The sequence below is a fragment of the Pseudochrobactrum sp. XF203 genome (assembly GCF_020341615.1).
In the GTDB taxonomy this organism is placed as follows: Bacteria; Pseudomonadota; Alphaproteobacteria; order Rhizobiales; family Rhizobiaceae; genus Pseudochrobactrum; species Pseudochrobactrum saccharolyticum.
Genome location: NZ_CP084392.1, coordinates 1,267,951 through 1,498,636 on the forward strand (window position 1 = coordinate 1,267,951; position 230,686 = coordinate 1,498,636).

Below are 230,686 nucleotides of genomic sequence, written 5' to 3' on the forward strand. Positions count from 1 at the left end.
ATGATTGAAAAAGGCATCCGTATTGTCACGGAAGCCAATATTACCTCAGTTGCAGAAGCCGAAGGTGAGCACCGTCTGAGTGTTACACTGAGCAATGGTGAAGTGCTGGCCGCCGATCAGGTGCTGCAGGCAATCGGCCGCGTACCGAATACAAAAGGACTTGGCCTTGAAAATGCCGGTGTGAAACAAGCGGAAGACGGTTCGATCATTGTTGACGAATATTCCCATACCAATGTGGAGAATATCTGGGCTGTCGGTGATGTGACCAATCGTGTTCAGCTGACGCCTGTCGCCATTCATGAGGCTATGTGCTTCCTTGAAACGGCATTTAAGGGCAATCCGATGCGCCCTGACCATGAGCTGATCCCGACCGCTGTCTTTTCGCAGCCGGAAATCGGCACAGTTGGCATGTCGGAGGAAGAGGCGGCGAAGCAATATGCCAATGTTGAAATTTATCGCGCGCATTTCCGCCCGATGCGCAATACGCTGGCCGGACGCTATGAGAAAATGCTGACCAAGCTGGTTGTTGATGGGGATACGCGTAAAGTGCTGGGTGCCCATGTGCTCGGGCCGGATGCCGGTGAAATGGCGCAGCTGCTTGGTATTGCTTTGAAAGCGGCAGCGTCAAAAGATGATTTTGACCGCACAATGGCGCTGCATCCTTCCGCTGCGGAAGAGTTCGTGACCATGTACACACCAAGCTACAGGCTGGTCAAAGGGCAGCGTCAGGGCTGATTATTTGTATCGCTCATGAGACAGAGTGACAGACCGGCGGTGGTAATCGCCGGTTTTTTTGTGAGTTTTGATGGATTTCGTCATAAAATTACAAGATGTGACTTAAATCTTGGCAAAAATGACAAGGCTGGAGCCTGTCGGCTTAATTGCGGCTGGTACATTGTCTTCCGGTGGACTATATACGCAAGGCTGTTACTGCAATGGTGCGGTGCAGCAGGGGATAACTCTAAATAAAATCAGAATATATTACAGGTGCTATAATGACGAAGAACTGGACACCGCAATCCTGGAGAGGCATGCCGATTAAGCAAGTGCCTTCTTATCCGGACGCGCAGGCTTTGGCCGATGTCGAGGCTCGTCTGCGTACATATCCGCCTTTGGTTTTTGCAGGGGAAGCGCGCAAGCTTACCAGGCAACTGGCCGAAGTGGCTGAAGGTCGCGCCTTCCTTTTACAGGGTGGCGATTGTGCAGAAAGCTTTGCGGAACATGGCGCGGACAATATCCGCGACTTTTTCCGCGTGTTTTTGCAGATGGCTGTTGTGCTGACTTTCGGCGGATCACAGCCTGTTGTTAAAATTGGCCGTATTGCCGGTCAGTTTGCCAAGCCGCGCTCAAGCGACATGGAAACCGTGAATGGTGTGGAACTGCCTTCTTACCGTGGTGATGTCATCAACGGTATCGAGTTCAATGAAGCATCGCGCATTCCGGATCCGAACCGTCAGGAAATGGTTTACCGCCAATCTGCGGCAACGCTCAACCTGTTGCGTGCTTTCGCACAGGGTGGCTATGCCAATCTGGAAAACGTGCATAAATGGACGCTCGGCTTTGTTTCGGACAGCCCGCAGAACGAGCGTTATGTTGCCGTTGCCAACCGCATTTCCGAGACCATCAATTTCATGCGCTCTATCGGCATTACCGCAGACAGCAATCATGCGCTGCGTGAAACCGATTTCTACACCAGCCACGAAGCTCTGCTGCTTGGCTATGAAGAAGCGCTGACCCGTGTGGATTCGACCTCGGGTGACTGGTATGGCACATCCGGCCACATGATGTGGATCGGCGACCGTACCCGCCAGCTTGACCATGCGCATATTGAATATTGCCGTGGTATCAAGAACCCGATCGGTATGAAATGCGGTCCTTCACTGGAAGCTGATGATCTGCTGCGCCTCATCGACCGTTTGAATCCGGAAAATGAAGCCGGTCGTCTGACCCTGATTGCCCGTTTCGGCTATGACAAAGTGGAAGATCATCTGCCGCGTCTGATCCGTGCGGTTGAGAAGGAAGGCCGTAAGGTTGTCTGGTCCTGCGATCCGATGCATGGCAATACGATCACTGCTGCGGGTTATAAGACCCGTCCGTTTGATCGTATTCTGAAAGAAGTTCAGAGCTTCTTTGCAGTGCATCAGGCCGAAGGCACTCATGCCGGTGGTATTCATATCGAAATGACCGGTAAGAATGTGACCGAATGCACCGGTGGTGCACGCGCCATTTCTGCAGAAGACCTGTCCGACCGTTACCACACCCATTGCGACCCGCGCCTCAATGCGGATCAGGCTCTGGAGCTGGCATTCCTCGTGGCGGAACTTCTGAAGAAAGACCGTGATTCACAACCTCAGAAAATCGCGGCAAATGCCTGATTTTAAATAGCTAAAACTATACGGGCGGGGCTTGGTTTCCCGCCCGTATTTTTATGATTTCCGGTTTATTGCGGGGCAATATGGAACGCATTTTTAAAGCATTTATCAATTCTATGCGGTCGCTGAACCATCTGGCGCGCCATGAAAAGCCGGTGCAGCAGGAACTGCTTCTGCTGCTTGTCTCTCTGCCTGTGGCATGGTTTGTGGCTGCGGATATGGCAGCCTATCTGTTGCTGGTCGGCGCGGTATTATTTCTGTTGCTGGTGGAAGTCATCAATACGTCCGTTGAAGCTACCTGCAACGCTATCAGCCGTGATTTCAAGAAAGATATTCAGATTGCCAAAGATGCAGGCTCACTTGCCGTGCTGATCGCGTCGATCATGTGTGCAACCATCTGGATTTATCATCTCTGGCCGCTTGTACGACCGCTGATTTTTTCTGCTTAAATAATGATATGGGTGCCTGTATTCACTGATCTGCACCCGTTTCTCATTGCAAGAAAAAGGCAGTCGCGGTAATGCTTGTGCTATGAGCACACAGACCACATCTCCCGATAAATTACGTATCGCAATCGCCCAGCTGAATCCGGTTATGGGCGATCTTCAGGGCAATCTTGCCAAGGCGCGTGTAGCCCGCAAAACTGCGGCTGATGCCAAGGCTGATCTGATCCTGTTTACTGAATTGTTCATCTGCGGCTATCCGCCGGAAGATCTGGTTTCCAAGCCTGCTTTTGTCAAAGCTTGTGAAAAGACAGTGCAGGCCTTTGCGCTGGAAACCGCTGACGGCGGACCGGGAGTGATTATCGGCACGCCTTTGCAACGCGAAACCGGTCTGCATAATGCGGTGATGGTGCTGGATGGCGGTAAGGTCATTGCCGAGCGCTTCAAAGTTGACCTGCCGAATTACGGTGAGTTTGACGAGCAGCGCAATTTTCAGGCTGGCGCTATGCCGGGCCCGGTCAATTTCCGTGGTGTGCGTTTAGGTATTCCGGTTTGCGAAGATATCTGGGGCGAACTCGGCGTGTGTGAAACGCTGGCAGAGAGCGGCGCGGAAATTCTGCTGGTGCCGAATGGCTCGCCATATCACCGCTCCAAAATGGAAGTGCGTCACCAGATAGCCGTGCGTCAGGTCGTCGAAACCGGTCTGCCATTGGTCTATGCCAACCAAACCGGCGGGCAGGATGAGTTGCTGTTCGATGGTGGTTCATTTGTTATCAATGCCAATCATCATCTGGCGGTGCAACTGCCGCAGTTTGAAGAGCTGGTCTCTATAACCGAGTGGACACGCGGTGCGGATGGCTGGTCTTGTGCAGACGGCGACCGCAACTGGGTGCCGGAAGGTGAGGAGGCGGACTATCTTGCCTGTATGCATGGCCTGCGTGATTATGTGAACAAGAACGGCTTCAAAAGCATCGTGCTTGGCCTGTCCGGCGGGCTGGACTCCGCGATTTGTGCAGCGCTGGCTGTTGATGCTCTGGGAAAAGACCGTGTGCATACGGTGATGCTGCCTTATCGCTATACGTCCGAAATGTCGCTCAAAGACGCGAAAGACTGCGCTGAGGCACTTGGATGCCGTTATGATATTGTGCCGATTGCAGAACCTGTTGAGGGCTTTCTCAATGTGCTGCAACCACTGTTTGCCGGCACGGAGAGCGGTGTAACTGAAGAAAATCTGCAAAGCCGCGCCCGTGGCGTTATTCTGATGGCGATTTCCAACAAATTCGGCTCGATGGTTGTAACCACCGGTAATAAGTCGGAAATGGCTGTCGGCTATGCCACGCTCTATGGCGATATGAATGGCGGCTTCAATCCGATCAAAGACCTCTACAAGATGCAGGTCTATGCGCTGGCCGACTGGCGCAATCATCATCTGCCGGAAGGTGCTATGGGACCTGAAGGCGTGGTCGTGCCGCAAAATATCATCGACAAGGCACCGAGTGCGGAACTGCGCGACAATCAGACCGATCAGGACTCCCTGCCGCCATATCCGGTGCTGGATGCGGTTCTGGAGGCTCTGGTCGAGCATGAACGCAGTGTGGATGAGATTGTTGCCGAGGGCTATGATCGCGCTGTGGTCGAGCGTGTGGAGCACCTGCTTTACATCGCCGAATATAAGCGCAGACAATCGGCGCCGGGTGTGAAGATTACCACCAAGAATTTTGGCCGCGACCGTCGTTATCCGATAACCAACCGCTTCCGCGACCGGCACTAATACAAGATCAAAAGAAGAAAATTATGACTGTAATCGTTCGTTTTGCACCGTCGCCGACCGGCTATATCCATATCGGCAATGCCCGTCCGGCGCTTTATAACTGGTTATTTGCGCTCAAAAATAAGGGGCAATTCATCCTGCGTTACGATGATACGGATGTGGAGCGCTCTCGATCAGAATATGCGGAAGCGATTGCCCGTGACATCGACTGGCTGGGCATCAAACCATCCCGCGTCGAATATCAGTCCAAGCGTTTTGCGGTCTATGATGCTGCTGTTGAAAAGCTGAAAGCAGCCGGTTTGCTCTATGCCTGTTATGAAACAGCAGAAGAACTGGAACTGCGCCGTAAATTACGTCTGACCCGCCGTCTGCCACCGGTCTATGGCCGCGATGCGCTGAAACTGACGGATGAGCAGAAGGCCGCTTTTGAAGCTGAAGGACGCAAGCCGCATTGGCGCTTCCTGCTGCCGAATTTCAAAGCAACGCCGTTTGAAACCGAGCGTACAGAAGTACATTGGGATGATCTGGTGCGCGGCCCGCAGACTGTTGATCTTGCTTCCATGTCCGATCCGGTACTGGTGCGTGAAGACGGCACCTATCTCTATACGCTGCCATCGGTGGTGGATGATATTGATATGGGCATTACCCATATTATCCGTGGCGACGACCACGTGACCAATACCGGCGCACAGATTGCAATTTTCCGTGCACTGAGCGATGTGGTTCCGGTCTTCGGTCATCATAATCTGCTGACTACAACAAGCGGTGAAGGCCTGTCCAAGCGCTCCGGTGCTTTGTCTGTTGGTAGTTTGCGCGAAGCCGGTGTGGAGCCTATGGCGGTTGCTTCTCTGGCGGTGCTGACCGGTACATCGGATAATGTTGAGCCGATTGCAACTATGGAAGAACTGGCGGCACGCTATGAACCGTCCCATGCATCAAAATCCAATGCCAAATTCGATCCGGCTGATCTGACCGGTCTCAACCGTGCTTTGATCCATCATCTGGAATTTGCCGATGTTGAACCGCGTCTGGCAGCCTTGGGTATTTCCGGCGACAAAGCTGAAGCCTTCTGGGCAACTGTGCGCGGTAATATCGACCATGTGCAGGATGCTGCGCAGTGGTGGGAAATCGTCAATCGCACCGAGCCTTTCAGTGATGCTGTGGCCGATGAAGACAAGGATTTCATCGCGCAGGCTTTCGATCTGCTGCCGGAAGCGCCTTGGGGCAGTGATGTCTGGAAAGCCTGGACAGAGGCTGTGAAAGCCGCAACCGGCCGCAAAGGCAAAACATTGTTCATGCCTTTGCGTTTGGCGCTGACCGGTGTTGCTTCCGGCCCTGAACTGGCTGATCTCTTGCCGCTTATTGGGCGGGAAAATACGCTGGCCCGACGCGCCTGATCGCCGGATCAGGCACATAATCAACGGCTTCCTGAATAAGCGGCGGGGATTTCTCCGCCGCTTTTGTATGTTTCATCACAGGGACTGCCGGAATGGAGAAGGGTGATTTGCCGACACTGGCAGTTGCCTTAACCGGTATCAGATCCGTGGTGCTGGTTATGTTTTCTGCAGGTACGAAGACGGTTGGCTGCTGCAATACGGCCTGCTTGACAGTTTTCGGCTTTTTATAAGTCTGTTTAATGCGCTTGCGTGTTGTGGTGACAGCGCGGTTTTCTTTCATCAGCCGTTCAACCTCTTGCGGGCTGCGGCAATTATAGCGGCGCATATCTGTGTAAATGACCTGTCGCAGATGTCTCTGCTGTGGTGTTGCCGCTGCACGGGAAATCTGCTGTAAGGCGCTTTCGATACGGTGTTGGGAGGCACGTATATAGCGGCATTCTTCTGAAGCAGAACCATTGCTGAATGGTCCCGGATTGCAGGAGTAACGTCTGGCATCACTGTTGGCCTGCCGCTGCATTTGGCTCAGTTGTTGATAGCGTTTGGCTTGCTGCGCATTCAGGCTGGTATGATAATCAATATTACGCAAATCCTGTTCGTAGGCACGGCATATACGGCCATCAGACAGGTTCTGTGAAATTGCAGGGCTGCTTGCAAATATAAGTGTGGCTGCAACCAACACGGCTTTAAATGCTGAAAATTGAAAAACTGCTATTTTGAAATGGATTGATGAAAACATGAAATACTCCGCTCAAATAATCTGAACTGCTAATGAGAAGAGTATGAATATTGATGGTAAATGACGTGTAAATTATTGATTTTCAATAATATTTTGAAATATCAATCATGTTTTTGTGTTTTCGGATCAGATTTTATTGCTAACAAAAAACGCCGCATCATTTTTTGAAACGATGCGGCGTTTAATTATTTTTATAGCGCTGTTGAAATCAGGCTGTTGTGCGCTGTGAAGCCTCAACAACGGCCAGTGCTGTCATATTGACAATACCGCGCGATGTAACCGACGGTGTGAGAATATGCGCAGGACGGGCTGCACCAAGCAGGATCGGGCCGACATGCAGGGCATCGGTCACAGTCTTCAGTACATTCATGGTGATATTCGCGGCATCCAGATTAGGGAAGACCAGCAGATTGGCTTCGCCCTTCAGACGGGAATTCGGGAATACGCGGTCACGCTGGAACTGCGACAGAGCCGCGTCACCATGCATTTCACCATCCACTTCCAGCTCCGGTGCGCGTTCCTGCAGAATTGCGCAGGCCTGACGCATTTTGGCTGCGCTTTTTGAATCGCGCGAACCAAAGTTGGAATGCGACAGCAGGGCAGCCTTCGGCTCAATACCAAAGCGGCGGATTTCTTTTGCCGCCAGAATGGTCATTTCCGCGATTTCTTCAGCGCTCGGATCAATGGTCACATAGGTATCTGTAAAGAACAGGGTACCGCGTGAGGAGATCAGCAGGCTGAGTGTGGAAAGATCATGCAGGCCGGTCTGAACACCGAGAATCTGTTTGACCAGCGTCAGGTGACGTTCAAAGCGGCCTTCGAGACCGCAGATCATCGCATCGGCTTCATTGCGCATCATGGCCAGAGCAGCAATTACCGTCGGATTGGTGCGCACGATGGAACGGGCGGCTTCCGGTGTCATACCCTGACGGCCGGTCAGCTTATGCATCAGATCAACATAGTCACGGTAACGCGGATCATCTTCCGGATTGATGATTTCAAAATCAACACCCGGTTTGATTTTCAGCGCATAGCGTTGCAGGCGGGTTTCGATCACATTCGGACGGCCGATCAGGATCGGCTGTGCAATGCCTTCTTCCAGCACCACCTGAGCAGCGCGCAATACGCGTTCTTCTTCACCATTGGCATAGATAACGCGTTTCTTGTCTGCGGAGCGGCGTGCAGCGGCAAAGACCGGCTTCATAATCAGGCCGGAGCGGAACACGAAGCGGTTGAGACGGTCGATATAGGCTTCCATATCGGTGATCGGGCGGGTTGCCACGCCGGTTTCCATAGCAGCTTCTGCCACAGCCGGAGCAATACGCAGGATCAGACGCGGATCAAACGGCGACGGGATCAGATAATTGGCACCAAATACCGGTGTATCACCGGAATAGGCACGGGCTGCCACATCGGATACTTCTTCGCGGGCGAGAGCAGCAATTGCTTTCACCGCAGCCATTTTCATTTCTTCATTGATGGCTGTTGCGCCGACATCCAGCGCACCGCGGAAAATATACGGGAAGCAGAGAACATTGTTCACCTGGTTCGGATAGTCCGAACGGCCGGTGCAGATGATTGCATCTTCACGCACGGCACGGGCTTCTTCCGGCATGATTTCCGGCTTCGGATTGGCCAGAGCCATAATCAGCGGGGTAGGCGCCATTTTGGCAACCATTTCCGGCTTCAATACACCTGCGGCAGATACGCCGAGGAACACATCCGCATCCGCGATAATGTCATTCAGTGTACGGGCATCGGTATCCTGAGCATAGACCTCTTTCCAGCGGTCCATCAGCTCGTTACGGCCTTTATAGACAACGCCTTCCAGATCGCTGACCCAGATATTCTTGTGCTGTGCACCAAGGCTGACCAGCAGGTTAAGACAGGCAAGCGCTGCCGCACCGGCACCGGAAACGGCGATTTTGGCTTTGGTGATATCTTTGCCGGCCAGTTCCAGACCATTCATAACGGCTGCGGCTACGATAATCGCAGTACCGTGCTGATCGTCGTGGAAAACCGGAATGTTCATTTTAGCGCGGAGCTGTTCTTCAACTTCGAAACATTCCGGCGCTTTGATGTCTTCCAGATTGATGCCGCCGAAGGTTGGTTCTAGCGCGGAAATCACATCAACCATACGCTCGACTTTGAGCGAGTCAATTTCAATGTCGAAAACATCAATATCGGCAAATTTCTTGAACAATACGGCTTTACCTTCCATCACCGGCTTGGAAGCCAGCGGGCCGATATTGCCGAGACCGAGAACGGCTGTACCGTTGGAAATAACCGCAACCAGATTGGCGCGGGCAGTATAATCGGCAGCCAGTGCCGGATCATCCTGAATAGCAAGACAAGGAGCTGCAACACCCGGGGAATAGGCCAGTGCCAGATCGCGCTGGTTGCCGAGTGTTTTTGTTGGCTGGATTTCCAGCTTACCCGGCTTTGGCGAGCGGTGGTAAAACAGTGCCGCTTCTTCAAAATCTGAGAATTTTCTGTCTGTGCCGGATACCTGTGCGGTGCCGGTGTTATTCGTGTCGTTGGATGATTTTTTTGTCATATAATTCTTGTCCAGTCAGACGATTGGGGTAGTCATCCCCGTGACAGCTAAGCAGTTAAGCAAAAGCGGGTTCCGCTTGTGCGGGGAAATCAGTCCGCCGGACTTATTTCTTTTCCGCAATGGTCTGCCCAAACTACATTAACCAAAAACACTCTGGCGCATTTGTCTCAAAGGGAGGCGCTTCGGACAAGCGTGCCATTTTGTAGGAATAAGGTCGTATATGGGATATTCGGGCAAGTTACAAATCACAGACTGCTCATTCGGCACTGTAAAAATCAAAAAATAAGCTTTTGCGGCCTGTAGCCGAAAGGGGAGCGCGATTATGTCTCAGTCAGAGTGAAATCGCGCTTAACCGAAATCCGGTTAACCCCACAATTCAGGCAGAGGCGGGGAGACTGTTGTCCCGTCATAATGCAATGCCGGTTCACGATCACGCGCCAGCAGGAGCGGGCCGTCGAGGTCGACGAAATCCGAATCCTGCGCCACCATCAGGGCAGGTGCCATGGCGAGAGACGAACCAACCATGCAGCCGACCATCACTTGCAGGCCAAGAGAACGGGCTTTGTCACGCATGACCAGCGCTTCAGTCAGGCCGCCGGTCTTATCCAGCTTGATATTCACCGCATCATAGCGGTCTTTCAGCTTTTCCAGACCTTCAGATGTATGGGCGCTTTCATCAGCGCAGACCGGCACAGGGCGGCTGGCCTGTAACAGATAGCTGTCATCGGATGAAGGCAGCGGCTGTTCGATCAGTGCAATCCCGCATTCTGCGGCCACATTGATATTTTCAGCAAAATTATCCGCATTCCAGCCTTCATTGGCATCCAGAATGATTTGCGCTTTTGGTGCGGCTTCCCGCACGGCACGAATACGCGCAGCATCATTCTCACCGCCGATTTTCACTTTAATCAGCGGATGATGCGCGAGCTTGGCGGTGGCTGTGGCCATAGCTTCCGGCGTATCAATGGAGACGGTGATCGCAGTAATCAGCGGACGTGGTGCAATATTGAGCAAAGCAGCAACTGTCGTGCCGGATTGTTTTGCCTGCAAATCCCACAAAGCGCAGTCTACGGCATTGCGTGCGGCACCGGCAGGCATAAAGGATTGCAATTTCAGACGCAGGCTTTCTGCCGAGCCGCCTTGTTTCAGCAAGGGCTCAATCGCATGAATTTGTTCGCTGACTGATTCGATGCTTTCGCCGTAACGGGCATAAGGCACACATTCGCCATGACCGCTGTGAATACCGTCACTCAATTCACACACTACGACCACAGCTTCGGTTTTGGAGCCGCGCGAGATTGTAAATTTCCCTGCAATCGGGTAGCGCTCAATAAGCAGGTTTAGATTATATTGCATTGGTACTGTCCGTAATTATAGAAATTTACGCCTGGTATAGTGCAGATAAATCATATTGGTGCAGGCGTTCGGGATTATCAGAAAGCTGATAGACTTGGATATTTGCAGAAGGGATGGAAGTAATCCGGCGCATATCTGATCCGGTTATTTCCAAACAGACTCAGGTTTTGGAAGACGCATGTTGACCGATAAAACGGGTAAAACAAGTAGCAGCCCTGCATCCGCACCCGAAATTAATGTGGTGGCGGATGATGGCGCGACTATTATCTCTTTATCCGGCCGCTGGACGTCACTGACTGTCGCCCGCGTTGATAATCAGATGCGCAAGCTGGAAAGCGGTCTTGCAGATAAAATGCAGGCACCGGTTGTGAAAGTGGATATGGGTGACATATCCGGTCTCGATACGGCCGGAGCATGGCTGATTGAGCGTCTGCGCGTTGCGCTGAGCAAACAGCAGATCAGTGTGCATATTGATAATATCCGCCCGAGCTGGACACCGTTGCTGGAAGAGGTCGGCGCTGCCGTTGAGCGCTATCAGCTGCCTGAAAAACACCGTCGTCCGTTTTTTGCAATTGCTCTGCTCGATAAGCTCGGCCGCTTCATGTATGCGGCACGCGATGATTTTTTGATGTCGATGCATATTCTGGGTGCGACGATCCGCGGTTCGCAGATGAAGTCCGGCCGCGGCAACGGCATCAGCTATGCAGCTATCGTTAATCAGATTGACCGTATGGGCGTCGGCGCGATACCTGTTGTCTTGCTGATGTCGACGATTATCGGTGCGATTATTGCCCAGCAGGGCGCCTTCCAGTTGCGCTATTTCGGTGCGGAAATTTTCGTGGTCGATCTGGTCGGTATTCTCGTACTGCGTGAAATCGGGGTGTTGCTCACTGCGATTATGATTGCAGGGCGATCCGGCAGCGCGATCACCGCGGAAATCGGCTCGATGAAAATGCGCGAGGAAACCGATGCGCTGACGGTTATTGGTCTCAATCCCGTTGGTGTGCTGGTGTTTCCGCGACTGGTGGCGCTGGTGATTGTTCTGCCAATGCTGACAATCATTGCCGATCTGGCCGCTTTGGCCGGTGCCGGTTTTGTTGCATGGGCCTATTCGGGCATTCCGCCGGAAGCTTTTATGAGCCGGTTGCGTGACGCGATTGTGACTTCAACCTATCTTGCGGGTCTGATTAAAGCGCCGTTCATGGCGATGATTATCGGTATCATGGCTTCGGTTGAGGGTATGAAGGTAAAAGGCAGCGCAGAATCACTGGGTCGTCGCGTTACCTCATCGGTGGTGAAATCGATTTTTGTGGTGATTGTCGTGGACGGCTTGTTTGCGATTTTCTACGCAGCCATCGAGTTCTAAAAATAAAGCATTACGATAAACATACGGATGAATATGACAAGCAAAGACAACCGGAAGCCATCACAGGGCACAGATGCAGGAGCGGCGCAGGAAGCCGTGATCTCCGTGCGTGATGTTACGGTTGCTTTTGGCCGTAATGTGATTTTGGACAAGCTGGATCTGGATATTCGCCGCGGCGAGGTTCTTGGTTTTATCGGTCCGTCTGGCTCGGGCAAGTCGGTGCTGATGCGCACTATTTTGGGGCTGAACCAGAAGAAATCCGGCCTGATCGATATTTTCGGACAGGATGTTGATAAGGTCAATGAGCGCCAGAAAATGGCGATTGATATGCGTATGGGCGTGCTTTTTCAGCAAGGTGCGCTGTTTTCTTCGCTGACAGTGCTGGAAAATATTCAGGTGCCGATGCGCGAATATCTCGACCTGTCGCCGAAGCTGATGAACGAACTGGCACGGCTCAAAATTGATCTGGTGGGGCTGAAACCGGATACGGCGGAGAAATATCCGTCTGAACTTTCCGGCGGGATGATTAAACGTGCTGCACTGGCACGCGCATTGGCGCTGGATCCCGAAGTGGTGTTTCTCGACGAGCCGACATCAGGGCTTGATCCGATCGGTGCGGCAGATTTCGATGATCTGATTGCCAATTTGCGCGATACGATGGGGCTGACCGTTTATATGGTAACCCATGATCTTGATAGTCTTTTTGCAATTTGCGACCGAATTGCTGTATTAGGGCAAAAGAAAGTGCTGGTAGACGGCACAGTTGAAGAATTGCTGAAATTTGACGATCCTTGGGTACAGACCTATTTCAACGGTAAGAGAGCACGGCAGATTGATATGAATGCAGCAAACCGCCGGCGCAAAAGCTCAGCAATACCGGTTGAGAAAAAAGAAACGGATTTGAGCGGGACTGAAAACCAGAATACAAATCTTGATGCAGGACCAGATACGGAATTGAATCAGTAATGGAAACAAAAGCCAATTATGTTCTGGTCGGTATTTTCACACTTGCTGTGACACTTGCCGCATTTGGTTTCGTTTATTGGGCTGCGCGTTTCGGTGACGGCAATGATACGCTGCCGCTGGAAATTCGTATTCCCGGTTCTGTGACCGGTCTGTCCAAGGGCAGTCAGGTGCTGTTTAACGGGATTAAGGTTGGCGATGTGCGCCAGATGTTCCTCGATCCGCTCAATCCGAATATGGTGATTGTGCAGTCTGAAGTGAACCGCACTACGCCGATTACCCGTTCCACCAAGGCCGAGCTTTCTTCTCAGGGTTTGACAGGTATCGCTTTTGTTGAGCTTAAGGGCGGCAGCCTGATGGAGCCTAATCTGATGGAAGAGGCGGAGAAGGGCGGCTATGTGGCGCGTATCAATGCTGATCCGTCAATCTTTACTGATCTTATGGCGACCGCGAAGGATATTTTCGGCCGTACCGAGCGTGTGCTTGGCGGGCTGGAGGGCTTTGTCAATGATGCCCGTGGTCCGCTGACAGACACAGTTAATAATGCCAAGACCTTTACTGATGCGCTGGCCAAAAATGCCGATGTAATCAGTGCGATCGGCGATAATGCTGCGGATGTTCAGAAGACGATTCAGGAAGCGCGTGAAATGATGCAGCGCCTGAATGAGGCATCCAAGCGCGTGGATGGCATCATGGCCAAAATGGACAAGCTGTTGTCGCCGGAAGACCGTGAAGGTGTTGTGGCACAGGCGAAGGCGACACTCGCCTCCATTCAGAAAACTTCGGACAATCTGGATAAGCGTCTGGCTCCGGTTGCGGATAATCTGGCGCGCTTTTCGGGCAAGGGCTTAAGCGATGTACAGTCGGTTGTCGTGGACAGCCGCCGTTCGCTGCAGCGCATTGAACAGGCGATTACCGATCTTGAGCGGGATCCTCAGCGTATTATTTTTGGTGGTTCAGGCACTGTGCCGCAATATGACGGAAGGAAACGTCACTGATGCTGAAGCATATTCTGAACTATAAACTGACAGTTCTCGGTGCCGCAGTTTTGCTGGCCGGTTGTACGACAACACCGCTCGATACATTCAGCCTCAGCTCATCGCCGCAGGTGCAGGTATCGCAGAAGCGTAAGAATGTGCAGATATTGGTGCCGACACCGGCAGCACTCAAAGCTTTGGACAGTGAGAATATTGTTATTCACGATGCGCCGGGCTCCATCACCTATCTTAAAGGGGCGCAATGGGGCGACCGTCTGACCAATCTGGTGCAGGCGCGTCTGGTGCAGGCATTTGAAAACAGCAATGCTGTCGGTGGTGTCGGACGTCCGGGTGACGGCCTCGCGATCAATTATCAGGTGCAGGCGGAGTTGCGTGATTTCGGTATCAATGCATCGTCCTCACCGCAGACAGCCAAGATAGAACTGGCTGTTCGTGTGCTGAATGACAAGACAGGTGAAGTGCGTGCCACACGGGTCTTCACATCATCCGCACCGGTCAGCGGCGCTGGTAACAAAGCCTATATCCGCGCATTGGATGCCGGTTTCAGTGATGTGACCAGACAGATCGTTGCATGGGTGGTTTCTGTTATCTGATAAAAATCAGATAAATCTTCATGCGGCAGATAAGTATTTCTGTCTTGTGTTCTGAAAACATTGAGATATTTAATTTTTTAAAAGGCGGCATTTATGCCGTCTTTTTTTCTCTCCCCAAATCAATAAAAGAAAAATATTCTGTCTGCTGTATAAAAGCTGAAATATGCAGATGCGATTCCCTTTACTCATGACAGAGCGGGGGAAAAGACAGGGAGAGCAGGCCGTATGACCTTGCATCAGATATTGGCACTCATGGTTATCGCTTTGATGATGGCTGTCTTTATCTGGGATCGGTTTCGCTATGATGTGGTTGCGCTGTGCTTCCTGCTGATCTCTGTCAGTCTCGGTCTGGTTCCCTATGACAAAGCTTTCACCGGTTTTGCGGATGATATTGTTATCATTGTCGGCAGTGCGCTGATTGTCAGTGCCGGTGTGGCACGCTCGGGCCTGATGGAGGCGGCGGTGCAGCGTTTTGTACCGCATCTCAATGCCGTGCGGCTGCAAATGCTGTTACTAGTCGGTGTGGTGACAGTTCTCTCGGCTTTCGTGAAAAATGTCGGCGCTCTGGCCATTATGATTCCGGTTGCACTGCAATTTGCGCGCCGTTCCAATGTATCCCCGTCGGTTTTCCTGATGCCGATGGCCTTTGGCGCACTGCTTGGCGGATTGATGACGCAGGTCGGCACATCGCCCAATATTGTGGTGTCACGTGTACGCGCTGAAATGGTGGGCGAGAGTTTCACCATGTTTGATTTCACGCCGGTCGGTGCAACGCTGGCTGTCGTGGGGATTATTTATCTGGCACTGTTCTACTGGCTGGTTCCGCAGCGTAAGCGCGAAAATGTCAGTGTGGATGAGGCTATTGAAATCCGCAATTATGTCTCGGAAGCACGGGTGCCGAAAGGTGCGACGGTTATCGGTAAAAAGATCACTGATCTGGTGAAACCGGCCGAAGGCAATGCGATGGTGACATCCATCTTGCGCGATACAAAACGCGTTGCACCGCTGCCGGATACGGTGATTGCTGAAGGCGATGTTATTCTGCTGGAAGGTGATCCGAAAGCGCTGGATGCGATTGTCAGCAATGGCAAGCTCAAACTGACGGAAGACCGCATACCTTCCGAGAATTCCGGTTCTGCCGAGATTGAGGCTATTGAAGCGGTGATCGGCAAGGATTCCGCGCTGATCGGTACATCGGCGCGCGGACTTAATCTCTATGAGAATTATGATGTTAATCTGCTGGCGGTGAGCCGTCAGGGAGAGCGTATCAGCGAGCGTCTGCGCGAGGTTATTCTGCATCAGGGCGATGTGGTGGTATTGCAGGGACGGCAGGGGATTTTGCCGCCATTGCTGCGCGAACTGGGCTGCCTGCCGCTGGCACGGCGTACCATTCTGCTCGGCAGTGTCCGGCGCGGGCTTATCCCGCTGTCGATCCTGCTGGTTGCTATCGGAATAACTGCCTTGGGCGTTGTGCCTGTCTCAATCGCCTTCTTTGCGGCGGCAGTGGCGATGGTTGTCTTCCGGGTTATTCCGGTCAGTGAGGTTTATTCATCCGTTGACGGGCCGATTCTCGTGATGCTGGCTGCGCTTATTCCGGTCAGTGATGCCTTGCGCACAACCGGTGCAACGGATGTGATAGCGCAATGGCTGACAATATTCGCACATCAAATGCCGCCTGCCGGTGCGCTGGCTCTGATTTTGATTACAGCAATGGCGGTCACACCGTTTCTCAATAATGCGGCGACAGTGCTGGTAATGGCGCCGATTGCCACCAGTTTTGCTTCCGGCCTCGGTTTTAAACCCGAAGCATTTCTGATGGCTGTGGCGATTGGTGCCGGTTGTGACTTTCTTTCGCCGATCGGCCACCAGTGCAATACACTTGTGATGGGGCCGGGCGGATATCGTTTCAGTGATTATCCGCGCCTTGGCCTGCCTTTGTCTTTCATCATTATTTGCGTGGCCGTACCGGTGCTGATGTTCTGGTGGCCTTTGCAGTAAATATCAACCGGCCATGAAGCCGGTTGAATCTTTCTGCCAGTAACCGGCAACCAGTGTCTGGTCACGGGATTTACCAAGCTGTTTGCGCCAGTAATCGCGCATGATTTTGGCACAGTCAGCTTCACCGGCAAACCAGCCGAAACTGTCACTACCGTCCGGCCAAGGCAAAGCGCAGAGCCTGTCTGTCAGTGCTGTTGCTGCTGCATCCTGATCGGCATTCACAATCCATTCGACAGTCACACCTTCAGGATGGGTGAGCGGCTGAATATCAGATTGCGCATCAACGGCAATCAGCACATGGCCGGTAACATCGGGTGTGAATTCTTCCAGCATCCGCCCGACAGCGGGCAGGCCGGTCATATCCGTGCCGATCAGATATTGTTTTGCCTGCCGCAGCGGACGGCCAACCGGCCCCATCAGACCGGCAATATCACCTGTGCGGGTATTTTTAGCCCATTGGCTGGCCAGCCCTTCGGTTTCATGAATATAGAAATCAATCTCCATCCAGCCTTCTTCAATATTGAGATTGCGGATGGTGTAAGCGCGCGCTGCCGGCCTCTTTGTTTCATCCGGCCAGAAGGGCAGGCCGTTCGGCCCCATGATCGGCCAGACAGGCTGCGGCACATCTTGGGTCGGCAATAGTAACCGCACATGCATGGCGCCGAACAGTGAAAAGCGTTTGAGGTCTTCACCGCTGAAACGGATCCGCAGCATATGCGGTGTGAAATAACGGGCAGAGACAATGGTCATCAGCCGGAATTGCGGCAGTGGCTGCTCACCGGCATGATCGCCTTCCCAGAGAATGTCCGGTGCTTCTTCTTTGGTATAGAGTTTGATGGCTACAGCAGCCAGATCTTTCAGGCGGCTCAGCCCGACAGTTTCACCGGCACGTAATGAAACCTGATAACCTTCAGGCTGCAATTTCAGCTCGATCTGTCCGAAAGGGTAATAAAATGCATGCAGTTCTTCATGCGCGTCATAATGCGCTTCATAGGAGTTGAGACGGTCGATAATCGGCGGCAGGTAGCTTGCCCCGTTGACGAGGCGGATATTGGCATAGCTGTGCAGTGATGATGAATGCTCTGACACGGTGTTCTCGATTTTGGAAACAGGATGAACGCAAAAAAGACAGGCAGCATAAAATGCCGCCTGCCAGACTGGAGAGGATTGGCGTTTTAACCGCCGAAACGTCCGGTAATGGCCACTTTGAAAGTGCGGCCTTTGCCTTGTTCTATATCTGAGGTTGTTGCCCAGCCGGTTTGCGCGTCGGTATAGGCTTTGTTGAAGATATTATCGACGCCGAAGTCGAGCTTCACATTGTCGGTAACCTGCCAGTTGGCAAAGACATTCACCAGATCAGTGCGCGGATAGACGGTCACGCCATTGCTGATCGCACGGGTCACTTTGCCAAGGCTCTGATATTCAATGCCGTAAACCAGACGGTCATCCAGAGCTTTAAGACCCAGCGCGGCGCTGAAATTATGCAGCGGCGTGTTACTCAGGGATTCGCCCTTATAGATACCGTCTTTCATTTCTGCATCGGTATAGGAGGCTGCGAGGTTCACATAGCCCCACCATGTGTCATAGGTGCCTTCCAGTTCTACGCCACGCAGACGGGCGGTGCCGACATTCTCCGAGGTCGTGTACTTGTCGATTTTAACGGTGTTGATGTAATCTTTTACATCCGTGTGGAAGATATTCAGCTTGGTGCGCAGCTGATCTCCGGCTTCAATCAGATTATCCTGTCGCAGATTGATGCCCGCCTCATAGGTGGTGGCGACTTCCGGTTTCAGGAACAGATTCGGCTCATAGCCGGAACCGTGAGAACCGTTCTGGCGGAACACATCCTGCATATGCGGAACGCGATAACCCTGCGCATAAAGCCCGTAGAACTGGATGCCCTCAACCGGTGTAATACCAACACTCAGGCGCGGCGAGATACGGTTACCGTCGAGGCTGACATCCTGAGACGGATTACCCGGAGAGGCCTTGCTGGTGCCATTGAGCTTATAACCGTCATAACGGACAGCACCGATCACTTCGAGCCATTTCTGATATTCGCCCTGCCATTGCACAAAGCCGCCATAGGCCTGCTGCTCGCCATTGCCGAAATTGTCAGTATCGGAGCGTCCGCGCAATTTATAGTAATCCATGCCGTAGGTTACGGTGTGTTTCAGGCTCCCGGTTTCAAAACGCGAGCTGTTATGGGCGCGGAAACCGGATGTCGAAACATCATAATAACGGGTTTTTCCATAGTCTTTCAGCTGCCAGACCTGAAACTGGTCATTATCCGTCGCGCTGTGATAGGCGTTGACGGAGAGATCCCAGAACGGATTATCATCCGGTCTGTAGGTGTAGCTGCCTGTATAGGTGCTGACGATCGTATCAGCATTATAGCGCGAAAGGGTTGGGGAAGCAGAGCCGCTGCTGCCGGTGATGATATCTTCATATTTCTGGCGGGAGATGCCGAATTTCAGCTCATGGCCTTCTGCAGGGCGCAGGGTGACTTTACCCATGCCGCTGATGGCTTTTTCACCTGTCCAGCGCACATAATCGCCGTCACCATTCTTATATTCATCACTGTCACGGTAATTGAGATTACCGATGACATCGAAATTCTCATTAAATCGGTAAGCACCGGTTGTGCTGGTGAGGAAGCCTTTTCCATTGCTTTCATAGCGTAGCTTTTCGCTCAAAGCCCAAGTTTCACCGTCATAGAGAAAGTCGCGGGCATCCTTGGTTTCAAAAGCAACCACGCCGCCAATGGCACCGGAACCATAGATGTTGGAAACGGGGCCGCGAATAACGGTCACCTGCTTGAGCAGTTCCGGTTCAATATAGAAGGAGCCGGAACCGTGGCCGACACGCCAGTAATCCTGCCTCGCGCCATCCAACGTTACTGCAACACGGCCATATTGCTGAAGGCCGCGAATATTAATCGAGGTTGCCGGATCATCACCGTTCAGTGAGGCATGAACACCCGGTGTGAAGCGGAAAATATCGGCAGCAGTTGTCGGCTGAATGCGGTCGATCTGCTGACGTGAGATCAGGCTGGTAGAAGCAATTGCATCAATTACCGCCTGATCATTGCTGAGCGGGGAGATGGTGATGGTATCGAGTTCCAGCACCTGAGACTTCGCTTTGTCAGCGGTTTTTTGCTCATCTGTTTGTTGCTGGGTTTTAACCGGCTTAGTCTGGGCAAGAAGAGGTGTTGCGCTGAATGCGAACAGCCCGATTGTACTGAGCACGGTTGTACCCAGCAGACGAAACGCGGAGTTCTGAGAGATTTTCATATTGCCCCCGATGATGCTGCCGGTTCACAGCGGGAGGGATTTCCGGCTATTGGCATGCATTAAGTTGACTCATTAACTCATATTAATTAGAGGCTATATAAATCATGATAAATAGAGTCAACTTTAATTATGCAAATCAGACAACTGTTCACTAAAGCGAAAAATCATCCCGATTATTACGCAATGAAGGCGATATTTTTGCTCGCAATCGCTCTGATCGTTGTGGTGTTCTGGCTGAATGTGAGTTCTGCCCGTGCCGCGCAGCAACAAGGCACGGCGCAACGCATTATCACGCTCGGGCCTGATGTGACCGAAATCGTCTATGCACTCGGCGCGGATGAAAAAATCATCGCCCTTGATCGCAGCAGCAAATATCCGGCGGATACAGCCAGTAAGACCAATGTCGGTTACCGCCGCAGCCTGTCCGCCGAAGGTGTGCTGGCTCTGCATCCAGATCTGATTATCGCGTCGGAAGATATCGGCCCGCCGGAAGTGGTGGATGTGCTCAACCAGTCCGGTGTGCCTGTGCTGTATATTCCGGCGGTTAACAGCCGTGAGGGACTGGTTACAAAAATCAGCCTGATTGCCGAGCGTCTGCAGCTGGAGCCGCAGGGGGAAGTGCTGACAAAATCGGTTACGGCAGATTTTGATGCGGCTATGGCGCATGTGCGCAAAGTCTCGGAAGGACGGGGAAAGAAAGTGGTGTTCTTCCACGGGCTGGCGAAGCTGAGCGGTGCGGGCAGCGATACGGCGGCAGATGCCTTTATCCGCCATGCAGGGGGCGTTAATCCGCTTGCGGTCTATAAAGGCTATAAAGCCGTGTCAGCAGAATGGTTGCTGGAAGCGGAGCCGGAAGTGGTGCTGATGCTGTCCGACGGGGCAGGCGGGCCTAAAGCAGAGGATGTGTTTTCGGATAAAGCGCTGCAAAACACGCCCGCAGCCCGAAACAAGGCGCTGATCGTTCTTGACGGGCCCTATATGCTTGGTTTCGGCCCTCGTACGGCAGAAGCTGTGCGCATTCTTGCTGATGCGCTTTATGGACAGTAATACGGATTAATCATCAACATCTTTGGGCAGCAGCTTTTCAATGTCGTGGAAAATCTGCTGCCATTCTTCTTCATTCAGATCAAAAAGCTGGAAACTGCGCAGCAGAAAAGCACCTTCATTGGCGATGAATGCAAGGCGGGTATTGCGTCCTTGCTGAGTGGAGACATCCAGCCCGTCCAGTTGTTTGCGATACCATTGCCGTGTTTTATCCAGCTGTTCTGAACTGGGTTCAAGGCTGGCAAGCATGGCCGCAAGACGTGAATCACCAAGCGGGTCACTGTCCCTTGTTACGCGAATATGCGCCGCTATATGGGAGAGGGCATCGGCTCTGCCATTCTGCATGGCGGTCACTTGTTTGTCGAAATCAATGCCCCAGCGTGTCAGCATAGCATCGACCAGTCCGTCTTTATTGCCGAAACAATATTGCACGCCGCCCTTGGTGATACCGGCAGCCTTGGCCAGCGCATCAATGGTCAAAGCCGGTGCGCCATGCTCCACAACGATCTTTTCGGCCAGATCCAGCAAATGATTGCGGTCAATGGTGCGCGGACGGCCAATTTTTTTGAGTTTTTTACTTTCCATACGTATGGATTTAAATTAACGACCATCAGGTTTCAAGCTTTTTCCGTAAAACAACACATTTTGTCGTTCTGCGGGGCAGGTTATAAAAGTGCTGAAACTTCAGCACAGAAGAAGTGGATATTATCAATGACATTGCATAATCGCTGGCTGGTACTGGCCATCGTCTCAAGTGCATTATTCCTGATCGTGATTGATATGACTGTGCTTTACACAGCATTGCCGCGGCTTACCCATGATCTTGCGGCCAGCGCATCAGAGAAACTCTGGATTATTAATGCTTACCCGCTGGTCGTTGCAGGCCTGTTGCCGGGTGTCGGCAGTCTTGGCGACCGTCTCGGGCATAAACGCATGTTCACAGCGGGGCTTGTGGTTTTTGGTATTGCGTCACTCGCAGCAGCCTATGCACCAAATGCGGAAATGCTGATTGCTGCGCGCGTGCTGCTTGCCGTTGGTGCTGCAATGATGATGCCGGCAACACTCTCGATCATTCGCCTGACTTTCGAAGATGAGAACGAACGCTCTTTCGCAATCGGTATCTGGGCGGCGGTGGCCTCCGGCGGTGCAGCCTTCGGTCCTGTTGTCGGTGGTGTTTTGCTGGAATATTTCTGGTGGGGTTCCGTCTTCCTTATCAATGTGCCGGTGGTGCTGATTGCGCTGGTTCTGGCTTTGACCGTGCTGGAGACCCGTCCCGGTAATAAAAACCGCCAATGGGATCTGATCGGTTCCGTTCAGGTCATGATCGGTCTTGTCGGCGTGACTTTTGCCCTGAAAGAGCTGGCCAAGCGCGACAGTTCCATGTTGCTCTTTGCCGTCTCTATGATTGTCGGTTTGATTGCGCTGGTGGTGTTCTATCGCAGGCAGCGGGCAACCAATGGTATGCTTGTTGATTTCTCGCTGTTTGGTAACCGAAAATTCTCGTCCGGCGTGATGGCGGCTTCTGTCTCTTCGGCAGCTCTGATCGGTGTGGAACTGGTTTTCAGTCAGCGTTTGCAGCTTGTTGCCGGTTATTCGCCGCTGCAGGCCGGTCTGCTCATTCTGCCAATTCCGCTGGCCGCCTTTGTTGCGGGGCCGCTGGTTGGTTGGGGGCTGCCAAAAATCGGTGAGGCACGGGTGCTTTGGGGCGGTATGCTGATTACCGGTCTTGGCACAGCGCTTTATCTGCTGAGCTTCCAGATGCAGCCGCAGATCTGGCTGATCGGCCTGATGATTATGGGTTTTGGTGTCGGTGCGGCAATGACCGGTGCTTCAACTGCGATCATGGGCAATGCGCCGGAAGAAAAAGCCGGTATGGCAGCTTCTGTTGAGGAAGTGTCCTATGAGCTTGGCGGTGCTACAGGTGTTACGATTTTCGGTAGCCTGATGACCGCGATCTATACGGCATTTATGATCGTGCCGGAAGGATCGGGTTTTCCTGAAACGATCCGTGACAGTCTGGATGAAGCTTTGCTGCTGGCAGAAACCCTGCCTGCGGAACAGGCACAGCATCTGCGTGAGGTTGGCTTTATGGCCTTTGATCAGGCCTTTATGTGGGTGATTGCAACGGCGTCATTGCTGATTTTTGCAACGGCATTGCTGATCTACCGGATGAACCGGAAAGCATAAACAAAGACCGGCTCATTCTGACGGATGAGCCGGTCTTATTATTTGAACAGAGATGATGATTATTTCTCATCTTTCATACGGGCGAAATAATTCGCCAGCAGCGCACCGGAAATATTGTGCCATACGCTGAAGATCGCGCTTGGTACTGCGGCCAGCGGCGAGAAATGCGCAGCGGCAAGTGCCGCGCCCAGACCGCTGTTCTGCATGCCGACTTCAACCGCAATGGCTTTACGCTTGGCAAGAGACATGCCGGTAAGTTTGGCAGCGGTAAAGCCGAGCATATAGCCGATGCCATTGTGCAATACGACAACAAGGAAAATCAGCAGGCCGGTGGTGGCAATTGCATTTTTGTTCATCGCAACCACGGCGGCAACAATCAGCACGATACCGGTCACGCTCACCAGTGGAAGGCAAGGCACAGCCGTTTTAACGATTTCCGGAACGAGTTTCTGTGCCAGTACGCCGAGTGCCAGCGGCACGAGGATCACTTTAACAATGCTCATGAACATTGCCATTGCATCAACCGGCAGGAACTGGCTGGCGAAGAACCAGACGAGGAATGGCGTAACCAGCGGGGCAGCCAGCGTGGTCACACTGGTGCAGGCAACGGACAATGCCACATCGCCTTTGCCAAGATAGGTCATCACATTGCTGGATGTACCGCCCGGGCAGCAGCCGACGAGAATAACACCGGCAGCGACTTCCGGTGACATCGGAATGATCTTGGTCAGCAATACGGCAAGCAGCGGCATAATCAGAAACTGCGAGGCAACACCGATACCCACATCGGCCGGGCGGCGAACGACTTCACGGAAGTCATCAAGGGAGAGGGTAAGCCCCATGCTGAACATGATGATACCGAGCAGGGTAACAATATGAGGGGCGAATTGTTTAAAGGTCTCAGGGAATACAAAACCCAGTACGGCAAACAGCAGAACCCAGACCGCAAAAGTCTTGCCTACAAAAGCCGAAAAGCTTGCCAGCATTTTCATTACAGATAGTCCTTATTTAATAACTGACCCCGCTCTTGAGTGCATCCCGAAAAGTGCGAAGCGGTTTTCGGATAAGATGCGCGTAAAAATAGATAGAGCGGTTCCAACGATTTTATTTTAACTGGAACCGCTCTAAATTTTATGAGGCGGCATGGCAAGTTATTAATGAAATAAAATAAGTGCATTACGGGTAATAAAATGAGTCTGTGCGGCAGGCATATAGGCCTAAAGTTTCAGAGCAGCTGTAAATAAAAACACCCGCCATAGCTGTGTATGGCGGGTGCGTTAGTTTTGTTTGTCAGTCTGTATCGTCAGGCTGTCTTTTTATTGTCGCCCATTTGGAAAATCGCGAACAATGCGATGACAGCTGCGATACTGACATACCATGCAGGGGCGCTGTAGCCGAGCGAAGTGGTGCCGAGCCATGTCAGCGCTGCCGGAGCAAAACCACCGAAAATCGTGGTGGAGATGTTATAGGCCAGCGACATACCGGTTGAACGGATATGGGTCGGGAAGACTTCGGACAGGGCGGAAGGTGCAACGCCAACCACACCGGCAACCATAACACAGAAGCAGCTCTGAACAGTGATCAGGGTGCCGAGTGTCGGTGAGTGATGCAGCCACCACAGCAGCGGATGGATAGCCACCAGCAATACGGTTGTGGTGATCGCCAGTGTCAGACGACGGCCGATCTTGTCGGAAACAGCACCGGCAGCGATACAGGCAATAGCCATCAGAATATTACTGATAAGCGCCGAGATGAATGCCTGCGTACCGGTGAAACCGAATGCACGCTGCACATAGACCGGCATATAGATAACCATGACATAGACGCTGGCTGCCCAGAGCACGGAGAAGGCTGTACCTTTGAGCAATGCACCGCGATAGGTGGTGAAAATCTCTTTCAGCGGAGCATGTTCTTTGTGCGCGGCTTCCGGTTTTTCGTCAAATTTCGCTTTGAAATGTGGTGTTTCATCCAGCGAACGGCGCATCCACAGACCGACAGGGGCAATCAGCAGGCCGAGGATGAACGGAATACGCCAGCCCCAGTCACCGATCTGATCTTCAGTCAGCAGCGATGTAACGCCCAGTGCTACAAAGGCACCGATAATATTGGAAAATGCCATACTGGCCTGCAGCCATGCAGCATATTTGCCCTTTTGGCCTTCCGGTGCATGTTCCACCAGAAAGGCCGCCGCACTGCCGACTTCACCACCGGCTGAGAAGCCCTGCAGCACACGGCCTGCAAGAATAATCATCGGTGCGCCGATACCGATAGCGGCATAGGTTGGTGCAATGGCGATCAGCAGCGTACCGGCTGCCATAATCATGATGGTCAGAAACAGCGCCGCTTTACGACCGGCTTTGTCGGCATAAACGCCGAGCACAACCGCGCCGAGCGGACGGATCAGAAAGCCGAGGCCAAAGGCCAGAAACGACTTAATCAGTTCGACAGTGTCATTGCCGCCAGGAAAGAAATTCTTGGCGATATAAACCGCAAACAAGGCGTAGATTGTAAAATCATACCATTCCAGAGCATTACCGATTGAGGCAGCAGCGACAGCCTTTTTGGCGTTGGAATTATGCTTTGTATGCGATGGTATAGTTGGATTATGTGTAACGTCCGTCATAGGACTGGCTCTCCCCCAAACATTCCGGCTGTGGTCTTTTATCTCTCATCTCCCACCAGCAATACGAGACAGTAACAATTTAACTTTGTGTCGGCATTTGACAAAAAATGAATGTCTCCATAGCGAAAAACGAAATAGTGTTTCGACGGAACAATATTTTTGTATTTATGGCATATTGGATTGATATTCTTGGTAAAAATCACTGATGAAGGTCTGTGCCTATGATCGAGCTGCGGCAGCTTTCTTACTTCGTGGCGGCCTGCCATCAAACCAGTTTCAGCAAGGCGGCTGAAATGCTGGATATTGCGCTGTCAACACTCAGCGTGGCACTGCAGAATCTGGAAGAGGAAGTCGGTGCGCAATTATTCCGTCGCGTGCCTGCGGGGCTTACCCCGACTGTGGCCGGGCGCTGGCTTTACCGTGCTGCTATTCCGCTGTTGCAGGCTGAAGCCTTTACCCGTCAGGCGGCGATGCGGGAATGCACCGAAGAGAATGAATTCAGCCATCTGGTGGTGGAAGTCCAGCTGATGTTCTCGCTGGGCAATGTCTCCAAAGCCATCAGTACGGCGCTTGCCGGATTGCAGAAAGACTATCCGGATGTGTTTATTGAGCCGCATTGGGGCAGTGCGGATGGTGATCCGGCTTTACCGCTGACAGAGAGTGCGAAAAGCAGCCGGATTATTTTCAGCTATGAGAAAAAGGGTGTCGCCATCCACGATGATCCGTGGGTGCTGGCGCGTAGTCTGCCTGTGCAGTCAGGCGAAGCGCCTGCTTTGCAGGATATGCTGGCTGGCCCTGTGATTGTGCCTGCATTGCCGGAACCGCTGCTACATGACCTCTCTGCTTATCTGGCAAAGTACCCGATTAAAAATATCCGCTTCACGCAGGACCATCCGGGCACTCTGGCGCGCTTAAGCGGGGAGCACCCTGATACGGCTTTTCTGGTGCCGCAAAGCACGCTGGCAAACCGTATGGGCTTGCATCGGCTCAAACTGGTGCCGCTTGATCCGCCGCTCATCAGTCAGGTGCGGGTGCATATTGCCGATCCGCATCCGGTGGCGGAAGAGACTGTGCGCCGTATTCGTGCGGCACTGATTTCCGGTGAAACATCGCCGCTTTATCAGCCGCAACTGACCAGACGGCAATTCAGCTATTTCCGGCTCATTGACAACAATCGCAATCTCACAGCAGCCGCCCGCATGGCAAAAGTCGCCCAACCGGCTATTACCGGCCAGCTGCGCAAGATGGAGCAGGTGATCGGCAAGCCGCTGTTCGAGCGCCGCCGCGACGGACTGGTGCCGACAGATGCCGGACGGGTTTTTCGTATCGGTAGTGATCTGATCGATGCGCGTTTGCAATCCATGGCCGTGCATAGTGCCGGATCGCTGGGGCGCAACCGTTCGCGGTTGCGGATTGGCGTTTTGCCGTCCGTCAGTCAGGAAAGCACTTTGCTGGCAGGGATGACCGATGCCGTGCTGCGCTGGCGAAAGAACCATCCGCAGATTGATCTGCAAATTCTCGAAGCGCCGACGAGTGTCTTGCAGGATTGGGTGCAGGCAGGTGTGATCAGCCTTGCCGTGCTGGAAACCGATATGCCGCATATGGCGCGTTTCAGTCTCAATGTGGAAGAGCCGCTGTCGCTGATCTGTCATCCCGATCTGGCAGCGGAACTCTCTCAGAATACGGGCGTTGATCTGGAAACACTGCGTCAGGTGCCGCTGGTTCTGCCGACTATGACTTTCGGCATCCGGCAATTGCTGGATGCCCAACTGAGCGAACATCATCTGACATTAGAGCCGGTAATCGAGATCAATTCTCTGCCGATGATGATCGCGATGATCCGGCGTGAAAAGCTTGCCACTTTGCTGCCGGTCTCAGCCGTGCGCCGTGATCTGGAGCAGGGCACATTGGTAAGCCTTGAACTGAAGCCGCATATTCTGCGCAGGTTGTTTGTGATTTATTCCAATGCCCGTACCCTGACGGTTGCCGAAAGAGAACTGGTGCGCGAATTGCGCGAGGCACTTACTCCATAATCGGCTTAGAGCGCCGTGTGCCAGACTTGGCACACAAAGGTCGCTCTAACACTTTAAAATTAGAGCATAATTTTACCTTAAACTGATCTAAGTTTAAGGAATTATGCTCTGGAAATGAAAACAGGCGAAACCGGAGTTCCGCCTGTTTTCTTCACGGGGGCATTTTCTAGGTTTTACGCCAGATTGAAGTGGCGGATGTTTTTCTTTTCCGCTTCGTCCAGCGCTTCTTCATAACCGGCATCGGCATAACGCATCACGCCGAGCGAAGTGTCATTGGTCAGCGACAGTTCAATGCGGGTATCCGCATCATCTGTACCATCGGCCACAACGGTTACACCCGCGCTGGTCATGTAGCCGGAATAGCCGCCGCCACCGGAATGGATCGCGACCAGATCGGCCTGCGACGAGCACATGGCCAGACCATTAATCAGCGGCCAGTCGGCAATTGCGTCAGAACCGTCACGCATATTCTCAGTCATGATATTCGGATGCGCCATGGCACCGGCATCAAGATGGTCGCGGGTAAAGGCAACAGGGCCGGACAGCGTACCGTCACGCACCATGCTGTTCACTGCGAGTGCCAGCTGAGTGCGTTCGCCATGGCCAAGCCATGCAATACGTGCCGGCAGACCTTCAAACGGCACATTCTCACCGGCGAGATGGATCCAGTTGGTGACAATGCGGTTATCTGCAAATGCCTTGAGGATGTAATTGTCGATAATGCGGATATCTTCCTGATTATTCGACAGAGCAATCCAGCGGAACGGGCCAATCGCACGACAGAACAACGGACGCAGGAAGGCTTCGGTGAAGACCGGAATATTGAACGCATCTGCCACGCCGCCGTCTTTGGCATGGGTGCGGATCAGGTTACCATTGTCAAAAACGACCGAACCGGCTTTCTGGAAGCCAAGCATGGCTGTGACATGACGAACGATGGAAGCGCGGCTTTCATTCATCAGGGTCTGCGGATCGCTCTTACGCATGGCACGGGCTTCATCCAGCGAACGGGTTGCCGGTACATAGCCGTAAACCAGATCATGGGCGGAAGTCTGGTCAGTTACGATATCCGGAATGATATTGCGTTCCAGAATCTGCTCATAAAGATCAGCGGCATTGCCGTGAACGCCGATGGAAACAGCGCGTTTCTCGGCCATCGCTGTTTTGATCTGCGCCAGCGCATCGTCAAGATCTTTGGCAATCACATCAAGGAAACCGATGTCTTTGCGCTTCTGAATGCGTTCCTGATCGATTTCAACGCAGAGCGTAACTGCTCCTGCCATACGGCCTGCCAACGGCTGCGCGCCGCCCATGCCACCTAGACCGGCGGTGAGGATCAGACGACCGGCCAGATCATTGTTGAAACTCTGTTCGGCGATGCGCATGAAGATTTCATAGGTGCCCTGAATAACACCCTGCGAGCCGATATACTGCCAGTCACCGGCAGTGAGACCACCCCAGCAGATCAGGTTCTGCTTTTCCCATTCGTAGAAATTTTCAGCCTTCGCCCACTGACCAACCATATTGCAGTTGGCCATAATCACGACAGGTGCCTGTTTATGGGTTTTCAAAATGCCGATCGGCCTGCCGGACTGCACGACGAGGGTTTCGTCTTCTTCAATCTTGTGCAGGCTTTCAACGATCTTGTCATGGGACGGCCAGTCGCGTGCAGCTTTACCGAGTGCAGCATAGACCACCAGATTGTCAGGGTCTTCACCCACAGCCAGCACGTTTTCCATCAGACGCAGTAGACCTTCAGCGCGCCAGTTCTTACAGCGCAGCTCGGTGCCGGATGTGACGTTAAATTGTTTCTTGGACATAATAATACTTTCTAAACCGCTAACTCAGGCCAGTGCGTAATCGGCAAGGGAAATACCGAGTGCCTTTTCGACAATCGGATAAACGCTCGGGTCTTTGACCGAGGCGCTGAGCGGGATTTCTGTCTTGTTGATGTGGAACACAAGAATTTCCATGCCTTCATGGACATTGCCGACACTGACAGGGCTGCCATTGGTATCGAGCGTGGTGATCACGTCAGGGAAGGTGGCAAGACGTTGACCGTCACCGTCATCCACGGCCATATATTCGTTCATCACATGCAGGATCACATCGCGGTTGCCGTCACGCACGGTGATGGTGCCGATGTCGAAAGCTTCCTGCGTGTAATGCACATTTTTGGCAGTAACTTTGCCCTGTGCGAGAATGCTGCCATTGGTGGTTTTGCAGATCGCATCAATCACCGCAGTTGCACCTTTGCTCTGAGCTGCGCGAATGGCTTCGCCAAGGGTCAGAGCGCGGGAAATACCGCCGAGCGCTGCATTCTTGCGCACATAGGAAGCACGCAGCGGATTGCGGCAGCTGGCGATGAAACCACCGGACATATCGGAGGCTTTGCGCAGGATCGGTGAGATTTTTGCTGTCGCGCCGCGTGTGACCAGCTCGATATAGGAGTTGGAATCGCGATGGCCGCCAACGGCTGTCTGGATCATCTGCTCAGGGCTGTTGGCCATGCCGATGGAACCCATATCGCCGGTCGGATGCGCACGGATATCGCCCACTGCATCAATTACTTTAGTGCCGAGAACAGCGGAAGGCAGCCATGCATTCATGGTGCTGGACATACCGTTCTGGCCGATCATCAGGCCGTAGACTTCATCGCCCAGTTCATATTGCAGCAGTTCAACGGCTTTCACATAGTCAATGCCGAGCATTTCCCACTGGGTGGTGCTGGCCGGTGCGCCGATCGCAGCGGCTGTGGCGATCCATGCATCATCGGATACTTCTTCCATATCCACCAGTTCAGGCCGGCCAATGGTGACCGCAGTAGTGCCCAGCATACGGCCATGCTCGACCCAGCCGCCGCCGCCTGCTGCAAAGACCGAACCGCCTGCAATTGCGGATTCCACGTCATCCAATGTTAAAATACGCCCCATAATGGCCTCCTCTTAAATGCTGTTATGCGTTTGATTGGTAACCGGAGTGCGCTCGTCAAAGCGGCGCACTGCCGCAAACATTGCTGCAGCACCTGCCGCAATGTCGTGTTTCTCTGCCCATTCTTCCGGTGTGTGGCTGCGCCCGCCGAGGCATGGCACAAAGACCATGGCGGCTGGTGCCAGCTGGCCGATAAAGGCCGCATCATGCCCCGCACCGCTGGCGAGTTGCAGATAGCTATGACCGAGTGCATCGGCGCTTTTTGCCAGATCATCCAGCAGGCCTAAGTCACAATCCATCGGCATGGTGTCGGAAAGGGTCTTGAAACTGCTGCGTTCCACATTGGCTTTCGCGGCAGCAAGTTGTGTTGCCGTATCAATGCTTTCCAGAAAGCGCAGGGTCTTCTCGCGTTTGCCGGTGCGGATATCAACAATCACCTTGGCCTGTTCCGGCACCACATTGGCACCGCCCGGTTCAAGGGTGAGAATGCCGACCGTGGCAACGAAGTAGCCGTCCGGCTTGGATGCTAAAGCTTCGGCCTGTTCACGAATTGCAGTGACAGCTTGCGCTGTCGCATAAAGCGCATCGCGACGCATATGCATCGGCGTGGTGCCCGCATGGTCAGCTGCACCCTGAAACGCGATTTCCAGACGGGTGATGCCGACAATACCTGTCACCAGACCCAAATCCGTTTTGCTCTGTTCCAGTACAGGGCCTTGCTCAATATGCAGTTCCAGATAGGCGGCAATATCCTTGCGTACAGCCTCTGCGAGCTTGGACGGATTGCCACCGACACGGATCAGCGCATCGCCTAAGCGCTCATCCTGCGGGCCGGTAAAGTCGAGCATGGCATTGGTCAGCTGACCGCTCATGCCACGGCTGCCGACACAGGAGAGGCCGTATTCACTCGGTTCTTCAGCGAGAAAATCCACCACTTCCAGATTGTGCTGTAATTCAATACCGGCATCGCGCAAGGCACGGGCAACTTCGAGCGCAGCCACTACACCGGCAATGCCGTCAAAGCGCCCGCCGGATGGCACAGTATCACTATGCGAACCCATCATAATGGTTTTGGCGTACGGCTTGGCACCGGCACGGCGGCCGATCAGATTGCCTGCGGTGTCAATGCGCACCTCAAGACCGGCGGCTTTGAACTGCTCAATCAGATAGGCGCGGCCAGCCAGAAAACGCGGCGTAAAGGAACGGCGTGTGTAAGGTTTGCCCGGCTCGGTAATATCGGCCAGCGCCATAATATCCTGCCAGAGCCGGTCACCGTCCACGAGCGTGTTGGAAGCCGCCATTACGCGGCTCCTTTACGCAAAGCAGGGCGTACAAAACGACCAGAACCCGGTTCAGCTGTGACCACACCTTCAGCCATGGCACATTCACCACGCACAAATGTATGGGTGATGCGGAACGGCAGCTTGATGCCGTCATAAGGGCTCCAGCCAACAATATTATTGCCGCTTTCTGCTGCTTTGTAAGTGTAAGGATCACGGCGTGCCAAGACGATATCGGCATCAAGACCGGCACCGAGCGCACCTTTGGTCTGACCAAGACGGAACAAATTGGCCGGATTATGCGCCAGCAGGCGGGCAGCGTGGCTGAGAGACAGACCGCGCTCATCCAGACCTTTGAGCAGCAGCGCATAGAGCGCTTCCAGCCCCGGAACACCGGATGCGTTTTTCAGCATGTTTTCATCGTTTTTGCGATCAAGCGACCAGCTCACATGATCGGTGGAAACAATGGTCACATTACCGGCGGCCAGTTGCTGCCAGATGGCTTCACGCTCGGCGCGGTTGCGTACCGGCGGATTGATCTTGGCGCGGCCGATCAGGCGGCTCACATCATCTTCTTCGCACAATGTCAGATAGTGGATGCAGGCTTCAACTGTTGCCGCATAACCCTGTACGCGATAACCGGCGGCCAGTTCATAGCCACGGCCAACGGAACAATGCACGACATGGGTGGCACAACCGCTCATGGCGCCGATCTCATAGACTTCAGCCATAGCCAGCGTTTCGGTTACCGGCGGGCGGCTCATGCTGTGGGTCAGATAATCGGTGCGGCCACTTTTCTCGACCTGATCGATATAGTAGCGCACCATTTCATCATTTTCATTATGAATACCGGCAATCAGACCATGACGGGCAATGGCCGAGAAACACTCATAAAGCATCTGCGGGGTGATGCGGGGAAAGCGCTCCGGATGGGTGCCGAAGGTTGAGAATTTGAAGCCCGCCGCACCGGCTTCAACCAGACCGTCAATATGCTTGGTGCTGTCTGCCGGATGCGCCGTGGCATAAAGCGCGAAATCCACGCGCGCTTCCTTGCCAGCGGTTTCCACCTTGCGGGTGAAGCGCTCCGGCGTGGCGATCAGGTCGCCGTCGTCATAGGGCATATCGACAATCGTCGTCACACCACCTGCAGCGGCCGAACGGGTCGACCAGATAAATTCTTCCTGATTTTTCTGGCTGCGGCTGTGTACCTGACCGTCAATGGCACCCGGCAGCACCAGATAATCCGCACCGCCGTGGCTTTCACCTGCAGGGGCTGTGCCCTGACCGGTCTGGACAATGCGGCCGTCGCTGACCAGCACCCAGCCATTATCAATGACCTGATCGGGCAGAACCACTTTACCTTTGAAGACTTTATCCTGCATTGCGGCATTCCTCATTCTGGCTGCCTGCATTGTTTTGGAATGCAGGCAGTTATGCGATTTTAAAATTACTTGGTGGTTGGCTGTGTGAAAGCGTGCAGCACCTGCACACCGGCGGCAAAATCCGGCGTGTAAATGCGATCCTGATCGACGAATTTGACCTGTGCGCGATAGGTTTCCAGCAGCTTTGCAGACGTCTTGCCGAGCGCAACTTTGCCTCGCAAATCAACCGCCTGTGCCGAATGCAGCAGCTGAATGGATGACAGGCTGTACATATTGCCGAGAATACGCTGGAGATTGCTCACGGCCAGCGGGGCATTGTTGCCGGTATCTTCAATATTGCCTGCCATGGCGAAAGTGTCGAGCGAGACTGGCATGGCCAGCTGGCGGTTTTCTGCATAGAGTGCAACAAGCGGCTTCTGCATGGCACCGAAGGCATGGCCTTCATTCTCAGGACCGGCAAGGAAGCGCGGCAGCTTGGTGAAATCCGGATTTTCCGTGCGGATGGTCTGCATCACAATATTCTGCGCCAAACGGGTGAGGGCGACATTCAGATTTTCTACACGGGTGGCAACCGGCAGCATATCGAAATTGGCGGTCGGATAAATCGCGCCATGTACATCGCCTGCGACCTGATATTTGTGCAGCTGGTTATGACTGTCAGCCGCTTTTTCCGCAGGCTTGTCGGAAGCCACTGCAGCCGGATTGTCATCGCTGGCATTGATATGGATATGCAGAGCTTCTTCGAGCGCGGCCTGTGCTTCCCATGCATTGCCGAGCGCATAGGCCATCGTGCGGTAGGAGAGCGGATCCTGCAAGGCGCGGCCGTCAGACTGCTGCCAGAGATAGGAGCCATCCAGCGCTGTACGAATATCTGTTGCCGCCTTCACCATACCCGGAAACGGGCGCAGTTCGGTTGTCTCAGCCAGGAAAGGCGCGACATTACCGTTATAGCCTTCGAGCGACAGGGCGAAAACGGCTGTGGCGGCTTCCAGATAATGGCGTGTTTCTTCTGTCAGCAAAGCGGCCTGACCGGCAGTCAGTGCATTGGTGCTGAGAATGGAGAGGAAGTCTTTGCCTACCGGTTCAATCGGCTTTAATCCTGCCAGCTTCAGAGCTTCTGCCGCAGGCATACGCTTGCCCTGATAATCCACGAACCATTCGCCGATCATCGCCAGACCAATATGGGAGGCGAGTGTAATATCAGCCTCACCGACAGAACCTTTTTCCGGCACAACGGGGATGATGCCGTGATTGAGGAAATCGCGATAGGCTTCCACCACACTCAGCTGCGTGCCGGTTTCACCGCCGAGCATTTCATTAAGGCGGATCAGCATACCGGCGCGTACTGCCTGCGCAGGCATAGCCTCGCCAATACCGCCACCATGGGCATGAAGCGAACTGGTGTTGAAGCGGCGGGAAAGTGCCAGCAATTCTTCATCCAGCGTGCGGCGGCCTTTAACCTCTTTGAAAACCGGTTTGTCCTTGTTCCAGCCCACGCCGACATTCAGCCCGTAAACGGCGGTGCCCTGCAAGGCGGCTTCCATCACCAGTTCAAAACTATGGCTGACTTTTTGTGCAGCTTCCGGAGCGATTTCGACTTTTTCATTTTTGTTTGCTGCGAACTCTGCCACCTGCGCAGTGGTGAGCTGCGTGCCGTTAAGCTGCAAACTTTCAGCATAGGCGGCAGAAGACGACAGGAGGGCAAGTGTCAGAAGGCTGAGTTTGGACAGGTGATTGAGCTTTTTCATACTGGGTTCCCGTTTGCCTTTTCCCTCTGGATGAGGGTGCTTATGGATGCGGCAAATTATGGGTCAGTATAGAAATTGCTTGAAAGGCTGAAACGGCGAAAGTTGCGAAACCGGCAATAACAAAAAGCTAAATCATGCCGGTATCAGAGAATAGTTTTCTGAACAGTCCGGATTGTGACCTTACGCATACCGGCTTTCATTTCGTAGCGTAATGAAAAGGACTGCGTGTAACTGAAAGGCTGATTTTGGGAAATGAAACTCGATATTCAGTGATTGTTAAAATGACAATAAATACTGTAAAATCAAAAGCTTGTAATTGTTATTTTAAGGGTTGTGTATGGCATTTTTATGATGAATTGTCTGCGGGTAACTGCACATAATTTCAGGCAAATTCAGTAACGGAGTTATACATGTCTTGTACTCTCTCGTCTAAAATTGCACTCAGCCTTATGATGTCGGCCTCTTTGCTCAGTCAGGCCGCAGCACAAAAATCAGAACAGGATGTCAAAGCCTATAAGCAGCAAGTAACAGCGGGTGTGGAGAGCCGCGCCAAGCTTGCGCAGGAGATGACGGATTCAATTTTCAGCTTTGGTGAGCTGGCCTTTCAGGAAGTGGAAACCTCAAAATACATAACGGATATTCTTGAGAAAAACGGCTTTACTATTGAGCGCGGCGTTGCCGGTCTGCCGACCGGCTGGGTGGCGCGCTGGGGTTCCGGTAAGCCGGTGATTGCATTGGGCAGTGATATTGATGGTCTGCCGAAAACCTCCCAGATGCCCGGTGTTGCCTATCGCAAGCCAATGATTGAGGGCGCACCCGGTCACGGGGAAGGTCATAATTCGGGGCAGGCTGTGAATGTGGTTGCAGCCTTGGCGATGAAAGACCTGATGGAGAAGGAAAAACTCTCCGGCACGCTGGTGCTCTGGCCGGGTGTGGCAGAGGAGTTGCTGGGCGGCAAAGCCTATATGGTGCGTGACGGCGTGTTCAAGGATGCGGATGTGGTGATGTTCACCCATGTCGGCAATAATCTGCAAACCTCGTGGGGCGCAGCCAATGGCACCGGTATGGTCTCGGTCAAATATACTTTTGGCGGCGAGTCTGCTCATTCCGCCGGTGCACCATGGCGCGGACGCAGTGCGCTTGATGGCGTAGAGCTGATGAATATCGGCTGGAACATGAAGCGGGAGCATTTGCGGCCTGAACAGCGCTCGCATTATGTGATCCCTGACGGCGGCGATCAGCCGAATGTGGTGCCGTCTGTTGCCAGTGTCTGGTATTTTATCCGCGAGACGGATTTTGAGAATATTGCCAAGAATTTCGCGATAGCCAATACCATGTCTGAAGCAGCGGCAAAAATGTCTGACACGACAGTGGAACGGCAGATTATCGGCACAGCAGCACCGCGCCATTTCAACAAGCCTATGGCGGAGGCAGCCTGTGCCAATATTCTGGAGGTTGGCTTGCCGAAATGGACTGACGATGAAAACAGCTTTGCCAAAGCTGTGCAGAAGGCTGTGAAAGGCAAGGAAGACGGGCTGGCGACAGAGCTGAAGAAACTGGCACCACCGCCGGAAAAACCTGAAAGCGGCGGCTCGGATGATATCGGTGATGTGTCATGGATTGTGCCGACAATCACGCTGAACTATCCGTCGAATATTCCGAACCTTCCGGGGCATCACTGGTCGAATGCCATGTCGATGGCCACACCAATTGCTCATAAGGGCGTTGTCGCCGGATCGAAGGTCATTGCCATGACTGGCGTTGATCTTCTGACCAAGCCGGAACTGGTATCTGCGGCACAGGATTATTTTACCAATGTGCAGCAGAAGGATCAGAAATATCTGCCGATGCTTGGTGCGGATGACAAGCCGCAAATTCAGCTGAATACGGAGATTATGCAGCAGTTTCGCCCTGAAATGCAGAAGCTCTATTATGATGCGGAGAAATATCCGACTTATCTCGAACAGCTCGGCGTTAAATTTCCTGAGCTGACTGCGCCGCAATAGCAGAACTGTATAAACATGATGAAGGCGGTTCGGCATTTAGCCGGATCGCCTTTGTTTATCCGGCTAGAGTAATGCGATAGGCGCAGCGTCGTGCGCCGAGTAAAATATGCTCGCAGCGCTCGATCTTGCAATTGTCACCGAGAATGGCTTGAAAAATATTGAGTTCGGAACGGCAAAAGCCCCGGCAGGCTGTGGCCGCAGCGCAGATAGGGCAGTGGTTTTCAATCAGCAGCCATGAACCGTCCGGCTGCTTTGTCCATTCCGACATATAGCCTTCCTGACTGCGCAATTCTGCAAGGCAGTCTATGCGTTGTTCCAGCGCTGTCATATCCTGCATGGCTGTGCGGTAGTTTTTGAGTATTTCCTGTTCGCGCAAGGTTATCACGCGCTCAGTCAGGTCTTCACCCAGACTGCTCATATGGCGCAATAAACTAACGGTCAGCTCCGCATGGCTGTCAGGAAAGCGGTTGTTGCCTTTCTCAGTCAGATGCCAAAACTGCACAGGTCGTCCGGCTTTTGGTTTTTTTTCTGTGGCATAGGGTTCAATCAGGCCTTCTGTCACAGATTTTTGTAATTGCTGGCGTATATTTTCCGCACCCGTGCCTGCGAGTCGTGCAAGTTCCGATATTGTTTGCGGGCCACGGGTTTTAAGAATAAACAGCAGACGATCAGCGGTGCTTTGTTGTGCAGCGCTGTTCATTTCATCCGAAGTGATAATGTCAGAACTTGACATTTGATCTCCTGCTGAATATTCCAAGTTTATGCTTGCATAATTAACGGCTCCCTCAGGGATTTGCAACCCGACCGGTATGTTCCGGTTAAAATTGATGAGAAACACAGGCGCATTCCCGCCGGAACTCATGGTTTTTGATAGCTGTCCGGAGATTGAAATGTCTGACCCGGCATCACTCACCAGCTACCACAAAGTTGGCTGGGGAGATTTGTTGACTGGCAAAAATGCCATTCGTTCCATGGCGCTCGCAGGTGGCGTCGCGCTTCATGCTGTTAATGTTTATATTGCTACAACCATTCTGCCTTCCGTCGTTTCGGATATTGGCGGGCTGGATTATTATGCGTGGAACACCACTCTTTTCGTCGTTGCATCCATTATCGGCTCAACGCTGGCTGTGAAACTGCTGCGTAAAACCGGCCCGCGCAAAGCCTATGCCATTTCGGCCAGTGTTTTTGCTCTCGGCACCCTGATTTGTGCTGTTTCGCCGACAATGCAGGTTTTGCTGGTCGGTCGTTTCATTCAGGGCTTCGGCGGCGGTTTCATGCTGGCTTTGTCCTATGCCATGATCCGTATCGTATTTCCCGAAGCGCTGTGGCCGCGCGCTATGGCGCTGATTTCCGGCATGTGGGGCGTTGCCACACTGGTTGGCCCTGCTGTGGGCGGTATTTTCGCTGAACTCGGCGAGTGGCGTGCTGCTTTCTGGTCGGTTGTTCCTGCAGCGCTGCTTTTTGCTGTAATGGCGCTGTTTGTGTTGCCGGATGTACGCCATGAAGAGGAAGACACAAATCGTCTGCCTTTTGCACAGCTCAGCCTGCTGACACTTGCAGTCTTTGCGGTATCGCTTGGTAGTGTCAGTTCTGAAGTGATCTGGAATGTGATTGGTATCAGCATGGCGATCCTGTTGATCGGTCTGATGATCCGTCTGGAAGCCACCAGTAAAAATCGTCTGTTGCCGCGTGGCTCTTTCAGTTTCAGCCAGCCGCTTGGGCCTGTGATCGTAACCATGTCTTTGCTGGCGCTGACGGTCACATCCGTGGAAGTGTTTATTCCGCTGTTCCTGCAGGTGCTGCATAACCAGTCGCCATTGGTTGCCGGTTATCTGGCTGCGCTGATGGGCGCAGGCTGGACACTCGGCTCAATCATGAGCTCGGGGATTTCATCGCGTCGTGTGCGTGATGTGATTATTATCGGCCCGCTGGCCTCTTTTGCCGGTATGGTTTTGTTGCTGCTTCTGCTGCCATTTTCCAGCAATGGTACCTATCTGGAATTGCTGCCGCTGTGCGCCGGTTTCATCGCTGTGGGCTGTGGCGTGGGTATGACATGGCCGCATCTGCTGACACGGGTGCTGAAAGTTGCACCGGCTGATGAGAAGGATCTGGCATCAACTGCGATTACCACTGTGCAGCTGTTCTCTGCCGGTCTCGGTGCGGCAATGGCCGGTATGGTCACCAGCCTTGGCGGTTTGACTGTGCCGGGTGGTATTGCCGGTACATCCAGTGCTGCATTCTGGCTTTTCCTGAGCTTTGGCGTGGGGCCGTTACTGGCTTTCCTATGCGCATCACGCATGGTGAAACGCTGGTAAAATCAGCTGCTTACGTTAAAAAGATAGAGCTGCCCGGTTATTGTCCGGTCAGCTTTTTTTATAGGTGAGATAGGGCTGGCGTACAAAGCGCCACAGAACCAGTGTAATGATAATCAAGCCGTAAATCAGCGGCTCAGGTGGCCAGCTTTTAACCGACATCAGAAAGTGCAGGCTACCGGCGAGAGCGATGACATAAATCAGCCGGTGCAGGTTCTGCCAGTTATTTTTCAACTTGCGGATTGACCATTGGTTTGAAGTTATTGCCAGCGGGATCAGCATGACAAAGCCGATAAACCCGAAAATAATAAACCAGCGTTGCGTTACATCTTTCACGATATCCGGCCAGTTCAGGCCACGGTCGAGAATGATATAAGTCGCAAAATGCATGGCCACATAATAAAACGCCAGCAGCCCGAGAGCGCGGCGATAGGGCAGGAAATTAAGCCGGAATAAATCGCGCAGCGGTGTGACGAGCAAGGTCAGGATTAAAAAGCGCAATGCCCATATGCCAAGAAGATGCTCAAATGATTTGACCGGATTCGCGCCAAGCTGATTGGTGGCTGCCAGCCAGAATGCCCATGCTGCCGGTGCAAGGCCGACAACATAAATACCCCAGCGCAGCCAGGGATTATTGGGAATTTTGACCGGCGGCTTACGCGCGGCTGTCTGTTTGCCGGTTGTGCGGGGCATAGCGATGGTTTGCGCAGCGATATCTGGTTTCATACCGGTTCCCGCTCTAATAATTCTTGGTCAGATCCATACCGCTATAGAGCTGGGCGACATGCTCGCCATAGCCGTTAAATGGCAGTGTATCGCGCCTGTCCGGTGAGAAGAAACTGCCGCTGCCAATCCGTGTTTCAGTTTTCTGGCTCCAGCGCGGGTGATCTACTGCCGGATTAACATTGGCATAGAAACCATATTCCGAAGCGTTCTGCATCTTCCATGCAGTGACCGGTTCTTTGTCTGTCAGTGTGATTTTGACAATGGATTTGATGCCTTTAAAGCCGTATTTCCAAGGCACAACGAGACGTACAGGCGCGCCGTTCTGATTGGCAAGGTTCTCGCCATAGAGGCCGGTTGCCAGCAATGTGAGCGGGTTCATCGCCTCATCAAGGCGCAGTCCTTCACGATAAGGCCAGTCAAGTACCGCAAATGCACCGCCGACACCCGGCATTTCTTTTGGCCGCAGAGCTGTTTCAAAGGCCACATATTTAGCAGATCCCAGCGGCTCAACCCGCTTCAGCAATTCTGACAGCTGAAAGCCTTGCCAGGGAATAACCATCGACCATGCTTCAACGCAGCGCATCCGGTAGATGCGCTCTTCAATGCTCATCGTCTTAATCAGGTCATCAATGTCGAAAGTCGCAGGCTTTGCTACCATGCCGCCGACTTCGATTGTCCACGGGCGCGGTTTGAAACCCCCGGAATAGCTGGACGGATCGGATTTGCCTGTGCCGAATTCATAGAAATTATTATAGGTCAGCACTGAGTCTTTTGGTGTCAGCGTCTCATCGGTTTTAAAGCCGTCAGCACTGTCTTTGGCTGAGGCAATATCCGGCAGCAGGCCGCCGAGAGACAAACCAATACCGGCAGCAATGCCTGTCTTGATAAATTCCCGTCGCCGCAAGTAAAATGTCTGACTGGTGATTTCAGAGGATGCGATACCGGATTTAAAAAATGACTTAGACATAGCACTTGCTCCCTGCTGACTTATGTCAGTGCAATTATAGGGGAATAGGGCGGAATTAATATCGGATAATATATTAGAGAAAATCTGTGGTGGAATTTAGTTTATAAAACGCGCTTTGTGAGATTTGAATATTGTGAAACAATAAAAAAGGCTCCCGAAGGAGCCTTTTTAGAGCATTTCACAGTCAAGTTGGATCAACTTGACGTCCGTGATAATGCGACCAAATAAAGAATCTAGAGCGAGCGCTACGATCCAATCTGGACGTAAACCGCTCTAGTCGTAAGAACCGAATATTGATCTGAGATAGCGCTCTCAGATATCCGGCACAGATTATTTGCGTTTTGCCAGCGGTACGAAATCGCGCTGTGCGTAGCCTGTGTAAAGCTGACGCGGACGGCCGATTTTCTGCTGCGGGTCTTCGACCATTTCTTTCCACTGGGCAACCCAGCCGATGGTACGGGCAACGGCGAACAGAACTGTGAACATTTCTGTCGGGAAGCCGAGAGCCTTCAGCGTGATGCCGGAATAGAAGTCGATATTCGGATAGAGCTTCTTCTCGATGAAATATTCATCGGTCAGTGCAATATTTTCCAGTTCCATCGCAACATCGAGCAACGGATCATCTTTGATGCCGAGTTCGCCGAGAACTTCATGCGTGGTTTTCTGCATGATGCGGGCGCGCGGATCGTAGTTTTTGTAAACGCGGTGACCGAAGCCCATCAGACGGAACGGATCGTTCTTGTCTTTTGCCTTGGCGATATATTCAGGAATACGGTCAACCGAGCCGATTTCAGCCAGCATGTTCAATGCAGCTTCGTTGGCACCGCCGTGAGCAGGGCCCCAGAGGCAGGCAATACCGGCAGCGATACAGGCAAACGGGTTCGCTCCCGAAGAACCGGCGAGACGAACGGTCGAAGTCGAAGCGTTCTGCTCGTGGTCCGCATGAAGGATGAAGATACGATCCATAGCGCGTGCCAGAACCGGATTGACCTTATATTCTTCGCAAGGCACGGCAAAGCACATGCGCAGGAAGTTGGAAGCCAGATCAAGATCATTCTTCGGATAAACGAAAGGCTGACCGACATGATATTTATAGGCCATTGCAGCCAGTGTCGGCATTTTCGCCAGAAGGCGGATCGAAGCAACCATACGCTGATGCGGGTCAGTAATGTCGGTTGAGTCGTGGTAGAAGGCGGACATGGCGCCAACGCAGCCAACCATAATGGCCATCGGATGCGCATCGCGGCGGAAGCCGGTAAAGAAGCGCGACATCTGCTCATGCACCATGGTGTGGCGGGTCACGCGGTAGTCAAAGTCTGCTTTCTGGGTCTTGGTTGGCAGTTCGCCGTAGAGAAGCAGGTAGCAGGTTTCAAGGAAATCGCCCTGTTCGGCAAGCTGTTCGATCGGATAGCCGCGATGCAGGAGAACGCCTTCGTCACCGTCAATATAAGTGATTTTGGATTCGCAGGAAGCGGTTGAAGTGAAACCAGGATCGTATGTGAAGGAATTTGTATTCTTGTAAAGCGGGCCGATTTCGACGACATCTGGTCCGATTGTACCTTTGCGGACCGGCAATTCGGTCGAATTGCCATTTAGCGTGATTGTCGCTGTCGTATTAGACATACTGGTTCCTTTCATCATCGCGCTCACTGCTCGTGGATAGCAGTAAATTTGGAGCATAATGCCGAAAACGGGTGTTTCGGTTTAGTCTTATGCATAGAAACATACAGTTAGGGTATTTTTACCGGCGCTGCCAGTTTGAAAAATATCCTTAAGCCGCTGTCACTCAAAATTCATGATATTTGTGAATGACGGCCTGCAAAATTTATGGCTCAAACTATCGTAAATGTTGGAGGTTGCAATGTGGAAATTTGCGTTTTTCTGAACAAATTTCTGTCAATTAGCCATTCTTACGACAGAGGCCGGTTTTTGAAAATCACACTCCTGTGTTCAGAGCGTGTTTGAAGCCGTATTCTGTTGAAAGAACACGGCTTCTGACAGGCTTTATACGGCCTGATCCTGAATACGTCCGAGCGCTTCTTCGCGACCAAGAACCACCAGAACGTCAAAAACGCCCGGTGAAGTGGCGCGGCCGGTGAGGGCGGCACGCAGAGGCTGGGCAATTTTGCCAAGCTTCAGGCCGGTTGATTCCGCATGAGCGCGGACAACGGCATCCAGCGCATCTGCATTCCACTCGGCAGCTTCCAGCTTCGGCAATACATCTTTGAGGATTGCGCGGCCTTCATCATTGAGCAGGCTGGCAGCTTTTTCATCCAGCGGCAACGGACGGGAGACGAACAGGAATTTCGCACCGTCTGCCAGTTCCACCAGCGTTTTCGCACGGTCTTTGAGACCCGGCATTGCTGCAACAAGCTGCGCACGACGTTCATCAGTCAGCAGAGCCTGCAATTCTGCGCCGCCTTCAATATAAGGCAGAACATCGATCAGCGCTTTGGTAAGCGTTTCTGAATCGCTGGCGCGGATATGATGACCGTTAATGGCTTCCAGTTTCTGGAAGTCAAAACGCGATGCGCCTTTGTTGATATCTTTGGTATCAAACCATTCGATCATCTGCTCAATGGTCATGATTTCATCATCGCCATGGCTCCAGCCGAGGCGAACCAGATAATTGCACAATGCTTCAGGCAGATAGCCCATTGCACGATAGGCCTCAACGCCGAGCGCACCGTGACGCTTGGAGAGCTTGGCACCATCCGCACCATGGATCAGCGGGATATGAGACATTTTAGGCACATCCCAGCCCATTGCCTGATAAATAACTGTCTGGCGGGCAGCATTGGTCAGATGGTCATCACCACGGATAATATGGGTAACGCCCATATCATGATCGTCGACCACAACCGCATGCATATAGGTTGGCGCGCCGTCGGAACGCAGAATGATGAAATCATCCAGATCCTTGTTCGGGAAGCGTACTTCGCCCTGCACATCATCCAGCACAACGGTTTCGCCTTCGCGCGGGGCTTTAATGCGGATAACCGGCTTCACACCTTCCGGTGCTTCTGACGGATCGCGGTCACGCCAGCGGCCGTCATAGCGCGGCGGGCGGCCTTCTGCACGCGCCAGTTCACGCATCGCATCCAGTTCTTCCGGCGAGGCATAGCAATAATAGGCTTTACCGGCTTTCACCAGTTCTTCAGCCACTTCGCGGTGGCGTGGTGCGCGTTCCCACTGGGAGATAGCATCGCCGTCCCATGTCAGGCCGAGCCATGTCAGACCTTCAAGAATAGCTGCCGTTGCGGCCTCGGTGGAACGCTCGCGGTCGGTATCCTCAATGCGCAGCAGCATCTTGCCGCCGGTATGTTTGGAATAAAGCCAGTTAAACAACGCTGTACGTGCGCCGCCGATATGCAGATAGCCGGTCGGTGAAGGCGCAAAGCGGGTAATAACGGGTGATGACATCGGTCGCTCCGTATCTGTGGCAAGGTTACAGGATCTTACGATTATATCCGAATATATCGGCTAAAGAATGTAACTGACCGCCTCTCGATTTCTTGTGCTGTTCATGTAGCATAGGCAGCACAACGTGCAAGACTTGATGCAAAAATCAAAGCGCAGAACCGGTGTTTAACGCCGCTCAATGCAAGATTCCTGCGTGAAATAGGCTGTTTTGGACGTATAATTGTGCAGCTGTCAGGTGCGGGGGCAATTCAGACAGCATGGCGAATGGTTATGGCGGTGAATGTGGCCATCAGGTAAGCAAGACTGAGTCCCGTCATGATAATGGCGGGGCAGGGAACACGGCTGACCGGACGAAACATAGCAGCGGATTAACTGCCGAGCAATTCATGCTCGGTTTTGCTCCGGTGCCGGATGCAGAGATTATCCCCGATGATGGTGCTGTTTATAGCGGACGAAAGCGGGCACGGATCATCCGGCTCAATCTGCGGGAATATTGGCAGCGTTTTCTGGATAATATCTGTGATGCTCTGCTGTTTGAATATGAACGCGGGACGGTTTTCCTGTTGTTGGCCGTTGCGAGTGGAGCAGGGGCAGTTCATTATTTTTCCCTGAAGGCCGAACCATACTGGATAGAGCTGTTTGTGCCGGCATGTCTGTTGGGCTGGCTGCTGTTTTTGCTGCGGGATACGCTGATAAGGCGCATCAGCCTTGTACTGATATTAGCCTTTATGACCGGTATGCTGGCTGCGAAATGGGAGACGCAGCGCTATGCAACGCAAATGCTTGGCAGTTCTGTGTCAACCACATTGACAGCGCGGATTGTCTCGCTCGAACAGGAGGCTGAAGACAATGGCAAAGCCGGACGCTGGCGTATTGTTGCCGATGTGCTGACAACGGAAAAACCGCATCTGCGCTATGCGCCGCAACGATTGCGGCTCTCTGCCCGTGATTTACCTGCACAGACTGAAACCGGCTCTGTCCTGAAAGGAGCGGTGCGATTGCGTCCCCATGGCGGGCCGGTGCGTTCCGAGCAATATGATTTCGCATTTCATGGATATTTTCGCGGCATTGGTGGTAATGGCTTCTATCTTGGTGTGCCGAAACTGTTTGATGATGAATTTGCCGGTGATGCAGTATCAAAGAGCTGGACTGCGTCCGTTGAGGCACTGACCGGTCACTTGCGGGCGATGATCGGAGGGCGGATTATGCAGGCACTGTCCGGTGAAGAGGGGGCGGTGGCCGCAGCGCTGATCTCCGGCCAGCGGGCAGGGATCAGCGAGACAACCAATGAGGCGCTGCGCATTGCAGGGCTGGCGCATATTCTTTCAATTTCCGGCCTGCATCTGGCACTGGCAGCAGCAATTGTCATGGTGAGCCTGCGTGGCATTGCCGGACTGTTCCCTTCTTTAGCGCTCTATTATCCGGTGAAGAAAATCGCCGCACTGATTTCGCTGTTTTCTTCGGGGTTTTATCTGGCCTTGTCTGGTGCTGATGTGGCAGCACAGCGTAGTTTTATCATGCTGGCCGTGATGCTTTGTGCGGTGATTTTAGATCGTAAAGCTCTGACCTTGCGCAATCTGGCGATTGCAGCGCTGTTCAGTATTCTTGTGACACCGCATGAAATTCTGGGGCCTAGTTTTCAGATGTCCTATTCTGCGACCGGTGCGCTGATTGCAGGCTTTGCATGGTGGAAATTACGCAAGAGACAAAGCAATGAACAAGCGACGCGGCAGACGACATTGGGGGGTAAATTCAGGATTTGGCTTGGCGGGATTGCGGCGACTTCGCTTTTAGCCGGTACGGCCAGCGGGCTTTTTGCAGCCTTTCATTTTAACAATATGGCACCGCTTGGCATGTTGGGAAATGCACTGGCACTGCCGGTGATCTCGGTACTGATTATGCCTTTCGCTGTGCTATCTCTGCTGCTGATGCCGTTGGGATTTGAATGGCTGCCATTGCAGGTGATGGGCAAAGGTATAGAGCTGGTTAAATGGATTGCGCATTTTGTTGCCGGACTTTCCCCTGATCTGATACCCGGCCTGTTGCCCGTGCCGGTATTGTTGCTTTGGACGGCGGCAATGCTTTCGGCGATGATCTTTACCAGTCATCTGCGGTTGATATCGCTGTTCTTTCTCGTGGCTGGCGGGATTGTAGTGAGTATGAATAGTTTACCGGATATTATTATCTCGGAAGATGCCAGACTGGTTGCAGTCCGCCAGAACAACAGTCTCTATGTAAACCGTGCACGACCGGCTGCCTTCACAATCGATAACTGGCGCAAAGCCTATAGAATCCATGAGGTTAAAACGCCGGATAATAGCAGCGCGACAGGTTCAGAAGGTTTTGTCTGTGAGGACGGGTTATGCAGCTTTGATCTGCAAAACGGGCAGGTGTTGGCCTATGCCGAGAACCGGCCTGCGGCAGATGTCGCCTGTACTATCGGTGATATTATTATTCTCGCTTATGCAGGAAACCTGTCTTGCCCCGATAGAAAAGCCAGCAATATTACAGGCACAGTAACGCAAAATGCCCCTGCCATCATCACCCGCCAGCAGCTGGCACTACGAGGCGTGGCAGAGATTTATCTGGAACCCGATAGCCGCAGATATACAGATACAGCACAAAGTCTTTTTCCGGCTATGCTGCAAAGCGCGACTATAAAGGCGCAAGTGCATCAAACTGGTTTGGCATATCGGCCGGAACAGGCTCAGGTCGTGTTTGCAGTGGGAGAGCCGCAACGACCATGGCACAGCTACCGCCTCTGGTCCCGTGCTGCCCGCAATCTGGAAGATCCGAAATAAGAGCCGCCACATCTTCTTATGATCGTAGCTATTATGAATGCGTAGTCACAGCATAATAGTGCAGCAAAAATAGGCTTGTAGGGCGTTTGCTGTATTGTCTTGTCGGGAGACGCACTACTTAAATGACCCGTTATTGCCCATGCAAGAATATGAAGCAGGAGCAATAAACTGCCTGTAGTTGAAAACCGGCAGTAATGCCGGTTTCCGCTCCGCTGGCATATTAGTAACGGCGTACCAGACCAACCAGTCTGCCCTGAACACGTACGCGGTCAGGACCGAAAATACGGGTTTCATAGGCCGGATTGGCAGCTTCAAGCGCAATAGATGCGCCTTTGCGGCGGAAGCGTTTCAGTGTCGCTTCTTCATCATCGACCAGAGCCACAACGATTTCACCGGCATTGGCGGTATCACCACGGCGGATAATCACTGTATCGCCGTCGAGAATACCGGCTTCGATCATCGAGTCGCCTTTAACTTCCAGCGCATAATGCTCACCGCTGCCAAGCATTTCCGGCGGCAGGGTAATCATATGGGTCTGGGATTGTATCGCCGAAATCGGTACACCGGCTGCAATACGTCCCATCACAGGAACACTGATACCGGCAGGTGCTTCAGATTCTGTCGCGGGCGCTGCTTTTTTAGGCAGTTCGGTGACATTCTTTTTGCCGAGATCGCCTTCAATGACACTTGGTGAGAATTTCTTCTGGCTGTTGAGACCTGGTGCAATCGAGTCCGGCAGACGCACAACTTCCAAAGCACGCGCTCTGTTTGGCAGACGGCGGATAAAACCGCGTTCTTCCAGAGCCGTAATCAGACGGTGAATGCCGGATTTGGAAGCGAGATTGAGCGCCTCTTTCATCTCGTCAAACGAAGGGGGAATGCCGCTTTCCTTCAGGCGGTCATGGATAAACAGCAATAATTCATGTTGTTTACGCGTCAGCATTATACGCTCCCAAAGCCTTTATATTATCTGCCGGTTACTGAAATTATGGTGGCAGATAATGAAGTCGTGCGGACTAAACGCATAACCGCATGCACGGGGCGCGGTTGCGAGAATCAATTTTTAAAACAAACCCAGAACGAACACTATATGTTCCAGTATTGTTCTGCAAGGCTTTAAAAGTGATTAATCCGATTGTTTAAAGGATTTCAGCGTATCATCAGGATCTGACAGCGATCACCGGCTTTGGCTGCCTCAGCAAAAGGTTCACGGATCAGCAGAGCATCAGCACGGGTAATCACGGTCAGCATGGAAGAATCCTGCACGGGCAGGGGCGTTGCCAGTAACTCGCCATCGCTGTTGCGGGTTAGTGCTGCGCGGGCATAATCGCGGCGGTTGCCATTGGCAGCCATGTCCTGTGCCAGTCTGGCGCTGACAATATAGGTGGTCGCGGCTTTGCCTGCCAGACGCGCAACCAGCGGCGCCAGAAACACATAGGAACAAACGAGACTGGAAACCGGATTACCTGGAAGACCAAGAACGAGCAGGGGCGCTTTGCCTTCGCGTTCCAGTTGACCGAACATCAGCGGTTTGCCCGGACGCATGGCGATTTTGTAAAAGCCGAGTTCAACGCCGCAATTGGTCAGTGCTTTATGCACCAGATCATGATCGCCGACGGATGCGCCGCCCAGCGTAATCAGAATATCGGCATCCGAAGCTGCAACATTGCGAATGGATTGTTCGATAAGTGCCAGATCATCCGGCACAATACCCAGATCATCTGCCGTGCCGCCATTGCGCCGTACAATTTCTGCGACACCATAACTGTTGGAGCTGACGATCTGATCTGCCGCAGGAACAGTCCCCGCAGGCACCAGCTCATTGCCGGTAGCAAGAATAGCTGTTTTAGGGCGTTTATAGACCTGCAATTGCGCATGGCCGGACGCTGCAGCCAAAGAGAGCGATGCCGGATCAAGCAGATGACCCGTTTGCAGCAAGCATTCGCCGTCTTTGAAATCCAGTCCGCTGAACCGGATGTGACGGTTTTTGTCCACATCCCGTAACAATGTGACCAGATTGCCTTCCTGCAGCGTGTCTTCCTGAATGACAATCGTGTCGGCACCGGCAGGCATTGGTGCGCCGGTAAAAATACGCACAGCCTCACCGGATCGGACTGTACCGTCAAAGCCTTTGCCAGCAGCAGATTCACCGATGACTTTCAGTGTCACCGGCAGCTGTTCTGCATCGGCAAAGCGAATGGCATAACCGTCCATAGCCGAGGCATCAAAGGGCGGTTGATTGAATGAGGCAAAGATAGAAGTAGCAAGAACACGGTCACCGGCTTCATGCAGAGCGACTTGCTCATGGCCGGAAGGCATTTTATCCGCCAGCAAAAGCCGCAATGCTTCATCAACCGGTAATAATGCCATGAAACCTACCCCGTAAAAATAAGAGCGATATGCTAAGAGCGCTGCCAGTCACCGGATTTACCGCCGGTTTTGCTGTCGACAGCTATATTGCCGATGATCATGCCTTTATCGGCAGCTTTTGCCATATCATAAATCGTCAGGCAGGCGACGGAGACAGCCGTGAGTGCCTCCATTTCCACGCCGGTTTTGCCGGTCAGTTTGACGGTTGCACTGACCCGCAAACCGGGCAATGTCTCATCCGGCTCAATATCAACCGAGACTTTACTCAGCATCAGCGGATGGCAAAGCGGAATAAGATCAGAAGTCTTTTTCGCAGCCATAATACCGGCAAGACGGGCGGTGCCGATCACATCGCCTTTGGCAGCATTGCCGGAAAGGATCAGCTCAAGCGTCTGCTTTTGCATCGTGACACAGCCCGAAGCCGTGGCAATGCGCACAGTCTCGGCTTTATCGCCGACATCGACCATATTGGCAGCGCCGCTTTCATCGAGATGTGTCAGCTTGCTCATAATTTACACTTTGCCGGTCAGGAGATTGCGGGTTGCACTGGCCACATCCTGCTGGCGCATCAGGCTTTCACCGATCAGGAAGGTGGAGATGCCGGATTTCTGCAAACGCAGGCAATCATCATGCGTGAAGATACCGCTTTCACCAACCAGCAGGCGATCATCCGGCACCATGGCTGCCAGACGTTCAGAAACTGCGAGATCGACTTCGAAAGTGCGCAGGTTGCGATTGTTGATGCCGAGCAGACGCGAGGACAGTTTGAGCGCCCGTTCCATCTCCGCTTCATCATGCACTTCAATCAGTGCATCCATGCCGAGCGAAAAGGCTGTGTCTTCCAGCTCTTTTGCCATAGCATCATCAACGCTTGCCATGATGATGAGAATGCAATCAGCACCCCAATGACGGGCTTCATAGACCTGATAAGGATCAAACAGAAAGTCTTTGCGTAGCGCTGGAAGAGAGCAGGCAGCGCGTGCCTGTTGCAGGAATTCCGGTGCGCCCTGAAAGCTAGGTGTATCTGTCAGAACTGAAAGACAGGCCGCACCACCATCTTCATAGGCTTTTGCCAATGCAGGCGGATCAAAATCCGGACGGATCAGACCTTTGGACGGGCTGGCTTTTTTGATTTCGGCAATCAGACCGAAAGAACCGGCAGTCTGCTTTGTTTCCAATGCTTTGAGGAAACCACGGGCAGGTGACTGATCGGCCGCAGCTTTTTTCACGTCTGCCAATGGCAAACGGACTTTGGCTTCTGCAATTTCAACAAGCTTATAGGTTTCGATCTTTTTGAGAATATCGGTCATTTTATTCACTTGTCTTGCTGTTCGATACAGCAATCAGCTGATCGAGTTTGGCTTTTGCCGCGCCGCTGTCAATCGACTGTGCAGCAAGGGCAATACCTTCTTTGATATCTTTGGCCTTGCCAGCAATCACGAGTGCAGCACCGGCATTGAGCAGCACGATATCGCGATAAGCACCGGCTTCACCGCCAAGAACGCGAAGCAAAGCCGCAGCATTGTGCTGTGCATCGCCGCCTTTGAGAGCGTCAAAAGCAACGCGCTTCAGGCCGACTTCTTCCGGTGTGATTTCAAATTCGGTGATTTCACCATTATGCAGCGCTGCAATATTGGTGGTGCCTGCGGTGGTCATTTCATCCAGACCATCGCCATAAACAACCCAGACATGATCTGATCCGAGCTCTTTCAGCACTTTGGCGATCGGCAGTACCCAATCGCGGGAGAAAACGCCGACGAGCTGATGCTTGACACCAGCCGGATTGGCGAGCGGGCCGAGCAGATTGAAAATTGTGCGAGTTCCAAGCTCCACGCGGGCAGGGCCGACATGGCGCATCGAAGAGTGATGCATCGGCGCAAACATAAAGCCGAGACCTGCATTATGAATGCAGCGGCTGATTGTTGCCGGATCGGCCTCAATATTAATGCCGAGCTCTGCCAGTGTATCTGCCGCACCGGAACGCGAGGACAAAGCGCGGTTGCCATGTTTGGCAACGATCACGCCTGCGCCCGCAGTCACAATGGCTGCACAGCTGGACACGTTATAGGAACCGGACTGATCGCCGCCGGTGCCGACGATGTCGATTGCACCGGCAGGTGCATCGACGGGGATCATTTTCGCACGCATTGATTCCACAGCGCCTGCAATTTCCGCAACGGCTTCACCGCGCATGCGCAGAGCCATCAGAAAACCGCCGATCTGGGCAGGGGTGGCGGAACCGGACATCATAATGTCAAACGCTGCTTTGGACTCCGCCTGAGTTAAAGGTGTGCCTGTAACAGCTTTGGCAATGTAGCTTTTGAAATCTGACATAGTGTACTCGAATCTTTAGTGAGGCTCCGCCTGCCTTCAAAGGTGAGAAGGCGTTAGAAGGACAGAGCCTGATCCATCAGGGTCTGATTGATTTTAACCGGATATTCGCTCTGCAGACGGCCAACCAGCTGTTCCAGCAGGTCGTCACCAATGCGTGAGGAAATCGCATCGCGTGTGCCCTGAGGCAGGCTTTCCGCGCTGACACCGGCAGGCTCGGTTGTCTCAATCACTTTGAACAGGATCTGAGTTTCTTTATTGATGCCGCTTGCAACGCCTGTGAGATTTTCTGCGCCGCCGAAGATCTGCGCAACCGCAGCCTCGGCCAGTTCAGAATCTGTAGCTGTACGGGTCAGGCCGCGCTTGGTCTGTTTTTCAACGCTGGCTTCCTGAGCAAGAACATCCAGAGTTTCACCGGCTTCAAGACGCTTGCGCAGCTCTTCAGCTTTGGCTGTCAGGCGCTTTGCTGCTTCATCCTGTTTCCACTCGGCTGCAACCTGATCTTTGACTTCATCAAATGTTTTGTCGCGGGCAGGTGTCACGCCATCCAGCTGGTACCAGATATAGCCACGGGTCGGGGTTGGCAGTGCATCATTATCAATGCCCTGATCCGACTGGTAAACAGAGGTCAGGAAGGAAGGCAGCTGCGGCAGATCAGCAACCGGCTTACCGTCCGGAGCATTGCCGTTCACATCAACAGCTTCAACGGTTTTAACTTTAAGTTTCAGCTTTTCAGCAGCCTGCGCCAGCGTTGCACCATTACCGCGTTCTTCTTCAAACGAGTCATGAACCGCATTCAGCGAGGTCAGCGCCTGTGTCAGAGCCAGAGTTTTGCGGATTTCCGGTGCAACTTCTGCTTCTGTTTTCACAGCTGCAGGCTCAATTGCGCTGACATGCAGCAGCACAGGGCCGAATGCGCCTTTTACAACATCGCTTGTACCATTGGCAGGCAGAGCGAAAGCCGCATCAGCAATCACTGCATCCGGCAGATCGCCTTTTACAAATGTGCCAAGTTTAACATCTTCTGGCTTTTTGCCGCTCTGGGTAACGAGATCAGCAAAGCTGGTGCCGGATTTGATTTTATCCGAAGCCGCTTTTGCTTCCTCTTCATTGGCGAAATTCAGCTGTTCAAGAGTGCGCTTTTCTTCAGTTGAGAAACGGGCGATGTTCTTTTTGTAATATTCCTGAATCTCTTCCGGCATAACATCGGCTTCGTTGACAATGTCCTGCGCTTCGAGCGGCACATAGCTGACTTTACGATATTCCGGTGCGCGGTAATTGCCGATATGGCCATCATACCATTTTTTCAGTTCAGCATCATCAGGCGTGGCGATTGTGTCGGCTTTTTCCTGAGTAAGGGTGATGTAATCAACCGTGCGGCTTTCACCGTCATAAAGCGCCAGCGCTTTGAACAATGTGTCCGGTGCGCTCATGCCGTCTGACACAGCTTCAACGATCTGCTGACGCAGCGCATATTTGGTGCGGCTGTTGAAATAGTCCTGCGCGCTCATACCGGCCTGACGCAGCACTGCGTTAAACTGGTTGTTGGAGAAGCGGCCGCTGGAATCCAGAAATGCCTGATCTTCACCGGTGAGACGGGCGAGGTGATCTTTCGACATGCCCAGTCCCATCTGGCGCGCCTGTTCATCAAGCAGCACGCCTGCAACCAGCTGGCCGGTTACCTGTGACGGAATACCGAGCGCTTTAGCCTGATCGCGGGTCAGCTGCTGACGCAGCTGGTTGGAAACAGCAATCACCTGACGGTCATAGGCCAGACGATATTCAGTCGGCGATACGGATGAGCCTCCGGCTTCCAGAACAGCATTGCCGCTGAAACCTTCACGGAACACATCTGCGATACCCCATGCTGCAAAAGAGAGGACGAGAAGACCGAGAAAGAATTTCGAGACCCATGATTTGGATGCAGTGCGCAAGCTGTCAAGCATAGAAGTACCTTTGTGGAGTAAACTCACTTTGTTAAATAAGGGGATAGCCGCCGATGATAATGCAGTCAAACGGAAACCTGCCTTCAGAGCACTAAGAACGAAAAGAATTGTGGCATTATTGCCGTTAAAGCCATGTTGAGCGATGCGTTTGGGGATTTGCTTTCAGGTCTGAATTTGCTAGAGCGGTTTCAGTTTTGGGCACGAACCGGCTCTGCCGCACCGGTCTAAACCGGCGAGGCCGTGTCAGAAGCCGCTATGCAATGCGGCTGAAATCATTGGTGAGGAGGGTGTAATGACCCCGGAAATACGTCCGCTTGTTGCGGGTAACTGGAAGATGAACGGCACCGGCGAGCAGCTGGGTGAACTGCGTGCAATCGCTGCCAATCTCAGCACGGATATCGGCCGCAAGTTCGATGTAGTGATCTGCGTACCTTCCACTCTTATTTCGCGTGCTGCGGCCACACCGGAAACCGATGCTATCGGCGTTGGCGGTCAGGATTGCCATGCAGCAGAATCAGGCGCCCATACCGGCGATATTTCTGCGCTGATGCTGAAAGAAGCAGGCGCAAGCCATGTGATCCTCGGTCATTCCGAACGCCGCACAGATCATCATGAGACCAGTGAAGCCGTTTGCGCCAAAGTACAGGCCGCATGGAAAGCCGGCCTGACTACGATCGTTTGTGTTGGCGAAACCGCTGAACAGAAACAGGCCGATCAGACCCTTGAAATCGTTGGCCGGCAGATTGCAGATTCGTTGCCGGAAGGTGTGACACCGGAAAATACTGTTGTTGCCTATGAGCCTGTCTGGGCAATCGGCACCGGTCTGACACCAACCGTTTCGGATGTGCGCACAGTACACGCTTTTATCCGCTCGAAGCTGATTGAGCGTTTCGGTGCCAAGGGCGCACATCTGCGTCTGCTCTATGGCGGTTCGGTCAAACCGAATAATGCTGTTGAATTGCTCGGTGTTGCTGATGTGGATGGCGCGCTTGTCGGCGGTGCCAGCCTGAAAGCTACCGATTTCCTCGCAATTTGCGACGCCTATCGCGTGCTCTGAATTTGAATAAATATCAATCCCTTGCAAGCATTCGGTTGCAGGGGGTTGGATTGTCGGATAAATCCGTGTAGAAAGCCGTTTCTACTCCTATAAGAAAGCAGTCCGGAAACCCATGCAAACCGTTCTTATTGTTATACATCTCCTGATCGTTCTCGCACTTGTCGGCGTTGTGTTGATTCAGCGTTCCGAAGGTGGTGGTCTTGGTATCGGTGGTGGTTCAGGTTTCATGACTGCGCGCGGTGCAGCCAATGCTCTGACCCGCACAACTGCAATTCTGGGCGCAGGTTTCTTTGCAACTTCGCTGCTTCTGGGCATTATCGCTATGAACGGCGAACGTCCGACAGATATTCTCAACCGTATCCCTGCCGGCAGCTCACAGACTGCACCTGCAGGCGGCAACGGTATTCTGGATCAGCTTGGCGGTGGTACAACAACACCGGAAAGCACACCGGCACAGCCTGCCACTCCGGCAAGCCCGGTTCCGAGCTCACAGTAAGAGCCGGATTTATGAATGATAAAAAGCCTCCTTCGCGGAGGCTTTTTTATTTTAAAGGTTTTGCAATAAAAGTGTTGCAGGCTTGCCATAGACGACGGGATTAGCTTGTGGGTAACATATTGCCCGTTGAGAGATCAGTGAGTTTGGCCTATCAGCAAGCAACCTGTTTACACCTCATCTTCGGCTCATCGTGCTGATGAGACATAAAAGAGTGTTTTGAGAAAGCCCCATGATTTCATCCCGTGTTCTCATCGCCGGTTTTGCCGGTTTGTGCTTAAGTTTCTCCGCTCTCACCGGTCAGGCTGCCGCCCAGACGGCTGCTGCGGCCGCATCAACGGATACAACGGCTAAAGCCGCCAAGCCGGAGAAGAAGAAAGCCACAACCCAGAAGGCTGCCAAAGGCAAATATAATATTGATCCGAGATATCAGGCACAGACAGTTGCCTTTTCGGGCTATCCGGTAGGGACAATCGTTGTCGATCCGGCAAAATATTTCCTTTATCTGGTAGAAACACCAACCACAGCACGCCGTTATGGCATTGCTGTCGGTAAAGTCGGTCTGGAATTTAAGGGCACCGGTACAATCAATGCCAAGCGTGAATGGCCGCGCTGGATTCCGACCGCAGACATGGTCAAGCGCAGCCCTGAACATTACGGCCGTTTCAAAAACGGTATGGACGGTGGTCTGGGTAATCCGCTGGGTTCACGCGCGCTCTACCTGTTTCAGGGCAATAAAGACACCTATATCCGTATTCACGGCACGGTTCAGCCTTGGACAATCGGCAGCTCGGCATCAAATGGCTGCTTCCGTATGACCAATGAAGATGTCATGGAACTCTATGAGCGTGTAAATCTTGGAGCGACTGTCGTCGTTCTCTGATTATGCCGACATAAAACAAAAGCCGGCTCAGGCCGGCTTTTTGCGTTTTTGTGAAGTAAATTTAGTTTTACAAAAAGTTTTTCAGGACAAGCGAATAAGCAGTGGCAATTTGTTTGTCGAAGCACTATCTGTTTGCTCAGAGCTGCGGAGCAGATTTCCGTAGCGCGTTTTCAACGCAAAGTTTGTAATTTCAGCACTGTCAGGAAAATTCCTTACGGTGATGTTGTTGCGTGAATTATGGGTTTTACCAAAAAATCCCTCATGGATTTGGCGGTTAAATGTTAAGAATAATGAAAAATCCGTTACGAAAGTCATTTTTTAGTGGCGGAATCAATCAGGAGAGTCTAACGACATAAGCCCATGGCGCGATATGTATTCATCACAGGCGGCGTGGTCTCTTCCCTTGGAAAAGGCATAGCTGCAGCAGCACTGGCGGCTCTTCTTCAGGCACGTGGTTACCGCGTGCGGATCAGAAAGCTCGACCCTTATCTCAACATTGATCCGGGCACGATGTCTCCTTACCAGCATGGTGAGGTATTTGTGACCGATGACGGTGCGGAAACCGATCTTGACCTCGGTCATTATGAGCGTTTCACCGGTCGTTCTGCGACAAAGCAGGACAATATCACCACCGGCCGCATCTACCAGAACATCATCGAGAAAGAACGCCGCGGCGATTATCTCGGTGCGACGGTTCAGGTAATTCCGCATGTAACGGATGAGATCAAAAACTTCATTACGGAAGGTAATGAGGACTATGATTTCGTGCTTTGCGAAATCGGCGGCACAGTCGGCGATATCGAAGCAATGCCGTTTCTGGAAGCCATCCGTCAGCTCGGCAACGAATTGCCGCGCAACACAGCCGTTTATATTCACCTGACATTGATGCCATATATTCCGGCAGCGGGTGAGCTGAAAACCAAGCCGACACAGCATTCGGTGAAAGAACTGCGTTCGATCGGTATTGCTCCGGATGTTCTGCTGATCCGTGCGGATCGTGAAATTCCGGAATCCGAGCGCAAGAAGCTTTCGCTGTTTTGTAATGTCCGCCCGAGCGCGGTTATTCAGGCGCTGGATGTTAAGTCGATTTATGATGTGCCGATGGCTTATCATAATGAAGGACTGGATTCAGAAGTTCTGGCAGCTTTCGGTATTGAACCGGCACCAAAGCCGCAGATGGAACGTTGGGAAGAAATTGCCAGCCGTATCCATAATCCGGAAGGTGAGGTTACTATTGCAGTTGTCGGTAAATATACCGGCCTGAAAGAAGCCTATAAATCGCTGATCGAAGCTCTGACCCATGGTGGTATTGCCAACCGCGTGAAAGTCAATCTCGACTGGATCGAAGCGGAAGTGTTCGAGAGCGAAGACGCTGCACCTTATCTCGAAAAAGTTCACGGCATTCTGGTGCCGGGCGGCTTTGGCGAGCGCGGTGCCGAGGGCAAAATTCTCGCGGCAAAATTTGCCCGTGAGCATAAAGTTCCTTATTTCGGTATCTGCTTCGGTATGCAGATGGCATGTATTGAAGCCGCGCGTAATCTGGCCGGTATCAAAGATGCTTCTTCTACAGAATTCGGTCCTGCGAAGGAACCGGTTGTCGGTCTCATGACGGAATGGCTCAAAGGCAATATGCTGGAGAAGCGTTCTGCGTCCGGTGATCTCGGCGGTACGATGCGTCTGGGTTCCTATGAATCCATGCTGAAAAGCGGCACCCGTATTGCTGATATTTATGGCTCGACAGATATTCATGAGCGTCATCGTCACCGCTATGAAGTCAATATTGACTACATGGAAAAGCTTGAAAAAGCCGGTCTGACCTTCTCCGGCCTGTCACCTGACGGTGTTCTGCCGGAAACCATCGAATATGCTGATCATCCGTGGTTCATTGGTGTGCAGTATCATCCGGAGCTGAAATCGCGTCCGTTTGAGCCGCATCCGCTATTTGCTTCCTTTATTGAGGCAGCGGTCACTCAGAGCCGTCTGGTTTAAGATCTGAAGCGGGCACTTTAACAGTGCCCGTTTTGCTTTTATCAAAAGGACTGGATATTGCGGTTTGCAATGTCCATATGCTGAAAATGAAACCGCGCTGCGGTTTTCTGCGCAAATTTACCTGCGCCATTATTTATTGGGAAAAGTCAGGTACTTTTCAATTTTGAGGAACAGATATGACTGCCAATCCTGTTGTTGAGGTTAAGGCGCCGTCAGGCAATGTAGTGTTTTCCAACAAGGGCGCATTGTCGATCATTGCCGGCCCGTGCCAGATGGAAAGCCGTGAACACGCCTATGATATGGCTGGTGCCTTGAAAGAAATGACAGATAAGCTCGGCATTGGTCTGGTTTATAAATCGAGTTTCGACAAAGCCAACCGTACTTCGCTGAAAGGTCAGCGCGGTATCGGCCTCGAAAAGGCTCTGGAAGTTTTCTCTGATCTTAAAAAAGACTTCGGCTTTCCGGTACTGACCGATGTGCATACTGAAGAGCAATGCGCTGTTGTCGGTGAAGTCGTTGATGTGTTGCAGATTCCGGCATTCCTCTGCCGTCAGACTGATCTGCTGATTGCTGCGGCTAATACCGGCCGTGTGGTCAATATCAAGAAAGGTCAGTTTCTGGCACCTTGGGACATGAAAAATGTCATGGCCAAAGTGGTGGAGAGCGGCAATCCGAATGTGATGCTGACCGAGCGTGGCGCATCTTTCGGCTATAATACACTCGTGTCGGATATGCGCTCTTTGCCGATTATGGCGGGTCTTGGCGCTCCGGTGATTTTTGACGCGACTCATTCGGTTCAACAGCCGGGCGGTCAGGGTGAAACCAGTGGTGGTCAGCGTGAGTTTGTTGAAACGCTCGCCCGTGCATCTGTTGCGGTTGGCGTTGCCGGTGTCTTTATTGAGACGCATCAGGATCCGGACAATGCGCCTTCCGACGGCCCGAATATGGTGCCTTTGAAAGACATGCCGCGTCTGCTTGAAACACTGATGGCTTTCGACAAACTGGCAAAATCCCTTTGATCTTGCCGGTTGCCAATTAGCAAAATCTCTCTGAGATAATTACCCAATAAAAAGCCCCGCATTTTGCGGGGCTTTTTTGTGTCTCAGAACTTCTTGCTAAGGCTGACTTTGAAATTACGGCCAGGCATGGCGGTAATGCCGTCGCTCAGATAAGGTTCGTATTTCTTGTCAAAAATATTGTCGAGACCGATATCCAGCTTGGTATCTTTCATCATACCGCTTTGCGGTGCCCATGTCAGAAACAGATCATGGATACCATAGCCTGCGCTTTCAGGACGGGCATATTCGCCGCCATTCTGATTATGCGGTGTCTTGGACTGTCTGGCAACAAAAGTCCCTGTCCAGCCCAGCGTCAGATCATAATCAGGCACTTTCCAGCCCAGCGTTGTCACCAGTGTCGCCGGTGCCAGATCCTTGAGATAGGTATTATAGCCATAGATATTATTCAGCGCACCATGACGGCTGCCATGCATTGTAGAGAAGGCCGCATCGGCAAACATATAAGTTGTGTCGTAATGGGCTGAAATCTCGATACCGGCAGAGTAGTAGGACGGCATGTTCCAGTAAGTGTCACCATCTCCGCGTTTTTCAGGCATGTTTTTAGTGCCAAAGCGCCGGTTAATCGGATTGCTGACATGATTGTAATAGGCGGTCGCACGGAGTTTAAGCTGATCGTCACTGGTGAAAAGCTGATCGTGAATCGTTTCCATACCGATCTGGAAATTGTTGTTGCGTTCCACTTCAAGGTCACGGCTGGTGCGTGGCAGGCTGCTGCTGGCACTTTGTGTGGAGTAGAGCTCATCAATATTCGGCATACGCATTGCATAGGCCCAATCAGCAAACAGACGGAGATTTGAGGTTGCGTCATAGGTCATGCTCATACCCGGTGTCAGGCCGTCATGGCTGACTGCGCTGTAATCATGACCGGCAGCAGGATTATTATAGGTCTTTGCAGCGTTAGGCTTGCCTGTTGATCGCACATAATCATAACGCAGACCCGGAATAATGGTCAGCTGATCGGTCAGAGCAATCTTATCAATCACAAAAGCGCTGAAAGTTTCCTGCTTGCCTTCAGGCATATTATACGGAGCAAAATAGCCGTAATTATAATTGGCATTATTTTTGTAAGTATCGGCATACATGACAATATCACGGTTGTGACGCTGTAGCTGAATGCCGTAATTCAGGCTGTGATTAAAACCGCCGAGCGTGAAATTGGATGTGTTTTCCGCTTCAATCCGCAGGTCGGAATATTTGGATTCGTTCCACTTGCCGCCAAGCGATGCAGACGTGCTCACACCATCAGGGCGCTCGGCATAAAGCGATGTAAAGGCATAACTCACCATCAGGCGCGTATTGACCAGATCACTGTCACCGGAAAATTTATGCTCGACCGATGAGCTGAAATCTTTCAGGTCGCGCCAGGCGAGGCGGCGGCGGATCGCTTCATAATAGCCGTATTTTTTAACATCGCTGCCAATCGGTTCAACCTGTCCGCGAATAGCTGCGGGCGGACCCCAGTTCTCGCTCATGCCGTAGCTTGCAGTCGCTTTCAGCTCATGGCCGTCAGCGCTGGCACTGCCCTTAGCGGAGAAGGATGTGAGCTTGCTGTCAGAGAAATTATAACGCTCACCGCCGCCGATACGCATGTCCTCAGTCTTGCGCCATGTGGCTGCGGCAAGACCGTCAAAATTGATGCCGCTATAATTTGTGCGGCCATAAACAGCGCCGCTCTGCACCCAGCCTTTATTGGCTGTCTGATAGCCGGTCTTTGACCAGAGTCCCCAGTTCTCACCTTCGCGCAGCATATCGGCTGCGTCTTTGGTTTCCATTTTGATAGTGCCGCCGAAACCGCCATTTCCATATTTGATGGAAGTCGCGCCTTTTTCGATCTCAACGCTTTTGAGCAGTTCCGGCTCGATAAAGACGGTTCCTTGATCGTAGCGCTCGAAATTCTTCTGCGCGCCGTCCATGACAATACGCACATCGGTCTGGCGGGCAAAGCCACGGATAGCAATGCTCTGACCCTGAATACGCACACCGCCGAGCATGGTGACACCCGGTGTCTGTTTTACCAGTTCCGGCAGGCTGGCAGCCTGAACACGGTCAATTGTCTCGCGGTCGATGGTGACAATATTCGGGGCATCTGTGCCGTAGCTGCCGGAGCCGACTGTGCCGGTGCCGACAGTAATTGTGTTCAGCTGTAATGTACCGGATGCATTATCCGCCTGCTGTTTTTCCGTTTGTTTTTTTGGCTGTGCCGTTTGGGCGAGAGCCGCAGGCGTAAGGTTCAGAAATGCAGCAGTGCTTAAAACCGTTGTTGTAAGAAAGAAAAGTGAAAATTTATGCAGGCATGAAAAATTGCGTGCACCGGTGGCAGAACCACCAGCAGCATAAGCAGACATCAGCGCAACTCCTTGGGAGGATGGTTGTTTAAGCTTTGTTAATAGATATGCGCTGCCATAGGAGGATTTATCGTATTTTGCAAATATGTAATTTAATAATTGAGTAAATTAATCATATTTAATCAACGATCGGATTGATACTGTGTCTGTGTGGTTACAGCCTTGCTCTGGTACTGCGCGGTGTGGCCAGCAACAGATTGGTTTCGCTATTGGTAATGCCCGGAACCAGACGGACACGACGCAGCACGCTGTCGAGGTCGCTCAGCGTATCGGCATTGATTTCGGCAATCAGATCCCAGCGGCCATTGGTGGTGTGAATTTCTGAAATCTCCGAGAAACCGCCCAGCGCTTTCACCACGCGTTCTGTCACATGGCCTTCAATCTCGATCATCATAATGCCGCGAACAGCCTGCTCAACAGTGTCCGCACGCAGAATAACCGTATAGCCGAGAATATGGCCGTCTTTTTCCAGACGCTCCAGACGGGCACGGGCAGTGGCACGTGAGACACCGGCATCAAGGGCGAGATCGGAGATGCTGCGGCGTGCATTATGACGGAGCAGGGTGATGAGTTTCTGGTCGAGTTCGTCCACTGTCTTACCATTTTGTTCATTTAACTGCGCAATCTGATAAAGCATCTGTGGAGATTTGCCAATCTTCTCTGTCCACTCTGCCAATGTTTCGTGGTTTTATACCGGAAAATCACCGCTCTGATTGCGCTTTGCAGTCATGGCGGCAGACAAATTACAGTCGTGAGGAACATATATGCATTGTAAGCTGATTGGTGCACCTGTGCAGGACGGAACCGGACGCATGGGTTGCGAAATGGGGCCGAGCGCGTTTCGCGCCGCCGGACTGACACAGGCTCTGGAAGAGCTGGGTCATGATGTTACCGATCTGGGCAATGTGGAACCGGCTGCAAAACGCAATCTGACCCATTCCAATCCGGTTCTGAAAAATCTGCCGGAAATCGTGGCATGGATTGAGGCGCTGGATAAAGCTGCCTATGACGCCAGTGCTGATGGTTTCCCGATTTTCCTCGGCGGCGATCATGCTTTGGCTGCCGGAACTGTTTGCGGTCTGAGCCGTCGCGCCAAAGAACAGGGACGTCCGCTTTTTGTGCTGTGGCTTGATGCTCACACGGATTTCCACACGCTGGAAACCACCACAAGCGGCAATCTGCATGGCACGCCTGTGGCCTATTATACCGGCCAGAAGGGTTTTAAAGGCACTTTCCCTGAAGTGCTGGCTCCGGTTGATCCGGCGAATGTCTGCATGATCGGTATCCGCTCGGTTGATCCGGCAGAACGCACAGCGATCAGTAAGACTGAAGTGACTGTCAATGACATGCGTATGATTGACGAGCACGGCGTTGTTGCACTGCTCAACCGCTTCCTGAAGCGCGTTGAGGAAGCCAATGGCCTGTTGCATGTCAGCCTTGATGTGGATTTCCTTGATCCGAATATCGCACCGGCGGTTGGCACCACAGTTCCGGGCGGCGCGACATTCCGTGAAGCCCATCTGATTATGGAAATGCTTCATGACAGCGAGCTGGTGACAAGTTTTGAGGCGGTCGAACTCAATCCGTTCCTTGATGAACGCGGTCGTACAGCCTTCCTGATGGTCGATCTGATCGCCAGCCTTATGGGGCGCAGCGTGATGGATCGTCCGACCCGCAGCTTTGCATAAAGCTGACAAGATTTACAGCCAAAGCGCTTCAATTGTTCCTGATGGGCATGAAGCGCTTTTCTTAGTTTAACAGGTTCCGGCAAGACCGGAGGGAGAAAACCTGATGCGTGACAGAACAACTTTGAACCTCGTACCATTTGTCAGTGTTGACCACATGATGAAGCTGGTTCTGAAAGTCGGTATTGAAGAATTCCTGAAAGAGCTCTCTGCCTATGTGGAAGAAGATTTTCTGCGTTGGGAAAAATTCGACAAGACCCCGCGTGTTGCTTCCCACTCCCATGACGGTGTTATTGAGCTGATGCCAACCAGTGACGGTGCGCTTTACGGCTTTAAATATGTCAATGGCCATCCGAAGAACATGAAAGACGGTCTGCAGACCGTTGCTGCTTTCGGGATGCTGTCCGATGTGGATACCGGCTATCCGATGCTGCTGACCGAAATGACCATTCTGACAGCGCTGCGTACTGCTGCGACTTCAGCCGTTGTTGCCAAATATCTGGCACCGGAAAATGCGCAGACCATGGCGATCATCGGCAATGGCGCACAGTCCGAGTTTCAGGCGCTGGCATTCAAGGCGCTGCTCGGCATTAAGTCCCTGCGTCTCTATGATATTGACCCGTCTGCCACTGAGAAATGCAAACAGAATCTCGCAGGCTTCGGTTTTGAAATCGTCACTTGCACTAGTGCGGAAGATGCAGCGCAGGGCGCTCAGATCATCACCACTGTGACCGCAGACAAGCAGAATGCCACGATCCTGACCGACAATATGATCGGCAGCGGCATTCACATCAACGGCGTTGGCGGTGATTGCCCGGGCAAGACAGAAATGCACAAAGACATTCTGCTGCGCTCCGATATCTTCGTTGAATATCCGCCGCAGACACGTATCGAAGGCGAAATCCAGCAGCTTGATGCCGATCATCCGGTTATCGAAATGTGGCAGGTGATGAACGGTACTGTTCCGGGTCGCCGTGACCAGAACCAGATCACCCTGTTTGACTCGGTTGGTTTTGCGACCGAAGATTTCTCGGCACTGCGCTATATTCACGACAAGCTGAAATCCACAGGTCTCTATGAAAATCTCGATCTGCTGGCAGATCCGGATGAGCCGCGCGACCTGTTCGGCATGCTGCTGCGCTGCGAAAAGAAACTCGCAGGCGAAGCTGCTTAATTCGCGAATAAATCACAGAGACGGGCAGGGTTACTCCTGCCCGTTTTTGTTTGTGCAATTGCTGAATACTGGACATCATTAAAACAACGGAGTAATTGCCGCTCATGGCTCTGCATCTTGTAAAACTCTGTGTGGGATGTGATTCCCTTGAAGATCTGGCAGCGTGGATTGATTTCCGCCTTGAGGAATGCCGTGCAAACGGCGTGGTGCCGGAGCAGTTTCATACAACGCGAATGGTACCGAAACGCCAAGCAGAGCTGCTTGACGGTGGTTCACTCTATTGGGTGATCAAGGGCAATATTCAGGCGCGTCAGCGTTTGCTGGAAGTACGCACTTTTACCGGTGAAGACGGTATCGGTCGTTGTCATCTGGTGCTGGAACCGAAAGTGATCCCGACTGTCTGGCAGCCACGCAGAGCGTTTCAGGGCTGGCGTTATATTGCGGATGAAGAAGTGCCGCAGGATGACAGAGCCGGAGCGGGCGGCGGTATGCAGGCTTTGCCTGTGGAGCTGCGCCGCGAACTGGCGGCGCTGGGTCTTATTTAATCAATAAAGAATATCAGCGCAGTTTAAGGCGGATTGCTGTGCGTCCGTTCACATTGCCTGTCGCAATGCGCAAGGATGCTTCCGGCAGGCTGATACGACGGCTGCGCTGTGCATTGCAGACCAGAAGCCCTACAAATTCACGCGTATTCAGGGATGCGCCATCAGCGCGCAAATCGGCAAGACGGGCAGCAGCACTACGCAGGGCGTGGACGCTGAGCAAAGTGGTTTTGCCTGGCTTTTGTGAGTCGGATTCCACCGGATCAACATTGGTGAAACCAAACAGATTGAGCATATTCGACATTGTAAACCCTTTACACAATACTCATTGGGTTTGCAGATGGCCTGCCTGAACTATACCGGCGAAACACAAAGCCGGATAATATCGGATATTACGGTCTTAGAGCGCCATGCGCCCCATTGGGTGCATAAAGGTCGCTCTAACACTTTGAAATTAGAGCATAATTTTAACTTAAACTGATTCAAATTTAAGAAATTATGCTCTAAGCGGTGCGAACCGCGCGCATTAACGCGCGATTGCATAGCAGCTGAAGTTCTTTTTCTTCAGGGCGGCACAGGCATCCCATGCGGCAGTTTTGGTGTCAAAACCAACAAAACGTGCACGGTAGAATGTGTTGTTACCCTTGTTGAAAGTCTCAGTCATCGGGGAGGTTGCACGCAGGGTGCTGCCTGCCTGCTGGGCGGCTTTATTCAGCATTTCCTGTGCCTGATTTTCGCTCGGCAGGGAGCCGATCTGAATAGCCCATGCACCGGAAATATCAGCTGCGGCGGCCATGGCAACGGCAGTCTGTTCCGGCTGCTGCTGGCGGGTATTTTCCTGCGGTACAGCAATCGGCTCATTGCGCACAGCAGCAACAGGCTTTGGTGCCAGACCCATACGGGAAGCAGCTGTATTGGCGGAAGCTGTGGTAACCGGATCAACATTCGGGATCGATGCTTTAGGTGTCGGAATAGCCACAAGCTGGGAAGATACCGGAGCAGAAGGACGCGGTGTCGGTGCTGCCAGAGCCAGCATTTCAGGCTGCTGGGCAGGAACCGGTTTCTGACGGGCGATAACTGCGCTGATTGCATCCTGAGCACTGCCTGCGGAGCCGGAAGCATCAGCAACCAGAACCGGCTGGTCGGCACGTTCAGCCGGCAGCGGAACCGCACGCGGCAGAGGAGATGGTTCAGCGGCAACTGCAGGGCCTGCAGGTGCATCATTACGGGCAATCAGCAGGGCATCACTGCCACGACGCGACGGTGTTGCTTTTGGCAGATGTGCCTGAATAAGACGGGTCATTGCTGCGTCACGCGATGCACCGCTGCTGCCGCCCATTACAACGGCGACGATGCGACGGCCGTCACGGTTGACGGAAGTGACAAGATTATAGCCGGATGCGTTTACATAGCCGGTTTTAATGCCGTCAACGCCTTCAACGCGGCCGAGCAGGCGGTTGTGACCATTGATCGTGCGTCCACGGAACTGGAAGCTGGAACGGCCGAAATAGCCGTAATATTGCGGGTAATGCTGGCGCAGCGCGATACCGAGAATCGCCATATCGCGGGCTGTGGTCTGCTGGTTCGGGTTTGGCAGACCGGAAGCATTACGGAATGTGGTGGAGCGCATGCCGAGACGACGTGCCTTGGCCGTCATCATCTGTGCAAAACGTGGCTCGGAACCGCCGAGATATTCACCAAGAGCAGCTGCAGCATCATTGGCTGAGCGGGTAATCAGCGCCATAATCGCATCTTCAACGCTGATTGTCTGGCCTGCCGGTACGCCGATTTTTGTCGGCGGACGGGTTGCTGCATATTTGGAGAACGGAATTTTGGTGTTTTTGTTGATGCGTCCGGCCTGCATCGCCTCGAAGACCATATAAAGGGTCATCATTTTGGTGAGGGAAGCGGGAAAACGCTTGGCATCTGCGCTTTCTGCAAACAGGGTTTTGCCGGTATTGGCATCAATCACAATCGCGGCATGACGCGGGTTCTTTGCTGCCTGAGCGGAACCTGTCGTGATGGTAAGAGTGAGGGCGCCGGCCATTGTTACTGCTAACAATGAGCGGGCCGCAATCTTGATGCCGGATGCGGCGTGACGGAACGCATGATACACGGTGACTTACCTACCTGGACTGCCAATTTTCAGGTGTGGCGCAAAGGACACGCCACGAACATTTCCGTGATCATATTGCCAACAGCCTTACCAATCCGTTTATAGACGGGCAAATCATGATCTTTTTTTGATTTTTATGATGCTTTTTTAGCTGGCGGGCATGTCTGGACGGTCATCCGATCTGTCTGCATCGTGTTAAGTACCTGCTAATAAATAAAAAATTTATGCGGTGTTTCTTTTCAAGCTGGTTTCAAGAAATTGTGAGTCTTACAAAAATTTTGCTCTGCAAAAGCGTATTTTCCTGTTCGTAACGCATCTTCTGTCCTGAAACTGTTAATAATCAGAGCTAAGGGGCTGATACATTACGGGCTGCAATTTACCGGCCCTGATGAGAGTGATTTGGTTGAATCACTTGCCAGTCTTCAGGCCGATCTTGAGACTGGTATTTAAAATGCAGAAACGGGGACAATTTTGCGTGCTTTATTAATTTGCCCCTGTGCGGTTTGCGGAAATCTTTTCTTAAATGATGTGTTTCATGCTGGTTTTTTCCTGCAGGCGCGATACTCTGGACGTGAATGAGGACGTGTCGGGCTTTGTGTTCTGCGGGGCTTAACATTGCCGCGTTTCAACCTACATAATAGGTCTACGATGTGTGGTTTCCCGCCATACAGCGTGACTTCAGAAAATACAGATACGATCAGGACGGATACGATCAGGAATGTGTGCAGCAGACCATTTTTTACAGGTTACTCCTTTTATGCAGGCCAAGTCTCCTGTGATGGGGAGTGACGATGGTGACCCGAAGGACCCGGGTAATGGTACAGCTGTTATTACGCGGACGAAAACCCGCTTAAAACGGCCAAGCCTGTACAGGGTGCTGCTGCTGAATGATGACTATACGCCGATGGACTTCGTTATTCATGTGCTGGAGCGTTTTTTCCAGAAAAACCGTGAAGATGCGACACGCATCATGTTGCATGTCCATAATCACGGGGTCGGTGAATGCGGTATCTATACTTATGAAGTTGCCGAAACCAAAGTGACGCAGGTGATGGATTTCGCCCGTCAACATCAGCATCCGCTGCAATGCGTGATGGAGAAAAAGTGAGGTACAATGCCAACATTCTCCCAAAGCCTTGAAAAAGCACTTCATCAGGCGCTGACCATCGCCAATGAACGTCATCACGAATATGCCACGCTCGAGCATCTTCTGCTTGCTCTGATTGATGACAGAGATGCCGGCGCGGTTATGCGTGCCTGCAATGTCGATATTGCGCAGCTTAAAAAGACTGTCACCGACTATATCGACCGCGAGCTGGATAATCTGGTGACCGGTTATGATGAGGATTCCAAGCCGACAGCCGCTTTCCAGCGGGTGATTCAGCGTTCGGTAATCCATGTGCAGTCGTCAAACCGCGATGAAGTGACGGGCGCCAATGTGCTTGTCGCAATCTTTGCCGAGCGGGAAAGCCATGCGGCTTATTTCCTGCAGGAACAGCAAATGACCCGCTATGATGCGGTCAATTATATTTCTCATGGTATTTCCAAGCGTTCGGGTGTCAGTGATGATCTGACCGAAGGCAAGGCGCATAGTGCTGAAGATTCAGCGCAGCCTGAGAATGAAGAACAGAGCAAAAAGAAAATTGATGCGCTGACCGCCTATTGCGTCAATCTCAATGAAAAAGCCAAGGCCGGTAAAATCGACCGTCTGGTTGGACGCGAAAGCGAAATCAACCGTACTATTCAGGTTCTGTGCCGCCGCTCCAAGAATAACCCGCTTTATGTGGGCGATCCGGGCGTGGGTAAAACCGCGATTGCCGAAGGTCTGGCCAAGCGCATTGTTGACGGCGATGTGCCGGAAGTTCTGCTCAATGATACGATCTTCTCGCTCGATATGGGCAGTCTGCTGGCCGGTACCCGTTATCGCGGTGATTTTGAAGAGCGTCTGAAACAGGTTGTCAAAGAGCTGGAAGATTATCCGGGTGCCGTGCTGTTTATCGATGAAATCCATACCGTTATCGGTGCGGGTGCCACATCCGGCGGCTCGATGGATGCGTCCAATCTGCTGAAGCCTGCACTGTCTTCAGGGCAGATTCGCTGCATCGGCTCAACGACTTACAAGGAGTTCCGCCAGTTCTTTGAAAAGGACAGGGCACTTGTGCGCCGTTTCCAGAAGATTGATGTGGCCGAGCCGACTATTCCGGATGCCATTGAAATCATGCGCGGTCTGAAGCCTTATTTTGAAGACTTCCATAAAGTGAAGTTCTCCAATGATGCGATCACTGCCGCAGTAGAACTGTCTGCCCGTTATATCACTGACCGTAAATTGCCGGATAAGGCGATTGACGTGATTGATGAAAGCGGTGCCAGTCAGATGCTGCTGCCGGAAGCCAAACGCAAAAAAGTTATCGGCATCAAAGAGATTGAAGCGACCGTGGCAACCATGGCGCGTATCCCGCCGAAGACTGTCTCCAAGGATGACGAGCAGGTGCTTGCCAGTCTGGAGAAAGACCTCAAGCGTGTGGTTTATGGTCAGGAACTGGCGATTGAATCGCTCAGCTCTGCGATCAAACTGGCGCGTGCAGGCCTGCGTGAGCCGGATAAGCCGATCGGTTCTTATCTGTTCTCCGGTCCGACCGGTGTGGGTAAGACGGAGGTTGCCAAGCAGCTTGCCAGCACATTGGGCGTGCAGCTGCTGCGCTTTGATATGTCCGAATATATGGAGCGTCATACCGTATCGCGCCTGATTGGTGCACCTCCGGGTTATGTCGGCTTTGAGCAGGGTGGTCTGCTGACCGATGGCGTGGACCAGCATCCGCATTGCGTGCTGCTGCTCGACGAAATCGAAAAAGCCCATCCGGATCTGTTCAACATTCTGTTGCAGGTTATGGATCATGGTCGTCTGACAGATCATAATGGCAAGCAGATTGATTTCCGCAATGTCATTCTGATTATGACCACCAATGCCGGTGCGGCAGATATGGCGAAAGCAGCAATCGGCTTTGGCTCCACCCGTCGCGAAGGTGACGATATGGAGGCGATCAACCGTCTGTTCACACCGGAATTCCGTAACCGCTTAGATGCGATTATTCCGTTTGGCCCGCTGCCTGTACCGGTTATCCATAAAGTGGTGCAGAAATTCATCATGCAGCTGGAAGCCCAGCTGGCTGATCGCGGCGTGACCTTTGAACTGGATAAGAAAGCTATCAACTGGCTGGCTGATAAAGGCTATGATGAACGCATGGGTGCACGCCCTCTGGGTCGTGTTATTCAAGAATATATCAAGAAGCCGCTGGCCGACGAGTTGCTGTTTGGCAAGCTCAAAAATGGCGGCACGGTCAAAGTCACAACCGGCGAAAAACCGGATGGCAAGACTGGTCTGGTGATGGATGTGGTGAAGGCCAAGCCGGTCAAGCCGCAGAAAGAACAGCCTGATGAGGAGGTTGCGGAAGCTGCAGCCAAGCCGGAAAAGAAACCGGCAAAAGTTGCAGCTGATAGCAGCTCGGCTCCTGAGGCAACGGAACCGAAGCGTAAATCGGCCTCTGTGCCGAAGGTTCCAAGAACGAAGGAATAAAATAAAAAGCGCCCGTTTCAAACGGGCGCTTTTTTATTAGAGAAATTTATGTGCTGAAAGCCGGATCAGCTTTTCAGCATCGTGCCGGTTTTCTCTTTCAACGCATACCATGAGATGGCTTCTTCAAGAATATGCGGGGTCTGACCGCCACGCTCACAGGCGCGGGCAAAATAGTCGCGCAATTGCGGGCGGTAATCCGGATGCGCACAATTCTCGATAATCACGGATGCGCGTTCACGCGGAGCAAGGCCGCGCAGATCGGCAAGGCCGTGTTCGGTCACCAGAATATCCACATCATGTTCCGTATGGTCAACATGCGGCACCATCGGCACGACTGAGGAAATCGCACCATTCTTAGCCACCGATTTGGTGACGAAAACCGACAGGAAGGCATTACGTGCAAAGTCGCCCGAACCGCCAATGCCGTTCATCATATGTGTACCCGCCACATGGGTGGAATTCACATTGCCGTAAATGTCGAATTCCAGCGCGGTGTTGATACCGATAATACCAAGGCGGCGGATAACTTCCGGATGATTGCTGATTTCCTGCGGACGCAGCACAAGCTTGTCTTTGTAGCGGTCGAAATTACCGAAAACGCGCTCGCCGCATGCCTGACTGAGTGTGATTGAGGAAGCGGAAGCAAAGCTGAGCTTGCCTGCATCCATCAGATCGAATGTGCTGTCCTGCAACACTTCGCTATACATGCGCAAATGATGGAAGGGACTGTCCACGAGGCCGGTCAGAACCGCATTGGCAATCGTGCCGATACCAGCCTGTAGCGGGTTGAGTGACAGGTCGAGACGGCCTTTTTCCACTTCGCTTTCAAAGAAGTGAATCAGGTGTCCGGCAATGGCTGATGTTTCGCTGTCCGCCGGTTCAATCAGTGAAGCACTGTCCGACTGTTCGGTGATGACAATCGCTGCGATTTTTTCAGGCGGGATCGGAATATAAGGTGTGCCGATGCGGCTTTCACAGGACACAACCGGAATCGGATCGCGGGACGGGCGCTTGGTCGGAATATAGACATCATGCAGCCCCTCCAGCGCCAGAGAGTGGCTGAGATTGATCTCAACAATCACTTTCTTTGCCAGAATGGCGAAACTGGCCGAATTGCCGATGGAAGTTGTCGGGATAACACCGCCGTCTTCATTGATGGCAATGGCTTCAATAACCGCATAATCAACCGGCCCGATCTGATTGGAGCGCAATTGCTCAACAGTTTCAGAAAGATGCTGGTCGATAAACATCACTTCACCGCGGTTGATGGCGGCGCGTAATGTGCGGTCAACCTGAAACGGCATACGGCGGGCAAGCACACCGGCTTCGGTGAGGATTTTATCGACATCATGGCCGAGCGATGCACCGGTAAGCAGGGTGATTTTGAACGGTGTGTCTTTAGCCTGTGCAGCCATGGCAACCGGCACGGCTTTGGCATCGCCGGCACGGGTAAAACCGCTCATGCCGATTGTCATCCCGTCTTTGATAAGGGCTGCGGCCTCAGCAGGTGTCACAACTTTATCTTGCAGGGAGGAATTGCGGATACGATCTTCTAGCATGGGAAACCTATATTCGAAGGATCTCTGACAGGGAGGAGCCAGAGAGTTAGTCGCATATACATATGCTCTCATTTTAAAGTGTTAGAGCGAGTTTTGTGCGCCCATGGGGCGCCCGGCGCTCTAATACGCAGTATCGGCGTAAAAGCAGAAGTTGAAGATTAACCTAAACGTAAACTGCTCTGCCAAAAGGGCTTATCTCTTACCGGAGGCTTTTGCCAGCCTTGTCTTTGATAAGGTCATTCTGTCGCGATTTTACATTCATGTGTCTTGAACGGACTATGCATAACAGGCTTGACGATAAGAACTTCATGCCTGTTACGAATGACTGCTTTTGACAGCATTGCAAAGCACATGGGCTGGGTCTAACAATAATGTCATATATGCTGACATTTATATGTAAGATAGTTTCCCATGCCAGATCATCAGCCGCCCGTTAGCCAGTCTGCGCCGCAGTTGCCAAAAGCGCATCGTAATGCAGGCGGCTATAATGCGGATGCCGCTTCATCCTTCACAGAGCGGGTGCAATGGTTCGGACGTGGCGCGCGCAACATATTCAGTATACCGGCGCTGCTGCTGATCAGCTCTTTTATCGGCTTTTCCGGTCTGGCCATTGAGAGCGGTATTACCATGGGGCAGGCAGTGTTTATGACGCTGACGATCTGGGCTCTGCCCGCCAAAGTGGTTCTGATCGGTGCGATCTCCGCAGGTAGCTCAATGGCTGCCGCTGCATTGGCTGTGGCACTGTCCTCCGTGCGTCTGATGCCGATGGTTGTGGCCTTGTTGCCAGAGCTTAAAGGGCCGCGTTCGCGCAAGATCACTTTGCTGTTTCTCTCGCATTTTGTGGCGGTGACCGCATGGGTCATGGCAATGGAACAGTTGCGCCATATTCGCCGTGATCTGCGCACCAGCTATTTTGCCGGTATCGGTGTAACACTGGTGCTGACCAATGCGGCTGTTGTAGCGCTGATTTATTTGCTCTCGGCCAGTTTTCCGCCGCTGCTCTTTGCAGCGCTTTTCATGCTGACACCGATGTATTTTCTCACTTCGCTCTGGCGCTCATCGCGTGAGCAGGCGGGCAAAGCGGCCTTGCTGAGCGGCTTGCTGATCTTTCCGGTGATGCATGCCATTGCACCGGGATATGATCTGTTGCTCACCGGCCTGACCGGTGGTGCGATGGCCTTCGGCTTTCATCTCTATGTGCAGAATTTGCGCCGGAAAGAGGCTCAGAAAGAAGTGCTGTCATGAATTTCGCAAGCTTTGATACATGGTGGTGGCCATATTTATTCATCCTGATCGCCGGTGCGCTGGCGACGGATATCTGGCGCTTTCTCGGCGTGTTGGTTGGCGGCAAAATGCGCGAGGATTCGCAAGCTCTGGTGCTGGTGCGCTGTGTGGCGACAGCCTTGGTGGCGGGCGTTATTGCCCAGCTTATTCTCTATCCGACGGGAGAACTTGCGAATTCGCCGATGTGGCTGCGGGCTGGTTCCGCCATTCTTGGCTTCATTGCGTTTCTGCTGGCGGGGCAGCGTATTCTGGTCGGTGTGCTGACCGGTGAAGCCCTGCTGCTCGCAGGACTTCTTATTTTATAATGCTCTGTGCAGAGATATAAGTCTTATAGATTAAAGGCTTGCGATAATCTTCTGACAGTTTTCAGCAAGCACAGCCTGATCTTCCATCTTGCCGGTATGACCGGTCAGGGCAACGCCTTCAAAACGCGGAATGACATGGAAATGCAGATGGAAAACGGTCTGACCTGCCGCCGGTTCGTTAAACTGCATGACGGTTACACCATCAGCATCAAAAGCCTTCTTCACCGCAACGGCTATTTTCTGCGTGGCAGCAACCAGCTTGGCCAGCACGGCGCTGTCTGCATCGAGAAGGTTGCGTGAACCCTGTTTCGGGATGACAAGGCTGTGGCCTTTGCCCTGCGGCATCACATCCATAAATGCATAGACATCATCATCTTCATAGATTTTATGGCTCGGAATTTCGCCGCGCAGGATCTTGGCGAAAATATTGTCGCTGGCATAAGGCGTGGTCATGGATGGCTCCCTATTCAGATTGATGGAATTTGCGGAACGGACTGTGTTCCGCATAATAGCTGTTATTCATTTCGACTTCGCGGACCTCGCGGCGCAAATATTGCGCCACAGCATCACGAAAGCCGGGATGGCTGATATAATGGGCGGAATGGGTGGTCACAGGTTCATAGCCGCGTGCCAGCTTATGTTCACCCTGTGCGCCAGCCTCTACCACTGATAATTTATGTGCAATCGCATAATCAATTGCCTGATGATAGCAGACTTCAAAATGCAGAAACGGGTGATCTTCGATACAGCCCCAGTGACGGCCGAACAGCCGGTCACCACCGATGAAATTGATCGCACCGGCAATATAGTGCCCGTCGCGCTTGGCCATAATCAGCACAATATCATCGCCCATGCGCTCGCCGATCAGCGAATAGAATTCACGGTTGAGATATGGACGCCCCCATTTGCGGCTGCCGGTATCCATATAGAATGCGTAGAACTGATCCCAGATGTCTTCTGTCAGATCGGAGCCGGTCAGCCAGTCAATGGAAATGCCATTGCTCAGAGCTTCGCGGCGTTCGCGCTTTAAGGCTTTACGTTTGCGGGAAACAAGTTCTTCCAGAAAATCACTATATTCCTGAAAGCCATTGTTTTTGAAATGAAACTGCTGATCCTTGCGATGCAGGAAGCCGGTCTCAGTCAGAGCCTGAATATCCGGCACTTCAGCAAAGGTTACATGTGCGGATGACAACTGGTTCTGATTGGTGAATTGCGCAACGGCACTGGCAAGCAGGCGGCGCAGTTCAGGATTATTCTCTGTAGTCAGCAGGCGTGCGCCCGTTGCCGGAGTGAACGGAATACCCAGTTGCAGCTTGGGATAATATTGACCACCGGCACGCTCAAAGGCTTCAGCCCAGCCGTGGTCAAAAACATATTCACCCTGACTATGGGATTTCAGATAGGCAGGAGCTGCGGCCAGCAATACGCCCTGTTGTGTTTCAAGGCGCATATGGCAGGGCAGCCAGCCGGTATTTTCACCGACGCAGCCGGAATCTTCCAGCGCGGAAAGATAGGCATAAGAGAGAAACGGATTATAGGATTTGTTCGCAGCAATACCGTCTGTGGACGTGGCTGCGGAATGTTTGCTGGTTTCAGAAAATTGCGCCCATGCCTCAGGGCTGAAACCCTGCATGGAGCTAACGTTACGCAAAATAATGCTGGTTTCTTCCTCTGCTTCCTCACGCATAGCAATCAACCATTCCCACCCGTTTTGTCATGTCTGGTTTTTACCGGCGCATCACACTATGCGCCGGTAAGATAGTGTTGCCTCAGGCGATTACGCTGTCGGGTATAAAGCCTTCAAACGTGATCTGCTGTGCATGCATGTCGCTCACGGCCTTTTCCTCCGCGCTACGCACTGTCCATGTGATGACAGGACGGTTGAGCACGGTGCGGAAGAAGCTGATGAACGGATTTGGCAGATGGTGGAAATTGTAAGAAACAAAATCCACATCATGCGCGAGCATGGCAAAGTGCTTTTCCATATCGGCGGCACTTGTACCTTCTGCCGTCAGACCGGCAACAACACCCGGTGCATCGCTGCGGAAACGGCGGATGAGGTGATGGTCGAAGGACATGATCGCCGCTTCGCCCTGATAGGTTTTCAGCTCTTTGGCAACGGCGGCAACCAGACCTTCGTCCTGACCTTCAATGCCTTTGAGTTCGATAACCAGCGGCACGCGTCCGGCAACCAGATCAAGCATCTGGCGAAGCGACGGAGCGTGATCCTGTGTGGTGCCGATGGTCAGTGACTGAGCCTCGGCCAGTGTCAGATCACAAATGCGGCCTTCGCGGCCGGCAAGGCGATCCAGCACATCATCATGAAACACGATGACTTCACCGTCTTTGGTCAGATGCACGTCACATTCAATGGCATAATTGCCTGCAATGGCTGCACTGAAGGCCGGGAGAGTATTCTCCCAGACCTTTTTATTCATATCGTGCAACCCGCGATGGGCAATCGGCCGGCGGGTAAGCCATTTCAGTTCATCACGAGGCGCAGCGCTCATAATCAGGCAACCTCAATCACGGCTTCGATTTCAACCGGTGCATTCAGCGGCAGACCAGCCATGCCAACAGCGGAGCGGGCATGTTTGCCTGCATCGCCGAGAACGTCGATGAACAGTTGCGAACCGCCGTTTGCAACAATGTGCTGATCGGTGAAATCAACAACAGACGCAACAAATACAGTGATTTTGACAATGCGCTTGATGCGGGAAAGATCGCCGCCCAGAGCCGCTTTTGCCTGTGACAGCACATTGATTGCGCAATATTTTGCTGCTTCCTGCGCCTGTTCAATGGTCAGATCGCGGCCAACCAGACCGGTGGAAACGAGCTTGCCGTCTTTCAGTGGCAACTGGCCGGAGGTGAACAGCAGATTGCCGCTCTGGGAAAAAGGCAGGTAAGCCGCAGCCGGTGCTGCGGATTCTGGAATTGAAATGCCGAGATCTTTGAGGCGGGTTTCGATTGTCGAGGTCATGGCGCTCTTTCCGGTTTTATTTTATCGTCACATCAGAGTGGACGGCAAACAATAAGGTCATTTTGGGGCGGTTTATATTCCGCAGGGATTCTTTAACAGTTTGCCCTTCATTGTCGGTTCCGAATGTCGGCCCTGAATTGTTGGGATGAATGTTTATGCGTGATCTGTGTGTTTTAGGTGTCATGCATATACAAAAATAAAGTTCAAACTGACAGAATCAGTGGAGCATAGCAAAAGCTGTGATTTTTGCCTCGCTTCCGCCATGAGTTATTTTAACATGGCGATAAATTTATCGGAGAATCTTTATGCGTTTTTTGCAGGCCCCCATTTTGCAGGCCCTTGTGTTCGGATCTGGTTTTGTTGTTCCTGCAGTGCTGAGCACCGTAGCTTATGCAGGAAGCACACTTCTGCCGCATCGCGCAGTTTATGATCTGACACTGGAACGCGCCGATGAAAAATCCGGCATTGCCGGTGTGACCGGACGTATGGTCTATGAATTCAACGGCTCGGCCTGCGAAGGCTATACAACGAATTTCCGCTTCGTGACCCGTATCGATATGGAAGGGCAGGATCAGCGCGTTACAGACCAGCAGACCACTACTTTTGAAGCGGGAGACGGCAGCCGCTTCCGTTTCGTCAATAAAACCTTTGTCGATAAAGAGCTGATTAAAGAAGTGCGCGGGAATGCGGCGCTTGGCGACAAACAGATGGATGTGGCGCTGACCAAGCCTGAAAAACAGGATCTCAAACTGGCACTCTCGCAGTTCCCGACCCGTCATATGGAAGAACTGCTTGTTCGCGCGCAAAAGGGCGACACCTTTTATCAGACGACAATTTTTGACGGTTCCGATGATGCCAATAAGATTATGGCGACCACAGCCGTGATCGGTAAAGGGCAGGTGCTGCCTGAAGACACCGAAACCAAAGTCATGGGTGAGGTGGCCAAACAAGAGAGCTGGCCTGTGACCGTCGCTTATTTTGATGATGAAGAGAGCGACGAAGGGCTGCCGGTCTATCGCGTGAATTTCAAACTCTACCGCAACGGCGTAACCCGTGATCTGAACATGGATTACGGTGATTTTTCCATGAAAGGCACCTTGGTCAATCTGGAAATGTTTAAACCGGCAGCGGCGGCAACCTGCGAATAATCCGGCATAATTCTACAGGTTTCGATGACAAGGCGGCATTTCCGGAAACGGATTTGCCGCTTTTTTCATTTTATTGAATTTCCGTGCCTTGTATTTTGTAGTCTTGACTATAAATATCTCTGTGACTGAGATTGATCCGTGCGTGCTGTGGTGGCGCGGATAATTTTTACAAGCAAAGGTATTATAATGTCCGATCTTTTTTCTTCCTATGATCTCAACGGCCTGCCGCTTAAAAACCGTGTGGTGATGGCACCTATGACACGCGCACGCGCAATTGATACGGTGCCGAACAGCGACACGGCATTATATTATGCCCAGCGTGCCGGAGCAGGCCTGATTGTGAGTGAAGGAACGCCGATCTCTGATGAGGGGCGCGGTTATCTCTATACGCCCGGTGTATATTCTGCCGAGCAGGTTGAGGGCTGGAAAAAAGTAACGGATGCCGTTCATGCGCAGGGTGGTAAAATCTTCTCACAAATCTGGCATGTCGGGCGTGTTTCCCATGTTTCCGTACAAAAGAACGGTATTGCGCCTGTTGCACCTGTTGCTGAAATTGCAAAAGACTCAAATGTTTTTGCCCTTGGTGAGGGCGGAACACCGGGGCTGGTTGCCCCCAGCGCACCACGTGCATTGAATACTGACGATATTGCCCGCATTACCGGAGAATTTGCCGATGCCGCGGATAATGCCGTTAAAGCCGGTTTTGATGGTGTCGAAATTCACGGTGCAAACGGCTATCTGATCGAGCAATTCATCAATGCCGGTTTCAATAAGCGTGAAGATGGCTATGGCGGCGCGACAATTGCCGGACGTATCCGCTTTGCGCTGGAGGTTGTTGATGCGGCCGTTGCACGTATCGACTCTGCCCGTGTCGGTATCCGCCTGACACCTTTCAGTCGCCTGTTTGATCTTCATGCCTTTGACGGGGAGGAGGAGACATGGCTGACACTGGCTGCCGAGCTGTCCGCCCGCAAACTGGCTTATATTCATATCGGCAATGCCGGTGGTTTGCTGGCAAAAGAAGAAGGCCGTGAATTCCTGAAGAAGTTCCGTGAGGTTTATCAGGGCACGCTGATCTTTGCCGGCGGCTATACGCAGGAAACGGCTGAGCGTGTTCTCGATGAAGGGCTTACAGATCTGGTGGCTTTCGGCCGGCCATATATCTCAAATCCTGATCTGGCCGAGCGTATGCAGCGCGGCTGGCCGTTGGCACCGGCCGATCACACAACTTTCTATGGCGGTGCGCAAAAGGGTTATACCGATTATCCGGCCTATGAAGCTGTTTAAACGCAGATAAGGGCAGGGATGTTTCCGCCGCAGAACAAGAGTTCCGGCGGGAATGTCCCTGTGCTATAGTCTTATGGCTGTGTAATATCTGATAATGAAGGCTGCGTTCCGGCTTCCGGCGGTTTTTGACCGTTCAGGGCTTGCATTTTCTTCATTCATCGTTTACCAGCCGCATTATTCCACACACGGGATTTGGGTTATGGGCGGGAGAAATCCGCACAACGCCTCCGGTGGCACATTTGTGCCTCAGCCCGTGGAGGTTCAACCGGAAAAGGAAAATACAATGGCATTGCCTGATTTCAGCATGCGCCAGCTTCTGGAAGCTGGTGTTCACTTCGGTCACCAGACACATCGCTGGAACCCGAAAATGGCACCTTTCATCTATGGTGCACGTAACAACATCCACATTCTTGACCTGGCTCAGACCGTTCCTCTGCTGCACAATGCGCTGAAGGTTGTTTCTGATACTGTTGCTCGTGGCGGCCGCGTTCTGTTCGTTGGCACCAAGCGTCAGGCTTCGGAAATCATTGCTGACGCTGCTGGCCGTTCGGCTCAGTATTACGTCAACTCCCGCTGGCTCGGCGGTATGATGACCAACTGGAAAACCATTTCCAACTCGATCCAGCGTCTGCGCAAGCTTGACGAACTGCTGTCGAGCGAAGCTCAGGGCTATTCCAAAAAGGAACGCCTGACTCTGGAACGCGAACGCGAAAAGCTGGACCGCGCTCTCGGTGGTATCAAGGATATGGGCGGCGTTCCTGACCTGATGTTCATCGTCGACACCAACAAGGAATCGATTGCAATTCAGGAAGCCAAGCGTCTTGGTATCCCTGTTGTTGCTGTTATCGACAGCAACTGTAATCCAGACCAGATCGATTTCCCGATCCCAGGTAACGATGATGCTGCTCGCGCAATCTCGCTCTATTGCGATCTGATTGCTAAAGCTGCTCTGGACGGCATTATGCGTCAGCAGGGCGCTCTGGGCATCGATATCGGTGCGCAGGCTGAAGCTCCTGTTGAGCCAGCTCTGGAAGCTGCTGAAAACGCTTAATTCGTTTTCTTGTCTGCCGGATCTGTTTTCAGATCCGGCAGATATTCTGCTTAAAAGACACAATTTGCCGTGTTTGCAGAGCTTCAAAAAACTGAAGTTTTAAACCGGTAAATATCTGAAACGGGTGAGTCGTTTCTGATTCCGTCCGCGAACGGTGAAATCTGTGTCTTATCCAATTTGAGCCTTTTCGGCTCCTGCTATCCCGTATGTATACAGTTGACGTTTTGCAGAAATTGCAACGCGGGCTGTAATGATTAATCGGTCATTGGATAAAAGACAGGTCCGCTGTCTGAACAATGATCCATAGCGGGCATGCCGCTTTGCCGGATGTCTGCTGCTTTCTCTGAGAGGCGACAATGAGCATTACCGCAGCAATGGTTAAAGAACTTCGTGAACTCAGCGGCGCAGGCATGATGGACTGCAAGACCGCTCTGAACGAAAATAATGGCGATATGGAAGCTGCCATGGACTGGCTGCGCAAGAAGGGTATCGCTAAAGCTGACAAGAAAGCCGGCCGTACAGCTGCTGAAGGTCTGGTAAGCGTTGCCAGCGAAGGCAAAAAAGCTGTTGTTGTTGAGGTTAACTCCGAAACAGACTTCGTTGCCCGTAATGCTGCTTTCCAGGAAATCGTTCTGAACGTAACCAAGGTTGCTCTGGGCACCGACGGTTCGACTGATGCCGTTGCAAACGCAACCTATCCGGGTTCGGAAAAGACTGTAACTGACACTATTAAAGATGCTGTTGGCACCATCGGTGAAAACATGGCATTCCGTCGTTCCGCTGCTCTGAGCGTGGAAAATGGTGTTGTTGCTTCTTACATCCACAACGGCGTTGCAGACGGCCTCGGCAAGCTGGGCGTTCTGGTTGCTATCGAAACAACCGGTGATGCAGAAGCTGCTGCCGCTATCGGTCGTCAGATCGCTATGCATGTTGCCGCAACCAACCCGCTGGCTCTGACTTCCGCTGAAGTTGATGCTGCTGCCGTTGAGCGCGAAAAAGCAATCTTTGCTGATCAGGCTCGTCAGTCCGGCAAGTCGGAAGAAATCATCGCCAAGATGGTTGACGGCCGTATGCGCAAGTTCTTTGAAGAAGTTGTTCTTCTGTCGCAGGCTTTCGTTATCAACCCGGACCTGAGCGTAGAAGCTGCGCTTAAAGAAGCAGAAAAAACAATCGGCGCACCTGCTAAGGTAACCGGCTTTGTTCGCTTCGCTCTGGGCGATGGCATTGAAAAAGAAGAAACCGACTTCGCTGCTGAAGTTGCTGCCGTAAACAAAGGCTAATTCTTTACAGGCGCATCCTGAATTGCGATGCGCCTTTCAGAATGCGGTTTACTGCCCGAATTTAAAATGCCGGTCTGACTCTGTCAGGCCGGCATTTTTACGACATGCGTAAAACAAGAAAACAGAGCGGGCGCTATGCATTCCATAAAATGCAACAGGCTCTAAAAACTTGTCAGTTATGAAAGGGCATCGCGTGACAATGCGATGCCCTTGATGTATGCGAAACATATTCATGCTTTTTCTTGTCATCTGCACCGGTCATGCAATTATGCTTGGCGACGGTTGCTCGCGGCAGAAAATCATTCTGTGTTCCGGCTAAAAATGTGAATATCTGCAAGTTCATGTGCACCGGACTATTTAAAAACCATGTCCGCTTGCCGGTGGGGAAGTTCGGACCGAAATCAAAAAAGGGATCCCATGGCTGGTAAGACACTGTATAAACGGGTTCTCCTCAAAGCGTCAGGTGAGGCGCTGATGGGTGAGCAGGGATTTGGCATTGACGTGTCCGTTGCTGACCGCATTGCAAGTGATATTGCCGAAGCGTGTGCGCTCGGCGTTGAAGTCGGCGTGGTTATCGGCGGTGGTAATATTTTCCGCGGGCTGGCTGTTGCCTCCAAAGGCGGCGACCGCGTAACCGGCGATCATATGGGTATGCTGGCTACAGTGATTAACTCGCTGGCTCTGCGCACCTCTCTGGTCAAGCAGGGCGTTGATGCAGTTGTGCTTTCGGCGATTGCTATGCCGGAACTGTGCGAGAGCTTCTCGCAGCGTCAGGCAACCGCCTATATGGATCAGGGCAAGGTTGTAATTTTTGCCGGTGGTACCGGTAATCCGTTCTTCACAACCGATTCTGCGGCTGCTTTGCGTGCTGCTGAAATCGGTGCGGATGCCCTGTTTAAGGGTACGCAGGTTGACGGTATTTACAGTGCTGATCCGAAGAAAGATCCGTCTGCCACGCGTTTCGACCGTCTGACCCACAAGGAAGTGCTGGATAAAGGTCTGGCCGTGATGGATGTGACAGCAGTGGCTCTGGCACAGGAAAACCGCATTCCGATCGTGGTTTATTCCATTCATGAAGCAGGCGGCTTTGCGCAGATTCTGCAGGGCAAAGGCCGCAGCACGGTTGTGACAGACGCCTGATAAGCACCGGTTCCTGAATTGAATCTGTGTGTGTACACAGATTCAATTCAGCAAAGCTTTGATTTTGTGCTTATCATTTGCGTCAAGCTGTTCTAAACAAAAAGCGAATTGTGTGGTCTGAAACCTGTTTCCGACTATCAGGCAGTATTATGCACTGTAAAAGCGCAAGATGTTTGGTGTACGCCCAAGGAGAGATATTATGAGCGACGCTCTGGATGTAAACGATCTGAAACGCCGTATGGATGGTGCGATTCAGTCCTTCAAACATGATTTGGGTGGTCTGCGTACCGGACGCGCTTCAGCAAGCCTTCTGGAGCCTCTGACGATTGAAGCCTATGGTTCGACCATGCCGATCAATCAGGTGGCGCAGATTACTGTTCCTGAAGCCCGTATGCTGTCTGTTTCCGTTTGGGACAAGAGCATGGTCGGTGCGGTTGAACGTGCAATCCGCGATAGCGGTCTGGGTCTGAACCCGATTACTGATGGTATGACACTGCGCGTACCGCTGCCGGAACTGAATGAACAGCGCCGTAAGGAGCTGGTTAAAATTGCAAACCAATATGCCGAAGGTGCTAAAGTTGCCGTTCGTCATGTGCGCCGCGATGGTATGGATCAGTTGAAGAAACTGGAAAAAGACGGCACCATCAGTCAGGATGACAGCCGCACCCTGTCTGACAAAGTGCAGAAAATGACTGACGAAACCATTGTGGAAGTTGATAAGCTTCTGGTTTCTAAAGAAGCGGAAATTATGCAGGTCTAAGGCGCCATTCGCCCGATTGGGCGCATAAAGGTCGCTCTAAACTGTAAGAACAGATATCAGAGTGGTTCAGTATCAATTAACCACTCTGATATCTGAGACTGCCGTATATCTCCGGTGAAAAGAATATATCCGCGAATACGCATAGTGAATGCCGGAGTGGCCGTGCAAAAGACATTTTGCGGATTCTATTATAGTACAGAATAATTATGCATGTTGTTGCTGGTTGCAGTCTGATGCTGATAATTCTCTAAGTTCTTAAACCGGATAAGCATGGCGCCTGACGGCAGCCGTTCTGTCAAAAAAAGGAATATGCCTGAATGTCCGATCCGCGCCACATCGCCATTATTATGGATGGCAATGGTCGTTGGGCTAAAGCGCGCGGTCTGCCGCGTGTTGCCGGTCATAAAGCGGGTGTGGATGCTCTGCGCGGCATTGTGCGTGCTGCAGGGGATAAAGGGCTGGAATTTCTTACCCTCTTTGCATTTTCTTCCGAGAACTGGTCGCGTCCGAATTCCGAAGTCACGGAACTGATGGGATTGCTGAAGCTGTTCATCCGCCGCGATCTGAATAAGCTTCATAGTCAGAATGTCCGTGTACGTATTATCGGCGCGCGTGATGACCTTGCCTCGGATATTTGTGTGCTTCTGAATGAGGCCGAAAAACTGACCGCAGCCAATAGCGGTCTGACGCTTGTTATTGCCTTTAATTATGGGGCGCGGGACGAGCTGACACGAGCAATGCGTCAGATTGCGGAAGCCGTTGCTGCAGGGCAGATGAAGCCGGATGCCATTACGGCCGAAATGATTTCTGAAAGGCTTGATACAGCAGATATTCCTGATCCTGACTTGATTATCCGTACCAGCGGCGAAATGCGGCTGTCCAATTTCCTGCTCTGGCAGGCTGCTTATTCAGAATTTCTGTTCGCTCCGGAATATTGGCCGGATTTCAAGCCTGCGCATTTATTTGCTGCGATTGATGAATACCGTAAGCGCGTTCGCCGTTTTGGCGGGCTGGAAGCTGATGACATGCAAAATTTGTCCGGTGAAACGGACGTGGTACCTTTGCGGCATAATGCGGGTTAGGTTCGTGCTGTGCGTTTCAGCTTGGCCGGATCATAAATAGACAGACTTAGAGCGCATCCCGAAAAGTGCGAAGCGGTTTTCGGAGCAAGATGCGCGTAAAATCAAACAGATAGAGCATTTGTAATGATTCAATTTAAACTAAAAATGCTCTAGGGGCGAGGGTTTTCGTGTCCAATCTTCAATTGCGTATCATGACGGCAGCAGTGCTTGCGCCCGTTACAATTCTGCTGATCTGGCTGGGCGGTATGAGTTTCCGTGTACTGGCTGTCGTGATTGGCTTCGCGATTTTCTATGAGTGGACAACGCTGAGCGCCTCGAAGCAGACGCGCTCCGGTTTGACGGCAGGCTGGGCGGTGCTCTCGGTTGCTGCGGGTCTTATGCTGATACAGGTTCCGGCAATTCAGATTCTGGCCATTCTTGCAGCCGGTGCGGTTTTCCTGATCCAGCGCTCTAACTGGACTGCGGCAGGGCTGATCTATGCCGGTGTGCCGATGGTCTGTCTGGCGGTTTTGCGCGGCGAAACCACCTCCGGTCTGATTGCAATTATTTATCTCTTCGCGCTTGTCTGGGCGACGGATATTTTTGCGTATTTCACCGGACGCAGCCTCGGCGGACCAAAACTGGCTCCACGCTTTTCTCCGAATAAAACATGGTCCGGCGCAATTGGCGGTGTTGTGGCGGCAATGATTGCTGCAGCAGCGGTCAGCTATTTCAGCTTTGACCGCGTGAAATATCCGATGGTTATTCTGGCTATTGCTCTCTCGGTTGCCTCACAGATGGGCGATCTCGGAGAATCGTGGGTCAAGCGTCGTTTCGGAGCCAAGGATTCCGGTAAGCTGCTGCCGGGGCATGGCGGGGTGATGGATCGCGTGGATGGCCTGATTGTTGCGGCTGTCATGCTCTATATTATCGGTGCTCTGGTGACAGGGCCGGATTCACCTTCAGCAATGTTTATCGGCATTGTTTTGCAGCCTTTGTAAGTGGCGCTGCATTAAAAGCATATTTTGAGACTTTGAATTACGGGAGTTAGAGTTTTGGGTGATCCCCTTGCATATTTATTCGGCGGCGACAGCCTGCTGGTTGGCACATTACTTCCGTTTATTCTCGTTCTCGCCGTTGTTGTTTTTGTTCATGAGATGGGACATTTCATCGTCGGCCGTCTGTGCGGTATCGGCGTTCAGGCCTTTTCTATCGGATTCGGGCCGGAGCTGATCGGTTATACGGCGCGTAACGGTACACGCTGGAAGCTCTGTGCGATTCCTCTCGGCGGCTATGTGAAGTTTGCCGGTGATATGAATGCCGCCAGTGCGCCGGACGGCGAGGGGCTGTCCGCCATGACTGAAGCCGAGCGCAAGGTTGCTTTTGCGACGCAGCCGGTCTGGAAGCGTGCTGCAACCGTTTTTGCAGGCCCGGCATTCAATTTTCTGCTGACAATTGCCATTCTGAGCTTCTTCTTTGCCAGCTACGGACGCCTTGTTGCTGATCCGACCATTGCAGAGGTTAATGAAGGCAGTCCTGCCGCTGTGGCAGGCTTTAAACCGGGTGACCGTTTCATCAATGTGGAAGGTACGCAGATCAATAGTTTTGCCGATGTGCAACGTATTGTGAACGGACGCAGCGGTGATGAACTGTCTTTCACAGTTGAGCGCGACGGGCAGGAAATCAACCTGAAAGCTGTTCCTGAAATTATGGAGCAGACGGATGCGCTGGGTAACAAAATCAAGCTCGGTGTGATCGGTGTTACGATCACCAAAGACACAGGCAATTACCGCAAGGTTGAATATTCCCCGCTCGAATCGGTGGGTGAGGCTGTGGTCGAAACCGGACATATCATCAGCCGTACCGGTACTTTTATGAAGAGACTGGTAATGGGGCGTGAAGATAAATGTCAGCTGGGCGGACCCGTAAAAATTGCTAATATGGCCGGACAAGCGGCGCAACACGGCTTTGAATGGCTGGTTCAGCTGATTGCGATGCTGTCGGTTGGCATTGGATTGTTCAATTTATTTCCGCTTCCCCCTCTTGATGGCGGGCATCTGGTGATTTATGCGGGAGAGGCTGTTTTGGGACGTCCTGTTCCGGTGGCAGTACAGGAATTATTCTTCCGGCTTGGTTTCTTTGTCGTTCTCGGCTTTATGGGATTCGTCTTTTACAATGATCTCTTTGGCTGCTAATCTGAACTGGACAAGGCTCAAGCCTTTGAATTAAAACATTAACGAATTGTGTAAAATACGAGGGGATTATACAAGAAAAGCAATAATCTGTTTACCATGCTATTGGATTTGCGTGGCACCTGTGCCACGTTCGGGAATGAAGTAAACAGATTTTAATAGTGAAGCTTGCTTGTATATGAAAACTGGTTATTACAGTTTGCATTATGCGCTATTTTCCCGGATTACGGCCCGGGGCAACGAAACGAAGGTTAAATAGACCTATGACGGCAAATTCAAAGTTCTTTGGTGCTGCTTCTGCGGTCGCTATGTCGGTAGCTATGGTTGCTGCCGGAACGTCAGCGATCTCATTTGCTACTGTGAGTGTTGCACAGGCAGCAGTCGTTAGTCGTATTGACGTTCGCGGTAACAAGCGGGTTGATGCATCGACAATTCGTGGCGCCATCGGCATTAAGCCTGGCAAGTCATTCACCAATGCTGATATTGATGCGGCTGTAAAAAGCCTTTTCAATATGGGCCTGTTCTCTGATGTTCGTATCAGCCAGTCGGGCGGTGCACTCGTTGTCACGGTTTCCGAGTTCTCGGTTGTTAACAACGTACTCTTCCAGGGTAACAAGAAGGTCAAAGATGCTGATCTCGGTCGTGCGGTAGAGCTGAAGGCGCGTAGCCCTTTTGATCCTGCACAGATGGAATCAGATCGTCAGGCCATCATTCAGGCTTACCGCAATGTTGGCCGCAGCGACGCTGTTGTGAACGCCCGTACGGTTGATCTCGGTCAGGGTCGTGTAAACGTTGTTTATGAAATCACTGAAGGCGGCCGTACAAAAATCGCCAATATCGATTTCGTAGGTAATGAAGCTTTCGGTGGTCGTCGTCTGCGTGACGTGATCTCCACCAAGCGTACCAATCCATTGTCATGGCTGACACGCGGCGACATTTACAGCGAAGATCGTCTGCAGGCAGATGAAGAAGCGCTGCGTCGTTTCTACTACAACCGTGGTTATGCTGACTTCCGCGTGATTTCGTCTAATGCGGTTCTGGATCCTGCGACAAACGAATATACGATCACCTTCACTGTTGAAGAAGGTCAGCGTTATACATTCGGTGATGTTCAGGTTGAAAGCTCAATCGCCGGCGTTGATACTGAAGCGCTCGGCGGCATGCTGAAGACCCGCGCAGGTAAAGTTTATAGCGCCAACGACGTTGAAAAGTCGGTTGAAGCTGTAACTGAGCGCGTTGCCGGCAGCGGTTATGCTTTCGCTAAGGTTGAGCCACGCGGCGACCGTAACTTCGAAAACCGCACAATCTCGGTCGTTTATAACGTGGAAGAAGGTCCGCGCGCTTACGTGCAGCGTATCGAAATCCGCGGTAACGATAAGACCCGTGATTATGTTATCCGTCGTGAATTCGACATGAGCGAAGGCGATGCTTTCAATCAGGTTATGATTACACGCGCCAAGCGTCGTCTCGAAGCTCTGGACTTCTTCCAGACAGTTAACATCTCGACCGCTCAGGGCTCTGAGCCGGATCAGGTTGTGCTGATCGTTGACGTTGTTGAAAAACCTACAGGTGAATTCTCCATCGGTGCAGGTTATACATCGGGTGGTGAAACACCGGGTGCTTCGGTTGAAGGTTCGGTTGCAGAGCGCAACTTCCTTGGTCGTGGTCAGTATATCCGTATCGGTGCAGGTGCCGGTCAGGATGATGCGCGTAACTATTCGTTCTCGTTCACCGAGCCTTATTTCCTCGGTCAGCGCGTTTCTGCAGGCTTCGATATTTTCCGTAAGTCGTATCGCGTTAAAGATCAGTATGACGTAGAACAGACCGGTGGTACAATCCGTTTTGGTCTGCCGATTACCGATAATTTCGGTGCGAGCATCGGTTATAACCTGGTTCAGGAAAAGTATAAGCTCAAGAGCAATGATATGAATATCTACGCTCCTGCTCTGATTGAAGCCGCTGAACAGAGCCCATGGCTGCGTTCGTCGATTTCTTATGCTTTGACCTATAATACGATCGATAACCCGAACAACCCGCATGACGGTATTTATGTTCGCTTCGGTCAGGAATTTGCTGGTCTCGGCGGCGATGCCAAATTCATGAAGACAACTGCAAAAGCAAGCTATTACAAGACCTTGCTGCAGGAAGCTGATGTTGTTGGTGTGCTGACTGCCGGTGGTGGTTACATTCATTCCTTCACCGATGACGGTCTGCGTATCTTTGATATGTTCAAAGGTAACACTGACATGATCCGCGGCTTCAAATATAACGGTATCGGTGCTTATCAGGATGCTGCTAACGGTGACCGTTACTGGCTCGGTGGCACAACTTACTTCAACGCCAGCGCTGAAGTTCAGTTCCCGATGCCGGTTGTTCCGGAAAGCCTTGGTATCCGTGGTGCGTTCTTCGCAGATGCTGCAACGCTCTATGGTAACAAGACTGAAGGTGCAATGGGAACCGGCAGTGCACTGCGAGCTTCGGCTGGTGTAAGTCTGATGTGGGCTTCTCCGTTCGGTCCGCTGCGCTTTGACTATGCTATTCCTATTAAGAAAGAAGATTCCGACAAAGTTCAGAACTTCAATTTTGGTATGTCGAGCAAGTTCTGATAAATTTGCTTTTTCCTGAGGCGTAATCTCTGAAAAGAAGATCCGCCTCAGGAGAGAAAGTATGTTGATGGCAGATCCTGTATTTTATACGCTGTCCTGTGCACTCAACGTCGCTGATATTGCTCAATTTACCGGTTCCGAATTGCTGACAAAGCAATATGCCGACCGGAAAATTGAGCATTTGGCGTCTTTGGATAATGCAACACCGGATTCTCTTGTTTTCCTTGAAGGTAAGAAAAACGAAGCTGCTCTGAGCTCGCTCAAAGCGGCCGCTGTGCTATGCGCAGAAGCGCAGGCATCATTGATTCCTGAGGGCGTTGCGATTCTGGTGAGTAAATCGCCGCAGCGGGATTTTGCTGCTGTCGGCCGTAAGCTTTATGCGCAGGCTGTGCATCCGCGCTCATTGCTGGGTGTTCCCGGTATTTCTGAAAATGCCACGATTCACCCGAGTGCCGAGATTGAAAGCGATGTTACGATTGAACCGGGCGCAGTCGTCGGCGCCGGTGTATCTATCGGTTCAGGAACAACAATCTGTGCGAATAGTGTGATTGGTGCGGGCTGTAAAATCGGCCGCGATTGTATCATCGCGCCGAATGTTTCCCTGACCTATGCGCTGATCGGTAATCGCGTTTATCTGCATCCGGGTGTTCGCATCGGGCAGGATGGTTTCGGTTATGTACCGGGTCCTGCAGGACTTGAAAAAGTGCCGCAACTCGGTCGCGTTATCATTCAGGATGGTGTGGAAATCGGTGCGAATACCACGATTGATCGCGGTTCACTGAGTGATACTGTGATCGGCGAGGGCACCAAGATCGATAATCTGGTGCATGTTGCACATAATGTAAAAATCGGGCGGCATTGTATTGTGGCCGGTCACTGCGGAATTTCCGGCAGTGTTACCATCGGCGACATGACAATGCTTGGCGGGCGTGTCGGCCTTGCAGATCACATCACAATCGGTTCGCGCGTGCAGATTGCTGCTGCGAGCGGTGTGATGAATGATATTCCCGATGGTGAGAGATGGGGTGGTCTGCCAGCCAGACCGCTGAAGCAGTGGTTCCGCGATATTGCGACGTTGCGCAGTATCGGACAGTCTAAAAAGGAGAAATCCTGATATGAGTGAGAATGTTGAGCAGAACAGCCTTGGTTCAGCAGATATTCAGAAGTTGCTGGCAGTTCTGCCGCATCGTTATCCGTTTCTTCTTATCGACCGTATTGTCGATATTGACGGTGATGATTCCGCGACCGGTATCAAAAATGTGACATTCAATGAACCACATTTTACTGGACATTTTCCTGCGACCCCTATTATGCCCGGTGTATTGATCATTGAAGCTATGGCGCAGACCGCCGGTGCGATTTCAATGCTCAAAATGGGCCTTGAAAATGCAGGAACCGTATTTTTGCTGACAATTGATAACGCAAAATTCCGTCGTCCTGTTGTTCCGGGTGATCGCATGTTGCTTCGCGTTAAAAAAGTGAAGCAACGCGGAAATATTTCAAGATTTGCATGTGTCGCTGAAGTTGACGGCGTTAAAGTTGCCGAAGCGGATGTCTCTGCAATGACCGGTGCGTAAGCAGACAGTCTGTTACAGGCGATCCTGCAAACAAATACATTAATTTTCAAAGTCCGGTTCGGGCTTTGACATAACTGAAGAAAAAGCGTGATTTGAATGCGTGAAACCTCTATTCACCCGACAGCCTGCGTTGAACCGGGCGCCAAACTTGGTCAGGGTGTTTCTGTCGGCGCTTTCTGCCATGTTCAGGCAGGCGCAGAGATTGGTGATAACAGCGAGCTGATGAGCCATGTTGTTGTCACGGGGTTTACGACACTTGGTGAAAACGCCAAAGTTTTCCCGCACGCTATTCTCGGTTGCGAGCCGCAAAACGGTAAGCATAAAGGTGGCCACACCAAGCTGCTGGTCGGCAAAAATGCGATGATCCGCGAAGGCGTAACCATGCATCGTGGTTCCGATACCAGCCGCGGCTATACCAATGTCGGCGATAATTCCACATTTCTCGCTTATGCCCATGTCGCCCATGATTGCGATGTCGGTAATCACGTTACTTTTGCGAACAATGTGATGATCGGCGGCCATTGCGAAATCGGCGATCACGCAATTCTCGGCGGCGGCGCTGCTGTGCACCAGTTCGTCCGCGTCGGGCATCATGCTTTTGTTGGCGGTATGGCGGCTGTTGTGCAGGATGTTATTCCGTTCGGCATGGCCATTGGCGTTCATGCGCATCTCGGCGGTCTCAACATCATCGGTATGAAACGTTCCGGTCTGGAACGTAAAGAAATCCATGCTGTGCGCCGTGCAACACGTATGCTGTTTGACCGTACAAAACCGGTGAAAGAACGCGTAGAAGACGTACGCATTGAGTTTGCAGATTCACCGGCTGTGGGTGATCTGATTGCTTTCATCACAGCCGATGCCAAGCGCAGCTCGTTTACGACACCGCTTCTGCATGGCAAGCACGGTCATATTGAAGACCATTCATAATATGACGAAAAGCGCTGTTTCTGTCCGGGCCGTAGATGCTGAAGCCAGAACCGCTATTATTGCCGGTAACGGGCTTTTGCCGCAAGTTGTGGCAGAGGCTCTTGAAAAGAAAGGCAATCCGCCCTTTGTCATTTGTCTGAAGGGCGAGGCGGACGAAAGTCTCAAACGGTTCGACCATGAAACTGTTTCAGTGGTGGAATTCACCCGCCTGATTAAGGCGCTGAAACAAGCCGGTGCGAAGAATGTTATTCTGGCGGGCGGTGTCCGCCAACGCCCGCATTTAAGCGATATACGTTTGGATATGACAACCATCCGTGCTCTGCCGCGGGTGTTCAAGGCTTTGGGCAAAGGCGATGATGCTTTGCTCCGTGCTTTTATCGGGCTTCTGGAATCTTACGGCTTCCATATGGTCGGCGCGCATCAGATTGTGCCCGATATTCTGGCACCGGCAGCATCCGTGCTGACTGCGGTTAAGCCGGATAAAAAAGAACAGCATAATATTGATCTTGCACGTGAAGCTGCCTTTATCTTGGGTAAGCTGGATGTCGGGCAGGGTGCCATTGCTGCCGGCGGTCGTGTTGTGGCGCTGGAGGGTGCTGAAGGCACCGACAATATGATTGAGCGTGTGCGCCAGTTGCGTCAGGAAGGCCGCATCCCGCGTCAGGGCGGAGTGCTGGTTAAATGCGCAAAACCTGCACAGGATGAGCGGGCTGATCTGCCGACAATCGGTATTGATACGGTGACCAATATTGCAGCCGCAGGGCTTGCAGGGATCGCTATCGAGGCTGGCCGTACTGTGATGTTGTCCTATCATGACACAGTTCAATCCGCCGATGCGCAGGGCTTGTTTATTGTAACTTTTGACAGTCCGCGCGAATAATTTTTCAAAACCTGTATAGCTCAGCCGCTGTTCAGCAATTATGCTGCAGCTCTTGCAACCGAAGCACTTTCGTTCAATCGGGTGCAGGGTAAAGCATTGCACAGTCAACTTGACTGCTGTGACAATGCGACCAGATAAAGAGATAATACGGTTCCAATGATTTTGCTCTGACCGGAACCACTTTAATCCAAAGGATGCCGGTTTGAATATGAGTGAAAAACTTCCGTTGAAAATTGCTGTTGTGGCCGGTGAGGAATCCGGAGACCTGCTTGGGGCGGATCTCGTGGATGCGCTGCGTACGAAAACGGATCGCCTGATCAGCCTTGTGGGCGTTGGCGGCACACATTTACAACAGCGCGGATTGCAGAGCCTGTTTGATCCTGATGAGATTGCCCTGATGGGTATTGGGGCAGTGCTGGCACGTTTGCCGAAACTGATTATGCGGATCAGCCAGACAGCCAAAGCGATTGTGGCTGAAAAGCCGGATTGCCTGCTGATTATCGACAGTCCGGATTTCACTCACCGCGTGGCGAAGAAGGTACGTCAGGCCGATCCGTCGATACCGATCATCAAATATATTGCCCCGACTGTCTGGGCATGGCGTCCGCAGCGTGCCAAGGAAATGCGCAAATATATTGATCATGTGCTGACGGTTCTGCCTTTTGAAGTAGAGGTCATGCAGCGTCTGTCCGGCCCTAAATCGACTTATGTCGGCCACCGGCTGAGCAGCTATCAGCCATTGCTGGATGTGGCTAAAGCGCGGAAAAACCGCAAAGCACCGGCAGAAGATGCCGAGAAAACCATTCTGCTTTTGCCGGGTTCCCGCCGGTCTGAAATACAGGCTTTGCTCAAAGAATTTGGCACAACATTGCAATTGCTGAATGAGCGTAACGGAACTGTGCATGCAATTCTGCCCACACCGGAACGCCATGAAGCCTATGTGCAGAACCTGACGAAAGACTGGCCGGTTAAGCCGGTTATTGTCACCGGTGAGGCTGCGAAATGGGATGCCTTTGCCAAGGCCGATGCGGCATTGGCTGCTTCCGGTACTGTGTCGCTTGAACTGGCACTGACCAAAATTCCGGCAGTGATTACCTACAAGGCCGATCTGTTCAGCAGATTATTCATTACGCGGCTGATAACCATCTGGAGCGCATCACTGCCGAATATTATTGATGATACGCCGGTTATTCCTGAATTCTTTAACGAGTTTGTCCGTGCGGGCATGCTGTGCCGTCAGATTGAGCGTTTGCTTGAAGATGGTTTGGTGCGGCAGGCACAGATCGATGGTTTCGAGCGGATTATCACTAGAATGCATACGGATAAGCCTGCCGGTGAAATGGGGGCTGATGTGCTGCTGGAGATTCTATCAAACAACAACTGATCTGATTGTTTGACCAATTAAAAAGCCTGCCTCTGAGATCAGAGGCAGGCTTTTTTGTTTGTCAAATGCCTTATCTTTTAAAGCATGTCGCGGAAAAGTGGGTACCGGTTTTCCGATAACGACATGCGTAAAAACAAGAAGATAGAGCGAGCGTAGTGGCTATGATTAAACGCGACACGCTCTATCGGATAAGGTGAACAGTGATCCGGCGCTCAATCCATTCAATGATATTGCGCAGCACTTCCACAATCGCCAGATAAATGATTGCCGCCCACAGATAGGTCTGGAAATCAAATGTACGGGAATAGGCGCGGCGGGTTTCACCCATCAGGTCATAAACCGTGATGATTGCAACAATTGCAGAGCCTTTAATCATCAGAATGATTTCATTGCCGTAAGGACGCAGAGCAACAATCAGTGCCTGAGGCAGGATGATTTTACGGAATGTCTGGAACTTAGACAGGCCGAGCGCATGCGCACCTTCCCACTGGCCTTTAGGCACGCTGAGGATTGCACCACGCAGAATTTCAGCCTGATAAGCGGCTGTATTCAGTGTAAATGCCAGAACCGCGCAATACCATGCTTCGCGGAAGAAGCCCCAGAGCCCGATAGTTTCCAAAAACGGGCGGAAGGTTCCCAGACCGTAATAGATCAGGAAGATCTGCGCCAGCAGCGGTGTACCACGGAAGAAATATACATAGGCATATGCGATGCCTCCCAGAATACGGTTGTCCGACATGCGGGCAAGCGCAACCAGCAGTGACAGCAAAGCGCCAAGCACAATCGACAGTGCAACCAGAATAAGGGTCGTTTTCAGACCGTTCCAGTAACGCGGTGCATAGGTTTCAACCAGATCAATCTGCCATGAATTATACAGATAGATTGCAAGGCCGGCGAACAGTGCAAGCCAGATAGCAACCAGTATATGGCCGGTAATACGTGCACCTGTCCACGGACGAGGCGGCTCAGCAGGGCGAAAAACGCGATCAGTTTGCATATTGCTTATTGTTGTCATTGACGCACCACGCTTGCTGCCGGCTGTTTGCGGCTGCCTTCAGCCCATTTTTCAATGCGGGCGATAAAGTAAGAAGAGATAATTGCAAGTGCCAGATAGATCAGGCAGGCCACGCCGTAGAACAGGAACGGTTCTTTGGTGACGCGCGCAGCAACCGAAGTCTGACGCAGAATATCTGTCAGGCTGATAACCGATACCAGCGATGTATCTTTGAGCAGAACCATCCAGAGATTGGCGAGACCCGGCAGAGCAATCTTAATCAGCTGCGGGAAGATAATCTTGCGCATGGTCTGAAAATTGGTGAGGCCGATGGCGAAAGCGCCTTCATACTGGCCTTTCGGTATGGCGCGAAACGCGGACAGGAACACTTCACTGGAATAGGAAGAGAAAACAAAGCCCAGAGCAATCATACCGGCGGCAAAGGCATTGACCTCTACCGAACCCTGAAAGCCGATCAGCGCAAAAACCTTCTGAACTGCAAGAGAGCCGCCGAAATACACCAGAAACAGTGTGAGCAGCTCAGGCAGTCCGCGGAATATCGTTGTATAAATATTGGAAGCAAGGCGCAGCGATGGCTCAGCCGATTGCTTTCCTAAAGCCACAAGGAAACCGAGTAACAAACCGATTGGCAAAGTGGCAAGCGCCAGCAAAACGGTCGTCAACAGCCCCCATGCTATGCTCAGCCCCCATCCGTCCGGACCAAAGCCAATTAACACAGCATATTTTTCCATTTAGTCTATCCCTGTGAGGACGGGTGGCAAATCCGGTTTGTCACCCGTCAAGATCAGTTTATTAAAATACCGGCCAGACGGATCTGACCGGTTTCTTCGGAATTATTCGCCGTAAATATCGAAATCAAAATATTTGTCGTTGATTTCTTTGTATTTACCGTTGTCACGGATGGCGAGAATAGCTGTGTTGAATTTCTCAACCAGTTCTTCACGACCTTTTTTGATGGCAACGCCAACACCCGGACCGTGAATTTCAAGATTCGCCTTCACTGGGCCGACCAGTTTGCAGCAAGCACCTTCCGGTGTCTTGAGCCAGTCAATCAGCGATACGATATTGTCGTTCACAGCATCAACACGACCGGCAACCATGTCCATACGCGCTTCATCCGAGCTGCCGTAATTGTTGATGGTGCTGTCGGAATAGGTTTGTTCAGAAAACACAGCATGAACAGTTGAGGACTGTACGCCGACTGTTTTGCCTGCGAGGTCTTCTTTTGCTGTGCCTTTGATATCAGAATCTTTTGGCACGGCGATTGCCGCAGCAGGATTGTAATATTTATTGCTGAAATCGACCTGTTCTTTACGGGCCGGAGTGATCGACATGGAGGAGATCACAACATCAAGCTTGCCGGACTGAAGGGCGGGGATCATACCATCCCAGTCCTGCACAATGATTTGACATTTGGCTTTTAATTCTTCGCAAAGTGCGTTGGCGATGTCGATTTCAAAGCCTGCAACCGTGCCGTCAGCCTTGACGAAATTGTAGGGAGGATAGGCGCCTTCCGAACCGACTTTCAGTGTAAGCTGCTCCTGAGCATGCGCGGATGCGGTCAGTGCTGCAACGGCAGTGATTGTCACCACACCGGCAGTTGCCAGCCCGCGCAGAGCTTTGCTGAAACGACGGTTTGCTCCCGTAATTTTATTCATTCTTCTGATACCCCCATAAGTCCCATTGTAAGAAGCATTGTTGTTTTTTTCTTCTCTTCGCTGGCGTTTTTTTAGCGCATTTTCTTTGCGAAGAAAAATTTGTTAACGGCGATATTCCCATCATTCCGGCGTTAAAGGCAAGTATCAAAAATCATGTTTTGCCCGCACACGGAAAAATAAAGCACTGGACATGGTTTAAATCACTCTTATCTGCAGGTAATCAGACGGTATTCTTGATATAAAATATTAAAAATCAACATATTATGGTGATAATTTAATATTGTGGATTTCAAAAATTTCTTTCTTCTCTATCAGTCACTCGCACGCAAAACACTCGTATTTACGACATGCAGGTGACGGCTTTCAGATGATTATGCATAGGTTGATGTGGTTTTTGCATTAAATCGGGATCAATGGCCGCAAACATAAAAAAAGCTGCATCACAAGGATGCAGCTTTAAGAGAGTTTCAGCCGGTAAACCCGACGATATTAGTCTGTTTCCGCGCCATAAGCGTCGAATTCAAAGTATTTGTCGTTGATTTCTTTATATTTGCCGTTCGCACGAATAGCTTTAATCGCATCATTGAATTTGGCGATCAGCTCAGGATTGCCTTTTTTGAAGGCTACGCCAGCGCCCGGACCATGAATTTCCAGAACCGGAGCCCATGTGCCAACCATCTTACAGCAAGCACCGTCTTCAGTTTTCAGCCACTGGGACAGGGTCACGCTGTCATCGCTTGCGGCATCAAGACGACCATTGGCCAGATCAAGACGATATTCTTCCGCAGTCGGATAGGCTTTGATGGTGCTGTCCGTGAAGGTTTTTTCTGCGTAATTGGCATGGGTTGTGGAGATCTGCACGCCGATGGTTTTACCGGCCAGATCTTCTTTGGTTGTGCCTTTAATGTCGGTATCTTTCGGAGCAGCAAGACCCGGAGGGGTGTTGTAATATTTGTTGCTGAAATCAACCTGCTTTTTACGCTCATCGGTGATGGACATGGAAGCGATGAAAGCATCAAATTTACCAGCCTGCAGGCTCGGAATAGCGCCATCCCATTCAATGGTGATGAACTTGCATTCAGCCTTCATTTCTTCGCAGAGCGCACGGCCGATATCCACGTCAAAACCGGACAGCTCGCCGGAAGCGCTGATGAAGTTAAACGGAGGATAGGCACCTTCAGTTGCAATTGTCAGCTTCAAAGGTTCCTGTGCCTGTACTGCTGTGGCAGTCAGGGAAACTGCACCGGTCATGACCATGGCAGACAGCGCGGTTCCGATAATTTTCTTGTAATTTTTCATGTACTTTTCACCCGTTTAACCCATCCAAAAGTTGCAATCATAATGTCAGAACTACAAAGCCGGTTTATTCTAATCGGTTTATTTTTTACCGGATTCTGACGTAATAATTGTTCGCTGGATATTCCCACCATTTTTGCGAGAAAGGCAAGGGTAAAAAAGCGTTTTAAAACAATGTGAGCAAATGTGAAAATTACTGCTCAGCAGTTCATGGGTGGGTTTGAATTTAATTTTTAAATTTATGATTTTAAATCAGTATATTATTTAAATAAATTAATGTTTTAATTTCATTGTTGTCATCCGTTCTCAAACCCTGTTTTCCGGCTTCAGTTTTTCAATCCGCAGTAGTTTTCAACAAAATCGCTGACGGCTGCAATATTATTCAGATCCAGAACCGGTACGCTCTGATCTCTCAAACCCTCATCAGTGGCGATGGCCACGATCGAATATTGCTCTGCATTGAGGGGGATTTGAGTCGGACTGTCTTTGCGCCGCACTTCAATTTTTGGATGTTTATCGTTCTTGTAACCCTCAACCAGTATCAGGTCGCAGGGCGCCATACGACCGACAATTTCCTCAAGCGCAGGCTCCTGAGCATCGCGCAATTCATGCATCAATGCCCAGCGATTGAAAGAGACAATGGCAACCTCAGCAGCTCCGGCTTGACGGTGGCGATAGGAATCCGTTCCCACTGTATCAATGTCAAAACTGTGATGGGCATGTTTGATTGTTGAGATTTTATAGCCGCGTTTGGTCAGTTCGCGCACCACACATTCCGCAAGTGTGGTTTTGCCGGAGTTTTTCCATCCGGTGATACCGAAGATTTTCTGAGTCATGATTCACGCTCCTGCCAGCCGCTCATATCCTGCAATTGCCAGGCTGATCTGGCCAGCGCCAGTTCCGTTTGTGTGTTGATGTTAAAAAACGGATCAAGACCGCTGATTTTATCAGTTTCGCTGAAATCTGCATAGGCAACAGTGTGATTATTCGCGAAAACGCGAATGCTGCGTCTTTTGGTTTCCGAGAGCCAGTTTTCCAATGAGGCAGCAATATTGGCAGGCCACAGTGCAAAGGTCGGATGCGCACCAAAATCCGAGCGTGCAAATATAATTGTGTCCTCCATGGGTGAGGCTGCGCCAGCCAAGATTTGCGCAAAGCGGTGCAACAGATCTGGCGGGAAGAATGGTGTATCTGCAGCCACGCTCATCACATGGCTGCAACCAAGCTGGGTTGCATAATGACAACCGGCGAGTATACCGGCCAGCGGACCGCTGTTGAGCCATTTTCCGTCATTGATAACCGGATAGCCGAAACTTGCGAAAAAGGCAGGATCACTATTGGCGCTGAGAATAATTTGGTCGGTTTGTGGCTTCAGGCGCGCGCATACCTGATGGAGAATTGTATGATCTCCGAGCGGGCGCAGGGATTTGTCGCCGCCGCCGAGGCGCTGACTGCTGCCGCCTGCCAGAATGAGCCCCAAAACATTTTTACCTGTCAGCACTTGTTTGCCGGTAGATATGATCGGGACAGACATGACTGACGCACCTTTGATTGAAAAGCCGGATTTCAGGGAGATATACTGCTTCCGGCATTTTGCCGGCGCAACTCCCTGCGCATCCGGTAGCCCGTAATTGCTTCACGATAAAGCATATAGCAACCGCTGGCGACCACGATTGCCGAGCCGATCAGCGTATTCTGATCCGGTATCTGATTGAATACAAGATAGCTCAGCGCGATTGCCCAAAGCAGGCTGGTATAGCGAAACGGCGACGCAAAGGACATGTCACCGGCACGGGTGGCAAGGATAATGCAGTGATAGCCGATGATGAGCAGCACAGCAGCAATGCTGACATGGATAATATCTGTCGTCGTCGGCTGCACCCAGCCGGTATCTGTCTGCATGATAATGAAACCGGTAATGGTAATCATAATCGAAGTCATGGCAGAAATCAGAATGGTGGGGATTTGCATATTGATACGACGGGTAGAGAGATCGCGCATGGCAGTAAAGCAGACACCAACAAGCAAAAGCAGGGCATAAGCATTCATTCCATTACCGGCACCATCGCCACCGGGGCGGATGATAATCAGCACGCCGATAAAGCCGATGCCAATTGACAACCAGCGTCGCCAGCCGACTTTCTCCCCGAGAAACAGCACTGCGCCCAGCGTTACAGCCAGCGGCACTGCCTGATAGACGGATGAGACAAATGCGAGGGACAGATGTGTGAGTCCCACCAGATAAAAGGTCGTCGCGCCGACCTCACCAAAGCCGCGCAGGATGGTGACTTTGTCTAATGCATCGCGCCAGCGGCTGAGCACGCCCTGTCGGGCGGCAATAAAGGCCAGCAGGAGAATGCATAATAATCCGCGCATAAACATGAACTGCCCGAGATTGAGCGTCTGCGTGGAATATTTGGTCAGAGCATCGCCGATGGCGAAAACACCCATGCCGAGCATCATATAAAGACTGGAGCGGATATTAGCTGAAAGTGCCACGGTCATATTCCTGCAGGAAAAGCTGAAGAGCTTTTCATTTAGAGCATTGTCCTGCGCAAAAGGCTCACGCACTTTTGCCGGAAATGCTTTTATGCCGGACTTATAACAAGTATTTATGCGACATGGTCACCCGTTTGCGTCATGCGCAGCAAAATAATGATATAAAAATCAAGATAATGCCGGTTTATAATCCGGATTAGGCCATGTGCACATCGCATGGTCGCGGGCGTTAAATGAGTGCACTTAACGCTGATGCGCTTTAGCCGCCGGTGACACTCATATGGCGAGAGACTGCAGGGCGGTTATGCCGCCGGTCGATGATGAAGTCATGGCCTTTTGGCTTGCGCAAAATTGCATTGTCGATTGCTTCCGACAGCAGCGCATTATCAGCACTTGCCCGCAACGGTTCACGAAGGTCGGCCGCATCTTCCTGACCAAGGCACATATAAAGCGTGCCGGTGCAGGTGATACGCACACGGTTGCAGCTTTCGCAGAAATTATGAGTCATCGGCGTAATAAAGCCGAGGCGGCCGCTGGTTTCCGAAATCTGCACATAACGGGCAGGCCCACCTGTCTGGTAGGGAATATCAGTCATGGTGAACTGACGGGCAAGCGTAGCACGCAGCATGGAGAGCGGCAGATACTGATCAGTGCGGTCGAGATCAATCTCGCCCATCGGCATGGTTTCAATCAGTGTCATATCCATGCCGCGGCCATGCGCCCAGCGCAGCATGTCCGGAACCTCATGATCGTTGAAACCTTTGAGAGCCACGGCATTGAGCTTGATATGAATGCCTGCTTTTTGCGCGGCATCAATACCGCGCAGAACCTGTGCCAGATCACCCCAGCGGGTAATTGTCTTGAACTTTTCCGCATCCAGCGTGTCGAGCGAGACATTGATGCGTTTGATACCGCAGGCTGCCAGTTCCTCTGCGTAGCGGGAGAGCTGCGAACCATTGGTGGTCAAAGTCAGCTCATCAAGCGCACCGGCTTCAATATGACGCGACAGACTGCCGATGAGGTGCATGATATTTTTACGCACCAGCGGCTCACCACCGGTGAGGCGGATTTTTCGCACGCCCTTATCAATAAAAGTTGAACAAAGGCGGTCGAGTTCTTCCAGCGATAACAGATCTTTCTTCGGCAGAAAGGTCATATGTTCGGCCATGCAATAGGTGCAGCGGAAATCACAGCGGTCAGTTACAGAAACGCGCAAATAGGTAATTGCCCGTCCGAACGGGTCAATCATAGGTGCTACCGGCGTTGTTTTTTGGGCATTCAGTGCTGTTACGTCCATATTACCTGTATATCGGCTTCTTCAGTCATCGCTTCTATATAAGAGAGATAAGTTCAACATATGGTGCTGTCCAGTACCATTATGTCACGCAGGCTCTTGCCCGTCAGTGTTTCTGATATTACCACGTAAGGCAGACGTGAATATGGTGGATCATTCAATGAGCGATATCTGGCCGGAAGAGTTACGGGTTTCCCAAGACCGCAAAACCCTGTCTGTGACATTCAATAACGGACATAATTATTCATTTCCGGCGGAGATGCTGCGTGTCTTGTCGCCGTCAGCGGAAGTGCAGGGACATTCGCCCGAGCAGCGTGTGACTGTGCCGGGCAAGATCAATGTTGGCATTATGAAGATTGATCCGGTCGGCAATTATGCGGTGCGCATCACTTTCGATGATATGCACGATACCGGCCTGTTCACATGGATTTATCTGCATCAGCTCGGGGAGGAATATGAAACCCGCTGGCAGGGTTATCTCGATGAGCTGAAAGAGAAAAATCTCAGCCGCGAACCGAAGTTTCATTAAAGCAGTTTTGAGACACAAGTGGATACCGCCTTCGCGGGAAACATAGTTCGCAGGACTATGTTTTTATTCCCGCTACGATCCGTTCGAAACTGCGTAATTTTAAAAGCAAGAAAGCCGGAGATTTCTCCGACTTTCTTTTTGGTTTTACGAGAGATTGAGCTCCTTGAAGAAGTCATTGCCCTTGTCATCGATGACGATGAAAGCAGGGAAATCTTCAACTTCAATACGCCAGATGGCTTCCATGCCGAGTTCGGCATATTCAACCACTTCGACTTTCTTGATGCAGTCCTGAGCCAGACGTGCAGCCGGGCCGCCGATGGAGCCGAGATAGAAGCCGCCATGTTTACCGCAAGCATCGCGTACCTGACGGGAACGGTTGCCTTTGGCCAGCATCACCATGGAACCGCCGAAAGACTGGAACTGATCCACATAGGAATCCATACGGCCAGCGGTTGTCGGGCCGAAAGAGCCTGAAGCGTAACCGGTTGGTGTCTTGGCAGGGCCTGCATAATAAATCGGATGATTTTTGAAATAATCCGGCATGCTATCGCCGTTTTCCAGACGCTCGCGGATTTTCGCATGTGCCAGATCGCGTGCCACAATGATGGAGCCGGTCAGCGACAGGCGGGTTTTAACCGGATGCTGTGACAGGGTCTTGAGAATCTCTGCCATTGGCTGGTTGAGGTCGATTTTCACCACGCTGTCGGAGAGCTTGGCTTCATCAATGTCCGGCATATATTTCGCCGGATTGGTTTCCAGCTGCTCAAGGAAGATACCGTCTTTGGTGATCTTGCCTTTGGCCTGTCGGTCAGCCGAGCAGGAAACGCCCAGACCAATCGGCAGCGACGCACCGTGGCGCGGCAGGCGGATAACGCGCACATCATGGCAGAAATATTTGCCGCCAAACTGTGCACCCACGCCGAGAGACTGGGTGAGCTTATGGATTTCCTGTTCCATTTCCAGATCGCGGAAGGCATGACCGTCTTCGGAGCCTTTGGTCGGCAGGCTGTCGAGATAACGGGTGGAAGCGAGCTTAACAGTCTTGAGATTCTGTTCTGCCGAGGTGCCGCCGATGACAATCGCCAGATGGTATGGCGGGCAGGCTGATGTGCCGAGTGTCAGGATTTTCTCTTTGAGAAACTCGATCATGCGGTCATGGGTCAGCAGGGATGGTGTGCCCTGAAACAGGAATGTCTTATTGGCTGAGCCGCCGCCTTTGGCGACAAACAGGAATTTATAGGCGTCTTCGCCTTCCTGATAAATGTCGATCTGTGCAGGCAGGTTGTTCTTGGTGTTCTGCTCTTTGAACATTTCCAGCGGTGCCAGCTGGGAATAACGCAGGTTCTTTTTGAAATAGGCATCCATTACACCGGAACCCAGTGCGCTTTCATCGCCGCCTTCAGTCCAGACACGACGGCCTTTTTTACCCATAATGATCGCGGTGCCGGTATCCTGACACATAGGCAGCACGCCGCCAGCGGCAATATTGGCATTCTTCAGAAGATCATAGGCAACAAAACGGTCATTATCGGTTGCTTCCGGATCTTCCATAATATTGCTGAGCTGCTGCAGATGACCCGGACGCAGCAGATGGTTGATGTCGGCAAAAGCAGCTTCGGCCAGCAGACGCAGGCCTTCCTGTTCAACAGTCAGGATTTCCTGACCTTTGAATGTATCGACCGAGACATAATCAGATGTCAGTTTGCGATAGGGGGTTGTGTCCTCACCAAGCGGAAACATTCCGGTATTTACTTGCTCAGCCATATATCACCTTGTTCGCCGGTTTTGCCGCTGAGGTTTCAGCAGGCAGCCGGTCAGACGTAAGTTATCAGATGACGGGCTTTTAACGCTTGTGGCCGCTATTGCCACTGCGGCAGATTGATCTTTTTCTAAGTTTTGGCGGGAGAAGGGGCTTTGACCGCTAAAATTATATTTATTGTTAAAAGTTTCTAAATCACAATGGCACACACTATTGGGAATGAATCATTGCGGTGCCGGATCATTTCACCGTCCACTGCCTGCATAGCTTGTTTTGCTCGAGAACTGACGGACAGATATGACACTTTCGCTGAAATCCTTTCCCCTGATCGTAAGTTCTTCCATGCGCAATGCATTTTTTACAACGGCTATCACCGCTGTTACCGGTATTTCTGTGCTGGCTCCGGTGCAGTCAGCCAATGCAGCCAGCAATCTGATGGATTTGTTCCGTGAGAAGCGTGAGGCGCGTGAAATGCAGCGCCAGCAGATACAGCAGCCTGTTCAGCAGGTGCCGCAAGCCGCAGGCGCAGCGCGCACTGCCAAACCTGCCGGTGCCGCGCAGCCTGCCAAAACCGCAACTGCGCCTGTTAAGACTGTTGCGGTCAAAGGCCCGCAGATTTACGATTACAAGCCAGAAAAGCTGGTGAAAGTGGATTTCACCGCAGTTGATATGCAGCTGACCGCAGCCATTTCTGAGGATGAAGGTGGCTTGCTGCCGTCTGCCCTTTATGCTGAAGCCGCGGATTTTATCAGCACTCTGCCCCAGCGTGCCGATGGGCTGATTAATCCGGTTGCCAAAAAGACCGCAGTGCAAACAGACACAGCTCAGGTGACTGCTGTTCTGGATGCGATGAAAGCCACGGATGTTAAGGCTGAACAGTCTGTTGCAGAGGCAATTGTGTCCTTCTACGCAACCGAGCAGGCACTTCTGTGGTCTGACGGTCTGAATGTTTCTTCCCGCGCTGAAGATGTGCTGGCGCTGTTTGAACGGGCAGAAGAAGAAGGGCTGGTTCCTGCTGAATATGCGGTGAAAGTGCCTGATCTGGCCTTTGACGCTGCGCAAAAAGATCAGCGCATTCGTGAAATGGCAGCATTTGAAATCAATCTGACCGCACGGGCATTGCGCTATGCGCTGGATGCCGGCGAGGGGCGGGTGATTGCCAATCGCCTGAGCGGTTTCCATGATCTGCCGCGCAATCGCATCAAGCCGGAACTGGTGCTGAAAGCACTGGCTGCGGATGCTGAACCTGCGGAAACCTTGGCTGCTTTCAATCCGCAAAACAGCTATTATCAGAAGCTGAAAGCGCAGCTGGCTTCGATGAAGCCGGAAACAAAAAACACTGTTTGTATTGCAGCGGATACGCTGATTAAGCCGGGTCAGGACAATGCGGAACTGCCTAAAATTCTGGCGCTGATCGTACAAAAAGCACCGGCCGGTTATCTGAATAGCTATCAGGAGATGTTTGACCGTCACAAAGACGGGACACTTTATGATCCTGAGCTGGTGGCTGCGGTTAAAGATTATCAGAAACTGATGGGAAAAACGCCGGATGGTGTGATTGGTCGCGCGACCATCGCAGGCTTGCAGGGCGAAACATCTTCGGTCAAACGCGAGCGTATTCTCTATGCGATGGAACGCCTGCGCTGGCTGCCGCGTGATTTCGGTCAGCGCTATGTCTTCGTCAATCAACCTGCCTATCGTGCGCAATATTTCGATCAGGGTAAAGAGCAACTGGCAATGGACGTGGTGATCGGTTCACCGCGCAACCAGACGCATTTCTTCTATGACACAATCAGCACCGTGGTGTTTAACCCGTCATGGGGTGTGCCGCGCTCTATTGTAATGAATGAGATGATGCCGCGTATTCTGGCTGATTCCGGCTATCTTGACCGCAATAATTATGAAGTGATTGCCGGTGGCAAGCGCGTGGCTTCATCCTCGGTCAACTGGTCTGCGGTTGCGCAAGGTAAAGCACATGTTGGTGTGCGCCAGAAGCCGGGCCCGAATAATGCGCTGGGCGAGTTGAAGATTCTGTTCCCGAACAGCCACGATATCTATTTGCATGACACACCGTCAAAAGCAGCGTTCAAGCGGGATATGCGGGCGATCAGCCATGGCTGTATCCGTCTGGCCGATCCGCGTGCCATGGCTTCTGCGGTCATGAGTACCGGTGAGGAAAACCTGACCAAATATTTCGGCAAAAATGAGCGCGGTATCAAAGTGCCGTCCGGTGTGCCGATTTACCTGACCTATTTTACCGCGTGGCCGGATGAGGCGAGCGGTAAAATCCGTTATTATGACGATGTTTATGCGCGTGATGAAGGTCTGGCAAAGGCTTTCCAGAAAACGGAACAGAGTCGGGTAGCGGCAATGTAAATGTAAAAAAGGAGCAGTTCATTTGCTCCTTTTTTATTTTGTGGGCGGGATTTTTGCCGCTGTCGCAAACTCTTCACTTTAATATCGTTTGAAAATCCGGAAATTAACATCTGATTGGCCGAAGTCCTTTGCGTCCGGCAATCTGATTGGTTATCAATAGCGCGAAATTTCTGTAATACCGTTTCGGCTGATGAGGGCGGCGCGGTGTTGGCTCTACCGGTTTGTTTTACGCATTGTCTTTACGCAAAACCGCTTCGTCATTTTGCCGGACATGCTTTATGGAAGGATACTCCCAATGACAGCGATCATCGATATTGTCGGTCGTGAAATTCTCGACAGCCGCGGCAATCCGACTGTTGAAGTTGACGTGACACTGGAAGACGGTTCTTTTGGCCGTGCGGCTGTACCAAGCGGTGCATCAACCGGCGCTCACGAAGCAGTTGAACTGCGTGATGGCGGTACCCGTTACTTAGGTAAAGGCGTTGAACAAGCCGTTGAAGCCGTGAATGGTGCGATTTTTGATGCGCTGGCCGGTCATGAAGCGGAATATCAGATCGAAATCGACCAGACCATGATTGATCTGGACGGTACGCCAAATAAAAGCCGCCTCGGCGCCAATGCTATCCTCGGCGTTTCCCTCGCGGTTGCCAAAGCTGCTGCGCAGGCTTCCGGTCAGCCGCTTTATCGCTATGTTGGCGGTGCTAATGCCCATATCCTGCCGGTGCCGATGATGAACATCATCAATGGCGGCGCACATGCGGACAATCCGATTGATTTTCAGGAATTCATGATTCTGCCGGTCGGCGCATCTTCTCTGCGTGAAGCTGTGCGTTACGGTGCGGAAGTGTTCCACACACTGAAATCCCGCCTGAAAGCTGCCGGTCACAACACCAATGTCGGTGACGAGGGTGGTTTCGCTCCTAACCTGCTGAGTGCGGAAGCAGCGCTTGATTTCGTTATGGAATCGATTGCTAAAGCCGGTTTCAAACCAGGTGAAGAAATTGCAATCGGTCTGGATTGCGCCGCGACTGAATTCTTCAAAGGTGGTAACTATGTCTATGAAGGCGAGGGTGTAACCCGTACACCGCAGCAGCAGGCTGAATATCTGGCCAAGCTGGCCGCCGATTATCCGATCATCAGCATTGAAGATGGTATGTCGGAAGATGATTGGGCAGGCTGGAAGACCCTCACCGATCTGACAGGCAAGAAAACCCAGCTCGTTGGCGATGATCTGTTTGTAACCAATTCCGCACGTCTGCGTGATGGTATCAAGATGGGTGTTGCCAATTCCATTCTGGTTAAAGTCAACCAGATTGGCACACTGTCTGAAACCATGGATGCCGTGGAAACCGCTCATAAGAACGGCTACACCGCTGTGATGTCGCACCGCTCGGGCGAAACAGAAGATTCCACCATTGCGGATCTCGCTGTTGCCACCAATTGCGGCCAGATCAAAACCGGCTCGCTGGCACGTTCAGACCGGTTGGCAAAATACAACCAGCTGATCCGTATTGAAGAAGAGCTCGGCACACAGGCACGTTATGCCGGTCGTTCGGCTTTTAAAGGTCTGTAAGATCCTGTTTTGAGATAAATTAAGAAGAGGCCTGCATGAAAATGCAGGCCTTTTTTGTAATTAATGTCGCTTGTGGTCCGGTTCCGTAAGTCTCTGTTAAGGCTAATATGCTTTAAATAAATATCGGGTGGAATTTATCGTGTGTTGATAATTCCAGTCCTTATTTACGGGCAGATATCCGCGTATCGGATGCGTATTGCTCCAGAGGTGTGAGTATGTGGACAAAACAAAAGCGTAAAAGCATTAAAGGCCGCCTGATTGTGCCGGTTCTGGCTACGGCTTTTTTGTCCTATTTTGGTTTTCATGCTTATAATGGTGCCTATGGTATCTATTCCAAGGAACAATTGCTGGCGCAAACCGTTTCGCTCAATAAGCAGCTGACTGATCTGACCGAGCAGAGGGAGTCTCTGGAGCGACAGGTTTTGCAGCTTCGTGATGGTTCAATTGACAAGGATATTCTGGATGAGCAGGCGCGCCGTGCATTGAATCTGTCTCATGCGGATGAGGTTACAATTATTGTCGATCGCGGCAAAAAGACCAATTAACTGAATTGCAGTTAATTGGATGTTTTCTTATTATTTTCAATAACTTAAATAGTGCAAAATTAGCTGTTTAGACATATTGTAAGTTTGGCTGATGAGGTTTATTCTGCGCCCACCATAACAGGGAGCAAAATATGGCACCTAGGGCACAAAAAACTGCTGCGGGTAAATCGCAGGCAGCTCTGTCTAACACTCTCAAGGCACCCCAGCCTAACCAGTTCACCAAAGAAGAAGATCTTCACGCTTACCGTGAGATGCTGCTGATCCGTCGCTTCGAAGAAAAAGCCGGTCAGCTCTATGGTATGGGTTTCATCGGCGGTTTCTGTCACCTTTACATTGGTCAGGAAGCTGTTGTTGTCGGCATGCAGAAAGCCATGCAGGAAGGCGATCAGGTTATCACTGCCTATCGCGACCACGGTCACATGCTCGCAGCCGGTATGAGCGCGCGCGGCGTGATGGCTGAGCTGACCGGTCGTCGCGGCGGCTTGTCGAAAGGCAAGGGCGGCTCGATGCATATGTTCTCGAAAGAGAAACATTTCTATGGTGGTCACGGTATTGTTGGTGCGCAGGTGTCGCTCGGTACCGGTCTGGCTTTTGCAAACCGCTATCGCGGTAATGACAGCGTTTCCATCACCTATTTCGGTGACGGTGCTGCCAACCAGGGTCAGGTTTACGAAAGCTTCAACATGGCATCGCTGTGGAAGCTGCCTGTTGTATTTGTAATCGAAAACAACCGCTATGCGATGGGTACTGCTGTAACCCGCGCTTCGGCTGAAACCGATTTCTCCCGTCGCGGTCTGTCCTTCAATATTCCTGGTATTCAGGTTGACGGTATGGATGTGCGCGCTGTGAACGCCGCCAGTGAAGAAGCACTGGAATGGGCACGTTCCGGCAAGGGTCCGATTATTCTCGAAATGCAGACCTATCGTTACCGTGGTCACTCGATGTCCGATCCTGCGAAATACCGCAGCAAGGATGAAGTGCAGAAGATGCGCTCCGAGCATGATCCGATCGAGCAGGTTAAATACCGCATGATGGATAATGGCTGGTTCTCGGAAGATGACCTGAAGGCGATTGATAAGGAAGTTCGTGACATTGTTGCTGATTCAGCAGACTTTGCACAGAATGATCCGGAGCCGGATGCATCTGAACTCTACACTGATATTCTGCTGTAAGGAGCGAGCGCTATGCCTGTTGAAATTCTTATGCCAGCGCTCTCCCCGACAATGGAAGAGGGCAAACTCTCCAAATGGCTGAAAAAGGAAGGCGATAAAGTCGCTTCCGGTGATGTCATTGCCGAGATTGAAACCGATAAAGCGACCATGGAAGTGGAAGCTGTTGACGAAGGCACTATCGGCAAACTGCTGATTGCTGAAGGGACTGAAGGCGTTAAGGTAAACTCAGTGATTGCTGTGTTGCTGGCTGACGGTGAGAGCGCTGACAGCATTGGTGCAGCGGCTCCGGCTGCAGCGCCTGCCGTTGAGCAGCCGACCATGGTCACTTCGGAAGCACCTGTTGTTGCCGGTGAGAAGCCAGGTGCTTCAACGCCTGCCGCTCCTGCTGCGCCTAAAATCGAAGTTGCCAATGATCCGGATATTCCGGCTGGTACAAAGATGGTGCCGACCACTGTTCGTGACGCTCTGCGTGACGCAATGGCTGAAGAAATGCGCCGCGACCCTGACGTTTTCGTTATGGGTGAAGAAGTTGCTGAATATGAAGGTGCCTATAAGGTAACCAAAGGCCTGCTGGCTGAATTCGGTGACAAGCGCGTTGTCGATACACCAATCACCGAACACGGCTTTGCCGGTATCGCTGTTGGTGCTGCCTATACGGGTCTGCGTCCGATTGTTGAATTTATGACTTTCAACTTCGCCATGCAGGCGATTGACCAGATCATCAACTCTGCTGCCAAGACATTGTATATGTCCGGTGGTCAGATGGGTGCGCCTATGGTGTTCCGTGGCCCTTCGGGCGCGGCAGCGCGTGTTGGTGCACAGCACTCCCAGTGCTATGCGGCATGGTACAGCCATATTCCGGGTCTGAAAGTCATCATGCCTTATTCGGCTGCTGATGCTAAAGGTCTGCTCAAGGCTGCGATCCGTGATCCTAACCCGATCATCTTCCTTGAAAACGAAGTTATGTATGGTCACACATTTGATGTGCCGGACATTGAAGATTTCGTGCTGCCAATCGGCAAAGCCCGCATTCACAAAGTCGGTAAAGATGCGACCATCGTGTCCTTCGGTATCGGCATGACCTATGCGATCAAGGCAGCTGAAGAGCTGGCACAGCAGGGTATCGACGTTGAAATCATCGATCTGCGTACCATCCGTCCGATGGATATGCCGACTGTGATTGAATCGGTCAAAAAGACCGGCCGTCTGGTTACTGTTGAAGAAGGCTTCCCGCAGTCTTCCGTGGGTACAGAAATTGCAACCCGCGTGATGCAGCAGGCTTTCGACTATCTCGATGCGCCGATTATGACCATTGCCGGTAAAGACGTGCCGATGCCATATGCCGCCAACCTTGAAAAGCTGGCACTGCCATCGGTTGCGGAAGTTGTTGAGGCTGTTAAAGCTGTCACCTACGCTCGTTAAGGGGAAGATTAAACATGGCTATCAAAATCACGATGCCGGCTCTTTCTCCGACAATGGAAGAAGGTAATCTGGCAAAATGGCTGGTCAAAGAAGGCGATAAAGTCTCCGCAGGTGACGTTATTGCCGAGATCGAAACCGACAAGGCGACCATGGAAGTGGAAGCCGTTGATGAAGGTATCGTAGCCAAGCTGGTTGTGCCTGCCGGAACTGAAAGCGTGAAGGTCAATGCCCTGATCGCTGTTCTGGCGGAAGATGGTGAAGATGTTGCTGAAGCTGCGAAAGCAGCTTCAGGCGATGCACCTGCCGCAGCGCCAAAAGCTGAAGCCGCTGCACCAGTATCCGCCGCACCGGCACCGGTTGCTGCTGCTCCGGCAGCGACACCTGCACCTGCTGCGGCTGCTCCGGCTCCAGCTCCTGTTGCTAAAGGCGAGCGTCTGTTCGCTTCGCCGCTGGCACGTCGCGTTGCCAAGGATGCAGGCGTGGAACTGGCTGCTGTTTCCGGCACCGGTCCGCATGGCCGCATCATCCGCAAGGATGTTGAAGCTGCGATTGCTTCCGGCGTTAAAGCTCCTGCCAAGCCGGTTGCTTCTGCTGCTGCACCTCAGATTGCCGTTTCCGGCGCTTCGGATGAAGCCACCCTCAAAATGTTTGAGGAAGGTTCATACGAGCTGGTACCACATGACGGTATGCGCAAAACTATTGCGCGCCGCCTGATGGAATCCAAGCTGACTGTTCCGCATTTCTATCTGACGATTGATTGCGAACTGGATGCTCTGCTGGCGCTGCGTTCACAACTCAATGCTGCGGCACCACTGATCAAAACCGAAAAAGGTGAAGTGCCTGCTTACAAGCTTTCGGTCAATGATCTGGTCATCAAAGCAACAGCTCTGGCACTGCGCGACATTCCGGAAGCCAATGTTTCCTGGACTGATGCAGGCATGGTCAAGCACAAACATGCGGATGTCGGCGTTGCCGTTTCCATTCCGGGTGGCCTGATTACGCCAATCGTTCGTGGTGCAGAAACCAAGGCTCTGTCTGCCATCTCCAATGAGATGAAAGATCTGGCCAAGCGCGCCCGCGACCGTAAGCTGAAGCCTTCGGAATATCAGGGCGGCACCACTTCGGTGTCCAACCTCGGTATGTTCGGCGTCAAAGACTTCGCAGCGATCATCAACCCGCCACATGCAACAATCTTTGCAGTTGGTGCCGGTGAACAGCGCGCAGTTGTCAAAAACGGCGAACTGGCTGTAGCAACCGTAATGTCCGTCACGCTTTCCACTGACCACCGCGCCGTTGATGGTGCGCTGGCTGCGGAACTGGCGAAGGTTTTCAAGAACTATATTGAAAACCCGCTCGGCATGCTGGTCTAAGAAAAGACAGGCGCCTCAGATTTCTGGGGCGCCGTTGCTTTCCCGCAAAAGGCGCGAACATGAAATCAGTTTTATGTTTTGGTGATTCACTGACATGGGGCTATCAGGCACCGGATGGTGCACGTCTGCCGCTTGAGGATCGCTGGCCGTCTGTTTTGCAGAAAGGCCTTGGTGCTCAGGCGCATGTGATTGCTGAAGGGCTGAACGGCCGCACCACTGCTTTTGACGATTATACCGCGCCGGAAGACCGCAACGGTTCACGCATTCTCCCGACATTGCTGGGTACCCATGCACCGCTTGATCTGGTGATTATTCTGCTCGGCAGCAATGATATGAAACCGCAGGTCGTTGGTGATGCTTTTTCCAGCCATTGCGGTATGCGCAGACTGATCCAGATCATCCGCAATCATCCCTATCGCGAAGGTTATGCGGTGCCGGATATTCTGATTGTGGCTCCGCCGCATATCACTGAGAGTGCTGATCCGTTTTTTGCCTCGCTCTTTGCTGGTGGTATTACGGAATCGCGCAAGCTGGGGCTGCTCTTGTCAGATCTGGCGGATGAAATGGAATGCAGCTTCTTTGATGCATCCGGCGTTGCGAAAACCACGCCGTTGGATGGTGTGCATCTGGATGCGGAAAATACACGGGCTATCGGCAAGGCGCTTGAGCCTGTTGTGCGCCTGATCTTGGGTTTGTAGTTATAAGAGCGTATCCCGAAAAGTGTGAAGCGGTTTTCGGACAAGATACGCGAAAACCAATAGATATAATGAATGATGCGCCGGTAACCGGCATAGAAACCATTCAAGGAGAATGAGCGTGTCCAACAATTACGACGTTATCGTGGTCGGTTCCGGTCCCGGCGGTTATGTAACTGCTATCCGTGCCGCTCAGCTCGGACTTAAAACCGCGATTGTTGAACGTGAGCATCTTGGCGGTATCTGCCTCAATTGGGGCTGTATCCCGACCAAAGCTCTGCTGCGCTCGGCTGAAATTCTGCATTTCGGTGAAAATGCCAAGGATTACGGCCTGATGCTCGAAGGTAAAATCAGCGCGGATGTGAAGGCAGTTGTTGCCCGTTCGCGCGGTGTGTCAGCGCGCCTCAATGGCGGCGTTGCCTTCCTGATGAAGAAGAACAAGATCGATGTGATCTGGGGTGAAGCCAAAGTTACCAAAGGCGCATCCGCCGGTAAGCCTGCTGAAATCGTAGTTTCCAAAACCACCAAACAGCCAATGCTGCCACAAAATCCGGTGCCTAAAGGCGTTTTGGGTGAGGGTACTTACACAGCCAAACACATTATTCTGGCAACCGGTGCGCGCCCTCGTGCGCTGCCTGGCATTGAGCCGGATGGCAAGCTGATCTGGACCTATTTCGAAGCAATGGTTCCGCAAGAACTGCCAAAGAGCCTGCTGGTTATGGGCTCCGGCGCAATTGGTATCGAATTCGCTTCCTTCTACCGTACCATGGGCGTTGACGTGACTGTTGTTGAAGTCATGAAAAACATCATGCCGGTTGAAGATGCGGAAATCTCTACCTTTGCCCGTAAGCTGCTTGAAAAGCAGGGCATGAAGATCATCACCGAAGCCAAAGTGACCAAAGTGGTCAAAGGCGCGAATTCAGTCACCGCCAGCGTTGAAACCAATGATGGTAAGGTGCAGGAAATCACTGCTGATCGCATGATCTCGGCTGTCGGTGTTGTCGGCAATATTGAAAATCTTGGTCTTGAAGCACTCGGCGTTAAAACTGATCGCGGTTGCGTGGTGATTGACGGTTACGGCAAGACCAATGTCGAAGGTATTTATGCAATCGGCGACGTTGCCGGTCCTCCGATGCTGGCACACAAAGCCGAGCATGAAGGTGTTATCTGCGTTGAGAAGATTGCCGGTGTGCCGAATGTTCATGCGCTGGATAAGGGCAAAATTCCGGGCTGCACCTATTGCAACCCGCAGGTTGCATCCGTTGGTCTGACCGAAGCCAAAGCCAAAGAACAGGGCTTTGATATCCGCGTTGGCCGCTACCAGTTTGCTGCAAACGGTAAAGCAATTGCGCTGGGCGAAGATCAGGGTCTGGTTAAGACCATTTTCGACAAGAAGACCGGCCAGTTGCTCGGCGCACACATGGTTGGCGCTGAAGTCACCGAACTCATTCAGGGCTTCGTGATTGCAATGAATCTCGAAACCACTGAAGAAGAGCTGATGCATTCCGTATTCCCGCATCCTACCTTATCAGAAATGATGAAGGAAAGCGTGCTGGATGCCTATGGCAAAGTTCTGAACGCTTAATATCTATTCCGGCCTGATGATAAAATTCAGGCCGGTTTCACTCTTGAAAAGGATCGCAATTGCCGCTGATTAAAGACGGATCACCCTATCGCAAAGCCGCGCTGACAGTGCTGAAATATTCAACACTGATTGGTCTGGGGCTTGGTTTTGGTGTATCGACGCTCAGCTTTCTGTCCGGCAATGTGATTTCAATCAATGGCTATGCACTCTCGGGCTGGTATGGCGTGTGGAGTGTAACACTGGCGCTGGGGCTGGCCGGATTTTGTTTCGGCCTGATCTGGGCACTGGTATTCAAGGCAATCGGTGAAGCAGCGCGACGTTGAGACCGGTTGTATATAAAAGCTGACGGCTTATATGAGCTGTTATCAGTTTTGATAAGAGCAGGGTTTGAAGCTTGTAGTTTACCTTGTTCGTCCTGCCTGATAAACAGGCGCAATATTCTGGCCGGACTTTCCGGTGTTACGAAATCTGAAGGCCGCAACGGCCGTTTTGGGAAAGACATATGGTTACGCTTCTGGACACCGTTAACGACGACAGAAAACGCCTTCGTCATCCTGAGAAGGCCAACCGGCCCGACACAGCACTTTTGAAAAAGCCTGACTGGATTCGCGTGAAAGCTCCGACTTCGCGCGGCTATGGCGAGACCCGCGATATTGTGCGCTCTAACAAGCTTGTCACAGTATGCGAGGAAGCCGGCTGCCCGAATATCGGCGAGTGCTGGGACAAAAAACACGCGACATTCATGATCATGGGTGAAATCTGCACCCGTGCCTGCGCGTTCTGTAACGTATCAACCGGCATCCCGACCAATCTCGACCCGAATGAGCCGGAAAATGTGGCCAAGGCCGTGAAGCAGATGGGGCTGACCCATGTGGTTATCACCTCCGTTGACCGTGATGATCTGGCCGATGGCGGTGCACAGCATTTTGCTGAAGTGATTCACGCAATCCGTGCTGCCAGCCCGCAGACCACGATTGAAATTCTGACACCTGATTTCCTGCGTAAGGAAGGTGCTTTGGAGATCGTTGTTAAGGCGCGTCCGGATGTGTTCAACCACAATCTGGAAACAGTGCCGTCCAACTATCTGAAGGTGCGTCCGGGTGCCCGTTACTTCCACTCCCTGCGTCTGTTGCAGCGTGTGAAAGAACTCGATCCGACCATTTTCACCAAATCCGGTATCATGGTTGGTCTGGGTGAAGAGCGTAATGAAGTGCTCCAGCTGATGGATGATCTGCGCTCGGCTGATGTGGATTTCATGACCATTGGTCAATATCTGCAGCCAACTCGTAAGCATCATGCGGTTATCCGTTATGTGACACCGGACGAGTTCAAGTCCTTTGCCACAATCGGTAAAACCAAAGGCTTCCTGCTAGTTGCTTCCAGCCCGCTGACACGCTCTTCGCACCATGCGGGTGATGATTTTGCCAAGCTGCGTGCCGCCCGTGAAGCGCTGATCGCCAGCCGTAACTAAAACTTATAGACCATGCCGCAATTTACTGCCACACGTCAGGTTCAACACCGCGCGGAGCAAATGTTTGCTCTGGTCGCGGATGTTGAAACTTATCCGCAATTTGTCCCGATGTGTGAAGCATTGACCATCCGCTCGCGTAAAGAGCGCGATGGCAAGACATTACTGGTGGCCGACATGACTGTCGGCTACAAACTCATCCGTGAGACATTCACCACTCAGGTGCTGCTCAAGCCGGATGAGCGGGTGATTGAAGTCAAATATATTGACGGCCCGTTCCGCTATCTCGACAATCGCTGGACATTTGTACCGGTCGGTGATGGTACGCATAGCGATGTGGATTTTTTCATTGATTATGAATTTAAGAGCCGCACGCTTGGTCTGGTAATGGGCTCAATGTTTGATCTGGCTTTCCGCAAATTTGCGGAAGCTTTTGAAAAACGCGCCGATCAGATTTATGGCATCAAAACCGGCGATGCGATTAAGTAATTAAAATTACTCAGACAGTCTTTGCAGAACCAAATCCAGTGCAGCATGCACTGTAGCTAAACGGATGGCTTCGCGCGATTGGTCGCCGAAGCGGCACTCCAGATGCAAGGTTTCAAAACCCTGTCTCGCACAGGCAATATGCACCAGTCCGACAGGTTTTTCAGCGCTGCCGCCTGAAGGGCCTGCAACGCCGGTGACTGCAATGCTGATGCTGGCCTGCGGGGCATGTTTCAGCGCACCTTCAGCCATGGCAATAGCGACAGGTTTCGACACTGCACCAAAATCACGGAGCAGGCTTTGAGGAACACCAATCAGCGAGGCTTTGGCTTCATTGCTATAGGTGACAAAGCCGCAATCAACGACATCGGACGAACCGGCTATGTCGGTTAGTGCGGCGGCAATCATGCCGCCGGTGCAGGATTCGGCAGTGGTAATCATGAGCTGCGCCTTGCGGCAGGCATCAAGAACGGCGAGAGCCTGCTCTGTTGATTTATTATTGCACATGTTCTTGTCCCAAAACCGCTGCCCACTTTTGGGGAACATGTTGTGCAATCAAACTCATGATCTTCTTCCTTTATGCGGGCACTTCACCCGGATAGATAACGCTGACAGTCACGATAGAGGCGATGCCTTCCTTGCGGCCGACAAAGCCCATTTTCTCGTTGGTCGTGGCTTTGACCGAAACACGGTCGGCGCTCACGCCGAGCATATCGCTGAGTTCTGCGGTCATAGCTTCCCGATGCGGGCCAATTTTCGGTTCTTCGGCAATCAGTGTAATATCGGCATTGGCAATACGTCCACCGGCTTTGCGCACGGTTTTAACTGCAAACTCAACAAATTGCCGTGAGGCTGCGCCTTTCCACTGCGGATCGGATGGCGGGAAATGCGTGCCGATGTCACCTGCGCCGCGAGTGGCAAGCAGGGCATCCGTCAGCGCATGCAGCGCCACATCGGCATCGGAATGACCGTTGAGTTTATGTGTATGCGGAATTTTCACGCCGCAAAGCCACACATGGTCGCCCTCTTCGAAACTATGCACGTCATAACCATTGCCCGTGCGGATGTCCGGAAACGCAACCATATCCTGACGCAAGCGCTGATCTGCCATTTCAATATCCTTTGCCCATGTAATTTTAGTGTTGTCGGCTGAGCCTTCGACAACACGAACAGGAATGCTCTGCCATTCTGCAATGGCGGCATCATCGGTGAAATCTGTGCGTCCCAATGCAAATGCTGCATTATGCGCATCGAGAATTGGCACGAACGGAAAACTCTGCGGTGTCTGCGCAGCAAATAGTCCTGCGCGCGGTACGGTTTTGGTGACCAATGCATCGCCGCCGGCCTGTTTCAGCGTGTCGGAAACGGCAAGCGCAGGCAACACGCCGGTTTGCGGGTGCAGGGCAATCATAATGCGCTTGAGCAGACCTTCCGTGATGAAAGGACGCACGCCGTCATGGATCATCACATAATCCGGCGTATCATCGCACAAAGCGAGCAGGCCGAGGCGGGTGGATTCCTGTCGTGTCGGGCCGCCGGTCACAAGCTTCAGGCGCGAGGCGTCAATCTCAGCGCGTTTCAGCGCAGCATGATAAAGATCGTGATCGTCGGCATGGATGACCACAACAACGGGCGAAATCTGCTCGCAAGCCAAAAAAGTACGTAAAGTATGCGCCAGCACGGCCTGACCGCCGATGCGGCGATATTGTTTAGGGCCTTCGGTGCTCTGACCGGCGCGTTCTCCGCGTCCTGCGGCGACTATAACTGCTGCTGTGCGAATGAGAAAAGCCTTTCCGAGCTGTCACACCTCTGTTTATAGCGAATACCGCCTTGATAAACGAAATGCTAGAGCATTTCACAGTCAAGTTTGTACAGCTTGACGACAGTGATAATGCGATCATTAAAGAATCTAGAGCGACCTTTGTGCGCCCAAGAGGGCGCACGGCGCTCTAGTGATGTTTTTTTGATAATGGATTCATCGGTTAATCGCATTGCGACGAATCCGCTTTTTCTTGCATGAAGATGATAAAACCTATAAATCTGCTTAAAGTTTGAGCGTTTTTAATATTGCACAATTTTTAGGCTGATGATGATGACTGCAACCCTGCCATTGAAAATCGGACCGGTGGAAATCCGCAATCGCGTATTTCTGGCGCCGATGTCCGGCGTATCCGATCTGCCGTTTCGTCGTCGGGCATGGGAGGCCGGTGCAGGGCTGGTTGTTTCCGAAATGGTGGCCAGTGCGGAGCTGTGCAATCATCATTCTGAAAGCCGCAAGCGGATGGAGCGCGGTGATCTGCAAACCCATGTGGTGCAGCTTGCAGGCCGTGAAGCGCATTGGATGGGCGAGGCCGCCAAGATCGCTGAAGGTGAAGGCGCGGATATTGTCGATATCAATATGGGCTGCCCTGCCAAGAAGGTGACAGGCGGTTATTCCGGTTCGGCGCTCATGCGTGATCTCGACCATGCGCTGACACTGATTGAAGCAACCGTGCAGGCGGTGAAAGTGCCGGTTACGCTGAAAATGCGGCTTGGTTGGGATCAGGACTCCATTAATGCACCGGAACTGGCGCAACGTGCCGTTGATGCCGGTGTGCAGATGATTACCGTGCATGGCCGCACGCGCTGTCAGTTCTATACTGGTCATGCCGATTGGGATGCGATACGCGCCGTGCGTGAGGCAATTTCTGTGCCGCTTGTTGCCAATGGCGATGTCGGCAGTGCTGCCGATGTGCAGGAAATTATGCGCCGCTCCGGTGCCGATGCGGTGATGATCGGCCGTGCCGCCTATGGTCAGCCTTGGCTGGCGGGGCAGGTGGCAAGCGAACTGAATGGTTTGCCACATGGTGCCGCGCCGCTAAACTTAAGCGATTATATTCTAGCGCATTATCACGCCATGCTGGAACATTATGGTGAGAAAACCGGTATCCGCCATGCCCGCAAACATCTGGGCTGGTATATGGAACGTCATACGTCAAATGTGCCGGATACGGTCAAAAAGGCGCTGATGACCTCAGGCAATGCGCAAGAAGTATCAGGCATTCTCACGGATATTTTTACCGGCCTGACACCGGCCGCAGGGGCGAAATCCCTGAAGGATGCCGCCTGATGGACGCTGCTGCATTCTCTTTGTCCGATCATGTGCTGAATACATTGCCGCAAGCCGTGATAATGGCGGATGCTGCGGGACAGATTATTTACGCGAATGCGCAGGCTGAGGTGTTTTTCCGCTCCAGTGCGGGAATCTTGAAGCGTCATGGTCTCAATTATTTTCTGCCGCCTGCAAGCCCGCTGATCGGACTGATTGCGCAGGTTATTCAAAGCGGTACAGCGGTTAATGAATATCATATTGATCTGTCATCGCCGCGTATGGGCACTGAGCGCATGGTGGATGTGCAGGTAACACCGGTCAGTGAAATACCGGATCAGGTTGTTATCCTGTTTAAAGAAACAGCTATGGCGGAGAAACTCAATCGCCAGATGAGCCATCGCGGTGCGGCACGTTCTGTTACCGGTCTGGCGGCAATGCTGGCGCATGAAATCAAAAATCCGCTTTCGGGTATTCGCGGTGCGGCGCAATTACTGGAAATGTCGGCACGCGATGCGGCCAATGAGTCCGACTGCGAACTGACACAGCTGATCCGTGATGAAGCTGACCGTATAGTCGCACTGGTCGATCGGATGAATGTGTTTTCCGACGAGCGTCCGATTGAGCGCTCTGCTGTCAATCTGCATACGGTACTGGGGCATGTTAAAACGCTGGCGAGCCACGGCTTTGCATCTCATGTCACGATCCGCGAGGATTATGATCCGTCCCTGCCGCGTGTCTGGGGTAATCGCGATCAGCTGATACAGGTGTTTCTAAACCTGATTAAAAATGCTGCCGAAGCGATTGAGCCGGAAGAACGCACGGGGCGTAAAGGTGAGATCCTGCTGACCTCTGCCTATAAAGCGGGCATGCATATGATTGTACCGGCGACGGGCGAGCGCCTGTCTCTGCCGCTGGAATATTGCGTGATTGATAATGGCGGCGGTGTCGCACCGGATATTCTGCCGATCCTGTTTGACCCGTTTATCACGACCAAAACCAATGGCTCAGGTCTGGGTTTGCCTTTGGTTGCCAAGATCATTGCCGATCATGGCGGTATGATTGAATGCGAAAGTTTCTCCGGAAAAACCATTTTCCGTATTCTGTTGCCGATCTGGAAACAGGACAGTACTGTTGTTTAAATTTAAATATTAAAATATCGATCTAATATGATGTAATATTATATTTATCTGCGTGGGAGTGATGCATTGAATGAACCGGTAATCATCGTTGCGGAAGATGATGCAGCCATGCGCACAGTGCTTAATCAGGCGCTGAGCAGAGCAGGTTATGCTGTGCGTCTTGCCAGTAATCGTGCGGCGCTTTGGGCGCTGATTACGAGCGGCGAAGGTGATCTGGTTATCAGCGATGTGAATATGCCGGATGGTTCGGTGTTCGAAATTCTGCCGCGCATCCGCAAAGCGCGCCCCGACCTGCCGGTAGTGGTGATGAGTGCGCAGAATACTTTCATGACCGCAATCCGCGCCTCGGAAGCCGGTGCCTATGATTATCTGCCGAAACCTTTTGACCTGAGCGAGATGGTGAGCCTGCTGCGGCGTGCGCTGTCCGAACCAAAGCCGGTGCAGGCAAAGCAGGATGTGGACGAGCAGGCAGAGAATATGCCGCTCGTTGGTCGCTCAGTGGCGATGCAGGATGTCTATCGTGTGCTGGCACGCATGATGCAGACTGATCTGACACTGATGATTACAGGGGAATCCGGCACGGGTAAGGAGCTGGTTGCCCGCGCTTTGCATGAATATGGCCGCCGCCGTAACGGGCCTTTTGTGGCGATCAATATGGCAGCTATCCCGCGTGATCTGATTGAATCTGAATTATTCGGCCATGAGAAAGGTGCCTTTACCGGCGCGCAGCAGCGTTTTTCAGGGCGCTTTGAACAGGCCAATGGCGGTACGCTGTTTCTCGATGAAATCGGTGATATGCCGATGGAAGCGCAGACGCGTTTGCTGCGCGTGCTCCAGCAGGGCGAATATATGACCGTTGGCGGGCGCACGCCGATTAAAACCGATGTGCGTATTGTGGCCGCGACCAATAAAGATTTGCTCAAAGCAATTCATAAAGGACAGTTCCGCGAGGATTTATACTACCGGCTCAATGTGGTGCCGCTGCGTATGCCGCCGCTGCGTGAGCGCAGCGAGGATGTGCCGGATCTGGTGCAGCATTTCTTCCGGCTGGTGGAAAAGGAAGGTCTGCCGCCAAAGCAGATCAGTGCCGAGGGTTTTACAGCGCTGCGTCATTACACATGGCCGGGCAATGTGCGCGAACTGGAAAATCTGGTGCGTAGACTTGCAGCACTCTATCCGCAGGATGAGATTAATGTGGAGATTATCCGTCACGAATTGCAGCATCTGCCACCGTCATTACAGGCTGATGAAACAGGGCTGAAAGCGGATCAGATCACTAACTTACGTGAGGCGACGGAAATTTATCTGCGTCAGTATTTCGCCTCCTTCAACGGTGAACTGCCGCCGCAGGGGCTATACGACCGGATTTTGCACGAGATTGAATATCCGCTGCTGGCTGCAAGCCTGACAGCCACATCCGGCAATCAGATCAAGGCCGCAGAATTGCTGGGTTTGAACCGCAACACGCTGCGCAAAAAAATCCGCGATCACGACCTCAATATCTTCAAGAATAGCTAATATAGCCAGAGTTATCGCGATAACGTTGCATATGTGCAACATTCTGTTGCATGACGGCAACGGTTTATAATAGATTAACGAAATGGATAAGACGAGTCTGCTTGAGTGGTTACGCGAATTTAAACCTGCACGGGTGAGTGAACAAAGACGTTTGCTGGCTCTGCCGGGTGTGATCATTGTTGTCCTGTCGATTATTGCATCACTTGTCTCCTTTCTGATTATGATCGGTGTCACGCCGATTGTTCCTGATCTGCATGTGACGCTGACGCTGATTATCATCAATGTGGTTCTGGTCGTCAGCCTGCTGGCACTGATTATCCGCGAGATTTTCCGCATCACACAGGCGCGCCGTCATGGCCGTGCTGCCGCGCGTTTACATGTGCGCATTGTGGCGCTGTTCTCACTGATTGCAGCGGTTCCGGCGATTGTTGTGGCGATTGTCGCCAGCGTAACGCTCAATCTCGGGCTGGATCGCTGGTTTGAAACCAATACGCGCAATATCGTCAATTCATCGATCAGCCTTGCCAATGGTTATATCAATGAAACCGCGCGTAACCTGCAAAGCACGACCTATTCCATGCTGCAGGATATGGATGCGCAACGCACGCTCTATAGTCTCGACCGTAACGGTTTTGTGCAGCTGATGACCTTGCAGGCGCTGGGGCGCGGTTTGCTCGGCGCGCAGTTATTGCGCGAAGACGGCTCGATTGCCTTGCGCAGCGAGCAGGGCGGCGCAAATCTGCCGCAACCACCGTCAGAGGCGGTTGAAACGGCACGGGACGGTAATCCGGTGATTATTCCGCCGGGTCCGACCAGCAACTTCGTTGGCGCAATTATCAAGATGCGTGAGATACCCGATGTGTATCTCTACACCGTACGTGCTGTTGATGCGCAAATTCTCGATTCCATGCGCCTGATGGAGGCTAATACCAAGCGCTATCAGGATATGGAGGCGAACCGTATCCCGACGCAGGTTATCTTTGCGCTGCTCTATTTCGGCCTGATGCTGATTGTTTTGCTGCCGGCGATCTGGACAGGTATTGCTGTGGCAGACCGTCTGGTGCGGCCGATCCGCCAGCTGATCGGCGCTGCTGATGAAGTGGCTGTCGGTAATCTGGATATTTCCGTACCGGTACGCTCCAGCGACGGTGATCTCGGCGCATTGTCCGGCACTTTCAATAACATGGTTGCCGAGCTGAAAAGCCAGCGCACCGATCTTTTGGCCGCTAAAGACCAGATTGATGAGCGCCGCCGCTTCTCCGAGGCTGTGTTGTCCGGTGTTACCGCCGCGGTGATCGGGGTGGATACGCTGGGGCTGATTAATATCGTCAACCGCTCGGCAGAGCAGATGTTCTGCCTTGAGCCCGATGAGGTTATCGGTACCAGCCTGAGTACGCATATTCCGGAAATCGGACAGGTCTTTGAAGTGGCGCATGATTCCGGCCGTGCGGTTTACCGCGAGCAGGTCTCGATGATGCGCGGCGGGCTGACCCGTACCTTCAATGTGCAGATCACGATTGAGGACGGCACGGGTGATGAACGCTCCTATGTGGTTACAATTGATGATATTACTGATCTGGTACAGGCGCAGCGCTCAACGGCATGGGCCGATGTGGCGCGGCGTATCGCCCATGAAATCAAAAACCCGCTGACACCGATCCAGCTTTCTGCCGAGCGTATCCGCCGCCGTTATGGCAAGGTTATTACCGAAGATCGTGAGGTTTTCGACCAGTGCGTGGAAACGATTATCCGTCAAGTCGGCGATATTGGTCGTATGGTGGATGAATTCTCGTCCTTTGCACGGATGCCGAAGCCGAAAATGGAAACCATTGATTTGCGGGATTCGCTGAAAGAAGCCGCATTCTTGGTGGAAGTCAGCCGCAGTGAGATCAGTTTTGAGCAGCAGTTGAGTGAAGTGCCGCTTTATGGCCATTTTGACAGTCGTCTGCTTGGACAGGCTTTTGGTAACATTATCAAAAATGCCAGCGAGGCTATTGAAGCGGTTACGGATGAAGATAATTATCACGGACATATTCTGCTGAAAGCCTATCAGGACAAGGATCAGCTGATTGTCGATGTGATTGATAACGGCAAAGGCCTGCCCGGTGATAACCGGCAGCGGCTGCTGGAGCCTTATATGACAACGCGTGAAAAAGGCACCGGCCTTGGCCTCGCTATTGTCAGAAAAATCGTTGAGGATCACGGCGGGCATATGGAACTGCATGATGCACCGGCTGATTTCTATCAGGGCAGAGGTGCGATGATCCGTATGGTTTTCCCTGCAACGCCGCCGGAAATGGCAGGGACACAGACAAATGAGGAGTTGCAGGCATGACAGACAGATGCAGGCAGCTGAATGATAAATACCTGCGGATAGATCACTTTGTGGTAAATCTGCAGGATAATGGGAACAAGGCAGGTGGATTAAATGGCTTCTGATATTCTCGTCGTTGATGATGAAACGGACATCCGTGATCTGGTTGCTGGTATTTTAAGCGACGAAGGTCACGAAACCCGCACAGCTTTTGATGCGGACAGCGCATTGGCCGCGATCAATGATCGTGTGCCGCGGCTGATTTTTCTGGATATATGGTTGCAGGGCAGCCGTCTGGACGGGCTGGCATTGCTGGATGAAATCAAGAAACTGCATCCGGATCTGCCGGTGGTGATGATCTCCGGTCACGGTAATATTGAAACTGCTGTCTCGGCTATCCGTCGCGGCGCTTATGATTTCATTGAAAAGCCGTTCAAGGCAGATCGTCTGATCCTCGTGGCAGAGCGGGCACTGGAAACATCAAACCTTAAGCGCGAAGTTTCTAACTTACGCAAACGCTCCGGTGAGACATTCGAACTGCTGGGTAATTCGCTGGCGATGAACCAGTTGCGCCAGACTATCGAACGCGTGGCACCGACCAACAGCCGTATCATGATTACCGGCCCTTCGGGTTCGGGTAAGGAAATGGTGGCACGTGCCATTCATGGACAGTCGAGCCGTGCTAACGGGCCTTTTGTGACTGTGAATGCCGCTGCTATTACACCGGAACGTATGGAAATCGAGCTTTTCGGCACCGAAATGGATGGCGGGGAACGCAAGGTCGGCGCACTGGAAGAGGCGCATGGCGGTATTCTCTATCTCGACGAAATTGCCGATATGCCGCGTGAAACCCAGAACAAGATTTTGCGTGTTCTGGTTGACCAGCAGTTTGAACGTGTAGGCGGAACCAAGCGCGTGAAGGTTGATGTGCGTATCATTTCTTCGACCGCGCAGAATCTTGAAGGCATGATTGCCGAAGGTCTGTTCCGCGAAGATCTGTTCCATCGTCTGGCCGTTGTTCCGGTGCAGGTGCCGCCATTGGCACAGCGCCGCGATGATATTCCGTCGCTGGTGTCCTTCTTCATCAATCAGGTGGCTGAACAGGCCGGTATCAAACCGCGCCGTATCAGCGATGATGCGATGGCGGTTCTGCAATCCCATAGCTGGCCCGGCAATGTGCGTCAGCTGCGTAACAATGTGGAACGCTTGATGATTTTGGCGCGCGGCGATGATGTGGATGCGCCGGTAACGGCTGATCTGCTGCCGGCGGAAATCGGTGATACGCTGCCGCGCACACCGACTGATTCCGATCAGCATATTATGGCGCTGCCGCTGCGCGAAGCGCGTGAAATGTTTGAAAAGGAATATCTGGTCGCACAGATCAACCGTTTCAGCGGTAATATTTCACGCACGGCTGAGTTTGTGGGTATGGAGCGTTCCGCTCTGCACCGTAAACTCAAGTCGCTCGGAGTGTAATTATGCGGATCATTATCTGCGGTGCCGGTCAGGTCGGCTTCGGTATTGCTGAGCGGCTCGCTGCGGAACATAACGATGTGTCGGTGATTGATACATCGGAAAAGCTGATCCACGCCGTGCGTGATCTGCTTGATGTGCGTGGTTTTGTCGGTCACGGCTCGCATCCGGATGTACTGGAAGCGGCCGGTGCCGATGAAGCGGATATGATTATCGCCGTCACGCTTTACGACGAGATCAATATGGTGGCCTGTCAGGTTGCCCATTCGCTGTTTAATGTGCCGACCAAAATTGCCCGTATCCGCGCACAGACCTATCTGCAAAAGCAGTATCAGGAGATGTTCTCGCGCGATAATATGCCGATCGATGTGGTGATCTCGCCGGAACTGGAAGTCGGCGACATGGTGCTGCGCCGTATCGCTTTGCCGGGTGCTTCCGATGTGTTGCGCTTTGCCGATGACAAAGTGGTCGCTTTTGCCATTGAATGTATGGAAGACTGCCCGATCATCAACACGCCGCTGAAACAGCTGACCGATCTGTTTCCAGATCTGCCGTCAACGGTGGTCGGCGTGGTGCGTAATGACAAGCTTTTTGTGCCGCATTCCGAGGATCATCTGCTTGCAGGCGATCTGGCCTATGTGGTGACAACGGTAGAGCAGGTGCGCCGTACGCTCGGCCTGTTCGGTCATGATAAACCTGAGGCGCGGCGGATCATTATCGCCGGTGGCGGTAATATCGGGCTCTATGTCGCGAAAAAGATGGAAGAGCGCCAGCCGCATACGCGGCTGAAGATCATTGAACATAATCGTGAGCGTTCAGCCTTTGTGGCTGATGAGCTGGATAAGACGATTGTTCTGAACGGCAGTGCGCTGGATCAGGAATTGCTGCGCGAGGCGGAAGTTCAGGATGCTGATCTGATGGTGGCACTGACCAATCAGGATCAGGCGAATATTCTGTCCGGCATTATGGCCAAGCGCCTTGGCTGCAAGTCGAATATGGTGCTGATTAATAATTCTGCCTATCAGGAATTCATCCATACGGTTGGTATTGATTCTTATGTCAGTCCGAAGAATGTGACGATTTCCAAGATTCTGCAGCAGGTGCGGCGCGGGCGTATACGCTCGGTGCATAGTGTCTATGACGGGCGGGCGGAGCTGATTGAGGCGGAAGCCCTTGAAACTTCACCATTAGTCGGCGCGCCATTGCGTAATATCGACCTGCCGGCCGGTTTGCGGGTGGGGGCGGTTTACCGTGACGGAAAAGTTATTAAGCCGCATGGCGATCTGCATATTCGCCGCAATGATCGCGTAGTGATGTTTGCGACAAGTGATGCGGTGAAGCACGTAGAACAGATGTTCCGCGTGAGTCTCGATTTCTTTTAAGCGCCTCATTTTAAAATTGAGTATGTTTTATGGATATTTGTACATTCTGGTACGGCAGCCAATTACGGCCGGTGGATCATATGTGCCTGACTTCCATGGTCAGAACCGGACAACGGGTTAAGCTGTTCAGCTATCAGCCCGTCGAAAATCTGCCGGAAGGCGTGGAGCAGCATGATGCCGCAACGATCATGCCGATTGAATCATTTCGCCGTCTTGATCCCGGTTTTCCGAACCTGAAAGATAATCTGACGATTGTTCAGTTCAGCGATATTTTTCGCATCAATCTGATGAAACATCGTCAGGGCGTGTGGCTGGATACGGATGTCTATCTGCATAAGCAGTTCCATCCGGATGCATCCAAACCCTATCTGGCGCGTGAAAACAGGGAGCGCGTCGGCGTTTCGGCTTTGTATTTCCCGCCCGATCATCCGGTGATTGCCGAATTTGATGCCTATATGGCCGGTGATTATCCGCTGCCGAAATGGCTCGGTTTGCGCAGACGGGTTTTGCGCCCGCTCTGGTACCGCCTTATCGGCAAGGAAGTGACCCCTGCAATGATCGGCATTACCATTTTTGGCAATGACGGTATTTCAAGGCTGGCCAAGAAATATGGCTGTTTCAATGATGCGGCGCCCAAAGAAAGTTTTTACTACTGGACGGCGCGTGACTGCCTGAACATTTTTGATCCGAAATATGGTCTGGAACCGCTGGACCATCCTGAATTTATTGGTTTTCATGTGCATCGCAAAAGTCCGGAAGAGCTGGTTGCGCGCAAGGGCAGCTTTTATGAATGGATGCTGAAGCAGACAGGTGAGCTGACGGAGGCTGATTAAGCGTCATGAATTGTCAGAATACAGGTCAGATACAAAATATATTTGGCCTGAATGGCATAGTTCTGACTGTGCGGCAGCTAATCATCCGGCAGCATACAACATTTTGACGTTGCGCAAAAAATAGCGGCCTGTTAACCCTTTGCGGAATGTGGGATTATTCCCGCAACTATTGATTCTGTATCAATATACAGGTGCAATATCTGGGGCAGATGATAAAACCGGATGACAGGGGAAGATTTTCTGCTGTTTCTTCGGAAATGAACTGTTTACGGGCTATGCGCTTCAGGCGGCATATTTGTAAACAGGGTGGATGTCTCCCCGAAATCAGTGCTGGTTGCGGATCGAAATAAAGGAATAAAAAAATGGCTGAACGATCGCAAAATCTTCAGGATCTCTTTCTGAATTCTGTACGTAAGCAAAAAATCTCTCTGACGATCTTTTTGATTAATGGCGTTAAGCTGACAGGTATTGTCACATCCTTTGATAACTTCTGTGTCTTGCTGCGCCGTGACGGACATTCACAGCTGGTATATAAACATGCCATCTCAACCATTATGCCAAGTCAGCCTGTGCAGATGTTTGAAGGCGAAGAAGAGTAAGCATTACAGGTCATTACGACTGTTTGCTGAAATTTCGGAATGTTTTTATATCCGCAGTGCCTCTAGGCCTGCGGATATATTTGTTTGTAAATACGGGAACAATTATCTGAGGCGCGCTCATTGATGCAGGCAGCCCTGATGATTATCTGATGGGAACAGAAGCCGTTCCGGATAAAGATGGCCGGTTATGGCGATACATAAATCAGGATACACATTTGAAAAAACGCAATGATCCGGCAGCTGATCTGACGCCAGAAACAGAGATGCCAGAAACATATGAATTATCATCCGATGATAATTATGATGACGGCGCCAAACAGAAAAGCAGCAGAAAGCCTTTCACAACAAAAGTAGAAGATACACGGGCTTTTGTTGTCGTGCCGATTTTGCCGGAACGTTACGCGCTGGTCGTCGATCAGGATGAGAGCGAACGCCCGAAATATCGCCGGAGTGATGAGGCGCGGCTTGAAGAAGCTGCGGGACTTGCACGCGCGATTGATCTGAAAATTATCGACAGTTTTCTGGTGCAGACCTCCCAGCCGCGTCCGGCCACTCTGCTTGGCACGGGTAAGGTTGAGGATATTGCCGAACGCATTGAGCGTGAAGAAATCGAGCTTGTGATTGTCGATCATCCGCTGACACCGGTGCAGCAGCGCAATCTGGAACGCGAATGGAAGGTCAAGGTTATTGACCGTACCGGTCTGATTTTGGAAATTTTCGGCCGCCGTGCGCAGACCCGTGAGGGTAGCCTGCAGGTTGAGCTGGCACATCTGAATTATCAGAAAGGCCGTCTGGTTCGCAGCTGGACGCACTTGGAGCGTCAGCGTGGTGGTGGCGGCTTTATGGGCGGTCCGGGTGAAACCCAGATCGAGGCCGACCGGCGTATGCTGCAGGAGAAAATCCTGCGGATCAAACGCGAGTTGGATACGGTTGTACGTACCCGCCAGCTGCATCGCCAGAAACGCCGTAAGGTGCCGCATCCGGTGATTGCACTGGTCGGCTATACCAATGCGGGCAAGTCTACTTTGTTCAATCGTCTGACCGGTGCTGATGTGCTGGCGGAAGATATGCTTTTCGCGACGCTTGATCCGACTTTGCGTCGTCTGCGCCTGCCGCATGGCGATATGATTATCCTGTCCGATACAGTTGGTTTCATTTCTAACCTGCCGCACCATCTGGTGGCCGCATTTAAAGCGACACTGGAAGAGGTGATTGAGGCGGATTTGATCCTGCATGTGCGCGATATGTCAGACCCTGACAATGCGGCGCAGGCTGAGGATGTGGAGACAATTCTCAGCGGTCTCGGCATTAAAAAAGGCGATGAGCGTGTCATTGAGATCTGGAACAAGATCGACCGTTTGAGCGAGCCGATGCAGGACAGCGCGGAAAATCTGAGTAGCGGCAGTCATGAAGATGCACGGCCTTTGCCGCTGTCTGCGTTGACAGGGCAGGGTACGTCTGAATTGCTGGCTTTGATCGAAAGCCGTATTTCCGGTGCTATGGAAAAGGTGCAGGTCAGCCTGCAGCCGGATCAGTTCGGTCTGATTGACTGGATTTACCGCCATGGCAGCAATGTGCGCCGTCAGGATGAGGAAGACGGTTCGGTGATTATCGATGTGGATATGACCGCCGGTTCCGCACAGAAATTCCGCGATAAATATGCTTCCGTAACAAAACGCAGCTAAGGATGTGCAGCAGTCTGCCGTCATTTAGATTTCGGTAAGCATGAAAGATTAGACAGGGGCGGAATAGGGCGTTTATAGCGCAACACCTTGCGAAACGGGTACGCCTCGCCCTATGTATTGAGTATTACGAATCCTGACGGCAGTGTTTCGCTCCGTTCTCCGATAGCCAAAGGCAGTTAATGATGAGAGATCCAATTGAAACCGTTATGAATCTGGTCCCGATGGTGGTTGAGCAGACTGCACGCGGTGAGCGGGCCTATGATATTTTCTCGCGTCTTCTGAAAGAGCGCGTGATTTTCGTGAACGGTCCGGTTGAAGACGGCATGGCTATGCTGATCTGCGCGCAGCTTCTGTTCCTTGAAGCGGAAAACCCGAACAAGCCGATTGAAATGTACATCAATTCGCCAGGTGGCGTGGTCACTTCCGGCATGGCGATTTATGACACGATGCAGTTCATCAAGCCTCCGGTTTCCACGCTCTGCATGGGGCAGGCGGCATCCATGGGCTCGCTGCTGCTGACAGCCGGTGCAACCGGTCAGCGTCTGGCACTGCCGAATGCACGTATCATGGTTCACCAGCCATCCGGCGGTTTTCAGGGGCAGGCTTCCGATATCGAGCGTCATGCGCAGGATATCATCAAGATGAAGCGCCGCCTCAATGAAATCTACGTTAAACATACCGGCCGTGATTATGAAACTATCGAGCGTACACTCGACCGCGATCATTTCATGACCGCTCAGGAAGCGCACGAATTCGGCCTGATCGATAAAGTGATCGAATCACGCGATCTTGGCGAAAAGAAAGACTGATAAACCGGATTCTGATCCGTTTTGCCTGAAAAACGGATCAGTTTTCTGAAGACCGGAATTTCGTGACAAGTGGTTTTCCGGCAGAAATCTTCGGCATTGTATAATTTTAGCCACATTTTTTCTGCCATTACCGCTTTTACTGTACTGTCGCATAAAACAGTGCGGTAGACAGGTTGTAAAACTGTCTTTTGCCTGTTTATGCTGAATGCTGTGTTAAGTGATCGTTTGGGTCTTGTGCCTAAAAAGACGACTGCCGTTCATGTCGGTTTCGGTCGGGAAGACATAACGGTTAGAACTTGGTGCCTGTTGCGGACAGCGGGCGGCCATTACTGAAAGGAAACTGCGATGAGCAAAGTCAGCAACGGCGGTGGCGATTCCAAAAATACGCTCTATTGCTCCTTTTGCGGAAAAAGCCAGCATGAGGTGCGCAAGCTGATTGCGGGGCCGACCGTTTTTATCTGTGATGAGTGCGTCGAGCTTTGCATGGACATCATCCGCGAGGAAAACAAATCCTCAATGGTGAAGTCGCGTGAAGGTGTTCCGACTCCGCAGGAAATTATGGCGGTTCTCGATGATTACGTCATCGGTCAGAGCCATGCCAAGCGTGTTCTGTCGGTTGCGGTTCATAATCACTATAAGCGTCTGGCTAACCAGCCAAAGAGCGGTGATGTTGAGCTGGCAAAATCCAATATTCTTCTGGTTGGCCCTACCGGTTGCGGTAAGACCTATCTGGCACAGACACTGGCGCGCATCATTGATGTGCCGTTCACCATGGCTGATGCCACGACACTGACCGAAGCCGGTTATGTCGGTGAAGATGTTGAAAATATCATTCTCAAACTGTTGCAGGCTGCCGACTACAATGTCGAGCGTGCGCAGCGCGGTATCGTCTATATCGACGAAGTGGATAAAATCAGCCGTAAGGCCGATAATCCGTCGATTACCCGTGACGTATCCGGTGAGGGCGTACAGCAGGCTCTGCTGAAGATCATGGAAGGCACTGTGGCTTCCGTACCGCCGCAGGGCGGGCGCAAGCATCCGCAGCAGGAATTCCTGCAGGTGGACACAACCAATATCCTGTTCATTTGCGGTGGTGCATTTGCCGGTCTCGACAAGATCATTTCGTCCCGTGGCGAAAAGACCTCCATCGGCTTCAGCGCGACTGTAAAAGCGCCGGATGAACGCCGTATCGGTGCGATTTTCCACGAGCTGGAGCCGGAAGATCTGGTGAAATTCGGTCTTATTCCGGAATTTGTCGGTCGTCTGCCGGTTATTGCGACACTGGAAGATCTGGATGTGGCCTCTCTGGTCAAGATCCTGTCTGAGCCGAAAAACGCTCTGGTGAAGCAGTATCAGCGCCTGTTCGAGATGGAAAATGTTGAGCTGACATTCCATGAAGATGCGCTGCTGGCAATTGCTGGCCGTGCGGTAGAGCGTAAGACCGGTGCCCGTGGTCTGCGTTCGATCATGGAAAAAATCCTGCTTGATACCATGTTTGACCTGCCGACACTGGAAGGTGTTCAGGAAGTGGTTATTTCCGGCGAAGTCGTGGATGGCAAAGCGCAGCCGCTTTACATCTATGGCGACCGTAAGGAAGAAAAAGGCACGGTTTCCGCTTAAGGAAACAAACAGCCTGTCAGCTGTGACGAAAATCAAAAACGCTCAGGAGCAATCCTGAGCGTTTTTCGTTTGAATATACGTTCAAGAGCTCACATTCTTATATTTATGAGTTAAAATATCATATTTATTATGCTGGATTGTGGACGAGAGGGGAAACACGGCGAAACCGGCACTTTAGGCGTTTCTTTAACCGCGAAACCGCTTTAAAAGATGGGTATGAAAATTGCATTTTGATCCGGTGGTCATAAATGCGCTGATTTATTCTGCTGTATGAAGCATAAACAGTGCTTGAAATAGCGGCAACGGGTGGCCAATTATACAGTCGATGCACGCAGTGATTTGCTGATGAAACGGGGGTCATTGTGTGGCGATCGGGTGGTTAACCCGGGAAAGGACTTAAAATGACGGATACAGAGTTGAAGACATCGGTGGGTGGTCAGGACGGGCTCTATGCCGTATTGCCATTGCGCGATATTGTTGTCTTCCCGCATATGATTGTGCCGCTTTTTGTCGGCCGCGAAAGATCAATCCGTGCGCTTGAAGAAGTGATGGGCGTTGATAAGCAGATCCTGCTTGCCACGCAGAAAAATGCTGCCGACGATGAGCCGGCCAATGACGCGATTTATGAAATCGGTACAGTTGCCAATGTGCTGCAGCTGCTGAAACTGCCGGACGGCACTGTAAAAGTGCTGGTCGAAGGTATTGCACGCGCCAAGATTTCCAAATTCAGCGACCGTGAAGATTATCACGAAGCCTATGCTGACATTCTTGAACTGCCGGAAGAAGAGCCGGTGGAAATCGAAGCGCTGTCCCGCTCGGTGATGAGCGACTTTGAAAATTACGTAAAGCTGAACAAGAAGATTTCGCCTGAAGTTGTCGGCGCGACCAGCCAGATCGATGATCATTCGAAACTGGCCGATACGGTAGCCTCGCATCTGGCGATTAAGATTGCTGAAAAGCAGGAAATGCTTTCGATCCTGTCGGTTCGTGAGCGTCTTGAAAAAGCTCTGGAATATATGGAATCCGAAATCTCGGTTCTTCAGGTTGAAAAGCGCATCCGCTCGCGTGTTAAACGCCAGATGGAAAAGACCCAGCGCGAATATTATCTGAACGAACAGATGAAGGCGATCCAGAAGGAACTGGGCGACGGTGAAGACGGCAAGGATGAACTGGCCGAGCTGGAAGAGCGTATTGCCAAGACCAAGCTGAGCAAGGAAGCTGCGGAAAAAGCGCAGGCTGAAATGAAAAAGCTGCGGTCGATGAGCCCGATGTCGGCGGAAGCCACAGTGGTGCGCAACTATCTCGACTGGCTGCTGTCCCTGCCATGGAACAAAAAGTCCAAGGTCAAAACCGATCTGGCTTTTGCCGAGGAAGTGCTGGATACAGAACATTTCGGTCTGGATAAGGTTAAGGAGCGTATTGTCGAGTATCTCGCGGTACAGTCACGCGCTGCCAAGATCAAAGGCCCGATCATCTGTCTCGTAGGCCCTCCGGGGGTTGGTAAAACCTCGCTGGCGCGCTCGATTGCCAAGGCAACCGGTCGTGAATATGTGCGTATGTCGCTTGGCGGTGTGCGTGATGAGGCTGAAATCCGCGGTCACCGCAGAACCTATATCGGCTCTATGCCGGGCAAGGTTGTGCAGTCGATGAAGAAAGCCAAGAAGTCCAACCCGCTGTTCCTTCTCGATGAAATTGACAAGATGGGGCAGGATTTCCGTGGTGATCCGTCATCGGCTATGCTGGAAGTGCTGGATCCGGAACAGAATGCAACCTTCATGGATCATTATCTGGAGGTCGAATATGACCTGTCCAACGTAATGTTCGTGACGACTGCAAATTCGCTGAATATTCCGGGTCCTCTGCTTGACCGTATGGAGATCATCCGTATTGCCGGTTACACCGAGGATGAAAAACTTGAAATTGCCAAGCGGCATTTGCTGCCGAAGGCAATCAAGGAACATGCTTTGCAGCCGAATGAATTCTCGGTTGATGAAGCAGCCATTCTTGCTGTGATCCAGCACTACACCCGCGAAGCCGGTGTGCGTAGTCTTGAACGTGAAATGATGAAACTGGCGCGTAAAGCTGTCACGGAAATCGCACGTAAAAAGACCAAGTCGGTTCATGTGACCAAGGATAATATTTCTGATTATCTCGGCGTCATGAAGTTCCGTTACGGACAGATCGACGGTGAAGATCAGGTTGGTGTTGTTACCGGTCTGGCTTGGACAGAAGTGGGCGGCGAATTGCTGACCATTGAAGGCGTGATGATGCCGGGTAAAGGTCGTATGACCGTGACTGGTAACCTGCGTGATGTGATGAAGGAATCCATTTCGGCTGCGGCATCCTATGTCCGCTCCCGTGCGGTGGATTTCGGCATCGAGCCTCCGCTGTTCGACAAGCGCGACATCCACGTGCACGTACCGGAAGGTGCGACTCCGAAGGATGGTCCGTCTGCCGGTACAGCAATGGTAACGGCAATTGTTTCTGTGCTGACCGGTATTCCGGTACGCAAAGACGTTGCTATGACCGGTGAGGTCACATTGCGCGGTCGTGTTCTGCCGATCGGCGGACTGAAGGAAAAACTGCTGGCAGCTCTGCGCGGCGGTATCAAGAAGGTGCTGATTCCGGAAGAAAACGCCAAGGATCTGGCTGAAATTCCGGACAATGTGAAAAACGCATTGGAAATCATTCCGGTCTCTTATGTCGGTGAAGTGCTTGAACATGCACTGATCCGCAAGCCGGAGCCGATCGAATGGGTTGAACCGGAAGTATCAGCCATTGCCAAAACCGGCGATGATGATGCTGTTGTGGGCATGGCTCACTAATCATCTGCACTAAAAAATCAAAAAGCCCCGCAAGTCTGACTTGCGGGGCTTTTTTATTTCACAATGATAGTAAGGGTTTTCTCTTCCAAAACACCGTCTGAATATGCAAATCGTAATTTAATAGTATCTGTTCCCTTAAATCCTGAATTGGCCGTGTAATAGGCGACAGGCCCGTTAACTTTAGTCGACCGACACCGCTTATAAGCTGTATCGCTTGGGAATATGCGCTTCGTACCAAGATCGACTTTGCCATTTTTAGGTGCAGAAATTACTTGAATAATAGGGAGGCCAAAGTTTTCGCAATCTGGTTGTATGTGCCAAAGCGCTGCAATCTCGATCCTTTTACCTGCGATTGTGTATTTCGTACTATTAAATTGCTTTATTCCGGGTGCGGATACACATCCGGAAAAAATAAAACCAACAACAATCAGCAGCCAGATTTTATTCAACTGCTTCATACATCCCTCCGGTAATTCCCAAATCTAAGATGTAATGTATCTGGAAATACCACTCACGCAAAACCAACTAAGTACTAGCAAAACAATGTTAAATCGCTTTTTGGAGTTCGTCGCTTAATTATCCGTGCCTGTTGCTTTGACGGTTTCGAGCGCTTTGTTGTCGAGCAGATTGCCCTTGCCTTAAGCAGCGGGGATATGAATGGCAAATATAAAAAAGACCAGTATCAAACTGGTCTTTTCATTTTGGGAGGCTTTATATTTCTTAGTGCTCTGCTCCTGAGCCGCCAACAGCAACAATGCTGAATGGCTGATCGGCCACCGGAATGGTGCGGTCTTCTTTAAAGCTTTCAATATTAATCAGGCGTACCAGACTGTGGCGCGGATCGGTAATCGCAATATGGTCACCCGCAACGGCCAGACGCGGGCGCGGATCACGCCAGTGGCCGTCTTTGCTGTAAGGCTCGGTCACTTTCGCAGAACGGGTGATTGTGCCATCCAGAATATTGATGAGATGCAGCTGGCCGTCTTCGGTCAGTACATAGGCATTCTTCAGACGGGCAGGGTCGAGCGCAAAATCCACACGACGGGTCGGCAGATCAACCAAGCGATAAGGCGTGTCGCTTTCAGGGTCGATCAGCGCAATCTTGTCCTCACCATAATTGCCGAGGAAAAACTGCATCGCTTTGCTGCCAATCAATGTACTGACTTTGCCCTTTGGCAGATCGGCACCATAGGTCAGCATTTTCAGCTCGGCTTTTTTGTGTTTGGACGGGCTGGCAATCAGCACACCTTCCTCACAACCAAACGCAGCGAGACTGGCGGAGAAGGCTTCGCCATGCAAGGCTGTGCAGGTTGCAACATCACCGGTCTGCGTGCCATCAGCCTCAAGAACACGCAGGCCGAGGCGTGGCGGCAGGGCATCGGGCTTGGTTTCTGCTTCCAGATTTGGCACGGAAGCCAGATATTGAGTGCCGAAAGGCACAATCACACCATGATGCGGCGCAGTGGCATCAATGATCTTTGCCTGCGTCTTGCCTTTCAGAATATCCTGCTCGGACAGTTCATGGCCTTTACCTTCACGGTCGAAGAACAGCACAACACTGTCACCATGCATCACCGCGTGAACCGGACGTTTGCCTTCAAATTTCTCATCCAGCAAAGCTGTGTCCAAAACTTCCAGATCACGATGGTCGCCATGATCGGAAAGGCTGATGCCGGTTTTAATGACATTCACCTGATCGGCATCGGATTGCACGGCGAATACAGTTTCGCCGGATGCACTCGCCGTCAGACCGGCATAGCCTTTGATATCAAATTTTCCGAGTTCTTTGCCGCTCTCCAGATCAATCGCCCGAACCACCGGCTTGGTATGATCGGCAATAAACAAACGCCAGACTTGCTTGTGTTCCTCATCTGCACCGGCATGACCGGCAATCAGTAGGGAGCCTAATATGCCGAGCGCCGTTGCGCATTTTAGCTGTTTTAGCATCATAAACCTCAAGTCGAAATGTAATAACATTACGATTGATAGATGCGTTTATCTGACATGTCTATGCCGCAAAAGAAATTATTGTAATTTTATAACATAAATAGAGCGGTCTGATTGAAGCTTAATCGTCAGAACCGCTCTATCTTTTTTATCCTCGCATTGTCCGATGCAAACCGCTTCGCACTTTGCTGGAAATGCTTTTATGGCTGCGTTTATAAATGCAGCCATTCCTTTGCACGGGCAATATCATCCTGCGAGAGCTGATGACCTGCATTGAGCGTCTCTGCCGTTAAGCTTGCGCCGTTCTTGCTGAGCCATGTATTCAGCGCTTCAGCATATTTGCCGTAAGGATCAGATTTGCCGGCCAGAGTCAGTACCTCTGTGCCGGACAGGTCAGCCTGCGGTACATCTTCCAGCACATGCATCGGGCGGCACAGAATAGCGCGGCGGATCAGTTTCGGGAAAAGCGCCATCACTGCAGCGGCAAAATTTGCACCATTGGAATAGCCGAGCACGGTGATATCTTCAGCTTTCAGCCCATAGGAGGCAATGGCACCTTCAAAGAAGGCGTTGAATGCCTCAGCCTCCGAGCGGATATCCGCCTGATCGAACTGCGTGGCGCCAAAGCGGCGGAACCAGCGGGCAGTCCCTTCCTCATGGCTGCGTCCGCGCACGCCGAGCAGGGTAGCACGCGGGTTGACGCGATGCGCCATCGGCATCAGATCGGCTTCATTGCCGCCGGTACCGTGTAGCAGCAGAATAACACTGCCATCGGGATTTTCCGGCGTATAGAAGCGATGCACAAAGGGCAGGTCACGCATGGCAATTCTTTCCTCTCCGGGCATCGCAAATTGCGGCATTATCACTTTCAGATCCTGCGCGCGCTCCTGATTATGCGGTGGTACAAACAGTGTTTCACCCAGATGCTCCGGTGTTTCATCAATGGTAAAACCCGGTCCGTCGGTTGCCAGCTCAATCAGCGTTCCGCCCGGTTCACGCACATAAAGTGAGGTGAAATATTTGCGGTCATGGAAATTGGTGATCGACGAATTGAGGCGTGACAATTCCGCTTCAGACGCTTTGACTGCATCGACATCTTTGGCGCGGAATGCCACATGGTCAGCTATGCCGGTTCCGGGGATGCCCGGCACAAAGCCGCTGACATTGCGAACATCCACGAAATCCGTATCGGAAACCATGCGCAGTACGGTTTCTTCACGCTGACCTTCACTATAGCCGAAGCGTTTGATGAAAGCGGCGGTTTCTTCCTGCGTTTCGGTGAAAAGGGTAACGCTGTGCAGACGGGTAGGGGCAGAATTCCACGGATGTGCAGCAGGCATGTCATGACCGACCAGCTTGACGGTAACACCATCCGGATCTTTCAGACGTAATACCGGTTCACCGAATTCACGCTTCGGGCCTTCAACGCGAATTTGCCGGGACAGAGCGCGTGTCAGCCAGTCACCGATTGATTCCGGCGGGACTGCGAGTGCAATTTCCGCAACCTGACCATGGCCGACACGGCCGCGCGCACCTTCTTCCCAGACAAGAAATGTAATCAGCGAACCCGGAGAGCCAAGGGCATCACCGTAAAACAGGTGAAGCTGCTCACCGTCTTCAAAGCCGCCGGTTTGCTTGACCAGACGCAACCCCAGAAAACCTGCATAAAAATCAATATTGGCCTGCACATTGCGGGTGATAAGGGTCACATGATGGATACCGGAGGTCATATTGGCCTTTCTGATACTGATAAAGCAGAGAATGAAATCAATCTCTGCCGAACTGTTCTGTGTTTCGCATTATATTATCGTAGATTTGTATTTTTGTAATATGGGCAGGGTGAACACTGTATCAACACCGTTCAATTCCCGAAAAGTTGATTTATCTCATATGGCATAAAAAGACCCCGCATTGCAGAGCAATACGGGGCAGATATCGAGTAGGTATCATGAGGAGATCAACTTGGTGAAAATATCATCTGTTGACAGTCCAACTATACGCATGAGTGCATATTAAAATAGTCCAATATAAGACTGGCAATTTGTTGTTATTCTAGCATTCTGATTTTTATGAAATCATCGTAAGTGTGTGAAAAATACAACTTATGATGTTGTTTTGGTGCGTACTGCACGTTACGTACTTTATTTTTTGTGTTCTTATATAAGTATATTCACACATAATAAATGTGGAGGTGCTTATGAAAGAGCTCTTATTAGCAAGTACAGTACTTAGCGGTGCATTTATTTTCAGTTCTGCTGCGAATGCCGCACCATGTGTAGTCAATGCAAACGGAACCTTTACCGTTAACAACGGCAATAATCAAAACGGATGTTCTGTATCATCTGTCCAAAATATAATTGGTAATACATCTTCAGGAAATATCGGTTTTCTCATTTACAGTCAGAGACTTAATCGTGTTTTGACAATTGAGAATGATTTCACAACGACGGTTAAGGGAGCTGTAGGTATCTCAGTTTATGGTACGTCTCCTGATTTTACCTCAACATTTGACGCCGCCGGTAAAACAATTAATTTAACAATTGAAAATACTGATGCAAACTCTGCAGCGCCTGCCGGTGATAATATTGCCAAGAATGGTGTCGGGGTGACGCATGGTGGTACCGTGAGAATCGGTACATTGAATTTAAAAATGTTGAATTTGCCAAGCCGTGGGTTTTTTGAACATTATGGTGTGGTGGCCGGATCGACAAATAATGCCGGTGAAACATCCGCATTTAATGGTATGCGCTCAAGCGCGCTTTTTGATAATCTTGATATAAAAATGCAATCCGGACCGTATATTTTTGGCTACCCTCTTTTAGTCGGTATTCGTGCTATACAGGGTGCGCATCAGCAAAGCGGAAACGGATCTGCAGGATATGTGGAAGTAAAAGGTAATCTGGCAATCGATATTGATGCGGCATCAAATGATGCTATCGGTATTTATGTATCAGGTTCAGAGCAAAACCGCAGGGTTCCGGAAGTCAGGCTAAACAACAGCAATATTAAAATTAAGAGTACATCCGGTCGTGCCAATGCAATCCGTCTGGGTAAAACTGCTAATGTTGGCACAGGTGAAGGCCGCCTGACCTCACTTGGTCACATGGAAATTGATACAACGGCTGCCGCCAACAGTTCCGCCATCGCTGTTATCTGGCAAGGGGCTGTTTTGGACGCCAATACCGATACTTCAAGTACGACCATTAAAGCAGGCCGTGAAGCCATTAGTATCAGTGGTAATTTCAACCAATCCAATGCACAGACCGACACGATGTTTAATAATCTTGTTGCGTCTACAACTTCAACAACGGCGAACCTTGTTGAAGTTGCAAGTAATCAGCAAAGTTATTTTCTGACTGTGCGTGGCACGGATAGTTTGCTGACAGCTGCCAGTGGCGGATATCTGCTTAATGTCGGCGGAACTGCTCTTGCCCCAAGTATGACCACATTCAATTTTTCAGAAGGTACAATGCTTGGCTTGACCAATAAGGCAGCTGTATCAACTTTGAATCTGAATCTCGATAAGAAGGCAAAATGGGTTTTGCAGGAGAAAGCCGGTTCTGCGCCTTCAACGACGGCTGTATTCACCAAGCTGGATCTTAAAAATGCTTCCGAAGTTGTAGCTTACGGATCAGGCGGCGCTCCCGCTGCTTTTACATTGCAGGGAGACATCAACAGCATTGGCGGTATTCTCAACCTGTCGGATGGTAAAACCGGCGATCAGCTGATTTTGCAGGGGCAATATATGGGCTCACAGGGGGCTGTTGCCCATCTGGATACATTCCTTGGCGCCAGCGGCTCAGCTTCTGATATGATTGTGAATGATGGTGGTGCAATTTCCGGACAGACTTTGCTGCGTATTAAAAATACAGGGACTGATCCTGATGGGGCAGATACTGAGCCGGGGCATGGCATTAAACTTGTAAATTCCTTGAATGGTGGCACAACAACAGCTGATGCTTTTATGCTTGATGCAAGTGCAGCCAATGCCTATCAGTTTAATGGCAAGACTGTTGTTGGTGCCGGTGCCTATGCCTATTCCTTATATAAAGGCCCAAATACCAAATCCTCCTCCGTAGCTGATGACTATTCAGACAGTGAGATTGCGGATGACTGGTATTTACGTTCTCAGCTCGACAAGAAAGATCCAGTCGATCCGGTAGATCCAGTCGATCCGCAGTTTACACAAGGTGTGCCTGTCTATGAGGCTTATCCGCAGGTTCTGTTGGCTCTGAACGGCCTTCCGACCCTGCAGCAGCGCGTTGGCAATCGTTACTGGAGCAATGCCGGTAATATTATGATTGAGCAGGGCGCGGACGTGATCGGTACTCCGGCTGTTCCAGCGGCTGAAGCCGGAAGTTTTACCGAACGTAATGGCATCTGGGGACGGATTGAAGGCCAGCACCTGAAATCCAAGCCGGCCGTCACCACATCAGGCACGCAATATGATGCTGACATCTTTAAAATGCAGGCCGGTCTTGATGGCGTTTTAACAGAGACTGACAATGGTCTGCTGATTGGCGGTATCACAGTTCATTATGGTCATGCATCGGCGGATACCCGTTCTGAACATGGTCTTGGTAAGATATCGACAGACGGTTATGGTTTTGGCGGCACGCTGACCTGGTATGGAAATAACGGTTTCTATATCGATACACAGGCACAGGCAACTTGGTATGACAGTGATCTGAGCACGAGAGGCGGAAGTGCTGTCTCTCTCGTCGATGGTAATAACGGCTTTGGTTATGCTTTATCTGCCGAAACCGGTAAACGGATTACGCTGAATGACCGCTGGTCGGTTACACCTCAGGCACAGCTCGCTTATTCCAATGTCGATTTTGATAATTTTACCGATCAATATAGTGGTGCTGTTTCCCTTCATAAGGGCGACAGTCTTCAGGGTCGTATCGGTATTTCCGCAGATTATCAGAACTCCTGGTACAATGATAAAGGCATGATAAACCGTTCTTATGTCTACGGTATTGCCAATCTGTATTATGATTTCCTCGATGGCTCAGCAGTTGACGTATCGTCTGTGCGTTTTGCCAGCCGCAATGACCGTTTCTGGGGCGGAATTGGACTGGGTGGCAGCTATAATTGGGATAATGATAAATATTCCATCTATGGCGAGGGGGCGGTAAATACCAGTCTCAATAATTTCGGAGACAGCTACGCCTATAAAGGAACCATCGGACTTCGCGTTAAATGGTAACAAGTTTGAAGATCTTTTAAAAACATTGAAAGCCCTGGAGACATCCGGGGCTTTTTTCATTCAGCAAGCATTTGATAATGCGAAGCGATTTAAGAAAATATCTGTAAGCTATTTGAGAGGAAAGTGGTGAGCGCGCACGGGTTCGAACCGTGGACCTACTGATTAAAAGTCAGTTGCTCTACCGGCTGAGCTACGCGCTCTTGCAATTTCTGAGACATGAAGTCTCTGTCAGGAGCATCTCGGTAATGCTCTGCAAGTGGGGCGATACATAAGGCGATTTGGTGCCATCGTCAACACTAAAATCAGTGTTTAAATTCAAAATCTTAAGTTTATACACAAGACAGGTACAAAGACAGATTTAATGCGCAGACAAACAAGCTGTTCAAATTTAAGAGGATTTTATAAGGGGAGAAAGTGGTGAGCGCGCACGGGTTCGAACCGTGGACCTACTGATTAAAAGTCAGTTGCTCTACCGGCTGAGCTACGCGCTCTTGCAATTTCTGAGACAAGAAGTCTCTGTCAGGAGCATCTCGGTAATGCTCTGCAAGTGCGGCGATACATAGGTGCCGATATCGCTATCGTCAACACCAAAAATCATTGTTTTTGAAGTGTGAGCGGATTTTTTGAAGTTTTTTCCGGTTTTTCCCCATGTTGAGGTGCGGAAAGCGCGCTCATATCATGCATATTTGATGATTTTTGTGTTCGGAAGAAAAATACAGAGGGGCGATTCATGTCTCCGAATGAGATTCTTTTAAAGAATGATTCCGGCAAGCCATTGTTTGCATGGCTGATTCCTGAAAATTTACCGATATTCGCACCTGCAGTTCCTATCCGGAACATTTCTGGCTATAAGACCCGCACGACTATAAGCAGCACCATGCCCGTGAGCTCGCACTGAATCAGCGGAGCAAGGCTGGTGGTTGCTGAAAGTCACGGATTTCGTAATTTGACAGGGAAATAATATGGCAATCGACATTTCTTATCTGACAGCTGTTGGTGCCGGTGCCTTATCTTTTCTCTCTCCCTGTGTTCTGCCGCTCGTGCCGCCTTATCTCTGTTATATGGCCGGTGTGAGTGTGGATGATTTCCGCAATGGCGGAGAGGCCTCGCAGGCCACACGCAACCGCATCCGGTTGCTGGTAACGTCATTTGCATTTGTTCTCGGCTTTACCACCGTATTTGTGGCGCTTGGTGCCGGTGCATCGTCAATCGGTCACTTTCTGCGTCAATGGCAGCAGGAAATGGCGATTGCCGCCGGTCTTGTTATTATTGTGATGGGGTTGAATTTTCTCGGACTGATCCGCATTCCGTTGCTGTCACGGGAAGCACGTTTTCAGGCAAATTCCGCACCGGCTACACCTTTGGGTGCCTATATTATGGGGCTGGCCTTCGCATTCGGCTGGACACCATGTATCGGGCCGGTCTTGGGGCCGATCCTGACACTTGCTGGTTCCAAAGCTTCTGTGCTGGATGGTGCATCGCTGCTGGCTGTTTATTCGCTGGGGCTGGGCATTCCGTTTATGCTGGCGGCGCTGTTCTCCGGCCGTTTCATGCGGTTCCTGTCACGTTTCCGCGTGCATATGGGCAAGGTCGAAAAAGTAATGGGTGTTTTGCTGGTGCTTGCCGGTATCCTGTTCCTCACCGGCGGTATGGAAGCTTTTGCTTTCTGGCTGCTTGAGACATTCCCTGTGCTGGGTAAGCTCGGCTAATCACGATACGTACCGGCTGTTTCTGAAAAGTGACCGGCACAACCATAAATCCTGAACAGGAAACTGTTTAAAAACAGAATAATACCGCGATTCATGCAAAATCATCGGCACCTTGCTTGTTTTGTGTAAATGAATCTATACGTTTTGCCTTTAAAGTGGTTCTGATAATTCAGACCTCTTTGCCAGTTATGAAACACGGAATTAATATGGCTTCCAGATCCTGCCTGACTATCATCCTCGCTGCCGGTGAGGGTACCCGCATGAAGTCTTCCATGTCCAAAGTACTGCATGAGATTGCCGGCCTGCCGCTGGTGGGGCATGTGGTTAAGGCCGTGCAGGGCGTGGATGATGGGGCTGACCTGGCCGTTGTTGTCGGTCGCGGCGCGGCTGATGTGCAGAAGGCTGTTGGCAAAATCAGCGATAAAGCGCGTTTCTACGAGCAGACCGAGCGTCTTGGTACTGCCCATGCGGTTCTGGCTGCGCGTGAAGCTCTGGCGGAATCGCATAATGATGTGCTGGTCGTGTTTGGTGACACACCGCTGATCGAAGAGACCTCTTTGCGCGCTGCCCGTAACAAGCTGGCGGAAGGCGCGGATATTGTGGTGATGGGCTTCCGTCCGGAAAACCCGACCGGCTATGGCCGTCTGGTTGAAGAAAATGGCAAGCTGATTGCCATCGTTGAAGAAAAAGACGCGACGGACGAGCAACGTAAAATCACATTCTGCAACGGCGGATTGATGGCGCTGAACGGCAAGCATGCGCTGCAGCTGATCTCTGCCGTGAAGAACGATAATTCCAAAGGCGAATATTATCTCACCGATGTGGTGAAGCTGGCACATGCGCAGGGGCTGAATGTTATTGCCATTGATGTACCGGTTGAGAATGTCATTGGCATCAATAATCGTGCAGAACTGGCCGAGGCTGAAGCTCTGTGGCAGGCACGCAAGCGCCGTGATGTAATGCTATCCGGCGTGACGCTGATTGCACCTGAAACGGTTTTCTTTGCGCATGATACGCTGATTGAGGCCGATGTGCTGATTGAGCCGAATGTGTTCTTCGGCCCTAAAGTGACCGTTGAGTGCGGTGCGGTGATTCACGCATTCTCCCATATCGAAGGGGCGCATATTGGCGCCAATACCAGCGTAGGGCCGTTTGCGCGTCTGCGTCCGGGTGCAAAACTGGCCGAAAAAGCCAAAGTCGGCAATTTCTGCGAAGTTAAAAATGCGGATATCGGTGCCGGCGCCAAGGTCAATCATCTGTCCTATATCGGCGATGCGACCGTAGGTGAGGAAACCAATATTGGTGCGGGTGTCATTACCTGCAATTATGACGGCTATAACAAGTTCAAAACCACGATTGGCAGCAATGCTTTTGTCGGTTCCAACTCTGCTCTGGTTGCGCCGCTGACAATTGGTAACGGTGTTTATGTGGCTTCCGGCAGTGTGATTACCGATGAAGTGCCTGAAAATGCACTGGCTCTCGGCCGCGCCCGTCAGGTTAATAAAGAAGGCCGTGCAGAGGTTTTGCGCGAAAAATATAAAGCCATTAAGGCAAGCAAAAACAAATAATTATCATAAAATCATCATTTTTAAATTTAAAGTGATGATAGGAATTGTGTGGTCTTAAGGCCTATAGGTCAGACCTTAAAACAAAGACGCAACAGGAACAGACACTCATGTGCGGAATTATTGGTATTGTCGGTAAAAAGCCGGTCGCAATGCGGCTTGTGGATGCGCTGAAGCGTCTTGAATATCGCGGTTATGATTCAGCCGGTATTGCGACTCTGGTAGATAATCAGATTGCCCGCAGCCGTGCGGAAGGCAAGCTGGTTAATCTGGAAAACCGTTTGGCGGCAGAACCGCTGAGCGGCACAATCGGTATCGGTCACACACGCTGGGCAACCCACGGTGCGCCGACAGAACGCAATGCGCATCCGCATGCCACTGAGCAGGTTGCGATTGTGCATAACGGTATTATCGAAAATTTTGCTGAACTGCGTACAGAGCTGGAAGCTGAAGGCGTTAAGTTCCAGAGCGATACGGATACGGAAACTGTAGCGCAGCTGGTCGCCCGCAATATCCGCTCCGGCGATGCGCCTGTTGAAGCCGTACGCAATGTGCTTAGCCGTCTGCGCGGTGCTTTTGCACTGGCTTTCCTGTTCACCGGCGAAAATGAAATGCTGGTCGCAGCACGCCGCGGTTCGCCACTGGCAATCGGCTATGGTGAAGGGGAAATGTTCCTCGGCTCCGATGCGATCGCGCTGGCACCGTTCACCGATAAGGTGACTTATCTCGAAGATGGTGACTGGGCAGTTCTGACCCGTGACAGCGTTGCCATCTATGATGAAGGCAACAATGCAGTCAGCCGCGTTGTTCAGCAGTCGGCCAGTGGCGCTTATGTTGTCAATAAAGGCAATTATAAGCACTTCATGGAAAAGGAAATCTACGAGCAGCCGGAAGTGATTTCCCGCACATTGGCGCATTATCTGGATTTCGCATCCTCGTCGATCCGCACCGATGTCAATGATATCGACTGGTCGAAGATCAACCGTATGGCTGTTTCCGCCTGCGGTACTGCTTATTACGCAGCAACAATCGGCAAATACTGGCTGGAACGCTATGCGCGTCTGCCGGTAGAAATCGATATTGCATCGGAATTCCGCTATCGCGAAATGCCGCTTTCAACCGATACGCTGGCACTGTTTGTGTCGCAGTCCGGTGAAACTGCCGATACGCTGGCCTCGCTGCGCTATTGCCGCTCACAGGGACTGCCTATTGCCGCTGTGGTCAATGTGCGCGAATCCACCATTGCCCGCGAGTCCGATATTGTTCTGCCGACACTGGCAGGGCCGGAAATCGGCGTGGCATCGACCAAGGCTTTCACCTGTCAGCTTTCGGTTCTGGCCTCGCTGGCACTATCCGCTGCCAAGGCACGCGGCACGATTACACCGGAAGAAGAGAAGCAGCTGGTCAGCGAGCTGGGCAATCTCTCTGGCGTGCTGCATGAAGCGCTGAAACTGGCACCAAAGGTCGAAGCGATCTGCCGTGATCTGATGAATGTCAAAGATGTGCTTTATCTCGGTCGCGGTACTTCCTATCCGCTGGCTCTTGAAGGCGCGCTGAAGCTCAAGGAAATCTCCTATATTCACGCAGAAGGCTATGCAGCCGGTGAGCTGAAGCACGGACCGATTGCCCTGATTGATGAAACCATGCCGGTGATTGTGATTGCACCATTTGATCGTCTCTATGAAAAGACCGTGTCGAATATGCAGGAAGTGGCAGCCCGTGGCGGCCGCATCATTCTGATCACTGACAAGGAAGGTGCAAAACACGCCAATGTGGATGCCCATTCCGTGCTGATTATGCCGGATGTGCCGGAATTCATTTCGCCTCTGGTTTATGCGCTGCCGATCCAGATGCTGGCTTATTACACTGCCGTCTTCATGGGGACAGACGTGGATCAGCCGCGCAATCTGGCGAAATCCGTGACTGTTGAATAAGCTTTCAGCAATTTGTTTTTTTAAAGCCCGCTTGTCTCAGATAAGCGGGCTTTTTATTTATAGATCATAAGCAGCGGGAGGATGGTTATGCTGGTGCAGCAAGGCAGATTGGCAATCCGTGATTTGCAGAAAAGCGATGCACCGCTGATGCTGCGCTGGCTGCAGGATGAACGTGTACTGGAATTTTATGAAGGGCGCGACAAGCACTTCGACCTGCAAACGATCATCGAAGTTTTTATTGAAAATCAGGGCGAGACAACTCCATGTCTGGTATTGCTGGATGATAAGCCGCTCGGTTATGTGCAGTTCTACCCGCTGGATAGCGAAGATAAACAGGCGCTGGAGCTACCGGTTGAGGACGTGATCTACGGGCTGGATCAGTTTATCGGCGAGCCGGATTTCTGGGGGCTGGGACTTGGCGCACAGCTTGTCGCAATGATGCGGGATTATCTCATAACAGAAAAGGCGGCACAGCGCCTTGTGCTCGACCCGCAAAGCCGTAACTTGCGTGCTATTGCCTGCTATGAAAAATGCGGCTTTGAAAAACTCCGCCTGCTGCCCGCCCATGAAATGTATGAGGGGCAGATGCAGGATTGCTGGCTGATGCAGTATTATCCCGCACGCAGCAGTCTGATCGCTTCATCACGGCCGAAAATATAGAGCAGCAGACGCAGCGCCTGACCGCGCTCAGATTGCAAATCAATATCGCGCTCCAGCATCAGACGGGCATCTTTACGGGCGATCTCCAGAAGATCAGTATGTGCTTCCATCGAGGCGAGCTTAAAGCCCGGCGTGCCGGACTGGCGGGTGCCGAGCAGCTCACCTTCACCACGCAGTTTCAGGTCTTCTTCGGCAATGCGGAAACCGTCTTCTGTCTCGCGCATCACCTGCAAACGTGCTTTGGCAATTTCCCCCAGCGGGCCTTTATAGAGCAGCAGACAAGTGGATGGCTTATCACCACGTCCGACACGACCGCGTAGCTGATGCAATTGCGACAGGCCGAAACGCTCGGCATGTTCAATCACAATCACGGTGGCATCCGGCACGTCCACACCAACCTCAATCACCGTTGTGGCAATCAGCAGGCTTGTATCACCGCGCTTGAAAGCCAGCATGGCATCGTCTTTTTCCTGTCCGGTCATGCGGCCATGAATGAGGCCAAGCTTGTCGCCAAATACCGGCAGAAAGGACTGAAAGCGTTCTTCGGCAGAGGTCAGCTCAACATGTTCTGATTCTTCCACCAGCGGGCAGATCCAGTAGATTTTCTGTCCCTCGGAAATTGCCTTACGCATCCGGCCAACAATTTCACTCAACCGCTCACTCGGCACAATTGCGGTGGTGATCGGCTGGCGGCCTGCCGGTTTCTCAGTGAGTTTGGAAACATCCATATCGCCAAAAGCGGTCAGAACCAGCGTGCGCGGTATCGGTGTGGCGGTCATCACCAGCATATCCGGCGCAGTACCCTTGGCGGTGAGTTGCAGACGCTGATGCACGCCAAAACGGTGCTGCTCATCAATGATTACAAACACCAGATCATGATATTCAACTTTATCCTGAAACAGTGCATGGGTGCCGATGATGATATGAATTGTACTATCAGCCAGTTCGTCGAGAATACGCTGGCGTTCTTTGCCTTTTTCACGCCCTGTCAGCAGCGCAGTTTTCAATCCGGCTTTTTCAGCCAGCGGCGCAATGGTGGCAAAATGCTGTCGCGCCAGCACTTCAGTCGGTGCCATCAGAGCCGATTGCCCGCCGGATTCTGCCGCATGTGCCATGGACAATAGACCGACCACGGTTTTACCCGCACCGACATCACCTTGCAGCAGACGCAACATCCGCTCCGGCTGTTTGAGATCGCCGATAATATCTTTAACCGCCTGTTCCTGACCTTTCGTCAGGCTATAGGGCAGATTGGCCAATATCTGTGCGGTGATTTTGCCTGTACCATTGAGCGGACGACCGGAGAGGCGTTTGGTCTTGGCGCGCACCAGTGCCAGTGCCATTTGTCCGGCGAGAAATTCATCATAGGCGAGGCGGCGGCGCGAAGGACTTTCTTGCGCAATATCTTCCGGTTCTTCCGGCAAATGCAGATGATGCAAAGCTTGCGAGAAAGACGGAAAGCCTTCCCGCTGCATCAGCGTTTTATCCTGCCATTCCGGCAGATCAGGAATGCGTGTCAGCGCATCGCGCATCGCGCGTGCCAGTGTTTTGGGTGAAAGACCGGCAGTCAGCGGATAGACGGGCTCGATCAGCGGCAGATCATCGCTGCCGTCAATCGGCGCAATATGATCGGGATGCACCATCGAGGCGCGACCGTTGAACCATTCCACCTTGCCGGAGACGATGACTTTCTCTCCAAGAGGCAGGCTCTTTTCCAGCCACGGGCGCTGAGCACGGAAGAAAACCAGTGTTACTTCGCCCGTATCATCATGGGCATAAATGCGATGGGGCACGGAGCCGCGCATAAAGGCGCCTGATTTGGCAGTGGAGGGTGAGAACTGATATTCATCAACCGTCACTTCCAGCGTGACCACAGCACCTACCTCGGCAAAAGCCACACCCGGACGGTTGCGCCGGTCGATCACACTGTTTGGTGGTAAGAACAGCAATTGTCCCACACGCGGCTCAAGCATCGTCGCGCTTTCCGCGCCGAGCAGTTTCAGCAGCAGAGCAGAGACTTTAGGTCCGATGCCGGTAAGGGTGCGGACGGATGCAAACAGGGGATCAAGCAGACTTGGACGCATGAAAGCAAACTTACTTAGATCTTATTAACTTGCAAGCTGACATCGCGCTCATCCCGCGTTATATGGCTGGTAACATTATTGAATGCACAGACGTTAATCCGGAGAGTGATATGAGCACAGGCAGTAAATTATCGGGCACCGAGGCAGGTGCACAGCTGGATCCGCGTCGTCGCAAACTGCTGTTCCGCTCATGGCACCGCGGTATGAAGGAAATGGATCTGATCTTCGGTCAATATGCGGACATGCATATTGCAACCATGGATGAAGATACATTGAATGAGTTTGAGCGCCTGCTCGAAGTGCTCGACCGCGATCTGTTCAAATGGATTACCGGCGAAGACAAAACACCGGAAGCTTTTGACACGGTTTTGTTCCGTGATCTTATTTTGTTCCGCGATAAAATCGACTATTGATCTTATAAATCAGAAGTTCGTACACATAGCAGAGTCATCCTATGCCCGTATTTTCCAAACTTGGTCTGAAACCGGTACTCGTCAATCATGTGCTGATTGACGGTGTGGCCGATGGTTATGAAGCCTTTGTGCTGGCCAAGATTCTGGAAGAGGCGGGCGATAAAGGGCCGGTGCTGTTCATCGCGCGTGACGGACAGCGCGTGGCGGATATTGAGCAGGTGATAGGTTTCATCATGCCGGAATTGCCGGTATTGCATATTCCTGCATGGGACTGTCTGCCCTATGACCGCGTTTCCCCCGGTGCAACAGTCTCGGCGAGACGTCTGAATGCGCTGAGCCAACTGAGCGCCCTGCGGGAGCAGAAACATCCGGCGCTGATTATTGCCACAGCCAATGCGGTGTTGCAGAAGCTGCCGCCACGCGCTGTGTTGGCTGAGCAGAGTTTCTCCGCACGGCCGGGCAACCGCGTGAATATGGATGAATTGACCCAGCGCCTTGAGCGCAACGGCTTTGAACGCGTGCCGACAGTGCGCGATGTCGGTGAATTTGCAGTCCGTGGTGGTATTCTCGATCTGTTCGTGCCGGGTGCGGAAGAGCCGCTGCGTCTGGACTTCTTCGGTGATACGCTGGAAAGCATCCGTGCGTTCGATCCGGCTTCGCAGCGCACCACCGAGACGCGGAAGGAGTTCACACTCCAGCCGATGAGCGAGATTACGCTCTCACCGGATATGATCAGCCGCTTCCGCAAGAATTATATCGCTGCCTTTGGTGCGCCGTCACGCGATGATGCGCTTTATGCTGCGATTTCGGAAGGTCGTCGCTTTGCCGGTATGGAGCACTGGCTGCCGCTGTTCTACGACGAGATGGAAACGCTGTTCGATCACACAGGCGCAATGCCTGTTGTATTCGATCATCTGGTGCCGGAAGCCATTGCCGAGCGTCACAAGCTGGTGCTTGATCATTATGACGCCCGCCAGAAACAGGCCGAGGGCAAAGAAGCAGCAGATGCTATTCCCTATAAGCCGGTTGCGCCAAGCCAGCTCTATATGTCGCTGCGTAAGGTGGAAGAGGCGGCAGAGGCCAATGGCAAGCGCTATGACCTCACGCCTTTTGAAGCGCCGGAAGCCAGCGGACGACATATTATCCATGCGGATGCCCATAAAGGCCGCAGCTTTGCCGAGGAACGCGCCGCTAAAGACGTCAATCTCTTTGAGGCGGTAACCAAATATATCGCTGAACTGCGGGCTAGCGGTAAAAAGATTATGGTCGCCGCATGGACGGAAGGCTCGCTTGACCGTCTGTTACAGGTGCTGGACGAACATGGTCTGGAAAAAATCGAGACGGTTAAAGACCTGCGCACTGTCAAAGCTCTGTCGCGCGATAAGATCACTGCGACTGTGCTGGCGGTAGAAAGCGGTTTTGATGCCGGTGATCTGGTTGTAGTGGCCGAGCAGGATATTCTCGGTGACCGTCTGATCCGCCGCACCAAAAAGCGCAAACGCGATGCGGATTTCATCTCTGAGGCCGGTAGTCTGACTGCTGGCGATATCGTGGTGCATGTCGATCATGGTATCGGTAAGTTTGTCGGCTTGCGTACAATCACCGCTGCCGGTGCGCCGCATGATTGCCTTGAACTGCATTATGCCGGTGACGACCGCCTGTTTCTGCCCGTTGAAAATATCGAACTGTTGTCGCGCTATGGCTCGGAAGGCTCAAGCGCTGTTCTGGATAAGCTTGGCGGCGGCGCATGGCAGGCGCGTAAAGCCAAGCTCAAGAAGCAGCTGCTGGAAATGGCCGGACAGCTCATCCGCATTGCTGCAGAACGCGCTATGCGTGGTGCGCCGGTTCTGAATCCGCCGGATGGTCTTTATGGTGAGTTTGCTGCGCGCTTCCCTTATGACGAGACAGAAGACCAGCAGCGCGCTATTGACGCGATCTTTGATGACTTAAGCGATGGCAAACCAATGGATCGTCTGGTTTGCGGTGATGTTGGCTTCGGTAAAACCGAAGTTGCGCTGCGTGCGGCCTTTGTGGCAGCTTTGAACGGTTATCAGGTGGCTGTTGTTGTGCCGACCACACTGCTGTCACGCCAGCATTTCAAAACCTTCTCCACGCGCTTTAACGGTCTGCCGATCAATGTTGCCCACGCCTCACGTCTTGTCGGAGCCAAAGAACTGGCACTGACCAAAAAGGGCGTTGAAGAAGGCACGGTGGATATTGTTGTCGGCACTCATGCGCTGCTTGGCAATTCGATCAAGTTCAAAAATCTTGGCCTGCTGATTATCGACGAAGAACAGCATTTCGGCGTGAAGCATAAAGAACGCCTCAAAGACCTGAAATCCGATATTCACGTGCTGACACTCACCGCAACGCCGATCCCGCGTACCTTGCAGTTGGCACTGACCGGTGTACGTGAATTGTCGCTGATTACCACGCCGCCGGTTGACCGTATGGCGGTGCGTACCTTCATTTCACCTTTTGATGCGCTGGTCATCCGCGAAACCCTGATGCGCGAGCGCTATCGCGGCGGTCAGAGCTTCTATGTCTGCCCGCGTATTTCCGACCTTGCGGAGATCAAAGAATTCCTCGACCAGCATGTACCGGAGCTGAAAGTTGCTGTCGCCTATGGCCAGATGGCGGCCGGTGAGCTGGAAGACATTATGAACGCCTTCTATGACGGGCAATATGATGTGCTGCTCTCCACAACCATCGTGGAATCCGGTCTGGATATCCCGACTGCCAATACCATGATCGTGCATCGTGCGGATATGTTTGGTCTGGCACAGCTTTATCAGTTGCGTGGCCGCGTTGGCCGTTCCAAGCAACGTGCATTCGCGCTGTTTACGCTGCCTGCGGGCAAAACGCTAACCCAGACTGCTGAGCGTCGCCTTAAAGTGCTGCAATCGCTGGATACTTTGGGCGCTGGTTTCCAGCTTGCGAGTCACGATATGGATATTCGCGGTGCGGGTAACCTGCTGGGTGATGAGCAGTCCGGCCATATCAAGGAAGTCGGTTTCGAGCTTTACCAGCAGATGCTGGAAGAGGCGGTTGCCGAGCTGAAATCCGAAGGTCCTGTGATTGACAGCCATTGGTCGCCACAAATTGCAGTTGGCACGGCTGTAATGATACCGGAAACTTATGTGCCGGATCTGCAATTGCGTCTGGGGCTTTATCGCCGTCTGGCCGATCTGGAAACAACGCAGGAAATCGACGGTTTTGGTGCCGAGCTGATCGACCGTTTTGGCCCGCTGCCGGAAGAAGTGCAGCACCTGCTCAAGATCGTGTTCATCAAGGCGCTGTGCCGTAAGGCCAATGTTGAGAAACTGGATGCGGGACCGAAGGGCATTGTTATTCAGTTCCGTGAGAAGACCTTCCCGAATCCGGCAGGTCTGGTGCAGATGATTGCGGCACAGGGCTCGCTGGCGAAAATCCGGCCGGATCAGAGCATTGTGTTTATCCGCGATTATCCGACCGCTGAAAAACGCTTGACCGGTTCAGCTGTAATCATGACGCAGCTGGCAAACATTGCGGGTGAATGAGCAAAAAACAGGGGGGAATAGAATGCAAAAACAGCTGGTTGAAACCAGACATGGCCGCCTTGAGGTCATGACAAGCGCAGGTAAGGGCGCACCGGTTTTGTTTATTCACGGCAATTCTGCGTGCAAGGAAGTGTTTCACAAGCAGTTTGAATCCTCTCTGGCGCATGATTTCCGGCTGATCGCTTTTGATTTGCCGGGGCATGGCGCTTCTAATGATGCCGCTGATCCGCAAAAGTCCTATACATTGCATGGCTATGCGCAGGCCGCAGCCGATGTGCTAAAAGCGCTGGATGTATCATCGGCAGCCGTGTTCGGCTGGTCGCTCGGCGGGCATATCGGTCTGGAAATGATTGCGCAGCAGGCACCGGTTAACCGGTTGATGATTACCGGCACGCCGCCTTTTACTAAAGATGCGGATGCGGTAGGTCAGGCTTTTGTGCCGAGTGAAGCGTTGAAATATGGTGGTCAGCGTGATCTGGACGATGCAGAGGCACAATCCTATGCGCGCCATGTGGTGCATTCGGATAAACCGACACCGGCTTTTATGGTGGATGCCGTGCGCAGAACTGACGGACTGACACGCCAGACAATGTTCGAAAATATTCTGGCGGAGAATATTGCCGACCAGCAGCATATGGCTGAGAACTGCCCTGTACCGCTGGCTATCCTCAATGGTGCTGAGGATCATTTCATCAATAACGCGCATATCGCATCGCTGAATTATAAGAACCTCTGGGAAGAGACGATTTTCCTGCTGCCACAGGTCGGCCATGCGGCTTTTCTGGAAAAGCCGCAGCTGTTTAACCGCATATTGGAACGCTTCCTGCGCGGCTAATTTTGTGGTTTGCGCAGGCGCACAATCCATGCAATCGGCGTAACACGCGTATCGGCTACAACATCTTCTCGTGCAGCCAGTTCTTCCGAGGCCATTGGTTCAACACTGGCCTCGAGAACAAAACCTGCAGCGTTGATCATGCCGATCCATTCGCTCAAAGTACGGTGGAAGCGCGGAATATTGAACGGTTTATGCTGCTCGCGCTCAGTTTGCGGAACGCTTGAAAACAACCATGTCTCAAGACTGCCGTCAATATTCTCAAAATAATCTGCAACCAAAACCGCGGTTACTTTACCATTCTCATCACGAATATTCTTACGAAACGGCGGCACAAAACACGGATGCAGAATGGTGAACTGGAAGAAACCCTGCGGTTTAAGAATGCGGAATACTTCTTTCAGTACATCGCCTTGTTGCGGCATATCCATCATCGACATGAAGGCGCTGGCGAAGTCAAATTGTGCATCATCGAATGACAGGTGCAGGGCATCCGCCGTCAGATAACGGATACCAAGCGGCTCGTTTTCTTCATATTCGGAAGCATGGTGCACAAAGGTCGGCGCAATATCAATGCCGGTCATTTTCGCACCGGCGCGTGCCAGAGCGCGCGTATTGGCACCTTCACCGCAGCCGACATCTAATCCGTTCAAGCCTTTGATATCCGGCAGCATTTCCAGAAAAGCCGGTGTGTGCAGCGCATCGCGGTAAATATCATAACCGGCGCGGACAAGCTTCGTCCATGTCGCAGCATTGGCCTCCCAATTTTCTGATACTGAGCGTTTCAATGCATCATTTGTGGACTGATCTGCCATAGAGCACCTTTATAATGGAAGGAAAGACGAAAAAGGCTCCTTGGTGAGCACCAAAGAGCCTTAGAATAGTATTGTTGCAGTGGTTTAAAGATCAGCGATCTTCGCTCAGACCCGGCTCATAACCTTCCGCAATCTGACGGATAGCATCAGCCATGGCTTCGGCGCTCTGTGCACCCATGACCGCATATTTCTGATCGAGAATGAAGCATGGCACACCGGTCACGCCCATCTGTCCGGCAACGGCGATTTCCGCACGAACATTGTCGCTGTCCGTGTCACCTTCGAGCAGGGTTTCGATGATGGTATATTCCATACCGGCATCTTCTGCGGCTTCGATGAGGATTTCATGGCTGCCGATATTTTCGCCCTGTTCAAAATAGAGTGAGAACAATTCGCCGACAACGCGATCCTGTACTTCCGCGCTGACTTCACCCGCCCAGCGGATCAGGCGATGAGCATCCAGCGTATTTGGTGCCACTTCAATCGCATCAAAGTCGAACTCGATGCCTTCTTCTTTGCCGATGGCGATCAGCTGGTCATGCACTTCATTCACGCGGCTCTGGGAGCCGAGCTTTTCAACCAGATAGCGTTTGCGCTCTTTGCCTTCAGCCGGAAGTGTCGGGTCGAGCTGAAACGGACGCCAGCGCACTTCAACATTCAGTTCCGGCAACATTTCAAGGGCGGCTTTCAGGCGCTGACGGCCCAGAAAGCACCACGGGCAGACGACATCGGAAATAACATCGATTGTGATTTGTTTATTAGTCATGAAATTACCTGTCATCATTTGCCAGTTATTATTAGTCCACAGAGGTGGATTCAGTCCACCATGTAGGGAATTGATAGCCGTAAAGCGAGGTTTTTTGTGGAATTTTTATCCGTTCCCACCGTGCAACCTGCTGTTTCGGCAAATAATAGAGTGGCAGATAATAGCTGCCGGAAATCAGTAACCGGTCAAAGGCGCGCACTGCATCGGTAAAAGCAGGGCGGTCTTTTGCGGCAAGCATGGCTTCAATCATCGCATCAATAGCCGGATCCTGCGCACCCGGATAGTTGAAACTGCCGGATGCATCACGGGAGCCGGAACCCCAGCGCATCCATTGTTCATTGCCGGGTGAGAGCGAGGCTGTCAGCGCACCGATAATCATATCATAATCGAAATTCTGCAAGCGCTGCTGATATTGTGCATCATCAGCACTGCGGATTTCCGCAACAATACCAAGTCGTGCCAGATTGCGCTTATAGGCCAATGCCAGCTTTTCCTCATCGACCGAGCGGGTCATGATTTCAAAGCTCAGGCGGGTGCCTTCCGGTGTGTGCGCTACACCGTTTTCAAAAGTAAAGCCTGCCTGCTCCAGAAGATCATAGGCTTTTTTGGCAGGCGCACGGTCATGACCGCTGCCGTTGGTTGTGGTTGGGCGCCATGTGCCGTCCATTGTTTCCGGCAGAATCTTATCCTGATAGGGCGCGAGTAACTGCTTTTCACCTTCACTCGCCGGACGACCGACGGATGACAATTCCGAACCCTGCCAGAAACTCGCCATACGGTCATATTGACCGGAGAACAGTGAGCGGTTTGCCCATTCAAAATCAAAGAGTTCGGAAAGCGCACGTCGGACTTTGACATCGGCAAATTTCTCGCGCCGCGTATTGAAGACAAAGCCGAGCATATTGGCCGGTGTGCCTTTGACAAAAGTGTCCTTAATGACTTTTCCCTGTTTTACCGCAGGGAAATCATAGGCTTTGCTCCAGTGGTTAGGTGAACCGTCAACATAAACATCAACGATTCCCTTCTTGAAAGCCTCGAAATAGGAGGTTTCATTGCGGAAATATTCGATGGTGATGGTGTCGAAATTGCTGAAGCCGCTGCGGCTTGGCAGGTCTTTTGCCCAGTAATCAGGATTGCGCTGATAGGTAATACGCTCACCAGGTTTAACTGTCTTAACAATATAAGGGCCGCTGGCGATCGGTGGCTTCAGTGAAGCTTTGCCGAAAGTTTCCGGATCAACCGCATGTTTCGGCAGCACCGGCATAGTGCTGGCCAGCAGTAACGGGAATTCCCTGTCAGCCTTGTCATTAAAGGTAAAACGGATGCCACGTTCACCGGTTTTCTCGATTTTGGCAATGCGGTTCATACGGGCATTATAGGGCGGGCGGCCTTTTTCCGTCAGGATTTCATAGGTGAATATCACATCTTCCGGTGTCACCGGCTTGCCGTCAGACCATTTTGCCTGTTCGTTCAGCGTAAATTCAATAAAACTGCGCGCATCATCCGTTTCAACACGTTCTGCCAGCAGGCCGTAAAGCGTGAAAGGCTCATTGGCAGAACGCTGCATCAGCGTTTCAAACATCAGATTGCCGAAATCCGCATCATTGAACATGCCGCGCGCTGTGGTGCGCATGCTTTGCAGAACAAACGGGTTCAGACTGTCGAATGTGCCGACGACACCATAGGTGATATTTCCGCCTTTAGGTGCTGCCGGATTGGTATAAGGGAAATGTTTGAAATCGGCTGGCAGCGCAATGTCACCATGCATGGACAATGCGTAGGATGGCACGCTGTCTTGTGCGGTAGCTACAGTCTGCGCCTGTGCTGTATCATGAGTAAAGGGCAGGCCGGTTGTGCCAAATGCGATTGCCAGAACGGAGGTTCCCAGCATGGCAAGCAGATGACGCCTGTTGATGATGCGCGGGAAGGGCTGGAACGGCTGTGTCATTGGTCAATCACTATCCGGTAAAATTATAAGAATGCTCTGATTTGTCAGAATTTTGCGTGTTTTTGATTAATTTTGAGAATGTTTGAGGATTATACCGTTCCGGTACCATATTTGATTCGTATCAGATGCACTGTATAAACCGCTTTTTTAGCGGGAATATGCAACAAGCCACAGAATTGTAATATGAAATATTGACCGGCCGGTTTTCGTTTTCTGATAAGTCAGGCGGGAAATGCGTTGTTTTTATAGCGCAAATCGACGTTAAAAAACTATGGTTAATAAAACGGCACTGGATAATGCGTTACAGTCAGTGTAACACCGCAAATAACGCAGGGTCACGCTGTTGCCGTATTTTATCCGCAGTCATGGTTGCGAAAATTCGGTTCACTTGCTGATCCGCAAGGGGAAAATGTTGTCTTGCCAGTCTCGATGATAATTCCCGTAAAAAATACAGGCTGTTTATTTCTCTGAAACAGCATAGCCAGAATTCAGATCAGAGTGTTGAAAGGAACCTGTTGATCATGACCAGCACGAAGACATTCGCTGCCGCATCCGCAATTGCCGGCGCCGTTGCCCTGCTTGCAACCGCGACCCTTCCGGCCACAGCTCAACAGCTGCCGCCGCAGGGATGGTTCAAGGTCTGCTCGAAGCAGGAAGATAATGATATTTGCAATACACAGAATATCGTGACTGCAGATTCCGGTCAGCTGCTGACCGCGATCAACCTGATCGAAATCAAAGGCAAGATTAATCGTAAGATTTTTCAGGTTTCCGTTCCGACCGGTCGTCTGATCCCTGCCGGTATCGGCATGCAGATTGATGCGAACAAAACCACTAAGGTTGAATACGGTATCTGCTTCCCGGATCGCTGCATTGCAGAAGCTCCGCTGACAGATGAAATGGTCAATGCGCTGAAAAAAGGCGGCAAACTGACCCTTACATCCGTAAACTTCCAGAATAAGCCAAATCCGATCACTGTTCAGCTCACCGGTTTCTCCGATGCTCTGAATGGCAAGGGTCTGCAGCAGAACGAACTTGAACAGCGCCAGAAAGAACTTCAGGACGCAGTTCAGAAGCGCCAGAAAGAATTTGAAGCCAAGATGAAAGCAGAACAGGAAAAGGCGAAAGCCGGTAACTGATCTGGAACATCCGGAAACAGATTTTAAAGGGCGCCTCTGGCGCCCTTTTTTATTGGAGGAAAAATGACAAGACCTGAACTGACAACGCAACGTTTGAAACTACGGATATATGCACCGCAGGACGCTGCTGAAATGTACAGCCATATCACACCGACGCTTACCCGTTTTATGGCGTGGGAACCACCTGCATCCTATGAGGAGTTTCTGGAGAACAAACCTCTTTGGGAAGAGCGTTTCCTGAAAGGGACGGATTATCATTTCGTTGCCAGAGATATCCAAAGCGGGCGTTATATCGGTATTGTCGGTGTGCATCGGGCAACAACGAGCACACCCGAGTTTGGCGTTTGGATGTGTGAGGACGTACACGGGCAGGGCTTCGGTAAAGAGGCTGTCACTGCTGTGTTCGGTTGGGCAAAGGAAGCCTTACAGGCAGATTATTTTGTTTATCCGGTGGCTGAAGAAAATCGGGCTAGCCGCAAGATTGCCGAAACTCTGGGCGGTAAGCTTGTCTCCTCGGAGCAGAAGCCGAAATATATGGCTGTGACCTATCACATTCCGGCTTAAAAAAGTTCATGATAATAATGGCCGGATATGTCCGGTCATTGTCCTGATACTGACTTTTTCATTATGTTTTGGCGCGGTAATTTCTGTTATACCACTTTACAGGAGTTACCTAAAATGTCCGCCAATGATACTGCTCTGATCGTTATTGATGTTCAGGAATCTTTTCGCCAGCGCCCCGTATGGCAGGATGATATCGCCCGTCCTTTTATCCGGAATGTGCAGGCGCTGATTGATGGTGCCACAAAGCGCAAGATTCCGGTTGTGCAGATTTTGCACACGGATAATGATGATGTGTTTCAGCTGGAAAGCGGTTTTGTGCGCACATTGGAAGGTCTGGAGATTGAGCCAACCGTACAGTTCTACAAGAAACGTCATTCTGCTCTGGTGGAAAGCGGGCTGAATATCTGGCTGACGGAGCGCGGTATTCGCAAGCTGATTATCTGCGGCATCAGAACCGAACAATGTTGTGAAACGACAACGCGCCATGCATCCGATCTGGGCTATCAGGTTGATTATATAACGGAAGCCACGCTGACTTTTCCGATGCAGCATCCTTCAGGGCAGGTCTTCTCCGTTGAGGATATCAAAATGCGCACGGAGCTGGTTCTGGCAGGACGTTTTTCGCGCATTGCTACGGTTGAAAAAGCGCTTCAGGCTGCCTCACTATAAGGAAACAGGATTGTGAATAAGCCAAGCGGCACGACGATCCCAAAGATTATACCTGTCTATGTTGTTGTGCCGCCGCATATCCTGCTGCTGGATGTGGCGGGGCCGGTAGAAGTGCTGCGCCGCGCCAATGCGGAACAGCAGGACATTTTGTTTGATTATCATTTTGTCTCAACGCAAACGGAGCAGGTGAGTTCAATCGGGCTGGCTGTTGCAGGACTTGAACCATTGCCTGCACAGCTGCCGGATGATGCCTATATTCTTGTTTGCGGCACCATAACTGCACCGGCAGAGGCAATTGATCCTGAGCCGGAATACCGGCAATTGGCTACATGGCTGAAAACGGTCTTCCGGCCATCAATGCATCTGGTAACGATCTGCTCCGGTGCTCTGATCGCTGCACGTGCCGGTTTGTTCGATGGTTATGCCTGCACTACTCATGCGCTGTCTGTTGATGAGTTGCGTGAAATTGCTCCGGCGGCGCGTGTACTGGATAACCGGCTCTATGTGGAAGACGGTACGCGCTTTTCGAGTGCAGGTATCTCCACCGGAACTGACCTTATGCTGCATCTGGTGGCAAAGCTGACATCGCCGGTCGTAGCTCTGAATATTGCCCGTTACATGGTTGTCTATATCCGGCGTACTGGTGGCGAGCCGCAATTCTCGCCGTGGCTGAGCGGACGCAATCATATTCATCCGGCAATTCATCGCATTCAGGATGCGATTATTGCTGATCCGGTGCGGTGCTGGTCTCTGGCTGAACTGGCCGATACCGGTTTTATGAGTGTTCGCAATCTGTCACGTCTGTTTCAGGAGCATACTGGGCTGACGGTGACGGAATATGTCAATCTGATCCGTGTGACGTTGGCAAAGGATATTCTGACCAATTCGCCGCTGGATATGGAGAATATCGCCGAGAAAACCGGCTTTACCTCAGCCCGCCATCTGCGCCGTGTCTGGTCGAAATATAATGCGGTGCCGCCGAGCCATTATCGCCGGATTACCGGACAGGCGTAAGATCGCGTTGTGCAATACCACAAATCACTGCCAGCAATAACAATCCGGCTGAAGCCCACAGACCACTTGAGAGATTGTGCGTCAGGTCATTGATAAAGCCGATCAGCACAGGGCCGACAATTTGTCCGATTGAGAACATGACAGTCATCATGCCGATTGCTGCTGCCCAGCCTTCCGGTGGCAGATTGCGGCGCACATAGACTGTAGTTGAAGCAACAACTGCGAAAAAGGCACAACCGAAACCGGCAGCAGAAACCATCAGCAGAGGTGTGCCGGATGAGAAAATCGGCAGCAGAGATGCAATCAGCGTGACGAGCGAGAGCAGGGCAAAGCCATAGCCATGCAGCACTTTTTTCTGAATACCTGCACAAACCCATGGTGAGGAAATTGCGCCAAGCCCGATCACAAACCAGAAGGCCGATTGCAGCATGGCTCCGCCGCCGGAATTCTGCACCCATGCGATCATAAAGGTCATATAGGCAATATAACCGGCACCGACAAAGAGATATCCGGCCAGGATGCCGCTCATGGCTTTGTAATCAACACGGTAAGGTTTGCTTTTCTGATCCGGCTTGTAGAGCGCTACATGTTGGCCGCGCGCGCCGATCAGCAACAGAGCCAGAGGGGCGGCGATCAGCGCCAGCAAGGCCCATGCATAAGGCCATGAGCCTGCACCCAAATAGGCAATCAGATAGGGAATGACGAGGCCGGACAGGAAAATACCGATGCCCGGTCCTGCATAGAAAATACCGAGAATAACCGAACTGCGCTCAGGATGACGCTGTGCAAGACCGGTTGTCAGCAGGCCACCGGCCACAAAAGCCAGACCTGCACTGAGACCGGCAATAAATCGCAGCAGGTTGAGAATAAGCACATCGCGGAAGACCGCGCAGAATGCCAGCGAAGCGACAACCAGCCAGATATTGATGATCATCATTTTATAGGCACTGATATAGCGCAGCAGGCGCGATGCGAGCAAAGCGCCGAACAGATAGCCGATCCCGTTGCTGGTATTCATCCAGCCTGCATCCGCATAGGACCAGTGCAGATCGGCACGCATATCCGGCAGCACAAGCGCATAGGCAAAACGCGCAAACCCCAATCCCAGTGCCGGAACCATTGCTAAGGCCAGCACAACGGCTAAGGCATTTTCACTTTTTCCGAACGGGTCTTGGGTGGTCATTACAGGCATTCCGGTATTGTTTTACAGTATAACTTATAGCGGATTCACAGCTTGGCGGTGATGATTAATCCGCATGAGAGAGCGTGTTCAAATAGAAAAAGCCCCGCCTGATTATTCAGGCGGGGCTTTTACAAATCATGACTGATTAAGCAGCCATTGCTTTCTGCAGGTTTTCGTCGATCTTGTCGAGGAAGCCTGTTGTGGACAGCCAAGGCTGATCCGGACCGATCAGCAAAGCCAGATCCTTGGTCATGTAGCCGGATTCAACTGTGTCTACGCAGACTTTTTCCAGTGTATCGGCAAAGCGCTTCAGCTCGGCATTGTCGTCGAGCTTGGCGCGGTGCGCGAGGCCACGGGTCCATGCGAAGATCGAAGCGATCGAGTTGGTTGAGGTTTCCTCACCCTTCTGATGCTGACGATAGTGACGGGTTACAGTACCGTGAGCAGCTTCTGCTTCAACGGTCTTGCCATCCGGTGTCATCAGAACCGAGGTCATCAGGCCGAGCGAGCCGAAGCCCTGTGCCACGATGTCGGACTGCACGTCGCCGTCATAGTTCTTACAAGCCCAGACATAGCCGCCGGACCATTTCAGAGCCGAAGCAACCATGTCGTCGATCAGGCGGTGTTCGTACCAGATCTTGGCTTCTTTGAACTTCTCAGCAAATTCAGCCTGATACACTTCTTCAAAGATATCTTTGAAGCGGCCGTCATAGGCTTTGAGAATGGTGTTCTTGGTCGACAGATAAACCGGATAGCCGCGCTGCAGGCCGTAGTTCAGCGATGCGCGTGCGAATTCACGGATGGATTCGTCGATATTGTACATAGCCATAGCTACACCGGAGGATGGTGCATCATAGACTTCGTGTTCAATGGTTTCGCCGTCTTCACCAACGAATTTGATCGACAGCTTGCCTTTGCCCGGGAATTTGAAATCAGTCGCGCGGTACTGGTCACCGAAAGCATGACGGCCAACGATGATCGGCTGAGTCCAGCCCGGCACCAGACGTGGTACGTTTTTGCAGATGATTGGTTCGCGGAAAATTACGCCGCCGAGAATGTTGCGGATGGTGCCGTTTGGCGATTTCCACATTTTCTTGAGTTTGAACTCTTCAACGCGGGCTTCATCAGGGGTGATGGTGGCGCATTTCACACCAACGCCATGCTCTTTGATAGCATTTGCTGCGTCGATGGTAACCTGATCATTGGTTGCATCGCGGTGTTCTACCGACAGATCATAATATTTCAGATCGATGTCGAGATATGGATGGATGAGTTTGTCTTTGATAAACTGCCAGATGATGCGGGTCATCTCATCGCCGTCAAGCTCAACAACGGGATTTGCAACTTTGATCTTTGCCATTAAAACCTCTCCTTCATGAAGTTGCGCCTCTCATAGCACTGCTTAGGCGAGAGGCAAAGTGCTAACGACACCTTGAGAACAGGAATAATAAAAAACGCCGGAGATAACGGGTTTTTATACTGTCATAGGGCAATTTATTTGTTCACGATGGTGTGAGATTTGTTTGGCAACGGTGCATGAGAGAGCCGGTACAGGTTGCTGGCGATTCAGTTTTTTGAACTGAGACCTGTTTAATTATCATGCATGGTTTGAATTCCGTCACTCTTCCGTTTAAGAAAAGCGCGAAAAGCGCATGCGGAATGTCTCGTTTTGCGCGTGAAGTTTGAGTTTTGAGAAGATAATGGCCGGTACAGACAAACAGCGCCCGATGATTTCAGAAGGCCCAGCAATCATTCTTGTGGAGCCGCAATTGCCGGAAAATATCGGCATGGTGGCACGCGCTATGGCGAATTTCGGCCTCGGCGAATTGCGTCTGGTCAATCCGCGTGAAGCCTTTCCGAATGATAAAGCCCGCTCTGCCGCCAGCAAGGCCGATCATATTATTGACAGCGCGGTTCTCTATGATGATCTGCCGTCGGCACTGGCTGATCTGAATTTTGTCTATGCCACAACCGCACGCGAGCGTGACGGTTTCAAACAAGTGCGCGGTCCCGTGGAGGCAGGTAAAATCCTGCGCCAGAAATTCCGTACCGGTGAGAAAACCGGCATCATGTTCGGTCGTGAACGCGTCGGCCTGAAAAATGATGAAGTCGGTCTGGCCGATGAGCTGGTGACTTTTCCGGTCAATCCGGCATTTGCCTCGCTCAATATCGCGCAGGCTGTGTTGCTGATGTCCTATGAATGGATGAAGTCCGGTCTGGAAAATGAAACTGACACAGTTTTCCGCGGGCCTGAACTGCAACCGGCTAATAAAGAATATCTACACGGTTTCTTTAATCATTTGGAGGAAGCTCTGGATACGCGCGGTTATTTCCGCCCGGAAGCGCGCAAAGAGATTATGGTGAATAATCTGCGGGCAGTGCTGACCCGTCCGGCATTTGCGGAAGCTGAAATCCGCTTGCTGCGCGGCGTGCTGACCTCGCTGGATTATTTCTCACCGAAGAGCCCGCGTGGTTCCGGCGCGCCCGAAGGCCGCGCCAGAGTGCATAAAGACGAGACACAGAATACCGAGCAGGATAAACCGGACGAGAAGTCCTGAGGCAGGTTTGCGATGCACCATCTCGCGCAATTTACAGCAACCAATATTTCCAGCAGGCAGGATGCGCCGGTCATCGTTTTTGACAGCGGTATCGGCGGTCTGACTGTGTTGCGCGAGGCGCGGGTGCTGATGCCCGACCGCCATTTTATCTATGTGGCTGATGATGCGGGTTTTCCCTATGGTTCATGGGAAGAGCCGGCTTTGCGCGAGCGTATTGTCAGCCTGTTTGCTGATCTGATCCGCCGGTTTCATCCTCAGCTCTGCGTGATTGCCTGTAATACGGCGTCCACATTGGTGCTTGATGATCTGCGGCAGGCTTTTCCCGATACGCCTTTTGTCGGTACAGTTCCGGCGATTAAGCCTGCAGCTGAGCGCACACATTCCGGTCTTGTCTCGGTTCTGGCGACACCGGGCACGGTTAAACGCGCCTATACGCGTGATCTGATCCAGTCTTTCGCTACACAGTGCCATGTGCGCCTTGTCGGCGCTGACCGGCTTGCCACATTGGCCGAAGCGCATATTCGCGGCGAAAAGATTGATGATGAGCTGGTGCTTGAGCAAATCACGCCATGCTTCATTGAGAAAGACGGTAAGCGTACGGATATTGTTGTGCTTGCCTGCACGCATTATCCGTTTTTGGCCAATGTATTCCGCCGTTTAGCACCATGGCCGGTTGACTGGCTTGATCCGGCTGAAGCAATCGCCCGGCGTATGTTGTCGCTGTTGCCTGAGAATAAAGACAAGATTCTCCATCATCATGATGATCTGGCTGTGTTTACATCCGGAAAACCGGATTATGCGATCCGCCGCTTGTTGCAGGGCTTTGGCCTGCGGAACTAGAGCTAAGCAGCAAATTGCTATGTTGGCTTCCGGCGGGCAATCTTCACCATTCCTGCGGATAAAATCTTTTTTAAAGAAAGCACTTGACCTTAACCTAAGGGCAAGCCTGCATAACTTGTGCGATGATAGTCACAAGGAGAAAGCATGCTCACAATAGGACAAATGGCGCGCTCCCAAGGGGTAACGACAAAAACACTGCGCCATTATGACAGTATCGGTCTGTTCAGCCCCTGCCTGAGCGGGCAGGATAATGGCTACCGCTATTACCGGCCGGAGCAGATTGTAACACTGGGGCGCATTGTCTGGCTGAGGCAGCTTGGTATGGCGCTGGATGAGATCAAAACACTGGCTGCCAGCGGCGGTCTGGACAGTGTGGAGAAGATGCATGCAAGCCTGCAAAATCATGCAGTGCAGCTTGAAGCTGACATCAACCGCCGTCAGAAAACCCTCGATCATCTTTATCGCTATCTCGCACAACCGGAGCGTAAAATGCCTGAATTACAAAAGCCTGAACGTGTTTTCTTCGCTGCTCAACGGATTATCGGCATGTGCTGGTATCCTGAGGATGAGGGCAGCATCGCGCAAATGTGGGATCGTTTTGAAGCGCGTGAGCATGAGATTGAACGCCTGAATGAGCCTGTCGGTACTTTCGGCATTTGCCAGCCGCTGGAAGATGGCCAGTGGCGTTATATTGCGGGTCTTCCGGTTGGCGCAGATGCTGTGATTCCTGAAGGACTGGTCGCCATTGAAATTCCGGGGCGCTATTACGCGAAAGTTGAGCATCAGGGTGAAGTGACGACCTTGCCGGAAACATTCCGTGCGGCCTATTCGGAATGGCTGCCGAGTGCAGGTATGCAACCTGATGAAGGGCCGGAATTTGAATATAGCGGCGCGCGTTTTCTCGGGCCGATGAATCCTGAAAGCGTGACCGAGATCTATATTCCGCTGAAATAATCCGTATTCAAAAATGAAGTGATAAATGAGCGACCTTGATCATGTTTCAGGTCGCTCTTTTTATGATTGCATTGTACTGCCGGTAACGAAAAAGAATATCAGCGGAGATTGTAATGATAAAACAGACAGTTACTGTATTGGCAGCAGGGCTTGGTATTTTGACGCTGACAGGCAGTTTGGCCTCTGCAAATGAGCAGGTGGGTTTCCGGCAAACCGAACTGGCAGATAAGAGCGGCAAGCGTGATTTGAAAGTCGCGCTTTGGTATCCGGCATCCGACATAAAAGCAGCCGGGACTGTTGGTGAAAATCCGGTCTTTAAAGGCATTCAGGCAATGCCGGATGCTGCGCCTGACGGCAAAACGCATCCGCTTGTGGTGTTGTCGCATGGCTATGGCGGTAGCTGGCGTAACCTGAACTGGCTGGCAGGTGAGCTGGTCGGGCAGGGCTATATCGTTGCCGCGCCGGATCATCCGGGCACAACGACATTTAATCGTGACAAAGAGCAGGCTGCGCAGCTCTGGGAACGACCGTATGACCTTAGTCGTGTGATTGATGCTGTGACCACTGACAGCGCCTTAGCGGGCAAAGTTGAGCCAAGCCGCATTGCTGCGATTGGTCATTCACTCGGAGGCTGGTCGGTTGTGGCTCTGGTTGGCGCACAGTTTGACCCTGCGCGCTTTGACAGGGATTGCACAGAGCAGCCCAATCCGCGCACTTGTGGTCTGGCGAGTGAGCTGATTACCCCGCGAGGCGAAGTTGCGGCAGAAAAACTGAAAACAATGAAGGCCGATCCGCGTGTTGGTGCGATTGTCACGCTCGATCTGGGCTTGGCGCGCGGTTTCACACCGGAGAGCCTGAACAGCATTACTATACCGGCGCTGATTTTTGGGGCAGGCGTTGATATTGGTGATCTGCCTGCGAAACTGGAATCCGGCTATGTCGCTTCCAATATGTCAGCAAAAACTGCGCAATATGTTGAGATTGCGGATGCCATGCATTTCAGCTTCATGCAGATATGCAAGGCCGGTGCATCAGAACTTATCGAGGCAGAAACCCCGGGAGACGGTATTGTCTGTAAAGACGGCGGAGAGCGCGGCCGCGAGGCAATACATCGTGGAGTCGCTGATATGATTATTGCATTTCTGGCGAAATCACTACCTGCAAAATGATAAGAAAAAGGCCGCTAAATAGCGGCCTTTCTTTTGAGAGCCTTGGGAGGCTTATTTTGCTTTTAACTCACTGACTTTGCCGACGGTGAAGAACTGGGTTTCACCATTGGAGTCATCCACACCGTCATTATCAGTCACAACATAGCCGATGCCGTTTTTGTCGATGGCGAAGCCTTCAAGTTTATCCGGAACAAAACCGTTGAGCTTCTTGAGGTCAGGAATGAAATCATAGACCAGTGTTTTGCTGACAAGCTGCAGTTTCTCACCGATCTTCGCTGGCTTCAGATCAGCCAGAGCCACTTTGTAGAGGCGCTTGTTGACAGCTTCATTGCCGATCAGGTTATCACGCTCAACGATATAGAGCTGACCGTCATGGGCAGTGATTTCCGACAGGCCGACCCAGCCTTTTTCTTTCTTATCCAGCGGATAGGAAACGGCAGCCCATTCTTCGCTCTTCAGATTGTAGCTGAGGATTTTGACATTGCCCTTTTCGTCGTCAGCCCATTCGCGCTGTACAACCATCCAGAGCGTTTCATTGTCGCCTTCACCGGTGCGGGTGATGCCTTCAAGACCGAAACGGGTTTGATGCTTGAGCAGGTCTTCAGGCAAAGCGATTTCTTTTTTGATCTCGCCTTTATCATTCACATTGAGAATGGCATGCGGCACCAGTTTCTTCTGGTCGCCTTCATTAGCCAGCCAGAAACCGCCTTTGCCATCGGTCGTAATGCCTTCAAGATCAATCTTTTGCGCTGCATCCTTACCGCGCTTGACGAGCAGCGCAGAGGTGATTTTCGCAGGCTTCTGATTGGCGTCAATCGTGTAGATTGTCGGCGCAGCAAAATAAGCAGAGTCAGAGACTGCATAGAGAATGCCATCTTTGCTTTCATCAGCAACCAGACCGGAGAGCGCGCCCCAGGCGATTGGTGTGCCTTCTTCCGTCAGTTCGGAAACCAGCTGCGGATAATCTGCGGCTTTGTCCTGCAATTCATAAATCATCACATGGGAGCGGGCGGCGCCGTCTTCACCCAGATCAGTTTCATTGGCTGTGACCAGCAGGTTGCGTGACGGGATCGCCAGCACACCTTCAGGGCCGATGCCTGATGGCAGCAGCTGAACGAATTCAGGATCTTTACCGGTATCTTTATAAACACCGACCATTGAGCCACGCTCGCTGGCAACGAAGAGATAGTTGGTCTCGCCAAAACGACCGACTTCGGCACCTTCCAGCTCAACACCTTTCTTGTTGCGCTTTTCCGGATAATGGCCGTGCGCAGCAATCTTGTGCTCCAGCGTATTGCCGGATTCGTAAGTCACCTTGCCGGTCTTGTCGAAGATCGTGAAGCCGCGGGAGCCGCCTTTATAATCGCCTTCATTGGCGGTCAGCAGACGGTCATCGCCAATCCATTTGATAGTGTCCGGCTCGCGGGCGACATTTTTCATCTCGCCGTTAAATTTAATCTGGCCGTCTTTCTTGGTATCGATCTTGTCGAGGTCAACAGAACCGGCAGAAAAATGTGCCGTGATCTTGCCGGAAGCAGCATCGACGATCGCAATATGGTTGTTTTCCTGAAGGGTAACAGCAATTTCATTCTTGCTGTTGATGGAAACAAATTCCGGTTCCGGATCTTCCGGTGCAACTTCTGCAATACCGGTCAGATCAACCACTTTCATGGTTTTGCAATCCGGTGTGCCGTCTTTGAGATTGAGAATAACCAGATTACCGGCTGGCAGCTGTGGCAGCTCACCGTCATTCAGGTCTTCATCGCGCTCATTTTCAATGGCAACGGCGAGGAATGTCTTGTCTGGTGAAACGGCTACCGAATCCGGCTGGCCGCCGAGATCGCAGCTCATTTCAACCTTGCGCGATGCAATATCAATGACATCCAGACGGCCTGACGGCTTCACATAGCTTTCAGATGTGTTGACACCGGCGAAAACGCGCTTGCCTGCAACGGCGACCGATGTCGGCTCGCCTTCAACTTTAAGAACGCCGCCGGCTTTAGGGTTTTTAGGATCGGTAATATCAACAAAACCGATGCCGCCATACGGACTGTCGGAATAGATCAGCATATTGCCATCTTCCGAAACAGTAATGATTTCAGAGGAGGTTGCCGCTTTGGCATCTGCATCTTTCGGCAGGTTATCGGCGACTGCAAAGCTGGCGATGCGATTGAAAACCGGCTCAGCCGAAGCGGAAAAAGCAACGGAACTTGCCAGAGTGGCAGTAAGAGCGGTGATGAGAGAAAGTCTCAAAGAACAGCGCGACATGATATCCTCAGATGTTGCATTGAAGTCTGAGGTGCTTTTTGCCGCTCGTTGTTACAGCCCAATGTCATTTCCATGAAGAAATGATGACATAGCTTTTATTAGCAATTTAATCGCTGGAAAACCGCAGTCAGGCCAAACCTATTTATCAGACGGTGTCTGCGGTCGTGCGAGGTTGCCTTTGCCGAATGTATAGCCGGTTTCCACTGTCTTCGAGCCGAATTTTGAGCGCAGCTTATCAATGGCAGTTTCAGCCGCCGCACGCTTACCGGCTTTGATATCCACCAGATCAGGCGGATCGGCTTTCACCGGATCGGTGAGGTCGGTCACGCCGATGCCGAGCAGGCGATATTTTGTGCCGTCAATTTCCTTTTGCAGCATATAAAGACCGGTGCGGAAAATCCTGTCGGCAAGCTGCGTAGGATCGCTCAGACGATGATTGCGTGTACGGCTCTGAAAATCCTTGGTCTTGAGCTTCAGCATCACTGTATGACCGGCAATCTCGCCATGTTTAAGCCGTCCGGCCACTTTTTCCGATAACGCACGCAGAACCGGCACCAGCTCTTCAGCCTTGGCGATATCAATATCAAACGTGGTTTCATTGGAGATGCTTTTCATCTCGCTTTCCGGCTGGACTGTGCGCGTGTCCATGCCGCGGGAGAGGCGGTAGAGACGCTGCCCCATCACGCCATAGGACTTCATCAGCGCAGATTCTTCCATTTGCTGGAGCTGTCCAATGGTCTGAATACCGTCAGCATTGAGTTTGGCATTAAGCGCCTTGCCGACACCCCAGATCATACCGACCGGCTTAGGCTTCAGAAAATCCAGTGTTTCCTTTTCTCCGATCACCGAGAAACCACGCGGCTTCTCCATATCTGAGGCAAGTTTCGCCAGAAATTTGCAATAGGACAAGCCGACAGAAACGGTGATGCCGATTTCCTGTTCAATCCGGCGGGCGAATTCTGCCAGCACAAGGGCAGGCGGCGCACGGTGCAATTTGGCCGTACCGCGCAAATCCAGAAATGCCTCATCAATCGAAAGCGGTTCGACCAATGGTGTGAGATCAAACATCATCTGGCGAATCTGATGCCCGACCTTGCGGTATTTCTCCATATTTGGCTTAACGAATATCGCCTGCGGGCAGAGTTCAATGGCTTTGAAAGTCGGCATGGCAGAACGCACGCCGTGAATACGCGCAATATAGCAGCAGGTGGAAACCACACCACGCTTGCCACCGCCGACAATCACCGGCTTGTCACGCAGTTCAGGATTGTCGCGTTTTTCAATTGATGCGTAAAAAGCATCGCAATCAATATGTGCAAAGCTTAAATCATAAAGCTCTTCATGGCGCACCAGACGCGGACTACCGCAAGCGCTGCAGCGTGGTCTCTGTTCACTACGGCGTTTTTTCTGCACAGTCAGGCAGTCGCGGCAGAAACCTGCCTGCGGATCGGCCTCAGCAAAATAACCGGAAACACCGTTGACCATCGTAAAAACCTGTAGCATGATCCGAACATAAGTGGAACATTTGCACAATACAGGCAGATGATTTCAAGCGCCAGCGAATTTTATACACAATCTGCAGCGATGCAGGAGGTCGCACTTACATGGATTGGTCGTAAGCGCTGTCGCCGTTCGGCAGAAAGCGCAGTGCCTGATTCATGCTCTCCGGCTTATGGCCGGTGGCTTCACAAAACTGCATGAGCGTTGGCTCATGTGCCAGATAGAACTGCAAAACACCGGTCAGAAAAGCCGGTTCACCTGCGGCTTCGCGGATAGATGAGACTTCAATGCCGGTGAGGGACAAAAAGCGATTCATCAGATCCGGCTGCTGCGCCAGAAAGACCAGAGCTTCAATGGCCAGATTTTCAGCATCGCTTTGATTCAAGATGGTTTTTGACATTTTATATCCGGCTGGCTTTTACGTTTTGGCAACTGTAATTGCATCTTTAGCTGTATGAAAGCTGTTTAGGAGCATTTTGGTCATTGTTCAATGCTATGCTGATGGGGTTGGAATAATCATGGTCTCTGTGTGCTGTACCCGTGCGTGGTAATTGACGTGAGCCGAAAACTACGAAATGCTGCGGCCAGCACGCAGATATATTCAGACAATGTTCTGAGTAATAAGGTATTTTTTCATGACCAAAAAAGTAATGATCGTCGAAGACAATGAGCTGAATATGAAGCTTTTCCGCGATCTGATTGAAGCCAGCGGTTATGAAACCATCCGTACGCGCAATGGTCTTGAAGCTATGGATTTGGCGCGAATCCACCATCCCGACCTGATTTTGATGGATATTCAGCTGCCGGAAGTCTCCGGCCTTGAAGTCACAAAATGGCTGAAAGAAGATGACGACCTGAAAGCCATTCCGGTTATTGCCGTCACAGCCTTTGCTATGAAGGGCGATGAAGAGCGTATTCGTCAGGGCGGTTGCGAAGCCTATATTTCCAAGCCGATCTCCGTGCCGCGCTTTATTGAGACGATCAAGTCCTATCTCGGCGACCTGTAGTTACAGGATTTCGCCTTACTGAGGTGAATGATGAAAATTCCTACGTTCCGCATTGTAAGGCCGACAGATAATCCGGATGCACTGCTTCCCTTTTATCGGGATGGTTTAGGAATGACAGTTCTTGATAGTTTTCAGGATCATGACGGTTTTGACGCGATCATTATGGGGCGTGAAAATGTGCCCTATCATTTTGCATTTACACGCACTGCTAAGCATCAGGCCGGTAAAGCACCAACCAAAGAGAATCTGCTGGTTTTTTATTTGCCGGATCATGCCGAGTGGGAAAATGCTGTTGAGCGTATGAAAGCGACCGGCTTTGTGCCTGTGAGCGCCTTCAATCCCTATTGGGACAAGAAAGGGGTAACTTTCGAAGATCCGGACGGTTACCGTATTGTTTTGCAGCAAACAGATTGGGCGCCTTAATTACGGTTCCGACACAAATTACCAATCGGAAATGCTCTGTATTCAGACAATAAAAAACCCGGGCTGATAACAGCCCGGGTTTTTTTTATAACCGAAACCAGAATTATTTGATTTTGGTTTCTTTGAATTCGACGTGTGCCTTAGCAACCGGGTCGTATTTACGCTTTGTCATTTTTTCAGTCATTGTACGGCTGTTCTTCTTGGTTACGTAGAAGAAGCCTGTGTCTGCGGTCGACAACAGCTTGATTTTAATTGTTGTAGCCTTAGCCATAACGATATCCTGCTCTTTTAAATAATAAAACCGCCTGCTTGTCCGGCGATTTCATCCGGGTGCGGGAATTTGGCGCGACACTACGGATACACGCCGAAAAGTCAAGCCCGCTGTTTACGAACTACCAGTCTGATAAGCAGAATTATGATAAATGCTGCAAAAAAGAGTGATAAAGTGACCGGGAAACCTGTTGCTCCCAGCAAATCCATACCGACACCGGCTGCCTGAGGGCCTGCCAGCATACCGATGCCATAGCAGAAAATGAACGCGGCATTGGCCGAAGCAAGCTCACGTCCCTGCAATTGCGAACCAAGATGGGCGAGGCCGACAGTGTAAAGACCGGCAACTACACCGCCCCAGATCAACAGCAGAACTGCCATCAGATACCAGTTTGTGACAACATAAGGCAGCAGCACCATACCGGCAAAACCGATAATAGCACAAATCAGCAGCAGAATACGGCGGTCGCCGATGCGGTCGGAGACGAGGCCGAGCGGAATCTGCATCAGCACATTGCCGAGACCGACCATAGTCAGCAGCAGCGCGGCATCGCCTTCATTGAGGCCGACACGCGTGCCAAAGACTGGAAACAGGGCAAAGCCGCCGGTTTCCACTGCACCATAGACGAAGACCGCCATTGTCGCTGCCGGAACCGCGAAAATATAAGGCATGAAGGGAACATGTTCCCCTTCCTCAAATTCAGGGCTGTCTTTACTGGCAATCATGACAGGGAAGGCTGCCAGCGCAATGATGACGATACCGATACCAAATGGCATGAAGCCGCCGCTGCCGATGATTGAGAACAACCACGGGCCGACTGCGAAGCCGAGTGAAAGACAGGTCGCGTATATACCAAGCACCAGTCCGCGTTTGGCCGGCGGGGCAGAGGTATTGACCCAATATTCAGACAGCACAAACAGCACTGTGAGCGCGAAATGCAAGGAAACGCGCAGTGCAAACCATGCAATAATATTCGGAAACAGATAGAAACCGAGGAAGGACAGACCGCTGATGAACAGCATCAGCATCATCGAACGGGCAACGCCCAGATAGGAGCCGATACGCGCGGATAGCGCTGCGCCGAACAGCGATGCAAGACCGGCAACAGCCGTATTTGCACCGATGGTGCTGGCTGAATAGCCACGGCTTTCCAGAAGCACACTCAGCAGCGGAATACCAAGGCCGATCGCTGCACCAACGGCACTGATCGTGGCAATGGCTGCGCCAAGAGAGCGCCATTGCGTTGGTTGAAGTACCTCTGATGCGGGTTCAGTTGAAAGATGGTCTTGCTGCATGAAACTTAAATCACCTCACGGACATGACGGCCATGCCGTTTACGATAGAACGGAACCGGATATATAGAGGACAAATCCCTGTCTTCGAGCAGGAGTTTTTCGATATCCCGCAAAATAATGCGCGTAATCGCTGCAATATTGAGATTAAAGGCCTCGGAAAAGCTCACAAATTTCAAATCAGACAATTCCGGCTCATTATAAGCAGATGATTCTATAGCGCTTATGTCAGCCGGATTGTGGTTTCGGGCAGGGAGCTCCGGGCTGATTTCATCCAGAAAACTGGCAAAGAAACGCGCATCATAGCGGCGTACATGACCGGGCGGCGTGATCGCGCGCGCCACATAACGCAGCTGCGATAAATCGGGCAGGTGATTGCTGCGGGCAAAGCCTGTCCACGGATGCGTTTGCGCATCATCATGCGGCGTACCGAGCAACAGGCCGGTTTCCTCATAGGTTTCGCGTATTGCAGTCATTGCAAGCGCACGCGCGCGTTGTGTGCTGGCACGTTTGCCAAGTCCTGCCAGCAATTTTATTTCATCCTGCGGCCTGAGGCTGTTGGCAGCATTAATTCTGGCGTCCTGCGCTTCTGTACCGCCGCCGGGGAAGACAAACATATCCGGCATGAAATGCATCGCACGGGCGCGGCGCCCCATGAGAATACGCGGCTCATTGCCGTTGCGGTCGATGAGGATGAGTGAGGCAGCATCACGCGGCCGGAGAATGCGGGATGCTGCTGTGCCCTGATTACTCAAAGCTGTCGCATCATCCGGCCGGTGCATATCCTGCAAAGTGTGGTCTGTTTTATGTCCTGACATTTGCGTCAGATATATTCCTGCTGACTTTCTTTATCAAAGCCATGCATATAAAGCGCCCATTGCAGGCCGATGGTGGCACCTTTAATCGGTTGCAGCAGCACCAGTGACATCAGAATGGTCACCGGCCCCCAGATGGCCAGATGCCCCCAGAGTGACAGGCCGCCCATATTTTCCACCATCATGAACAGCGCGACCACGACGTGGCCGACAATCAGCACGGTCAGATAGGCAGGCAGATCATCGGCGCGCTGAGGTGTGTAATCTTCATTACAGACAGAGCAATTAGCGACCGGACGCAGGAAGGAGCGGAACAGTTTGCCGTCACCGCAATGCGGGCAGCGGGAGAGAAAACCGCGCTGCATGGCTTGTCCCAACGGGCGCGGGGTGCGGGCGGGCTTTGTCTTTTCGCCGCCGAAAACCTGCGTTTCCGTCTGTGTCAGGGTCTGATCGCTGCTCATCATCGTCTCCCAATACCTGTGTCGGGGTTATCTTTTGCTTTTACGCGAAATATGGGCTGGTTTGCCTCTGGCCGGACCGCCGGTGCGGGATTTCCCCGCCTTGCGGCTGAATTTGGTAGCTTTGTGGTGCGATTGCAAGGATGCAGGCAGCAAACGCGGTTCTGTCAGCATTTCAAAACGCAGTGCTCCGGCAACCGGCTGCGCTTCAACCAGCCGTACTTCCACACTGTCACCAAGACGATAGCCTTTGCCTGACCGTTCACCGGCGACAGAATGACCGGCTTCATCATAGTGATAATATTCCCGGCCCAAAGTGGAAATGGGAATAAAGCCGTCGGCACCATATGTCGCAAGGGTCACAAACAGACCGGCTTTGGTCACACCCTGCACACGCGCCTGAAACTCATTGCCAACCTGTTCGGCCAGATGATGGGCGATCAGACGGTCTGTCGTTTCACGCTCGGCCAGCATGGCACGGCGCTCTGTCTGGGAAATGCTGAGCGCAATGGCAGGCAATTCGCCAATCTCGTCATTGCTCAGACCATCGGGTCCCAGATTGAGCGCGCGGATCAGCGCACGATGGACGATCAGGTCAGCATAACGGCGGATCGGCGAGGTGAAATGCGCGTAATGGCGCAGATTCAAACCGAAATGGCCGATATTATCGGTATTATATTCGGCCTGACTTTGCGAGCGCAGCACCACCTGATTGACCAGTTCTTCATGGTCTGTACCCCGAACACGGGACAAAATGCCGTTGAACTGGCTCGGGCGCAGTTCCGCACCGCGGGCAAGGCTGATTTCCAGTGTTTTGAGGAAGTCACGCAGAGATTCCTGCTTGGTCAGCGACGGCAGATCGTGAATACGATAGATCAGCGGCTGGTTTTTGGCTTCCAGTGTTTCAGCGGCGGCGACATTGGCCTGAATCATAAATTCTTCAATGAGCTTATGTGCATCGAGCCGGTCAGGCACAATAACTTTCAGCACCTGTCCCTGATCGTCGAGGATCAGTTTCTTCTCCGGCAGATCAAGCTCCAGCGGCTCGCGCTTGTCGCGGGCTTTTTTCAGCGCCGCATAGGCCTTCCACAGCGGCTTCAGACTGATATCAATAACGCGTTCGGTCTTCTCATCCAGTGCGCCGTCAATGGCCGCCTGAGCCTGCTGGTAGGCGAGGCGGGCAATAGAGCGCATCATGATGCGGTGGAAGCTGTGCGAGCGTTTGCGGCCATCTGCACCGATGATAATGCGCACCGCCATGGCCGGACGGTCAACACCTTCACGCAGCGAGCATAAATCATTGGAGATGCGTTCCGGCAGCATCGGCACCACGCGGTCAGGGAAATAGACCGAATTACCGCGCTTCAGTGCTTCATGGTCAAGCGAGGAACCGTGCTGCACATAATGGCTGACATCGGCAATCGCCACGACAATGACAAAGCCACCTTCATTGGCCGGATCAGTGTCCGGTTCGGCAAAAACCGCATCGTCATAGTCTTTAGCGTCAGCCGGATCGATGGTGACCAGCGGCAGTGAGCGCCAGTCCTCACGATGCGCCATTGTTGCAGGCTTGGCATTTTCCGCCTGCTCAATCGCTCTTTCAGGGAAAATATGCGGTATTTCATATTCGTGAATCGCAATCATCGACAGCGCTTTTTCACTGCCGATTGAGCCGATCACCTGTTCAATCTTACCCTGCGGCAGACCAAAGCGGCTTTTCTGATGCGGGATCGCCTCAACCAGATCACCCGGCTCAGCACCGTTCAGATGTTGCGCATCAATGCTGATTTCACTCTGTTTGCGGTTGACCGGCTCAAGACGGTATTCGCCGCTCTGCAACTGGCGCAAAACACCAAGCACGGCATTGTCGCGTTTTTCCAGCTTTTTGATGACGCGGCCGGTATAGGGCGCGGCGCTTTTATCGGAGCTGGCAAAGATTTTCGCCAGAACCTGATCGCCAACACCAACCGTCGGGCCTTTATCCTTGTGTGTGCGGCGCAGCAGTACCAGCGGCGCTGCTGTTTCACCATTCCACTCAATCGGACGTGCAATCAAGCCGCCATCGCTGTCGCGACCGGTAATGGTCAGCGGAGCAATTGGAGGCAGGGTATTCGGGCGTGACAGTTTCTTGGCGCGCTTTTCCACCTGTCCGTCATCGGCCAGTTCACGCAGAATATCTTTGAGATAAATGCGGGCATCACCCTTGAGATTGAACGCCTTGGCGATATCACGCTTGGCAGCGCGATCCGGATTTTCAGTGATGAAAGTGAGGATATCTTCCTTCGTCGGAAGATAGGCTTCCGAGAGCGGCTTCACTTTGGATTTACCGGAAAAGCTCTTGTTGTTTTTTGCGCCCTTCTGGTTTTTTTGTTTGCCTGAGCCGCTGTTACGGTCAGATGAAGGGTCTATTCTGCGAGCCAATCCGGTCATCCTTAATATTTACTTTTCATAAAGTCCTGAAAACTCTTTAAAGCATTTCAGCACAGAATGGAAACATTTGCTGTGCCTGCGCTGATGCAAATAAAAAGGGCACCATAATAACTATGGTGCCCTCTGTTTTATGTGCTTTATGCTGCTTATTCAGCGGCATCCGCTTTTTTAGGTTTAGCGGCTGCTTTGGTCGCAGTCTTTTTAGCTGCCGGCTTTTTGGCTGCTGCCTTTTTCACCGGTTTGGCTTCATCATCCGCAGCCTTGGCTTTGGTTGTCTTCTTCGGAGCTGCCGGTTTTTTCGGTGCGGCTTTCTTCGTGGTCTTCTTGGCAGAACCGGCTTTCGCTGTAATCAGCTCCAGCGCTTCTTCCATTGTTACCGTTGCCGGATCTTTGCCCTTTGGCAGCGTGGCATTGACCTTGCCCCAATTGACATAAGGGCCGTAACGGCCGTCACGCACCGTAATTGAACCGCCATCCGGATGATCGCCGAGTGTGGCAAGCGCAGCCGGTGTCGCACGGGTGCGGCCGCCTTTAGCGGCTTTCTCCGCCAGTACAGTCACAGCGCGGTTGATGCCGATCTCAAACACATCCTCAATGCTGTCCACATTGGCGAAAGCGCCGTCATGGGCAATGTAAGGACCGTAACGGCCGAGGCTTGCGGTGATCATCTTGCCGCTTTCCGGATGCGGACCCACATCGCGCGGCAGATTGATAAGCTGCAAGGCTTTTTCCAGATCAAGTTCAGCCAGTGACCAGCCTTTCGGCAGGCTGGAGCGCTTGGCTTCCTTGCCTTCGCCGCGCTGGATATACGGGCCGAAACGGCCGGTACGCGCAGTGATATCTTCACCGGTTGCCGGATCCTGACCAAGCACTTTTGGTTCATCAGATGCAGCAGCTGCATCACCTTCGCCTTCACCACCAAGCTGACGGGTGAATTTGCACTCCGGATAGTTGGAGCAGCCGACGAAAGCACCATATTTGCCGAGCTTCAGCGAGAGATTGCCGGTGCCGCAGGTCGGGCAGATACGCGGATCCATACCGTCGCCGCGATCAGGGAAGGCAAGGGCGGAAAGCTGCTCATTGAGCGCATCCAGCACATTGGTAACACGCAGTTCTTTGGTGCTGTCGACATTGCCGGAGAAATCCTGCCAGAAGTCGCGCAGCACGTCTTTCCATGCCAGTTTGCCATCGGAAATCAGATCGAGCTTTTCTTCCAGCGCAGCTGTGAAATCATATTCCACATAGCGCTCAAAGAAGCTTTCAAGGAAAGCGGTGACCAAACGGCCTTTGGCCTGCGGGATCAGCTTGCGCTTATCCATCGTGACATAATCGCGGTCACCCAGAGTTTTCAGCGTTGCAGCATAAGTCGATGGCCGGCCGATGCCAAGCTCTTCCATGCGTTTGATGAGCGATGCTTCGGAATAGCGCGGCGGTGGTTCAGTCGAATGCTGGGTTGCGTCGATTTTCTCGCGCTTCAATGTCTCACCGGCATTGATCTGCGGCAGACGTGCGCTGTCCTCGTCTTCATCTTCTTCTTCGCGGTGATCAGTATAGGCCGCGAGAAAGCCGTTGAAGCGGACAACCGAACCATTGGCACGCAATACAGCCGAACGGGCGCCGTTTTTAGCTTCAATATCAACGACTGTGCGCTCAATATCAGCAGGCTGCATCTGACTGGCGATAGCGCGTTTCCAGATTAGCTCATAAAGGCGAGCCTGATCATCATCGAGATATTTGCGTACTTCTTTCGGATGACGGCTGAAATCGGTCGGACGTACCGCTTCGTGCGCTTCCTGAGCGTTTTTCGCTTTAGTGGAATAGTAACGCGGCTTTTCCGGCACATAATTATCGCCGAATGTCTGGCCGATTGCTTTGCGCGCAGCGGAAATCGCTTCCGGCGCCATCTGCACACCGTCAGTACGCATATAGGTAATCAGACCGGTGGTTTCACCACCAAGTTCAATACCTTCATAAAGGCGCTGCGCAACCTGCATAGTGCGCGATGCGGAGAAACCGAGCTGACCGCTGGCTGCCTGCTGCAAGGTGGAGGTGGTGAATGGCGGGCCCGGATTGCGCTTGGTCGGCTTGGCATCAACGCTCATGACATTGAAGGCCGCGCCTTCCAGCATGGTGCGGATGGCACTTGCCTGCTCTTCATTTTTAATGTCGAGCTTGCCGAGTTTCTTGCCGTCAATAACAGTCAGGCGGGCAGTGAAATTATCGCTGCGCGGTGTCTGGAGCAGGGCGGCAATATTCCAGTATTCTTCACGGATGAAGCGTTCGATCTCGGTTTCACGGTCGCAAACGAGGCGCAGTGCAACCGACTGCACGCGGCCAGCTGAGCGCGAACCCGGCAATTTGCGCCACAGAACCGGCGACAGTGTGAAGCCTACGAGATAGTCGAGCGCACGGCGTGCCAGATAAGCATCCACCAGCGGCACGTCGATTTCACGCGGATTGGCCATGGCTTCGAGCACAGCATTTTTGGTAATGGCATTGAAGACCACACGTTTGACCGGTTTGGAGCCGAGCACTTTTTTCTGACGCAGCACGTCCAGAACATGCCACGAAATTGCTTCCCCTTCGCGATCAGGGTCAGTTGCCAGAATCAGTTCGTCGCTTTCCTTGACCGCTTTGGCGATCTCGGAAAGACGTTTGGAAGAGGCCGCATCGACCTCCCAGCTCATGGCAAAATCTTCATCAGGACGAACAGAGCCGTCTTTTGCAGGCAAATCGCGGACATGACCGAAAGAGGCCAGAACCTTATAGCCTGAGCCTAGATATTTATTGATTGTTTTGGCCTTGGCGGGCGATTCAACGACAACGACATTCATATTGCGGGTCCAGATTAACGTACACAGCCGGATATGCCCGGATTGCGCCAGTATTGAAAATCATCAGGCTGGCAGGATATTTGTCATTCAAATGAACAGCGAAATCAGATTGGTCAAGAGCAAGCCACTGTTTTTTACGCAAAACAACGACAGGTTGACATTGTTTATTTTGTAATCATAGGTTGATTTCAGACATTGTACATATCAAATTTGTCTGTTCCGGTTGCAATAGAATGACATTTTATTTGGTTCTTTAATTTATATATTTAGGCTTAAGGCGGGCTCATGAAGGCAGATAAAGAGAAGTCCTATCATGAAATCATTTATGTTCATGATAAACTACTGGAATTACGTCATATTGCTCAGTCCAACCACTATCCGATGCTGGCTTATTTCATTGAAATGGCATGGGTTGAGGCATCAGATGTTTTGCGCAGCCAGTCAGGCCGGATGACGAAAAACTGATTACTGTGAGGGCAAAAGCGCAACCAGACCATTGTCGCTGCGTTGCAACTGCCCCGCGAGATCAAGCTCCAGCAATGCCAGATGCACGGCAGAGGCACTGAGACCTGTGTGGCGGATAATCACATCCGCTGAGACGGGGGTGTTGCTGAGAGCGTTGCGGATACGCTCATGATCATTGTGTGCCGGAGCAGGATTTTTACCGGTATCAAAACCGGTGCTTGCCGGTTGTTTCATCAAAATCTGTGCTGTGTCTTGATTGAACAAGGCTCCGGCCTGCATTTGTGCCGTACCGTCCTTACGTAGCATCGGCTCCAGCGCAACCAAAATATCCTGTGCTTCGGTGAGCATGATAGCGCCGTTTTTGAGCAGGGAGTTCGCACCATTCGCACGCGGATCGAGCGGCGAACCGGGTACAGCGAATACCAATCTGCCCATTTCTGCAGCCAGTCGTGCGCTGATGAGCGAGCCGGAACGCTGTGCCGCTTCAATCACTGCAAGCCCGAGCGACAGGCCGGCGATGATGCGGTTGCGGCGCGGAAAGTCCTGCGCGCGTGGCACCCAGCTCATCGGCATTTCAGTAATAATGACCCCGCCATTATCAATGATCTGGTCGAGCAGCGGAATATTTTCCGGCGGATAGGGGTGGTCAAGCCCGCCTGCCAGAACGGCAATCGTACCGGTCTCAAGGCTGGCTTTGTGCGCCGCCGTATCAATGCCGCGCGCAAAGCCGGAAACGATGGCGCAGCCGGATTGCCCGAGATCGCGAACCAGCTGGCTTGTGAAGGCGCAGGCCGTGGCGGAAGCATTACGTGCACCGACAATCGCCACCGGCGGCTTGCTGAACAGCGTTGTATCTCCAAGCACAGTTACCAGTGGCGGAGGATTGAGGATTTGTCTGAGATAGGGCGGGTATTCCGGCTCGCCCATTCCGATAAGTTTGGCACCGGCGCGTTCTATCGCTTCCAGTTCCTGTTCGGCTTCATCAATTGTATGAATGCGCAGCGGGCGTTTGGCTGTGGAGCGCACCAGTTGCGGCAGGCGCTCAAGTGCGGCAGCAGCGCTGCCGCAATAGGCGATCAGATCGCGAAAACTGGCAGGCCCGACATTATCGCTGCGGATCAGCCGCAACCAGTTGAGTCTCTGCTGATCTGAGAGACGAATTCCTTTTGACTGCGAACCCGTCTCTGCGATCATTTATTTTGATCCTATTTTGGTTTCTGTGCCGCTCAGTAACCGTTCAATATTTGCACGGTGCTTGATAAAAATTATCAGCGTCAGAACTGCAAAGAGCAGCGCTGTTTTCGTCAATCCGAGATAGAGAATAGAAAGCGGAACGATGATACAGGCGATCAGCGCTGAGAGCGAAGAATAGCGTGTGAGAAGCGCGATAACGATCCATACAGCTGCAAAAACCAGTGCACCCGGCCATGCCAGTCCCAGCAGAATACCGAGATAGGTGGCAACGCCTTTGCCGCCTTTGAAGCCAAGCCAGACCGGAAAAATATGACCGAGAAAAGCCCCGAGACCAGCGGCAAGCGCGTAATCGCGACCGAAATAGGCCGCAACCAGCACGGCGATCGTGCCTTTGAGCATATCGCAGAGCAGGGTAGCAGCGGCAATTTTCTTATTGCCGGTGCGCAACACATTGGTTGCGCCGATATTGCCGGAACCGATGGAGCGCACATCGCCCAGACCTGCCATGCGGGTGAGCAGCAAACCAAAGGGGATTGAACCGAGCAGATAGCCAAAGACCAGCGCTGCAAAAATGCCAGCCGCGCTGCCGGTGATAATCAGTGGTTCAAGCATGAAGTCCCCTCAGAGTGATTTGTCCGCGCAACCGGACAGCAGAAATTAGGCATAAAATCCGCACCAAAACAATATTTATAATGCGAAGACTGTTTTGCCGCTGACCGCGGTACGGATCACGCGACCCTGAAATTTAGCGTCTTCAAAAGAGCTGTTTTTCGAGAGTGAGTGCAATTCTTCAGCCTTTACGACCCATGGTTCATAAAGATCAACCACGGCGAAATCGGCCTTTGCACCAACTTTCAGAGTGCCTGCATCCAGACCATAGAGTTTGGCCGGAGCGGTGGAAAGCACTTCGATCAGACGCAAGAGGCTCAATGAGTCATTGTGATAGAGACGCAGCGCTGCCCCCAGCAGGGTTTCCAGTCCGATTGCACCGGCTTCCGCATCGGCAAAAGGCAGACGTTTGGTATCAACATCCTGCGGATTATGCGCGGAGACAATCACATCAATCGTGCCGTTGCGCACGGCTTCAATCATCGCCTGACGGTCATCTTCATTGCGCAGCGGCGGCGAAAGACGGAAGAATGTACGATATTCACCGATATCATTTTCATTCAGCGATAAATGATTGATCGAAACAGCAGCGCTGACTTTTGCATTGGTTTCCTTGGCTCGGCGCAGCACCTGAGCCGACATATCGCAGGAAATTTGCGCAGCGTGATAATTGCCGCCGGTCATGCTTGCTAAGCGCAGGTCACGTTCCAGCGGAATGACTTCTGCTTCACGCGGCGCACCGGAAAGGCCGAGCCAGCTGGCATAAAGCCCGCTATTCATCGCACCGCCGCCGAGATAAGGGTCGATTGTCTCATGGGCAATCACCGCACCGAAATCCTTGGCATAGGTCAGCGCACGGCGCAGCAGCAGCGTATTGGCCAGTGATTTGCGGCCTTCGGTAAAGGCAACCGCACCGGCTTCGCGCAGCAGGCCCATTTCGGTCATTTCTTCACCCAGCAAACCTCGGGTGATGGCCGCAGCCGGATGCACATTGACAATGGCGGTGTCGCGGGCAGTCCGCTTGACGAATTCGACCAGTGCCACATTATCAATCACCGGATCAGTATCCGGCATCATAATCATGGAGGTTACGCCACCGGCAGCAGCAGCCTGACTGGCCGAGGCAATAGTTTCACGATGTTCTGTACCCGGCTCACCGATAAACACGCGGCTGTCGACCAGACCCGGGATCAGTACATTGCCGTTAAGGTCGATAATCTCCGCGCCTTCCGGCGTGCCCTGATTATTGGCATCGGCACCGCTGGCGACGATAATGCCGTCCTGAACGATCAGCATGCCGGTTTCATCGAGATTGCGCGAAGGATCAATGATGCGGGCATTGGTGTAAACTGTAGTGCTCATCATCAGGCTCCAACACCGTTAAAATTTTCAGGATTTCGTCGCGGGTCAAGCAAAGCTTCCATCACGGCCATGCGAACGGCAACACCCATTTCCACCTGTTGCTGGATCACGCTTTGCGGGCCGTCAGCAATATCCGAGGCAATCTCTACACCACGGTTCATCGGGCCCGGATGCATTACCAAAGCGTCCGGCTTGGCATATTTGAGCTTTTCTTTATCCAGCCCGTAGAAGTGGAAATATTCGCGCACCGACGGCACAAAAGAGCCGCTCATGCGCTCGCGCTGCAGGCGCAGCATCATCACCACATCAGCGTCTTTCAGACCCTCTTTCATGGAGTTGAACACTTCAACGCCCATTTGTTCAATGCCGGATGGCAGCAGGGTGGATGGTGCAATCACCCGTACCCGCGCGCCCAGCGCATTGAGCAGCAGAATATTGGAGCGGGCAACGCGTGAATGCAGGACATCACCGCAGATTGCCACGATCAGACGACCGACTTTGCCTTTAGCGCGGCGGATGGTCAGCGCATCGAGCAGGGCCTGTGTCGGATGTTCATGGGCACCGTCACCGGCATTGACCACCGAGCAGCCGACTTTCTGCGCCAGAAGTGCCGCAGCACCGGCAGAAGCGTGACGGATAACCAGAATATCCGGTTGCATGGCATTGAGCGTCATCGCCGTATCAATCAGCGTTTCACCCTTTTTAACCGACGAGCTGCCGACCGACATGTTCATCACATCGGCACCGAGGCGCTTACCGGCCAGTTCAAAGGAAGATTGGGTACGGGTGGAGTTTTCAAAGAAAAGATTAATCTGCGTACGACCGCTTAGGATTGTTTTCTTTTTTTCCGGCTGGCGGGAGACAGCAACTTCACTGTCGGCCAGATCCAGCAATGTGGTAATATCGAGAGGAGAAAGACCTTTAATCCCGAGCAAATGGCGGTGGGGAAAAAGAGGCGCGGGAGATTGTTCTGTCATCACAGCTATTCCCATATATTGTTTGCAGAGAAACTTGTTTGCGGCCTTATATATGCTTTTGCGGCTTTGTCGAATAAACAGTGTGGAGAAAAATGGATTATTGAGGGGATATTTATAATTTTGCCGCAAACAATGACACAAGGCGGATATTAGAGATTCGCGTATAGATTTTTAAATACAAAAACCGGCGGCTGAAATCTCCGGCTAAATGGATGGAATATGTCGGTTAACACTCCTGCAGACGTTTCTGAAGTAACTAATCAGGCGCCGCAGCGCACCAATTATGCGCCGGATACGTCTCCATATTCCGTGACCAAAAATCTCAACGGGCAGGCTGCTCCGCAATATAATGCCTATCTGAGTGATCCGCTGTTGCTGCAATGTGCAGCGCGCTTTCCGGAAAGCCTGCAAAAAGAGTTAGAACAGACCGGCCGTTTTGTCTTGTCTGCGGATGCGCAGGAAATGGCGCGTCTTGCCAATTCCGAAGTACCGCGCTTGCAAACCCATGACCGTCAGGGCAACCGCATCGATCAGGTGGAATATCATCCGGCCTATCATGCTTTGATGCGCCGTTCCGTTGCGCATGGCCTGCACTCATCCATCTGGGAAAACAGCCCGCAACAATCTCCGGAAGCAGGGCGCCGCCATCAGGCGCGTGCAACACGTTTTTATCTGACTGCACAGCTTGAATGCGGTCATCTTTGCCCGCTGACCATGACAAGCGCATCACTTGCAGTGCTGATGACCTCTCCGGCGCTTTATGATGAATGGTCGCCGCGTATCCTCACCCGTAAATATGACTCGTCCAACAAGCCGCCGGTTAAAAAAGCCGGTCTGACGCTTGGTATGGGCATGACAGAAAAGCAGGCCGGCACCGATGTGCGTGCCAATACCACCCGTGCCGATCATGCGGGTAATGGCGTCTATCGTCTCAACGGCCATAAATGGTTTATGTCCGCGCCGATGTCAGATGCCTTTATGGTGCTGGCGCAGGCCAATGGACAGGCTGCCGGTGATAACAAGTCCGGCCTGTCCTGTTTCCTTGTGCCACGTTTATTGTCTGATGGCAGCGGCAACGGCTTCCGCTTCCAGCGTTTGAAAGACAAGCTCGGCAACCGCTCCAATGCATCTTCCGAAGTGCAGTTTGAAAATGCGCTCGGCCAGATGGTCGGAGAGCCGGGGCAGGGTGTGAAGACCATTATTGATATGGTGACACTGACCCGTCTGGATTGTGCTGTCGCCTCCGCCGGTTTGATGCGTGCCGGTATGAGTGAAGCTGTTCACCATGCCCGTCACAGAAGTGTCGGCGGTGTGCCGCTGATTAATCAGCCGCTGATGCAGCGTGTTCTGGCGGATATGTCGCTGGATGTGGCGGCTGCAACTGCTCTGTCACTGCGCCTTGCCCGTGCTTTTGACATGGCAGCCAATGATCGTATGGAAGCTGCTTTTGCCCGTGTTATGACACCTGTGGTCAAATATTGGGTGGCAAAAATTGCACCGGCGCTGCTCTATGAAGCGATGGAATGTCTCGGCGGCAATGGCTATGTCGAAGAAAATCCGCTGGCACGGCTTTATCGCGAGGCTCCGGTCAATGCGATCTGGGAAGGTTCCGGCAATGTAATGGCGCTGGATATTGTGCGTGTATTGCACCGCGCACCACGTTTGTTTGACGATGTGCTGGAGTGGATCGGCACACAGCTTGGCCGTCGCGGTCAGGGGACTGTTGCGGTGTTACGCGCTGCGATGCAGGTGACCATGACCGATGAAGGTGCTGCACGTATGCTCACCGAGCAGATGGCACTGGCGGCCAGTGCTGCCTGCCTGAAAGAACTCGGTGCGGATGATATCGGCGATGCCTTTATCGAAACCCGTCTTGGTGGTCAGTGGCGTACGACCTATGGCATGATTGATGCCCGTCATGACGCGCTGGGCATTATCAACGCACTCTATCCGCAGGAATAAGCTGCAACCGGCTCATTGACGGACGGCTGACTAATCCTGCTCACTGTCACGGCGCAGCATATGCAGCCGGTCAAGTGCCCCCTGCAAAATGAACGAGGCGGCAGCGGAATCAATCCGCTCTGCGCGTTTAGCGCGGGAAACATCCATACCGATCAAAGCGCGCTCTGCAGCGACCGTTGAAAGTCGCTCATCCCAATAGATAAACGGAATATCGGTGAGCTTTTCCATATTGCGTACAAAAGCGCGGGTGGCCTGCACACGCGGTCCTTCTGTGCCGTCCATATTGACCGGCAGGCCGATAACCACGGCTGAAATCTTTTCTTTTTGCAGCAATTCCAGCAGTTCCTGCGCATCCAGCGTGAATTTGCGTCGTTTCAGAACGGGGCGCGGATGGGAGAAGGAAAGTCCGAGATCAGAGACAGCGATGCCGATGGTTTTGGTACCCAGATCAAGACCGGCAACCAGCTGACCATAGCTCAGGCTTGCCGCAAGCTCTTCAATTGTTGATACAGCCATATCTCGTTTCCTGATCCGGTAATGTCATACTATATTGCTAAGACAGCGCAGTGCATTCTAACTGTGCCTATAACAATATGCATCGGCAAAGGGAATATCATGAAAATCACCTGGCTCGGCCATTCTGCTTTCCGCGTTGAAACTTCGCAGGCGGTCATTCTGATCGACCCTTTCATCAGTCAGAGCCCGACCGGTTCCGTTTTGGATTTTGCTGAAGTGACCAAAGGCGTGACGCATATTGCACTGACACACGGCCACGGCGATCATGTCGGCGACACCATTCGCATCGCAAAAGAAACAGGCGCAACGGTTATCGCCAATGCTGATCTTTGTGACTGGCTGGAGTATCGTGGTGTCGCGAAAGTCGATCCGACGAATACCGGTGGTACAGTTTTTCACAACGGATTTTCTGTAACATTCGTCAATGCGCTGCATTCTTCCTCAAGTTTGACAGAAGACGGTATTTCCCATTCGCTTGGTAATGCCAATGGCTTGGTGTTCCATTTTGATGATGAGGGCGCACCGGTGCTTTATCATATGGGGGATACGGATATTTTCTCCGATATGGCGCTGATTAATGAATTGCATCAGCCGGAGATTGCTCTGGTGCCGGTCGGTGACCGCTTTACCATGGGCGGTGCAGTGGCCGCATTGGCCTGTCAGCGTTATTTCCCTGCACTCAAAACAGCTATTCCATGCCACTTCGGCACATTCGGTCTGCTGGATGCAACTGCTGATGATTTTGTACACGGTATGGAAAAGACCTCCACGGAAGTTAAGGTTCTGGAAGTCGGTGGTAGTTTGACAGTTTGATCAACTCTCCCCGCCTGACAAAAAAAGACGGGGGGAATTTCACATATTGCTTAGAAATAAATTTATACAATTAAGAAATTGATTGTCCATTTCTTATTACTTGGATTGCGGACGCCGGATTGGAGATAAACTAAATCCGTATCTTCGTCGTGTGCAAGGGCATACTCTGTATTATCAATTGTTGTATAAATATTGCATGTGTTCTCATCTATTTTAACGAGTTCAAATTTTGTTGCTTGTATAGGGGTGACGTTTGTTACTAAGCCTAAGCTAATTGTACCGTTGGTCGCAGTTACGGATAATGCTTGAACAAAACCACCCGCTCCAGGATTGTAAAGTACAGATGTTTTTGGCGTGGTGCCGCTTAAGTCCTGGATAGAATTCGCATTTGTAAAATCGATATTATTATTATCGATGATTGCATTTGCGGTTAAATTGTATCCTGTATATGTTCCGGTAGTTAATGGTGATGTTGGATTTCCTGCTAAATATTGATTTTGATATGATTTTGGTTTCAAACTAAATATGAACATTTTTTATCCTTTTGTATTATTTTTTATTCATAAAACTCAATGAGCCAAAGCTTTTCATTTGGCCAAAGTGAATTGCTGGAGCTGTAAATTATGTTTCCGTCTGTTGTGGCGGTTAATAAGTAATTATTTTGTACATCGTTTAAATAATCTATACTTTGGTTTGGATTTGTGAATACAAAACATGTGTTAAATCCGGTAAGCATAATATAGTATTTTGGTGCATCTTTTGGTGCAACATTAGAATCTAGAAATGTATCTCTGTTTCCGCGATTATTGGCAATCATGTCAGCATTAATAAACCCATTGGCGTCTGGGCAGTATATTTCTGAAGGTATTGATGGGTAATATTCATGTGAAATAATTTGAGATGTAATGAATAATCTTGAGTAATTTTCACTTGTTTTATTTATGAATAGTTTATTTTTACCTTGTCCAATTGCATTATTTGATACTGACAAGTATGAATATTTATCGTATATCGGCTTTAAACTAAAAACAAACATCATAAATCCTTTTTTTGTTTTTATTTTAAATTTAAAGTAATAATATATTATCTCGCATAAAAAATGTATGTGGTAGTATTAGTTTTTATTTAATATATTTCACCTGTTTGTTTTAACAGGTGCGCTCTCATTCTGGCTTTTGGAGATAGGTATTGCATAAAGCACGTCACATCTCTCGGTGAGTGGAGTAATTCACAAAACGGATAAGGCTGAAAATTCAAGTCAAATATTGCACTTGGGCGGGTGCAGGGTTATAGCCGGAATAAGAGAAATTCCTTGCGGGCTGTATTCATGCCGGACGACCGGCAGCGATCACCGCATTTTCGCATTTATCGGAGAACGACATGTCCGTCGATTTAACTACAGTCAAGCGCGTTGCGCATCTTGCCCGTATTGCGGTCAATGAAGAACAAGCCGAGAAAATGACCGGTGAACTCAATGTTATTCTGGGCTTTGTGCAATCGCTCGACAGTGTGAATGTCGATGGCGTGGAGCCGATGACCTCAGTTATTCCGACCGCCATGCGTCTGCGTGAAGACAAGGTGTCTGACGGCAATATCGCTTCGGAAATCGTATCCAATGCACCAATCACCGAAGAAAACTTCTTCATGGTGCCAAAAGTTATCGAATAATCCCCGCCCTGATCCATCCGACTGCTGTTTCCTGTTTCAATATGAGCTGTAACTGCTCCCGACGCGAAGTCCGGTTTTTGAAATGGTGCGGACAGCACATGAAAAGCCCTGAACAGGATTGATAGAATGACTGATTTAACCGCACTCACCATTGCCGAGGCGCGTGACAAGCTGAAGGCCAAAGCCTTTACCGCAACCGAACTGGCCGATGCCTATCTCAAGGCGATTGATGAAGCGAATGGTGCGATCAATGCCTATGTCAGCGTTACCCATGATAAAGCCCGTTCGATGGCCAAGGCTTCGGATGAACGTCTGGCAAAAGGCGAGGCCGGTGCGCTGGAAGGTATTCCGCTGGGCGTAAAAGACCTGTTTGCAACCAAAGGCGATCATACGCAGGCCTGTTCGCATATTCTCGATGGCTTCAAACCGGATTATGAATCGACTGTTACTGCCAATCTCTGGGCAGACGGTGCGGTTATGCTCGGCAAGCTGAATATGGACGAGTTCGCAATGGGCTCCTCCAATGAAACCTCCTATTACGGCCCTGTGGTCAGCCCTTGGCGCGCAGAAGGCTCGGAAGAGAAGCTGGTTCCGGGCGGTTCTTCCGGTGGTTCTGCTGCGGCTGTGGCTGCACGCCTGTGCGCCGGTGCAACTGCAACCGATACCGGTGGTTCGATCCGTCAGCCTGCGGCTTTCACCGGTACTGTTGGTATCAAGCCGACTTATGGCCGTGTTTCCCGTTGGGGCACAATTGCTTTCGCATCGTCGCTCGATCAGGCAGGCCCGATTGCCCGTGATGTGCGTGACAGCGCAATTCTGCTGAAATCCATGGCATCTGTTGATCTGAAAGATACAACTTCTGTTGATCTGCCGGTTCCTGATTATGAAGCAGCGCTTGGCAAATCCGTAAAAGGCATGAAAATCGGTATTCCGCGCGAATATCGCATTGATGGTATGCCTGCGGAGATCGAAAAGCTCTGGGCGCAGGGCGTTCAGTGGCTGAAAGATGCCGGTGCGGAAGTTGTTGACATTTCGCTGCCGCATACCGAGCAAGCACTGGCTGTTTATTACATTGTGGCACCGGCTGAAGCATCGTCGAACCTCGCACGTTATGACGGCGTTCGTTACGGCCTGCGTGTACCGGGTAAAGACATTGTTGAAATGTACGAAAACACCCGTGCAGAAGGTTTCGGCAAGGAAGTCAAACGCCGCATCATGATCGGCACTTATGTGCTGTCAGCCGGTTATTATGACGCCTATTACGTCAAGGCGCAGAAAATCCGCACATTAATCAAGAAAGATTTTGAAGATGTGTTTGCTGCCGGTGTGGATGCAATCCTGACACCAGCAACGCCATCCGCGGCCTTCAAGCTGGGCGACAAGGAACTGGCCGCTGATCCGGTGAAAATGTATCTCAATGATATCTTCACCGTTACTGTGAACATGGCTGGCCTGCCGGGTATTTCCGTACCTGCCGGTCTGTCCGAAAATGGTCTGCCGCTTGGTCTCCAGCTGATTGGCCGCCCGTTTGAGGAAGAAGCACTGTTTCAGGCAGCTCATGTGATTGAGCAGGCTGCAGGCCAGTTCGCGCCTAAACGCTGGTGGTAACACCGCATGCAGCTCCGGCAGGCAACAAACGCTGATCTGGCGATGATTGCCCGTATCGGAGCTGATGCATGGGCTTCCCACATATTCAGTCATGAAACAGAAGAGCCGGATCAGCGCAGACGCGCTGAACTGGCTTTTTTGCATTCAGCGCAGGATTATCTGGATTATATTCTCGTCGCTGAACAGGATGGCGTGATTTGCGGCTGGGGCGCACGCGATACCAATCAGAATTATATATCTGATATCTGGGTGGATCCGGCGCATCACGGGCAGGGCATCGGTACATTGCTGGTTGATGCATTGCTGGCACAAATTGTTATGCTCGGATTTCAGACTGCGGAAATCGGCACCCATGCACGCAATTTACCTGCAATAAAGCTTTATGAGAAATGCGGTTTCCGGATTATCCGCCGCTATGAAGAATGGTCAGACAGTCTGGCGCGGGTTGTGGAAAAGGTGAAAATGCAGGCTGATCTGTAATTCAGGCTTGCCAAAATCATTTAATGTTCTTATTTTGTTCTGTGATAGTTGCGGAACAAAACCCATGCGTAAACCTGATCTGCCGGAACGGCTTTATCTCGATTTTGACAGTTTTTTTGCCAGTGCCGAGCAGCAGATGAATCCTGCTTTGCAGGGCAGGCCGGTGGGCGTTGTGCCTCATGCCAGTGAATTTACCGGTCTGATTGCGGCCAGTAAGGAGGCGAAGAAGCTTGGTCTGAAAACCGGCACATCGGTACGTGAGGCACGGGCAATCTGCCCTGAAATTGCGATTGTGGAAGCGCGGCCGGATGAATATGTCAAACTTCATCACAAAATACTGGATATTATTGATACGGTGCTGCCGATAGGCAGCGTGCGCTCAATTGACGAATTGGTTTGTCGTCTGCTGCCGTCGGAGTCCCGACAGGCGGAGGCTTTAGGGCTGGCGATTAAAGCGGCATTGCGTGAAAAGCTAGGCTCAGCACTGACCTGTTCTATAGGCGTTGCTCCCAATGAGCTATTGGCCAAAATTGCTGCGGAAATCGACAAGCCGGACGGCTTGGTGATTGTGCGGCCGGAAGATATTCCGCATCGTTTTTTAGGGCTGAAACTGCGTGATCTTCCGGGCATTGCCGCAGGCGTGGAGGCACGTTTACTCCGCTCCGGTATTGCGACGGTTGAAGAACTCTGGAAGATCAGTCCGAAACAAGGGCGCGCGATCTGGAATAGTGTTGAAGGCGAGCGTTTCATCGCCGGATTACATGGCTATGCGGTGGAGAAACAGGAAACGCATCGCCGTATGTTCGGCCATGGCCGTGTGTTGCCACGGGACTGGCGCCAGCCGGATAAGATACTGCAATGCGCGCGGCTGCTCTGTATGAGTGCCTCGCGCCGTTTGCGTAAAGAGCATTATCGTGCCGGTGCTCTGGTCTATGGCTGGCGGATCAAGGGGCAGGAATCCGTCTCGGTTGAAGGTGTGTTCCCGCCGTCACGGGACGATCATTGTTTTCTCACCTGTCTCTCGCAGTTGCACCGGCGACTGCTGATGCACCCGTCGTTTCGCAAGGCTGATTTCCGGCAGGTCAAGAATGTGCATATTTATCTGCATCATCTGTCCGGTGAGGTGGTCGACAGTCATGATTTGTTTGATGAGCCGCAAGACAAGCAGCGTCAGCAGCGCTGGGAACAGGTTTCAGATACGCTTGACCGCGTACGCAAACAATTCGGTTCGGATGTTCTGAGCCTCGGACCATCTATTGCCCCCGGCTCTTATATTGGCGGTAAGATCGCTTTTGGCCGCATTCCTGATCTGGATGATTATTGATCTGCTTTGATGCAGACTGCTTAAACGCAGTCAGACGGGGCAAGTTCCGGTTGAAAAAGAATGTCGGCCTGGCCTGAGAGTGCCTCAAAATACGGCATAGTATATGTCTGCCTGAGGCGTTCCATAGACATAAAATGACCGGTATTGCCGTTGGATCGTTTGTGTCCGCGCTGCATCGTAACTTCAACCGGAGCATCAACCAGAATGGTGAGGTCTAATGCAGTGCTTATCGGTTCATGAAGAAGATAAATACCATCGCATAACACAATGGACGGAGCGTTTTCAGGCAGAGCAATATTGTAATGCCCGTCCAGATCGCCAGTTTTCCCGTTCCATGCGCGATTATAGCTGTAATGTCCGTGCGCTCTTAATGCGTGGATGGCAGCTATTATATCATCATAGGCATACCAGTTCTGGGGATTTTCAGTAAAAGCGATATGCTCTGTTATGCCCGAAGTATAGGCCCTATCAATACTAGCCTGACGGTCAGCATGGCTGTGTGAAGAGAAGCGGTCACAGCTCAGATGTACAATATTGAAACCTGATAGTGCTGTGAGCTGCCGGCATAAGGTGGTTTTTCCGGCTCCTGCTAATCCGCATATTCCGGCAACTAAAATATTCTTATTGGCCGCTTCAGACACAAGTTGCTGCCGGAGTTCATCAATTGTCCGGATTATGAATTTCGCGGCGCACATCAGCGGCTCCGGTTGAACGGTCTTGGCAATTCTGATCAGAATATATTGCCAGAGTTGGAGCGCATCCCCAAAAGCGTGAAGCGCCTATGCAGGGAAATCAGTTCACCGGAATGATTTCTTGTCCTGTTTCGACCGGAACAAGATGCGTGTAAAATCAACAGGGCGGTTCTGACATTTCCGTATTCACCGGAACCGCTCCGAAGCGACGTATGCAATATCACCAATGTACAAGGCGAAGCCTTGGTATAAAGCCTTAAATGTCCAGTTCCTGAACGAACTCAGCATTTTCCTGAATGAAGCGGAAGCGGGCTTCCGGCTTGGTGCCCATCAGGTCATCTACCGTAGATTTGGTCGAGCCGTTTTCATCTTCCACCAGATCCACGCGCAGCAAAGTACGTTTTTTAGGATCCATGGTCGTTTCTTTAAGCTGGTCGGCACGCATTTCGCCAAGACCCTTAAAGCGGCCGATTTCGATCTTGCCTTTGCCGGTAAACACAGTGCGCATCAACTCATCTTTATGCGCATCATCGCGGGCATAGGCAACTTTACCACCCTGACTGAGGCGGTAAAGCGGAGGCACTGCAAGATAGAGATGCCCGCCGGTAATCAGCTGCGGCATTTCCTGATAGAAGAAAGTGATGAGCAGCGATGCAATATGCGCACCATCGACGTCAGCATCCGTCATGATGATGATGCGGTCATAACGCAGATCATCTTCACGATAATTCTTGCGCGTACCGCAGCCGAGTGCCTGCACCAGATCACCGATCTGCTGGTTGGCTGTCAGCTTGTCACGCCCTGCGCTGGCCACGTTGAGGATTTTACCGCGTAGCGGCAAGATCGCCTGATTGGTACGGTTACGCGCCTGTTTTGCAGAGCCGCCCGCCGAGTCACCCTCAACGATAAACAATTCCGCACCGGCAGCCGAATTCTGTGAGCAGTCAGCCAGCTTGCCCGGCAGACGCAATTTGCGTGTTGCAGTCTTACGGGTGGTTTCTTTTTCCTGACGGCGGCGCAGACGCTCTTCCGCACGTTCAACAACCCAGTCGAGCAGTTTGGAAGCTTCCTGCGGGGAGGCTGCCAGCCAGTGGTCGAACGGATCGCGGATCGCATTTTCCACGATGCGCTGCGCTTCAACAGTTGCCAGCTTGTCTTTAGTCTGACCGACAAATTCCGGCTCGCGGATGAAAACCGACATCATACCGGCGGCAGAAATCATCACGTCATCAGTGGTAATCACCGAAGCGCGTTTATTATTGGTCAGTTCCGCATAGGCTTTGAGACCGCGTGTCAGCGCCAGACGCAGACCCGCTTCATGCGTACCGCCTTCGCCGGTCGGAATGGTGTTACAATAGGAATGAACGAAGCTGTCGCCGCCATACCATGCAATGGCCCATTCAACGGCACCGTGACCGCCTTGTTTTTCGGTCTTGCCGGAGAAAATCTCTCTGGTGACCATAAATTCTTTGCCGAGCGAGGCGGCGAGGAAGTCCTTCAGACCACCCGGAAAATGGAAAACAGCTTTTTCCGGAATGCCTTTTTTCGGATCGAGCAAAGACGGGTCGCAGGACCAGCGAATTTCAACGCCACCGAACAGATAGGCTTTTGAGCGCGCCATACGGTAAAGGCGCTCAGGATCAAATTTCGCATTCTTGCCGAAAATATCCGGATCGGGATGGAAGCGAACACGCGTACCGCGACGGTTATGCACTTCTCCCAGTTCTTCCAGATCGCCCAATGGCAGGCCGCGCGAAAAGCGCAGACGATAGAGACGACGGGCACGCGCCACTTCGACTTCCAGCAGGTCGGACAGCGCATTGACCACCGAAACACCCACGCCGTGCAAACCGCCGGAGGTTTCATAGGCTTTGCCGTCAAATTTACCACCCGCGTGAAGCTTGGTCATAATCACTTCAAGCGTGGATTTGCCCGGCACCTGCGGGTGGTTTTCAACCGGAATACCGCGTCCGTTATCGCTGACAGTCAGGAAGCCTTCAGCATCGAGATTAACATCAATGAAATTGGCATGACCGGCAACAGCTTCGTCCATCGCATTGTCGATGACTTCGGCAAACAAATGGTGCAGTGCTTTTTCGTCGGTACCACCGATATACATGCCCGGACGTAAGCGCACCGGTTCCAGCCCTTCAAGAACACGAATGGCGGAAGCGTTATAATCGCTGCCATCGGAACTTGCCGGAGCAGAGCGGAGTTCCGCGACAGGTGCAGAAGTCGGAGCGGGGCGAAGCTCTGCGACTGGTTTTGAATCCGCAGGGCGCAGCTCCGTGGCAGGCTTAACAACAGCAGGTTTCACGGCAGGCGCAGGACGCAACTCTGCTGCCGGCTTTGCGACAGGTGCAGGCTCAAGAGGGGACGAAACAGTTTCGGCAACACTGACCGGAGATTCAGACTGTATCGCCTGACGTCCGCGTGCATTGCTGAGAATATTCGAAAAAAGATCGTCGCTATTATCCATGTGAAATGGCTGGCCTGTTCGTTCAAATAGATACGGAGCATTTTGCTGCTGAAAGAATGCTTCAGCTTCGCATAAATGCGGGAAAACAAAGTTACGAAACGGATTTTCTGTTTCAGGAAAACCGGAACCGCTTCGGAATTACGGAAAATCGAATCACAGATAGTTTGGCATGTTTATATCGCTAAAGCGATAAAGGTTCTCTTTACGTTCCTGTTTAAATGCCGGTAATCCTGACTTTTCCGCAGATTTATTTTGTTTGAACAATTATATCGGAATTGTCAAATCATGCCGCAACCAATCCGCGACAGCATAGCGGGCTCTGTGTCCTTATAGTGACGGTTTGGCACAATCAGACAAGGGGCGGGAGAGAGTGGTTGCTTAAACATATAAGCCGTGATGAGAACAGAGAATGAAATGAAGGCGGCTCTGCCGCAGGGGAATGAAAATGCAAGACCGGTTACAGCCGCATGTGCGCGGAATGATTACGATGATCTGTGCCATGCTTATTGTGCCGCTTATGGATGCAACCGGCAAATGGCTGGCAATGGAAGAGAATATTCCGCCTGCCACCATCAGTTTCATGCGTTTCTTTGTGCAGGGGCTGATTAGCTTAGGTGCAATTGTCCTGTTCAGTCGCGGACTTGGCCTTAAAACTGAGCATCTCTGGGGTAATCTGTTTCGTGGCTGTCTGCTTGCTCTCGGCAGCCTGTGCTTTTTTACGGCGGTAAAATATATGCCGCTGGCCGATGCGCTGGCCGTGTTCTTTGTTGAACCGCTCATTCTCACAGTTCTTTCGATGATTTTTCTCAATGAGAAGGTGGGCTGGCGTCGTCTCAGTGCCGTGCTTGTTGGCCTGCTCGGAACCGTGATCGTGATTCAACCAAGCTGGAGCGTGTTTGGCTGGGTATCGGTTCTGCCGATGATTTCAGCTTTTCTGTTTGCAGTTTATCTGGTGCTGAACCGTAAATTCGGCCTCAATGAGCGTCCCGTCGTCATGCAGCTTTATGCCGGTATCGGCGGCAGTATCATGGGGCTTGCTGTTATGATCTTCGGTGAGGCCGCGGCTATTCCCGATCTGCAATTTGTACTGCCTACCTCGCTGTTCCCGTGGTTCATGCTGATTATGATCGGCGTCTTTGCAGCCAGCGGCCATTTGCTGGTGGTGCAGGCATTTCAGCTGGCACCGGCATCTATTCTCGCGCCATTTCAATATGTCGAAATCGTTATGGCCGTGACTGTTGGGCTGATCTTTTTCGGGGATTTCCCAAGCCTGTCAAAATGGTTCGGCATCGCCATTATTATCGGCTCTGGTATTTATGTGTTCATCCGCGAGCAAAAGCGCAGTGCGGAAGCGGAGAAGGCAATGCTTTCCGTATGAGCGAAAAAGAAAGGCGGCTCAAAAGCCGCCTTTATCATTTTAAAATAATATGTTGTTTGATGTTTTTATTATTTCACATCACCAAAAACATCATTGAAACTTTGCTTCAACGCCACATCCAGATCATCCATCGAAACGGGTAATCCCAGATCGACAAGGCTGGTCACGCCATGTTCGGCAATGCCGCAGGGAACAATACCGCCGAAATTTTCAAGCTGCGGCTCTACATTGATGGAGATGCCGTGAAAGCTGACCCAGCGACGCAAACGAATACCGATTGCAGCAATCTTGTCTTCAGCCATTGAGCCATCGGCGAGGCGCGGTTTTTCAGGGCGTATAACCCAGACACCCACGCGGTCTTCGCGGCGCTCACCTTTGACATTAAAGCTGTCGAGCGTGCGGATAATCCATTCTTCAAGTGCAGCCACAAAGGCACGAATATCTTCGCGGCGCCGTTTCAGATCCAGCATAACGTAGGCAACGCGCTGCCCCGGACCATGATAGGTAAACTCACCGCCGCGCCCCGTCTTGTAAACCGGAAAACGATCAGGTGAGAGCAGGTCTTCTTCGCGGGCACTGGTGCCTGCAGTATAAAGCGGCGGGTGTTCCACAAGCCAGACCAGCTCATTAGCTGTACCGTCACGAATGGCTGCGACGCGGGCTTCCATAAACGCTTCAGCATCCGGATAGGCTGTGAGGCCATTGGCAACCAGCCATTCAACAGGCGGAGAGCCGTCAGCAGCCTGAAAACGTGCAGATAGATCATTACGGTTTGTCGCGGGGCGACTCTGTGCAGGGGAATTTTCTGTCATGATGGCATTCAGGTAGAGATTACAGCTCAAAAAATCCAGATGGCAAATTGACCGCTTTTATTTGAAAGGCTCTACTCTGTGCGCATCAGATGTCGTAATGGCAAGAGCAACATCACTATCGCCATGTCGCTGTGTAAATGACGAAACTGCAGCAATGGGACATGGATGTTGTGCAGGCTTTACTCTGTATCCTTTAGCCAATAGTGCTCACGAATATTTTGAGCGTTTTTAATCACGAATTCTGCAATTTGTGGGTCTCCGCCTTCAAATGTTTCAGGATCAGCGCCACACAGAAGTGCGTATAACTGCTGATGCGCTAAGGCGATATAATAATCCTGTGGCGGTGCATCTTCGTCGATTCCGGCTGCTTTTAATTCATTCGCCGTTTGTACGTAGGCATCACTGAGAGATTTCTTGATCGCAAGCATCATCCTGCGTTCATTTTGTGCTTTGATGTCGGAGTATTTCTCTTCCATTGAAGGTGTCAGTGAGTTGCGTGTGCTCAAAGGGGCTTCCTTAGCTGAAAGTGCAATAGTGATAATCAAGTCATAAAATATGCGGATGGTGAAATTGTGCCGCACCTTATCGATCACCAGTGTTTGGGTAAAGCGAGTCATTTTGCCCATAAAGGCTGCTGTCGCAGGCCTGTATCAGCGACGGTGTCAACGATCTGCTTATTGGTAATTATCGAAGAGGCTTAGCACTCAAGTATATGCAGAGGAGGGCTCAGGTATGTTTCTTTATAAAAAAAAGGCCATCTCAACTAATCTGACAAGGTGGGGGCTTGTTTCAAATTAGGAAGTAAAATCAATAGGTGTTTTAGAATAAAGGATAGAGGATAGAGGGGAAACGCATTTAATAAGCTTCAATAGATCGTTGCTATTGTTAGCTTTTTCTTCCTGATTGTAAGGAGAGAATGGTGCGGTCGAGAAGACTCGAACTTCCACGGGTTGCCCCACAGCGACCTCAACGCTGCGCGTCTACCAATTCCGCCACGACCGCACTGTGTGGTAGAAACCGAACTGCTTCGGTGAGGGCGATGTAGCAAATCACTATTGCAGTGACAAGGGTCTTATATTCAATAATTTCAAACGGTTTCAGAGTTTCCTTAAGGTGACACTCGAATGATTGTTTTTCAGTCTTTGTGTTGTACCCTTTAGTCGTCTTGAATGTCAGCTAGGAGAAAAGCGCAGACAAGCCATTCAAAGGGAAATAGTTAGAGGTCGGCCATTGTGTACCTCGTGTGGTGCAAAATGTGTACCTCTGATTGAACCAATAGCAGCACTTATAGGGAACGCCAAGAGGTAATCAAACGCTCTCACAACCTTCAACTTCAATAGCCATAAAATACGTGTAGTCACTATTGATGGCCAGCCTTGGTTCGTGGCGGTCGATCTTTATGACTTGCTTTATGGAAAGCGCACAGGACTAAATACAGCAAAGGTTTTGAGCGCAACAGAGATAAGGGTCGTGCGTCGACACCCCAAACTACCGAGCGATTTTAAATCGCTTGCTCATGTTTTTGCCGGTACCAAAGTCTCTCACTACGCGCTTATTTCTGAAAGTGGCCTCTATAAACTCATCATGCGTTCGGACAAACCCGAAGCCCGTGGGTTTCAGAACTGGGTAACTCGTGAAGTCCTCCCAACTATCCGCAAAACAGGTTCCTATTCTGTCAATAAGGAAAGTACGCAACCTCCTGCATCATGTGGCGCAGAGGCATTCTTCCACAGGCTCTATACAGACGTGAATAGATCAGCGTGACACAGATTTGCGTCACATCGACGACTAAGTATTTGTAAAGAAATAAAATCTTCCAGATGTAAAGTCTACATTGAAATCCACCTATTCACAAGTGAATAAGTCGTTGAATTTATTATATAAAATTCATTGACTGCAGCATTAAATGTGGTGTCAATTGCCCTCATCCAAATCGCTAGAGGAGTAATTGGAATGGTTATTCGTACACAACAAAGCACATTTGAGTTTTATAGCCTTCGCCGTTTTTATTTCAGGTCAAAATGGCTTGGAGAGGCATTTGCTAATGTTGAACCAGCGCTTGAGAAGCGTGAATTTAGCGCGTTTTGGGATATCGAAGATTTGACTGTTTTCAAGGTGTATATCGGTCATTGGCGCTTAACTTATGACGTACCTCAGTGGTCTTTTAAAAAACGTCATGCGCTGAAAGCCGAGCAACTACATAATAAAGATAAACTACTAGGCACTCTATAAGTACGATTAAATTACAATCCTCTGCGTTTTAAAAAGAAAAAGGCCACAGTCCGTATAACTGTAGCCCCTTATTTCTTCCTCTAAGCGCAGAGGGTGGAGCGGTCAAAATGACCGTTCCGCTCTGCTTATATAAATAAGGTGTGCAATTAAAACAACGGTCTCGTCCTCACAACCTTCAATTTCAACAGCAATGAAATTCGCGTAGTCACCATTGCTGACCAGCCTTGGTTCGTGGCGGCAGACGTTTGCCGTGTGCTGGAGATTAGGCAGACAACATACGCAATGCATGTACTCAACGATGAGCAACACCAACAGGTTACAAAGTCTATGGTGGGTTCGACCCACGTTAGCTTTCCTAATCGCGGTGCTACCTGCATTTCAGAAGGTGGCCTCAATCGTCTTGTCATGCGTTCGGACAAACCAGAAGCTCGACCTTTCCAAGATTGGGTAACAGACACAGTTCTCCCAGCTATGCGCAAAGATGGTGCTTACATCATGGGCGAAGAGAAGGTCACGTCTGGTGAGATGGATGAAGACGAGTTCGTCCTGAAAGCCATGACGATCTTGCAGGGCAAGGTTGAACGACTCAAGCAAGAGAACACTAAGCAGGCTCAGGTCATTACTGAAATGAGGTGACACTTAAAATATCCTTAGAGATGGCTCGTAGAGCGCCTTTTGTATTTTAAGCTACCCCTCTAGCTTGTCCTACAAAACAACCATCAGCACTCTCATTACGAGCAAATCAATTACCCCCTCCATATGCATTTTTACACACGGGGCTTTCACTGCTCAGTCAAAGAAGGATTATTCAAATGTACGATATAAACACACCAATCGTAAACGATCATTTTGATGCACCAGCCACAGCTAATAGCCGCCATGTAGCTGAAATGTTCGGTAAGTCACACAAGGCTGTTTTGAGCAAAATCAAAGAACTTATTTACAGCGAATCCAGTTTTGCAGATGAATTTCTACCCGCGTCCTATACGCTTTCTAGTGGCGTGTTCCGTGTGACTTCATTCAATATGACAAAATCTGGTTTCAACAGTCTTATGCGCATAAGTGGTTTATATGGACGAAAATCCCGCGCTACTGCACAAGAATTTCTTGATGCCTTTGAGGAGGTGCGGAATACACCTCATAATTGAGCGGGATGTTTAGTCATATTGCGTTACTGACAAATTTTTATTTGCCTTGGATAAAGAGGATATTCTTACAAATAAAATCTCGTCAGTGACGCTATATGATGAAATCAATTACCCCCTCCATATGGAAGGGGAGAAAATTCCCCCTCCCGTTTACATACACAGACACATGATTTCTGAGACCACCATATCTAAAGGACTTAAAGAGAGTATGAGAATACGATTATCTTTTGATTTTCTTTAGGCGGTAGTGATGGTGATAAATCATAACCTCCTTGTATAGATACCCTAAGGATACCTTTATTATCTCTTTAACAATCCTGTCAGAGTGAACATCACCACCATAGAGCATCAAGACCACAGTCAATCATGACACCCGACAATTAGGGATATGGTCTTACAACACTCACCAAAATCACAATCGCGATCAGAGCCTTGCCTGTCTATATGACCAGCGGGGTGTTTTGTCGTGTCGTTGTGTAACCAGCAGAATGAACATGGAATATACAAACGAAATTATAGATCGTAAAACAGGAGAGATTATTTCCGTCAGTTCTGGTGACTGGCTGACACTAAAAGAGCTTGCAGCGTTTCTTTCCTGTGGTCGCAGGGAGATGACCGTCATCCTCAAAGAGCTAAATTTCTTACAGCTAGAGAATGATGGACGATATAACCGTCACAGATTGGCCGACTGGCTGACGACCAAGGGCTGGGGTAAACGTCTACATTGTAGGGGTAATAAGTATCCTTTTGATGTGGTTAGCCCTGATGCTGTTCTTTGGCTCATAGAGCGTTGGGAACAAGCTGTTCAAGACTACCATGATAAGACCTACACCACAGAGATTGTTGCTGCCAGAGAGTCATTGCGACGGTTTCAATCTGATCGTTGTCGAAATGACATGACCGTACAAATGATGGTCTGTTGGCTGACTGATACATTGCCCCAGCTAACACAGGAAAAGATTGCCGGTGTTCTTGATGTAACTCAGCAGGTGGTCAGCAAGTTTCTTAAGACGCGCTCTAAGCAGTTGTCTGAACTGAGAGAGATGAAAGCCAATATGTTTTTACCCTAGTTGTACGGGGTATATACACAAGAGTACAACCACCCGAAAAACAAACTTGAACACCGTCAAACACTGACAATCACGACCAGCAGTCATTCATGACAACCGACCTCATAGGTAATCTGGTCTGATACTCCCCCGCCACCACGAACAATTCTGATCATCGGCACTTTGCACCATTTCGGTGTCAGAGCGTTTTTTGCTGTCTTCGTGGTGGTCATCAAAACCAATCAAAAGAAATAACGGAGTAACCTATGGCTAGAACGTCAAAGGAAATCATTACGTCTGCCGCTACCCGCTACGGTATCGACCCTGATCTAGCCACGCGCATTGCGCATATTGAGACAGGCGGGACGTTCGACCCACGCGCCTTTAACAAGGGCAGTAAGGCTTCCGGCCTGTTTCAATTCATTCCCTCAACATGGCAACAGTACGGTAACGGGGCTTCTCCCTTCGACCCTGAGGCCAATGCTGATGCAGCTATGCGTCTTCTCTTGGCAAACAAGAAAGTCCTGACTAACCGTCTTGGTCGTGAACCGACAGGTGGTGAAATCTATATGGCACATCAGCAAGGCGCTGGCGGTGCTTCTGCAATTCTCCGCCGTGGCGATGAGCTGGCCTATAAGCTGGTCGGTCAAAAGGCTGTGGCAAGCAATCTCCCGACCGCTCGTCGTGGTGAAGCCATGACCATGACCGGCAAGCAGTTTGCTGATTTGTGGACGCAGAAACTCAATTCAGTCGGTGGCACTCCGCTTGTCAAAGGTGGCACTACAACAGGCTCAATTGACGCTACCAGTGACTTTCGTTCTCATGACGGTATCAACCCTAACCGAACTCAAGTAGCGATGGGTGACATTGATACGACCCGCCAAGACGACCAGTTCACGGCTCGTCAGAAACAGATTGAGGAAGACGAGCGCCGTGAGAAGGAAGCCCCAACTCTCTGGCAAGGTGCAAAGATTGCTGTCCAGAATGAATGGTCTCTGCTGGCTCCCTTCCGGTTCCTCGGTAACATGCCTGATGACCCCGACTATACCTTTGATGAAAAGGAGATGAAGCGGGTCGGTGAGGGTGTTCCGACCGAGTACCTGAAAGAGTTTGAAGGGGCAGTTTCAGCGCAACATGCAGACGCTATTCGTAGTCGCCTGATGAACCAGCTGGAGAACAACCGTCAGCTGTCCATGATGGGCGGTACTGGTATTGCTCTTAATATCGCAGCTGCTGTGACTGACCCAGCTGCATGGGCAGCAACAGCGGGTGTTATGGCTGCAACTGGCGGTATCGGCGCTCCAGCAGCTCTGGGTGCTCGTTTCGGGCGTATTGGCACAGCAACATTAAGTGCCGCTGAGGGTGCAATTGCAAATACTATCGTGGATATTCCATTAATTGCAGCAAACCCGACAAAAGACAGCACAGACCTCTTATATTCCATTGGCACTGGTATCATCTTGGGTGGTGTCTTTAATCAGTATCGCCACGCTGACCGTGTATTGGCAGATGAGAACGCTCTGATTGAAGATATGGCGCGTAACCTCCACAAAGAACCGGCACCACAAGTTGACACTCTCGGCTCGTCTGCCGGTGCTAAGCAGGTAGGTTATGTGGAGCCGACCTTACGTACCGATGCCCGTGAGCAGCATCGTGCATGGAAAGAGTTTGACAAGACCTACAAGCTGGCCTTCGGGCAGGCTCGTTTCGATCTTGCTGCTCAGCTAGGCAAGTCTGGCAATCCAATGGTTCGCGGTGTCGGCAAATACTTTGTTGAAGATGCGACCGGCAATGCCATGAAGGGCGAGGTCACGGCTATCGCTGCGACTGAGCGTAAACGCCGGTATCAACGTGTAGCTGATGCAAACTGGGCGATGACCTTCAACGAACAGGGCAAGGCGTTCTTAAAGAACAATAACGTGCCGTGGACAAAGACCGAGCAGGAGCTTTCTAAGTTCTCCGATATGGTCACTGATTACGTCCGTGCTGATGATCTGGCTAAGGCTGCTTTCCCTAAGGAAGTGCAGGCGGCTGGGCAGCAGTGGAACAAGATCATGCAGTCGTGGTGGCAGAAGGCCAGTGATGCCGGTATCGTTCGTTCTGAGATTGGCGCACAGAACTACGTCCCTCGTGTCCCTGATCGCAGTGCTTCAATCGACCTGCTGACCAAGTTCGGCTTTCAGAAGAACCCTACTAACGGGGAATATACCGGTGTAACAAAGCTGTTCTCTGAGGCTATCCGTAAGAACCAGCCTGAGATTAAACCTGAGCTGGCCGATAAGATGGGCTTCGCTATTGCTGACCGCATGTATAAACTCAGCAATGGTCAGGAATACACAGCAGCTCGTGCCTTGTCCGGTGAAGATATGGATGACCTCCGTCACTTCCTCACAGAAACCAAAGCCAATGGTGACTTTCTCTCAGACGCTGAGATTGAAGAAATCATGGGCGCAGTAAGTCGGAAGCGTTCTGAGCCTAATAAGGACGCTGGCGGTAGCTCTCGGGTGAAACATCGTATCATGCTGGATGAAAACCACGAGATGAAGCTGAGAGACCCGAACGGTCAGGAATATGCAGTCAAGGTCAGTGACTTCTATATCCGTGACAGTAACCTGCTCATGAAGATGTATAACAACCAAATGTCCGGTCAGCTGGCTTTGGCTGACATTAAGATACCTAACCCGCTCTCTGATACCGGCGAGCTGCTGGTTGATGGTTTCCGTAAGTCTGGTGATTTGGATACTTTCATTGAGAAGGTGAAGGCGGTCGCTGACGAGGAACGTAAGGCTGGCAATGCCAATCTCAAGACGGAGCGTGACATTGAGAACCTGAGGTTCGCTTACAATGCTGTTGCCGGTATCCCTAACCACAAGGAAGCCGGAGACCTTCATCGCTTCTTACGGCTGCTCAGAGACTTCAACTTTGGTCGTCTTATGGGACAGGTGGGTTTCTCTCAGATACCTGAGGGTTCCCGTGCAGTGGTGCAGATGGGCTTCAAGACCAGCTACCACGCTCTGCCGTCTTTCCGTCAGCTGATGAACACCATCAGGACTGGCAAGCTCACAGACGAGCTGGGCGCTGAGATTGATGACATGGTTGCTATTGGCCGTGATTTTGAGATTGCCAAGAAGCTGGTTCATACGGACGACTTCGGTGTTCCTATGCACCTTAATGGCAGGGACTCAAAGGCAAGTCAGGCAATGGGCTGGGCTGAACCTAAGATGCACCGTATCAACCGTGCGGTGGCCTTAGGTTCCGGTATGGTTCCTATCAACAACCTGTTGCAGAAGTGGGCAGCGCGAGCGTTCTCTCAGAAAATGTTTCAGGCTGCTAATGGCGGTAAAGTATTATCGACCGAACGACTACGACTGCTGGGTATGTCTGACACACAGGTTAACGGTATCTACGATGCTATCCGTAAGCACGGCAAAAGTGAGAACGGTAGGCTGACCGAACTCGGCATTGGAAACTGGCCTACGTCCGTCCGTGGTGACTACGAAGACGCTCTTAACAGGGGCATTAAGGGTATGATCTTGGAGAATGACGCTGGTCAGTTTGCGAAGTGGATGACCAGTCCGCTGGGTAAGGTCATCTTGCAGTTCCGCTCATTTGCCGTAGGCGCGTACACTCGTGGTCTCATGCAGGGTATCAACATGCGGGACTTTCCAGCAGCTATGCAGTTCCTTGCCGGTTCTATCATTGGCAGTCTGGTCTATGCCAGTCAGTCACACTTGCAGCTCATTGGCGACCCTGACAGGGAGAGCAAGCTGGCACAGAGATTGGAGTTCGGTAATCTGGCTCTGGCTGGTTTCATGCGCTCTTCGGAGTCATCTTTGGTGCCGATGATGGTCGACACAGGGGCGTACTTCACGACCGGCGAGACAGTGATGGACTATCGCTCTAGTGGCCTGGCAGGTCTATGGACAAGTAACCCGACAGGCGACCTTATCGGTACTGCTGGAAATGCCACGTCCGGTATTATTACTGCTTTGTTTGGTGATGACTACTCACGTCCAGACGCTAAGTCTGTTTACGATCTTCTGCCGATGCAACGTATCTTGCCTATGCAGTGGGTGTTCAATTTCCTGACTGCTGAGCTGCCTCGTCGGGAAATGCCATAAGAATAGGTATAGGGGGAAATGTTTGGTGAAAAAATCTGAGACCCCAAATCAGATATATGGAAACCACAGTATCCCCCTCTACCCCTTCAGACCAACAATAAAACATAGTCATTAGGCCATTTTCAGGGCTTAGCCTATTGTGATATTTTTAGTTGTTACCTGCAATTGGTGGTGTCACTGCGCATTTGTTCATTGCACTATGTCTGGTTTCAGTTTCTTCTTTTCAAATACTTATTTATGTATATTGAAGGCAAATTGCTTCCTCGTTATGTTCCGTTGATCAAACGGGGTAATCTATATGAACAAATTTGCATGTCTGCTCGCTGTCGGTATCATCTCTGGCTGCGCAACAACCAATGAAATGCCGCTTGCGCCTAACGTAGTGCGTCTAGACACTCAAGCATCAGGAGCTATGTTTACCGGTTCTGCAGGACGCATTACCCTGCTCAGAGCAGCAGAAGCCACGGCAAAGCGCGGTTACACACACTTTCGTCTTGAGCAGGCGGCAACCTCTCAAGGTCGTCAGCTTGCAGGTATTAGCACGTCAAACAATGGTAGTTATAGCGGCACTGCATATGGGAATAGCGTTTACGGCTCCTATAACTCATCCGGTTTCGCCACTCCTATTTATGCGCCAACAGCGAATGTCGGCGTGACAGTGGTCATGTTCAAAGCCAATGAAGCTGGCGCCAATGGCGCATGGAATGCAGCCCAAGTGATTAAAAAACAAGGCAACGTCTAGTTGTTATAGATCATCTTGTCTCCGGAGATATGTCTGGGGACAAGCTAGCGCTGCTGTCCATAAGGGTATACCTCAGCGGTCGTCCGTAAAGTGCATTTCTTTTTGTCCGTTAGGGTTGACTATTAGTTTTCGTACAGATATTCATTCGGACAATAACCTAATGGACATATACGGAGGCCACATGGCAACCTTACTTTATGCTCGTGTATCGACAGCAGAGCAGACCCTCGACCACCAACAGGCACAGGCAGAAGCGGCAGGCTTCACCTTTGATCATGTGATTGCTGATCGTGGTGTTTCCGGTGTTAACGTGCTTATGAAAGACCGACCAGAGGGCAAGCGTCTGTTTGATATGCTACGCTCTGGTGACGTGCTGGTGGTTCGCTGGGTTGATCGTCTTGGCCGTAACTATGCAGACGTGACCGACACGATCAGGGAGTTCATTCGTCGGGGCGTGATTATCCGTACTGTCATCAATAACATGACCTTTGACGGCTCCACTACAGACCCCATTCAAATGGCCGTAAGAGACGCGCTGATAGCATTCATGGCTGCAACAGCACAAGCACAAGCAGAAGCGACGAAAGAGGCTCAGAAGGCTGGTATTGCCAGTGCTAAGGCCAAAGCTGATGCGAACGACTACAAGGGCAGAAAGCCAAGCTACAGCCGTCACCAATACGATCAAGTGATTGATCTACTGGGCAAAGGTGCCTCGGTCACTCAGGCGGCAACCGAAACCGGCCTCACACGCCAGACCATCTACCGCATTAAGGACGAACCAGCAGCGGCAGAGAAAGCCTTGGCAATGTGGGGCTTGTGATTGTTATGGGGTGATTATGTGTTTTCAGAGGAAGATCAGACTGAGCAAAGCCACGGTCTACTGAGCTTTGAACGAGTAAACAGAATAATTGTGCCTATCTCTCTCATGCGGATAATATTTGAGATTCTAATTTATCTATAGTTTTCTTATGTATGTGTTTCCATAATTTAATATGGAATCTTGTGGTATTCTTCTTGCGTTTTTTAACTCTTTAGTGATTTTAATTGCATCGGATTGGCTGAATGTTCCACGTAGAGTGACGGCCAGCCAACCATTTGTCGAAAGATAGATGTCCAGATTGAGGTCTGATTTGTTTATATATTCCAAGGCAGCCTCATAATTATCAAAGCTACTTATCTGAATGTATCGTCTTTCTGATTTTGGCAATTCATATTGATCGACGTGTACCCATGAATGGTGCATGTAGCCTCTGTAGTCGCCATGTGCCACCATGTACCACTGCTTATCGTAAGGTTGTAAGTACACCGTAGCACCGTTTCTCAGTTCCACTAAAGTGCGTGATTTATTGTCGGGGTCAAACTTGATTTCAGCTTTTTTCTTTGGATGATGGACGATGCCTGAATGGGCAGCAGGAATACTCATGTTTGGACGATAAGCTGGCTGATAGCTAGATTGCGGTGGTGCTGAGTATGTTGATGGAGCAGTGTGAGTAGTTGTAGGTGGAGTAGTTGCAACCTGTGGAGGAGACGAAGGCTGTTTAGTTTCCTGTTCGGTTACAACTTTGAAATTTTCCATTTCTCTGCGTGATAAATAGCGCATATCATCACTATCGTATTGCAAGGCTAGTTGAAGCAGGTTCGCGTCCGCACCCATTTCAGTCATGTACCCCATAATGTCAGCAGTTGCTTTCTGGATGCTTGAAATAGCATCATTAGCATCCATGCCACTAGCATTGATGAAAGATGATTTATGAACTCCGATTGAGCCAGCTTCTGCAAAACGGTTGATACCACCTAAAAAGGCAAGGGAGCAGGCGGAGGAGCATTCCATGCTGCGAGGCTGTATTGTACTGAGTTTTAATGCCCTGATGATTTTGCCGAGTTCGATTGCCTTGTATACATTCCCGCCACCAGAATTAAATATGATGGCCGTTGTATTGTGCTTTCGGATTGCCTCTAAAAATACAGACAAATCATCATCGTGCTCAAAAGTTCCCTTAACAATTAATACGGTAGGTAGGTCACTATCTGCTAGTGAATCATAGCTGAGATTCGCCTGAGCAGGCGATGAGATAATTAGAAGTGTTAAAATGAAAAGGAAAAAACGCAAGACCATCCCCCGACCAATCATATGCACAGTATTAAGTAGTGTTAATCTTTTTGTCGAGTGATCTGAAACATGTACTTTCCATAATAATTAACGCTATAGAAAGTGATGGTATTTCGAGGTGATGGCTGCGAAAAGGTGCTAAGGCTGACTTTTTTATCAGGGTGTCTGTATTTTTTTATATCTATTGAACTGTATCAAGTTTCATCAATGCCTTAAATGCCATTTCCAATCTCACCTCAGCGCCACCATAACGCTCACTCATGCCACCGCTTGAATGTCCGAGAACAAGGTTTCTATCAAACTCCGATACACCTGCACGGGTCAGTTTGTCTTCCATGCCGTGACGGAGTGAGTGGATGGTGTGTTTTGGGTTATCTGATATAGCCCTGAGGTGCTTCATAAGGGCTGCTGATGCACTGTCAGCGCCACGCACACGACCATAGCGGGGAAACAAAAAGGTGCTGTCTCCGGCTTCTTTGAGGGCGTTATTGACTGCAATTAATGCGTCTCCGACAAGTGGTACTCGACGGATTGAACCGTTTGTCTTTAGTCGTCTGTGGTCATGGAATACTAGATCAATATAGGGAATGGCTTCGTCTGTATGGACGTCTGATTTAAGTAGTCCCGTCACCTCGCCAAGACGACAACCCGTTCCTTCAACAATCTGCCATATGTTGAATATATCGGGGGCGGCATGGACGGCCAGCCGTTCTCTCATGAATTGAAGGACTTCCTCAGGTAGCGGGTCGCGTTCTTCTCTTGCGACGGTATCAATTTTGATTGGCAAATTGAGGAACGGGTTGATTGCGTCGCGCACATCAAACTCCCTGAGGCCAAGGTTCACCATAGCGCTCACATCGCATAGATAGCGCTTAACTGTGATCGGTGTCATTTGGAGTTCGGTCAACATCCTGTCGCGCACTTCACGCGCATGACTGCGGGTGAGATCAGACAACAAGCAATCAGGCGCAATCACTGCATGAAGGTGCGTCATAACGCGCTTAATACGGGCAGTCTTATGACGTTCGTTAATATCCCCGATAATGCGCTCTTGAAGATACAGCTGTTTTGCATCTGCCAAAGTTGGTTTCAGGGCTTTGGCTATGTGGTGGCTGTTCTTTGTTGCTTTGAGTGGTAGGGTGTTGGCAATCACTTCTGAGTGAGAGTCTGTCGATACATCCATAGAGCGCAGTTGGTCAGTCGTTCTGGGGGAAGGGCGTTGTTGTGCCGCGTGATTCGAGGTCAGACGTTCAAACTCAGCATGGACATGCGGCCAGTTGCGCAAAGCCTCACGTCGAGTGTCACCAAGTAGTCTTTTAAATTCACTCTGAGGGAAGGTTGTCCGAGCTGCCTTAGGAACCCTGCGGCGATAATGCCAAGTGCCAGCATTTGTCAGAACTACGTATTTCAGCGACAAACCCATTGTGTACTTCCTGTGTACTCGAATGTGTACTTGAGAAGTGCTAAAACTGTTATATCATTGAAATATAAGGGGAAATGAAAGCCAATTGGTGCGGTCGAGAAGACTCGAACTTCCACGGGTTGCCCCACAGCGACCTCAACGCTGCGCGTCTACCAATTCCGCCACGACCGCACTGTGTGGTAGAAACCGAACTGCTTCGGTGAGGGCGATGTAGCAAATCACTATTGCAGTGACAAGCCAAATTATTCGTTTCATTGCATTTTTTTAAAAGTAATTCACAGAAGCCCGTTTTTCACCCGCAAAACCGCGTTTTTATAATCCCTTCAATAGGATGAAGCGGGGCTATTTTCTTCACTGGGTACTTAGTCAGCCATATTTTCCGGAATCAAACTGTCAAAAAACTGAAAAGATTCGTCTTTTGAGCCGGAATTTTTGATTCAAAAGATGACGCGTTGCAGTCTTTCAATATTTTCCAGCTGTTTACGGGTTTCCTGATAGCCGATATCAATAGTTTCAGCCGCGCGGTGAAACTCGGTCAGGCCGATATGGCCGATGCTTGGCATCAAAGCGATGTCTGGCGGATCGCCGGCCATACGGGCGCGCGAGATTCTGTCCTGTATAATATTGAAAGCGTCCATCATGACGCCGGTTATGCCCAAGCGCGATTCATGGCTTATGACACCTGCCTGAGCGGGGTTGATTGTGTCTTCCTGTCCGGCGCGTGCTGGACTTGTATATTTGACAACGGCTGCGCGGCCGAACTGGTCATAGTTGAGATTGACGGCCAGAACCAATTGCTGCTCATAGGCGCGGCATACGGAAACCGGAACCGGATTGACCAATGCGCCGTCCACAAGCAGCCGGTGGTCGTAACGGATCGGTTCAAAAACGCCCGGCAATGCATAAGAGGCGCGCATTGCCATAATAAGTGAGCCGGTGGAGAGCCAGATTTCGTGACCCGTGCGTAATTCAGTGGCGACGGCCACATAAGGACAGGGCAAGTCATCAATATTCAATCCGTCGAGATGCTGGTGCAATTTGCGATCCAGTTTCATGCCGCCGAATAATCCGCTGCCACGAAATGTAATATCCATCAGGCTGAACATGCGTCTGCGTGTAAGGGAGCGTGCAAACTCTTCCAGCTCATCCAGTTTTCCTGCCAGATAGCAGCCGCCCACAAGTGCCCCTATTGAGGTGCCTGCAATCATAGATATTTTGATATTGGCTTCATTGAGTGCGCGTAATACGCCGATATGTGCCCATCCGCGTGCCGAACCGCCGCCTAAAGCAAGAGCAATTGGCTGGGGTGTTTTAAGAATAACAGGTTTGGGAATTTCCGCCTGAGCCGGTGCATTGGCAGCAGCAGTCGTGCGGCGGCGCGGTACCCATGAAAGCATGCAATATCTCCCGAATATACCTGTGTTTGCAATCAGAATACAGGAACAAGTATATTCAGACTATGGCTTTCATGCGATTGCAGTGCAAGGCAATTCATACAGCTATAAATTGCAGAAAACGCACAAAACAATATGAATTATGTTGATTTAATGTAATTTTAATTATTATTAATTTTCAGTTAAGTAATTATATTGAATTTTATTTGTGTTTACTTTGATTTTGTAAATTAACGCAATAGTAACCATAAGTTCTTCTGAATATTCGTGTTGCAATATTGTTACAGCATTTTTTTCCGGTTGGTGTAAAACAAGATCAAGAAAGATTTTTGAGGTTCTCCCATGTTTAATAAAGTCATCCTCGCTGCTTCCGCAGCTGTTCTGTTCTCCGGCACTGCAATGGCTGCAGACGCTATCGTTTACAACGAACCTGCACCAGCCGTTGAAGTGAATACCTTCAGCTGGGAAGGTGGTTATGTTGGTGCCAATGCCGGTTACGGTTTTGGTAAAATGAAAGAAGACGGCGTCAGCATCAAGCCACGTGGCTTTGTTGGTGGTGTGCAGGCTGGTTACAACTGGCAGTTCGATCAGGTTGTTGCCGGTATCGAAGCTGACTTCCAGGGCTCGACCATGAAGAAATCGGTTGATTTCTATGATGCAGCCGGCGCTTATGAAGGTACTGTAAAAGGTAAAGTCCAGTGGTTCGGTACTGTTCGTGGTCGTCTGGGTGCAGACATTGCTGAACGCACCATGCTTTACGGTACAGCCGGTCTTGCATACGGTAAAGTGAAGATCGAAGGTTATAGTGCTGCTCTGGATGCGTCTGAAAGCGCTTCCAAGACCCGCGCTGGCTGGACTGCCGGTGCCGGTGTAGAACACGCCTTCACTGACAACGTAACTCTGAAGACAGAATATCTCTACACTGATCTGGGCAAAGTTAAGTTCAGCGACGGTGCAGATGTATCCAAAGTTAAAACCAACTTCCACACTGTGCGCGTTGGTGTAAACTACAAGTTCTGATAATCTGACGGGAGGTGAAGGACGCCTCTCATGTCTTCAAGATTTCTTTCGCCGGATTTGATATTTGGCGAAAGAACCGTCCTCCAGACAAAAAGCCCTGCGTAATTAATATTACGCAGGGCTTTTGTGTTTTGTATCAAACAATAAATCTAATAGTTTGATTTATTTATGTAAAATGACGTTGTTGCCTGAAATGTCTACCGTGCGGTAAAAACAGGAGTGACGATCTGTGTGGCATGTCGGGCCATTACCGGCAACTCTGACCTTGAGCCACAGGGCATCCTGATCGCAGTCTGTACGCATCTCAATAACAGTCTGCAGATTGCCGGAGGTTTCGCCTTTCTTCCAAAGCGACTTGCGTGACCGCGACCAGTAATGGGCAATGCCGGTTTCCAGTGTCAGCCGCAGGGCTTCACTGTTCATATGCGCAACCATCAGTAATTCGCCGTCATCCGCACTTGTCACAACTGCGGTTATCAGACCTGAACTGTCAAAGCGGGGCGCAAAGACAGCACCTTCTTCGGTGCTGTGCTTGTCGGTCTGTGCAGGGAAATCGGCAGGCAGCTTGGTCATGAACCGCTCCGCAGCATGGTCATGAACCGAACCTGATTGGCAACATCCTGCTCGAAAGCGCCTGTAAAGGTGGTTGTCAATGTGGTTGATCCCTGTTTGCGAATGCCGCGCATAGCCATGCACATATGTTCCGCTTCAATCAAGACAGCAACGCCGAGGGGCTTGAGAATATTCTGAATGCTGTGAGCAATCTGCGCAGTCATGCTTTCCTGTGTCTGCAGGCGATGGGCAAACATATCAACGACACGCGCAATTTTCGACAGGCCGACAACGGAGCCATTCGGCAGATAGCCGATATGTGCCTTGCCGATAATCGGCACCATATGATGTTCGCAATGCGAGAAGAACTTGATGTCTTTGATGAGAACCATGTCTTTGTAGCCGGCAACTTCTTCAAAAACAGTGCCGAGCTCTTCTTCCGGTGACTGATGATAGCCGGAAAACAGTTCTTTATAGGCTTTTGCCACGCGTTTCGGGGTTTCAAGCAACCCTTCGCGCGACGGATCTTCTCCCATCCAGAGCAGCAATGTTTTTACAGCGGCCTCTGCTTCAGCCTTTGTCGGGCGTGCAACATTGCTGGTCTGTGAATCGGAAATGTGCTTGTTCATATCGAGCTCCCGTAGTCTCTCTCTGTGGAGAGACGAGTTAAACGGACACTGTTACGAAGCTTGCTCAGGCGGTAATCTTAGCTGTACCGCTGAAGGCTTGGCATTTATGTCGGGGCAGTTATCTGGCGTTTTGCAGAATACAGCCAAAGGCCTGCTCTGCCTGTTTGCATTGACTGTCGCGGAAATATCCGCAAAAGGCAAATGCCTGTCCTATATAAAGTATGTCGAAGATATTAAAAGAGCAAAGACAGCCGATTTATGTCGTATTTCGGTTGTGCTATTCTCTATAGCGGCTTGAAATGAAATATTTATATAGCCACTTATACAATCATGTCCGGCAATGCGCCGGAACATGCTGAAGGAGAAACCGGATGATCAATGATATGTATAATGCCCGGATTCTCGAATTTGCCGGTAACATTCCGCATATTGGTCGTCTTCAGTCGCCGGATGCAACAGCTAAGGCGCATTCAAAACTTTGCGGTTCTACAGTGATTGTCGATCTCAAAGTCAGAGATGGTATTGTCGTAGATTTCGCGCATGAGGTAAAGGCCTGTGCTTTGGGGCAGGCGACATCCTCGGTGATGGCACGTCATATTATCGGCTCCACAGAAGCTGAACTGCGTGAATTGCAGGCGCAAATGACTGCAATGCTGAAAGATAATGGTGCGCCGCCTGAAGGCCGCTTTGAAGATTTGCGTTTTTTCGAGCCGGTGCGTGACTATAAAGCCCGTCATGCATCTACTTTGCTGACATTTGATGCTGTTGTTGACTGTCTGGATCAGATTGCCGCAAAAGCTGCCGTGTAAGCGATATGTGCCCGCAGCCTGAAACCAAACCCCGCAAAAAATACAGCCGTAATTATCAGGGCGCATGGCGTAAAACACCGGATCGTTTGCTGGGTACAGGTCTTGTGCGGCTTTATCAGCTGACTTTATCAGGCTTTATCGGCAATTCCTGCCGTCATATGCCTACCTGTTCCGAATATGCCTATGAGGCTATTGCCCGTTACGGTTTGTGGACCGGCGGCTGGATGGGCTTGTTTCGGGTTATGCGTTGCGGGCCGTTCGGCACCTGCGGCATAGACCGCGTGCCGGAAGTGCTGGAACCGTGCTATAAATGGTATTTTCCGTGGCGTTATTGGCACATTTCCGCTGCAAAACCCGATAATGACTAAGCTTTTACGGGGGAAAGGTTTATTTCCCCGTTTAGATTGATTATAGAGACGCTGCCGGTCGCATCTGCACTTCGTTTTGCAGGAGCCGGAAAGCGTTTATTTTGCTCTAAATAACCACCCGCAATCGTTGGCGGGACTGGATGAGGATGACAATGTCTGATCTTATTACTCTCGAATTTCCCGACGGCTCACAGCGCGAATATGATCCGGCCATGACCGGTCTGGCGCTTGCCGAATCCATCTCCAAATCACTGGCTAAGAAGTCTGTCGCCTATGCGGTTGACGGCACCGTGCGTGATTTGTCCGAGCCGCTTGGCGCATCAGGCAAAGTCGAGATTCTCACCCGTGAAGATCCGCGTGCGCTGGAGCTGATCCGCCACGACTGCGCCCACGTTCTGGCTGAAGCTGTGCAGGAGCTTTTCCCTGGCACGCAGGTCACAATCGGACCGGTTATCGAAAACGGCTTCTATTATGACTTCGCCCGCAATGAGCCTTTCACACCCGATGACCTGCCGGTTATCGAAAAGAAAATGCGTGAAATCATTGCCCGCAACAAGTCGTTCACACGCGAAGTCTGGACACGCGAAAAAGCCAAGCAGGTTTTCTCGGATAAGGGTGAATCCTATAAGGTTGAGCTGATTGACGCGATCCCTGAAGGTCAGGATCTGAAGATCTATTATCAGGGCGACTGGTTCGATCTTTGCCGTGGTCCGCATATGGCGTCCACAGGCCAGATCGGCAATGCGTTCAAGCTGATGAAAGTTGCCGGTGCTTATTGGCGCGGTGACAGCAATAATCCGATGCTGACGCGTATTTACGGTACAGCTTTCGCGAATGATGCTGATCTGCAGCAATATCTGACCATGCTGGAAGAAGCTGAAAAGCGCGACCATCGCCGCCTTGGCCGTGAAATGGATCTGTTCCATTTTCAGGAAGAAGGTCCGGGCGTTGTGTTCTGGCATTCCAAGGGCTGGCGCATGTTCCAGAGCCTTGTCAGCTATATGCGCCGTCGTCTCGACGATCATGGCTATCAGGAAGTCAACGCACCGCAGGTGCTGGATAAGTCCCTTTGGGAAACATCCGGTCACTGGGGCTGGTATAAAGACAACATGTTCAAGGTCACCACTGCCGGTGATGACACTGAGGATGACCGCGTTTTCGCGCTGAAGCCGATGAACTGTCCGGGTCACGTGCAGATTTTCAAACATGGTTTGAAATCCTATCGCGATTTGCCGATCAAAATGGCGGAATTCGGTAATGTTCATCGTTATGAGCCATCCGGTGCACTGCATGGCCTGATGCGTGTTCGCGGCTTTACGCAGGATGATGCGCATATCTTCTGTACAGACGAGCAGATGGCGGATGAATGCCTGCGCATTAACGACCTGATCCTCTCGACTTATGCCGATTTCGGCTTCGATCAGATCACGGTCAAGCTCTCCACACGTCCTGAAAAGCGCGTGGGTGATGATGCGCTGTGGGATCGTGCAGAAAGCGTTATGGGCGAAGTGCTCAAAACAATCGAAGCCAATTCCGGCGGTCGCATTAAAACCGGCATTCTGCCAGGTGAGGGTGCGTTCTACGGTCCTAAGTTCGAATATACGCTGAAAGACGCGATCGGTCGTGAATGGCAGTGCGGTACAACGCAGGTTGACTTCAATCTGCCGGAACGCTTCGGTGCCTTCTATATCGACAACAATTCCGAGAAGCAGCAGCCGGTTATGATCCACCGCGCTATTTGTGGCTCGATGGAGCGTTTCCTCGGTATTCTGATCGAGAACTTTGCCGGTCATATGCCGCTGTGGTTCGCACCAATTCAGGTTGTTGTGGCAACGATCACTTCGGAAGCGGATGAATATGGTCAGGAAGTTGCTAACCTGTTCAAAAAAGCAGGTTTGCAGGTAACAACTGACTTCCGCAACGAAAAGATCAACTACAAGGTGCGTGAACACTCGCTGCAGAAAGTGCCGGTTATTCTGGTGCTTGGTAAGCGTGAAGCAGAAGAGCGTACAGTGAATGTACGTCGTCTCGGCTCCCGCGACCAGACACCAATGACGCTGGATGAAGCGCTGAGCTCATTGCGCGAAGAGGCAACACCGCCGGATCTTCGCCGCGCATAACTGAAATAAGAAAAGGCCGGAGCAATCCGGCCTTTTTGTTTATCGTTTAAAGCAGGTATCCATGCGCAGCACCCCGTTTTCACAATTCTGGAATAGTATATATTCAGGCTCGCTGCCTTTGATGTATCTTCTGCGGGAAGAAAAACGGCAGCAATGGGTACGATTTTACGCATTGCCTGAAGGAAAGCGCTATCCTTGTAATGTTGCTGAGCAGCAGAAGATTTTAGAGCGATTTAACAGCATTGCCTCTGCAATTTTCACTGATAATGAACCACTTTGGTTGGTGTATGATACTGACATTGAAAAATCTGCAACCAGTAAAACTTTAAGCTTTTTCAGGATGGGCTTTAAAAGTTCAGGTATAAAAACATATTTTGACAATGATGGAGATAAGTGCAAATCCCGTTTTCTCTATAAACAAGATCATTGGAAAAGCGGCGCATTTGACGAGCTATTTCCTCTCATTCTCCATGGGAAAATATCAGGCATTTTGTTTGTAAATCAAAAAGCGCAGCTATTTTATGTTTATGACGGCGGAATGGATGTCATCCTGCCGGATAGTTTGCAACTCAATCACCTCAAAGAGCGGTTTGAACAATGGCGCTCACCGCTTTTAAGCGGACTTTAATTCAGAGGTGCAGCTTTAAAGCGATATTCGCCCTGACTGTCGATGTCGAAATAGTCACCGATTTGCGGGTGGCGCAGCGGTTCGCCGCTTTCATCCTCTTCCAGATTTTGCTCGGAAACATAGGCTACGTAATCCGTTTCCTCATTCTCTGCCAGCACATGATAAAACGGCTGCTCACGTTTCGGGCGTGAGGCTTCGGGAATGGACATGTACCATTCTTCCGTATTGGCGAATTCCGGATCAACATCGAAAATGATACCGCGAAACGGTAACAGGCGGTGACGCACCACCTGTCCGATCTGGAAACGTGCATATTTTACTTCAAAAGCACTCATTGTGATCCGTCGTGATGTGGCGTGACAGTTGGCAGTGTCGTCTTCTTATTTGCTGCGGAGAACGACGGCAGCAGGGCTTTGAAGCCGCCACCGGGACGCAGCCCCTCACGCATGAAAAAAGCACGCAGCGGCGGTACAACACGCAGGATTTCCAGTCCGGTGCCGCGAATGATCTGCGCAGGCAGGAAGTCTGACAACAGTGTGCGGTTCAGCACATCGACCGAGCCGGTACGTGCCAGAATATCAGGGCGGCGACCGCTATCATAAGCGCGGATAACGCGGTCAGAACCGGCATCCTCTTTGTCTTTGCTCAGAGCGGTGATCAGAGTTTCCACATCGCGGGTACCGAGATTGAGTCCCTGAGCACCGATCGGCGGGAAAACATGCGCTGCTTCGCCGATCAGAATGGTACGCTTAGCTGCAAATTTCAGCGGTACCAGACCGGAAAGCGGCCATGCCTGCTGTTTGGTATCAACTGTAATCTGCCCGAGCATGGATTGCATTTTTGTTTCAATCTCACGGGCAAGCTGTTCGCTGTCGAGCGCCATCAGCTTTTCAGCATAGCGCGGATTGGCAACCCAAACGAGGCTGGAGCGATTGCCGGGGAGCGGCACCTGCGTGAAAGGACCGTCCTCGGTGTGGAATTCGGTTGAAATATTCTGATGTGGTACTTTATGGCTGAACGAGCACACAACTGCCGTTTGCGGATAGCGCCAGCGGCGGGTTTGAATGCCGGCTGCATCACGTGCCAGACTATTGCGGCCGTCAGCTGCCACGACCAGTGGAGTGCTCACAACCTGTCCGTCGCTGAAAGTGACAGAAATATTGTCGCTATTGTGCTGATAGGCGGTAGCATTGCTGAAATTACGGGCAATGCGCGGATGCGCGGTTACAGCTTCATGCAGCACCCGGTTCAGCACCAGATTGGGAATATTATAGCCGAAAGCTTCCGTGCCGATTTCCGAAGCGCGGAATGTCACCGCAGGACTGCGGATCAGTCTGCGCGTGCCGTCAACAATGCGCATGGAGGCGAGGGCGGCTGTATCCGGACGGATCGTCTGCCAAACGCCGAGACTGTCGAGATATTCAATAGCAGGCATCATCAATGCTGTGGTGCGTCGGTCATCCTGATCGCTTACCGGACCCGCGAGCAGAATATCATAGCCCGCCTGCGCCATCGCCAGTGCCGCAATCATTCCCGCAGGGCCGCTGCCGCTCACAAGAATGCGCGCCGAAGTGAACTCTGATGAATGAACGGAGCCTGACATAATGCACCTCTTTGTTATCCGGATTTTGACAATCCAACAGTCAAATCACCGGAATATCCTGCTAATTTTTAAAAACCATAAGCAGATTTGCCTGCTCATTCTTTTAGGCCATAAGTCGCCGTTACGACACTAAAAACATATGCTTAAAGCGGAGATAGTCACTTATAGCAGGTAACTTCTTTGGATGAGCGACATTTTGTCTGTTTTTCAAGTCAGCTTTTCTTGCACTTTTGGTGTTTTTCGACAAAAGCTGTCAGGACTGATAATTCATTAATTTTTTGTAACAGAATCGGCAAAGATCTTGAAAGCGAAACTGACAGACAAACTGAAAGCTAAAAAAGTCACTCTGCCTCAGGTCAGGGCTTTTTCTGTTCACCTGTTAACGGCTTCCGGCTCCTTTCTGGCCTTTCTGTCACTGGTTGCTGCCAGTGAAGAAAACTGGACGGCAATGTTTCTCTGGCTCGGGCTGGCACTTTTCGTCGATGGTATTGACGGGCCGATCGCCCGCAAGCTGGAAGTGAAATATGTCCTGCCAAACTGGTCGGGCGAGCTTCTCGATAATATCATCGATTATGTCACTTATGTGCTGATCCCTGCATTTGCGCTTTATCAGAGCGGTTTCATGGGGCACGGCCTGTCGTTCCTGTCAGGCGCGATCATCGTTATCAGCAGTGCGATTTATTATGCTGATACCGGCATGAAGACCAAAGAAAACTTCTTTAAGGGTTTCCCTGTGGTCTGGAATATGGTGGTCTTCACCCTGTTCATCGTCGGTCCGGGTGAATGGACAGCTTTTGCGGTTGTTGTTGTCTCGGCGATCCTGTCTTTCATGCCGCTGAATTTTCTGCATCCGGTGCGCGTGGTGCGTCTGCGTCCGCTCAATCTCACAGTGTTTCTGCTATGGTGCGTTTTCGGTGTGGCGGGTATTTTCTATCAGATGGATGCACCGCTCTGGGTGCGCATCGGTATTTCCGTCACCGGTATTTATCTCTACTGCATCGGTATCGTGATGCAGTTCCTGCCTAATCTTGGTCTTAAAACTGCTGCGAAATAACAGGGAATTCTGACAATGATAAATGCAATTCTGATCCGTGAAACCGGTGGTGCTGATGTTCTGAAATATGAACAGGTCGAACTTGGGCAGCCTAAAGCAGGCGAGGCACGTATCCGCCATGAAGCGGTCGGATTGAATTTTATCGATGTCTATTTCCGTACCGGTCTTTATAAAGCACCGCAACTGCCTTTCATTCCGGGGCAGGAGGGCGCAGGTACAGTCGTCGCTGTCGGTGAAGGCGTGACGAATGTGAAGGTCGGTGACCGTGTAGCCTATACAGGTGCTATGGGTTCTTATGCGGATGAACGGCTGATTGCTGCGGATCGTCTGGTTAAAGTGCCGGATAATATGGATTTGCGCCTTGCCGCATCCATGATGCTGAAAGGCATGACAGCCTATTATCTGATTAACCTGACCTACAAGGTGCAGAAGGGCGATACGATCCTGATCCATGCCGCCGCCGGCGGTGTCGGGCAGATTGCCGGCCAGTGGGCGAAGCATCTTGGTGCAACGGTCATCGGCACTGCCGGATCGCAGGAGAAAATCGATCTCGCGCTGTCCCTCGGCTATGACCATGTTATCAATTACCGTGAAGATAATTTCGTCGAGAAGGTGAAGGAAATCACCGGCGGCAAAGGCCTGCCGGTGGTCTATGACAGTGTTGGCAAAGATACGTTCCCTGCGTCGCTGCAAGTTCTGCAGCCGCGTGGCTTGTTTGTGAGCTATGGCAATGCATCGGGGCCGGTGCCGCCATTCGAGCTGGCACTGCTCAATCAATATGGTTCGCTTTATGCAACCCGCCCGACGCTTGGTTCTTATATTGCCACAAGGGAAGAGCTGGAACGTGCGGCGCAGGCGCTGTTTGATGTGGTTGCCAGCGGCGCAGTCAAAATCAATGTCAATCAGACCTATGCATTGCGGGATGCCGCACAGGCGCAGCGCGATCTCGAAGCGCGCAAAACCACCGGCACAACGATACTGATCCCGTAAAATCATTTTCAGATTTGAAAAACAATATTCCGGCGAAATCTGATTTCGCCGGAATTTCTTTATGCATCTTGCAAAAAGTGTTCATAGAATTGTTATAAATTACTTTTCGGCTTTCCTATTTTTTTGACTGTGGCATAAGGTGGGCGGAAGAAATGTCTAGGGGACACATGACAGAACCTTCCGCAAAACCTCAACAATTACTGGCTGAGCAATTACTGGATGTACGGCGTTTAACCAAACAGTTTGGTGCGCTGAAAGCATGTGACCAGATTGATCTGACGATTGAACATGGCGAAATCCACGCGCTGCTGGGGGAAAACGGCGCAGGAAAATCCACGCTTGTCAAAATGTTGTTCGGCTCTTTGCAGCCACAGGATGGCGAGATTTTCTGGAAGGGACGCAAAGTCCGCATGAATAATCCGGCCTATGCCCGCAAGCTCGGCATTGGTATGGTTTTTCAGCATTTCTCTCTGTTTGACAGTTTGACCGCTGCAGAAAATATCGCGCTGTCACTGGATGCGGGTCTCTCCCTTAATGAAGTTGCACAAAAAGCTTCGCAGATCGGTGAGACTTATGGTCTGCCGGTCGATACCAATGCGCTTGTCGGCGATTTATCGGTCGGGGAGCGCCAGCGTATCGAAATTATCCGCTGCCTGTTGCAGGAGCCGGAACTTATTATTCTCGACGAGCCGACATCTGTTTTGACACCGCAGGAAGCGGACAAGCTGTTTATCACGCTCAATCGCCTGAAAAGCGAAGGCAAATCCATTCTCTATATCAGCCACCGGCTGGAAGAAGTGAAGCAGATTTGCGACCGCGCAACCGTGCTGCGCCACGGTAAAGTCGTATCCCATTGCACGCCTTCGCAGGAAACCGCAGCGTCGCTTGCCCGTATGATGGTTGGCGAGGATGTGGCACTGGTTGAACGTCCGAAAGCTGAATTGAAGTCAGCGGAACAAGCGACATTGCTGGAGATTGACGGGCTTTCACAGGCACCGCGCGGACCATTCTCAACAGCCTTACGTAATATTTCCCTGAATGTCGCTGCCGGTGAGGTGGTTGGCATTGCCGGTGTTGCCGGTAACGGCCAGAGCGAGTTTTTTGAAGCTGTATCCGGCGAGTTGCGGCAGGATCAGGCATCGACCATCCGTATTCGCGGGCAGCAGGCAGGTCTTGCCGGTATCACACAGCGCCGAATGCTGGGAGCAGGTTTTGTGCCGGAAGAACGTCTGGGACATGGCGCTGTGCCGGAACTGCCGCTGACGGATAATCTGTTTCTGTCGCGTTACCGTACCGATGCAAAAATGTTCCTGAAGGGTGGCTGGCTCAAAATCATCTCGCAATCTGCATTGTCTTCCGCTGCCAAGCGCATCAATGCGATGATGGATGTACGCAAAAATGCGGAAAATCCGGTGGCCGGTGCGCTGTCCGGCGGCAATTTGCAGAAATTCATTATCGGTCGTGAGCTGGACCGCAACCCGTCTGTTCTTGTCGTCAATCAGCCGACATGGGGCGTGGATGCCGGTGCGGCAATGCGTATTCGTCAGGCTTTGGTGGATCTGTCACGTCAGGGTTCTGCAGTGCTGGTCATCAGTCAGGACCTTGATGAATTATTTGAAATTTGTGACCGTATCGCAGTGATGCATCATGGTCAGTTATCCGAAGCCATGCCGCGCGATGTTGTAACGGCTGAAAAAATCGGCCTGATGATGGGCGGGGCAGTCTGATGCGTATTGAACTGATTAAAAGACCACAACCCTCACGTTGGTTCAGCGCAATTTCTCCGCTGTTAGCACTGGCGCTTGCAATGATTTGCGGCGCCATTTTGTTTGCGCTGATGGGAAAAGACCCTTTTGCGGCGCTCCATGCGTTCTTCATTGAGCCGCTGCTGGATATGTGGTCGATCCATGAATTGCTGGTCAAAGCTGCGCCGCTGATCCTGATCGCTGTCGGGCTTTCAGTCTGTTATCTGTCGAATAACTGGAATATCGGTGCCGAAGGTCAGCTGACCATGGGCGCGATTACCGGTTCGATCCTGCCGATATTATATCCGGACGTGCAGGGCTGGTATGTTCTGCCGCTGATGCTGCTGATGGGGATGGTCGGCGGTGCGCTTTATGGTGCGGTTCCGGCGCTTTTAAAAACCCGTTTTAATGCCAATACGATCCTGACCAGCCTGATGCTGGTCTATGTAGCGCAGTTCTTTCTGGACTGGCTGGTGCGCGGGCCATGGCGCAATCCGGAAGGTAATAACTTCCCTGAAAGCCGTCAGTTTCATGAATATGCGGTGCTGCCGGAAATCTGGTCAGCCGCAGGGCGTGCGCATTGGGGCTTCATCTTCGCCATTATTGCTGCATTCCTGCTGTGGTTCATGCTGCACAGCACCCTGAAAGGTTTTCAGATCAAGGTTGTCGGGCAAAGCCCGCGTGCAGCGCGTTTCGCCGGTTTCAGTGCGGGCAAGATTACATTCTTTGCCTTTCTGGTCTCCGGTGCGCTGGCAGGTCTTGCCGGTATCGGCGAAGTGTCCGGCGCTATCGGACAGCTGCGTACGACAATTACACCGGGCTACGGATTTACGGCGATTATTGTTGCCTTTCTCGGGCGACTTAATCCGCTGGGCATTATTGCGGCCGGTCTGGTGCTGGCATTGTCCTATCTCGGCGGTGAGGCAGCACAGCTTTCTATTGGTATCTCAGAAAAATCCGCGCGCGTGTTTCAGGGGATGATCCTGTTTTTTGTGCTGGCCTGCGATACTTTCATTCACTACCGCATTCGTTTTGTCAGTCGCAGTCAGCATGATCTGCGCGGGGAGGCCTGAGCCATGGATATGACACAGGCAATTATGCTGACTATTGCAACAGCGGCCACGCCACTGCTGATTGCCGCCATCGGCGAGCTGGTCGTTGAACGCTCCGGTGTACTCAATCTCGGTGTTGAAGGCATGATGCTGATGGGCGCGGTCACCGGTTTCGGTATCGCTCATTTAACCGGCAATGCATGGCTCGGCATGATGGCAGCAATTTTTGCGGGGGCAGCCTGCGCCTTGCTGTTCGGTTTTCTGACACTGACACTGGTCACAAATCAGGTGGCAACAGGTCTGGCTCTGACCATTCTCGGGCTGGGGGCATCGGCTGTGATCGGTGAGGGCTTTGTCGGTCTTCCGGGGGTGCGCCTTGGCGCGATCTATATTCCTTATCTGAGCGATATTCCGCTGATCGGTAAATTGCTGTTCGGACAAGACCCGATTTTCTATATCGCATTGCTGCTGGTTATTGGCGTGAGCTGGTTTTTGTTCCGCTCACGGGCAGGGCTTAAACTGCGCTCTATCGGCGACAATCACGGCTCCGCCCATGCGCTCGGTATCAATGTGGTGCGCACACGTTATCTGGCCGTACTGTTCGGTGGTGCCTGTGCGGGGCTCGCCGGTGCGCAGCTCTCCCTCGTCTATGTGCCGCAATGGGTGGAAAATATGACGGCTGGCCGTGGCTGGATTGCGCTGGCTCTGGTGGTTTTTGCTTCATGGCGGCCTTGGCGTGTGCTGATTGGTGCCTATCTTTTTGGTGCAGTGACGATCGGTCAGCTCCATGCGCAGGCATTCGGCATCGGCCTGCCGCCGCAGCTGTTGTCGGCACTGCCATATCTGGCGACAATCATTGTGCTGGTGATCATTTCGCGTAACCGCCGCCTGACAATGATGAATACACCGGCATCACTCGGCAAGCCTTTCGTGCCGGATAGATAATCCGGAGGCCTATTTGTACCAGACGGCTGATACAAAGTCGTTTTACAGTTTTTTGATTACGGACCTTAACAGGAGAACGGGGACAATGAAGAAAACGCTAACAATTCTTGCCACTGCGGCAACGCTTGCCATGGCAGGCACCGCCATGGCTGAAGAAAAGCTGAAGGTCGGCTTTATCTATATCGGCCCTCCGGGTGATTTCGGCTGGACCTACCAGCATGACGAAGCCCGCAAAGAGCTGGAAAAAGAACTGGGTGATAAGATCACAACCAGCTATCTGGAAAGCGTGCCGGAAGGTGCGGATGCTGAGCGTTCGATTGAACGTCTTGCCCGTGCAGGCAATAAGCTGATTTTCACGACATCTTTCGGCTATATGGATCCGACCATTAAAGTTGCGAAAAAATTTCCTGATGTGAAATTTGAACATGCAACCGGCTATAAGACAGCAGAAAACGTATCTGCCTATAATGCGCGCTTCTATGAAGGCCGTTATGTGCAGGGTCAGATCGCTGCCAAATTGTCGAAAAACGGTATGGCTGGCTTCATCGGTTCCGTGCCGGTGCCGGAAGTTGTGCAGGCTATCAACTCCTTCATGATCGGCGCGCAGTCCGTTAATCCGGATTTCAAAATCAAGATCATCTGGGCAAACTCATGGTTTGATCCGGGTAAAGAAGCAGATGCTGCCAAGGCGCTGATTGATCAGGGCGTTGATATTCTCACCCAGCATACAGATTCCACTGCGCCAATTCAGGTTGCGGCAGAACGCGGTATCAAGGCATTCGGTCAGGCTTCGGACATGATCAAATTCGGCCCTGAAACCCAGCTGACAGCGACAATCGACCATTGGTCGCCATATTATATCGAGCGCACCAAAGCTGTTCTCGATGGCACATGGAAGTCGCAGAATACATTCAACGGCATGAATACCGGTCTGGTTGCCATGGCACCGCTGACCAATATGCCTGACGATGTGAAAGCAATGGCTGAAGAAACCATCAAGAAGCTGACCTCCGGCGAGCTGAAGCCGTTTACCGGCCCGCTGAAAAAGCAGGATGGTTCTGAATGGCTCAAAGCCGGTGAAACCGCCGATGATAAAGCAATCGTCAGCATGAACTTCTATGTTCAGGGCATTGACGATAAGCTGCCGCAATAAGCTGCTTACATGAAGAAATGAAAAGGCTCCGCAAATGCGGAGCCTTTTTTATATGGTTCAGGCGCGGTCAATACGACCGGAATAACAGCCGCGTCCGGCATTATGCGCATGAATATAGGCGGCGTTCTGATCGCTGAAGAGACGTTTAATTGCCGCTTCAATATCCGTACCCTGCACAACTTCAGCTCCTATAATCATGCCTGTAGCATTATAGGCACGCAAAGACAGGAGCCGCGTGCGCATGACTGAGGGAACCTCGTTGATCCGGTCATAGGCTGCCACTGCATTCTCGCGTACATAAATCGCA

193 protein-coding genes, 4 tRNA genes and 1 pseudogene (2 of these 198 running past the window's edge) are annotated in these 230,686 nt (G+C 51.6%); 112 read left to right on the plus strand and 86 right to left on the minus strand.

Translation table 11 applies throughout. The features are described from left to right. From gor to gltX (LDL70_RS05645), 5 genes are all read left to right on the plus strand, one after another. A protein-coding gene (gor, locus tag LDL70_RS05625; RefSeq protein WP_225687668.1) for a glutathione-disulfide reductase crosses the window boundary here: on the plus strand, positions 1–735 show its 3' portion. Its footprint begins 660 nt before the window's first position; only the last 735 of its 1,395 coding nucleotides appear in the window; the start codon falls outside the window, past its left edge; its stop codon occupies positions 733–735. A 260-nt stretch (positions 736–995) separates the two neighbouring features. After that, positions 996–2,375, plus strand: coding sequence for a class II 3-deoxy-7-phosphoheptulonate synthase (locus tag LDL70_RS05630; protein ID WP_075655519.1), 1,380 nt, complete (start codon positions 996–998; stop codon positions 2,373–2,375). Between the two features lie 80 nt (positions 2,376–2,455). Then, positions 2,456–2,821, plus strand: coding sequence for a diacylglycerol kinase (locus LDL70_RS05635; RefSeq protein ID WP_028233502.1), 366 nt, complete (start codon positions 2,456–2,458; stop codon positions 2,819–2,821). Between the two features lie 82 nt (positions 2,822–2,903). Beyond that, positions 2,904–4,586: an NAD+ synthase gene (locus LDL70_RS05640; RefSeq protein ID WP_225687669.1), complete on the plus strand. Its 1,683-nt coding sequence runs from the start codon at positions 2,904–2,906 to the stop codon at positions 4,584–4,586. 23 nt (positions 4,587–4,609) lie between these two features. After that, positions 4,610–5,983, plus strand: a complete 1,374-nt coding sequence (gltX, locus tag LDL70_RS05645; protein WP_225687670.1) for a glutamate--tRNA ligase — start codon at positions 4,610–4,612, stop codon at positions 5,981–5,983. Here gltX (LDL70_RS05645) and LDL70_RS05650 read toward each other — a convergent pair. The 3 genes from LDL70_RS05650 to dgcA form a co-directional block, all read right to left on the minus strand. Continuing rightward, positions 5,946–6,719 carry a hypothetical protein gene (locus LDL70_RS05650; protein WP_225687671.1) on the minus strand — a complete coding sequence of 258 codons (774 nt, stop codon included), beginning with the start codon at positions 6,717–6,719 and terminating at the stop codon, positions 5,946–5,948. The two genes, gltX (LDL70_RS05645) and LDL70_RS05650, sit on opposite strands and share 38 nt — an antisense overlap. 208 nt (positions 6,720–6,927) lie before the next feature. Beyond that, entirely contained in the window at positions 6,928–9,276 is a 2,349-nt protein-coding gene (locus tag LDL70_RS05655) for an NADP-dependent malic enzyme (RefSeq protein ID WP_083646965.1), read from the minus strand. A 363-nt stretch (positions 9,277–9,639) separates the two neighbouring features. Beyond that, the gene (gene dgcA / locus LDL70_RS05660) at positions 9,640–10,632 is read right to left on the minus strand and encodes an N-acetyl-D-Glu racemase DgcA (RefSeq protein WP_225687672.1); all 993 of its coding nucleotides are present in this window, start codon (positions 10,630–10,632) and stop codon (positions 9,640–9,642) included. Between the two features lie 178 nt (positions 10,633–10,810). Between dgcA and LDL70_RS05665 the strand changes: the two genes are divergently transcribed. The 5 genes from LDL70_RS05665 (at position 10,811) to LDL70_RS05685 (ending at position 16,550) form a co-directional block, all read left to right on the plus strand. Beyond that, entirely contained in the window at positions 10,811–11,998 is a 1,188-nt protein-coding gene (locus LDL70_RS05665; RefSeq protein ID WP_075655507.1) for an ABC transporter permease, read from the plus strand. Positions 11,999–12,031: 33 nt separating this feature from the next. After that, entirely contained in the window at positions 12,032–12,964 is a 933-nt protein-coding gene (locus LDL70_RS05670) for an ABC transporter ATP-binding protein (protein WP_225687673.1), read from the plus strand. After that, the gene (locus LDL70_RS05675; RefSeq protein ID WP_225687674.1) at positions 12,964–13,959 is read left to right on the plus strand and encodes an MlaD family protein; all 996 of its coding nucleotides are present in this window, start codon (positions 12,964–12,966) and stop codon (positions 13,957–13,959) included. The genes LDL70_RS05670 and LDL70_RS05675 overlap by 1 nt, the downstream gene beginning before the upstream one ends. Beyond that, on the plus strand, positions 13,959–14,552 hold the full coding sequence (locus tag LDL70_RS05680; RefSeq protein ID WP_022710367.1) for an ABC-type transport auxiliary lipoprotein family protein: 594 nt from the start codon (positions 13,959–13,961) through the stop codon (positions 14,550–14,552). Before LDL70_RS05675 ends, LDL70_RS05680 begins: the two co-directional genes overlap by 1 nt. 225 nt (positions 14,553–14,777) lie before the next feature. Next, entirely contained in the window at positions 14,778–16,550 is a 1,773-nt protein-coding gene (locus LDL70_RS05685) for an SLC13 family permease (RefSeq protein WP_116088101.1), read from the plus strand. A 3-nt stretch (positions 16,551–16,553) separates the two neighbouring features. On the opposite strand, the gene LDL70_RS05690 is transcribed toward LDL70_RS05685, so the two are convergent. Further along, positions 16,554–17,639 (minus strand): siderophore-interacting protein, encoded by a 1,086-nt coding sequence (locus LDL70_RS05690; protein WP_225687675.1) that lies wholly within the window; start codon positions 17,637–17,639, stop codon positions 16,554–16,556. 86 nt (positions 17,640–17,725) lie between these two features. Beyond that, positions 17,726–19,843 (minus strand): TonB-dependent hemoglobin/transferrin/lactoferrin family receptor, encoded by a 2,118-nt coding sequence (locus tag LDL70_RS05695; RefSeq protein WP_225687676.1) that lies wholly within the window; start codon positions 19,841–19,843, stop codon positions 17,726–17,728. A gap of 198 nt (positions 19,844–20,041) precedes the next feature. Between LDL70_RS05695 and LDL70_RS05700 the strand changes: the two genes are divergently transcribed. After that, positions 20,042–20,890 carry a hemin ABC transporter substrate-binding protein gene (locus LDL70_RS05700; RefSeq protein WP_225687677.1) on the plus strand — a complete coding sequence of 283 codons (849 nt, stop codon included), beginning with the start codon at positions 20,042–20,044 and terminating at the stop codon, positions 20,888–20,890. A 6-nt stretch (positions 20,891–20,896) separates the two neighbouring features. On the opposite strand, the gene LDL70_RS05705 is transcribed toward LDL70_RS05700, so the two are convergent. After that, the gene (locus tag LDL70_RS05705) at positions 20,897–21,472 is read right to left on the minus strand and encodes a TetR/AcrR family transcriptional regulator (RefSeq protein ID WP_225687678.1); all 576 of its coding nucleotides are present in this window, start codon (positions 21,470–21,472) and stop codon (positions 20,897–20,899) included. Between the two features lie 126 nt (positions 21,473–21,598). On the opposite strand from LDL70_RS05705, the gene LDL70_RS05710 reads away from it, so the two are divergent. Beyond that, positions 21,599–23,074 carry an MFS transporter gene (locus LDL70_RS05710; protein WP_225687679.1) on the plus strand — a complete coding sequence of 492 codons (1,476 nt, stop codon included), beginning with the start codon at positions 21,599–21,601 and terminating at the stop codon, positions 23,072–23,074. Between the two features lie 59 nt (positions 23,075–23,133). On the opposite strand, the gene LDL70_RS05715 is transcribed toward LDL70_RS05710, so the two are convergent. Both LDL70_RS05715 and LDL70_RS05720 read right to left on the minus strand, forming a co-directional pair. After that, complete coding sequence (locus tag LDL70_RS05715) at positions 23,134–24,066, minus strand: bile acid:sodium symporter family protein (RefSeq protein ID WP_225687680.1); 933 nt, start codon at positions 24,064–24,066, stop codon at positions 23,134–23,136. Positions 24,067–24,377: 311 nt separating this feature from the next. Further along, positions 24,378–25,697, minus strand: a complete 1,320-nt coding sequence (locus tag LDL70_RS05720; RefSeq protein ID WP_022710359.1) for an MFS transporter — start codon at positions 25,695–25,697, stop codon at positions 24,378–24,380. 221 nt (positions 25,698–25,918) lie between these two features. Between LDL70_RS05720 and LDL70_RS05725 the strand changes: the two genes are divergently transcribed. After that, entirely contained in the window at positions 25,919–27,730 is a 1,812-nt protein-coding gene (locus LDL70_RS05725) for a LysR family transcriptional regulator (RefSeq protein ID WP_225687681.1), read from the plus strand. Between the two features lie 173 nt (positions 27,731–27,903). Here the strand turns inward: LDL70_RS05725 and LDL70_RS05730 are convergent, their stop codons facing one another. From LDL70_RS05730 to hutH, 5 genes are all read right to left on the minus strand, one after another. Further along, positions 27,904–29,550: a urocanate hydratase gene (locus LDL70_RS05730; RefSeq protein WP_225687682.1), complete on the minus strand. Its 1,647-nt coding sequence runs from the start codon at positions 29,548–29,550 to the stop codon at positions 27,904–27,906. A 24-nt stretch (positions 29,551–29,574) separates the two neighbouring features. Beyond that, a complete protein-coding gene (locus LDL70_RS05735) occupies positions 29,575–30,663 on the minus strand; it encodes a DUF917 family protein (RefSeq protein ID WP_022710356.1) in 1,089 nt (362 codons plus the stop codon). Between the two features lie 12 nt (positions 30,664–30,675). Beyond that, complete coding sequence (locus LDL70_RS05740; RefSeq protein ID WP_225687683.1) at positions 30,676–31,962, minus strand: Zn-dependent hydrolase; 1,287 nt, start codon at positions 31,960–31,962, stop codon at positions 30,676–30,678. Next, positions 31,962–33,323 carry a dihydroorotase family protein gene (locus LDL70_RS05745; protein WP_225687692.1) on the minus strand — a complete coding sequence of 454 codons (1,362 nt, stop codon included), beginning with the start codon at positions 33,321–33,323 and terminating at the stop codon, positions 31,962–31,964. The genes LDL70_RS05740 and LDL70_RS05745 overlap by 1 nt, the downstream gene beginning before the upstream one ends. Positions 33,324–33,388: 65 nt before the next feature. Then, a complete protein-coding gene (gene hutH, locus LDL70_RS05750; RefSeq protein ID WP_225687694.1) occupies positions 33,389–35,071 on the minus strand; it encodes a histidine ammonia-lyase in 1,683 nt (560 codons plus the stop codon). Between the two features lie 410 nt (positions 35,072–35,481). On the opposite strand from hutH, the gene LDL70_RS05755 reads away from it, so the two are divergent. After that, entirely contained in the window at positions 35,482–37,077 is a 1,596-nt protein-coding gene (locus LDL70_RS05755; RefSeq protein ID WP_225687696.1) for an amidohydrolase, read from the plus strand. A 55-nt stretch (positions 37,078–37,132) separates the two neighbouring features. Here the strand turns inward: LDL70_RS05755 and LDL70_RS05760 are convergent, their stop codons facing one another. Continuing rightward, positions 37,133–37,810 (minus strand): metalloregulator ArsR/SmtB family transcription factor, encoded by a 678-nt coding sequence (locus tag LDL70_RS05760; RefSeq protein ID WP_022710351.1) that lies wholly within the window; start codon positions 37,808–37,810, stop codon positions 37,133–37,135. 157 nt (positions 37,811–37,967) lie between these two features. On the opposite strand from LDL70_RS05760, the gene LDL70_RS05765 reads away from it, so the two are divergent. Next, positions 37,968–39,392, plus strand: a complete 1,425-nt coding sequence (locus tag LDL70_RS05765; RefSeq protein WP_225687698.1) for an MFS transporter — start codon at positions 37,968–37,970, stop codon at positions 39,390–39,392. A gap of 48 nt (positions 39,393–39,440) precedes the next feature. Here the strand turns inward: LDL70_RS05765 and msrQ are convergent, their stop codons facing one another. From msrQ to gltX (LDL70_RS05785), 4 genes are all read right to left on the minus strand, one after another. Continuing rightward, positions 39,441–40,115: a protein-methionine-sulfoxide reductase heme-binding subunit MsrQ gene (gene msrQ, locus LDL70_RS05770; protein WP_370637775.1), complete on the minus strand. Its 675-nt coding sequence runs from the start codon at positions 40,113–40,115 to the stop codon at positions 39,441–39,443. 13 nt (positions 40,116–40,128) lie between these two features. Then, entirely contained in the window at positions 40,129–41,082 is a 954-nt protein-coding gene (gene msrP, locus LDL70_RS05775; protein ID WP_116088089.1) for a protein-methionine-sulfoxide reductase catalytic subunit MsrP, read from the minus strand. Between the two features lie 330 nt (positions 41,083–41,412). Further along, the gene (gene gltA / locus LDL70_RS05780) at positions 41,413–42,705 is read right to left on the minus strand and encodes a citrate synthase (protein WP_022712432.1); all 1,293 of its coding nucleotides are present in this window, start codon (positions 42,703–42,705) and stop codon (positions 41,413–41,415) included. A gap of 381 nt (positions 42,706–43,086) precedes the next feature. Beyond that, the gene (gene gltX / locus LDL70_RS05785; RefSeq protein WP_221719485.1) at positions 43,087–44,505 is read right to left on the minus strand and encodes a glutamate--tRNA ligase; all 1,419 of its coding nucleotides are present in this window, start codon (positions 44,503–44,505) and stop codon (positions 43,087–43,089) included. A 257-nt stretch (positions 44,506–44,762) separates the two neighbouring features. On the opposite strand from gltX (LDL70_RS05785), the gene LDL70_RS05790 reads away from it, so the two are divergent. Then, the gene (locus LDL70_RS05790) at positions 44,763–47,306 is read left to right on the plus strand and encodes a ComEC/Rec2 family competence protein (RefSeq protein WP_225687700.1); all 2,544 of its coding nucleotides are present in this window, start codon (positions 44,763–44,765) and stop codon (positions 47,304–47,306) included. Positions 47,307–47,526: 220 nt separating this feature from the next. On the opposite strand, the gene lexA is transcribed toward LDL70_RS05790, so the two are convergent. The 6 genes from lexA to LDL70_RS05820 all read right to left on the minus strand — a co-directional run bounded on the left by lexA (position 47,527) and on the right by LDL70_RS05820 (position 53,953). Further along, a complete protein-coding gene (gene lexA, locus LDL70_RS05795) occupies positions 47,527–48,249 on the minus strand; it encodes a transcriptional repressor LexA (RefSeq protein ID WP_022712428.1) in 723 nt (240 codons plus the stop codon). Positions 48,250–48,455: 206 nt separating this feature from the next. Then, positions 48,456–49,676, minus strand: a complete 1,221-nt coding sequence (gene glp, locus LDL70_RS05800) for a gephyrin-like molybdotransferase Glp (protein WP_225687702.1) — start codon at positions 49,674–49,676, stop codon at positions 48,456–48,458. Positions 49,677–49,708: 32 nt separating this feature from the next. Beyond that, on the minus strand, positions 49,709–50,188 hold the full coding sequence (gene moaC / locus LDL70_RS05805; RefSeq protein WP_304651012.1) for a cyclic pyranopterin monophosphate synthase MoaC: 480 nt from the start codon (positions 50,186–50,188) through the stop codon (positions 49,709–49,711). Further along, entirely contained in the window at positions 50,189–50,986 is a 798-nt protein-coding gene (trpC, locus tag LDL70_RS05810) for an indole-3-glycerol phosphate synthase TrpC (protein WP_225687707.1), read from the minus strand. 1 nt (position 50,987) lies between these two features. Then, positions 50,988–52,010: an anthranilate phosphoribosyltransferase gene (gene trpD / locus LDL70_RS05815; protein ID WP_225687709.1), complete on the minus strand. Its 1,023-nt coding sequence runs from the start codon at positions 52,008–52,010 to the stop codon at positions 50,988–50,990. A gap of 53 nt (positions 52,011–52,063) precedes the next feature. Further along, on the minus strand, positions 52,064–53,953 hold the full coding sequence (locus tag LDL70_RS05820) for a SurA N-terminal domain-containing protein (protein WP_225687711.1): 1,890 nt from the start codon (positions 53,951–53,953) through the stop codon (positions 52,064–52,066). A gap of 292 nt (positions 53,954–54,245) precedes the next feature. On the opposite strand from LDL70_RS05820, the gene tpiA reads away from it, so the two are divergent. The 5 genes from tpiA (at position 54,246) to kdsA (ending at position 59,394) form a co-directional block, all read left to right on the plus strand. Continuing rightward, positions 54,246–55,010: a triose-phosphate isomerase gene (tpiA, locus tag LDL70_RS05825; protein ID WP_225687713.1), complete on the plus strand. Its 765-nt coding sequence runs from the start codon at positions 54,246–54,248 to the stop codon at positions 55,008–55,010. A 112-nt stretch (positions 55,011–55,122) separates the two neighbouring features. After that, entirely contained in the window at positions 55,123–55,506 is a 384-nt protein-coding gene (secG, locus tag LDL70_RS05830; protein WP_075655448.1) for a preprotein translocase subunit SecG, read from the plus strand. Between the two features lie 229 nt (positions 55,507–55,735). Next, positions 55,736–56,386 carry a L,D-transpeptidase gene (locus LDL70_RS05835; RefSeq protein WP_022712420.1) on the plus strand — a complete coding sequence of 217 codons (651 nt, stop codon included), beginning with the start codon at positions 55,736–55,738 and terminating at the stop codon, positions 56,384–56,386. 360 nt (positions 56,387–56,746) lie between these two features. Then, on the plus strand, positions 56,747–58,375 hold the full coding sequence (locus LDL70_RS05840) for a CTP synthase (RefSeq protein ID WP_225687722.1): 1,629 nt from the start codon (positions 56,747–56,749) through the stop codon (positions 58,373–58,375). A 176-nt stretch (positions 58,376–58,551) separates the two neighbouring features. Continuing rightward, entirely contained in the window at positions 58,552–59,394 is an 843-nt protein-coding gene (kdsA, locus tag LDL70_RS05845; RefSeq protein ID WP_220159544.1) for a 3-deoxy-8-phosphooctulonate synthase, read from the plus strand. 83 nt (positions 59,395–59,477) lie between these two features. Here the strand turns inward: kdsA and LDL70_RS05850 are convergent, their stop codons facing one another. Next, a complete protein-coding gene (locus LDL70_RS05850) occupies positions 59,478–61,799 on the minus strand; it encodes a TonB-dependent hemoglobin/transferrin/lactoferrin family receptor (RefSeq protein WP_225687724.1) in 2,322 nt (773 codons plus the stop codon). A gap of 154 nt (positions 61,800–61,953) precedes the next feature. Continuing rightward, a complete protein-coding gene (locus tag LDL70_RS05855; protein WP_028233989.1) occupies positions 61,954–62,391 on the minus strand; it encodes an Lrp/AsnC family transcriptional regulator in 438 nt (145 codons plus the stop codon). A gap of 172 nt (positions 62,392–62,563) precedes the next feature. Here LDL70_RS05855 and rocF point away from each other — a divergent pair, with 172 nt between their 5' ends. The 3 genes from rocF to LDL70_RS05870 all read left to right on the plus strand — a co-directional run bounded on the left by rocF (position 62,564) and on the right by LDL70_RS05870 (position 65,203). Continuing rightward, entirely contained in the window at positions 62,564–63,487 is a 924-nt protein-coding gene (gene rocF, locus LDL70_RS05860) for an arginase (RefSeq protein WP_225687726.1), read from the plus strand. 103 nt (positions 63,488–63,590) lie between these two features. Next, a complete protein-coding gene (locus LDL70_RS05865) occupies positions 63,591–64,658 on the plus strand; it encodes an ornithine cyclodeaminase (protein WP_022712413.1) in 1,068 nt (355 codons plus the stop codon). A 104-nt stretch (positions 64,659–64,762) separates the two neighbouring features. Further along, the gene (locus tag LDL70_RS05870) at positions 64,763–65,203 is read left to right on the plus strand and encodes a DUF1489 family protein (protein ID WP_075655438.1); all 441 of its coding nucleotides are present in this window, start codon (positions 64,763–64,765) and stop codon (positions 65,201–65,203) included. A gap of 13 nt (positions 65,204–65,216) precedes the next feature. Here LDL70_RS05870 and LDL70_RS05875 read toward each other — a convergent pair whose 3' ends face one another. Both LDL70_RS05875 and LDL70_RS05880 read right to left on the minus strand, forming a co-directional pair. Then, positions 65,217–65,504, minus strand: coding sequence for a hypothetical protein (locus LDL70_RS05875; protein WP_022712411.1), 288 nt, complete (start codon positions 65,502–65,504; stop codon positions 65,217–65,219). 222 nt (positions 65,505–65,726) lie between these two features. Beyond that, positions 65,727–67,316 carry an SPOR domain-containing protein gene (locus LDL70_RS05880; protein WP_370637776.1) on the minus strand — a complete coding sequence of 530 codons (1,590 nt, stop codon included), beginning with the start codon at positions 67,314–67,316 and terminating at the stop codon, positions 65,727–65,729. 757 nt (positions 67,317–68,073) lie between these two features. Here LDL70_RS05880 and clpS point away from each other — a divergent pair. Continuing rightward, on the plus strand, positions 68,074–68,424 hold the full coding sequence (gene clpS / locus LDL70_RS05885) for an ATP-dependent Clp protease adapter ClpS (protein ID WP_028233987.1): 351 nt from the start codon (positions 68,074–68,076) through the stop codon (positions 68,422–68,424). A gap of 6 nt (positions 68,425–68,430) precedes the next feature. Beyond that, entirely contained in the window at positions 68,431–70,890 is a 2,460-nt protein-coding gene (gene clpA, locus LDL70_RS05890) for an ATP-dependent Clp protease ATP-binding subunit ClpA (RefSeq protein ID WP_151159266.1), read from the plus strand. A 65-nt stretch (positions 70,891–70,955) separates the two neighbouring features. Here clpA and LDL70_RS05895 read toward each other — a convergent pair whose 3' ends face one another. Continuing rightward, positions 70,956–72,449 carry an acetyl-CoA hydrolase/transferase family protein gene (locus LDL70_RS05895; RefSeq protein WP_116088069.1) on the minus strand — a complete coding sequence of 498 codons (1,494 nt, stop codon included), beginning with the start codon at positions 72,447–72,449 and terminating at the stop codon, positions 70,956–70,958. Positions 72,450–73,025: 576 nt separating this feature from the next. Between LDL70_RS05895 and LDL70_RS05900 the strand changes: the two genes are divergently transcribed. Together LDL70_RS05900 and LDL70_RS05905 are read left to right on the plus strand one after the other, a co-directional pair. Next, on the plus strand, positions 73,026–73,694 hold the full coding sequence (locus tag LDL70_RS05900) for an AzlC family ABC transporter permease (protein ID WP_225688412.1): 669 nt from the start codon (positions 73,026–73,028) through the stop codon (positions 73,692–73,694). Then, positions 73,691–74,038, plus strand: coding sequence for an AzlD domain-containing protein (locus tag LDL70_RS05905; RefSeq protein ID WP_225687730.1), 348 nt, complete (start codon positions 73,691–73,693; stop codon positions 74,036–74,038). Before LDL70_RS05900 ends, LDL70_RS05905 begins: the two co-directional genes overlap by 4 nt. Positions 74,039–74,068: 30 nt before the next feature. Here LDL70_RS05905 and LDL70_RS05910 read toward each other — a convergent pair whose 3' ends face one another. From LDL70_RS05910 to LDL70_RS05925, 4 genes are all read right to left on the minus strand, one after another. Then, entirely contained in the window at positions 74,069–74,491 is a 423-nt protein-coding gene (locus LDL70_RS05910; protein WP_022712403.1) for an HIT family protein, read from the minus strand. A 10-nt stretch (positions 74,492–74,501) separates the two neighbouring features. Continuing rightward, the gene (locus tag LDL70_RS05915; RefSeq protein WP_225687732.1) at positions 74,502–75,725 is read right to left on the minus strand and encodes a GNAT family N-acetyltransferase; all 1,224 of its coding nucleotides are present in this window, start codon (positions 75,723–75,725) and stop codon (positions 74,502–74,504) included. Between the two features lie 82 nt (positions 75,726–75,807). Continuing rightward, on the minus strand, positions 75,808–76,548 hold the full coding sequence (locus LDL70_RS05920; protein WP_225687734.1) for a glycerophosphodiester phosphodiesterase: 741 nt from the start codon (positions 76,546–76,548) through the stop codon (positions 75,808–75,810). 2 nt (positions 76,549–76,550) lie between these two features. Then, positions 76,551–77,018 (minus strand): RidA family protein, encoded by a 468-nt coding sequence (locus tag LDL70_RS05925; RefSeq protein ID WP_022712400.1) that lies wholly within the window; start codon positions 77,016–77,018, stop codon positions 76,551–76,553. A gap of 305 nt (positions 77,019–77,323) precedes the next feature. Between LDL70_RS05925 and LDL70_RS05930 the strand changes: the two genes are divergently transcribed. From LDL70_RS05930 to lpxB, 15 genes are all read left to right on the plus strand, one after another. After that, positions 77,324–78,166 carry a cell envelope integrity EipB family protein gene (locus LDL70_RS05930; protein WP_225687736.1) on the plus strand — a complete coding sequence of 281 codons (843 nt, stop codon included), beginning with the start codon at positions 77,324–77,326 and terminating at the stop codon, positions 78,164–78,166. Between the two features lie 186 nt (positions 78,167–78,352). After that, positions 78,353–79,453, plus strand: coding sequence for an alkene reductase (locus LDL70_RS05935; protein WP_225687738.1), 1,101 nt, complete (start codon positions 78,353–78,355; stop codon positions 79,451–79,453). A gap of 283 nt (positions 79,454–79,736) precedes the next feature. Further along, on the plus strand, positions 79,737–80,504 hold the full coding sequence (gene rpsB / locus LDL70_RS05940; protein ID WP_028233986.1) for a 30S ribosomal protein S2: 768 nt from the start codon (positions 79,737–79,739) through the stop codon (positions 80,502–80,504). Positions 80,505–80,860: 356 nt separating this feature from the next. Continuing rightward, on the plus strand, positions 80,861–81,784 hold the full coding sequence (gene tsf / locus LDL70_RS05945; protein WP_022712396.1) for a translation elongation factor Ts: 924 nt from the start codon (positions 80,861–80,863) through the stop codon (positions 81,782–81,784). Positions 81,785–82,201: 417 nt separating this feature from the next. After that, on the plus strand, positions 82,202–82,924 hold the full coding sequence (gene pyrH / locus LDL70_RS05950; RefSeq protein ID WP_225687740.1) for a UMP kinase: 723 nt from the start codon (positions 82,202–82,204) through the stop codon (positions 82,922–82,924). A 199-nt stretch (positions 82,925–83,123) separates the two neighbouring features. After that, the gene (gene frr / locus LDL70_RS05955) at positions 83,124–83,684 is read left to right on the plus strand and encodes a ribosome recycling factor (RefSeq protein ID WP_022712394.1); all 561 of its coding nucleotides are present in this window, start codon (positions 83,124–83,126) and stop codon (positions 83,682–83,684) included. 317 nt (positions 83,685–84,001) lie between these two features. Then, entirely contained in the window at positions 84,002–84,766 is a 765-nt protein-coding gene (locus LDL70_RS05960; RefSeq protein WP_116088063.1) for an isoprenyl transferase, read from the plus strand. A gap of 167 nt (positions 84,767–84,933) precedes the next feature. Beyond that, positions 84,934–85,746 (plus strand): phosphatidate cytidylyltransferase, encoded by an 813-nt coding sequence (locus LDL70_RS05965; protein WP_075655422.1) that lies wholly within the window; start codon positions 84,934–84,936, stop codon positions 85,744–85,746. A gap of 54 nt (positions 85,747–85,800) precedes the next feature. Beyond that, positions 85,801–86,940, plus strand: a complete 1,140-nt coding sequence (gene rseP, locus LDL70_RS05970) for an RIP metalloprotease RseP (protein ID WP_022712391.1) — start codon at positions 85,801–85,803, stop codon at positions 86,938–86,940. Between the two features lie 260 nt (positions 86,941–87,200). Then, positions 87,201–89,543 (plus strand): outer membrane protein assembly factor BamA, encoded by a 2,343-nt coding sequence (gene bamA / locus LDL70_RS05975; protein WP_225687742.1) that lies wholly within the window; start codon positions 87,201–87,203, stop codon positions 89,541–89,543. 67 nt (positions 89,544–89,610) lie between these two features. Then, a complete protein-coding gene (gene lpxD, locus LDL70_RS05980; RefSeq protein ID WP_033316251.1) occupies positions 89,611–90,657 on the plus strand; it encodes a UDP-3-O-(3-hydroxymyristoyl)glucosamine N-acyltransferase in 1,047 nt (348 codons plus the stop codon). Between the two features lies 1 nt (position 90,658). After that, positions 90,659–91,120, plus strand: coding sequence for a 3-hydroxyacyl-ACP dehydratase FabZ (gene fabZ / locus LDL70_RS05985; protein WP_022712388.1), 462 nt, complete (start codon positions 90,659–90,661; stop codon positions 91,118–91,120). A 96-nt stretch (positions 91,121–91,216) separates the two neighbouring features. Next, complete coding sequence (gene lpxA / locus LDL70_RS05990) at positions 91,217–92,047, plus strand: acyl-ACP--UDP-N-acetylglucosamine O-acyltransferase (RefSeq protein ID WP_022712387.1); 831 nt, start codon at positions 91,217–91,219, stop codon at positions 92,045–92,047. 1 nt (position 92,048) lies between these two features. Then, a complete protein-coding gene (locus tag LDL70_RS05995) occupies positions 92,049–92,927 on the plus strand; it encodes an LpxI family protein (protein WP_028233983.1) in 879 nt (292 codons plus the stop codon). A 208-nt stretch (positions 92,928–93,135) separates the two neighbouring features. Then, entirely contained in the window at positions 93,136–94,311 is a 1,176-nt protein-coding gene (lpxB, locus tag LDL70_RS06000; protein ID WP_225687744.1) for a lipid-A-disaccharide synthase, read from the plus strand. A gap of 181 nt (positions 94,312–94,492) precedes the next feature. Here lpxB and LDL70_RS06005 read toward each other — a convergent pair whose 3' ends face one another. The 8 genes from LDL70_RS06005 to moaA form a co-directional block, all read right to left on the minus strand. Beyond that, a complete protein-coding gene (locus tag LDL70_RS06005; protein WP_370637809.1) occupies positions 94,493–95,308 on the minus strand; it encodes an ABC transporter permease in 816 nt (271 codons plus the stop codon). A 14-nt stretch (positions 95,309–95,322) separates the two neighbouring features. Beyond that, the gene (locus LDL70_RS06010) at positions 95,323–96,057 is read right to left on the minus strand and encodes an ABC transporter permease (protein ID WP_022712383.1); all 735 of its coding nucleotides are present in this window, start codon (positions 96,055–96,057) and stop codon (positions 95,323–95,325) included. Between the two features lie 102 nt (positions 96,058–96,159). Next, positions 96,160–96,942 carry a transporter substrate-binding domain-containing protein gene (locus tag LDL70_RS06015; protein WP_370637810.1) on the minus strand — a complete coding sequence of 261 codons (783 nt, stop codon included), beginning with the start codon at positions 96,940–96,942 and terminating at the stop codon, positions 96,160–96,162. A 531-nt stretch (positions 96,943–97,473) separates the two neighbouring features. Then, complete coding sequence (locus LDL70_RS06020; protein ID WP_022712381.1) at positions 97,474–98,283, minus strand: ABC transporter substrate-binding protein; 810 nt, start codon at positions 98,281–98,283, stop codon at positions 97,474–97,476. A 323-nt stretch (positions 98,284–98,606) separates the two neighbouring features. Next, positions 98,607–99,116, minus strand: coding sequence for a molybdopterin-guanine dinucleotide biosynthesis protein B (gene mobB, locus LDL70_RS06025; RefSeq protein ID WP_225687748.1), 510 nt, complete (start codon positions 99,114–99,116; stop codon positions 98,607–98,609). Further along, entirely contained in the window at positions 99,113–99,814 is a 702-nt protein-coding gene (mobA, locus tag LDL70_RS06030) for a molybdenum cofactor guanylyltransferase MobA (RefSeq protein WP_225687750.1), read from the minus strand. Before mobA ends, mobB begins: the two co-directional genes overlap by 4 nt. A gap of 32 nt (positions 99,815–99,846) precedes the next feature. Further along, positions 99,847–100,785, minus strand: a complete 939-nt coding sequence (locus LDL70_RS06035; protein WP_370637778.1) for a DMT family transporter — start codon at positions 100,783–100,785, stop codon at positions 99,847–99,849. A 253-nt stretch (positions 100,786–101,038) separates the two neighbouring features. Then, positions 101,039–102,076, minus strand: coding sequence for a GTP 3',8-cyclase MoaA (moaA, locus tag LDL70_RS06040; protein ID WP_370637779.1), 1,038 nt, complete (start codon positions 102,074–102,076; stop codon positions 101,039–101,041). A 157-nt stretch (positions 102,077–102,233) separates the two neighbouring features. Between moaA and LDL70_RS06045 the strand changes: the two genes are divergently transcribed. Then, positions 102,234–102,602: a gamma-butyrobetaine hydroxylase-like domain-containing protein gene (locus LDL70_RS06045; RefSeq protein WP_028233980.1), complete on the plus strand. Its 369-nt coding sequence runs from the start codon at positions 102,234–102,236 to the stop codon at positions 102,600–102,602. A 144-nt stretch (positions 102,603–102,746) separates the two neighbouring features. Here LDL70_RS06045 and LDL70_RS06050 read toward each other — a convergent pair whose 3' ends face one another. Further along, complete coding sequence (locus LDL70_RS06050) at positions 102,747–104,366, minus strand: fumarate hydratase (protein WP_225687762.1); 1,620 nt, start codon at positions 104,364–104,366, stop codon at positions 102,747–102,749. A 292-nt stretch (positions 104,367–104,658) separates the two neighbouring features. Here LDL70_RS06050 and LDL70_RS06055 point away from each other — a divergent pair, with 292 nt between their 5' ends. From LDL70_RS06055 to LDL70_RS06105, 11 genes are all read left to right on the plus strand, one after another. Next, a complete protein-coding gene (locus LDL70_RS06055; RefSeq protein WP_225687764.1) occupies positions 104,659–106,737 on the plus strand; it encodes a murein L,D-transpeptidase in 2,079 nt (692 codons plus the stop codon). A gap of 295 nt (positions 106,738–107,032) precedes the next feature. Next, positions 107,033–108,310, plus strand: a complete 1,278-nt coding sequence (gene eno / locus LDL70_RS06060) for a phosphopyruvate hydratase (protein ID WP_122092151.1) — start codon at positions 107,033–107,035, stop codon at positions 108,308–108,310. Between the two features lie 215 nt (positions 108,311–108,525). After that, the gene (locus LDL70_RS06065; RefSeq protein WP_022712372.1) at positions 108,526–108,855 is read left to right on the plus strand and encodes a septum formation initiator family protein; all 330 of its coding nucleotides are present in this window, start codon (positions 108,526–108,528) and stop codon (positions 108,853–108,855) included. Positions 108,856–108,986: 131 nt separating this feature from the next. Continuing rightward, positions 108,987–110,027, plus strand: a complete 1,041-nt coding sequence (gene pdhA / locus LDL70_RS06070) for a pyruvate dehydrogenase (acetyl-transferring) E1 component subunit alpha (RefSeq protein WP_022712371.1) — start codon at positions 108,987–108,989, stop codon at positions 110,025–110,027. Between the two features lie 12 nt (positions 110,028–110,039). Next, the gene (locus LDL70_RS06075) at positions 110,040–111,449 is read left to right on the plus strand and encodes a pyruvate dehydrogenase complex E1 component subunit beta (protein WP_022712370.1); all 1,410 of its coding nucleotides are present in this window, start codon (positions 110,040–110,042) and stop codon (positions 111,447–111,449) included. 14 nt (positions 111,450–111,463) lie between these two features. Then, on the plus strand, positions 111,464–112,819 hold the full coding sequence (locus LDL70_RS06080; protein ID WP_225687766.1) for a pyruvate dehydrogenase complex dihydrolipoamide acetyltransferase: 1,356 nt from the start codon (positions 111,464–111,466) through the stop codon (positions 112,817–112,819). A 59-nt stretch (positions 112,820–112,878) separates the two neighbouring features. Then, on the plus strand, positions 112,879–113,517 hold the full coding sequence (locus LDL70_RS06085) for an SGNH/GDSL hydrolase family protein (protein ID WP_022712368.1): 639 nt from the start codon (positions 112,879–112,881) through the stop codon (positions 113,515–113,517). A 118-nt stretch (positions 113,518–113,635) separates the two neighbouring features. Continuing rightward, positions 113,636–115,099, plus strand: coding sequence for a dihydrolipoyl dehydrogenase (gene lpdA / locus LDL70_RS06090; RefSeq protein WP_075655821.1), 1,464 nt, complete (start codon positions 113,636–113,638; stop codon positions 115,097–115,099). Positions 115,100–115,224: 125 nt separating this feature from the next. Continuing rightward, a complete protein-coding gene (locus LDL70_RS06095; RefSeq protein ID WP_028233977.1) occupies positions 115,225–115,422 on the plus strand; it encodes a hypothetical protein in 198 nt (65 codons plus the stop codon). 179 nt (positions 115,423–115,601) lie between these two features. Next, positions 115,602–116,570 (plus strand): lipoyl synthase, encoded by a 969-nt coding sequence (gene lipA, locus LDL70_RS06100; RefSeq protein WP_022712365.1) that lies wholly within the window; start codon positions 115,602–115,604, stop codon positions 116,568–116,570. 12 nt (positions 116,571–116,582) lie between these two features. After that, positions 116,583–117,056, plus strand: a complete 474-nt coding sequence (locus LDL70_RS06105; protein WP_116088047.1) for a type II toxin-antitoxin system RatA family toxin — start codon at positions 116,583–116,585, stop codon at positions 117,054–117,056. Between the two features lie 6 nt (positions 117,057–117,062). On the opposite strand, the gene LDL70_RS06110 is transcribed toward LDL70_RS06105, so the two are convergent. Both LDL70_RS06110 and LDL70_RS06115 read right to left on the minus strand, forming a co-directional pair. Continuing rightward, positions 117,063–117,560 carry a CinA family protein gene (locus LDL70_RS06110; protein ID WP_225687768.1) on the minus strand — a complete coding sequence of 166 codons (498 nt, stop codon included), beginning with the start codon at positions 117,558–117,560 and terminating at the stop codon, positions 117,063–117,065. A 70-nt stretch (positions 117,561–117,630) separates the two neighbouring features. After that, positions 117,631–118,833 (minus strand): bifunctional 2-C-methyl-D-erythritol 4-phosphate cytidylyltransferase/2-C-methyl-D-erythritol 2,4-cyclodiphosphate synthase, encoded by a 1,203-nt coding sequence (locus LDL70_RS06115; protein WP_225688415.1) that lies wholly within the window; start codon positions 118,831–118,833, stop codon positions 117,631–117,633. Between the two features lie 309 nt (positions 118,834–119,142). On the opposite strand from LDL70_RS06115, the gene dusB reads away from it, so the two are divergent. The 12 genes from dusB (at position 119,143) to lon (ending at position 136,341) form a co-directional block, all read left to right on the plus strand. Continuing rightward, on the plus strand, positions 119,143–120,162 hold the full coding sequence (dusB, locus tag LDL70_RS06120; protein WP_225688417.1) for a tRNA dihydrouridine synthase DusB: 1,020 nt from the start codon (positions 119,143–119,145) through the stop codon (positions 120,160–120,162). After that, entirely contained in the window at positions 120,162–121,283 is a 1,122-nt protein-coding gene (locus tag LDL70_RS06125) for a nitrogen regulation protein NR(II) (RefSeq protein WP_225687770.1), read from the plus strand. The genes dusB and LDL70_RS06125 overlap by 1 nt, the downstream gene beginning before the upstream one ends. Positions 121,284–121,391: 108 nt before the next feature. Then, positions 121,392–122,801 carry a nitrogen regulation protein NR(I) gene (gene ntrC, locus LDL70_RS06130; protein ID WP_370637811.1) on the plus strand — a complete coding sequence of 470 codons (1,410 nt, stop codon included), beginning with the start codon at positions 121,392–121,394 and terminating at the stop codon, positions 122,799–122,801. An 82-nt stretch (positions 122,802–122,883) separates the two neighbouring features. Continuing rightward, positions 122,884–125,136 carry a PAS domain-containing sensor histidine kinase gene (locus LDL70_RS06135; protein ID WP_225687774.1) on the plus strand — a complete coding sequence of 751 codons (2,253 nt, stop codon included), beginning with the start codon at positions 122,884–122,886 and terminating at the stop codon, positions 125,134–125,136. 93 nt (positions 125,137–125,229) lie between these two features. After that, on the plus strand, positions 125,230–126,591 hold the full coding sequence (locus LDL70_RS06140; protein ID WP_022712355.1) for a sigma-54 dependent transcriptional regulator: 1,362 nt from the start codon (positions 125,230–125,232) through the stop codon (positions 126,589–126,591). A gap of 2 nt (positions 126,592–126,593) precedes the next feature. Further along, a complete protein-coding gene (gene trkA, locus LDL70_RS06145; RefSeq protein ID WP_075655375.1) occupies positions 126,594–127,970 on the plus strand; it encodes a Trk system potassium transporter TrkA in 1,377 nt (458 codons plus the stop codon). Between the two features lie 29 nt (positions 127,971–127,999). Beyond that, positions 128,000–128,803: a capsular polysaccharide synthesis protein gene (locus tag LDL70_RS06150; RefSeq protein ID WP_225687776.1), complete on the plus strand. Its 804-nt coding sequence runs from the start codon at positions 128,000–128,002 to the stop codon at positions 128,801–128,803. Between the two features lie 362 nt (positions 128,804–129,165). Further along, positions 129,166–129,402, plus strand: coding sequence for an RNA chaperone Hfq (gene hfq / locus LDL70_RS06155; protein WP_022712353.1), 237 nt, complete (start codon positions 129,166–129,168; stop codon positions 129,400–129,402). A gap of 263 nt (positions 129,403–129,665) precedes the next feature. Next, positions 129,666–131,087, plus strand: coding sequence for a GTPase HflX (gene hflX, locus LDL70_RS06160; RefSeq protein ID WP_083647020.1), 1,422 nt, complete (start codon positions 129,666–129,668; stop codon positions 131,085–131,087). A gap of 182 nt (positions 131,088–131,269) precedes the next feature. After that, positions 131,270–131,896 (plus strand): ATP-dependent Clp protease proteolytic subunit, encoded by a 627-nt coding sequence (locus LDL70_RS06165; RefSeq protein ID WP_225688419.1) that lies wholly within the window; start codon positions 131,270–131,272, stop codon positions 131,894–131,896. Positions 131,897–132,241: 345 nt separating this feature from the next. Next, a complete protein-coding gene (gene clpX, locus LDL70_RS06170; protein WP_075655371.1) occupies positions 132,242–133,516 on the plus strand; it encodes an ATP-dependent Clp protease ATP-binding subunit ClpX in 1,275 nt (424 codons plus the stop codon). Between the two features lie 401 nt (positions 133,517–133,917). After that, the gene (gene lon / locus LDL70_RS06175; RefSeq protein WP_075655370.1) at positions 133,918–136,341 is read left to right on the plus strand and encodes an endopeptidase La; all 2,424 of its coding nucleotides are present in this window, start codon (positions 133,918–133,920) and stop codon (positions 136,339–136,341) included. Positions 136,342–136,394: 53 nt separating this feature from the next. Here the strand turns inward: lon and LDL70_RS06180 are convergent, their stop codons facing one another. The 3 genes from LDL70_RS06180 to LDL70_RS06190 form a co-directional block, all read right to left on the minus strand. Beyond that, entirely contained in the window at positions 136,395–136,799 is a 405-nt protein-coding gene (locus LDL70_RS06180; RefSeq protein WP_225687781.1) for a hypothetical protein, read from the minus strand. A gap of 262 nt (positions 136,800–137,061) precedes the next feature. Next, positions 137,062–138,291 carry a metallochaperone AztD gene (locus LDL70_RS06185; RefSeq protein WP_225687783.1) on the minus strand — a complete coding sequence of 410 codons (1,230 nt, stop codon included), beginning with the start codon at positions 138,289–138,291 and terminating at the stop codon, positions 137,062–137,064. A gap of 209 nt (positions 138,292–138,500) precedes the next feature. After that, positions 138,501–140,018, minus strand: a complete 1,518-nt coding sequence (locus LDL70_RS06190; RefSeq protein ID WP_225687799.1) for a VOC family protein — start codon at positions 140,016–140,018, stop codon at positions 138,501–138,503. A gap of 920 nt (positions 140,019–140,938) precedes the next feature. Here LDL70_RS06190 and LDL70_RS06195 point away from each other — a divergent pair. After that, positions 140,939–143,500: an autotransporter outer membrane beta-barrel domain-containing protein gene (locus tag LDL70_RS06195; RefSeq protein ID WP_225687801.1), complete on the plus strand. Its 2,562-nt coding sequence runs from the start codon at positions 140,939–140,941 to the stop codon at positions 143,498–143,500. A 124-nt stretch (positions 143,501–143,624) separates the two neighbouring features. Here the strand turns inward: LDL70_RS06195 and LDL70_RS06200 are convergent. From LDL70_RS06200 to LDL70_RS06210, 3 genes are all read right to left on the minus strand, one after another. Beyond that, positions 143,625–143,700, minus strand: a tRNA-Lys gene (locus LDL70_RS06200). Positions 143,701–143,915: 215 nt separating this feature from the next. Next, a tRNA-Lys gene (locus LDL70_RS06205) sits at positions 143,916–143,991 on the minus strand. A 103-nt stretch (positions 143,992–144,094) separates the two neighbouring features. Next, a complete protein-coding gene (locus LDL70_RS06210) occupies positions 144,095–144,340 on the minus strand; it encodes a hypothetical protein (protein WP_225687803.1) in 246 nt (81 codons plus the stop codon). A gap of 122 nt (positions 144,341–144,462) precedes the next feature. On the opposite strand from LDL70_RS06210, the gene LDL70_RS06215 reads away from it, so the two are divergent. The 4 genes from LDL70_RS06215 to aac(6')-Ian all read left to right on the plus strand — a co-directional run bounded on the left by LDL70_RS06215 (position 144,463) and on the right by aac(6')-Ian (position 149,368). Beyond that, complete coding sequence (locus tag LDL70_RS06215) at positions 144,463–145,209, plus strand: cytochrome c biogenesis CcdA family protein (protein WP_225687805.1); 747 nt, start codon at positions 144,463–144,465, stop codon at positions 145,207–145,209. 206 nt (positions 145,210–145,415) lie between these two features. Further along, complete coding sequence (gene glmU / locus LDL70_RS06220) at positions 145,416–146,777, plus strand: bifunctional UDP-N-acetylglucosamine diphosphorylase/glucosamine-1-phosphate N-acetyltransferase GlmU (RefSeq protein ID WP_225687807.1); 1,362 nt, start codon at positions 145,416–145,418, stop codon at positions 146,775–146,777. A gap of 107 nt (positions 146,778–146,884) precedes the next feature. Continuing rightward, positions 146,885–148,708, plus strand: coding sequence for a glutamine--fructose-6-phosphate transaminase (isomerizing) (gene glmS / locus LDL70_RS06225; RefSeq protein ID WP_225687808.1), 1,824 nt, complete (start codon positions 146,885–146,887; stop codon positions 148,706–148,708). 87 nt (positions 148,709–148,795) lie between these two features. Then, entirely contained in the window at positions 148,796–149,368 is a 573-nt protein-coding gene (aac(6')-Ian, locus tag LDL70_RS06230) for an aminoglycoside N-acetyltransferase AAC(6')-Ian (protein WP_225687810.1), read from the plus strand. Here the strand turns inward: aac(6')-Ian and recG are convergent. Further along, on the minus strand, positions 149,320–151,452 hold the full coding sequence (gene recG, locus LDL70_RS06235) for an ATP-dependent DNA helicase RecG (protein WP_225687812.1): 2,133 nt from the start codon (positions 151,450–151,452) through the stop codon (positions 149,320–149,322). The genes aac(6')-Ian and recG overlap by 49 nt on opposite strands. A gap of 110 nt (positions 151,453–151,562) precedes the next feature. Between recG and LDL70_RS06240 the strand changes: the two genes are divergently transcribed. Genes LDL70_RS06240 through LDL70_RS06250 form a run of 3 tightly spaced genes read left to right on the plus strand, consistent with a single transcriptional unit; the run spans position 151,563 to position 156,239 of the window. Further along, positions 151,563–151,865 (plus strand): succinate dehydrogenase assembly factor 2, encoded by a 303-nt coding sequence (locus LDL70_RS06240; RefSeq protein ID WP_116088034.1) that lies wholly within the window; start codon positions 151,563–151,565, stop codon positions 151,863–151,865. A gap of 41 nt (positions 151,866–151,906) precedes the next feature. After that, positions 151,907–155,404 carry a transcription-repair coupling factor gene (gene mfd, locus LDL70_RS06245; RefSeq protein ID WP_225687814.1) on the plus strand — a complete coding sequence of 1,166 codons (3,498 nt, stop codon included), beginning with the start codon at positions 151,907–151,909 and terminating at the stop codon, positions 155,402–155,404. Between the two features lie 22 nt (positions 155,405–155,426). Then, complete coding sequence (locus LDL70_RS06250; protein ID WP_225687816.1) at positions 155,427–156,239, plus strand: alpha/beta fold hydrolase; 813 nt, start codon at positions 155,427–155,429, stop codon at positions 156,237–156,239. On the opposite strand, the gene LDL70_RS06255 is transcribed toward LDL70_RS06250, so the two are convergent. The 3 genes from LDL70_RS06255 to LDL70_RS06265 form a co-directional block, all read right to left on the minus strand. Beyond that, entirely contained in the window at positions 156,236–157,051 is an 816-nt protein-coding gene (locus LDL70_RS06255; RefSeq protein WP_225687818.1) for a class I SAM-dependent methyltransferase, read from the minus strand. The genes LDL70_RS06250 and LDL70_RS06255 overlap by 4 nt on opposite strands. A 91-nt stretch (positions 157,052–157,142) precedes the next feature. After that, positions 157,143–157,817 (minus strand): DsbA family oxidoreductase, encoded by a 675-nt coding sequence (locus LDL70_RS06260; protein ID WP_022712334.1) that lies wholly within the window; start codon positions 157,815–157,817, stop codon positions 157,143–157,145. Between the two features lie 31 nt (positions 157,818–157,848). Beyond that, entirely contained in the window at positions 157,849–159,585 is a 1,737-nt protein-coding gene (locus tag LDL70_RS06265; RefSeq protein WP_370637812.1) for an extracellular solute-binding protein, read from the minus strand. Between the two features lie 701 nt (positions 159,586–160,286). Here LDL70_RS06265 and LDL70_RS06270 point away from each other — a divergent pair. The 4 genes from LDL70_RS06270 to LDL70_RS06285 all read left to right on the plus strand — a co-directional run bounded on the left by LDL70_RS06270 (position 160,287) and on the right by LDL70_RS06285 (position 163,151). Next, positions 160,287–160,904, plus strand: a complete 618-nt coding sequence (locus LDL70_RS06270; RefSeq protein WP_075655347.1) for an invasion associated locus B family protein — start codon at positions 160,287–160,289, stop codon at positions 160,902–160,904. 132 nt (positions 160,905–161,036) lie between these two features. Further along, complete coding sequence (locus tag LDL70_RS06275) at positions 161,037–161,468, plus strand: GNAT family N-acetyltransferase (RefSeq protein ID WP_370637781.1); 432 nt, start codon at positions 161,037–161,039, stop codon at positions 161,466–161,468. 114 nt (positions 161,469–161,582) lie between these two features. Next, positions 161,583–162,137 carry an isochorismatase family protein gene (locus tag LDL70_RS06280; RefSeq protein WP_225687822.1) on the plus strand — a complete coding sequence of 185 codons (555 nt, stop codon included), beginning with the start codon at positions 161,583–161,585 and terminating at the stop codon, positions 162,135–162,137. A gap of 12 nt (positions 162,138–162,149) precedes the next feature. Further along, entirely contained in the window at positions 162,150–163,151 is a 1,002-nt protein-coding gene (locus LDL70_RS06285) for a GlxA family transcriptional regulator (RefSeq protein WP_225687824.1), read from the plus strand. Here LDL70_RS06285 and LDL70_RS06290 read toward each other — a convergent pair. Beyond that, positions 163,135–164,334: a YbfB/YjiJ family MFS transporter gene (locus LDL70_RS06290; protein WP_225687826.1), complete on the minus strand. Its 1,200-nt coding sequence runs from the start codon at positions 164,332–164,334 to the stop codon at positions 163,135–163,137. The two genes, LDL70_RS06285 and LDL70_RS06290, sit on opposite strands and share 17 nt — an antisense overlap. Before the next feature lie 145 nt (positions 164,335–164,479). Then, positions 164,480–165,694, minus strand: coding sequence for an NADP-dependent isocitrate dehydrogenase (locus LDL70_RS06295; RefSeq protein WP_075655334.1), 1,215 nt, complete (start codon positions 165,692–165,694; stop codon positions 164,480–164,482). Positions 165,695–166,034: 340 nt separating this feature from the next. Here LDL70_RS06295 and LDL70_RS06300 point away from each other — a divergent pair, with 340 nt between their 5' ends. From LDL70_RS06300 to LDL70_RS06315, 4 genes are all read left to right on the plus strand, one after another. Next, positions 166,035–166,892 (plus strand): RNA methyltransferase, encoded by an 858-nt coding sequence (locus tag LDL70_RS06300; protein WP_220159588.1) that lies wholly within the window; start codon positions 166,035–166,037, stop codon positions 166,890–166,892. 12 nt (positions 166,893–166,904) lie between these two features. Then, positions 166,905–167,732 carry a glutamate racemase gene (gene murI / locus LDL70_RS06305; protein ID WP_225687828.1) on the plus strand — a complete coding sequence of 276 codons (828 nt, stop codon included), beginning with the start codon at positions 166,905–166,907 and terminating at the stop codon, positions 167,730–167,732. 144 nt (positions 167,733–167,876) lie between these two features. Further along, positions 167,877–168,686, plus strand: a complete 810-nt coding sequence (locus tag LDL70_RS06310; RefSeq protein WP_225687830.1) for a MerR family transcriptional regulator — start codon at positions 167,877–167,879, stop codon at positions 168,684–168,686. A 113-nt stretch (positions 168,687–168,799) separates the two neighbouring features. Continuing rightward, complete coding sequence (locus tag LDL70_RS06315) at positions 168,800–169,855, plus strand: alpha/beta fold hydrolase (protein ID WP_225687832.1); 1,056 nt, start codon at positions 168,800–168,802, stop codon at positions 169,853–169,855. A gap of 51 nt (positions 169,856–169,906) precedes the next feature. On the opposite strand, the gene LDL70_RS06320 is transcribed toward LDL70_RS06315, so the two are convergent. From LDL70_RS06320 to LDL70_RS06330, 3 genes are all read right to left on the minus strand, one after another. Continuing rightward, on the minus strand, positions 169,907–172,123 hold the full coding sequence (locus LDL70_RS06320) for an esterase-like activity of phytase family protein (RefSeq protein WP_225687834.1): 2,217 nt from the start codon (positions 172,121–172,123) through the stop codon (positions 169,907–169,909). A 138-nt stretch (positions 172,124–172,261) separates the two neighbouring features. Beyond that, positions 172,262–173,608: a DNA polymerase IV gene (locus tag LDL70_RS06325; RefSeq protein WP_225688421.1), complete on the minus strand. Its 1,347-nt coding sequence runs from the start codon at positions 173,606–173,608 to the stop codon at positions 172,262–172,264. Between the two features lie 115 nt (positions 173,609–173,723). After that, on the minus strand, positions 173,724–174,023 hold the full coding sequence (locus tag LDL70_RS06330) for a DUF3572 domain-containing protein (RefSeq protein WP_075655324.1): 300 nt from the start codon (positions 174,021–174,023) through the stop codon (positions 173,724–173,726). Positions 174,024–174,258: 235 nt separating this feature from the next. Between LDL70_RS06330 and LDL70_RS06335 the strand changes: the two genes are divergently transcribed. Both LDL70_RS06335 and LDL70_RS06340 read left to right on the plus strand, forming a co-directional pair. Then, positions 174,259–174,630: a response regulator gene (locus LDL70_RS06335; protein WP_022712318.1), complete on the plus strand. Its 372-nt coding sequence runs from the start codon at positions 174,259–174,261 to the stop codon at positions 174,628–174,630. Between the two features lie 111 nt (positions 174,631–174,741). After that, on the plus strand, positions 174,742–175,053 hold the full coding sequence (locus tag LDL70_RS06340; RefSeq protein ID WP_370637782.1) for a VOC family protein: 312 nt from the start codon (positions 174,742–174,744) through the stop codon (positions 175,051–175,053). Between the two features lie 103 nt (positions 175,054–175,156). Here LDL70_RS06340 and rpmG read toward each other — a convergent pair whose 3' ends face one another. The 6 genes from rpmG to topA form a co-directional block, all read right to left on the minus strand. Next, complete coding sequence (gene rpmG, locus LDL70_RS06345; RefSeq protein ID WP_022712316.1) at positions 175,157–175,324, minus strand: 50S ribosomal protein L33; 168 nt, start codon at positions 175,322–175,324, stop codon at positions 175,157–175,159. Positions 175,325–175,425: 101 nt separating this feature from the next. Beyond that, positions 175,426–176,619 (minus strand): MFS transporter, encoded by a 1,194-nt coding sequence (locus tag LDL70_RS06350; protein ID WP_022712315.1) that lies wholly within the window; start codon positions 176,617–176,619, stop codon positions 175,426–175,428. A 5-nt stretch (positions 176,620–176,624) separates the two neighbouring features. Continuing rightward, entirely contained in the window at positions 176,625–177,398 is a 774-nt protein-coding gene (locus LDL70_RS06355; RefSeq protein ID WP_370637813.1) for an NUDIX hydrolase, read from the minus strand. 41 nt (positions 177,399–177,439) lie between these two features. Next, positions 177,440–177,892: a DUF983 domain-containing protein gene (locus tag LDL70_RS06360; RefSeq protein ID WP_028233962.1), complete on the minus strand. Its 453-nt coding sequence runs from the start codon at positions 177,890–177,892 to the stop codon at positions 177,440–177,442. Between the two features lie 27 nt (positions 177,893–177,919). Next, positions 177,920–180,319, minus strand: coding sequence for a ribonuclease R (gene rnr, locus LDL70_RS06365; protein ID WP_225687838.1), 2,400 nt, complete (start codon positions 180,317–180,319; stop codon positions 177,920–177,922). Positions 180,320–180,465: 146 nt separating this feature from the next. Beyond that, positions 180,466–183,153, minus strand: a complete 2,688-nt coding sequence (gene topA, locus LDL70_RS06370; protein WP_225687840.1) for a type I DNA topoisomerase — start codon at positions 183,151–183,153, stop codon at positions 180,466–180,468. 285 nt (positions 183,154–183,438) lie between these two features. On the opposite strand from topA, the gene LDL70_RS06375 reads away from it, so the two are divergent. Beyond that, positions 183,439–183,618: a hypothetical protein gene (locus tag LDL70_RS06375; RefSeq protein ID WP_022712310.1), complete on the plus strand. Its 180-nt coding sequence runs from the start codon at positions 183,439–183,441 to the stop codon at positions 183,616–183,618. Here the strand turns inward: LDL70_RS06375 and dprA are convergent, their stop codons facing one another. From dprA to LDL70_RS06395, 4 genes are all read right to left on the minus strand, one after another. Further along, entirely contained in the window at positions 183,619–184,809 is a 1,191-nt protein-coding gene (gene dprA / locus LDL70_RS06380) for a DNA-processing protein DprA (protein ID WP_370637814.1), read from the minus strand. A gap of 3 nt (positions 184,810–184,812) precedes the next feature. Beyond that, positions 184,813–185,424, minus strand: a complete 612-nt coding sequence (gene plsY / locus LDL70_RS06385; protein WP_022712308.1) for a glycerol-3-phosphate 1-O-acyltransferase PlsY — start codon at positions 185,422–185,424, stop codon at positions 184,813–184,815. Between the two features lie 75 nt (positions 185,425–185,499). Then, positions 185,500–186,786 (minus strand): dihydroorotase, encoded by a 1,287-nt coding sequence (locus tag LDL70_RS06390; RefSeq protein WP_370637783.1) that lies wholly within the window; start codon positions 186,784–186,786, stop codon positions 185,500–185,502. Continuing rightward, positions 186,786–187,760 (minus strand): aspartate carbamoyltransferase catalytic subunit, encoded by a 975-nt coding sequence (locus tag LDL70_RS06395; protein ID WP_028233959.1) that lies wholly within the window; start codon positions 187,758–187,760, stop codon positions 186,786–186,788. The genes LDL70_RS06390 and LDL70_RS06395 overlap by 1 nt, the downstream gene beginning before the upstream one ends. A gap of 219 nt (positions 187,761–187,979) precedes the next feature. Here LDL70_RS06395 and LDL70_RS06400 point away from each other — a divergent pair, with 219 nt between their 5' ends. Further along, positions 187,980–189,722: an acyl-CoA dehydrogenase family protein gene (locus tag LDL70_RS06400; protein WP_225687852.1), complete on the plus strand. Its 1,743-nt coding sequence runs from the start codon at positions 187,980–187,982 to the stop codon at positions 189,720–189,722. A gap of 30 nt (positions 189,723–189,752) precedes the next feature. Here LDL70_RS06400 and ruvX read toward each other — a convergent pair whose 3' ends face one another. After that, positions 189,753–190,238 carry a Holliday junction resolvase RuvX gene (gene ruvX, locus LDL70_RS06405; RefSeq protein ID WP_225687854.1) on the minus strand — a complete coding sequence of 162 codons (486 nt, stop codon included), beginning with the start codon at positions 190,236–190,238 and terminating at the stop codon, positions 189,753–189,755. A gap of 99 nt (positions 190,239–190,337) precedes the next feature. Here ruvX and LDL70_RS06410 point away from each other — a divergent pair, with 99 nt between their 5' ends. Further along, positions 190,338–191,051: a metal-dependent hydrolase gene (locus LDL70_RS06410; RefSeq protein WP_225687856.1), complete on the plus strand. Its 714-nt coding sequence runs from the start codon at positions 190,338–190,340 to the stop codon at positions 191,049–191,051. A 62-nt stretch (positions 191,052–191,113) separates the two neighbouring features. Here LDL70_RS06410 and LDL70_RS06415 read toward each other — a convergent pair whose 3' ends face one another. Both LDL70_RS06415 and LDL70_RS06420 read right to left on the minus strand, forming a co-directional pair. Further along, positions 191,114–191,584: a hypothetical protein gene (locus LDL70_RS06415; protein WP_225687858.1), complete on the minus strand. Its 471-nt coding sequence runs from the start codon at positions 191,582–191,584 to the stop codon at positions 191,114–191,116. A gap of 23 nt (positions 191,585–191,607) precedes the next feature. Continuing rightward, a complete protein-coding gene (locus LDL70_RS06420) occupies positions 191,608–192,090 on the minus strand; it encodes a hypothetical protein (protein ID WP_225687860.1) in 483 nt (160 codons plus the stop codon). 341 nt (positions 192,091–192,431) lie between these two features. Between LDL70_RS06420 and gatC the strand changes: the two genes are divergently transcribed. The 4 genes from gatC (at position 192,432) to LDL70_RS06440 (ending at position 196,131) form a co-directional block, all read left to right on the plus strand. Continuing rightward, entirely contained in the window at positions 192,432–192,719 is a 288-nt protein-coding gene (gene gatC, locus LDL70_RS06425; protein ID WP_022712301.1) for an Asp-tRNA(Asn)/Glu-tRNA(Gln) amidotransferase subunit GatC, read from the plus strand. Between the two features lie 126 nt (positions 192,720–192,845). Next, on the plus strand, positions 192,846–194,327 hold the full coding sequence (gene gatA, locus LDL70_RS06430) for an Asp-tRNA(Asn)/Glu-tRNA(Gln) amidotransferase subunit GatA (RefSeq protein WP_022712300.1): 1,482 nt from the start codon (positions 192,846–192,848) through the stop codon (positions 194,325–194,327). Positions 194,328–194,333: 6 nt separating this feature from the next. Next, entirely contained in the window at positions 194,334–194,807 is a 474-nt protein-coding gene (locus LDL70_RS06435; protein WP_225687862.1) for a GNAT family N-acetyltransferase, read from the plus strand. Between the two features lie 64 nt (positions 194,808–194,871). Further along, a complete protein-coding gene (locus tag LDL70_RS06440) occupies positions 194,872–196,131 on the plus strand; it encodes a type VI secretion protein ImpB (RefSeq protein ID WP_151159212.1) in 1,260 nt (419 codons plus the stop codon). 20 nt (positions 196,132–196,151) lie between these two features. Here LDL70_RS06440 and LDL70_RS06445 read toward each other — a convergent pair whose 3' ends face one another. Further along, positions 196,152–196,826: a hypothetical protein gene (locus tag LDL70_RS06445; protein ID WP_225687864.1), complete on the minus strand. Its 675-nt coding sequence runs from the start codon at positions 196,824–196,826 to the stop codon at positions 196,152–196,154. A 253-nt stretch (positions 196,827–197,079) separates the two neighbouring features. After that, positions 197,080–199,302, minus strand: a complete 2,223-nt coding sequence (gene parE / locus LDL70_RS06450; RefSeq protein ID WP_225687873.1) for a DNA topoisomerase IV subunit B — start codon at positions 199,300–199,302, stop codon at positions 197,080–197,082. Between the two features lie 445 nt (positions 199,303–199,747). Here parE and LDL70_RS06455 point away from each other — a divergent pair, with 445 nt between their 5' ends. Next, a complete protein-coding gene (locus LDL70_RS06455) occupies positions 199,748–200,680 on the plus strand; it encodes a DMT family transporter (protein WP_225687875.1) in 933 nt (310 codons plus the stop codon). 68 nt (positions 200,681–200,748) lie between these two features. Here the strand turns inward: LDL70_RS06455 and lipB are convergent, their stop codons facing one another. From lipB to LDL70_RS06470, 3 genes are all read right to left on the minus strand, one after another. Further along, positions 200,749–201,492: a lipoyl(octanoyl) transferase LipB gene (lipB, locus tag LDL70_RS06460; RefSeq protein ID WP_225687877.1), complete on the minus strand. Its 744-nt coding sequence runs from the start codon at positions 201,490–201,492 to the stop codon at positions 200,749–200,751. 179 nt (positions 201,493–201,671) lie between these two features. Next, positions 201,672–202,118 (minus strand): hypothetical protein, encoded by a 447-nt coding sequence (locus LDL70_RS06465; RefSeq protein WP_370637784.1) that lies wholly within the window; start codon positions 202,116–202,118, stop codon positions 201,672–201,674. A gap of 291 nt (positions 202,119–202,409) precedes the next feature. Beyond that, positions 202,410–202,494, minus strand: a tRNA-Leu gene (locus LDL70_RS06470). A 381-nt stretch (positions 202,495–202,875) separates the two neighbouring features. Here LDL70_RS06470 and LDL70_RS06475 point away from each other — a divergent pair. The 8 genes from LDL70_RS06475 to LDL70_RS06510 all read left to right on the plus strand — a co-directional run bounded on the left by LDL70_RS06475 (position 202,876) and on the right by LDL70_RS06510 (position 211,604). Further along, the gene (locus LDL70_RS06475; RefSeq protein WP_370637785.1) at positions 202,876–203,256 is read left to right on the plus strand and encodes a Bro-N domain-containing protein; all 381 of its coding nucleotides are present in this window, start codon (positions 202,876–202,878) and stop codon (positions 203,254–203,256) included. 189 nt (positions 203,257–203,445) lie between these two features. Next, positions 203,446–203,724, plus strand: coding sequence for a hypothetical protein (locus LDL70_RS06480; protein WP_225687879.1), 279 nt, complete (start codon positions 203,446–203,448; stop codon positions 203,722–203,724). 252 nt (positions 203,725–203,976) lie between these two features. Then, a complete protein-coding gene (locus LDL70_RS06485) occupies positions 203,977–204,360 on the plus strand; it encodes a BRO family protein (RefSeq protein WP_245293619.1) in 384 nt (127 codons plus the stop codon). A gap of 176 nt (positions 204,361–204,536) precedes the next feature. Then, positions 204,537–204,872, plus strand: coding sequence for a Rha family transcriptional regulator (locus tag LDL70_RS06490; protein ID WP_225687881.1), 336 nt, complete (start codon positions 204,537–204,539; stop codon positions 204,870–204,872). Between the two features lie 494 nt (positions 204,873–205,366). Beyond that, positions 205,367–205,942, plus strand: a complete 576-nt coding sequence (locus LDL70_RS06495) for a hypothetical protein (protein ID WP_075655791.1) — start codon at positions 205,367–205,369, stop codon at positions 205,940–205,942. A gap of 245 nt (positions 205,943–206,187) precedes the next feature. Continuing rightward, positions 206,188–210,042 (plus strand): transglycosylase SLT domain-containing protein, encoded by a 3,855-nt coding sequence (locus LDL70_RS06500; RefSeq protein WP_225687890.1) that lies wholly within the window; start codon positions 206,188–206,190, stop codon positions 210,040–210,042. Positions 210,043–210,340: 298 nt separating this feature from the next. Beyond that, on the plus strand, positions 210,341–210,784 hold the full coding sequence (locus tag LDL70_RS06505) for a hypothetical protein (RefSeq protein WP_225687892.1): 444 nt from the start codon (positions 210,341–210,343) through the stop codon (positions 210,782–210,784). A gap of 181 nt (positions 210,785–210,965) precedes the next feature. Beyond that, entirely contained in the window at positions 210,966–211,604 is a 639-nt protein-coding gene (locus LDL70_RS06510; RefSeq protein ID WP_225687894.1) for a recombinase family protein, read from the plus strand. A 135-nt stretch (positions 211,605–211,739) separates the two neighbouring features. On the opposite strand, the gene LDL70_RS06515 is transcribed toward LDL70_RS06510, so the two are convergent. The 4 genes and pseudogenes from LDL70_RS06515 to LDL70_RS06530 all read right to left on the minus strand — a co-directional run. Further along, complete coding sequence (locus tag LDL70_RS06515) at positions 211,740–212,894, minus strand: hypothetical protein (RefSeq protein WP_225687896.1); 1,155 nt, start codon at positions 212,892–212,894, stop codon at positions 211,740–211,742. A 181-nt stretch (positions 212,895–213,075) separates the two neighbouring features. Then, positions 213,076–214,317: a site-specific integrase gene (locus LDL70_RS06520; protein ID WP_225687898.1), complete on the minus strand. Its 1,242-nt coding sequence runs from the start codon at positions 214,315–214,317 to the stop codon at positions 213,076–213,078. An 86-nt stretch (positions 214,318–214,403) separates the two neighbouring features. After that, positions 214,404–214,488: transfer RNA gene (locus LDL70_RS06525), tRNA-Leu, on the minus strand. Between the two features lie 565 nt (positions 214,489–215,053). Beyond that, positions 215,054–215,714, minus strand: a pseudogene (locus LDL70_RS06530) (patatin-like phospholipase family protein); the annotation flags it as partial. 339 nt (positions 215,715–216,053) lie between these two features. Between LDL70_RS06530 and LDL70_RS06535 the strand changes: the two are divergent. Further along, on the plus strand, positions 216,054–216,731 hold the full coding sequence (locus LDL70_RS06535; protein WP_075655276.1) for an outer membrane protein: 678 nt from the start codon (positions 216,054–216,056) through the stop codon (positions 216,729–216,731). 162 nt (positions 216,732–216,893) lie between these two features. On the opposite strand, the gene hisI is transcribed toward LDL70_RS06535, so the two are convergent. Together hisI and folE are read right to left on the minus strand one after the other, a co-directional pair. After that, positions 216,894–217,304 (minus strand): phosphoribosyl-AMP cyclohydrolase, encoded by a 411-nt coding sequence (gene hisI / locus LDL70_RS06540; protein ID WP_022709988.1) that lies wholly within the window; start codon positions 217,302–217,304, stop codon positions 216,894–216,896. Then, on the minus strand, positions 217,301–217,912 hold the full coding sequence (gene folE, locus LDL70_RS06545; RefSeq protein ID WP_116088007.1) for a GTP cyclohydrolase I FolE: 612 nt from the start codon (positions 217,910–217,912) through the stop codon (positions 217,301–217,303). Before folE ends, hisI begins: the two co-directional genes overlap by 4 nt. 371 nt (positions 217,913–218,283) lie before the next feature. On the opposite strand from folE, the gene LDL70_RS06550 reads away from it, so the two are divergent. The 4 genes from LDL70_RS06550 (at position 218,284) to LDL70_RS06565 (ending at position 221,837) form a co-directional block, all read left to right on the plus strand. After that, positions 218,284–218,721, plus strand: a complete 438-nt coding sequence (locus LDL70_RS06550; protein WP_075655270.1) for an iron-sulfur cluster assembly scaffold protein — start codon at positions 218,284–218,286, stop codon at positions 218,719–218,721. A gap of 5 nt (positions 218,722–218,726) precedes the next feature. After that, the gene (gene yidD / locus LDL70_RS06555) at positions 218,727–219,089 is read left to right on the plus strand and encodes a membrane protein insertion efficiency factor YidD (protein ID WP_225687900.1); all 363 of its coding nucleotides are present in this window, start codon (positions 218,727–218,729) and stop codon (positions 219,087–219,089) included. A 152-nt stretch (positions 219,090–219,241) separates the two neighbouring features. Beyond that, positions 219,242–221,209 carry a threonine--tRNA ligase gene (thrS, locus tag LDL70_RS06560; protein WP_221719637.1) on the plus strand — a complete coding sequence of 656 codons (1,968 nt, stop codon included), beginning with the start codon at positions 219,242–219,244 and terminating at the stop codon, positions 221,207–221,209. 61 nt (positions 221,210–221,270) lie between these two features. Continuing rightward, positions 221,271–221,837: a hypothetical protein gene (locus LDL70_RS06565; protein WP_225687902.1), complete on the plus strand. Its 567-nt coding sequence runs from the start codon at positions 221,271–221,273 to the stop codon at positions 221,835–221,837. On the opposite strand, the gene hspQ is transcribed toward LDL70_RS06565, so the two are convergent. Then, on the minus strand, positions 221,834–222,172 hold the full coding sequence (hspQ, locus tag LDL70_RS06570) for a heat shock protein HspQ (RefSeq protein WP_022712123.1): 339 nt from the start codon (positions 222,170–222,172) through the stop codon (positions 221,834–221,836). The genes LDL70_RS06565 and hspQ overlap by 4 nt on opposite strands. Further along, positions 222,169–223,440 (minus strand): UbiH/UbiF family hydroxylase, encoded by a 1,272-nt coding sequence (locus LDL70_RS06575; RefSeq protein WP_225687904.1) that lies wholly within the window; start codon positions 223,438–223,440, stop codon positions 222,169–222,171. Before LDL70_RS06575 ends, hspQ begins: the two co-directional genes overlap by 4 nt. Positions 223,441–223,741: 301 nt before the next feature. On the opposite strand from LDL70_RS06575, the gene pcsA reads away from it, so the two are divergent. The 6 genes from pcsA to LDL70_RS06605 all read left to right on the plus strand — a co-directional run bounded on the left by pcsA (position 223,742) and on the right by LDL70_RS06605 (position 230,379). Next, positions 223,742–224,494, plus strand: coding sequence for a phosphatidylcholine synthase (gene pcsA / locus LDL70_RS06580; protein WP_022712121.1), 753 nt, complete (start codon positions 223,742–223,744; stop codon positions 224,492–224,494). Between the two features lie 15 nt (positions 224,495–224,509). Continuing rightward, entirely contained in the window at positions 224,510–225,484 is a 975-nt protein-coding gene (locus LDL70_RS06585) for a quinone oxidoreductase (protein WP_075655260.1), read from the plus strand. A gap of 167 nt (positions 225,485–225,651) precedes the next feature. Then, a complete protein-coding gene (locus tag LDL70_RS06590; RefSeq protein ID WP_225687906.1) occupies positions 225,652–227,211 on the plus strand; it encodes an ABC transporter ATP-binding protein in 1,560 nt (519 codons plus the stop codon). Further along, entirely contained in the window at positions 227,211–228,302 is a 1,092-nt protein-coding gene (locus LDL70_RS06595) for an ABC transporter permease (RefSeq protein ID WP_225687907.1), read from the plus strand. Before LDL70_RS06590 ends, LDL70_RS06595 begins: the two co-directional genes overlap by 1 nt. A 3-nt stretch (positions 228,303–228,305) precedes the next feature. Continuing rightward, positions 228,306–229,226 carry an ABC transporter permease gene (locus LDL70_RS06600; protein ID WP_225687909.1) on the plus strand — a complete coding sequence of 307 codons (921 nt, stop codon included), beginning with the start codon at positions 228,306–228,308 and terminating at the stop codon, positions 229,224–229,226. Positions 229,227–229,311: 85 nt separating this feature from the next. Further along, positions 229,312–230,379: a BMP family ABC transporter substrate-binding protein gene (locus tag LDL70_RS06605; RefSeq protein ID WP_075655252.1), complete on the plus strand. Its 1,068-nt coding sequence runs from the start codon at positions 229,312–229,314 to the stop codon at positions 230,377–230,379. A 57-nt stretch (positions 230,380–230,436) separates the two neighbouring features. Here the strand turns inward: LDL70_RS06605 and LDL70_RS06610 are convergent, their stop codons facing one another. Beyond that, positions 230,437–230,686: the 3' portion of a DUF1203 domain-containing protein gene (locus LDL70_RS06610; RefSeq protein ID WP_225687911.1), read on the minus strand. It continues 215 nt past the right edge of the window; the window shows 250 of its 465 coding nt (coding positions 216–465); its start codon lies beyond the right edge, outside the window; it ends in the stop codon at positions 230,437–230,439.

What these genes read in the sequence shown, in the direction of transcription:
- LDL70_RS05630 (WP_075655519.1), top strand. Translation starts at nt 996, where the DNA reads ATGACGAAGAACTGGACACCGCAATCCTGGAGAGGCATGCCGATTAAG.
- LDL70_RS05635 (WP_028233502.1), top strand. Translation starts at nt 2,456, where the DNA reads ATGGAACGCATTTTTAAAGCATTTATCAATTCTATGCGGTCGCTGAAC.
- LDL70_RS05640 (WP_225687669.1), top strand. Translation starts at nt 2,904, where the DNA reads ATGAGCACACAGACCACATCTCCCGATAAATTACGTATCGCAATCGCC.
- gltX (WP_225687670.1), top strand. Translation starts at nt 4,610, where the DNA reads ATGACTGTAATCGTTCGTTTTGCACCGTCGCCGACCGGCTATATCCAT.
- LDL70_RS05650 (WP_225687671.1), bottom strand. Translation starts at nt 6,719, where the DNA reads ATGTTTTCATCAATCCATTTCAAAATAGCAGTTTTTCAATTTTCAGCA.
- LDL70_RS05655 (WP_083646965.1), bottom strand. Translation starts at nt 9,276, where the DNA reads ATGACAAAAAAATCATCCAACGACACGAATAACACCGGCACCGCACAG.
- dgcA (WP_225687672.1), bottom strand. Translation starts at nt 10,632, where the DNA reads ATGCAATATAATCTAAACCTGCTTATTGAGCGCTACCCGATTGCAGGG.
- LDL70_RS05665 (WP_075655507.1), top strand. Translation starts at nt 10,811, where the DNA reads ATGTTGACCGATAAAACGGGTAAAACAAGTAGCAGCCCTGCATCCGCA.
- LDL70_RS05670 (WP_225687673.1), top strand. Translation starts at nt 12,032, where the DNA reads ATGACAAGCAAAGACAACCGGAAGCCATCACAGGGCACAGATGCAGGA.
- LDL70_RS05675 (WP_225687674.1), top strand. Translation starts at nt 12,964, where the DNA reads ATGGAAACAAAAGCCAATTATGTTCTGGTCGGTATTTTCACACTTGCT.
- LDL70_RS05680 (WP_022710367.1), top strand. Translation starts at nt 13,959, where the DNA reads ATGCTGAAGCATATTCTGAACTATAAACTGACAGTTCTCGGTGCCGCA.
- LDL70_RS05685 (WP_116088101.1), top strand. Translation starts at nt 14,778, where the DNA reads ATGACCTTGCATCAGATATTGGCACTCATGGTTATCGCTTTGATGATG.
- LDL70_RS05695 (WP_225687676.1), bottom strand. Translation starts at nt 19,843, where the DNA reads ATGAAAATCTCTCAGAACTCCGCGTTTCGTCTGCTGGGTACAACCGTG.
- LDL70_RS05705 (WP_225687678.1), bottom strand. Translation starts at nt 21,472, where the DNA reads ATGGAAAGTAAAAAACTCAAAAAAATTGGCCGTCCGCGCACCATTGAC.
- LDL70_RS05710 (WP_225687679.1), top strand. Translation starts at nt 21,599, where the DNA reads ATGACATTGCATAATCGCTGGCTGGTACTGGCCATCGTCTCAAGTGCA.
- LDL70_RS05715 (WP_225687680.1), bottom strand. Translation starts at nt 24,066, where the DNA reads ATGAAAATGCTGGCAAGCTTTTCGGCTTTTGTAGGCAAGACTTTTGCG.
- LDL70_RS05720 (WP_022710359.1), bottom strand. Translation starts at nt 25,697, where the DNA reads ATGACGGACGTTACACATAATCCAACTATACCATCGCATACAAAGCAT.
- LDL70_RS05725 (WP_225687681.1), top strand. Translation starts at nt 25,919, where the DNA reads ATGATCGAGCTGCGGCAGCTTTCTTACTTCGTGGCGGCCTGCCATCAA.
- LDL70_RS05730 (WP_225687682.1), bottom strand. Translation starts at nt 29,550, where the DNA reads ATGTCCAAGAAACAATTTAACGTCACATCCGGCACCGAGCTGCGCTGT.
- LDL70_RS05735 (WP_022710356.1), bottom strand. Translation starts at nt 30,663, where the DNA reads ATGGGGCGTATTTTAACATTGGATGACGTGGAATCCGCAATTGCAGGC.
- LDL70_RS05740 (WP_225687683.1), bottom strand. Translation starts at nt 31,962, where the DNA reads ATGGCGGCTTCCAACACGCTCGTGGACGGTGACCGGCTCTGGCAGGAT.
- LDL70_RS05745 (WP_225687692.1), bottom strand. Translation starts at nt 33,323, where the DNA reads ATGCAGGATAAAGTCTTCAAAGGTAAAGTGGTTCTGCCCGATCAGGTC.
- hutH (WP_225687694.1), bottom strand. Translation starts at nt 35,071, where the DNA reads ATGAAAAAGCTCAATCACCTGTCCAAACTCAGCCTTCTGACACTTGCC.
- LDL70_RS05755 (WP_225687696.1), top strand. Translation starts at nt 35,482, where the DNA reads ATGTCTTGTACTCTCTCGTCTAAAATTGCACTCAGCCTTATGATGTCG.
- LDL70_RS05760 (WP_022710351.1), bottom strand. Translation starts at nt 37,810, where the DNA reads ATGTCAAGTTCTGACATTATCACTTCGGATGAAATGAACAGCGCTGCA.
- LDL70_RS05765 (WP_225687698.1), top strand. Translation starts at nt 37,968, where the DNA reads ATGTCTGACCCGGCATCACTCACCAGCTACCACAAAGTTGGCTGGGGA.
- msrQ (WP_370637775.1), bottom strand. Translation starts at nt 40,115, where the DNA reads ATGAAACCAGATATCGCTGCGCAAACCATCGCTATGCCCCGCACAACC.
- msrP (WP_116088089.1), bottom strand. Translation starts at nt 41,082, where the DNA reads ATGTCTAAGTCATTTTTTAAATCCGGTATCGCATCCTCTGAAATCACC.
- gltA (WP_022712432.1), bottom strand. Translation starts at nt 42,705, where the DNA reads ATGTCTAATACGACAGCGACAATCACGCTAAATGGCAATTCGACCGAA.
- gltX (WP_221719485.1), bottom strand. Translation starts at nt 44,505, where the DNA reads ATGTCATCACCCGTTATTACCCGCTTTGCGCCTTCACCGACCGGCTAT.
- LDL70_RS05790 (WP_225687700.1), top strand. Translation starts at nt 44,763, where the DNA reads ATGGCGAATGGTTATGGCGGTGAATGTGGCCATCAGGTAAGCAAGACT.
- lexA (WP_022712428.1), bottom strand. Translation starts at nt 48,249, where the DNA reads ATGCTGACGCGTAAACAACATGAATTATTGCTGTTTATCCATGACCGC.
- glp (WP_225687702.1), bottom strand. Translation starts at nt 49,676, where the DNA reads ATGGCATTATTACCGGTTGATGAAGCATTGCGGCTTTTGCTGGCGGAT.
- trpC (WP_225687707.1), bottom strand. Translation starts at nt 50,986, where the DNA reads ATGACCGATATTCTCAAAAAGATCGAAACCTATAAGCTTGTTGAAATT.
- trpD (WP_225687709.1), bottom strand. Translation starts at nt 52,010, where the DNA reads ATGTCAGATTTCAAAAGCTACATTGCCAAAGCTGTTACAGGCACACCT.
- LDL70_RS05820 (WP_225687711.1), bottom strand. Translation starts at nt 53,953, where the DNA reads ATGCTTGACAGCTTGCGCACTGCATCCAAATCATGGGTCTCGAAATTC.
- tpiA (WP_225687713.1), top strand. Translation starts at nt 54,246, where the DNA reads ATGACCCCGGAAATACGTCCGCTTGTTGCGGGTAACTGGAAGATGAAC.
- secG (WP_075655448.1), top strand. Translation starts at nt 55,123, where the DNA reads ATGCAAACCGTTCTTATTGTTATACATCTCCTGATCGTTCTCGCACTT.
- LDL70_RS05835 (WP_022712420.1), top strand. Translation starts at nt 55,736, where the DNA reads ATGATTTCATCCCGTGTTCTCATCGCCGGTTTTGCCGGTTTGTGCTTA.
- LDL70_RS05840 (WP_225687722.1), top strand. Translation starts at nt 56,747, where the DNA reads ATGGCGCGATATGTATTCATCACAGGCGGCGTGGTCTCTTCCCTTGGA.
- kdsA (WP_220159544.1), top strand. Translation starts at nt 58,552, where the DNA reads ATGACTGCCAATCCTGTTGTTGAGGTTAAGGCGCCGTCAGGCAATGTA.
- LDL70_RS05850 (WP_225687724.1), bottom strand. Translation starts at nt 61,799, where the DNA reads ATGTCTGCTTATGCTGCTGGTGGTTCTGCCACCGGTGCACGCAATTTT.
- rocF (WP_225687726.1), top strand. Translation starts at nt 62,564, where the DNA reads ATGCATTGTAAGCTGATTGGTGCACCTGTGCAGGACGGAACCGGACGC.
- LDL70_RS05865 (WP_022712413.1), top strand. Translation starts at nt 63,591, where the DNA reads ATGCGTGACAGAACAACTTTGAACCTCGTACCATTTGTCAGTGTTGAC.
- LDL70_RS05870 (WP_075655438.1), top strand. Translation starts at nt 64,763, where the DNA reads ATGGCTCTGCATCTTGTAAAACTCTGTGTGGGATGTGATTCCCTTGAA.
- LDL70_RS05875 (WP_022712411.1), bottom strand. Translation starts at nt 65,504, where the DNA reads ATGTCGAATATGCTCAATCTGTTTGGTTTCACCAATGTTGATCCGGTG.
- clpS (WP_028233987.1), top strand. Translation starts at nt 68,074, where the DNA reads ATGCAGGCCAAGTCTCCTGTGATGGGGAGTGACGATGGTGACCCGAAG.
- clpA (WP_151159266.1), top strand. Translation starts at nt 68,431, where the DNA reads ATGCCAACATTCTCCCAAAGCCTTGAAAAAGCACTTCATCAGGCGCTG.
- LDL70_RS05895 (WP_116088069.1), bottom strand. Translation starts at nt 72,449, where the DNA reads ATGCTAGAAGATCGTATCCGCAATTCCTCCCTGCAAGATAAAGTTGTG.
- LDL70_RS05905 (WP_225687730.1), top strand. Translation starts at nt 73,691, where the DNA reads ATGAATTTCGCAAGCTTTGATACATGGTGGTGGCCATATTTATTCATC.
- LDL70_RS05910 (WP_022712403.1), bottom strand. Translation starts at nt 74,491, where the DNA reads ATGACCACGCCTTATGCCAGCGACAATATTTTCGCCAAGATCCTGCGC.
- LDL70_RS05915 (WP_225687732.1), bottom strand. Translation starts at nt 75,725, where the DNA reads ATGCGTGAGGAAGCAGAGGAAGAAACCAGCATTATTTTGCGTAACGTT.
- LDL70_RS05920 (WP_225687734.1), bottom strand. Translation starts at nt 76,548, where the DNA reads ATGAGCGCTGCGCCTCGTGATGAACTGAAATGGCTTACCCGCCGGCCG.
- LDL70_RS05925 (WP_022712400.1), bottom strand. Translation starts at nt 77,018, where the DNA reads ATGACCTCGACAATCGAAACCCGCCTCAAAGATCTCGGCATTTCAATT.
- LDL70_RS05930 (WP_225687736.1), top strand. Translation starts at nt 77,324, where the DNA reads ATGCGTTTTTTGCAGGCCCCCATTTTGCAGGCCCTTGTGTTCGGATCT.
- LDL70_RS05935 (WP_225687738.1), top strand. Translation starts at nt 78,353, where the DNA reads ATGTCCGATCTTTTTTCTTCCTATGATCTCAACGGCCTGCCGCTTAAA.
- rpsB (WP_028233986.1), top strand. Translation starts at nt 79,737, where the DNA reads ATGGCATTGCCTGATTTCAGCATGCGCCAGCTTCTGGAAGCTGGTGTT.
- tsf (WP_022712396.1), top strand. Translation starts at nt 80,861, where the DNA reads ATGAGCATTACCGCAGCAATGGTTAAAGAACTTCGTGAACTCAGCGGC.
- pyrH (WP_225687740.1), top strand. Translation starts at nt 82,202, where the DNA reads ATGGCTGGTAAGACACTGTATAAACGGGTTCTCCTCAAAGCGTCAGGT.
- frr (WP_022712394.1), top strand. Translation starts at nt 83,124, where the DNA reads ATGAGCGACGCTCTGGATGTAAACGATCTGAAACGCCGTATGGATGGT.
- LDL70_RS05960 (WP_116088063.1), top strand. Translation starts at nt 84,002, where the DNA reads ATGTCCGATCCGCGCCACATCGCCATTATTATGGATGGCAATGGTCGT.
- bamA (WP_225687742.1), top strand. Translation starts at nt 87,201, where the DNA reads ATGACGGCAAATTCAAAGTTCTTTGGTGCTGCTTCTGCGGTCGCTATG.
- lpxD (WP_033316251.1), top strand. Translation starts at nt 89,611, where the DNA reads ATGGCAGATCCTGTATTTTATACGCTGTCCTGTGCACTCAACGTCGCT.
- fabZ (WP_022712388.1), top strand. Translation starts at nt 90,659, where the DNA reads ATGAGTGAGAATGTTGAGCAGAACAGCCTTGGTTCAGCAGATATTCAG.
- lpxA (WP_022712387.1), top strand. Translation starts at nt 91,217, where the DNA reads ATGCGTGAAACCTCTATTCACCCGACAGCCTGCGTTGAACCGGGCGCC.
- LDL70_RS05995 (WP_028233983.1), top strand. Translation starts at nt 92,049, where the DNA reads ATGACGAAAAGCGCTGTTTCTGTCCGGGCCGTAGATGCTGAAGCCAGA.
- lpxB (WP_225687744.1), top strand. Translation starts at nt 93,136, where the DNA reads ATGAGTGAAAAACTTCCGTTGAAAATTGCTGTTGTGGCCGGTGAGGAA.
- LDL70_RS06005 (WP_370637809.1), bottom strand. Translation starts at nt 95,308, where the DNA reads ATGCAAACTGATCGCGTTTTTCGCCCTGCTGAGCCGCCTCGTCCGTGG.
- LDL70_RS06010 (WP_022712383.1), bottom strand. Translation starts at nt 96,057, where the DNA reads ATGGAAAAATATGCTGTGTTAATTGGCTTTGGTCCGGACGGATGGGGG.
- LDL70_RS06020 (WP_022712381.1), bottom strand. Translation starts at nt 98,283, where the DNA reads ATGAAAAATTACAAGAAAATTATCGGAACCGCGCTGTCTGCCATGGTC.
- mobB (WP_225687748.1), bottom strand. Translation starts at nt 99,116, where the DNA reads ATGACTCAGAAAATCTTCGGTATCACCGGATGGAAAAACTCCGGCAAA.
- mobA (WP_225687750.1), bottom strand. Translation starts at nt 99,814, where the DNA reads ATGTCTGTCCCGATCATATCTACCGGCAAACAAGTGCTGACAGGTAAA.
- LDL70_RS06035 (WP_370637778.1), bottom strand. Translation starts at nt 100,785, where the DNA reads ATGACCGTGGCACTTTCAGCTAATATCCGCTCCAGTCTTTATATGATG.
- moaA (WP_370637779.1), bottom strand. Translation starts at nt 102,076, where the DNA reads ATGGACGTAACAGCACTGAATGCCCAAAAAACAACGCCGGTAGCACCT.
- LDL70_RS06045 (WP_028233980.1), top strand. Translation starts at nt 102,234, where the DNA reads ATGAGCGATATCTGGCCGGAAGAGTTACGGGTTTCCCAAGACCGCAAA.
- LDL70_RS06050 (WP_225687762.1), bottom strand. Translation starts at nt 104,366, where the DNA reads ATGGCTGAGCAAGTAAATACCGGAATGTTTCCGCTTGGTGAGGACACA.
- LDL70_RS06055 (WP_225687764.1), top strand. Translation starts at nt 104,659, where the DNA reads ATGACACTTTCGCTGAAATCCTTTCCCCTGATCGTAAGTTCTTCCATG.
- eno (WP_122092151.1), top strand. Translation starts at nt 107,033, where the DNA reads ATGACAGCGATCATCGATATTGTCGGTCGTGAAATTCTCGACAGCCGC.
- LDL70_RS06065 (WP_022712372.1), top strand. Translation starts at nt 108,526, where the DNA reads ATGTGGACAAAACAAAAGCGTAAAAGCATTAAAGGCCGCCTGATTGTG.
- pdhA (WP_022712371.1), top strand. Translation starts at nt 108,987, where the DNA reads ATGGCACCTAGGGCACAAAAAACTGCTGCGGGTAAATCGCAGGCAGCT.
- LDL70_RS06075 (WP_022712370.1), top strand. Translation starts at nt 110,040, where the DNA reads ATGCCTGTTGAAATTCTTATGCCAGCGCTCTCCCCGACAATGGAAGAG.
- LDL70_RS06080 (WP_225687766.1), top strand. Translation starts at nt 111,464, where the DNA reads ATGGCTATCAAAATCACGATGCCGGCTCTTTCTCCGACAATGGAAGAA.
- LDL70_RS06085 (WP_022712368.1), top strand. Translation starts at nt 112,879, where the DNA reads ATGAAATCAGTTTTATGTTTTGGTGATTCACTGACATGGGGCTATCAG.
- lipA (WP_022712365.1), top strand. Translation starts at nt 115,602, where the DNA reads ATGGTTACGCTTCTGGACACCGTTAACGACGACAGAAAACGCCTTCGT.
- LDL70_RS06105 (WP_116088047.1), top strand. Translation starts at nt 116,583, where the DNA reads ATGCCGCAATTTACTGCCACACGTCAGGTTCAACACCGCGCGGAGCAA.
- LDL70_RS06110 (WP_225687768.1), bottom strand. Translation starts at nt 117,560, where the DNA reads ATGTGCAATAATAAATCAACAGAGCAGGCTCTCGCCGTTCTTGATGCC.
- dusB (WP_225688417.1), top strand. Translation starts at nt 119,143, where the DNA reads ATGATGACTGCAACCCTGCCATTGAAAATCGGACCGGTGGAAATCCGC.
- LDL70_RS06125 (WP_225687770.1), top strand. Translation starts at nt 120,162, where the DNA reads ATGGACGCTGCTGCATTCTCTTTGTCCGATCATGTGCTGAATACATTG.
- ntrC (WP_370637811.1), top strand. Translation starts at nt 121,392, where the DNA reads ATGCGCACAGTGCTTAATCAGGCGCTGAGCAGAGCAGGTTATGCTGTG.
- LDL70_RS06135 (WP_225687774.1), top strand. Translation starts at nt 122,884, where the DNA reads ATGGATAAGACGAGTCTGCTTGAGTGGTTACGCGAATTTAAACCTGCA.
- LDL70_RS06140 (WP_022712355.1), top strand. Translation starts at nt 125,230, where the DNA reads ATGGCTTCTGATATTCTCGTCGTTGATGATGAAACGGACATCCGTGAT.
- trkA (WP_075655375.1), top strand. Translation starts at nt 126,594, where the DNA reads ATGCGGATCATTATCTGCGGTGCCGGTCAGGTCGGCTTCGGTATTGCT.
- LDL70_RS06150 (WP_225687776.1), top strand. Translation starts at nt 128,000, where the DNA reads ATGGATATTTGTACATTCTGGTACGGCAGCCAATTACGGCCGGTGGAT.
- hfq (WP_022712353.1), top strand. Translation starts at nt 129,166, where the DNA reads ATGGCTGAACGATCGCAAAATCTTCAGGATCTCTTTCTGAATTCTGTA.
- hflX (WP_083647020.1), top strand. Translation starts at nt 129,666, where the DNA reads ATGCCAGAAACATATGAATTATCATCCGATGATAATTATGATGACGGC.
- LDL70_RS06165 (WP_225688419.1), top strand. Translation starts at nt 131,270, where the DNA reads ATGAGAGATCCAATTGAAACCGTTATGAATCTGGTCCCGATGGTGGTT.
- clpX (WP_075655371.1), top strand. Translation starts at nt 132,242, where the DNA reads ATGAGCAAAGTCAGCAACGGCGGTGGCGATTCCAAAAATACGCTCTAT.
- lon (WP_075655370.1), top strand. Translation starts at nt 133,918, where the DNA reads ATGACGGATACAGAGTTGAAGACATCGGTGGGTGGTCAGGACGGGCTC.
- LDL70_RS06180 (WP_225687781.1), bottom strand. Translation starts at nt 136,799, where the DNA reads ATGAAGCAGTTGAATAAAATCTGGCTGCTGATTGTTGTTGGTTTTATT.
- LDL70_RS06185 (WP_225687783.1), bottom strand. Translation starts at nt 138,291, where the DNA reads ATGATGCTAAAACAGCTAAAATGCGCAACGGCGCTCGGCATATTAGGC.
- LDL70_RS06190 (WP_225687799.1), bottom strand. Translation starts at nt 140,018, where the DNA reads ATGACCTCCGGTATCCATCATGTGACCCTTATCACCCGCAATGTGCAG.
- LDL70_RS06195 (WP_225687801.1), top strand. Translation starts at nt 140,939, where the DNA reads ATGTTGAATTTGCCAAGCCGTGGGTTTTTTGAACATTATGGTGTGGTG.
- LDL70_RS06210 (WP_225687803.1), bottom strand. Translation starts at nt 144,340, where the DNA reads ATGTTCCGGATAGGAACTGCAGGTGCGAATATCGGTAAATTTTCAGGA.
- LDL70_RS06215 (WP_225687805.1), top strand. Translation starts at nt 144,463, where the DNA reads ATGGCAATCGACATTTCTTATCTGACAGCTGTTGGTGCCGGTGCCTTA.
- glmU (WP_225687807.1), top strand. Translation starts at nt 145,416, where the DNA reads ATGGCTTCCAGATCCTGCCTGACTATCATCCTCGCTGCCGGTGAGGGT.
- glmS (WP_225687808.1), top strand. Translation starts at nt 146,885, where the DNA reads ATGTGCGGAATTATTGGTATTGTCGGTAAAAAGCCGGTCGCAATGCGG.
- recG (WP_225687812.1), bottom strand. Translation starts at nt 151,452, where the DNA reads ATGCGTCCAAGTCTGCTTGATCCCCTGTTTGCATCCGTCCGCACCCTT.
- LDL70_RS06240 (WP_116088034.1), top strand. Translation starts at nt 151,563, where the DNA reads ATGAGCACAGGCAGTAAATTATCGGGCACCGAGGCAGGTGCACAGCTG.
- mfd (WP_225687814.1), top strand. Translation starts at nt 151,907, where the DNA reads ATGCCCGTATTTTCCAAACTTGGTCTGAAACCGGTACTCGTCAATCAT.
- LDL70_RS06250 (WP_225687816.1), top strand. Translation starts at nt 155,427, where the DNA reads ATGCAAAAACAGCTGGTTGAAACCAGACATGGCCGCCTTGAGGTCATG.
- LDL70_RS06255 (WP_225687818.1), bottom strand. Translation starts at nt 157,051, where the DNA reads ATGGCAGATCAGTCCACAAATGATGCATTGAAACGCTCAGTATCAGAA.
- LDL70_RS06260 (WP_022712334.1), bottom strand. Translation starts at nt 157,817, where the DNA reads ATGACTAATAAACAAATCACAATCGATGTTATTTCCGATGTCGTCTGC.
- LDL70_RS06265 (WP_370637812.1), bottom strand. Translation starts at nt 159,585, where the DNA reads ATGCATGGTGACATTGCGCTGCCAGCCGATTTCAAACATTTCCCTTAT.
- LDL70_RS06270 (WP_075655347.1), top strand. Translation starts at nt 160,287, where the DNA reads ATGACCAGCACGAAGACATTCGCTGCCGCATCCGCAATTGCCGGCGCC.
- LDL70_RS06275 (WP_370637781.1), top strand. Translation starts at nt 161,037, where the DNA reads ATGTACAGCCATATCACACCGACGCTTACCCGTTTTATGGCGTGGGAA.
- LDL70_RS06280 (WP_225687822.1), top strand. Translation starts at nt 161,583, where the DNA reads ATGTCCGCCAATGATACTGCTCTGATCGTTATTGATGTTCAGGAATCT.
- LDL70_RS06290 (WP_225687826.1), bottom strand. Translation starts at nt 164,334, where the DNA reads ATGACCACCCAAGACCCGTTCGGAAAAAGTGAAAATGCCTTAGCCGTT.
- LDL70_RS06295 (WP_075655334.1), bottom strand. Translation starts at nt 165,694, where the DNA reads ATGGCAAAGATCAAAGTTGCAAATCCCGTTGTTGAGCTTGACGGCGAT.
- LDL70_RS06300 (WP_220159588.1), top strand. Translation starts at nt 166,035, where the DNA reads ATGGCCGGTACAGACAAACAGCGCCCGATGATTTCAGAAGGCCCAGCA.
- murI (WP_225687828.1), top strand. Translation starts at nt 166,905, where the DNA reads ATGCACCATCTCGCGCAATTTACAGCAACCAATATTTCCAGCAGGCAG.
- LDL70_RS06310 (WP_225687830.1), top strand. Translation starts at nt 167,877, where the DNA reads ATGCTCACAATAGGACAAATGGCGCGCTCCCAAGGGGTAACGACAAAA.
- LDL70_RS06315 (WP_225687832.1), top strand. Translation starts at nt 168,800, where the DNA reads ATGATAAAACAGACAGTTACTGTATTGGCAGCAGGGCTTGGTATTTTG.
- LDL70_RS06320 (WP_225687834.1), bottom strand. Translation starts at nt 172,123, where the DNA reads ATGTCGCGCTGTTCTTTGAGACTTTCTCTCATCACCGCTCTTACTGCC.
- LDL70_RS06325 (WP_225688421.1), bottom strand. Translation starts at nt 173,608, where the DNA reads ATGGTCAACGGTGTTTCCGGTTATTTTGCTGAGGCCGATCCGCAGGCA.
- LDL70_RS06330 (WP_075655324.1), bottom strand. Translation starts at nt 174,023, where the DNA reads ATGTCAAAAACCATCTTGAATCAAAGCGATGCTGAAAATCTGGCCATT.
- LDL70_RS06335 (WP_022712318.1), top strand. Translation starts at nt 174,259, where the DNA reads ATGACCAAAAAAGTAATGATCGTCGAAGACAATGAGCTGAATATGAAG.
- LDL70_RS06340 (WP_370637782.1), top strand. Translation starts at nt 174,742, where the DNA reads ATGACAGTTCTTGATAGTTTTCAGGATCATGACGGTTTTGACGCGATC.
- rpmG (WP_022712316.1), bottom strand. Translation starts at nt 175,324, where the DNA reads ATGGCTAAGGCTACAACAATTAAAATCAAGCTGTTGTCGACCGCAGAC.
- LDL70_RS06350 (WP_022712315.1), bottom strand. Translation starts at nt 176,619, where the DNA reads ATGCAGCAAGACCATCTTTCAACTGAACCCGCATCAGAGGTACTTCAA.
- LDL70_RS06355 (WP_370637813.1), bottom strand. Translation starts at nt 177,398, where the DNA reads ATGCACCGGCCGGATGATGCGACAGCTTTGAGTAATCAGGGCACAGCA.
- LDL70_RS06360 (WP_028233962.1), bottom strand. Translation starts at nt 177,892, where the DNA reads ATGAGCAGCGATCAGACCCTGACACAGACGGAAACGCAGGTTTTCGGC.
- rnr (WP_225687838.1), bottom strand. Translation starts at nt 180,319, where the DNA reads ATGACCGGATTGGCTCGCAGAATAGACCCTTCATCTGACCGTAACAGC.
- topA (WP_225687840.1), bottom strand. Translation starts at nt 183,153, where the DNA reads ATGAATGTCGTTGTCGTTGAATCGCCCGCCAAGGCCAAAACAATCAAT.
- LDL70_RS06375 (WP_022712310.1), top strand. Translation starts at nt 183,439, where the DNA reads ATGAAGGCAGATAAAGAGAAGTCCTATCATGAAATCATTTATGTTCAT.
- plsY (WP_022712308.1), bottom strand. Translation starts at nt 185,424, where the DNA reads ATGCTTGAACCACTGATTATCACCGGCAGCGCGGCTGGCATTTTTGCA.
- LDL70_RS06390 (WP_370637783.1), bottom strand. Translation starts at nt 186,786, where the DNA reads ATGATGAGCACTACAGTTTACACCAATGCCCGCATCATTGATCCTTCG.
- LDL70_RS06395 (WP_028233959.1), bottom strand. Translation starts at nt 187,760, where the DNA reads ATGACAGAACAATCTCCCGCGCCTCTTTTTCCCCACCGCCATTTGCTC.
- LDL70_RS06400 (WP_225687852.1), top strand. Translation starts at nt 187,980, where the DNA reads ATGTCGGTTAACACTCCTGCAGACGTTTCTGAAGTAACTAATCAGGCG.
- ruvX (WP_225687854.1), bottom strand. Translation starts at nt 190,238, where the DNA reads ATGGCTGTATCAACAATTGAAGAGCTTGCGGCAAGCCTGAGCTATGGT.
- LDL70_RS06410 (WP_225687856.1), top strand. Translation starts at nt 190,338, where the DNA reads ATGAAAATCACCTGGCTCGGCCATTCTGCTTTCCGCGTTGAAACTTCG.
- LDL70_RS06415 (WP_225687858.1), bottom strand. Translation starts at nt 191,584, where the DNA reads ATGTTCATATTTAGTTTGAAACCAAAATCATATCAAAATCAATATTTA.
- LDL70_RS06420 (WP_225687860.1), bottom strand. Translation starts at nt 192,090, where the DNA reads ATGATGTTTGTTTTTAGTTTAAAGCCGATATACGATAAATATTCATAC.
- gatC (WP_022712301.1), top strand. Translation starts at nt 192,432, where the DNA reads ATGTCCGTCGATTTAACTACAGTCAAGCGCGTTGCGCATCTTGCCCGT.
- gatA (WP_022712300.1), top strand. Translation starts at nt 192,846, where the DNA reads ATGACTGATTTAACCGCACTCACCATTGCCGAGGCGCGTGACAAGCTG.
- LDL70_RS06435 (WP_225687862.1), top strand. Translation starts at nt 194,334, where the DNA reads ATGCAGCTCCGGCAGGCAACAAACGCTGATCTGGCGATGATTGCCCGT.
- LDL70_RS06440 (WP_151159212.1), top strand. Translation starts at nt 194,872, where the DNA reads ATGCGTAAACCTGATCTGCCGGAACGGCTTTATCTCGATTTTGACAGT.
- LDL70_RS06445 (WP_225687864.1), bottom strand. Translation starts at nt 196,826, where the DNA reads ATGTGCGCCGCGAAATTCATAATCCGGACAATTGATGAACTCCGGCAG.
- parE (WP_225687873.1), bottom strand. Translation starts at nt 199,302, where the DNA reads ATGGATAATAGCGACGATCTTTTTTCGAATATTCTCAGCAATGCACGC.
- LDL70_RS06455 (WP_225687875.1), top strand. Translation starts at nt 199,748, where the DNA reads ATGCAAGACCGGTTACAGCCGCATGTGCGCGGAATGATTACGATGATC.
- lipB (WP_225687877.1), bottom strand. Translation starts at nt 201,492, where the DNA reads ATGACAGAAAATTCCCCTGCACAGAGTCGCCCCGCGACAAACCGTAAT.
- LDL70_RS06465 (WP_370637784.1), bottom strand. Translation starts at nt 202,118, where the DNA reads ATGGGCAAAATGACTCGCTTTACCCAAACACTGGTGATCGATAAGGTG.
- LDL70_RS06480 (WP_225687879.1), top strand. Translation starts at nt 203,446, where the DNA reads ATGGTTATTCGTACACAACAAAGCACATTTGAGTTTTATAGCCTTCGC.
- LDL70_RS06490 (WP_225687881.1), top strand. Translation starts at nt 204,537, where the DNA reads ATGTACGATATAAACACACCAATCGTAAACGATCATTTTGATGCACCA.
- LDL70_RS06495 (WP_075655791.1), top strand. Translation starts at nt 205,367, where the DNA reads ATGGAATATACAAACGAAATTATAGATCGTAAAACAGGAGAGATTATT.
- LDL70_RS06500 (WP_225687890.1), top strand. Translation starts at nt 206,188, where the DNA reads ATGGCTAGAACGTCAAAGGAAATCATTACGTCTGCCGCTACCCGCTAC.
- LDL70_RS06505 (WP_225687892.1), top strand. Translation starts at nt 210,341, where the DNA reads ATGAACAAATTTGCATGTCTGCTCGCTGTCGGTATCATCTCTGGCTGC.
- LDL70_RS06510 (WP_225687894.1), top strand. Translation starts at nt 210,966, where the DNA reads ATGGCAACCTTACTTTATGCTCGTGTATCGACAGCAGAGCAGACCCTC.
- LDL70_RS06520 (WP_225687898.1), bottom strand. Translation starts at nt 214,317, where the DNA reads ATGGGTTTGTCGCTGAAATACGTAGTTCTGACAAATGCTGGCACTTGG.
- LDL70_RS06535 (WP_075655276.1), top strand. Translation starts at nt 216,054, where the DNA reads ATGTTTAATAAAGTCATCCTCGCTGCTTCCGCAGCTGTTCTGTTCTCC.
- hisI (WP_022709988.1), bottom strand. Translation starts at nt 217,304, where the DNA reads ATGACCAAGCTGCCTGCCGATTTCCCTGCACAGACCGACAAGCACAGC.
- folE (WP_116088007.1), bottom strand. Translation starts at nt 217,912, where the DNA reads ATGAACAAGCACATTTCCGATTCACAGACCAGCAATGTTGCACGCCCG.
- LDL70_RS06550 (WP_075655270.1), top strand. Translation starts at nt 218,284, where the DNA reads ATGATCAATGATATGTATAATGCCCGGATTCTCGAATTTGCCGGTAAC.
- yidD (WP_225687900.1), top strand. Translation starts at nt 218,727, where the DNA reads ATGTGCCCGCAGCCTGAAACCAAACCCCGCAAAAAATACAGCCGTAAT.
- thrS (WP_221719637.1), top strand. Translation starts at nt 219,242, where the DNA reads ATGTCTGATCTTATTACTCTCGAATTTCCCGACGGCTCACAGCGCGAA.
- LDL70_RS06565 (WP_225687902.1), top strand. Translation starts at nt 221,271, where the DNA reads ATGCGCAGCACCCCGTTTTCACAATTCTGGAATAGTATATATTCAGGC.
- hspQ (WP_022712123.1), bottom strand. Translation starts at nt 222,172, where the DNA reads ATGAGTGCTTTTGAAGTAAAATATGCACGTTTCCAGATCGGACAGGTG.
- LDL70_RS06575 (WP_225687904.1), bottom strand. Translation starts at nt 223,440, where the DNA reads ATGTCAGGCTCCGTTCATTCATCAGAGTTCACTTCGGCGCGCATTCTT.
- LDL70_RS06585 (WP_075655260.1), top strand. Translation starts at nt 224,510, where the DNA reads ATGATAAATGCAATTCTGATCCGTGAAACCGGTGGTGCTGATGTTCTG.
- LDL70_RS06590 (WP_225687906.1), top strand. Translation starts at nt 225,652, where the DNA reads ATGACAGAACCTTCCGCAAAACCTCAACAATTACTGGCTGAGCAATTA.
- LDL70_RS06595 (WP_225687907.1), top strand. Translation starts at nt 227,211, where the DNA reads ATGCGTATTGAACTGATTAAAAGACCACAACCCTCACGTTGGTTCAGC.
- LDL70_RS06600 (WP_225687909.1), top strand. Translation starts at nt 228,306, where the DNA reads ATGGATATGACACAGGCAATTATGCTGACTATTGCAACAGCGGCCACG.
- LDL70_RS06605 (WP_075655252.1), top strand. Translation starts at nt 229,312, where the DNA reads ATGAAGAAAACGCTAACAATTCTTGCCACTGCGGCAACGCTTGCCATG.